Origin of the sequence: Flavobacterium sp. SLB02, from assembly GCF_009664855.1 — a bacterium.
Lineage (GTDB): Bacteria > Bacteroidota > Bacteroidia > Flavobacteriales > Flavobacteriaceae > Flavobacterium.
In genome coordinates this window covers 5,294,119-5,484,707 of the sequence record NZ_CP045928.1, presented here as the reverse complement: position 1 = coordinate 5,484,707, position 190,589 = coordinate 5,294,119, and the positions used below count along the sequence as shown (strand labels likewise).

Below are 190,589 nucleotides of genomic sequence, written 5' to 3'. Positions count from 1 at the left end.
CGAAGGAGCAAGCAATGCCTATGAAAATAAATTCGATGGTGTAAGTTTTGATGGTAATCCATACCTTGATTTTTATAGTATGGTTAATACCACTAAACTTGTAATTCAGGGTCGTGCTTTGCCATTTACAAATACTGATGTTGTTCCGTTAGGATACAAAACATCAGTTGAGGACACTTTTACCATAGCAATAGACGAGGTCGACGGTAAAATGACCAATCAGGCTATTTATTTAGAAGATAAAACAACTGGTATCATTCATGATTTACGCTCAAGTGATTATACTTTTAAAAGTGCGAGTGGAACATTTACTGACCGATTCGTTTTAAAATATGCCAACAAAACACTAGGAACAGGTGATTTTGAAAACATCGAAGGCGGCATTTTAATTTCGGTAAAGAATAAAATTATAAACGTTTCATCTTCAAAAGAAAACATAAAAGAAGTTACTATTTTTGACATTACAGGAAAAACACTTTACAACAAAACAAAAGTTTCCAATACTGAACTTCAAATTCAAAACCTGCAATCAGGCAATCAGGTTTTACTGGTAAAAGTAACTTTAGATAATGATTTTACAACGACAAGAAAAATCATATTTCAATAACATACCAACAAGCATTCAATAAAAAAATCCATTCCGTCTAGCGGAATGGATTTTTTTGTTTTGTAAAACAATAATATTCAAAAAACCAATTAAGGCTTCCCGATCAAGATACTAACTGCATTTCCGCCAAAACCAACAGCATTTATTAAAACTCTTTTTATAGATTTTGTCTGATTTTGTTTTGTTCCAAAGGGTACTCCTATAAAAACATCATGCTGAAACATTAATAACGCCAATTCTAAACTCAATATTCCCGATGCGCCAAAAGTGTGACCTATTTTCCACTTATTAGTCGTTAGTAAAGGTAATTTAGATCCAAAAACTTTTTCGATGGCACGTAATTCTGTTACATCTCCTTTTATTGTTCCCGGAGCATGCATTACGATTGCATCAACACTTTCTAAATCGACATCTTTTAATGCCATTTTCATTGATTTCTGAAAACAGGTTGCTTCGGCAGAAATAGAAATATTATGTTCTAAAATCTCCGTTGAATATCCAACTCCTGCAACATATGCAATCGCATTTTCCTTTTCCCCAACTTCCAGACAACAAACCGCGGCTCCTTCGCCCAAAATCATCGTGTTTTGTGTTTTCTCAAAATCAAAAGCCAGATTTGGCCAGGAATATTCATCCTGATTTATTTTGGAATATATCTTTAAAGCACGCATTTGAGCGATTGTAAAATCAGTTAATGGCGCTTCGCTTCCTCCTACCAAAAATTTATCAGCCATTCCCGCTTTCAGCCATGCAACTCCATTTAATAATGAATGAAGAGCTGTAGAACAAGTTATAGAATGAGAAATTTCAGGACCATTACTTTGCAAATCATGCGCAATCCATGATGAGATATTCCCCAGAGTTGTTGTGGGAGAAGCTAAAGTTTGCGCTTTTCCGGTATCAAGATATTCTCTATAATGTTTTTCGAATAAATCTGTAGCTCCGCGTGATGAACCAATATTAATCCCGAAAACATCATCTGAATTCCATCCTGCTTGTTCAACTGCTTTTCGCGAAGCTGCTATTGCAAATAAAACCGAATCGTCTAAAAATTTATATTTAATATCTGATTCCCGTATTTCAGCAACAATTTGTTTCGATTTAGCATCAAGAGAAGCCACCGAAGTTTCTTGCTGATCTAAAAACTGTTTCGAAAAACAATGTTGATTGTCGAGATATTTTTCCCAAACACCTTTAGAAGTATGTCCTAAAGGAGAAATCGAAGAAAAAGCTGTAATCGAGATTTTAGTATTCAAGGTTTTTGGTTTTTTATCGCAAAGTTCGCGAAGTTTTATGAAAGATGGCACGCTGATGACGCGGATTAAACTGATATACACCGATTGTTATTTAGTCTGCGAAAATCCGCAACATCCGTTAAATCTGTGGGCTATATTCAGACCATTTCAATCGCTTCTTCTATTGTTTTATATACTTTTTCAAGCTGTTCACTGGTCATGATATATGGAGGAAGAATGTAAACAATATTTCCAACCGGACGTAAAATGACACCTTTTTCGATAAAGAAATCATAAAGCTTGTTACGCATCGATCCGTAATAACTTTCCTCTGAATCTGATTTGATTTCGACTACAAAAATAACACCCAATGTACTGGCTGTAAATACTTTTGAATGATTTTCTATTTTCTTTTGAAAGATTAAATGGCTCGCATTAATTCTTTCGATATTAGCTTGCATTTCTTCGGTCTGCAACAAATCCATACTTGCCAAAGCAGCTGCACAACCTGTAGGATTCGCTGTAAAAGTATGTCCGTGAAATAATGCTTTATTGATATCATCATCATAAAAAGCATCAAAAACTTCTTGTGTAAAAGTCGTAATCGCCATTGGAATTGTTCCTCCGGTTAAAGCTTTAGAAAGGCAAATCATATCCGGATTTTCTGAAACATAATCCATCGCAAAAGTTTTTCCTGTTTTGCCAAAACCCGTCATTACTTCATCTGCAATGGTCAGGACTTTGTTTTCTCTACAAATCTTGATCAGCGTTGCTAATGCTTCTGGTTCATACATGACCATTCCGGCAGCACCTTGCACCAAAGGTTCAAAAATAAAACCGGCGCAATTATGATTTTGAATTACATTATTCAAAGCATCAAAACTTTCCTGTTCATTTCCTTTTACGGGCACCGGAATACGAACCACATCTATAAACATTCCCTGAAAAGCCTGTGTATAAAACGAGATTCCGCTTGCTGCCATTGCCGCAAAAGTATCACCGTGAAAGGCATTTTCGAAAGCAATTATAGTCGTTCGTTTTTCATTTTTATTAAAAAAATACTGCAAAGCTACTTTTATTGCTACTTCGACGGCAGTTGAACCATTATCAGAAAAGAAGATTTTTTGTTGATTTTTTGGCAAAATCTCCATCAGTCTCTCTGCCACTTTTATCGCAGGTTCATGAGTAAAACCTCCAAACAAAACATGCTCCAGAGTGGTTAACTGTTTATAAATTGCATCGGCAATAAATTTATTACTGTGCCCAAACGGATTTACCCACCAGGATGCGATGGCATCAATATATTCTTTTCCATTTTCGTCCCATAACAAAGCACCTTCTCCTTTTGAAATTGCAATTGGAGCCTGCGAAGTTTTATGCTGTGTGTAAGGATGCCAAAGGTATTGACTGTCTTTTTCGGTTAATGTCATTTTATTTAGAATAGATATTAGAGCATAGAAAAAAGACTAAACCCCATAATTCACACAAAGATAGGAAAGTCAATTTTCTTTATCCTATCTTCTTTTCGCTATAAATTAAGCAAATTATCCCTGAAAAAATCGGCGTATTCTTTAATCACATTTTGATCGAAATAAGGTTCTTCGTCAATTCTGCCGACATATTTTATTCCGGTTTTATTTAGAATTAAACTTTCTGTCGATTTGTTTTCGCTTCCGCTAAAGATAATTCCTGAAACCTTAAAACCTCGATTTATAATTGCTTCAATTGTTAATAAAGTATGATTGATACTTCCTAAATAATGTCTTGAAACCACAATAATTTTATAATCAGGTTGAATTAAATCGATGATGGTTTCGCTTTCATTTAACGGAACAAAAATTCCACCAGCGCCTTCAATCACCAAATGATTATCGGCTTTTGGTTCTTCAATTTTACTTAAATCAATTTTGATTCCGTCAATTTCTGCTGCTAAATGCGGACTTGCCGGCGTATTTAATTTGTAACTATTATCGAAGATTTGAGTTTTCTCATTAGAAATTCTTGCTTTAACTTTATGACTATCCGAATTATCTAAATCTCCGGCCTGAATAGGTTTCCAATAATCTGCTTCTAAAGATTCAACAATAATAGAAGAAGCAATCGTTTTTCCAACATCGGTCGAAATTCCTGTTACAAATATTTTCATAATAATTAGACCACAGATAACACTCATTGAACAGGTTAAAGCGGATTTTTTTTAAAATTAATTGCCAACAACCAAAAAGTAAATAATCTGTGTAAATCTTTTACATCCGTTTTATCCGTGGGCAATGATACAAAAATATCAATAAAAACAAACCCATCATTACGATGGGTTTGATTGTTTTTTATTCTTCTTTTAATTCGTCAATGACCTTCTTGATTTCTTTCGCATATTTTCCATAATAAAAACTCACCCACCACTCTGTCAAAACACCAATAAGCAACATTGTTATCATGAAAATTACGACTTTTAATATTAATTTTTCATTTTCAAAATTCCCATTTAAAATTTCGGCTGAGCCAGGAGTTCCAAAAATCAAATAACCAGCCAAATAGATCATGAAAAAAGGAGCTAGTGCAAACGTAAAAGTTTTATAAAGCTGCATATTAAGCCTAATATCATAATAGGTTTCATATAAACTGTCTTTGGTTGTTAATGTTGCTTTATCCAATCTCTTATAAAATAGAAAAAGCTTAGACAAATAGTAAATACTTATTGCTGCCACGATTCCGTATATAAAATAGTAAGGACCTGTGAATTTTGACGGAAATTCATGATATAGTGGCAAAAAACCTATAATTATCAAAGCGAGAATCTGTCCAAAAAGTTCTTTACGTAAATTTCTTCTAATTTTATCCAATGGCATATTTGCCGATTGTATTTTTTCTAAATTATCCGGAACAACAACATTATCAGTCTTTTCGTTATTCCATGCGTTTTGTATATCGTTAAAATCCATATCCTTGATTTTTAATTATTTCTTTTAATTTTTCTTTTGCTCTGTTTAATTTTACTCTTGCATTTCCTTCAGATATCCCCAGATTCTCTCCTATTTCTTTATGAGAAAAACCTTCAAGCTGATAGAAAATAATAGCTTTATCGATTTTCTCCAGTTTCTGAACAGCTTTATAAAAATGATCGATCTGACTTTCTTTGATATGAGAATCACCTTCATCGTCTTTGATGTTTTCTGAGGCGATTTCGTATTTATCAACCTTTCGTTTTTCTTTCTTTAAGAAAACAATTGCCGTATTTACTGCAACGCGATACATCCAGGTCGAAAACTGACTTTCGTTTCTAAAAGAATCATACGATTTCCAGAGCTGACAAACAATCTCCTGAAACAAATCCTGCTGATCGTCATGATTGTCCATGTACATTTTAGAAACTTTGTAAAGTATTCCTTTATGACTTTCGATCCTTTTTAAAAATTCTTGTTCTTTCTCTTTCAAAACGATGTTATTTCGTTACTGGTTTTACTTTATATCCTGCTTTTCTCAATAAATTAATTACTCCTTCTTCACCTGCTAAATGCCCTACGCCAACTGCAACAAATAAACTTTCCTTTTTCATCATCCCTGGCATTCTCTGAGCCCAATCTTTATTTCGGTCATCGAGTATCCATTTTTTCGCTGTTTTACTCATCACCTTTTCGTCTGCAAAATCATTATAAACATTCATTACATTTTCTGCTTTATAATCTTCTACCATTTTTTTAGTTTTGGCTTTACTAAAATCTTCAACAGTTTCAATTAATTCTGAATCGGTGTAGGCATTTGCTAACATATTGGTTTGCTTTTTTACGGTTTCGAAACCTCCAATACTTTTATTCTCTTTTTTAGCCAAATCTATAAAATCTGATTCATATGATTTTATAGTTTCGCAATCAAATGTTTTCATAGAGATAAACCCCATAATAGCAGCTAAAGTAAAACCATCTAATTGCTGAATTTTTAGACCAGTATTTTTTTGTAAAACTACATCTAACTTCGACAATTGTTCCGGCGATAATGTCTTGCTTAATTGTTCTGAAGCAATACCTGCTTTTTGCATATCAGCCATTTCAATTGGATCAGATAAGTTGATCTCTAAAATGAGTTTATCTGATTTCTGAAATGCATTTTTTGTTTTTTCTGCCATAAAATAATCGGTTGGACACATACCGTGAATTGTTCCGTAAACATAAGATGGTTTTGATAATCCGTTTCCTGAAACTTCCCATAAAAGAGAATTTTCAAGTTTTGGAGATTTTGTTTGTGCCTGAATTGTACTGCAAAAAATTAAAGCTACTGCTGCTACTGATGTAAATATTTTTTTCATTTTATTGATTGATTATTTGATTGATGATTATTTGATTGACTCTTTTGATTTTGTTTGATTGATGATTGACTATTAATTATGATTTACTATATTTTTTTCTTTCCCATAAAGCTAACGAAGCAAAAAACAGACAGATCATAATAAGCAGTAAGTCTTTGTTTGGATGATTTAGCATAAATTGATTCACTAATGCATATCCAAGTCCCGCCGAAGCTAAAAAGACAAACACATAATTGAATATTTTTTCGATAACTGAATTTGAAGTTGTTTTCATAATAATTTGATTTTAAAGATTGTTGTTATTGATAGATTTGATGATTAAAACTCCTTTATTGTTTGTTGTATTTTTCTCTTTGTATTGAGGCAAAAGTTGCCACAAGCAAACAAACAATTATAATAAAAAGATGAGGATACGGCTTGCCATACAAATGATGACTTACCAAAGAATAAGTTACTTGTACCGTTGTTAAAAAAAGCAATACATTACAAATGATTCTTTTTATTGAAGTGATTATAGTTTTCATAATTATTTTGGTTTATTTGATTACGACTCGTAAGTAATCGAACAATCAAAACGTTACAAAATAATTTAAACTTTTTTATAAAAGTGAGGAAACATGGATCTTGAGAATGGTATTTTTTTTTAGAATAGACCTTTAATTTCACAAAGAGCCACAAAGAAAAAATCGCAAAACTGCACAAAACTATTCTTTGTGCAGCTTTGCGAAAACTTCGTGAATCTTTGTGGAATTATCTCGACTAAAAAACAAAGTCTCTAAGCAATTCTAAAACCTGATTTATTTGTTCTTCAGAGTTATAACTATGAATACAAAAACGCAGACGCTCCTGCCCTTCCGGAACGGTTGGTGAAAGTATTGCTTTTATATCAAAACCTTTATCTTGTAGTTGTTGGGCCAATTGTTTGGCATTTTCATTACCCGGAACAATGGCAGATTGGATTGCCGATTTGCTTCGCACAAACATTGGCTTTAAACCTAACAAGTTTTTCCGCTGATTGAATAACACAATATTTTGACGTAATTTTTCGATTGTTTCTTTCTGAACATCCAATTGCTGGTATGCCACCAAAATTGTCGCAACTGAATGTGGAGATAATCCGGTTGTATAAATAAAACTTCTGGCGAAATTTATCAGATATTCTTTAAGTTCACTACTTCCTAAAATCACTGAACCGTGACATCCTAAACCTTTCCCAAAAGTCATGATTCGGGCAAAAATCCTGTTATGTAAATTAAGGTACTGAATCAAACCTTCGCCTTTATCTCCAAAAACTCCTAAAGTATGTGCTTCATCCACTACTAAAAAACAATTGTATTTTTCAGAAAGATCTGCCAATTCTTCTAAGTTCGGACTATCACCATCCATAGAAAAAACAGTCTCAGTTACAATATAAATATTGGTATTAGGAAATTTTTGAATTAATCGTTCTAATTCTTCAAAATCATTATGGTTGAATTTATACGATTTGGCATTCGACATTACGATTCCGTCGCGAATAGAAGCATGACTTAATTCATCATACAAAATAACATCAATTCGTTGCGGTACAGCGCTAAAAAACCCAACATTGGCATCGTAACCCGAATTAAAGATTAAAGCCGATTCAGCGTCATGAAACTCCGCAATAAACGTTTCTGTTATTTGATACAATGAATGATTTCCAGAAATTAATCGGGATCCCGAAGCGCCATTCTGAAAAATTTCATTTTCCAGCAAATAGGCATGGGTTAACTTAAAAATAGATTCTGATTTTGAGAAGCCAATATAGTCGTTAGAAGAAAAATCGACTAAATTATTAAACACAGGCAATTTCCTAAGCGAATTATTCTGCTTACGATTTTCAAGCTTTTGAATAAGGTTTTCGGCTAATTTCATAAAAGCAAAGTTATGAAATTGAAGTTGATATTAAATAACAGCGGGCGTTTGATATCTCCCGCTGTTTTTATTCTAATTTTTAAATCGCACTTATAAAAGGAGATTTTCCACTAAACTTAGATGCTTCCATTTCCTGAATCATAAATGTAGCAATATCAAATGCACTGATTTTATCTCCCAAACAATCTTCTAAGCTTATTGAAATCTCAGAATTTACATCTGTAAATTCGATAAACGGAACCCGAACCTGAGTCCATTCTATTTTGCTTTCGACTAAAAAATCATAAGCTTTTTGTCGATCTTCCTGAATTATCGGGAAATTGGTTTTCATCCAATCTGTAGCCATTTGAGTTTTAGTACTTTTTTTATCAAATGGAGTTTCAATATTAAGCCCCGCCAATAATACATAGCGCTGAATTCGGTAATCGTTCATTACCTGCAAAATGTTTTTAGTAGCTGCACTTGCCACTAAAGGTTCATCTTTGCGTTGTCCAATTGTACTCAGAACAGCCTGACAATCTTTAAGCAATGATTTTATAGATTCGAGATCAACAGCGTCGCCTTTGATCATTTCGATTTGATTATTTTGAATAGAGAAATCCTCTGGGTGTCGCAGTAGTAGTTTTACACTAAATCCTTCTTTTAATAACTGGTTGACAAGATAATTTCCAGTTCTTCCGCCACCGCCTAATACGGCAACTTTTTTTATATTTTTCATATAGATTCTTTATAAAATTTGACATAGATAAATTGCGTTTTATCAAGCCGATAAAACGAAAAAATAAAAGCTTACTGAGCTTTTAACACGATCAATATTTTATAAAGAGATTCTAATAGTCCAAATATAAAACAAAAAAGTCATTCAACTAATGAATGACTTTTTCTTTTATTCCGCAATTGTTTGTTCTTAGATAATGGATTATTACCCAAAAAAACACTATTTATTATAAATTTCTATTTGCACTAAAAAATTGTATAGGTCACAGAATTAACTGTGGTACTTTTGATGGTGTAGTATGTACCAATTGGTAATCCACGCTGAACAATATCACGTTCGATAGGAATAAGCGGCGACTCGCAACAGCTATTCCACGGAATTGTATACGTAGCACCAAATGCAGCATTTACCTGAACTTGGTTTTGATTGTCAACTGAAGGTTTAGCAATATCATTAGAACTTGTAGTGAACGATATTGTTCCAAAACCTAATACTATTACCAGTATTCCTAAAAAAACTTTTTTCATAATAAATTGTTTAAGTGTTACTGTTAATAATGCTTTATCTCTACTGAGGTAAATTAATTGACTTTATAAGTTACAGTATTACTTGTAGTACTTAAAATAATGTAATTAGTAGGCGGAAGTCCACGTTTAATAAGATCTCGCTCAGCCGCACTAAGTGGCGACTCACAACAAATCCCTAACCAAGGCGCCGTATAAGTTGTACTAAATACAACATTTACAACTTGAACTCCCTGCTGATCTTTTATTGAAGAATTAGCAACATCGTTAGAACTTGTACTTAATGACATTGTTCCAAAACCTAATGCTATTACTAGCATTCCTAAAAAAGCTTTTTTCATAATAAAATGTTTAAGTGTTAATATACTTACAAATATATTAGGTATATGAAAAAATACTTACACATTTTTTATGCTGTTTTAGTCTATTTTGTTAATTTTCTGACATTTACAATTAATCATTTTTTTAAAATATTAAAGAATGATAAAAAATTAACTAAAGAGGGAACATTTTTCCAAACTCACATTCCCATTACAAAAGCGCATAAAAAAAGCCAGACATCACTGTCTGGCTTTTTTTCAATTATTTTGAGATTGTCTTAGTCAACTAAAACAATTACTTTATTGTCTTTCATCTCGATTGTCCCTGATTCAATCTCTAATGTATAAGTCTGGTCGTTTACTCTCGTAAATTTACCTGCTACTTCTTTAGAAAAATTAAAACTTGGCGCTGCAATTTTTACAGTTCCTTTTTCCAGAATAGAAACAATAGGAGCGTGATTATTCAATATTTGAAAGCTTCCATCAACTCCAGGTAATGTAACAGATGTTACTTCTCCCGAAAATAATTTTGCCTCTGGTGATACTATTTCTAAAATCATCTTTTTTTAGTTTACAGTCTCAGTTAACAGTCTCAGTACTGAATACTGTGACAGAATACTGAAAACTAGATTATGCTTCAGCCAACATTTTTTCTCCAGCTTCGATAGCATCCTGGATAGAACCTTTCAAGTTGAAAGCTGCTTCTGGAAGATGATCTAACTCACCGTCGATAATCATGTTAAATCCTTTGATAGTATCTTTAATATCAACCAAAACTCCAGGAATACCTGTAAATTGCTCCGCTACGTGGAAAGGTTGAGACAAGAAACGCTGAACACGACGTGCTCTTGATACTGATAATTTATCTTCTTCAGATAACTCTTCCATACCAAGGATCGCAATAATATCTTGCAATTGTTTGTATTTTTGAAGAATCTCTTTTACTCTTTGTGCACAGTCATAATGCTCATTTCCTAAGATTTGAGGAGTCAAAATTCTTGAAGTAGAATCTAACGGGTCAACCGCTGGATAAATACCTAGCTCAGCAATTTTACGAGACAATACAGTTGTAGCATCTAAGTGAGCAAACGTTGTTGCCGGTGCCGGGTCAGTTAAGTCATCCGCAGGAACATAAACCGCTTGTACAGATGTAATAGATCCTTTGTTTGTAGATGTAATACGCTCTTGCATCGCCCCCATCTCTGTTGCCAAAGTTGGTTGGTATCCTACTGCAGAAGGCATACGTCCTAAAAGTGCTGATACCTCAGAACCTGCTTGTGTAAAACGGAAGATGTTATCAACGAAAAACAATACGTCTTTACCTTGATCAGTTCCAGCTCCATCACGGAAATACTCAGCGATAGATAATCCTGAAAGTGCCACACGTGCACGAGCTCCAGGAGGCTCATTCATTTGTCCGAAAACGAAAGTAGCTTTAGACTCTCTCATTCCTGGCATATCTACTTTAGATAAATCCCATCCTCCATTTTCCATAGAGTGCATGAAATCATCACCGTATTTAATAATTCCTGACTCCAACATCTCACGAAGTAAGTCATTTCCTTCACGTGTTCTTTCTCCTACTCCTGCGAATACAGAAAGTCCACCGTGACCTTTTGCAATATTGTTGATCAACTCCTGAATCAATACAGTTTTACCAACACCTGCACCACCAAACAATCCAATTTTACCTCCTTTTGCATAAGGCTCGATCAAATCGATTACTTTAATACCTGTGAATAAAACTTCTGATGAAGTTGATAAATCTTCAAATTTAGGAGCTTGTCTGTGAATAGACAAACCGTTTTCTCCTGTTTTTGGCAAGTTTCCTAAACCATCAATTGCATCTCCAATTACATTGAATAATCTTCCATATACATCTGGACCGATTGGCATTTGGATTGGATTTCCAGTTCCAACTACTTCATATCCTCTTGACAAACCGTCTGTAGAGTCCATAGAAATGGTACGCACAGTGTTTTCACCGATGTGAGATTGTACTTCTAGAACTAACAATGTTCCGTCTTTTTTAGTGATTTCTAGTGAATCATAAATTTTTGGAAGTTCAACATCCTTACCGTTGAAAACTACGTCAACTACTGGTCCAATGATTTGAGCAACTTTTCCTATTACTTTTGACATTACTTATGTATTTATTAAATAGCTATTTAGGTTTATCGAAAATACCTCTTTTTTCAAAGCGCAAAGATAATTTTTTAAAATATAAAATCAATATTTTTTTTATAAAAAATACTACGATTTTGTTTGATTCATAAATCTAAGACTTCAAATATCTAAAATGGCATTTTTTAACATAATAAAAAAAAGCCACTACATGTTCAAAATGAGTGGCTTTTATACTAAAAAAAATTAAAACTATTGAATCGTTAATGGATATTGAATTGGATATGTCCCCAAATCTACATGACGCAAAGTCGAACCATATTTTGCATTGATGGCATCAATAAAAATATTAGCAATCAAACCATAACCTCTTGGACTAGGATGCACACCATCAAGCGAAAAGGCTCCTCCAACTGCATACGAAGAAGTCATTGTGAAATTTCCAAAACGAATTCCTCCGCTGGACAACTTTGTCATTACACCTTTTGTATCCACAAAAGCCAGTCCTTTCGCTTCTGCAGCGGCTGCAATTATTACATTATAAGCGTCTGTAGCTACTCTAATCTCTTCAATTTCAGTCGGAATCAACACATGTTTATCTTGTAATGGAAATGAAATTCCAAATGCATTTAATGGATAAGGAGGAGCAATTCCTACACCGGAATCAACAGCCGTTGGCGCCGCACCAATAGCAGCTCTCGTCGTTAGCAGTAACAAATCTGTAGACTTGGCTTGTCTGGCTTGTCCAAAGATCGCTCCGTAGAAAGCCGCTGTCTGCGCTCCTAATGTTGGCGTAAATGCTGCCGCCAACTTAGCAGCCAGATTCGGCAATGTTTCATCTTTTATTAATACCGGGCTCGCAGAAGTTTCAGATAGCAAATTAATTCTATCACCCGCGCCAAAAGCTGTTAAGGCTGCTTTTAGCGGACCATATAATTGTGCATTCAGCAATTTAATAGTAGCCAATCCAACAGCTTCATTATCCTTCCCAATTGATTTTGCCGTAAGCGGATTGTAAGGCACTGTTGTAAAGTGTGGCAATGTTGTAATGTATGGTAAATTAGCCACTACTCCTTTTGCACCATTTGAAGTTAAAGTACTAACAAGTGTATTGTAGGCAAAATTAAAAGTTGCAGTTGGTGTAATATCATCTCCTAAAACCGGATCCTGAGAAGTAGGCACACCCCCATTTGTCGCATAACCTAAAACATCATTACCACCTATAAACAAAGAGAAGAAGGTAGGAGCCTGAGCCATGGCATCAGCCAGAATACTTGTAGTAGACGAAGAAGAAAAACGTGCAAAATATGGATTTGCGGTAGCCGGAGTCGTAAAAACACCAGCAAGATTTCCATATCCAGGCGCTAACAAATGAAAACTTTTCGCCCCAGGAACACCCATGTTATTGAAAGAGCCAGTTAAACGTGCCGTTATCGCTGTTCCGGAAACTCCGGGAACATTTACAGGAGTTCTTGTAACGGGCTCAAAAATAAACCTTGTTGGAAATTTAGGAATTTGCACACCTCCAGAAGAAAATCCACCAATATTATCCAGCATGTAAGGAGTTGTAAAAGCACCTCCGCCAGCGGCCGCAAATTGTTGCGATAATATATTAGTATAGGCGTTACTCTGCCCTTTTGCAAACAACGCTCCATCACTGTAACCTGCAGCAAAAGAATCTCCAAGTGCTACATATTTAGTAAAAACTGCCGTTCCCGGCACAACAGGTACTTCTGCAGGCTCATCATTACTATCATCATTATTACATGCTACAACGATTAAAGAAACCAGTAATAGCCATTTTATATTTTTTTTCATGTTGTTAACTTTTAAATTATTAGCTCTTCCTTGTTTAGTAAATCATAAAAAGAAAGAAAAATATTTCGATCAAATCATTTTCATTTAAGGATTAATCACCCATGAAGCAAACCACATCTGACCAATCATACCTGCACCAACCACCTGAAGATAATCTTTTCCAAAAAGATTTGTTGCTCCAAGTTTAATAACAGATTTCAATTTTGGAATACCATAATTAATCTGAGCATCAAGAACTGTATTTTCCGGAATCATACCATCTCCAAAAGAAGATTGCCATAAATATTCTGTATTCCATCTTGCATTAACATTAAAGCCTAAGTTTTTAGTCACTTTAGCATTTCCAAAAGAACCTTTGATTCTATGTTTTGGCGTATTAAATCCTGCCACAAAACTTGGATCTTCTGTTTGATCAAAATCAAATTGAGAATAATTATAATTAACGCCCAATTCAAAATCTTTATATACTTTTTTAGACAAACCGACTCCAACACCAAATGATGTGATTTGAGCAGTAGTATTAGTATAAATTTGATACACTCTTCTGTCTCCAAAAGCCAAAGCAGCATAACCCAACTGAACACCAGGATCTGCAGAATTAGTTCCTACTGTTCCATAATAAGGAGTAATTACTCTTGAAGTATTCATAAAGTCATTATAAATATTGTAGTACGCATTGATATCAATCGATAAATCATTTTGCACCACTGTGCGGTATCCTACTTCAAAAGCATGTACTTGTTCCGGTTTTACCAAGCTTGGGTTTGCAACCTTAAGATCAGCAGGATTTGCAGAAGCTGCAAATGCCTGAACAGAAGTCAATGTATATGAATTTTCATAAGCGCTACGCCCGGATAAATTAACCGTTGGCCCTATACCTGCTCCCGGTATAGCCTGACCAGCAAGACTTACAGGCTGCGTTTCCTGAAAACGATCTAAATTGTCTGGCGCAGAACCCACTAATGCAAATGGCCCTAAATCTAAACCAATATATTGATCCTGAGTGGTTGGATTACGGAAACCTGTTTGATAAGACGCTCTGAAATTATGTCTTTTTGATTCTCCTGCAGAATACACAAAAGAGACTCTTGGCGAAACATTACCATCAAAATTCTGACTTTTGTCATAACGAATAGATCCTGTAAATTTCAATCTGTCGTCCAGCCATTTTTTTTGCAATTGAGCATAAGCCCCATATTCTTTATATTCGATAGGACCATCGTAATCTGTAAAGATTGTTCCTTCTGAATCCATGATATATTTTCTCCATGAACCTCCCACCTGAATTTCGGCAAATTTGATAACATCTCTCAAATTATAATTTACATCTGAATGATATAATTTAGAATGATCAATAAATTTAGCCCCCTGAGTTAAATCAGGATTAGAAATAACTGTCGCTAAAGCATTATTGAATTGTGCAGAACCTGGCTCAAATCTGGCCGATCTTGGGGCACTTGGATTAAGCGGATCAATATTTGGCACCAATGGTAAATTTGGCGAGACATTATAGTCAGCAAAATTCCTTGCATAATTAGATGCATCAGTTGCGTTAAGACCAAGTACGGCAGATGACAATTGATATGCTGTTCCGTAATCTGTAAACCAGTTTTTATCTGATTTTGCAAGTCTGTTAACATTCCAGCCGGCAAATCTCATATCATAAGAATTTCCCGCATCTTCACTTGTAAAATAAACCCTTCCAAAAAAGTTTTTACCTTTTATTTCAAATTTACCCTGCTGCATTAAGAAATCTTTCAAAGCATATCTGTTTGCTCCCTGATAAATTGTGCTACCTGTACCAATTTTATATTGCAAAATAATTTCAGTATCATCTGCCCAAGGCTTAATATGAGCACTAAAGTCAGCCTTCATACTTTTAACTTTATTATCAGTCAAATCCTGCTCACGATATCCTGTTCTACTCACCTGCCCAACATTTGGGATAAAGGTTGTAATCTCATCACCATATATATTTAACCCATCATAATTTGAATTATTAGCATGCCCTACAGAACCGCCAGTCATACTTCTCGTATCTGCCGCAATCCATTCAGAAGCTTCCATATAAGTGAAGTTCGCTTTTAATGCAAAATGTTTGGTAAATGCTTTTGCTGCCCTGATTCCAAAATCATTGTAATCATTTGTTCCGGCAGCATCCTGACTTGTTTGTCCGTATTTATAATAAACGCTTATCCCTTCATTAGTAAAAGGGCTTTTACTGCTCATAAACATAATACCGTTAAAAGCATTCGCTCCATATAATGCAGAAGACGCTCCAGGCAAAAGTTCGACACTGGCTACATCAATATCAGAAATACCAATTAGGTTCCCTAATACAAAGTTCAAGGCTGGAGAGGAATTATCCATCCCGTCGACTAACTGCATAAAACGTGTATTTGCCACTGTAGCAAAACCACGCGTATTTATCGATTTAAAAGAAATACTACTGGTATTAAAGTTCACTTCTTTTAAATTTTCTAAACCATCATAAAAAGTAGGTGCTGTTGTATTTTTAATTTCCTGAAGCCCCATTCTTTCAATAGTAACCGGCGATTCAATGACACGTTCCGGAGTTCTTGAAGCCGAAACAACAATTTCATCTAATTTTGTTTCTTCGTCTTTTAAAATCACATTGATTTTTTGGTTTACCGAAGTAACATTAATTGTTTTACTTTCAAATCCCACTGCCGAAACTTTGATCACAAAAGGAAGTTTAGCAGAAGTATTCAATTTAAAAGAGCCATCAAAATCAGTAGACGTTCCGGTAGAACTTCCTACTAAATTAATATTAGCACCAGGAATAGATTGTTTGTTACTATCAGTAACAGAACCAGTAATTGTATTCTGCGCAAAGGATATTCCGCTGAAAAACAACATAATTAGCAAATACACTCTCATTTGGATTTGTTTTTGGTTAGTTTATATAGCCAAAATACAAATATTTTTGATATTAATAAAAAAATGTTAAAAAAAATAAATATTCTATATAAATTTCGTTACAATTTTAACTATTTAACAATTGCATTTCTTCAATTAAAATCAAAAATCAAACTTAATAAACACAAAATACTATGCATACATATTATTTTTAATTAAAAAAATAAGGATTTAATAAAAATTAAGCATAAAGAAAAAATATATGGCAATAAAAAAAAGCGAGACCTAAATCTCGCTTTTTTTAACATATAAATATTTTAATCGAATTACTCTACAGTAACTGATTTTGCTAAGTTACGTGGCTGATCTACATTACAACCTCTCATTACTGCTATATAGTAAGACAGCAACTGTAAAGGTATTGTTGTAATCAATGGAGATAGAGCATCTGAAGTTTCAGGAATCTCAATAACATAATCTGCTAACTCACGAACCTGAGTATCACCTTTAGTTACTACAGCGATGATTTTACCGCTTCTTGATTTAATTTCCTGAATATTACTTACAATTTTATCGTAGTGACCTTGTTTAGGTGCAATCACAATAACCGGCATATGCTCATCGATCAAAGCAATCGGACCGTGTTTCATCTCTGCAGCAGGATAACCTTCTGCATGAATGTACGAGATCTCTTTAAGCTTTAAAGCACCTTCTAATGCAACAGGGAAGTTATATCCACGACCTAAGTACAAACAGTTTGGAGCATCTTTAAAAGCTGCAGCAATCTCTTTTGCTCTGTCGTTTGTTTCTAATGCCTCCGCTACTTTTTCAGGGATTATTTCTAATTCTTGTAAGTATGTATGGAAATCAGTGTTTGATAAAGTTCCTTTAGCTTTACCTAATCGCAATGCGATCATAGTTAAAACCGTAATTTGAGTTGTAAACGCTTTAGTTGACGCTACTCCAATTTCAGGTCCTGCATGCGTATAAGCACCGGCATGACTTTCTCTCGAAATAGAAGAACCCACCACATTACAAACTCCAAATACAAAAGCACCATTTTCTTTAGCTAATTTAATAGCCGCCATTGTATCAGCCGTTTCTCCCGATTGAGAGATTGCAATAACAACGTCGTTTTTGTTTATAATAGGGTTTCTGTATCTAAATTCAGAAGCATATTCTACTTCAACAGGAATACGTGTAAATTCCTCAAAGATATATTCCGCGACTAAACCTGCGTGCCATGAAGTACCACAAGCCACGATAATTATTCTGTCGGCATTAAGAAATTTCTCCAAATTATCTTCAACACCAGCCATTTGAACAATTCCTTTATTTGCATGAAGTCTTCCTCTGTAGGTATCTTTTATAACACTTGGCTGCTCGTAGATTTCTTTAAGCATGAAATGATCATAACCTCCTTTTTCTATTTGCTCCAAATTCATTTGAAGCTCCTGAATATAAGGATCTACTAAAGAGTCGTCTTTAATTTTCCTAACTTTAAGAGGCTTATGCAATCTAATGTTTGCCATTTCACCATCTTCAAGATAAATTGCATTCGAAGTATATTCGATAAAAGGCGAAGCATCAGAAGCAATAAAATATTCTCCTTCTCCAACACCAATCGCTAACGGACTACCTAATCTTGCAGCCACTATTTCGTTTGGATTTTTTTTATCAAAAACAGCAATTGCATAAGCCCCTACCACCTGATTTAAAGCAATCTGAACTGCTTTACCCAACTTTATTCCTTCTTTCTTCTGAACTTCTTCAATCAAATTGACTAAAACTTCAGTATCTGTATCAGATTTAAAAGTATATCCTCTTTTGATTAATTCTTCTTTAAGCGGTGCATAATTCTCAATGATTCCATTATGAATAATGACCAACTCACCTGAATTAGAAAGATGAGGATGCGAGTTTACATCATTTGGCACTCCATGTGTTGCCCAACGCGTATGCCCTATCCCTATAGTTCCGTTTGTAGTAAAACCTTCTTTTGCTTTAGCTTCAAGATCTAAAACTTTACCTTTTGTTTTACAAACTTTTATACCTGTTTCAGCATCATATAACATGACACCCGCACTATCATATCCTCTGTACTCAAGACGCTTTAACCCTTTTATAACAATAGGATAGGCATCTCTATGACCGATATATCCAACAATTCCACACATATATTATTTATTAATTTGGTTTCGTGTAGTACACTTGCAATTGAAGTCTTTTCGCATAGTTAGCATCTGTTGAAGGAATATTTCCTCCAAACAATACTGTTCCTAACGGACTCATAATTGAAGCTCTTGGTACTTCTGAAAAATAGTCATTTGGATTAGCCGGATCAATTAAAATTCTATTTTTTAATTTACCTGAAGTTATTGTGTTTATATCACTTGTTACTACCAAACCTAATTTCACATTTTTTACAGCCGCATCTTTTATTAAATTACGAACATGGCTCGTTAATCTAATTTTGTACGTTGTACCTCTCTTTGTAGTAGCATCTAAATTAATTATACCACTATATACGATTTTATTATTAGTCCCATCTGTAGATCCGTCTGTACTAAAATCTACAAGGGGTATATTATTTACCAAATCATACAAGTAAATTCTTTTTGGCTCCCAAACTCCTGTCATTTTAGCTGCATCAATAGAGAAAACTAAATTAGCCTCATTGGCCAGCCATTTTTTATACTTAACATTATATCGGATTTCATCTAATTGATCTGACACACCATTAGGAGTATTTACAACATTCCCCTGATCATCATAACCCATTATATCAGTTTTACCAAATAATTCAATTACAGCAAGCGAACCCTGCCCTCCTCTTAAATAAAGACGTTCGTCTCCAGTTTGGTCATTTCTATTTGCTATAGCAGCAGCATAAGCAGGATCTTTAACATCATTATACAAGTTGGCAGCAGCTCCTGACAAATTAATAACCAATGTTTTGTCTTCCATTGTATCCACAGGATCTGTAGTTATAGCCGTTTTTGCCTTATACCTGATCGTGATTTTAGCATTATCACCCTGTTTGAAAAAATTTAATAATGCCAGATTCGTCGTTGGACTGTCCGCAGATTTTTCTACTTTAAAATACACCCCTCTAAAATACTCCTGAAAAACAGTTGTAGAAGAAAGCTTTGATGCCGGGGCGTTAAGAATTTTATCCTGAAAAAACTGTTTATTTAGTTTTAAGCGCATCTCCGGAGCAGTATAAGTATAAGTATACTTTTTCACAGCAGCATTAGCATCTACTACTGTTGAATCTTTTTTCTGTTGAAGATTACTAAAAAAGAATGCCACATTTTGCTTCTTATCAGGATCATCATTTAAAAGCTTAGGTGCTGATTTTGGAACTAGATTTGCAAAAAAATCAGGATCCTGATTCGTATAATACAATTGAGCAAATTGAGAACCGCCATCTATATAAGAAGAACGCATTTGGACATCAGACTCGTAAACACTCAGTTTAAGTTTACCATTTGCTTTATCTCCATAAATAGAATCTAACGCGTATAGATTACCCCCATTAGAATCTGCTCCGGTTACATGGCTAAAATAAGGAACACTAAGCACTACACTTTCTATTACAGGTGATTCACCAATAGTTGGCGCATTGGTTTCTAAAGCGACTTGGCTTACAAAATTGGCTGTAGTTGTTCCAAAAACCGCGTTGTCATAAATACCCAAACCATTAAGTGTCAATCCGTTTGACTGAACTGGAGTTACTTCCTGATTATAAGCTAAAACATCATATTCTGTATGTTCCAGACCAAAATGATCGTCTCCGATTAAACCCTCACCGATTTCATTAAAATCTTTATCACAAGAATATAAAAGGACAACAGTTGCTACTAATAGAATTTTCTTAATAAAAGAAGTATTATACATGTTTAATAATAATGTTAAAATTTAAAGACCCATTGTTTTATAGAAATTTGTATACGCTTCAGCGAATGCATCTTTCGTGGCGAAAGGTAAAAAAGGTTTTCCTGAAGATTCTATAAATTTTGTTAAACTTGGGGATACGTTTTGAGATGCTATAATTACAGCATCAGAGTGTAATATACTAGCCTTTAAGACATTTTCGTAGTTTGGCGTTTCTAAATCAGAGATCGCCTCATGAGGCACACCATCAAATTTCACCTTATTTATCATTTCTAAATCCAGGTTTTCATCAAAAGACTGCCCGTAAACAGAAGTGACAATTTTAGTTTCAGAAAACAAAGCCTCATTTTTATAATAGTGCTTCATATAAATTGGCAGCATTGCAGCCAGCCAACCGTGCACGTGAATGATATCCGGAACCCAATTTAGTTTTTTCACCGTTTCGACAACTCCTTTAGCAAAAAATATTGCTCTTTCGTCGTTATCCGGATACAAAACTCCTTCTTCGTCAGCAAAGGTTGCTTTACGTTTAAAATATTCATCGTTATCAATAAAATAAACCTGAATTCTCTCTTTTGGAATCGAAGCCACCTTGATAATCAATGGCATATCTAAGTCATTCACTACCAAATTCATTCCTGAAAGTCTAATAACTTCATGTAACTGGTGTCTTCTTTCGTTGATATTTCCATATCTTGGCATGAAAATTCTTATCTGACCTCCTTGATCATTGATCATTTTTGGAACGTCATAAGACATTAAAGAAACCTCATTTTCAGCCAAATAAGGCACGACTTCAGATGATACATATAATATCCTCTTATCTTTCATAATAGTATTTTACTTAATTTTTGGTAATAAAAACGTTGCAAAATTACAAAAATTTATGCAGTTTATAACTAATATATTATGTTTGCACTAAATTTTAATAATACTGCCATGCATATTTTCTACGGTAAAGTAGCTTTGATAGCTTATTTAAAAACTATCAAAACCACAAATTCAACCATCGGATTTGTACCAACAATGGGCGCTTTACACCAAGGTCATCTGGCGTTAATGCAAAGATCAATCAAAGAAAACGACGATACGGTTGTAAGTATTTTCGTCAATCCAACGCAATTTAACAATCCCGAAGATCTCGAAAAATATCCAAGAACACTTGAAGAAGACGTAAAAAAAATGCGCAATTTAAGTGACAAAATAATTCTTTACGCTCCAACTGTAGATGACATTTACGAAGGACATACAATATCACAGTCTTTTGACTTTGACGGACTGGAAAATCAAATGGAAGGCAAGTTCAGGCCCGGACATTTTAACGGTGTTGGAACCATCGTAAAACGTTTGTTCGAAATTGTAATGCCAACCAATGCTTATTTTGGAGAAAAAGATTTTCAGCAGTTGCAGATTGTCAAAAAAATGGTCGAAAAAAACCACTTACCTGTAAATGTTGTGGGTTGTCCAATTTTTAGAGAAGATAATCAATTGGCCATGAGTTCACGCAATGAACGTTTAACTCCCGAAGAAAGAAAAGAAGCTTCTATTATATATAAAGTCTTAACCGAAGCAAAAGAAATATTTCAAAACGGAACTCCCGAAGAAACGATTCAATTTGTCGAAAATTCCTTCAAAGACAATGAGCGTTTTGACCTTGAATATTTTGTAATTGCTGACGAATCTACATTATTACCTATCGATCATAAAAGTAAAGACAAAAATTACCGTGCATTTATAGCGGTATTTGTTAATTCTATAAGGTTGATTGACACCATTTCATTAAATTAATTTACCTTTGCATCATGCAAATTCAAGTTATAAAATCTAAAATTCATCGAGTAAAAGTAACTGGAGCTGATTTAAATTATATTGGCAGTATTACTATTGATGAAACTTTACTGGAAGCCTCAAACATTATTGAAGGTGAAAAAGTATCTATTGTAAATATTAATAATGGCGAACGCTTTGAAACTTACGCTATAAAAGGAGAGAAAAATTCGGGCGAAATCACCCTTAACGGACCTGCCGCAAGAAAAGTTCAAAAAGACGACATCATTATCATTATATCCTATGCAACCCTGGAATTTGAAGAGGCTAAAGCCTTCAAACCATGGATCATTTTCCCTAATGAAAACGATAATTCGCTAACTTAAGTTTTCCTTTTACGCCTTAATAATACCACTGTTTGTCAAAATTATTTTTGAACAAACAAGATTTCTTTTGCTTAAATCAAAAAGATTTAAGCCCACAAGTTCATTGCTTTATTTTAAATTCCTACAGTAACAAAAAAGCAAATAAAGTATTATATTGCTACACTATTTCAATACTTTTTAATTCACTGAAATGCCCAAATCATGAAAAAAGTTTACTTACTGCTTACCTTAATTTCTTTTTCTGTTTTTTCGCAGAAAACATTCGACAACATCAAATCTGAAAAACTTGGTGTAGAAAGAAGAATAACCATTGGACTTCCAGAATCCTACGAGGCCAATCCCGAAAAAAAATATCCTGTTTTATACCTGTTAGATGGCGATTATTTATTTGATCCTTTCTCCGGAGCTTTAAGTTATGGTGCCTATTGGGGAGATTTACCCGAAGTAATTATTATTGGCGTTCATCAAAATAAAAATGACGAACGTGAAGACGACACAACAGTGGATCAAAATACTGGACTTCCTTTTGAAAAAGGAGCCGAATTTTTTGAATTCATTGGTGCCGAATTAGTGCCTTATGTCGAAAAAAAATACCGCACATCACCTTTTAGAATTATTGCCGGTCATGATGTAACGGCAAGTTTTATCAACTTCTACTTGTATAAAGAAAAACCTCTTTTTAATGCGTACATTTCTTTTAGCCCTGAACTGGCTAATAAAATGGAAGTTAGAATACCGGAGAAATTTTCTAAAATAACAGAGCCTTTATTTTATTATGTATCTGCCGCAGACGGAGATAATAAAAAAATCAAAGAACCGATAGAAAAATTAGACAGCAATATTAAAATAGCTAATAATCCATTAGTAAATTATAAGTACGACTTGTTTAAAGGTACAACACATTATACTGAGGTCTTGCACGCTATTCCAAGTGCATTATACCAAATATTTGAAGTATACCGACCAATCAATTCTGCGGAATACAATAATAAAATTGCTGTTCTTGAAACAGGTTATGCTGATTATCTGGAAAACAAATACAACGTAATGTCTAAAGTTTTAGGAGTTCAGATTCCGGTAAGAATGAGCGACTTTAAAGTTATAGAAACCCTGATCCTGAAAAAGAATGCTTATGATGAATTAGGTAAAATGGCCGAAATTGGAAATGTAAATTACCCAAAAGCCATGTTAGGAGAATACGAGTTAGGTTTGATGTATGAAAAAATGGGAGATCCTAAAAGAGCTTCAAAAAAATATCAAAATGCTTCACAAATGGAGCCAATTGGAGATTTAAACAAAGATTTGATGTACGAGAAAATCGACCAGATGAAAACACTTGAAAAAACCAGTAAATAATGTCTAAAGTTAAAACTTCCTTTTTTTGCCAGAATTGCGGTACCCAATATGCCAAATGGCAAGGACAATGCAATGCCTGCAAAGAATGGAATACTATTGCTGAAGAAATCATTCAAAAGCAGGAAAAAGTAGCCTGGAAAAGCGAACCAACACCAAGTGGAAAAGCTCCCCGCCCTTTAAAAATTAATGAGATCGACTCGACTCAGGAAATCCGTATGGATACTACTGATGGCGAATTGAACCGCGTTTTGGGTGGCGGAATTGTTCCGGGATCTTTGACACTTTTGGGCGGTGAACCCGGAATTGGGAAAAGTACACTTTTACTTCAGATATCATTAAAATTACCTTATAAAACTTTATATGTTTCGGGCGAGGAAAGTCAGAAGCAAATAAAAATGCGTGCTGAAAGAATCACGCCAAATAGTGACAATTGCTATATCCTGACAGAAACCAAAACGCAGAATATCTTCAAACAAATTGAAGCTATTCAGCCTGAAATTGTCATTATCGACTCGATTCAGACTTTGCATACAGATTATATTGAATCGACTGCCGGAAGTATTTCTCAGATTAGAGAAACTACTGCCGAATTGATCAAGTTTGCCAAAGAAACCAATATTCCGGTTATTTTAATCGGGCATATTACAAAAGACGGAAACATTGCCGGACCAAAAATCCTCGAGCATATGGTCGATACCGTTTTACAATTTGAAGGCGATCGAAATCACGTGTATCGAATTTTACGTTCGCTAAAAAACCGTTTTGGTTCTACTGCCGAATTGGGAATTTACGAAATGTTAGGAAGTGGTTTACGCGAAGTCAGCAATCCATCAGAAATATTAATCTCGCACAAAGACGAAGAAATGTCCGGAACGGCGATTGCTACTACCATGGAAGGCATGCGACCGTTGATGATCGAAATACAATCGCTGGTAAGTACCGCAGTTTACGGAACTCCACAACGAAGCACAACAGGTTATAATGCCAAAAGACTAAACATGATTTTAGCGGTTCTAGAAAAAAGAGCCGGATTTCGCTTAGGCGCAAAAGACGTTTTCCTGAATGTAACGGGCGGAATTTCTGTTGATGATCCAGCAATTGACCTTGCGGTTGTTGCTGCTATTTTATCATCAAACGAAGATATTCCGGTAACAAAAGGCTTTTGTTTTGCCGGCGAAGTGGGACTTTCGGGCGAAATTCGTCCTGTAAATCGTGTGGATCAAAGAATTCAGGAAGCCGAAAAATTAGGTTTCACCACTATTTTTGTCTCTAAGTACAACAAAATTGCCTTAAAGAATACCGGAATCAAGATTGAACTTGTAGCAAAAATTGAAGATGTGGCGGGCATTCTTTTTGGATAAAACCGCAACATTCTATTTTTAAAAAAAAATCTCGCTCACGAACATCAATTTAACGAATGTACATGAGCGAGATTTTTTTATAAAACAACTTCTACTATCTTAAAACTCTAAAGCTACCTTCTGTAACAGTAAATGTCTGTTCTCCTGAAGTTCCCGAAAAAGTAAATGTGCCTTCAATTTTTTTATCATCAACAGCGGTAATATTTATTTTTCCAGATTTAGCATTAGCATTCTTTATTGCAGGCATAAAACTAAAAGACGCTTGATAAGTAGTCTCCATATTTGATAAATCATATACGATCTCATGGCTTCCCTTGGTAACATTCAAAGGCGTCCATAATGAAATTTTTTTGTATGTGTCATCAATTCCCGTACTTCCCATAATATTCATGTTTAACGACGACATAAGGCCAGGCTCAAAATTGTATACTTTCCCATTGTATGTGAATTTGATAAATTCCTCTTGATTTTCCGGAGTTCCTTCATCATCAGAATCATTACTACTGCATGACGACAACACCATTGCACAAATAGCAAAAGACAAAAACATAATTTTTTTTAAGATTTTCATTGGTTTGATTTTAATATTATTAATGAAGCAAATATATATTGTGTAAATTGTAAAACTTTACGGCTTCTCTCAATTTTGACGCTAAACCATAAATTCCTTCTATTATCTAGAAAAACACAAAACATAATAACAACAAAATCAAACCTTTAGAACATTATAGAAAATTTATAAGGAAAACTTTATAAGCAGATAAATTTAAATTTAAATTTACACTAGCTTTGAAAAGCGAAAAATTTCGAATACCAATCTCCATTTATGAAATTCCCAAAACAAAAAATATACAAGGCACTTATAATACTTGCATTAGTATTGGTAGTGCTTTTTTTAGGCTTTTACTTTTTTCGTGATTCGCTTTTAAAACAAGCTATCGCCAAAGTAAAAACTAAGATGAATACCGAATACAACAGTACATTTTCTGTAAAATCGGCTACGTTTGATGGTTTAAATGGTATTAAATTAACCAATGTTGTTCTGGTTCCTAAAAATGCCGATACACTTTGTAACATTGAAAAAATTGAAACCAGTATCAGTTTATCTAATTTACTAATTGGTGATGTACAAATTGGAACTTTAAAAGTAAACAACGGTTATATTCAATTAGTAAAAAAAGGAAATGTCCGCAATTTTGATGCTTTCTTAAAGAAAGACAAAGCCGACACTGATAAAAACGAAAAAAGAAAATACGCCACTTTTGCCTATCGCATTATTTCAAAATTACTGAATCTGGTTCCGACAGATATGAAGTTGGAAAACCTGAATTTCAGAATTGATGATAATGGCAAAAAAACCTCTGTCGCAGTAAATAAACTCGTTTTAGACAACAAACAACTCGAAACCAATCTTCATGTTCAAAGCAAAGATTTTGATCAGCGCTGGAACATAAAAGGATTTACTGATCCAAGAAATAAAAAAGCCGATATTCGTTTTTTCAATCTTGATACCGGAGCAATTCGTGTTCCGTATTTAGACGAACGTTATAATTTAAAAGCAAGTTTCGATTCTATCCGATTAAATGTTCAGAATATAGAAAAAGACGGCAGCGAATTGCATATCGAAGGTTACACTTCTATCGCCAATTTAAAAATCAACCACCCAAAAATTGCCAGTAAAGACGTTGTGATAAAAAATGCGCGTTTTGATTATCGCTTTTTATTAGGAGATGATTTTATTTCGATCGACAGCACTTCGACCATGCAACTGAACAAGATAAAAGTGAAACCTTATATTTCTTACAGCACCGAAAAAGATACCATTTATACGTTGAAAGTGGATATCCCAAAAATGAAAGCGCAGGATTTTATCGTTTCATTGCCTGATGGATTGTTTACACACTTTCAGGGAATGGAAGCTACGGGAAATTTCGACTACAAACTGGATTTCAAATTCAATAAAAACAAACCGAATACTTTAGTTTTTGATAGTAAACTCAATAAAGAAGATCTAAAAATCACCAAATATGGTGAAGCCGATCTCAACAAATTAAACGGTGAATTTGTCTATCGCGCCATTATTCAGAATGTTTTGCAAAGACCGGTTTTAGTTGGAAATGCAAATCCTAATTATACACCTTTAGATCAGATTTCGCCTTATTTAAGAAAATGTGTCCTGACGACCGAAGATCCTTCTTTCTTCTCCCATCGCGGATTCATTAATGAAGCTTTCAAGCAATCTATTTTAAAGAATATCAGAACCAAAAAATTCTCTCGCGGTGCTAGTACTATTAGTATGCAATTGATTAAAAATGTTTTCTTAACCAGAGAAAAAACACTTTCGCGTAAACTGGAAGAAATTCTATTGGTTTATATTTTGGAGAACAATCGTGTTGTTAGTAAAGAAAGAATGCTGGAAGTCTATTTCAACATCATCGAATGGGGACCAAATGTATACGGAATTGGCGAAGCAAGTCATTTCTATTTCCAAAAAAGTCCATCGGCTTTAAATGTAGATGAATGTTTGTACCTGGCGACTATTATTCCGAAGCCAAGAAAATTCATGTATCAGTTTAATGATCAGGGAAATCTGAAAGACTTTGCTGTGCAAAATCAGAAGTTTTTAAAAAATTTAATGTTTCGTCGCGGTCTTTTAGTTCCTGAAGATACAATAGGCCAGCTGCCGGTTTATATTTCCGGTAATGCACGTTCTTTAATACGGATAAAAGCTCCTGACTCAACTGCGGTTAAAAACGATTCGCTGTCGATAGAAGAAGAATTTGACTTATAATATTTGTTTAACCGCAAGGTTTTACGCAAGGCGCGCTAAGATTTCTTTAAGTTGTGAAATAAAAACCTTTGCGAACTCTGCGTAAAACCTTGCGAACTTTGCGGTTAGAAAACTACTTAAAGTTCTTTAGAAAATCTTCTTTATAAGTAGGCGACACTTCGATTTCGGCTCCGTCGTTTAGCGTTACAATTCCGCCTTTATTGTATGATTTCACACAATTCATATTAATGATATGAGATTTATGAACCCGGATAAAAGGCAAAGGCAAAATTTCTGAAAAGTGTTTCAAAAACCGGCAAACCATTTTCTTGTTTCCATTATTCAAATACAAATCAGTGAAATTTCCATTTCCGCGCAAGCGAACTATTTCTTCCATTTTTACCACTTCAAAACCTTCCAGCGTTGGTAAGATTACCTGTTGTTTCTCTGGTTTTGATTCATGAAAGTTCTCAACGATAATTTTATTTCTGTTAAAAATCTCATGATTCATAATTTGATGCTGCACTTTATTTACCGCAACAATCAATTCTTCGATACTAATGGGTTTTAGCAAATAATAGGCCGCACTTTGGTTTAATGCTTTTAGCGAATATTCAGAAAATGCTGTGGCAAATATAGTTTCGAATTGCAGATCTTTACACGCTTCAAGAACATCAAAAGCGTTCCCAAAAGGCATTTCGACATCAAGAAAAACCAATTGAGGCTGAATTTCATGCAGCAAAGGGACAGCTTCTTTTATATTCTGCGCCTCACCTACAACTTCAACCTGCGGACAATATTTACTCAAATAATTTTTGAGTACTTCGCGCGCCGCCAATTCATCCTCGACAATTACACTTTTTATCTTCTGAAATGTCATCATATTTTATCAATTAATGGAAAAACAATCTGAACAATTGTTCCGGATTCCGGCAAAGCTTTCTCTTTAATTTCAAAAGTAATATTCTTTTTATACAATTCATTCAGCAACCCAATTCGTTCATTGGTATTATTAAGGCCACGCGATTCATGTACTTTCTGGTTGCTTGTTTTCAGTTCCTTGCTTTTGGCTAAACCAATTCCGTTATCATCAATAATTACGACAACTTTACCATCAACAAACTGAAATTGAAGCTGTAGAAAACCTTTTTTGTCGAGATAACGTAAACCGTGCCAAATTGCATTTTCTAAATGAGGCTGAATAATCATATTGGGTACAAAAACACTCTCGGCATCCAGCTTTTCATCAACAGTAATTTCAAAATCAAACTTATCCTGAAAACGCAAATGTTCCAGATCCAGGTATTTTTTTAATTGCTCGACTTCTTTATCCAGCGAAATAAAATCTTTGTTCGAATTTTCCATCATATCCCGCATCAGGTTCGAATACGAAGTCAGGTATTTATTGGCTTCCAGTTCTTTGTTTTCAGAAATAAACTGGTTGACACTATTCAGACTATTAAAAATAAAATGCGGATTCATCTCGCGTCGTAACGATTGCAAAGCGATTTCTTTGTTCTTGATTTTTATAGCATACAAAGCTTTTACAATAAAGGCGAACAAGAGCAAAAGCAATAAAATTGATCCTAAAAGAAAATAATTGAAGGTATTTTTCTTGGTAATTAATTCATCTTTTAATGATTTTTCTTTTTCAAGCTGACGTATTTTACCTTCTGTAACCTGAAAAGTTTTTGCATTAATCAAAGTCGTATCAGAATGAATTAACTCATCAAAATTTTGAAAGAATTGCTCATAAAGAGCCATACTCTCTTTTTCATTCCCGTTAGATTTATAATATTTTGCAAGGGCTGATAAAGTATTTTTGGCTTCCGCCGAATTTCCTTTTTTAGACGCTAAATCATACGCTTCTTTCAATGAAACTAAAGCTTTCTTTGGTTCTTCTTTTTTAAAATAAAGTGTTGCCAGCGATTGCAATTGCTTGATCTGAGTATTAAAGTCTTGTTTGGTTACGGCTTCTGCCAATAGTTTTTGATTGATTCCAATTGCTTTTTCAAACTGATTGTCTGAGGCGTAAACATTGGCAATTTCATTCTTAATTTTAATTACAGATTCCGGTTTGTCTTTTGCGTAAACGAGTGCATTTTTATAGCTTTCTATTGCAACACTTTTATCTTTTAGGTCTAATGAATTTTGAGCTTTCTGAACATATGCTTCTGTAACTTCCTGACTTTTCTTTTCCTTTTTCAGCAATTCAATATTAGAATCTACATAATTGGTCTGACTGGCAGGATTTGACTGATTTTTAAGTCGGTTGGCATCGTTTAAGTTGATCTTTTCTTCAGAAACATCTTTTGCTAATGCACCTGCAACTTCGTAATTTTTAATGGCCGAGTTAAAGTTTTTTTGACTTTCCTGTACTTTGGCCAAACTACGCGTTACACGGATTTTATCTTCAGTCCTTTTTAATTTGGTGTAACTGTTTAATGCCCTCTTAAAATATTCCTCGGCTTTGGCATTATCACCATTATTCAAAAATTCGTTGGCCAATTTTTCATAATTCACGGCAATTTTCGATTCATTATTTTCATCCAATGAAACAGATAAATCTTCTGCCGCCTTACTGATTTTGACCTGCTTGCTTTTTTCGGCTTTAGGCACAGGAATTTCCTGCGCTATTGTTTGTTGCGGAAACAATAGCACTGCATAAAGCATACTAAAAATAATTAACCAATGACGTTTCACAAATAAGTTGTTTTGAAAATGTAAAGTAACTTAATTTCAAATTCCTATCCTATATTTTTCACCAAGTCAAAAGACCCGTTGACCCATTCTTCCAAAAATACGTTTTTTCGATCAATACATTTGATTATCAATTTAAAAACTATAATCATGAAAAAACTATTCTTTACATTCTTAACAACACTATTTTCTTCCTTTATAATGGCACAGGCTTCCGGAAATATCAATTATCAACATCAGCAATCTTATAACAACAATACGATTGATATAAATTTCCCTTCAAATACCGATATTATTGTAAGTGTAAAAGGGCTTGCAAATGTTAAGGCAGACGCCTATACGGCAATTTTCAGCATTACTCAAACCGGCAAAACAACTAAGGAAGTGAATGAATTAATGGACCAAAGAATTACGCAGTCATTAAACGAAATTAAAGTTAAAAAAGGAGTTGAAACTTTTGTCGACATGATTTCTTTTGTTCCGGTTTACCAATACGAAACAGAGAAAAAAGTGTTTAATCGAAAGACTTATAATGAAGTTCCCGCAGGATTTGAACTCAAGAAAAACATTCATATAAAATTCGCTGATCCTGCTCAGCTTAATGAATTTATTTCGATTTTATCCAATTATGAAATATACGATTTGGTACGGGTTGATTATTTCTCGAATGCATTAGAAACCCTCAAAAAAGAAATGACAAACAAAGCAAAACTTCTTATTCAGGAAAAATTAAAAAACTATCAGGAATTGCTGGGAGAAACATTTACAAATGCTGAGAAAAAAATCACTGATGATTTCATTATAAACGTACCCGTAGAAATGTATAAATCGTATGAAGCCTACAATAGTTCTTCTTTAAACTTAAAAAAGGCAAACATTAATCAAATCAACAAATCGGTTACACTTTATTGCCAGCCGATACTTAATAAAGATTTTGATTTTGTAATTAATTCAACTGTTTTAGAACCTGTTATTCAAATACAATATGAAATTAAAATTGCGATTAACAGAGAAAAGAAACCGGTTTTAAAAACAGACAAAGAATTTATTCTGGTGACTCCAAACGGTGATTTAAAAAACCTGAATATCAATACAACGAAACAAAAACTAATTGCACAGCATCATTTCACCAAGTCAAAATACCGTTTCACCCTTTCTGTAAAAAATGAGGTCTTTAAGTTTTTAAATTTGATCTGTAATCAACAATTAAAAACTCGAAATCATGAAATCAAATCTATTTATCTCAGCACTTTTGGTCACTACAATCTCTTTGGTAAGTTTTACTTCTTCGAATGCAAATTCTAAAAAGAATACTGTAATCGAAAAACCAGTAGTAACAGAAAACACCAAGATACAGGTAGCGCTTTTACTGGACACCTCGGGCAGTATGGATGGTTTGATAGACCAGGCAAAATCCAGGCTTTGGAACATTGTAAATACGCTGACCACTTTAAAATATGACGGAAAAACACCTGATATCGAAATCGCATTATATGAATATGGAAATGACGGATTATCTCAAAAATCGAATTACATAAGACAAATAGCGCCTCTTTCGACAGATCTGGATTTGATTTCTGAAAAACTGTTTGCCCTAAGTACAAATGGAGGCAGTGAATATTGCGGAGCTGTTATTCAGGACGCTACCAAAAAATTGAAATGGGCGAAAGACAACAACAATATGAAGCTGATTTATATTTCCGGAAATGAAGAATTCAATCAGGGCGGGATTAATTATAAAGAAGCTATTAGCGATGCTTTAAAAAATGGCATTTATGTGAATACTATTTATTGCGGAGATAAAACTCAAGGCATACGCGAACTATGGAAAAATGGTGCAGATTACGGAAAAGGGAAATATTTTAATATTGATTCTAATGAATCTGTACGATACATTGCCACACCTTATGATGATGAAATTACAAAGTGCAATGAAAAAATCAACAACACCTACATTAGTTATGGGGCCAAAGGTTCTGCTAAAAAAATGAATCAGGAAGCGCAGGATAAAAATGCACAAAAAGTTTCGGCCTCAAATTATGCTGAACGTGCGGTGAGCAAATCAAAAGCGGTTTATAAAAATGAAAGCTGGGATTTGGTCGACAAAGTCAAAGAGGACAAAACGGCTATTTCTAAAATTAAAAAAGAAGAATTACCAAAAGAACTTCAGAATAAATCTGAAGCCGAGATCAAAACAATTGTCGAGCAAAAAACGAAAGAGAGAGCTACAATCCAGAAAGAAATTGGCGAATTGGGCAAAAAACGTCAGCAGTTTATTGATGCCGAAACTAAAAAAACCAAGAAACAAGATGATTTGGGAAATGCCATCAACACATCGATCGTGGGCTTTGCAAAACTAAAAGGTTATACAGTGGAGAAATAAAATCAAGCGGTAATCATGAAAAAGAAAATTTTCCTTTTGCTGCTGTCCAGCATTTTTGGTCTGAGTTTTGCATGTATGAACAAGAAAGAAGAATCGATAAGTATTAAAAGTTCAAAACCGGTTTACTCCTACGAAGAGAAGCTAAAAAGTGAGATCACTGAAATCAGGAGTTTTTTGGGGAAAACGCCTAAATACAATTCAGATGTTGTTTTCTTTTTAGACATGAAGATTGAATCTGGAAAAAACCGGTTTTTTATTTACGATTTAAAACACAACAAACTACTCGATAAAGGTCTGGTCGGACATGGTTCCGGATCAGAAACAGGAACTCCGGGAAAATTGAAATTTAGCAATGTAAAGAATTCGAATTGCAGCTCTTTAGGCAAATATGCCATTGGCGGTTCCTATTCGGGAAGATTTGGCAAAGCCTATAAATTATATGGTTTAGACCAAACCAATAGCAATGCTTTCGACCGCAATATAGTACTTCACAAATATATTGACGTTCCGTTTGACGAGCAAATTAATCCTATTTGTAACAGTTTGGGATGCCCAATGGTAAATGAAAAGTTTTTTAGGATCATCGAAAAAAAGATTGATAATTCTAAAAAGACAATCATTTTAGTAATTTATTATTAAGTTAAACCAACCTTAGGGCCATTTTTGTTATCTATAATTTTATAATAACACTTTAAATTATAAACTCATGATTAAAAAACAAGCCACATTGCTCTTATTGCTAATAAGCACGTTTGTATTGGCACAAAAGCCAATTTTTACTACTGCCAAAGTAAAATCAGCAACAGTATATTTTAATGCCGCCGAATTATCTCAAACTGCAACTGCAACACTTCCGGCTGGTGCGAGCGAAATTGTAATCAAAAACGTAGCGGTGAATTTAAATGAAAATTCTGTGCAAATTGGTGCGCCATCAAACGTAACAGTTCTTTCGGTTCAGTTTACCAACAATTATATTTCAGAATATGAAGCCGATTCTAAATCGCCTGCACTAAAAATAGTAAGGGACAGTATCGTTTTGGTTCAGAAGGAAATTCAGAAAGTGCATAATACGATTAATTCAGAAAACAAAACGATCCAGCTTTTAGATAAAAACCAACAGATTTCGGGAGTAAATTCAGGCTTGAACGTAACCGAATTAATGAAAATGGTTGATTATTATAAAAACAAGCAAATTGAGATTGCCAACAATATCAATACTCTTACAGAGAAACAGACAAAGCTGAATGAAACGCTTCGAAAATTGAATAATAAGCTGGAAATAAACGCAAATAAAGAAGAGAAAACATCATCAGGAAAACTAATCTTACAGGTGATGAATCAAACTGCCGGAGTAATTCCGTTCGACATTTCTTATCTAACGGATAATGCAACCTGGACACCTTTTTATGATTTGCGTGCCGAAAGCGTTACATCGCCAATTAATATGATGTACAAAGCACAAGTGGTTCAGAACACGGGTATTGACTGGAAAAAAGTAAAACTGACTTTATCAAGCGGACAGCCTAATCAAAATAATCAGGCACCAATATTAAGTTCTTGGTTTTTAGCCAATCAAACCTATGGGCAAGTGACTACTACTGCTTATGGATTGAGCAAAAGAAATCAGATTCAGGGAAGTATTGCAAAAGTTTCAAGAGAAGCAGAAAAATCTATGGATATGGCTGCTCCTGTAATGATGGAATCATCAGTTTCTAATTATACTACTGTTGCAGAAAACCAACTGAATGTTTCGTTTGATATTGATATCCCCTATGATATTTTATCGAATGGAAAAATACACAGTGTTTCATTAAAAGAAATTAAATTACCTGCAACTTATAAATATTATGCAGTTCCACGAGTAGAGAATGAAGCATTTTTGTTGGCCGAAATTGCAGATTACAGTAAGTATAATTTACTAAGAGGTGAAGCTAATATTATTTTTGAAGGGATGTATGTTGGTAAAACTTTCATAGAACCTAATCAAACCAGTGATACTTTGAATCTGAGCATGGGGCGTGATAAAAAGGTTTCGATAAAACGCGAAAAAGTCGCTGATAAATCAGGAACTAAGTTTTTATCTACTAAAAAAGAACAAACTTTTACTTTTGATATTACCGTGAGAAACAATAAAAAAGAAGCGGTCGAATTGTTATTGAAAGATCAATACCCATTAAGTACCAACAAAGAAATTGAGGTAGAATTATTGCAAACCGACGGTGCAAAAGTAAATGCCGAAACCGGAATAATAACCTGGCAATTGCAGCTGAAACCAAATGAAAACAAGAAATTCAGAATTAGTTATAAAGTCAGATATCCTAAAGATCAGAATTTGAATTTATAAGAAAATAGAATTTAAACACGAATTCCACTAATTCTCACGGATTGCTCTGTGTTTATTAGTGGAATTTGTGTTTAATCTAAAAACTCTAATTAAGGAGCCGGATCAGGAATTATCGCCTGAACTGCAGCAATCTCGGTTAAAATTTCTTTTGACAAGAACACATCTATAGTGTCGATATTTTCTTTTAGTTGTTCCATTGTCGTCGCACCAATAATCGCACTGGTTAAAAACGGTTGTTGCAAAACAAATCCCATTGCCAGTTCTGTCAATGTCAGGCCGTGTTTTTTTGCAATTTCCTGATACAATCTTGTTGCTTGGGTACATTGATCACTATTATAACGCGTGTATTGCGGGAAAAGATTGATTCTCGCATTTGGATGTGCTTCTCCGGTTAAAAATTTACCCGTTAAAACTCCAAAAGCTAAAGGAGAATATGCCAGTAAACCTACATTTTCGTATTTAGAAATTTCGGCAGAACCTACTTCAAAAAGACGATTCAATAAGTTATACGGATTTTGAACGGTTTTGATTCTTGGCAGGTCTTGATATTTGCTTTCTTCCAGAAAACGCATCATTCCCCACGCATTTTCGTTAGAAACCCCAATGTGTTTGATTTTACCTTCTTTGATTAATCCGTTAAAAGTTTCCAGAATTTCTCTAAAATTATCTTCCCATTCGGCATCGTGATCTTTAAAACCGCGTTGTCCAAAATAATTTGTTGGTCTTTCCGGCCAATGCATTTGGTACAAATCGATATAATCTGTCTGAAGACGTGTTAAACTATTTTCTAAAGCATATTTAATGCTTTCCGGAGAGAAATCTACTTTCTCACGCATGTAGGTAAAATTAGGGTTTGGTCCCGCAATTTTAGAGGCCAAAACCACTTTTTCGCGATTTCCGGTTTTCTTGAACCAGGTTCCTATGATCTTCTCGGTACTTCCGTAAGTGGCTTCGTTTGCAGGAACCGAATACATCTCGGCAGTATCAAAAAAATTAATACCTCTTTCGAGTGCATAATCCATTTGTTGATGTCCTTCTGCTTCGGTGTTTTGCTGCCCGAAAGTCATTGTTCCGAGGTTTATTTTACTAACTTTTATGTCGGTGTTGGGTAGTGTGGTATACTTCATTTCTTTTGAGTTTCTAAGTTGCTGAGTGACTAAGATTCTAAGTTTACAGCTTTTGAATTATAAAACTCAAAGATACGACGGGATTTTTCAAATGAAAATTGTACAAAAGTTAAAAAAAGGATAAGAATATGAATTCCATCTAATCATTATCCCAATCTAGCATTTCTTTCTCTAAATCTTCTTTCGAAATTATCCTATTGTGTTTTATATCTTCCAAACCCAATTCTACTTTTTGATGATATTCTACCCATAATAAATTATTCTTTTCAACAAGATTTGGATCAACAAATATCATATCTTTCTTTTTTAAACATCTCATAACTTTTACTTTTATTTCTTCTATAGATATAGTCCCTAACGGGACAATCATTTAGACGATTCTTCTCTTCTACTACCAACATCTAACTCCTAACGGAGTATTCTTAAAATTATTTTTCTTTAAGACAAATTGCGACAAAACCAAAACATTTTAAGCCTTAAAAATATCTCGAAGAGATTAAATATTGGTAGAAAAAATAATACAAACGAATATTTGTCCCGTTAGGGACTACATTATATAAAATGAATAATCTATTTTTCATTTCTTACAAGGTTTTCAAAACCTTGCAAGAAATACTAGAAACCAAAAAAGGCCCAAAGTAAAACTTTGAACCTTTTTAATCTTAAAAAAAACTTAGCAACTTAGCCTCTCAGAGACTTAACAACTTAATTAATACTATTCAACATCTCAGCGATTTCATCTAATCTTGGTGTTAGGATGATTTCGATTCTGCGGTTTTTAGCTTTTCCTTCCGGGGTAGCATTACTCGCTAGCGGAGAAAACTCGCTACGACCTGCTGCTGTTAGTTTTTGTTTATTGATTTTAGCGTTTTCACTTAAAATATTTACAATTGCTGTAGCTCTTTTTGTAGATAAATCCCAGTTGTTTGCAATTGGTCCAGAACCTGCATACGGATCATCATCAGTATGACCTTCGATAAGAACCGAAAGATCAGGATTGTCTCCTAATACTTTTCCTAATTCTACAACGGCTTTTCTACCTTCGGTTCCAACGGCCCAGCTTCCTGAATTGAAAAGCAATTTGTTTTCCATAGAAACATATACTTTTCCGTTTTTTTGTTCTACTGTAAGACCTTTACCTTCAAAACCATTTAAGGCTTTAGACAAAGTTTCTTTTAGTTTTTTCATTGCTGCTTCTTTAGCTGCAATCATAGCTTCAAGTTCGTTTAAGCGACTTGCTGTTTTATCCAGACTTGCTTGTTCTTCGGCTAGTTTTTTTGATTTTGCTTCTAATTGTGCCAGCAATTCACGGTTTTTAGCCATGTTTTTCTCTAATGCATCGTTGCTGTTTTTCTCTAGTGCGTTGTATGAATCCTGCAAAACTTTGAATTTGTTTTGTGCTGCGGCAAGATCTGCTTTTTGTTTGGCAAGATCATCTTTTTTGCTGGCCAGATCTTTTGTTAGTTTATCACGTTCTAATTCTAATTCGTTTTTTGCTTTTTGTAAATCGGCATTTTGATCAGCGATTGAACGGTTTTCTTTTTTAAGATCTGAATATTTTGTTTCAAGATCGTTGTAAATTTTCTTGGATACGCATGAAGTCATAGACATAGCTACAACTATTAGTCCGATGGAGGCCTTTTTAATCATATTACTTTTTGGTTTTTATTTTTGGGGCGCATTAATAATTCAAAATTTCTTGTTTTACGGAGAGCCCTAGCCCTGATGGGAACGCCATCCTTTTGTGGTGGGGTTCACCACAAAAATATAGTGGACAGCAGGAAATAGCTCCTTAAAATTAAAATTCCAATCCAGAAGCCTCGGGATAAATTTCAAATTGCAAAATAGCTAAATAATGCTCGTCCCTAAACTCGCTATTCTCTCAACAAGAACAGTACCAAACTTTACTCGATTTCTACTAAAACCGGGCAGTGATCTGAATGTACTGCATCTGGAAGAATTACGGCACGTTTTAATCTGTGTTGCAAAGAATCGCTTACCAAATTGTAATCGATACGCCAGCCTTTGTTATTTCCTCTGGCTCCGGCGCGGTAACTCCACCATGAATAATGATGCGGATCTTTATTGAAATGACGGAAACTATCAACAAAACCTGATTTCATAAAGCCATCAAGCCAGGCGCGTTCTGCAGGTAAAAATCCTGAAACAGTTTTGTTACGAACGGGATCATGAATATCGATGGCTTCGTGGCAAATATTATAATCGCCACAAATAATTAAATTAGGTATTGTTAGCTTTAGCTCGTTAATATAAGTTTGAAAGTCATCCATAAACATAAATTTATGGTCTAATCTCTCAATATTGGTTCCAGACGGAAGGTATAAACTCATTACTGAACAATCGTCGAAATCGGCACGAAGGTTACGTCCTTCAAAATCCATGTGCTGAATGCCGGTTCCGTAAACCACATTATTGGGTTTTATTTTAGATAAAATAGCCACTCCGCTATACCCTTTTTTGGTAGCCGGATAATAATATTGATATGGGTAACCTGCAGCAGTAATATCGTTTACGGGAATTTGTTCTTCGGTTGCTTTTATTTCCTGAAGACAAATAACATCAGGATTAGCCTGTTGCAACCATTCGATGAAGCCTTTAGTTATTGCGGCACGTATTCCGTTTACATTATAAGAAATAATTTTCATTAGTGTTTTTTTTGGATTTCAAATGTAATAAAAAAGTGGAAAGTTTGTGTTTGAAACAACGAAAAGTAGACTTTTTTGTTATCTTTGTTCGCTGCTCTAATAAATTAAAAATAGTACATGGGTTTAGTTACCGCGAAAGAAGTTGCAAAGGCAATAAATGTTGAAAAGTACGGAGTTCTTGGTACTTTTTCAGGCTGGATTCTTATGAAGGTCCTTAAAATTTCTACCCTTAATAAAATTTACGATCATAATAAACATTTAGAAGACGTTGCGTTTTTGAACGGAGTATTGGATGAATTGCAAATTAAATTCGAAATTCCGGAAGAAGATTTAAAACGTTTACCTAAAGATGGTGCTTATATTACCATTTCAAATCACCCGCTTGGAGGAATTGATGGTATATTGCTATTGAAATTAATGCTCGAAAGAGAACCAAATTTCAAGATCATTGCCAACTTTTTATTACACCGAATTGTTCCGCTTAAAAAATACATCATGCCGGTGAATCCTTTTGAGAATCATAAGGATGCTAAATCGAGCGTAGTGGGAATTAAAGAAACGTTGCGTCATTTAAGTGATGGAAAACCTTTGGGGATTTTCCCTGCCGGGGAAGTTTCAACCTACAGAGATGGGAAATTAGTTGTAGATAAACCCTGGGAAGAAGGCGCTCTAAAATTGATTAGAAAAGCCAAAGTTCCGGTTGTACCTATTTATTTTCATGCTAAAAACAGCCGATTATTCTATTGGCTTTCTAAAATTGATGATACTTTACGAACTGCAAAATTACCATCGGAATTGCTTACGCAGAAAGACCGTGTAATTAAAGTTCGTATTGGAAAACCAATTTCTGTAAACGAACAAAACGAGTTTGAATCGTTTGAAGATTACTCGGAGTTTTTAAGAAAGAAGACTTATATGCTTGCCAATCCTTTCGAAAAGGACCATAAATTACTGGACACGGCGAGTTTAAAAATACCAAAAGCACCTAAAAAAATCGTAACGCCTGCGAGTGAGTCAAAAATGATTGACGAGGTGAATATGTTAAGAAATAGTGATTGCCGTTTATTGCAAAGTAAAAACTACGAAGTATTTTTTGCAAGGGCGAAATCTATCCCGAACATTCTCCACGAAATTGGCCGTTTGCGTGAAATCACTTTTCGTGAGGTGGGCGAAGGAACAAATGAATCTATCGACTTAGATCAGTTTGACCAATATTATCACCATATGTTTTTATGGGATGAAGACACTAAAAAAATTGCAGGCGCTTATCGTATGGGACTGGGTTCTGAAATTTACCCTAAGTACGGAATTGAAGGTTTTTATTTGAATGATTTATTTAGATTCGAACCTGAATTGCACGACATGATGCACAAATCGATCGAAATGGGTCGTGCGTTTATCATTAAGGAATATCAGCAAAAACCAATGCCATTGTTCTTGTTATGGAAAGGTATTATTCATACTACTTTGCGTTATCCTGAACATAAATATTTATTGGGCGGCGTGAGTATCAGTAATCAATTCTCTGACTTTTCGAAATCACTGATGATTGAGTTCATGAAGTCGAATTATTATGATCCTTATATTGCGCAGTACATTCACCCTAAGAAAGCGTATAAGGTAAAACTAAAAGACGCTGACAAAGATTTTATCTTTGATGAAGCAGAATCTGACTTAAACAAATTCGATAAAATCATTGATGAATTAGAACCAGGGAATTTACGTTTACCGGTTTTAATTAAAAAATACATCAAGCAAAATGCGCGTGTTGTAGCTTTCAACGTCGATCCTTTGTTTAACAATGCCGTAGATGGTTTAATGTACATAAGAATCGCAGATATTCCAGAAAGCACTATGAAACCGGTTATCGAAGAGTTTCAGATAGAACTGGAGCGTAAATTATCTGAAAAAGAAGATTAGTTTCAAATTTGATATAAAATAAAAAAACTCATAAGCCTCGGCTTATGAGTTTTTTTTTATGTTTTAAAACCAAATCGACTGATGTAATATATCATCAAAAGAATTATTCCTAACAAATAACACTAATCGTATCAAATGATAAAAGGCTAGAAAATAAGCCATATTATAGGCTAATTTTCGATTGTATAAAAGGCCTGTAAAATATTCTTTTTTGGCAATAATTTCTGTGGTTAGTATAATGATAGTCAACCAGCAAAATACAATCACAAAAGGTCCTAAAATATGATAACTAACGCTTTTATAAATATCTCCCTGATAAAAATACACTAACGATTTTGTTATACCACAACCCGGACAAGGAAATCCGGTCACCATCTTGAAAGGACAAAACGACTGATCTGTCTCTAAATGGTCATTGTGATTGTTGAGCATTAAGAAAAACGGAATTATCAGTGTAATTGCTGCACCGATAATTCCGTAAACTTTACGCTTTACTCTGCTATTATTTGTATAATCTGTTGATATCACCTTGTACAATCATTGCTGCTGCCATAGGAAAGAAAAGACCTAAAACAATTAATAAAGTAGACTGATCTTTTTGAAGTTCACCTGTTTTTTCATAAACTTTTGGCAATGCATCTTTACCAGCTAAGTAATAAAAATAAATATTTACCGGCATACAACATCCTGCAAAAATTGCAATAGGCTGCGAAATAACTTCTCTTTTAGCTACAGCATTAAAAACTTCTGCAACTTTAATATTCCAATAAATTAAATATAAACCGCAAGTTAAAAATCCAAAAACCAATACCATTATGGGATCTACTTTGAATACCGGAATTTGCTCATTAAAATCATTAGACGTCTCTTGAAAATTGTTTTCCATTTTTATTTATTAAAATTAATTGGTTAGTTCCTACTCTTTGGATTTTCGGCTACTCCTTATTTAGAAACAATATTATTAAAAATTAACTTTAAAAACTAATAATCACCTGAAAATTGTACAGAAAAAACTCGTTATAAAACTCTAAAAATTATACAAGGCTTGTGAGCTCTTTTTTGCTCAGCTTACTTTGAATACACTGCCTTAATTTTATCGACAATAACCTGCGCCAAACGTTCATGACTTTCAAAAGTCCATCCCGCAATATGAGGCGTCAGCAAAGCATTTTTAGCTTCTAATAAATACTGAAATGCTTCGGGAGTATTTTTATCCTGAAACAAGGTTTCAAAAGATAATTTCTCATATTCTAAAACATCCAGACCTGCGCCCAAAATCTTTTTCGCCTTCATTGCTTCGACCAAATCTGCCGTAACGATATTTTTACCACGTGAAGTATTTATGATCCAAAATGGCTTTGCAAATGCATTTATAAAATCAGTATTTACCATTTTATCCGTTTCAGGAGTCCACGGAAGGTGCAAACTCAAAACATCTGCTTTTTGCTGTAATTCCTGTAGCGAAACTTGTTGGGCATTTTCGTCACCAATATTTTCTAAAATATCATGAAAAATAACATCGACTTCAAAACCACGAAGTTTTTTAGCGAAAGCTTTTCCCATATTTCCGTAACCGATAATCCCCACCGTTTTGCCATTTAATTCATGACCGCGATTGCTTTCACGATTCCAGTGTCCGGCCTTTATCTCGGCGTCGGCCTGATTCAAATTATTAAATAACGATAAAATTACACCCAATGAATGCTCTGCAACAGCGTTGCGATTACCTTCGGGCGCAGCAATTAAATGAATCCCTTTTGCCTCAGCATAATCACAATCGATACTTTCTAAACCCGCGCCAACTCTGGCAATAAACTGTAAATTGGTTGCCTTGTCTAAAAAAGTTTTATCAATTTTAAAACGGCTACGAATTACGATTCCGTTATAATCCTGAATTTTGGCTTCGATTTCTTCTTTAGAAGATTTAAAATCGGCGTGGTTTTCAAAACCGGCATCTTCTAATTGTTGCCAAAGAATTGGGTTATTGCTGTCGATATGCAGAATTTTTATGCTCATTGTATTATATTTTATAAAGCAAAAATACAGCTTATTCTTTATTAAAGTTTACCGTTTATATTAATCTCGCAAAGTCACAAAATCGCAAAGAAAATGATTGACAAAAAAGACATTTTACAAAATCAAACCAGGCATGTATTGAAGACAATAAGCTTAAAATTTTTTATTGGCAGGATTTTTTTTAACTTTGAAAATGCAAAGACTCAGCGATTTTAGCTGAATATATATCTTTCTAAATTCACACAACTCCCTCCACAATGAAACTAACCAAGACCTTTAAAGCCTTTTTTGACAACGAAAAATCAGGAGGATTACTCTTACTATTTGTTACGATTATATCTCTTTACCTGGCCAATTCTTCTTTTCAAACAGAATATATTGCCTTTTGGGAAAAAGACTTAGGCGGGCATTCGATCACACACTGGATTAACGATGGATTAATGACCATTTTCTTCTTATTAATTGGCCTGGAATTAGAACGCGAAATCTACCATGGTGAACTATCAAGTATAAAAAACGCTTCGTTACCAATTATGGCAGCATTTGGCGGAATGTTAGTTCCTGCCGCTATTTTCCTGGCTTTAAATTTTGGAACTGCAACGCAAAACGGAGCAGGAATTCCTATGGCGACTGATATCGCGTTTGCCATTGGGATTTTATCTCTTTTAGGAAAAAGAGTTCCAGCGTCATTAAAAGTGTTTTTAACTGCTTTGGCGGTTATCGATGATCTTGGAGCGATTATCGTTATTGCTATATTTTACACCACCTCAATTGCATTTGTAAATCTTGCCATTGCTTTAGGAATATGGATTTTCTTGTTTATTTTGAATCGAATGAAAATTCATAACCTGATTCCTTATTTAATTGGAGGAATTGTAATGTGGTATTTTATGCTTAATTCGGGAGTTCACGCTACCATTACGGGTGTTATTCTGGCATTTGTAATTCCGTTTGGAGATGGCGGAGAACAATCTTCTTCATATAAACTGCAGCATTTTTTACATAAACCTGTTGCTTTTGTTATTTTACCGCTATTTGCTATCGCCAATACATGCATTGCTATAGAATCTGACTGGCATCAGGGACTAAATCATCCTAATACATATGGAATTATTTTAGGTTTAGTAATAGGAAAACCGTTAGGGATTTTACTTTTTTCTTCGATTGGAGTAAGTGCTGGTTTGTGCGCTTTGCCCAAAAGTCTAAAATGGGCACATATTCTGGGCGCGGGAATGTTAGGCGGAATTGGTTTTACAATGTCAATTTTTATCACGCTTCTGGCTTTTAAAGATCCCGAGGTTATCGTTTTTTCTAAAATTGCCATCCTTATCGCATCCGTACTTTCCGGAATATTTGGATTTGTTTATTTGAAATATACCCTGACAAGAAATAAAACTTCTTGATTTTATGAATTCGATATCTAAAATCACAGCTGTATTCGTACTTGCATTCCTGGTTTTGGCCTGCAATAATAAGCCAAAACCTGCAGTTGAAAAAGATCCCTCTACATCAAAAGTTTCGCTTCAAACGAACACAAATGAAGAAGTGATCGAAGGTTTATATGAAACACAGCCTGAATCGGACAATAACGATGAATGTAAAATTTCGATAACCATAACCAAAACTAAAACTGGTTATAGTTATGCTTTAAAAACGAAACTTCGACAATTAAAAGGTATCGCTAATTTAACCACCAACGAATCCGGAGAAAAAATTATCGTTTTAGAAGGCATAGAATGGGATGAATACGAAGGAGATATTAGCCGTGAAGAAGACAATGATTCTATAGCTGATTCAGAAACAACTTCTCAACAATTGGATATTCCGGTAGGAATTAGCGCCAGTTATACTAAAGACACTCTCACGATTCAGAATTATGGTAACGCCATGAATTCTTATACTAAACTTTCAGAATGTGGGAGGAAGTATATACAGCTTATTAAGAAATAAATTTTTTAAATTCCAAGTAACTAAAGCTGCAAATGAATAAAATCCGTCAAATACTTCTCTTTTCAGTTTTACTTATCACTGCACTTATCGATTTATATTCTATCACATAAAAACTTATGTTCCACCCGCTTTTGATTGCAGAATGCCCGTGCCTGCGTTTTGCGGAAATTCTGATTTAACAGAAAATGAAACAGAAGGAAAAGAGATTTTCAATTCAAATTGCGCAGCCTGTCATAAAAAAAATGCAAGATCTACCGGACCTGCATTGTATCAAATTGACTCATTAGTAATGAAAAAATGGTTAATGAATAAAAGAAACAAAATTGACAGTACTAAAATTGAACAATTTGGAATTGATTATCATAGGATTAAATTTTCCAAAGTTTTAAATAAAAAAGATATAAGCGATTTAATTGAATATTGTCATAATTAATAAATTCCAATTATTCGACAACTTGATTTCTATCAATATTTGACGAGTTTCTAGTACGACTTCTCCCTTCGCTCGAAGTGACAAACTATAACGATAAGCAGTATCTTAAAAACAAAAAAAAATCCCAAACCCCAACAAAGTTGGAATTTGGAATTTTAAATATTGTAATTTATTAAATCTTATCCCTTGATCTGTTTCAAAGAAGTCTTAATACCTTTTATCAAAGACGAACTAAAGCCATTGTGTTCCATTTCGTTCAATCCTACGATTGTGCAGCCCTGAGGCGTTGTTACACGGTCGATTAATTGTTCCGGATGTACTTTTTCCTCTAGCAACATTTTAGCCGCTCCTTTTACGGTTTGTGCCGCAATTGCCAAAGCGGTTTGAGAATCAAAACCTATTTCGATTCCGGCTTGCATCGACGCACGAATGTATCGTAACGCATAAGCTGTTCCGCAGGCACCCAAAACTGTTGCTGCATCCATTAACTTTTCGTCGATAACCGGAGCAGTTCCTAAATCCTGAAACAGGTCAACAATTGGCAATGCTTTTTCTCTGTCCTTTTCAGGGAAAGAGATACAAGTTGCCGATTCGCCAAACTGTGCCGCGATATTGGGCATAATACGAATTACCGGAAAAGCATTGTTTGTTTTTTCCTGAAGCATATCCAAAGACAAACCACTCACTGCCGAAGCAATGGTTTTTCCCGGAATTGCTGATAAAATTTCAGCAAAAACAGTATCCACCTGATAAGGTTTAATGGTTAAAATTACCACATCGGCCTCTTGAATATTATGTTTATTATCTGATGAAACCGTGATTCCGTACTCCGTTAAATATTGAATACTGGCGATGTTTCTTCTTGTAACTGTGACTTGATTATTTTTGGAGAATTTAGCAATTCCCAAGGCTATAGAAACCCCAAGATTCCCTCCTCCTATGATATGTACTTTCATTGCTTATTTATTGGCTGGTTAATAGCGAATTTTTCAGCCACAAATTACACAGATTTTAGAGATGTTAAATCACTGCATTCTATTAATTTGTTGCAAAAACTTAGAACCCAAGAATCAGTTTGGCTACTCCAAAATAGAGCATAATTCCAAATACATCATTGGTTGTGGTAATAAACGGACCCGTCGCGATTGCGGGGTCAATTTTGTTTTTATGTAAAAATAACGGTACCAGGGTTCCTAAAGTCGCAGCAAATAAAATTACTACAATCATCGAAATCGAAATCGCAATTCCCACTAAATATTGTTGGTACATTATAGAATGATACGCCAATAAAAGCAACGAAATAATAGTTCCTGAAATCATAGAAACGCTAATCTCTTTACTAAAATATCCTCTGCTAAATTCTTTTAATGTTCCGTTGGCCAAACCTTGCACCACAATCGCCGATGCCTGAACACCAATATTTCCAGCAGTTGCAGAAAGTAACGGAACGAAAATAATTAAGGTTGAATATTTTTGAAACGTAGCTTCGTTTCCTTTCAAGACAAAAGATGCTACAATTTCTATCACCATTCCTATTAAAAGCCATGGCAAACGTGCTTTGGTTAGTTCAAGAACACTATCGTTCGATTCTACGTCCTGCGTAATACCCGCCGCTAATTGGTAATCTTTATCAGCTTCGTCCTTAATTACGTCTACGATATCATCGATGGTAATTCTACCTACCAGGCGCCCTAGTTCATCTACCACCGGAATCGCCTCTAAATCGTATTTTTGCATGATACGTGCTACCTCAACATCTTCGGTATCTACGTTTACAAAGTTGAGTTTTCGAATATAAATATCAGAGATTTGTGTTTTGGTCGAAGTTGTGAGTAAATCTTTTAATGACAATCTTCCTTTTAGACGATTTTCGTCATCGACCACATAAATAGAATGCACTCTGGAAACGTTTTCTGCCTGAATACGCATTTCTTTTACGCAAGTTAATACGTTCCAGTTTTCGTTGACTTTCACCAACTCTTTTCCCATCAAACCACCGGCAGAATTTTCGTCGTAACGCAACAAATCAACAATGTCTTTTGCGTGTTCAACGTCGTTAAGCTCAGAGATTACTTCCGCTTTTATTTCCTGCGAAAGTTCACCAATAATATCGGCCGCATCATTTGTTTCAAGCTCATCAAGCTCTTCTGCAATTTCTTTAGGCGAAAGTCGGCTTAAGATGTTTTCACGCAAATCATCTTCCAGTTCCAGAAGAATTTCTGCCGTTTTATCACTATCTAAAACCTTAAAGATATAAGTTGCTTCGTCGAAATCCAGTTCATCCAGGATTTCGGCAATATCAGCATGGTGCAGATCATTCAATAAAACTTCAAGCTCTTTGTCGTTTTTACTAACGATATGCTCTTCTAACTGGTGGATTAATTCTTTGCTAACTTTGAACTCCATCGGCTTCTATTTTTTGAGTCAGAACAATAAATTCGTCTACGCTAAGCTGCTCCGGACGTTTATCAAAGATAGTGTCTAATCGCAATTCATCAGATAAATTTAATGTTTTCAAACTGTTACGTAATGTTTTTCGTCTTTGCTGAAAAGCCGTTTTTACTACTGTAAAAAACAACCTTTCTCCGCACGGAAGGCTATAATCTTCCTTTCGGGTCATTTTCATCACACCCGACTTGACCTTGGGCGGAGGAATAAAGACGTTTTCATCTACTGTAAACAGATACTCTGTATCATAGAAAGCCTGAGCCAGTACGGATAAGATTCCGTAAGCCTTTGAGCCTTTTTTCTCGCAAATTCTTTCAGCAACTTCTTTCTGGAACATCCCCGAAAATTCCGGAATCTGATGTTTGAATTCTAAAGTTCTAAAAACAATTTGCGTCGAAATATTATAAGGGAAATTTCCAATAATAGCGAATTGTTTATTTTCGTAAACCTCGTTTATATTGTATTTCAGGAAATCCTGAGAGATAATTTTATCTTTTAGTTTTGGATAATTTTCACCCAAATACACCACAGATTCACCATCGATCTCGATCACGTGCGTGTTAATTGGTTTGTCAAGCAAATACTTAGTCAACACACCCATCCCCGGTCCTATTTCTAAAACCTCATCATATCCTTTTAAACTCAACGTATCTGCAATTGCTTTGGCGATACTTTCGTCTTTCAGGAAGTGTTGTCCTAAATGTTTTTTGGCTTTTACTTTTTCCATTTTCTTTTTTATTAACCACAAAGGCACTAAGGTATTTTTGCCACGAAGACGCTAAGACACAAAGTTTTATTTTATTTCTGTTTTGCTCAATTTGCCACAAAGGCACGAAGGCACAAAGTTTTATTTTTTCTTTTCCAAATCAATTACAATCTGGAAATTATCTTTGTTTTTATCTACTTTATTCTCACAGGAAACCTGCTTATTCTTTCGCTTAAGCGTAAAAAACTATAAAATCTTTCAACTTTAGAAAACTTCAAAAAATCTTCTTGTTGCTGTTTATTACTTTCTTCTTTGGTTTGAAATCGAACTTCCATAATTTCCTATTTTTACCGAGACTGATACCGATAGCTATCGGGAGAGACTGAAAAACTTAATATTAATGCTCCGAAATCACTTCCAATTCTGTTCTGAAAGAAAGCATTTTGTCTGCAAATAAACTTAAAGCTTCCTGATGAAACTTTGGTTCATCTTCGATATAATATTGATCCAAAGTCTCTTTGCTATCTGTAACATATTGAACAGAATAGGTGATTCCGCCCATTTCTTCTTCGATCATAACCCTTACGATTCTTGCCGAAGAAAATTTATTAGTAGCCAGAATTTCCGGTATGTGTTTTTCCTGCATCCATTTTAACCATTGGTCATGCACGCTCTCATGTATATTGGTTGTAACGTTGTAAATAATCATTTTTTTAAAGTTTCTAAGATTCTGAGTCTCTAAGATTCTAAGCATTTTGTTAGACTCAAGATATCGTCATATTATAAATTCATTTTTTGCAATTTGGAATTTGCTTTTTGAAATTTTACAAATTCTTATCCCCTCTCAGCTCTCGGTATTTTTTTCTGGCATCAACAAAGTAAATACTATCCTGATGATTAAAAATTACCTTTTCATATAAAGGTTTTGCCTTTTCTGCATCTTTCAATTCGTCGTTGTAAATTTCTGCCGAAAAAAACAGCGCTTCATCTACATAAATTCCGTCACTATGATTGTCAATGATCTGTTGATATTGGCTTAAAGCCGAACTAAAATCTTTTTGACTTTCATAAATTTTACCTAAACGCAACAGTGTTACAGCTTCTATTTCTTGTCCTTTAAAGGCTTTTAAAATACTCTGAAACTGAGCAATTGCTTCCGGTTTCTTATTCTGATAGATCAAAAAATCACCTTTTGCAAATTGTTTTAATGCCGTTTGCGTCGAATCGGCAACAGTGTTGTCATTTATCAGTAAAAAATATTCTAGGGCATCATTGGCAATTAACTGCGTATTTGCCGCTTTCAGCTCTTTAAACTGTTTCAAAGCCCACTCAAAATCGCTTTTGTAATAACTTGTTTTTGCCGCTTTTAAACTTGCTTCATGCGCCATGACATCATTCTTTAAATCCAATTGAATTTGAGAATAATAAATCAGCGCCTGATTGAACTTTTCTTCTAAAAGCAAGATGTCGGCCAACTCCATTTTGGCATCTGCTTTTTGATAATCATTCAGATTTAATTCTAATGCTTTCTTAACAATTGCCCTTCCTTCTTCAGTCTTTTTAAGATTAAAAGCCAGGAAATGTGCCTGAATTATTTGCAAAGATAAGGTAAAAGGAGTTATTTCATAGGTTGCAAGCAATTGTTGTAACTCTGTATTGATAATTGGATAGTCTTTTTCCTGTGCTTTATCGATTTTAATTTGCATTAAATACGAATTCGTCTGAATCAATAAGTCTAAATCTTTGGTGTTTTGAAGTATGAAATTTAAGATTTCTGCAGCCGTATCAGTATCGTCTTCGTTCAAAGCAAACTGACTTAAATTGACAATGCTCGAAAGAGATTCAGGTTCGCGTTTGTAAATCGCTTTTTCCTGAATAAAGGCTTTTCCAAATTCTTTTTGCTGTACATAAAACCAGCTCAGATAATGATTCCAGAATACATCCTGATCTTTTTGAGTTCTTAAGATCAAAGCTTTACGCATGGCATCTTTAAAAGCGGTATTATCTGTTTCACCATTCATGAAACGGGATAATTGAGTTTGTATTAAATTGGCGTTTTGCGGATTATTATACGATTCTGTCAATAAAAGTTCAATCATCTGATCGGTCTTCCCTAACTGCCCGTACAACATCCCGATCTGGAAATTAAAATTATAATTGGGCTGAATCTGCATTGCTGTTTGATATGCTTTTAAGGCATATTCGAGCAATACTTTTTTCTCGAAAGAATTACCAATTCCGTAAACATCATTCGGACTTGTTTTGATTTTTTCTATAGCCTGCTCGTAGTAGTTTTTGGCTTTAGCTTCGTTTTTCTGTAATTGATAGTTATACCCCAACTCTACTAAAAAAACACCTTGTTTGTATCTGTTATAACGTTCCTGAATAACTTTTTGAGACAAATCAAATTGCTGCAGTTGCTGATAACAATCGATCGTTCTTAAAAAATATTGGGTATTGGATGGCGAAATTTTCAGCAGTTCTTCATAACTGATTTTAGCTTTTTCGAAATCACCTTTATCGTAGTAATATTGAGCCAATTGCTCGTTTTGCGAAAAAGCAAAAGCAGACCATAGTAAAACGATATAAATAAAGATGTTTTTCATAATTCAGTCTTTTTTTCAGTTTTCAGTCTCAGTTTTCAGTCTCAGTTTTCAGTATTCAGTATCAGTATTCAGTATCAGTGTTCAGCACAATTCACTGTAAACTGCGACTGTAAACTATGTTTCCGTCTCAGTGTTCAGCGCAATCCAAACTGTAAACTCCGACTGTGACTGTAAACTCATCAACTAAACCTCCTTCTTAGATTTCCAAATCATCAGGGCGATACCAATTAAAATAAAAGGAATACTTAATACTTGTCCCATATTAATAATCATATCATTTTCAAAGGCTTCCTGATTTTCTTTGAAAACTTCGATTACAAATCGGGCTACGAACATTAAAGTTAAGAAACATCCGAAGATAAACCCGTCTGCTTTTTTAAACTTTTCTGTTTTATAAAGATAAAGAACAATTGCGAAAATCAATAAATAAGCAAATGCTTCGTATAATTGTGTTGGATGTCTCGGGATCATATCATCTCTCTGAAAAACAACTCCCCAGTTTCCGTTTGTTGGTTTTCCGTAGATTTCAGAATTCATAAAATTCCCAAATCTGATAAAAGCACCTGTTACCGGAACTCCAATGGCCATTTTATCGAGCAACCATAAGAACTTAACTTTGTATTTTCGACAATATAAGATCATTGCGATCAAAACACCTATTGATCCTCCGTGACTTGCTAAACCCTGATAACCAACAAACTTATAAACTCCCGCTACTTTCTGAATTGGCAAAAGAATTTCTATAGGATGCTGTAAAAAATAAGAAGGCTCATAAAAAAAGCAATGCCCTAATCGTGCGCCTAAGATGGTACCAACGATTACATAAACCAATAAACTATCCAGATTATCTACTGATAGATGTTCTTTTTTATAAATATTTCTTACGATATAATATCCCAGTAAAAGTCCGATAGCAAAAAGAGCTCCATAATATTTTAAAGGAAAACTATCTGTTATCATGACAATAACCGGATCAACATTCCAGTTTAAAATTCCATTCATCTCTTGTTTTATTTTTGTTTTAGTACTTCGCTTAAATTAAGAAAACCTAACAGGTTTTAGAAACCTGTTAGGTTTAATCCTAAGTACTATTTAATTAATTTATAATATCAAATCCGCAGTAAGGGCGTAAAACTTCTGGAATTACGATTCCTTCCGGAGTTTGGTAATTTTCTAATATACCGGCTAAAACTCTTGGCAAAGCCAATGAACTTCCGTTAAGCGTGTGTGCCAATTGATTTTTTCCGTCTTTGTCTTTGAAACGTAATTTCAAACGATTGGCCTGAAAAGTTTCGAAGTTAGAAACAGAACTGATCTCTAACCAACGATCCTGCGCGGTAGAAAACACTTCAAAATCATATGTCAAAGCCGATGTGAATCCCATATCGCCACCACATAAACGTAAAACACGGTATGGCAATTTCAATTCTTTCAAAATATCTTTTACGTGCTCAACCATTCCGTCAAGTGCTTCATAAGACTTCTCGGGATGTTCTACACGTACAATTTCTACTTTATCAAATTGGTGCAAACGGTTTAATCCACGAACGTGTGCTCCGTAAGAACCTGCCTCACGACGGAAACATGGAGTATAAGCTGTGTATAAAACTGGTAATTCCGTTTCGCTTAATAAAACATCGCGAAATAAATTCGTAACCGGAACCTCAGCAGTTGGAATCAAATATAAATCATCAATTGTTGAGTGATACATTTGTCCTTCTTTGTCCGGTAATTGTCCTGTTCCGTATCCAGAAGCTTCGTTTACCAAATGCGGTACCTGAACTTCATTGTATCCTGCAGCAGTATTTTTATCCAGGAAATAATTAATCAAAGCACGTTGCAAACGAGCTCCTTTTCCTTTATAAACCGGAAATCCTGCTCCAGCAATTTTTACACCCAATTCGAAATCGATGATATCGTATTTTTTTACCAATTCCCAGTGAGGTTGTGCACCTTCGTGAAGAACCGGAATATCACCTTCCTGAAAAACATTTAAGTTATCGTCCGGAGTTTTTCCTTCAGGAACAATATCAGCCGGAAGATTTGGTAAAGTATATAATAAATTGGTTAATTCGGTAGCCAAAGCTTCAGCTTTTTCGCCTAATTCTTTACTTTTTTCTTTTAATGAAACCGTTTTTTCTTTTAAGATTGCCGCTTTAGCTTTCTCTCCCGCTTTCATTAATTCTCCAATATCTTTGGATAATTTATTAGATTCAGATAAAGTGTTGTCTAATTCAACTTGTGTTGCACGACGATTTTCGTCTAATTGCACGACTTCTTCAACAACGCTTTTAGCATCGATATTTCGTTTTGCTAAAGCCTTGATTACTTTCTCCTGATTCTCTCTAATAAATGCGATTTGTAACATAGCTTGATTTTTATAACTATTGTATTTTTTTATAACGGAAGCAAATTTAAGGAAATGTTTTATAAGATCACGACAAAGTTGATTCTAAAGTTATTTCGAGGTTGTTCAAGAAGAGGTTCCGCACAGATACACAGAGATTTTCACAGAGATACACAAAAATTTTAAATATTACTTCGTGAAGCTTCGTGAAAATCTCCGTGTATCTCTGCGGAATAACGTGCGAAATCCCTTTTTCGAAAATAAAAAATCAGTAAATTGCAATTAAAAATTACCATCATGCTTATCGACCATTTTATCGAAAATTTCTCAAAGACTTTTACTAATCTTTCTCCATCAGAACCCTGGAATATCACCAATGACCTCAAAGCTATAATCGAAAAAATGATTTTAAATCTGGGGGATGATTATATTATTCAAGATAATATTGCCATTCATAAATCAGCCACTATTGAAAACAATGTAACGATTAAGAAACCGGCTATTATTGGTAAAAACTGCTATATTAGCGCAAACGCTTATTTTAGAGAAGGTGTTTATTTAGATCAATCGGTAAAAATTGGTCCGGGTTGCGAAATAAAAAGCAGTATTATTTGTTCTAATACCGCAATTGCGCATTTTAATTACATCGGAAACAGTATTATTGGACGAAACATCAATTTTGAAGCAGGTTCGATTGCCGCCAATCATTACAACGAAAGAGCGAATAAAAAAATATCGGTACTTTATGATGCTAAAATTATCGAAACGAACTCGGATAAATTTGGTTCTTTGGTTGGTGACAATTCACGAATTGGAGCAAATGCAGTATTATCGCCGGGAACTATTTTAGTCAAAAATTCGATTGTAAAAAGACTGGAATTAATTGAGCAAGTGGTTTTGGAATAGTAGTTATTCCACAGATATACAATAAAGTAGCACAGAGATTCAAAAAAATTTTAGTAATTTAAATATACTAATTCTTAATTCTTAATTCTTAATTCTTTACTCTTTAATCACCTTAAATGTTTTAACAACATCTTCAACAGTAACTTTCAAAATATAAAATCCTGGAGTTAATGCTATAACATTTATTGTTCCGTCGCTGGTTTTGCCTTTTAAGGCACTTTTGGATTCGAAATCAAAAAACTCGAAATCAAAGTTTTTAGATTTTACATTCTCAACCGAAATTGTTGTTTGAGCCGGATTAGGGAAAACATAAGGCTTTTTAAGAGTTGTAACTTCGGGCTGAACATTATTGCAGGCACTTTCTAATAATGATGGTAAATCGACCTCATCATAAACGAGCGTATAATTAAGCTCATCAGCTTTTCGGAACAATTCGCAGGCTTCTTTGTATTTGAGTTGATCGAGATAAATAATCCCCAGATTTTTCATCGCATACGAATTGTTTTTATCCATATCTAAAACATATTTCAAATCGGCAATTCCTTTATCTGATTCTCCTAGTTTATGGTAGATTAAACCCCTCGTGGCTCTTAAATCCCTCCCGCCATATCCTATGCTCTTGTCAATAATCGTTTTCTCATTTTTAAAAGCAATAGTAATACTTTCCATAGCTTTTTGATATTCTCCTATATCACTGTACAATATGGCGAGTGCCCATTGTGCATGTGCGTGATCCGGTTTTTTGGCTACAATTTTTTCTAAATAAAAACGAGCCAAATCATAAGACTTTCTTCGCTGTAATAATATTGCAAAGTTGTACAAAATACGTAAATCGTCAGGAGCATTATTAATAGCTTTATAACAATAATTAAAAGCAAAATTGTCCATTTCGAGTGAAGCATAAATATTAGCCAATCGATCGTAAAGTTTACTTCTAAAAACCGCTTTCGATTTCTCTAAAGAATCAGACAGGACAATATCTTTATTTTTAGGATCTTTATCAATAGAATATTCCACCTTTTTTAGATCTTCAAGTGCCAATGTAGTATTACCAAGACTAATACTTAAAACGCCACGATTGAACAAATCGTTAACCTTAGTCGGGTTATAATTCGTTCTTGTATTGATTTCGGTCATCAATTTCAGGGCTTTTTTTACCGTTTCTTCTTTGTCTTTGTTAAACGGTAATTTATGATCGGTTCTGCTCACAAGTTTTCCATGCGAGAAATTCCAAGTGACCAGTTTTTCGCCTTGTTTGTTGTACTGATAAGCATTAGAATCTTTAAGACCTTTATCATCATAAAAGAAAATCTCATTCAACTTTCCATTCGAATAATACGTTTTGGTACTGTCTGGTTTCTTATCTTTTCCGTACCAAATCTCTACCGAAACAACATAATCGTCATAAAAATACCTTGAAACATTATCAGATGCATCGCTTCCTTTTTCCTGAGCAGATAAAAAGAGGGGCAAAAACAATAAGGCAAAAACGATTTTTTTATTCATAATAACATTCTGTCAAAAATTTTGAGGCATTAAATAGAAAATCAAATTTCGACAAAATTACTTACGTTCGACCAATAATTCTTTTAATTCATTCGTTTTTAAGTAAGCGGCAAAACGGCCTGAAAGCAATAAAACCTCTCGTTCGTCGGGAGTAATTCTTAATTTGGTTTCTACGTGCGAGGCATATTCGTATAATAATAAAACCTGTCTGGCAGCTAAATCCTTGAATTTTTCTTTATTTAAAGTCGCTACAATTATTTCGCCATCCTTATCTTTTTTAAAGGAATCCTCACCAAACTTCATGGTCAGTTCCTGTTTAAAACTGCCAAATAATTTTACCCAACTGCTTGCTTCGTCATTTGTATTTTTCAATTCAAACACCAAATCTTCATAAGGATAATCTTTTTGCATCTTTACCAAATAATCCCTAATGGTAGTAAATCCAATAATCTGATAATTCGAAACCGGTATTTTATAACGTTCAAAAGTACTTTCGACATCTTTATCAAAAGTCATATAGCGCGTTTGAACGGTATATAAAGAGGCCGTTTCAAACAATGAAATCAATCTTATTTTGGCATCAGTGATATAAGGCGTTTTCTTCCCCTGACCTAGACAATCTATAAAAAGCGCTTTCTTGTTTTTATCACTCACTTTTGTATCGTTATGAAGCAACTCGACCAAGGTTTTATAGCCCATATTGTCTGACGCGCCGCCATCGACAATACACAATATCTTATCCTGATTTTTTACGCCAAATTTTACTTTTGGCAAAACTCCTGGAAAAGCAGAACTCGCCGTAATCGCATAAGTAAGCGGAAAATCATAACCGTTATTAATTTGATTTTCATTTAATGCAATAGGAGCTTTATTGGGCGCCAAAGAAGAATTCAGGTTTAAACCCCGAATAATATGCGGCATAAACGGAATACGTTCGCCATTATTAAAAGCGGTTCCGTTAGCTACAAACATCGGCAAAGCTGGAACCGACTTGCTGTTTTTGGGAACAAAAAAATCAGACAACAACATTTGGGTACCAAACTTATTCGTATTATCCGGATGCAGGGCGTCGTATTGCAAAATATCGGCATCTATGCGCTGCGTCATCGATATTTTATCGCCTTTTTCGTTTCGGCTATTGTTCAATAAAGACAAAATATTGGCCGATTTATCGACATAATCCTTATAAGCATCGGCTTTAGAAAAGTAAAATTCGTTGAAGGAACAATTATCCTGAAACAATTTATTTTTAAGAATCGTTAAGTAATATCCAGCCGAAAAACAACCTCCGGAAACGGTAGAGAAATAATCAATTTCGTTCAGGAAATTACGTTGAGAATCGTTTTCCTGAATTTCCTCTAATCCCAAAAGCACGCCCATACTAAAAAACTGCGCTCTCGAACCTCCGCCCGAAATCCCGATTCCTAAAGCAATATTGGGATTCTGAAACTTTTTATCGCGTTCCTGAACCGACTTATAATCGTCTAATGAAACCGACGGAATTGAACTATAATTGATTTCTGAAAAAAGGTTGATTTTGTTTTGAGAAAATCCTATTTGAAGAAAAAGCAACAGCAATATCTGGAAGTGTTTGTATCTCATTTTGTGGCTTTTTTTTTATTGCTAAATCAGTAAAAGCAAAATTACGAGAAACTTAACCAAGTTAAATATTAACTAATGAAATCTTTAACATTCAAAAAATACAATTCTTTAATTTACTGTAATACTTCTTGTTGGCGAGGATGTACAGGTTGCTCCTCCATTCTGAACCGTAATATCCGTCTTTGCAGTATAAGTACCCGCTGCGCTATAGATATGCGAAATAGAAACCGTAGTTCCCGTCGCTGTAACTGTCTCTGCAGGTGTACCATCTCCAAAAGTCCATTTTACAGATTTCAAAGTATTCGTTCCTGAATATTCAACTGTAAAATCTATTTTTTTAGGGTTTGTTGCATCTGTCGAATGTTTTACCTTCTCGTATAAAGACTCAGAAACGCAATCCAGTCCTTTTTCTATATCATTTTTGCTGCACGAAATACTTAAAACAAATAATGCGGCAATCATCAAAATTGGAGATTTACTTTTCATGACATTAATTTTAGTGGTTACTTTAAAATGTTATTTTTCTCAAATATAATCAATCTTAAATATTATCTTTTTGATAATTATCACCCAAAAGCGTTTTTCATTCAACATTAAACAATCTCAAAATATACGAAAGTTCATAAACGATAAAGACTATTGCCAAAACAGTATGAAAAACTTTATTATGAACCTTAATCGCCACCAGACACAAAATAATATGACTAATAATGCGAACAAAATATTCGGTTTGATTGTACAAAAAGTAATCGCCGCCCTTTATCGCCGTATCGATAATATCGGCTCCAAAACTGATCGCCAAAATGGCAAAAAACCAATTTTTACGCGAATAAAAATAATCTTCATAACCCGTATAATCCACCAAATCATCGGGATACAGAATCGCACACAACAAATAATAAATCAGGATATAACAAATGATAAAGAAATAATCCGCAAAATACCATTCGTGAATTAACTTCAAGTTAAACTCCCACCACCAAAAATGAATAAGCAGCAAAAAAACATAAAACACCCAAAGAGAGTGCACAAAATAGATTTTCTTACGCCCCGGATGCTGAATAAAAATTACAGATCCTCTTATAAGATGCGTTAAACTCAAACCCAAAATAATCCCTATAATCGATTTGATGTGTGTAAGTTCTTCCATAAAACAATTTCGATTTTATAAAGAACTAAAATTAAGCATTTTACCACAGAGTTGCGCAAAGTTTTTTTTAACATTGTCAGGCTGAGCGGAGTCAAAGCCCCGCAAAGTTTTTTAAAAAGAAATTTTAATTAATCGCGCAAAGTCGCCAAGAAAATAAAACTTTGCGCCTTTGCGCGAGATTTTATAGATATTCAAACAAAAAACTTTGCGAACCTCGCGTAAATCTTTGCGCTCTTTGCGGTTAAAAAAACTAAGCTCTCTTTATCTCATGCCCCACATATTCCTCCAAAGCAGCAAACATATCATCTACAGAAAGCACCTCAAAATCAGGATGATTTTTCAGGAAATTAGCATTTAGCGTAATCAGGTTTTCTTCAAGTTCAAAGAAAGTATCGTTGTTTAGTAAATCACGAGTTGGGTTTACCCCTTCCAGTTTTCCGCTTACAAATTTATTCAGCTTTACGCTGCTCATTAGTTTTACCTTTTTGCTTTGTTGCTGAAACAATTCAAGATGTTTTTCGGCACCAATTAAAGCCAAACCTTCTTCGATAAGTTCGTTCAGTTCCTTATTCCAACCCGATTTATAAACAAACTGAGCAAAATTTCCCTCAGCATATTGCGAATAGTAATAATCAAGATAATAACTCATCAACGCATCTTCATGAATAAATTCGTCATCGACACCTTCCTCGCGCATTAAATTAATTACCGAAATATTAGAGTGAATCACATCCTGAAGATTTTCACTATTCATTGCCGTTTCAGAAACTAGTATTCTACCGAACTCCTCCATTTTGATATTTTTTAAGATTGATTTGCAAATTTCGGCGAAATAATAATAACAACGCGAATATTTTTTTGGCCCTTCCCTTCGGTCGGGCTATTCGCTGCAATTCCTTCGTCAGGCTGTCGGCTTTTCACTGCTATCCCTAACGCGATCTGGCATTCAAAAAGAAAACAACATTTGGCAAAGATTTTGTTTTACGTATTCAAAATTTCAACTAACAAACTAAACCAAAACAACATGAAAGAAACTATCTTAAAAAGTCTTCTGCTTTCTATTTTAATAACTAATCTTTGGGCAACTATTACATTCTTCATCTATTACTTTGAGACAGGATTATTTAGTGGCTTTAAAACCCTTCTGCTTTTTGGATGGAGTTGCTGGATTAGTTCAGGTTTAGGTTTATTAGCAATATTACTTTCGTTTTTAAAAATATGGAAATCAAACCAATCAAAAGTTTTTTTGCTCGTATTTACTGGTTGGTTCAATATCTTTTTTTCACTATTGCTTATCACAACAACTTATTTCGAAATAATTGCTCCAGAATCCTTTATTGATGCCTTTTTTATAGTTAATTTGATTATTACAATTGTAGTATATTTCAGGACAAAAAAGATTATTTTAGCTTGACATTTTCTCTAACAACTACTTATGAATAAAATAAATTTTCTAATCCCTTTATTAATACTTTGTTTATTAAGCTGTCAAAAAAGAGATGATCATACCGAAAGAATAGAAGATATTGAGTTTTCGTATATCAGCGGACTTCGAATTCCCTACAACACAGTAACAATTAACATTACAAGAAATAATAAAGACAGCAGTAATGTGTTTATTCAAATCAGACCTTTATTTGACACCCAAAAATGGGGATACAGTAAAATTGATGAAATAGTAAAAATTGACAATTTAACTTTCGAAAAAATTATCGAAAAAATTAAATTACTTGACCATATAAACATGGATAAGGCTCATAAAATAGGCAATGACGGAAGTACGTGGAAAATTGAATACGGGGCAAAAGGAAAAAATAAAAGCTATAAGTTTTGGTCTCCCACTTTTCAAACAAAAAAAAGAGGATTAGATAATTTTGTACAGCTATCTGAACAAATTTTGGATATTTCAAAACTAAAAAAGATATTATTGATAAGTAAGATATTTTCGAGAACCAATAGCGCGGATTTGCAATCTATAGTGCACGAAATTTTTAAAGTGGGCTGAAAGTCGTAAAAAGCAATAGCGTAGTGCAGCGCACTACGAATTAAATTACAAAGTAAAAATTGCCATGAAAGGGCAAAAAAAAACTACGATTAAAGATTTAGGGGAATCATGTAAAATATGCCCTTTAAAACTAGGCTTTCGCCCTTGCAGGGCTTAAAAGTGATATTCTTTTTTCATAGTGCTTCGCACCATGCTATTGCTAAAGATCTTTCAGAGCAATAAGTTTCGAACATTTATAATCCGATAGCGCAAAATTTGCAATCCCTATCCACAATAACAATCAATCAAAACAAATCTTCATGATAAAAATCCATCACCTAAACTGCGTAAAAATTGTTTCACCCGTAAACGACAATGTTTGCGGACATTGCTTATTGATTCAGGAAAACGACAAACTCATTTTAGTCGATACCGGAATCGGGCTTTTAGACATTCAAAACCCAGAAGAAAGAATTGGCCAGCAACTTATAGACATGGTTGGATATCGTTTTGATGAAAATCAAACCGCGATCAGACAAATCGAAAAACTGGGACTTGATCCCAAAAAAGTAACCGATTGTATTATTTCGCATCTGGACAACGATCATAGTGGCGGTTTGGCAGATTTTCCAAACGCAACCGTTCATGTTGGACTGGAAGAATGTGACGCCTATATTTCAGGAAATCCAAGGTATCTAAAAACGCCTTTATCACACCAGCCAACAATAAAAACCTACGAAAAATTAGATTTGAACTGGTTTGGATTCGAAGCCAGAAAGGTTAATATAGATATCGAAACCGAAATTTACTTAATTCTGCTTTTCGGACATACATTAGGACATTGCGGTGTGGCTTTAAAAACAGAAAAAGGATGGTTATTTTATATAGCCGATGCCTATTATATGCGAATAGAACTTACAGATAGCGATCATCCCGTAAATCAATTGGCAAAAATGAGGGCCGAAGACAATGATTTACGATTAAGTACATTAGATAAAATCAGAAATTTAATCAACGAACATCCCGAGATTGAAGTTTTTGGGTATCATGATATAGAAGAGTTTAACTTTTACAAGAACTAAAAAGCAAAATTTTATAAAAAAATAGAAATTTCAACGCAACCATTTTCCAGAAAGGTCATCTGTTAACAAAGAGAATGCTTTATCCTATCGCGAAATACCCAAATGCGAAGAAAGTAGTTTTCAATTAACAACCTACAACCATTTAGTTTATGGATGACCTGCCAAAAAACCTGACTATATTTTACATCTTAGGCATATTCTCTCTTATAGTAGGAATAATTTACGCCATAATGATCATCGACGGAAATTCGGCACCAGAAGGATTAATGGGAATTTATATTTTGTTTTGCTTGCTTCCGGTTATTATTCTCATAATAATCGATCGATTTCTGGTTACAAAATTCGGAAATCAAAAAGTAAATATAGTTGAGTTCTCTTTTCTGGGATTTATTCTATTTTTATGGATTATAAAAATGCTTTTAAATTTGTAAAGCCAATCCAAATATAATACTTATGGAAATTTTAAATACAGCGATAAAATTCGCATTATTAATCGCTTTAATTATTTCTCCTACACTACTATTTAATAAGCTTCGTAAGCAAAGTTTTAAATATCCCTTTATTTTATATTTAATTTCGGCTGTGCTTATTACCTTCTTTTTAGTTATGGTTCTTGCGTGGTGGTCGCATTTTTCAACTGAGCTTCTACTTTCTCATTATGGTTATTATTCCGGTGATTTGAATGAAACAGAAAGAATGAAAAATGTTGCCGTCGAAAATTTAGATAAGGTAAACACGCTGCGAATAAGTAAAATGGGAATTGGGTGGCCCCTTAAAGCTATTATTTTTTATCCTTTTTATTTTCCATATCTTGTTATTGCATACTTGGGTATGTATTTTTATAGCAAAAAATCAAGTCAAAAAGTAAGTTTACAAAAAGACTCAATTGAATTTTAATCATATTAATGAAAAAAAGCAGTGACGACTCAGCATTTGAGCAAACTTTTTCATCTCTAAAAAGAATGGGGGAAAGATTCCCTGGCGCAAAAACAACTTTCGAATTATTAAAAGAATTAAATCCGGAAACTACAACTTCGCAATCTGATATTCTGGTTTCTGAAGTCCCTAAAATTCAATATCAATCTAATACAAATAGCTTTTTCTACTTCTATTTTCCAATAGTCAGTCACATTCTCTATCATAAATCTGAATACGAAAAAGATCTTTTAAAATATTTAATAGGCCCAAACTTCGCCAACGGAACCTCTGAAGTTGATGAAATGATTGCGATAATCAAAGGAGCAATGGGATTTAAACTCAAAGAAAATGAGTTTTATTTAACCAAAGAAAGTCAGCTTTGGGTTGAGAATGAACTTCCGAAACTAGAAAAGGAAATTCAGCGAGAAATAGATCTTTGCTGGAAAGAACTTGACGAATAATAATATAATTTATGAATTACCCGATTCATCATTATTCTTCTTTTCGTTCATTTTGGCCACTAAAGCCTTCAAACGTAATGCACGTTCTCTTTTTTCTTCCTGAAGTTTCGCCTTTTTCTTATTGAGCAATTTGGTGTGCAAAGCCTTGTTTTTGGTGTTTTTTTCAGGTCCTTTTGCCATAATTTAATTTTCTTTAATTAGGTTTACAAAGATAAAGAACTAATAGCGAGAACAATTCTAATTATAACTAAAAAGCAAAAATGGATTCTGAAAAACTTCGAGATATTATGATACCATTAATAGTTATTGGCGCAGGTTTATTGGTAAGAACAACCGAAAATAAAAATTATCAGGACGCAAAAAAATGGGGCAAGTATTTAATAATTATTGGTGTAGTTTCGCTCATTATTAGAAATATTGATTTATTAATCGATTAATATTACTTTGCAATTTTAAAAAAAATAAAACCCTGAGAATAAATGACGTTATCATACAATAATTGTAAAATTGAAATTACAGAAGAAAAAATTGAATGTGAATATTTATACTTATTCAACAAAGAAATAAATTGGGAAATAGCATTAGCCGAAAAAATAATTTATAAAATAAAATCCAAAGAAATAGTTCTTATCCCACAAGAAATCAAAGAATTTCAATTCGAAATAGAAGATATCCCTCATAGATCATCAAACTTAAGTCAGGTAGCAGTAATTTATTATTTAAAAAAGGGAGAGTTTGAAGCAACAGAATTGTTCAGATTTTGTGTGATTGAAGAAACAAAACTAAGTAGCCAAACAAAATCATATGAATTCGCAAATGAAATATTAAAAATGATATCCAATAAATATAATATTCCATTTTCATTTAAATATTATGTAGAAACTAAGAGAAAAAGAGACGCTCTATCCCATCTAATTGTATTAATAATCTTTGCTTTCTTATTTGGACTATTAGCAAATAATTTATAAAAATTAACTAAATGAACCCAACTTTCTTCCCAACCCAAGAACAATTCAGAGCATGGCTGGAAAAGCATTACCAGAAAGAAACCGAACTTTTAGTGGGCTTCTATAAAGTAAATAGCAAAAAACCTTCGATGTCGTGGCCAGAATCTGTAGATCAGGCACTTTGTTTTGGCTGGATCGATGGCGTTCGAAGATCTATAGACGAAGAGAGTTATTCGATCAGGTTTACACCAAGAAAGAAATCCAGCATTTGGAGCGCGATCAACATCAAGAAAATCGAAGCACTCACCAAAGCCGGATTAATGAAAGAAGCTGGAATAAAAGCATTCGAATACAGATCTGAAGAAAGATCTAAAATTTACTCGCATGAAAATGAAGCATATGTGCTCGATCCTGAGTTCGAAAAACATTTTAAAGCCAATGCAATAGCCTGGGAATATTTCAACAATCAGGCACCATCGTACAAAAAGGTAATAATTCACATAATTATGAGCGCCAAACAAGAAAAAACAAAACTTGCAAGACTTGAAAAGGCAATACGCTTTAGCTTTGAACAAAAACGAATGTTGTAAAAGAAAATGGAATGATTGTAACTTAGATCAAATGACAATCAGTAACTTTATTCTATCAAAAACTCAACTAACAAACTATAATAATGAAAGATAGAAGCGCATTAGAATACTACGTCCTGGATGTATTCTCTAATAAAAGTTACAAGGGAAATCCGTTGTCTGTTGTTTTTACCGATGGTAATCTGGAGTTAGAAACCTATCATAATATCGCAAAGGAATTTGGCTATTCTGAAACTTCGTTTGTTTATTATTCTTCGGCACAAAAAGCGCTTAATGTTCGTTCTTTTACGCCAACAGGTTTTGAAGTAGATGGCGCCGGACATAATTTATTAGGTGCAGTTTGCGCGGCATTATTCAAAAAAATATCCATATTTCATGAACAAAATGAAACCAATCGTTTTGTCATCATGAAAGACAATCCTATACCTCTTACAACAAGTTTTGATCCCGTTACCGAATATCCTGTGGTTCAAATGCATCAAAAACCGGCTGTAGCATTACAGGAAGTTCCGGCTTCGTTAATAGCAAAAGCACTTGGTTTGGCCATTGATGATTTAACGGTTGGTGATCTTCTTCCAACAATTGTTCAAACCGAAGTAGCGCATATAATGGTTCCTATAAAAAACAGACGTTTTTTGCACGATTGCATTCCGGATAATAAACGCTTAATCGAAATCTCTAAAGAATACGGATTTGAAGGTTTTTATTGTTATACCATTTTCGATGCTAAACATGAAAATATAGTCGAAGCCAGATTCTTTAATCCTTTAATTGGGATTGACGAAGATGCCGCTACAGGAACAGCAGCGGGGCCTTTAATTGGCTTTTTGACCAAAACCAAATACACAAAACCCAATACCGAATATAAAATCCTGCAAGGTGTAAAACTAAATCAGCCTTCACTGATTGAAGTCATGGCCAGAGAAAATGATATTTTGGTGGGTGGTTCTGCGGTTATAACCATGCGAGGGGAAATTCACATATAGAACGATGAAAAAAAATTTACTAATTAGTATTTCGGAAAAGGCAATTAAATACGAAGATTTCAATTTTACATCTGAACAAATTGAAAACAATTGGCTCGGAACTATTCCCGCTACCGAAAAACAGATAAATGATGCAGAAAACAAACTTGGCATAAAACTACCAGAAAATTATATCGAATTCATTCGAATAACTAATGGTTTTTCAGCACCAAATGATATTGAACCAAGTTTTGAAAATATAGAAAACATTGACTTCTTAAAAAATATTGATGATTTTGTAATTGAAGCTTATGCGTATCTACCCGAATTAGATAATTCTATTCTAATTGCAGGAATATCCCAAGAACAATATTTCTTACTACTTCCTCCGAAAACAAAAGACGAAGAATGGAAATATTGGAAGTTTGCAAATTGGCATCCAGGTGAACATCCTTATAAAAATCTAAAAGACTATTTTGAAAATGTTCTTCAGTTTATAATTGAAGAACATGAATCATAAAAAAAGCTGCATCAAAAAATGCAGCTTTATATCTTAACCAGAATATTTTCTTAGTTTGTTTTCATTGGTGGTAAATCGAATGCGATAGAATCGTGTTCGAAATTATTACGGTGCCCTCCATCGCAAAAAGGTTTGTTTGCAGATAATCCGCAACGGCAAAGTCCTAATGCAGCTCTTCCTTGTAGTCCGTAAACTGTTCCTTCAGAATCCATGATTTCGAAATCACCTTCGATTTTGATAGATCCGTTTTTATTGATGATTAATTTTGTCTTGCTCATAACTTGTTTTTGTTTTTTTTCAGGGCAAAGATTGCGAAATAAATTTTTAAGATTTTAATTAGGGAGCTAGTTTAAATTGGTTCTATTTTATGCGTTTTACCACAGAGATTCGCAGAGGTTTTATTTATTGGTTTGAAATAATCACGCAAAGGCACTAAGTCGCAAAGGTTTTAATGCACCTGTCAGGCTGAGCGAAGTCGAAGCGCCGCAAAGATTTTTATGGATTTGGCTGAAATAATCTCGCAAAGGCGCAAAGGTTTTATATGTACATTCATTTTGAATGGATTAAAATCTGTTCTGAGCCGAAGGCTCTCCCGAAAAAGTTCCAGGGGAACGATTTATTTTGTAGGGCTGGACTTCAGTCCAGTCTACAATAAGCATAGCAATAGCGAATAAAACTTTGCGCCTCTGCGACTTTGCGAGATTAAAAAAACTTTGCGAATCTCTGTGTTTTTTCTTAGTTCAACTCTGCGAAATTGCGTGCGAATCTCCGCGGAATAACAAAATCTCAATTCTATTGCTTATTTTTGCACTCAATAAAATTGAGTTATGATACAGAATCCAAAGAGATATACTATTACGGCGGCATTGCCTTACACCAACGGACCTATACATATTGGGCATTTGGCAGGGGTTTACGTGCCTGCAGATATTTATTCGAGATATTTACGTTTGCAAGGAAAAGACGTTGCGTTTATTTGCGGAAGTGATGAACATGGCGTTGCAATTTCGATGAAAGCCAAAAAAGAAGGAATTACACCACAAGAAGTTATTGATAAATATGACGGAATTATTAGAAAATCATTTAATGATTTCGGAATTTCGTTTGATAATTATTCCCGTACTTCGGCTAAGATTCATCACGATACGGCTCAGGAATTCTTTAGAACATTGTATGATAAAGGCGATTTTATTGAAGAAACAACAGAGCAATTGTATGATGCAAAAGCAGATCAGTTTCTCGCAGACCGTTTTGTAGTGGGAACTTGCCCTAAATGTGGCAATGACGGAGCTTACGGAGATCAGTGCGAAAATTGTGGATCAACTTTGAATGCTACAGATTTAATAAACCCAAAATCGACAATTACGGGAGAAACTCCGATATTGAAATCGACTAAACACTGGTTTTTACCTCTTGACAGATATACTGAATTCCTTACTGAATGGATTCTTGTTGGACATAAAAACGACTGGAAACCTAATGTTTACGGACAAGTAAAATCTTGGGTAGATGGCGGATTGGAACCTCGTGCCGTTACGCGTGACCTTGATTGGGGAATTGATGTTCCGGTTGAAGGTGCTGAAGGAAAGAAATTATACGTTTGGTTTGATGCACCTATCGGTTACATTTCATCGACTAAAGAATGGGCGCTGCGCGAAGGAAAAGACTGGGAACCATACTGGAAAGATGAAGACACAAAACTGGTTCATTTTATTGGGAAAGACAATATTGTTTTTCACTGTATCATTTTCCCTGCGATGCTTAAAGCCGAAGGAAGCTATATTTTGCCGGACAATGTTCCTGCAAATGAGTTTTTGAATCTGGAAGGAAATAAACTTTCGACTTCTAAAAACTGGGCAGTTTGGTTGCACGAATATCTGGAAGAATTTCCGGAGAAACAAGACGTTTTACGTTATGCATTAACCTCAAACGCTCCAGAAACTAAGGATAATGATTTTACCTGGAAAGATTTTCAGGCAAGAAATAACAATGAATTGGTTGCCATTTTTGGAAATTTCATTAATCGTGTGGTGGTTCTAACGAACAAATATTACGACGGATTTATCCCAACTCCAAATGAATTATCTGAAGTTGACGAAAACACTTTAGCAGAATTAAAAGCGTATCCAGCCGTGATTTCAAGTTCGGTAGAGCGTTACAGATTCCGTGAAGCTTTGGGTGAATTGATGAATGTGGCTCGTTTAGGAAATAAATATCTTGCCGATGAAGAGCCTTGGAAAGTAATGAAAGACAATCCGGAGCGTGTAAAAACTCAAATGTATGTGGCGCTGCAAATTGCTGCTGCGTTGAGCATTTTGGCTGAACCTTTTTTACCTTTTACTGCGGCTAAATTGTCAAGAATCCTGAAAAACGAAGGCAAATTGAACTGGAATGATGTTACTAAAAATTCAGAATTGATTCCGGAAGGTCACCAAATTGGTGAAGCCGAATTATTATTCGCAAAAATCGAAGACGAAGAAATACAAAAACAAATAGATAAATTGGAAGCTACAAAAACAGCTAATATCGCCGAAAACAAAAAAGCTGAACCTCAAAAAGATTTAATTCAATATGAGGATTTCGCCAAAATGGATTTACGTGTAGGAACGATCATCGAAGCCGAAAAAATGCCAAAAGCAAACAAACTTTTGGTGCTAAAAATCGATACCGGAATTGATGTTCGCACGATAGTTTCTGGAATTGCCGAAAGCTTTTCGCCAGAAGAAATCATTGGTAAACGCGTTACGGTTTTAGCGAACTTGGCGCCAAGAGCCTTACGCGGAGTTGAAAGTCAGGGTATGATTTTAATGACAACAAATACTGAAGGTAAACTGGTTTTCGTAAATCCTGATACTGATGCTCCGAATGGTGAAACTATAAATTAAGATTTTGTAAAAATCAAAATATTAAAGATGTGCAATGCACATCTTTTTTTTGTGCCGTTAGGCACAATTATGATTCTTGGTTTGCATTTGTAAACGAAACAAGTTTAAACTAAAATTTTATATTTACCAAAAAAACGTGAATTTGTTAATCACTTAATAGATTCTCGCTTTTCCTTTTAAAAGGAAATTGTGAAACATTTTATTTACTATCCTTTTACTTTCAAAAAAAAACAAGATATTCGTCAAAAAAAAATCTTTATATGTTCAAAAAATTCCTCCTTACCTCTTTATTTTTAAATAGTTTACTTTCTTTTTCTCAAGATATTGTAAGTTCCACTCCTGTTGAATTAAAAAAGAATCGTGACATTTTTCAGGTTGTAAATACTAAAAAAAAGGATGTTACTTTATTTGTTAGTGACAAAATAAAAGTAAAAGCCATTCATCTTAGCGAAAACATGCAAATTGTTGATAGTATTTCTACCGAAAGACCAAGTGCTAAGACTTATGACAATATGATTGGTTATAATATCAGCAATAACAATACTAGATTATTCTGGTCGTCTGATAATTATCAGGACATTTATACGCAATTGTTTGATTTTAATACGCGCAAAGTCGAAACAAAACAATATTCTCTTGTATTAAAAGAAGAGAAAATTCTACAAAAATTCAGCGAAAATGAGAATTTCTATATTTTAACTTTTATCAAGAAAAGCAGTAATTTGAAACTTCATATTTTTGACAAAGACGGAAACTATAATGCAAAAACAATTTCGCTGGAAGGATTTCACTTTGTAAAACGAACTTATGCAAAAACAGATTTAGATGGAACATTAAGTGAAAATTTACTTCCTTTTGAACTTCCATATACACTAAAGTATATCACCCCTGAAAACCCAACTTCATTAACCGATGGAGCCAAAAAGAGAAAATGTTACTTTAATAAAAACCAAATTATAATAACTCTGGATACTAATGTTGACTTTACCCAGGTTTTTACTATTGATCTAAACACGTTTACTGCTACAGAAAAAATGATAAAACAACGTTTTATACCAGGAGATCGTACATCTTTAAATTCTAACTCTTTCTATTTTGAGAATAAACTTTATCAGGTAAAAACTTCATCAGATCTTTTATATTTTACCATAAAAGATTTGGATGACAATATCTTAAAAGAACATTTTGCTAATATTACCAAACCAATCGAATTCAAGAATTCCGAAATATATCAGGAAGGTGGAGATTTCTTTGGAGGAAAAAGAACCTTAGAAACCTCAGCGCAGTTTATTAGAAAAGTAAACAATTTAAATGCTGGTCTTTCTTGCTATCATATTGGCGAAAATACCCTAATTACTTTTGGAGGTGTTTCTTCAACTCAGCAATCAGGCGGACAAGCGGCTTTAGGACAATTTGGTTTAATTGGAGCTTTGATTTCAGTAGCGGTGTACAATCCAACAATGGAAAACTTCAACTCATATACTAATAGGAAAGTCGTAAAAATTGAAGGTTTATTTGACAAAGAAGGAAATAATATAAAAGGCGAATTACAACCTTTGGCATTTGATAAAATCAGAACGTTTTTTGACAAGAACACCGACGTTTCATCACAAACCTTATTTAAGATTAGTAATTTTTATTATTTGGGTTATTATGATAATAAAACCAAAGAATATATCATTAGAAAATTTGCTGATTAAAATCTTAAATTCCCGAGTTATCCCAATGATAACTCGGGACCGTTTTATCGAATCTAAAGTAAATATTATAATTCTCTACTCAACAACATAATTCCTCGTTTTATCATAGTTATAAACTGGTACCACTCTTTATTTATTTAGACACTACAAGAACACCTATTTTAATTCAAATTAGTTTTCTTTCATAAAAAGTAAGATATTAGCGCCTAAATCATTCTAAAAAAACCTAAAATGATCGAACTTTTAGATAGTTTACCCACCTTACTCAAATCCTTTTGGTATATCGCTATTCCAACGAGTATCATTTTTATTATTCAAACCATTATCACCTTTACAGGTCTTGACGTAGCCGATGGTTTTGATACTGATTTTCATGGCGATGTACATGATGGAGGTTCAGATTTTCAGCTTTTTTCGTTACGAAATCTGATCAATTTCCTATTAGGTTTTAGTTGGACAGGAATTTCTTTTTATTCCACAATTGGCGATCAACCAGTAGTGCTTATCGTTGCTTCATTTATTGTTGGGGTTCTATTTGTTGTTTTATTCTTTCTGGTTATCAAACAAGTACAAAAATTAGCCGAAGACAATTCTTTTAAAATTACAAATACATTAAACAAAACCGCCGAAGTTTATTTGACGATTCCGGAAAACAAAAAAGGAAAAGGCAAAATCATGATCAGTGTCAATGGTACCTTTCATGAATTAGAAGCCATGACCGAAAATGAAAGAATCCCTTCAGGCGCAGTAGTTAGAGTAGTAAAAATAGAGAATAACAATATTTTAATAGTAGAATCCATTTAACATAACCAAGCATGAACCCAATTATTTTAATTGCAGTTGCGGCAATCGTTTTATTCGTAACAATTTCGGCATTAATATCAAGGTACAAACGTTGTCCTTCTGATAAAATCTTAGTCATTTATGGTCGTACAGGCGGCACATCGGCAAAATGTGTTCACGGAGGTGGTGCCTTTATCTGGCCTGTAATTCAGGACTATTCTTTTTTAGATTTAAAACCGCTTTCGATCGAGGCCAATTTAACCAATGCCCTGAGTAGACAAAACATTAGAGTCGATGTTCCATGTCGATTTACAATCGCTATTTCTACTGAATCAGACAGCATGAATACGGCGGCTGAAAGACTTTTAGGTTTATCATCAGAACAAATTCAGGAACTGGCAAAAGATATTCTATTTGGACAATTGCGTTTGGTAATTGCTACGATGACTATTGAAGAAATCAATTCTGACCGTGATAAATTTTTGGATAATATCTCGAAAAATGTTGACAGCGAATTAAAGAAAATTGGTTTAAAACTAATCAACGTAAACGTTACCGATATTAAAGACGAGTCTGGATATATCGAAGCTTTAGGAAAAGAAGCTGCTGCGAAAGCAATCAACGAAGCAAAAATTAGTGTTGCTGAACAGGAAAAAATTGGAGAAACCGGTAAAGCTCTTGCCGATAGAGAAAAAGACACTCAAATTGCTGAAACGCACAGAGACCGAGACGTAAAAATCGCTATTACGCAAAAAGACAGAGAAATTAGTATTGCAACTGCCTCTAAAGATGAAACGATTGGAAAAGCAGAAGCAGCAAGAGATACAAGGGTAAAAACATCTGAAGCAAATGCAATTGCGATTCAGGGAGAAAACGAAGCTAAGATTGCAATCGCAAATTCTGAAGCTTTACGTAGAGAAAAAGAAGCAGAATCATTGCGTATTGCTATAACCGCTGAGAAAGTACAACAAGCAAAAGCATTAGAAGAATCGTATGTTGCAGAGCAAAAAGCCGAGTTGGCTCGTTCTGAAAGAGAACGTTCTACCCAAATTGCCAATATTGTAATTCCTGCCGAAATTGCCAAACAAAGAGCCATTATCGAAGCTCAGGCTGCTGCCGAAACCATAAGAGAGAATGCAAAAGGAGAAGCGGACGCAATTTTTGCAAAAATGGAAGCAGAAGCAAAAGGTCTCTTTGAAATATTGACAAAACAAGCTGAAGGTTATAAAGAAGTTGTGGCTGCTGCAGGAGGAGATCCGAGCAAAGCGTTCCAATTATTGTTATTAGAAAAACTTCCTGAATTGGTTAAAACTCAGGTTGAAGCTGTTAAAAACATCAAAATTGATAAAATCACGGTTTGGGATTCCGGAAATGGTCAGGGCGAAAACGGAAATTCATCAACGGCAAACTTTGTTTCAGGAATGATGAAAACCGTTCCTCCTTTGAATGATTTATTTAATATGGCCGGACTTAATCTACCATCTTACCTAAAAGGGGAAGACGCTCCTGAAGTACCTCCAACAATTGAAGTGGTAGAAAAAGAAGAATAAGAATCAACTTATTATTGTATATTCTATAAATTGCGTGAACTTTGCTTCACGCAATTTTACTTTAAAAAAGATTTAAAAACACTTACAAAGTTCATTTTAGTAAGTTCGAAATGCATTACAATGAAAATTACCAAACCAAGATTAGCCCTAATCTGCGGAATACTTTGTATTTCGATATTCCCCATATTGGTTAAACTAAAATTAGCATCTGGATTAATTTCGGCTTTTTATCGCATGTCTATTGCCTTGACTTTACTTTTGCCTTATGTCCTTATTACTAAAAATTTCAAGCTCCCAAAGACAAAATACGTTCTTTTAGCAGCGCTCTGTGGGATTTTATTTGCTTCAGATGTTGCCGTTTGGAATATTGCCATTCAGGATTCAAGTGCTACTCAGGCTTCTTTATTAACAAATCTATCTCCGGTTTGGGTGGGGATTGGTTCTTTTTTCTTTTTAAAATCAAAACCGGCAACCAATTTCTGGATTGGGACCATAGTTTCATTATTCGGAATGATCACTTTGGTGGGGTTTAGCTTTTTTCTGGAATTGAATTTTAATCAGGCCTTTTTATTCGCTGTATTATCCGGAATTCTTTATTCTATTTATCTTTTGGTGAGTAAAAATGTGCTTTCGCATGTTGATGTTCTATCGTTTATGACAATCAATTTAGTGGCTTCAAGTATTTATTTAGGAATACTTTGTTATGCATTAAACGAGTCTTTTACCGGATTCTCAGATACGGGATGGTTTGTATTGGTTCTGCAGGCAGTAATGTGCCAATTGTGTGCATGGCTTTCGATTAGTTATGCCACGCAACACATGCGCGCGACGAGAGTTTCGTTAAGTTTATTGAGTCAGGCGGTAATTACATCTATATTAGCTTGGTTGTTTTTAGAAGAACAAATAACTTTACAAATGGTTTTAGGCGGGATCATTTTGCTATTCGGAATCAGGATTACGTTTTATGATAAGACGATCTCTTTGAAGAAACTGTTTAATAAGGGATAAGATTGAGAAATGGCACGCGGATGACGCGGGTTTAAACGGATTTATTTTTAATTTGTTGCGGAAAGGTTCTCTCGCAGATTGGGCAGATTGGGCAGATTTTTTTTTAAATCATTGTGATTCTTTAATCTCTGGCAAAAGAATTAATGTCAATTAGTGAAATTAGTAGCGAAAAAGCTTCACGCAGATTGAGCAGATTATTTTTTTAATCATTCTACTCCTTTAATCTGTGGCAAAAAAATTAGTGCTAATTCGTGAAATTCGTGGCGAAAAAGCTCCAAGCAGATTAGGCAGATTTTTTTTAATCATTGTAATCCTTTAATCTGTGGCAAAAAAAACCTGAAACAAAACAAACTTGAAACAAAAAACACATGTTACATAGAAACAAAATACCAAACTTAAAAGTAATCGCATTTGATGCTGATGATACTTTATTTGTAAATGAACCTTACTTCGAGGAAACGGAGCATAAATTCTGTGCTTTGATGGAAGATTATCTTTCGCATCAGGGCATTTCGCAGGAATTGTTTAAGATCGAAATTGACAATTTACCTCTATACGGTTACGGAATCAAAGGCTATATTTTGTCGATGATTGAAGCGGCAATGAATATTTCGAACAATACCATCCCGATTGAGGTGATCGAAAAAATCATTCAATACGGAAAAGAATTACTCGAAAAACCAATCGAACTTCTGGATGGAGTCGAAGAAACTTTGCAGGCTTTACACGGAAAATACAAATTGGTTGTTGCCACAAAAGGCGACTTAAAAGACCAGCACAGCAAATTGCACCGCTCTGGTTTGGGGCATTATTTTCACCATATCGAAGTAATGTCAGACAAACAGGAAATCGATTATGAAAAATTATTAGGGCGTTTAGACATTCAGGCACATGAGTTTCTAATGATCGGAAATTCATTAAAATCTGATGTTTTGCCCGTTTTAGGACTTGGAGGTTACGCCGTTCACATTCCGTTTCACACCACTTGGGAACACGAAAAAATTAGTCATAAAGTCGAACACGAACATTTTAGTTCATTCGAAAAAATTACTGAAGTACTTCAGAACTTATCATAATGAAAACACTTTTGGATTTAGAAAACTGGAACAGAAAAGAACATTTCCAGCATTTCAGACAAATGGAAGAGCCTTTTTTTGGTGCAACCGTAGAAATTGATTGTACCCAAGCCTATCAAACGGCAAAAAGCCTTAAAGCTTCTTTCTTTATCTATTATTTACACAAAACATTAGTTGCAGTAAATACAATCGAGAATTTTAAATATCGAATTGCCGATGACAAGATCTATATTAATGATCGTGTTGACGCATCGGCAACAATTGGACGCGAAGATGGCACTTTCGGATTCTCTTTAATCGAATACAATGCTGATTTTAAGATATTCAAACAAAATGCTTTAGCCGAGATTGAGCGCATTCAAAACACAAGCGGGCTTTTTACAAGATCATTCGATGATGACAATCTGATTCATTTCTCTTCAATTCCGTGGTTGAATTTTACTTCGCTTTCGCATGCACGTAATTACACATTTCCTGATAGTTGTCCTAAAATTTCTTTTGGAAAAATGATTACTTCAGCAACCGGAAAAAGAACTATTTCCATGTCGGTACATGTTCATCATGGTTTGATGGATGGTTTGCACATGGGCCAGTTTGTCGATTGTTTTCAAGGGCTCATGAATAATTAAAATCATTTTTTAACCTTATTCTGTTATTATTATGGCTTTTATTGGAAAGTAATTCTTACAATAAATTGTTTGTTTGGGGTGAATTTAAAAATCTCAAATAATAATGAAAAAAATTGTAATTATTCTAGTGTTTTCGCTGGTTTTCAACAACCTACACGCGCAAACAGAAAATAGCGGAAATGACTATAACAAATGGTCGATCGAATTAGCCGGTGGTTTTAACAAACCTCAGCATCCAATGTCTGATAATTATTACACTGCAAGAGTTAGTCCATTTACTGCTGATTTAGGTGTAAGATACATGATGAACAACAAATTTGGTCTAAAAGCTGATTTCGGATACAACAGTTTCACGGATCATGGTAACTCACTTAATTTTGACTCTAAATATTACAGAGTTGATTTACAAGGGGTAGCCAACTTAGGAAGAATCATGAATTTTGAAACATGGACTAAAACTATTGGTTTATTAGGTCATGCCGGTATTGGGGTTGCTCAATTAGAAAATGAAGACTTACATGTAAAAGACAGAATGGATAACTTCATTGCTGGTTTTACAGGTCAAATTAGATTATCAAACCGTATTGCTTTAACAGGTGATGTTACTACGATTGTTAATGCTTTTCAGGATAATACTTTTGACGGAGCAGGTCTTACAAATTCAAGAGGACTTTCAGGGCTTGTGTTCAACGGAACAGTTGGTTTGCAAGTTTACTTAGGTAAAAATGCAAAACATGCTGACTGGACAGTAATTTCTGAGAATGTTGATCTTACAGCATATGACAACAAACTTGCTGAACTTGAAGCTCAGATAAAAAACATCCCATCTAAACAAGTTATCGTAGAAAAACCTGTTACAAACACTGTTGTTGAAAACAAAGATGTTGTTAAAGAAATGATTAATGATAAATATTACAGCGTTTATTTTGACTTTAACAAATCGACTCCAATCGAAAATTCAACTGCTGCGATTGATGTTGTCTTAAGTTATTTAAGAAAAAATCCTTCAGCTAATTTGGATATCCTTGGTTATGCAGATCAGGTTGGTAAGTCAGAATACAACGAGAAATTATCAAATGCAAGAGCTAATAATGTTAAAACTATTTTAGAAAAAGCAGGTATTGCATCTTCTAAATTAAATGTTGTGGCTAATGGAGCTGATACATCAATTCAAAAAGATTCTGAAGAAGCCAGAAGATTGGCAAGAAGAGTTACTTTTAGAGTAAAATAATCTCCCTGACAATAAAAAAATCAAGTCCTAAAGAAAATTTTCTTTAGGACTTTTTTTATACCTTTAAGCTAAGGTAACCTTACTCTTTTTAGTAATAAAAAATAATCCTTTTTAAGAAACACAAAACTTAATTAGTTTCATGAATTCATTTGTACCGGTTACAAAATAAAGCGATAAATTTGGAATGATTATTGTCGATAAAAACCACATGAAAAAATCATTATTTCTATTCTTTCTTCTCCTCTTTAAATCAGCACTGTTTGCCCAAACGGTATTGAATTCTTATCCTTTAGATTTAAAAAAATACGACGAATCCAATCAGATCTTAAATGTTGAGAATACAATAACTCATGATGTCTTTGCTTTTGCAGCCAACACTGAAAAGACTACCATCTTAAAATACAATAGTGCTTTATTTCTAAAGGACGATTTTACGGTTTCGCATAGCAATTTCAAAAACAAATCGATAATTGGGTATAGTTTTAGCGAAGATGGTAATCCCACTTTATATTGGTCTACAGATGATGACACAAGTATTCTGGTCATCAAATATTATTTAGAAACAAAGACTTATAAAGTTTTAATGTTTAAATTTCCTTTTACTACACAGCAAATCATCAACACTTTCCAGAAAAACAATTTATTTTATATCCTTTCAAAAGATCTCAATCAACCTGATTTAAATGTATATACTTTTAAAAACGGGATCGTAGATGAAAAAGAATTTGATTTTTCGCGTTTTACTTTCCAGAACAGGAAAACACAATTCATGACATTCAATCAGGTGATTAATGAAAATCCTATCGAGAAAATCGAATCAGACGAGTACAATCCTTTGGACAAAGGCACCAAAAAAAGCAAAATTTATATGACCAATGATCATTTGATTTTGACATTAGATTATAATCCTAATAAAACCCAGGTGTTTGATCTTAATCTTGAAAACAATAATTTGTCTGAAAAAAACTTTATGCAATCTGCAACTGCAAACGCTAAAAAGTTAAGTAATTCATTTTTCTATAATGATAAAATTTATCAGATCAATGCCAATCAGGATGAACTTCTATTTGATGTAAAAGATTATAATTCCGGAACAACAGTAAAAAGTTTTAAGGTCTCAAAAAATGATACTATTCGTTTTAAAAGTTCGCCTTTGCTAATACAACGTGATATACAGAAACCAAAAGAATTAAAAAAAACGAGCAAGTTTTTGCAACGCCTTTCTTATTTAGACATAGGTTTATCTGTTTTCAAAAATAGCCAGAATACGTTGGTAACTTTAGGCGGAGTGCCAAGAATTGAAAGAATGTATTATACCGTAAATGATGAATTATACAGTTGGAATTATGCTCAGACTTTCAACTCCGAAAGTGTTTTCTTCGAAAGTACCTTAGATCGTAATTTTGAATTCGTTAATCCGCAGCAACAGCCTTTGGCAGCTGATAATATTAATTATTTTTTAGATCAAAACAGAAAAGCAACATTGCCAAGTATATTAAAATTTAAAAATTATTACATTCTGGGATATTATGATACTGCTTTAAAACAATATGTCATGCGAAAATTCACAGACGGATTTATTCCTGAAGAACCTTCAAATCCTATCATTGACAAAGCTGTTTTTTCGAAATCTTTTCCGGCTGACAAACCTTAAATTATTGAGAATTAATACAAATGCCTTCTGTTTGTCGATTTCAAAAAACCTGAACCGATTATTTTTTCTAACTTTACAAAAAAGTCATCATTATGTTATCGAAAAATATTGAAGCAGCTTTAAACAAGCAAATTCGCATAGAGGCAGAATCTTCGCAAACCTACCTTTCTATGGCTTGTTGGGCTGAAGTACACGGATTAGAGGGGATTGCACAATTTATGTATACCCAATCAGACGAAGAGCGCGCACATATGCTTAAACTAGTTAAGTATATCAACGAACGCGGAGGTCACGCTCAGATTACCGATCTTAAAGCGCCAAAAACATCTTATTCTACATTCAAAGAAATGTTTGAAACCCTTTACAACCATGAGATTTTTGTTTCAGAATCTATCAATGAATTGGTACATATTACTTTTTCAGAAAAAGATTATGCAACACATAATTTCTTACAATGGTATGTAGCAGAACAAATCGAGGAAGAAGCAACAGCTAAATCTATCTTAGATAAAATCAACTTGATTGGTGATGATAAAGGTGGTCTTTACTTGTTTGACCGTGATATTCAGCAATTAACGGTGACCAGCTCTATTGCTATTAACCCAAAATAAAAAAAGTTAAAGTTTATTTAGAATACTTAAAAATAACTATTTTCTTTTATATTTGCTTCTGTTTTTAAATACGGAGGAAAATTGGGCAAGAAAGAAAAAGATAAGGACAAGAAAAAGGACAAAAAGAAAAAGAAGAAGAAAGAGCTCCTTGACAAGATTAAAAACTTGGAAAACTGCAAATCTTCTTGTTGTGAGAAATATAAAAAAAGCGAAAAGAAACGCTGCTCGCGTTGTCCTATGTTTGATTTATTCAAAAAAACTGCTTAACTAAAATATATAAAACCCACCAAGAAATTTGGTGGGTTTTTAGTTTAAAGTATAATTTTCTTTTTATTTTAATAATACCAACCAATTCAATTATGAAAAACAACATTATCATACCCAAATCCAGCCTTGATTTTTTGACCCAGCTCAAAGAAAACAATAACAAGCCATGGTTTGAAGAAAATAAGCCTCAATATCTAAAAGAACTCAATCATATAGAAACCTTTGCAGGTGCCCTACTACATGAACTTTCTAAAACTGATGTTTTAGAAACCTCTTCGGGCAAAAAAAGTGTATACAGAATTTATCGTGATATTCGATTTTCTAAAGACAAAACTCCTTTTAAAACCTTTTGGGGCGGCAGCTATACCAGAGCAACAAGTGCAAGACGTGGCGGCTATTATTTTCATATCGAAAAAGGAAACAGTTTTTTTGCAGGTGGCTTTTGGGGGCCAAATGCTGCAGACTTAAAACGAATACGAAGCGAATTTGCCCACGATGCCGAACCCATGAAGAAAATATTACAATCAAAATCGTTTGTAAAAACCTTTGGAACCTTACAAGGCGAACAACTCAAAACAGCACCAAAAGGTTATGAGATCACTCACGAAGCCATCGATTTGCTTCGCTACAAACAGTTTTTGATTATCAAACGTTTTACAGATGACGAAGTTTTGAGTCCGCTATTTTTAGAACAGGCTTTAGACACTTGTAAAAATATGAGACCGTTTTTCGACTATATGAGCGAAATACTTTCAACGGATAGTAATGGTGCTTCTCTTTTATAATTGCATTTTGATCCAAAATTAAACCCGGCAGATTTTAAAAATCTGTCGGGTTTGCTAAATACTTTCAAATCTGGTTAAACGTTATCTGCTAAGCAATAAAATCTCATTGACAATAACTTCGATCACATATCTTTTTTCACCGTTTTTATTGTCATAACTTCTGTGGGTTAGTTTTCCTTCCACAGCGACTTCCTTCCCTTTCACCACATATTTTTCGATAATATCAGCAGTTTTTCCCCAGGCGGTCACACGATGCCATTCGGTTTGTTCTACTTTTTCACCTTTATCATTGGTGTATTTCTCATTTGTAGCAATAGTCAAATAGGCTAATTTTCTTCCACTGTCTAAAGTTCTGACGTCCGGATCATTTCCTGCGTTACCAATTAATTGTACTCTGTTTTTCATTGCATTCATGGCGTATAATATTTAAATGTTCGTATATCAAATTCAACATGGCAAAGATGCGACAGGTTCAAAAAATAATCGGTTGTAACTATTTGTAAACGTTTGTAAATGGAAATGTTTTTCCGTATATTTAACAAAAATCATACTACAATGCAAACAAAAATCAATAAAGTCGAATTAAGAAATTTAGAATTCGACGACTATCAGCAGTTAAAAAATTCAATGGTAGAATCGTATCCAGAAATGGCGAATTCATACTGGAGATCTAATGATATAAAAAAATTACTCTCAATATTCCCTGAAGGCCAACTGGTTATACTAGTTGACGGTATAGTTGTAGGATCAGCATTATCGCTAATTGTCGATGAAAAATTAGTAGACAAAAGACACAATTACAGACAAATTATTGGAGATTATACTTTTTCAACCCATAATCCTGATGGGGAAATATTGTACGGTATAGACGTTTTTATCCATCCTAATTATCGCGGTTTGCGTTTAGGCCGCCGTTTATATGATGCACGTAAAGAACTTTGCGAGCAATTAAACCTGAAAGCCATTGTTTTTGCAGGAAGAATTCCAAATTATTCTCAACATGCAAAAAAGATGACGCCAAAATTGTATATCGATAAAGTAAAACATAAAGAATTACACGATCCGGTACTTTCCTTTCAGTTGAGTAATGATTTTCACGTTTTACGAATTATCAAAAATTACCTTGAAGGCGACGAAGAATCTAAAGAATTTGCTGTGCTTTTAGAATGGAATAACGTTTACTATGACGAAAGTCCGAAATTAATTAATCTTGAAAAAAGCGTTATTCGTTTAGGATTGGTACAATGGCAAATGCGCCAGCTGAATAATCTGGAAGAATTTTTTGAACAATCAGAATTTTTTATCGATGTCGTTTCAGGTTATGGGGCCGATTTTGCTTTGTTTCCGGAACTTTTTATTGCGCCTTTAATGGCCGATTACAATCACTTATCTGAGGCCGAAGCCATTCGGGAACTTGCTCGATATTCTGATCCCATCAGAAAACGTTTTCAGGAATTTGCCATTTCTTATAACATCAATATCATTACCGGAAGCATGCCCTTTTTAGATAATGGGAACTTGTACAACGTAGGTTTTTTATGCAAAAGAGACGGAACATCAGAAATGTATACCAAAATTCACGTTACGCCAAATGAAGTGCAACATTGGGGAATGAAAGGCGGATCTCACTTTAAAACCTTTGATACTGATTGCGGCAAAATTGGAATCCTGATTTGTTATGATGTTGAGTTTCCGGAACTTTCCAGAATAATGTCAGATGAAGGAATGAACATTTTATTTGTACCTTTTTTAACCGATACTCAAAATGCTTATACACGTGTAAAACATTGTTCTCAGGCACGCGCGATCGAAAATGAGTGTTATGTAGCCATAGCAGGTTGCGTTGGAAATTTACCTAAAGTGAATAATATGGACATTCAATACGCACAAGCTTCTGTATTTACACCATCGGATTTTGCTTTTCCGAGTAATGGTATAAAAGCCGAGGCAACACCAAACACTGAAATGACATTGATCGTTGACGTTGACTTAAATTTATTAAAGCAGCTTCATGAACATGGAAGTGTACGAATTTTGAAAGACAGACGAAGGGATTTGTACGAGATTAAAAAGCTAGTCCCATGAAAACATGTCTTGAATGTTCCGAAAAACTTGTAGGCCGCGAAGACAAAAAATTCTGTTCAGACAGCTGTAGAAATGCCTACAACAATAAAATAAATAAAGACAGCACTAATTTCATGCGTAATGTAAACAACAAATTACGAAAAAATTACCGTATTTTGTGTGAGTTAAATACTGATGGAAAATCTAAAGCAACAAGGGATAAAATGATCAATAAAGGTTTTGATTTCGAATTCTTTACCAATATCTTGCAGACCAAAACAGGAAATACCTACTATTTCCTATATGATCAGGGATATCGATCTTTGGACAATGATTATTTTATGCTTGTTAAAAAAGAAATATAATACGTAATGAAGAAAAACCCCACCTCAATTCTGGCCATAGTCTGCATTTTAGCAATTCTTGGCATTATATACGCCTCGATGATGCCGCAATGGATCTCAAAAGATGAAGAAGCACTTGCTGATTTTTCTACCGAAAGAGCACTCAACCAAGTCGAAATTATTGCGCAAAAACCACATTATGTTGGTTCTACCAATCATGAACTGGTTGCCAATTACCTTAAACTTGAACTCAATCGAATTGGACTGGAAACCTCTATTCAGGAAGGTTTTACACTCAACGACAAAGGGCTTTTAGTAAAATCTAAAAATATTCTGGCCCGCATAAAAGGAACTGATAGCTCAAAAGCGCTATTGCTTTTATCCCATTACGACAGTGCTCCACATTCATTTTCTAAGGGAGCAAGCGACGATGCCTCAGGAGTTGCGACTATATTAGAAGGAATTCGTGCTTTTTTATACGCCAAGCAGCCCCATAAAAACGATATTATCATTCTTTTTTCTGATGCCGAAGAATTGGGCTTAAACGGAGCCGCTCTTTTTGTGAATAAGCATCCATGGGCAAAAGACGTTGGACTTGTCATCAATTTTGAGGCAAGAGGTTCTTCCGGACCAAGTTATATGTTAATGGAAACCAACAAAGGAAACAAAGCTCTTGTAAAAGAATTTGCAAATGCAAAAGCACAATATCCGGTTTCGAATTCGCTGATGTACAGTATTTATAAAATGCTTCCTAACGATACTGATTTAACCGTTTTTAGAGAACAGGGAAATATTCAGGGTTTCAATTTTGCCTTTATCGACGGACATTATAATTATCATACGCAACAAGATGATGTTCAGCATTTAAGCAAAACAACACTAAAACATCAGGGAACATATTTAATGCCTTTATTAAAATATTTTTCGAATGTTGATTTAAATGAAACCAATTCTACAGAAGATGATGTTTACTTTAGCGTTCCGTTCTCTTTCATAAGTTATCCTTTTACATGGGTTTTCCCAATGACGATCATTGCTTTAGGCTTATTGATTCTTTTTATTTTTATTGGAAAAGCCAAGCGTGTCATTACCTTCAGGGAAATTTTCAGAGGATTTGTGCCTCTTTTAGGCGCCATCACGATCTCAGGATTAGTTACCTTTTTAGGATGGAAAATTCTACTTCAAATTTATCCGCAATACTCAGATCTTCTTAACGGATTTACTTATAATGGTCATGCTTACATTGGGGCTTTTGTAACACTAAGTATTGCCATTTCTTTTGCTTTCTATCATCATTTTTCAGAAGCAAAAATTACAATGAACCATTTTGTAGCACCTTTGCTGCTTTGGATTATCATCAATGCATTTTTAGCCAATAGTTTAACCGGCGCTGGTTTCCTGATTATTCCAGTTTATTTTGGAATTCTGTTATTCGGAATCTTTGTCATTACGCAGCACTATAGTTTAGGATTGAATTTATTATTCAGTATTCCTGCATTAGCCATTATTGCGCCTTTCATCGTTATGTTTCCCGTTGGTTTAGGTTTAAAAATTCTTTTTGGAAGCTCGATTCTAACCGTTTTACTTTTCGGATTATTACTTCCCGTATTTGGTGACTTCTTTAAAAAAGGAGCCTGGACGATGTTCTTCTTTGCCGTTTCAATCGGATTCTTTATCTATGCCGGTTACCACTCAGGTTATCAACATGGAGAAGCAAAATCAAACAGTTTATTATATGTTTATAATGCCAATACCAACTCAGCAGTATGGACCACTTATGATGTCAATTTAGACGAATGGACAAAAACCTATTTGGGAGAAAAAAACCAAAAAGCCGTTGGTTTAAATTCATTACCGCTAGCAAGCAAATACAATTCTGGCTTTACTTACAGCGCAATTGCTCCTGTTATTGATATTCCAAAACCAACGATTGCTTTCTTAAAAGACAGTGCTGTAGGCAATAACAGATATTTAAAAATTAAAATTACTCCAAACAGAAAAGTAAATCGTTACGATATTTATGCGAATCCTAAAATGACATTTTTTAATTTTAAAGCTAATGGTGTCGCAACTTCAGGAGAAAAAGGAAACCGTCTGGAAAGAGATGGCGGAAAAATATTGTGTTATTATGTTGTAGGCAACGAACCACTTGTCATGGATTTCTACATCAATAAATCATCTGTTTTTGATATGGATTTAATTGAAAGTTCTTTCGATCTAATGACCAATCCGCTGCTACAAATAAAACCTCGAAGCGACTGGATGATGCCTACTCCTTTTGTTTTAAATGATGCAGTTTTAATTCAGCAAAAAATAAAAAAATATACAGCACCGGTAGCTACTCTTGCGCCTGCAACCGCAGTAAAAGACAGTACTGTTATTGCAAAAGACAGTTTAAAACCTGTTGTAAAACCAGAATAAATACAATTTTTCTAACCTAACCATTATGAAGAAAAGATTTCTGCTTTTTATTACTTTAAGTTTTTTCAATGCTAAGAGTCAGACCTTAGAAGAAAAAATAGCCGCAAAAGCCTGCACTTGTCTGGAAAAAGGCAAAGAAGTAAATGAAGAGATCTACCGGAATTGTTTGACCAATTCAATGGCAGAAGTGGTTTTAAAAGATAAAGATGCAAAATCAAGAGAAGGGATTAGTACGGTAGAAGGAATCAAGAGTTTGCTTCAAAAATCAGATGAGACTATTTCCAAAACCTGTTCGAAATTTTTACCAAAAGCACCTGAAAACAAAGCAGATATTTATTATAACGATTCTAAAAACAAAGAGGCACAGAATTCCTATACCGTTGCAAAAGATTTTATGCTTGCTAAAAATTACAAATTAGCAATCGAAGGTTTGCAAATTGCATTAAAACAAGATCCTAATTTTGTTTTGGCACTTGATGATATTGCAGTTTGCTACAGACAATTGGAGGATTACGATAATGCCATAAAATATTATAAAAAATCATTGGATATCTATCCCGAAGGCGAATATGCCTTAATGAATATTGGAGTAGTTTATTCGCTAAAATCAGATTACAAAACGGCAATCGATTATTACGAAAGGCTCATAAAATACCAACCCAACAATGCCGAAGGATATTTTGGAGCAGGAAAAAACTATTTGCAAATAAACAATGACGAAAAAGCATTGAATGATATATTTATAGCGCACAGAATCTACAGCGCAGATAAATCAGAATATACAAAAGACACCGAAATGATTATGGGGGCTATTTATCAAAAAATGGTAAAAGAAAACAAAGAAAGCATTTTCAAAAAAATTGCGGCAGAAAATAATATTGTCATCGAATAGTGCTGATAAAAATTATAAAAAAGGGCAAACTTTACATCTAAAGTTTGCCCTTTTTTCTTTAACAGGCGCATTCAATCTTTAAACCTGCTTTTTGGCCGTTTGTGCCTTCTGTCGCATATCCGTCAAACTTCCACCATTCTATTCCTCCCATTAATTCTTTTACTTTAAAACCTAATTTAGCCATATTCAAAGCGCCTCTTGTTGAGGCATTACAACCAATTCCGTCGCAATACGTCACATACAAAACTTCTTTGTCCAGATGTTTGGTACTTTCTACCGTCATTTCACGATGTGGAATATTAATAGCTGTTGGAATATGTTCAGCTTCAAAACCAAATGCTTTTCTTGCATCGATTACAATTACTTTTTCGCCATTGTTCAAGGCATCAAACAAATCAGAAGGATCCATTTCGAAAGCCAGTTTGTTTTCGTAGTGTTTAATTTGTGCTTCCATTTTTACCGTTTTTAAGGTTTTATTTTTTCAAAAGTAACGCAACAACACATTCTATAAAAGCGAAAAGAATTCATCAACTTGATTACTTTTTTTCATAGAAAACCCAGTCTAAAATTTTGTTCCTTTGTATTCTAATTCCCAAAAAAATGGAAATCCGTCATTTACGTTTAATAAAAGCAATTGTTGAAGAAGGAAGTATCACCAAAGCGATAGACAAATTGCATTTGACGCAATCGGCCTTAAGCCACCAACTCAAAGAAGCCGAATATCAATTAGGTACTCCTGTTTTTTTGAGAACCAATAAAAAACTGGTTTTAACCAAAGCCGGCGAGAAAATCTACGAACTGGCCAATGAAATTCTGGAGAAACTCTCGCAAACCGAATCTCAAATCAAGCAAATGGTATATGGCGAACATGGTGAAATAAGAATTAGTACCGAATGTTTTTCGAGTTATCACTGGCTGCCACCGGTTTTAAAACAATTTCATCTTTTATATCCGAATGTTGAACTGAAAATTGTCACCGAAGCCACTCATATTCCGCTGCAAAAGTTATTAGAAAACACCATTGATATTGCCATTATCAGCGATCAGATCAAAGACAGTAATATCAAATATATTGAACTTTTTCAGGACGAAGTCGTTATGGCGGTTTCTGAAAACCATGCCTGGGCGAATAAAAAGTACGTTGTTGCCGAAGATTTTATCAACGAACATTTATTGATTCATTCCCTGCCCATGGAAACCGTTACGATTCATCAGTTTATTTTGGCTCCAGCCAAAGTAACTCCAAAGAAAATTACTCCTCTCCCATTGACTGAAGCTTCTCTGGAAATGGTTAAAGCCGATATGGGCGTAATGTCGATGGCAAAATGGGCCTTGTTACCACATTTAAAAAATAATCCAATTAAAGCCATTAAAATTGGAAAAAATGGTTTGAAAAGAAAACACTTTATTGCCATTCGCGAAAACGAGCAATATCCGGATTACTTTTATCATTTTATCACCTTTTTACAAAACGAAATCAATCTGCAATGGAATATTCAATAAGAAAGTGCGAAGTATCAGATTTGCCAAAACTTGTCATTTTATGTCAAAAACATGCCGAATATGAAAAAGCCGATTATTTTCCTGAAGGAAAAGAAGAAGGTTTGAAAAAAGAGCTATTTAGTGAGCATCCAAAATTAAATTGTTTAGTAGTTGCTACTGATAATGATATTGTAGGATATGTCTCTTATACTTTTGATTTTTCAACCTGGAGCGCCGGTGATTTCTTATATATGGATTGTCTCTATTTGGAAGAAAATGTCAGAAACTGTGGAATTGGTGAAGTCTTAATCAACAAACTAAAAGAAATTGGAAAAGAGAAAAACTGCGTCAATATGCAATGGCGAACTCCTCAATTTAATGAAAGGGCAATAAAGTTTTACAACAGAATTGGTGCAAAAGGAAAAGAGAAAATCTGTTTCTTTTTAGATTTGTAATACAACGTGCGCAAAATTTAATCTCGCAAAGGCGCGAAGTCGCAAAGAAAAAGACATTAATGTAAAATATAAATACGAAAAAAGGCTTTAGCCAAACGAATATTGATTTGGCTAAAGCCCTTTTCCTATTCAAATTTTATTTCTCCAGCTAAAGCTGGAGACTATTCAAAAAAACTTTGCGACTTCGCGCCTTCGAGATTATCATTCAAAGCAAACTTAAAAAAATGAAAAAAATAAGCATATTAGGCTGCGGCTGGCTAGGTTTTCCTTTGGCAAAAAAGCTAATCAAAAAAGGACATTCCGTAAACGGATCTACAACTTCTGAGAATAAACTTGTTGTTTTAGAAAATGCAGGAATAAATCCGTTTTTGGTAGCACTTGAAAGTGAAAGTGTTTCAGAAAGCATACATGATTTTCTTGACAATAGCGAAATCTTAATCATTGATATTCCACCTAAATTACGAGGAGCTAATGCTGATTCATCGCATTCTTCACGAAAGATTTTTGTAGAAAAAATAGAAAATTTAATTCCGTTTATAGAAAAATCAACGGTAAAAAAAGTACTTTTTGTGAGCTCAACCTCTGTTTACGGAGACGAAAACGGAGTTATTACAGAAGAAACGATTCCGAATCCTGAAACCGAAAGTGGCAAACAATTGCTTTTGGCGGAAACTCTTTTACAAGACAATCAAAACTTCCAAACGACAATTTTACGCTTTGGCGGATTAATTGGCGAAGATCGTCATCCGGTTAAATTTCTTGCCGGAAAAGAAAACCTCGAAAACCCGGACGCCCCAGTAAACTTAATTCACCAAAAGGATTGTATCAAAATCATTGAAGCAATCATCAATCAGTCAAAATGGAATGAAGTTTTCAACGCCGTTGCGCCTTTTCATCCCACAAGACAAGAATATTATACTCAAAAAGCTAAAGAACAAACCTTGATTTTACCGAAGTTTATTGATGAAAAATCGAATATCAAAAAGACAATTTCAAGCGAAAAATTAGAAAACAATTTAAAGTATCAGTTTAACATAGAAAACTATTAAACCTTTTTTTAACCATATAAGTTATATAAGTTCATTTAAACCAAACTGCAAAGCTTTTTTTGATCTCTAAACAAAGCGCATAAAACTTAAATTTACTTATATAACTTACATGGTTTAAAAAACTTTGCGAACTTTGCGTAAACCCTTTGCGGTTAAATAAAAAACTATGGAAACAGTCTATATCAATTCACCTTTAGGAATCACCAAAATTGTTGGAGATGAAAACGGCGTTTCTGTAATTTCCGTTTCAGATGTTGGTACAAATGAAGTTTCTAAAGAAATTCCGGAAGTTTTAAAAGAAGCCGTTTCGCAACTTGAGGAATACTTCGACAAAAAGAGAACCGATTTCGATTTCAAACTAAACCCAAAAGGAACTGAATTTCAGCAAAAAGTTTGGAAATCCTTATTAGAGATTCCATACGGAAAAACAGTAAGTTATATGGATCAAACCAAAAAACTGGGCGATGTAAAAGCGATTCGTGCCGTTGCATCGGCCAATGGTAAAAATCCGTTATGGATTGTGGTTCCCTGCCATCGAGTTATTGGCACAAATGGTTCCTTAACAGGTTACGCTGGCGGTTTATCCCGTAAAAAATGGCTAATCGAACACGAAAACCCAACTATACAACAGAGCTTGTTCTAGTTTTTTCGTTTGCCACGAATTACACTAATTACACTAATTTTTTCTCTATTAACCTTCTTAATCATCATACTTTATTTAAGAAAATTCATTCAACAAAATAACTTGTATTAGATAAAAATCAAATTTGTGTATATTTATAACGGAAAAGAATTAGTGTAATTTGTGAAATTCGTGGCAAAAAACATTGCAAAAAATATGATTGAAAAAATAAACCTCAATAACATTTTATTTCTGGATATAGAAACTGTTCCGGAAGAAGAGAATTTCAATTCACTTGATGCGGAAATGCAATCGCTTTGGGATCATAAAACACAATACCAACGTAAAGAAGAATTTACACCAGAAGAATTTTACGATCGTGCCGGAATTTGGGCAGAATTCGGGAAGATTGTTTGTATTTCTGTTGGTTATTTTACTATCAAAGGAGATATCAGGAATTTTAGAGTTACTTCGTTTTTTGGTGACGAGAAGAAAATTCTAAAAGACTTTAATAATCTAATAAACAATCACTTTCACCAGCCTCAACATCTTTTATGCGGACATAACGCCAAAGAATTTGACATTCCGTTTATTGCCCGACGCATGATTATCAACCAAATTGCGATTCCGGACAAACTGAATTTATTCGGCAAGAAACCTTGGGAAATTCCGCATTTGGATACTTTAGAATTATGGAAATTTGGTGATTACAAACACTTTACATCCTTAAAATTATTAACAAAAATTCTGGGAGTTCCATCTCCAAAAGGCGATATCGACGGAAGTCAGGTAGCTCATGTGTTTTATGTAGAGAAAGATATTGACCGAATTGTTACTTATTGCGAAAAAGATACCATTGCTGTGGCTCAGATTTTCCTGCGTTTACGCCGTGAAGATTTATTGATTGATGAAGAAATTATTCATGTTTAAGAGGAAGGTACAAAGTTACAAAGGTTCAAAGGTACAAAGTTTACTAACAGGCTCAAAATGTTTTACTAAATGACTTACCACGAAATTTCACATCATCGCCTTGTAGCCCAAAAGCTACTTGAAACTAGCCCAAATTCTCCGCAAGAAATTGTACAGCATCTTGGCGCCATGCAGGCACAGGATTATGCAATGGCAAAATGGGCAATTGGTTCCAGATCTGAGGCTACTGAAGCAACAATTGAAGAGGCTATAAATTCGGCACAAATTATCCGAACGCATATTCTTAGACCCACCTGGCATTTTGTTTCGGCTGAGGATATTTATTGGATGTTGGATCTATCCGGGCCACAAGTTCAGAAAATGACTATCTCTGCCGCCAAAAAATATGGTTATGATTTGAAGATGCTCAACCAAATTAATTCTCAAATAGAAAAGTTATTGGTTGGAAACAATCATTTAACGCGTGACGAAATCATGCGGGAACTCAACATAAAAAAAGGTTCAAGTCAGGATTTTTTAGCAGCAGCTATTATGATGCATGCAGAACTCGATGGTTTAGTTTGCAACGGGAAAATGAAAGGCAAACAAATAACGTACGCTTTACTTGAAGAGCGTGTTTCGAAGCCAAAAAACAAACTCACCAAAGAAGAAGCTTTGGCAAAATTAGCCCTGCATTATTTTGAAAGTCATGGCCCAGCAACGCTTCTTGACTTTTCGTGGTGGTCTGGTTTTCCGCCAACTACCTGCAAATTAGCACTTAGCGCAATTGAGTTGCAATTGAATTCTGCGCAAATTGACAACCAAATCTACTGGTTTAAAAAAGATATTGCTGATGAAACCAACTTCCGCCAAAGCGTACATTTTCTTCCCGCTTTTGATGAGATTTTAATTTCGTATAAATCTAGAGAAGCTTCTATTTTATTAGAACATCAATCTAAAGCTTTTACCAACAATGGAATTTTTAAACCTATTATTCTCGAAAACGGAAAGGTAATTGGAACCTGGAAAAAAACTTTCAAAAAAGATTACGCAAAAATAGAAACGCAATTTTTTAATACACCCGAAAGTTCAAAAAAAGAAATTCTGTTTGAAAGTATTAAAGCTTTTGAGAACTATCTGGAAACTAAAGTGGTTATTGAATAACTTGATTCGCTAATTTTTATATATCGCTCCTATGGAGCTAGCGGAAAGAATCGTCAATTAATTTAAAGCCCTATCGGGGCGATATATTATGATTATTTTTAGACTATAATTAAATACTTCTTCTCTCATTCATAAAATCTTTGTGCATACAATCGCTAAATAATTATATTTACAAAAAAATTAGCATTATGGTATTAAGTAGATTTTGGTTAGTCATTTTTATTTCCTCAATTGTCTTTATTGTGGTCAGTTTATTTACTGCCAACACTTATACTATTGATTCTGTTATAAACGGAAAAAAAGACGATCCTATTCTGGTCTCTGAAAAATACATCCATGAACTTCCTGCTTTCATCAAAGACAGCATTCAAAAAGCTCCGGATCAGACCATGATCATCAATCGCGATACGCTTAATGCTGATTCTACTTATGTTTTCAAGAATAAAACGGTAAAAATTTTCAGCGGTCTTCAAAAATCTGATGGCTTATTACCTACTTGCAAAAGCACTTTGGTCGATTTGATCTTACCGCTTATTGCTTATCTGGCTTTTTTCTGCGGATTAATGGAGCTTTTAATTATTTCAGGAGCATCTGGAAAATTAGCCAAAGTATTGAGTCCGGTATTTGTAAAGGTTTTTCCGAGTATTCCTAAAAATCACCCTTCTATATCTTACATGACGTTAAACTTTGCCGCAAACTTCCTTGGATTAGATTCGGCTGCAACTCCCTTTGGACTTAAAGCCATGGAGAGTTTACAGGAAATAAATCCCGACAAGGACAGGGCTAGTGATGCTCAGATTATGTTTATGTGCCTTCACGCTTCGGGCTTAACCCTGATCGCAACTTCAATTATTGGTTATCGTGCTGCGGCCAACGCCACTAATCCTGCTGATGTTATGCTTCCGTGTATTATTACTTCTTTCATTGGTACGATCGCAGCATTTTTGATTGTGGGAATTAAGCAAAAAATTAATTTTAAAAGCGCTTCTCTTGTCATTGTCTTAATGGGATTAATCGCTGCCATTGTTGGTTTGCTGATGTATGTAAATCATCTGGATTTAATTGGAAAAAACTACTTTACCTCAAACCTTTCGGGTTTAATATTAATTGGCATTATTGCTTTTACATTGATTTTTTCTTTCAAACATGAAAAGAAATTCAGTGATGCCAATACTACCGTTTTTGAGACATTTGTAGTGGGTGCCAATAATGGGGTAAAAACCGGTGTTACTATTTTTCCTTATGTATTGGGAATGTTAGTGGCTATTTCTCTTTTCAGAAACAGTGGTTTATTCGAAATTATCAGTGATGCAATTGCATTTGTTTTTTCCAATATGGGAGTGAGTAAAGAGATTACCAATGCATTACCTGTTGCCATGCTTCGCCCGTTTAGTTCTGCAGGATCACGTGGATTTTTAATTGATTCGATGAATACGTTTGGTGCAGATTCTTTGACAGCAAGATTAAGTAGTATTTTTCAGTGCAGTGCCGAAAGTACGTTTTATGTAATTGCGGTTTATTTTGGCTCGGTTAACATCAAAAATACTCGCTATGCGTTGGGTACAATGCTTTTAGTGGATCTTATTTGTGTTATTACGGCAATTTTTGTGGCGACTTGGTTTTTTTAAACCAGAGATTACAATCAGATTTATAATATGATGAATCAAAAAACCTACTATGTTTAAGAGATTTTTTAGCAAAAAAAGAGAAGTTGAAATTCCGGAAGAAATCAAATCTCAGGAAAAAAGCCAACCTGTTGAAGAAGTTATAATTGAAAAAGTTGAAAATGAAGCAACAGAAAATGAAGCAGTTGAAAATAAAGAATTAGAGACTGAAGAAACGAAATTCGAACCTAATAAAATTGATTGGTTAATAAACGATTCGATTCTGACTTTTATCCCTCGTGAATTGTATATGCACTATTGGGATAGTGCTACTGAAAAAAACCTGCAGGATCCTTCGTGGCAAAATCAAGGTGTCTTTTTCTGGAATAATAATGAACCATTTGAGAGAAAATCTTTGCCTGCGTTTTTTGAAAACTACGAAAAGAAGTTATTTGTTTTTAATGAAGTTCCGGATTATATTTCGTTAGTATCTGCAAAAGCAATTCCTTGGTTTGGAATGCCCGGAGAAGGAGACAAATACTGCCTTAGATATGATGAAACACCGATAACAATAGAAGAAGCCAATAAGCTAAACATCATAAATTATGTCAAAATCGTAGAATTAAACTACGACAACCTGGGAATTCTGAACGATCGCGACAATTATGCTTTTCTGTTTAATCCTAATGAAGTTCAATACCAAAATCAGCTTTTTTATTTAAATGGAGAAAAAATCTCGTTAGCAGAGCTCTATCAAAAAAAGAAACTATTCGTTCTATCTGTAGAATAAATAATACCGATTGCTAATTATGAAACCAAAATACCTTTTTATCCTATGCGTTTTAATAGGATGTCAAAACCCAAAACCATTAAATCAAGTAGTTGACACAATATCGCAACCTAAAACCGAAACAATTGCAGCTAAAGAAAATTTCTTAAAAACAGATACCATTTCTATTGCTGATTACGGAGAAACATCAAGAGACAATTATGTTTTGGCACATCTTGCAGAGCAAAAAGCAGACAAAGACAGTATTGTTACGGCACAATACCAACTTGATTTTTACCAGAATAAAACCAAAACGACTACTTCAAAAATTACCATTAAGGGAGTTGATAAAGGATCTGAGTGGTCTGCCATGTACGGATTAGGAACGGAAAGTGCCAAGAGTTCGCCTTTTATTCAAATTAGTTTTGGGTATCCTGCCTGCGGTTACAATCAAAGTCATTATTTATATTATTTAAAAAACAATGATATACAATTGGTTTACGACTGGTATACAATGTCTGATAGTGGCTGGGGAAGTTGGGTCGAATTCGAAAATCCTTCGGCGAAAGCCAATCCTGAATCATTCTATTGCAAGACCATTTCTTTTGAACCTGATGATAATGATGAAAACATGGGAATCGCTAAACATTCCGATTCGATTGTTTTTCGCTTAAGCGGAAATCAATGGAAAAAGCAATTACTCTCTGCAAAAGACAAGACTTATTTTGAGAAAAAAATGAGTTTTGATGACTTTCACAAACAATAATAAACACTTTAAAAACATCCCTTATTCAAATTCTTTCTTAGGTAAATAATTTCTAACTTTGTAAAAAACAAAGAAATGATTGATTTTATATACCAAGACCCTTATCCTATTTTAAAGGATGATACACAGTACCGCAAAATTACTTCTGATTTTGTAAAAGTGGAACAATTTGGAGAACGTGAAGTTTTGACCGTTGATCCAAAAGGATTAGAATTATTGGCCGAAGAAGCCTTAACAGATGTTTCTTTTATGCTAAGAACAGCGCATTTGCAAAAACTGCGTAAGATTCTTGATGATCCCGAAGCGACAGATAATGATCGTTTTGTAGCTTATAATTTATTGCAAAATGCTTCGGTTGCTGCTGAAGGTCAGTTACCAAGCTGTCAGGATACCGGAACAGCGATTGTAATGGCTAAAAAAGGAGAAAGCATCTTTACTGGTGTTGACGATGCTGAATGGTTGAGCAGAGGAATTTTCAACACGTACCAAAAACGTAATTTACGTTATTCGCAAATTGTTCCGATTTCGATGTTTGAAGAAAAAAATTCAGGATCGAATCTTCCGGCGCAAATTGATATTTATGCTAAAAAAGGAACTTCGTACGAGTTTTTATTTATGGCAAAAGGTGGTGGATCTGCTAATAAAACTTACTTATACCAACAAACAAAATCATTATTGAATGAAAAATCGATGGATGCTTTTGTTCGTGCAAAAATAAAAGATTTAGGAACTTCGGCTTGTCCGCCGTATCACTTGGCGTTAGTAATTGGAGGAACTTCTGCGGAAGCGAATTTAAGCGCTGTTAAAAAAGCATCAGCTGGATATTACGACAATCTTCCTACTTCAGGAAACATGGCTGGTCAGGCTTTCCGCGATATTGAATGGGAAGCTAAAGTGCAGCAAATTTGTCAGGAAAGCGAAATTGGCGCTCAGTTTGGCGGTAAATATTTCACACACGATGTTCGTGTCATTCGTTTGCCTCGTCACGCGGCTTCTTGTCCAGTTGGATTAGGAGTTTCTTGTTCTGCTGATAGAAACATTAAAGGAAAAATTAATAAAGACGGAATTTTCGTTGAACAATTGGAAGTTAATCCAAAACAATTTTTACCGGAAACAGCTCCACATTTAGAAGCTCCTGTTGAAATTGATTTAGATCAGCCAATGGCAGATATTTTGGCTAAATTATCTCAATATCCTATCAAAACCCGTTTAAAACTAAACGGAACTGTAATTGTTGCCCGAGATATTGCTCACGCAAAAATCAAAGAATTACTGGAAGCAGGTAAACCAATGCCAGAATACTTTAAAAATCATCCCGTTTATTATGCTGGTCCGGCAAAAACTCCGGAAGGAATGGCTTCAGGAAGTTTTGGACCAACAACGGCTGGCCGTATGGATGTTTATGTAGATGAATTCCAGAAACATGGCGGAAGTATGATCATGCTGGCAAAAGGAAACCGTACCAAACAAGTAACGGATGCGTGTAACAAATACGGCGGATTCTACTTGGGTTCTATTGGAGGTCCTGCAGCAATTTTAGCACAAGACAACATCCTGAAAGTTGAAGTGGTTGACTTCGAGGAATTAGGAATGGAAGCGGTTCGTAAAATTACCGTAAAAGATTTCCCTGCTTTTATTATTACCGATGATAAAGGAAATGATTTCTTCGAAAATCTTTAGTATTTAACCGCAAAGTTCGCAAAGAATTTACGTGAAGAACGCAAAGTTTTTTTTAACTAAATTTTAAAAATAAACTGTACAAACAATAAAAACCGCCTTTATGGGCGGTTTTATTTATTTATATACTTTGCGAACCTTGCGTAAATTCTTTGCGAACTTTGCGGTTAAATTTTCACGCAACTTCTTTCTCGAAAGCAATAAAGTGCGTCAGTTTTCCTTTTAGGTTAAAAACCGGAACTCCATTGATTTGACAATTGTATGTTCGGCCGTCTTTTCTGTAGTTTTGAATTGTTTTTTCGAAAGGAACATGCAATTTGATTGCTTCCCTAATCTCTTTTAGAACAGTTTTAGAAGTTTCCGGGCCCTGAAACATTTTTGGCGTCCTGCCTAAAACTTCGCATTCAGAATACCCCGTCATTCTTTTGATTCCGTTTGAAACAAAAACAATCTTTAGATCAAGATCTGTCACAACTACAACTTCTTCTTTAATGCGTTCTTCTATTTCGAGATTCTTCTCATTCCAGGTAAATTGATTCGAAATTTTATTGACTTTTTTCAAATCAGAGAAAATAGCTTTCAACTCATTCAAATATTCATAATGAAAATCCCATGCAAGGATAGGAACTGAATTACGATGGGAGCCTTCATCAAAATCGGCATTTTTCATTTTAAATAATTTAAAGGATAAAAATCTTTCTACTCAAAGATAGAACGAAAATTCATCACAAAATGAATTTATTTTCTATTTAACGATTGTTTAATATGAGTTAGAAGGTAAATTTTAATTGTACTACAACTGCTTTTTTCTCTTCTGTGTTTAAATTATTAAGAGAAATTCCGAGTAATCGGACTGAATCTTTCATTTTTTCCTGATATAATAATTCTTCTACTGTTTCGAGAATCAGGCTTTTATCTGAAATAAAATAGGGCAAAGTTTTACTCCGGGTTTGCTGGGTAAAATCGCTGTATTTTATTTTAAGGGTAACTGTTTTACCTGAAATATTGTATTTTTTTAATCGTCTTTCTAATGAAGTGGCAATTTTATCAAGCTGCTCCAGCATAAAAATTTCAGAAGTTAAATTGACATCGAAAGTATTTTCTGCTGCAACCGATTTGGTGATGCGATGCGACTTTACTTCGCTATTGTGAATACCACGAACCACATTGTAATAAAAAGCTCCTGACTTTCCGAAATGCTTTTCCAGAAATTCTACCGATTTACTTTTCAGATCTGTTCCGGTAAAAATTCCCAATTGGTACATTTTCTCCGTAGTTACTTTTCCAACACCATAAAACTTTCTAATAGGCAATTCTTCCAGAAAAGCTTGGACTTCATCAGGATTTACCGTTTTTTGTCCGTTTGGTTTATTGACATCACTGGCAATTTTAGCCACGAATTTATTGATGGAAATTCCTGCCGAAGCGGAGATTCCAACTTCGTTCAAAATTCGTAATCTAATTTCTTCTGCCAATAAACTGGCACTTGGGTTTCCTTTTTTATTCTGTGTTACATCCAGATAAGCTTCGTCGAGCGAAAGCGGCTCGACCAAATCTGTATAATCATGAAAAATGGCGTGAATTTTATTTGAAATCTCCTTATAACGATCAAACCTCGGACGAACAAAAATAATTTCAGGACAATATTTCTTGGCCAAAACCCCACTTATAGCACTACGTACACCAAATTTACGCGCTTCGTAACTTGCTGCCGAAACTACTCCTCTATTCTCTGAACCGCCAACAGCAACAGGTTTCCCGCGTAAAGCAGGATTATCCATTTGCTCTACCGAAGCATAAAAAGCATCCATATCAATATGGATAATTTTTCGATATGTTGGCACCTCTGACATTATGCAAATTTAAACACTAAACCAATAAAAAGAACGCAGTTAATAGTTATAAATAGTATCAATTTTTAAAGATTAACAACTTATTGATCTCAAACAAATCATTTTCTTTATTTTTGTATCCTCTACACCAAAAAAATTAAAATGCGAACATTTGTTATTGGCGACATACACGGAGGATTACTCGCTCTTGAGCAAGTGTTGAAAAAGGCTGAAGTTACTACACAAGATACTCTTATATTTTTAGGCGATTATGTTGATGGCTGGAGCCAGTCGGCAGAGGTAATTGACTATTTAATTGACCTGAAACTCAAACAAAACTGCATTTGCATTCGAGGAAATCATGATCAGCTGGCCTTAGACTGGCTTGAAAACAGACATGAAGATCTTGATGAAGAAATGTGGTACAAACATGGAGGAAAAGCTACTGTTGAAGGATATTCTAAAATTTCGGCAGAACGAAAAAAAGAACATATTGCTTTTTTTGAAGCACTTCAGGATTATTATCTTGATGATGAAAACCGTCTTTTTGTTCATGCGGGTTTCACGAATCTGAATGGTGTGGTCTGGGAATATTTTCCAAAATTATTTTACTGGGACAGAACACTTTGGGAATCTGCACTTGCTTTAGATCCAAAATTAAAACCAGATGATCTGTACTATCCCAAACGTTTTACGATATATAAAGAAATTTACATTGGACATACGCCGGTTACCCGAATTGGAAAAACAGTTCCGGTAAATAAAGCTTGTGTATGGAATGTTGATACGGGTGCCGCTTTTAAGGGACCTTTGACTATTATGGATGTGAATACCAAGGAATTCTGGCAGAGCGATCCGTTAAACGAATTGTATTCTGATGAAAAAGGTAGGAATTAATCCATAAAAAACTATTTTTGCATTTTAAAATAATTAATATTTAAGTTTATGAAAAAGGTTATTACACTTTTGTTTTTATTATCATTTGGATTTACACAAGCTCAACAGGCTTTTAAAGGAAAAGGAGATGTTAAAGTTAACGTTGGTGCTAACATACAAGATGGTGGGTCAGGAATTCAGGGGTCTGTAGATTTTGGTTTAGGAGAAAATTTCTCTTTTGGTTTTGTTGCTAATTACTTATTAGGCGTAGATAATTTTAATGGTTTTTATAATAGTAGTGCTTACAATGATTACAAACCTGATTTTGGCGAACGTTTTGATGCTAAAGCAAGAATTAATGCTAATTTAAGCAGTGTTATTGGTGTTGATCAATTAGATGTTTACCCAGGTTTAAGTTTAGGATTACACAATTTTGGCGGTCATGTTGGTGGTCGTTACTTTTTTACTGAAGGATTTGGTGTTTTTACAGAACTTGGTTTCCCAATTGCAAAATACGGCAGCGACAATGGAGTATTTGATCACTTAAACAATCAGTTTACTTTTAGTTTAGGAGCTTCTTTTAATTTGTAAAAAGCTTTCCTTGCCACAAAGACACTAAGTTTTTTTTGCAAAATTGAACAAAGAAAAGAATCTCGCAAAGACGCTAAGTCGCAAAGATTATAAATAATAAAACCGCCTAATTGGGCGGTTTTTTTTATCTCATGAATTGGTTTACTGCTTATTTACTAAGCAAAATACTCCAGTCAGCTCCGCTGTAAATTTTATGTTTTGCTGAGAAACTTCCTTGGTTTACGGCCAATGAAAAGTTTAAAAGACTGTTGAAATAACAAACATCAGTACCTACCTGAACTTCTCCAAAAGTATGTACCAGTTTCAATTTTCCTTCATAAGCTTTCTTAGTTCCGTTGAAGATCTGGATCTTAACAAAATCACCTGCTTTTAAATCTAAATTAGCGAAAGTTTTCTTGTCGATATTAGTCCACACATTTCCATACTGAATATCCAAAATCGGAATTCCTCCTTTGATGATTCCTTTTTCGAAAACCGGTTTTTGGTAATCGATTTTCACCACTTCGTTTGGCAGTTTTGGTCCAACTTCTTCAAAAGTGATGGTTTTAGACGCTAAACGAGCTCCGGTAAAAGCATACACATCACGACCGTGAAAAGTATAAGATTCGTTTGAGTTTTGGCGACGGTTTTTTACTTCATCGATCTCACGAATTTCCTGAATCCCTAATTGTTCTGCTATTAAAGTCAAAGTTCCGTTATCCGGAGTTACAAAATAATGACCAGATTTAGTCAACAACACAACAGAATGTCTCGCTGTACCCACTCCAGGATCACAAACCGATACAAATACTGTTCCTGCTGGATAATATTGAGCCGTTTGCGACAAACGATATGCTGCTTCCCAAATATTAAATGCCGGGATTTCATGAGTTACATCAAATATTTTAATATCGGTAGAAACTCCCATTGCAACCCCTTTCATAGCAGATACTGCCCCATCTTTCAAACCAAAATCTGATTGAAAAACTAATACATTATTTTGTGCAAAACCATTAAAAGTCATGGCACACAAAAAAAGTAATAAACGTAATTTCATTTTTTCTCTTTTTAAATTTTCAGCAAAGATATTTCATTAAACTCAAAATCTGACACCATTATCTTAGAAATAATATCATTTTATAAATCGATTTTGATTATTTACGACTACATTTGCATTTTATTCATTATCCCATGTAAATAGTAGACAAATAGAAGCTATGTAGGATCTTTTTGAATAATTATCACACCAATTACAAAACTAAATTATCAATGAGAAAAAAATTAAAAATTGTCATAACAGCAATTCTTACTTTATCCAGCACTTTATTTTTTGCGCAAGGTCACGAGATAAAAGGAACAATTACGAATGAAAACGGAAATCCTCTGGAATTTGCTACAATCTTAATCAAAGGAACTCAAATTAATGCTTCAAGCGATGCTTTAGGCAAGTTTACAATTAATGCTTCTGTAAATAATCCAACGCTTATTGTTTCGTTATTTGGCTATCAAACCAAGGAAATCGTTGCAAAAGATCACGTTATCGAAGTACAATTGGCCCTGGAAAATAATAGTCTTGACGAAATTGTAGTCGTAGGAAGTAGAAATCCCAATAAGAGTAAACTCGAAACAGCAGTTCCTGTTGATGTTGTTAATCTGGCTAAAATCAGAAATACAACGCCGCAAACTACTACAAACGATATTTTGACGTATTTGATTCCGTCATTCAATTCAAACCGCCAATCTTCTGCCGATGGTACAGAACATATAGATCCGGCTTCGTTAAGAGGTTTAGGTCCTGATCAGGTTTTGGTTTTGATTAACGGAAAAAGAAGACACACCACTTCATTAGTTAATTACCAAAACACGGTAGGAAATGGTTCTGTGGGAACAGATTTAAGTGCAATTCCGGCTTCGGCAATCAAGAGAATTGAAGTTTTACGTGATGGTGCCGCGGCACAATACGGTTCTGATGCGATTGCAGGTGTAATCAATTTGGTTTTAAAAGACAATGCAGGTTTAGAAGTAAACGCTACTTATGGTTCAACATCAAGAGATGACGGACAAACTACAAATGTGAACTTAAATTACGGAAAAAAAATTGGCAACAAAGGTGGATTTATTAACCTTTCGGCTGAATTTAATGATCGTCAGAAAACAAATCGTTCTCAAAACAATAACCTGATCATTTTCGATCAAACCTCAATAGGTAATCATGTTGGTACTAGTTCTTATGATTTTGCAAATGATGCAGCCGAATCTCGACAGTTTGATGATAATTTATTGGCACAAAACGGATTGACTCGTGATGATTTTAATTTTCAGATCGGAGATGCAAAAATCCAGAATATTCAGGGATTCTTTAATGCATCAATTCCGTTAAACGATCAAATCGAGTTTTATGCAAACGGAGGCGTGAGCCACAGAGAAGGCACAGGTTACGGTTTTAGACGTTTACCAAGTGAGACTGAAAATGTTGTCGCTTCAATTTTCCCTTTCGGGTTTCAACCAGAACTGAATTCTGTAGTAACAGATCTTTCTTCTTCGGTTGGTTTTAAATTTAAATTTGGAGAATGGAAACTGGATGTGAGCAATACTATTGGTGAAAACAAATTTGTTTATGATGTATCGAATACCAACAACGTTTCGTTAGGAGATAATGGTCAGACAGATTTTAAAGCGGGAAATCACTCTTTCCTGCAAAACACTGTGAATACTGACATTTCGAGATTATATAAAGATATTTTTCATGGTTTGAATGTTGCATTTGGAGGTGAATATCGTTTTGAAAAATACAAAATTGTTCCGGGTGAAGAGAACTCTTATATCAACGGCGGAGCACAATCATTCCCGGGATTTTCTCCTTTGAATGAAGTGAACGAAAACAGAAACAGCGTTGGGGTTTATGCTGATGTTGAGGCGGATATTACTGAGAAATTATTGATTGGAGTTGCAGGTCGTTACGAAGATTATACTGATTTTGGAAATACGATCAACGGAAAATTATCTGCGAGATATAAAATCTTAGATAATCTATTTGTTCGTGGAGCCATTAGTTCTGGTTTCAGAGCACCATCATTGCACCAACAATATTTCAACAATATTGCAACTGATGCTGTTGACGGGCAAATCCTGAATTCGGGTATTTTTAGAAATGACAGTCAGGTAGCGAAAGAATTGGGAATTCCGAAATTAAAAGAAGAAACTTCGAGAAATTACAGTTTTGGAATTGTTTATTCTCCAACAAAAAAATTACATATTACAGCTGATTATTACCACATTAGAATTGATAATAGAATCATCCTTACAGGAAACTTAGGAAATGACGCTTCTGGTGAACCTGTCCCTGCCCTTCGTACTTTGTTTGCGCAATACGGCGCACAAACGGGCCGTTTTTTTACCAATGCCATTAACACTACTACAAACGGAGTTGACGTTGTAATTGATTATGATATGAATGTTGGTCCGGGAAAAATGAATCTTTCGTTATTGTACAACTACAACGACAATAAAGTAGATGATCAGTTAAACAATATTCCATCTTTATTTGTGGGTCAGGAAGATGTGTATTACGGACCTCAGGAAAGAAGTCTGATCGAGACCAATACGCCTAAACACAAAGGTACTTTTGCTATTAATTATAGCCTGACCAAATGGAATTTCTTAGTAAGAAATACTTATTTTGGAGAAGTAATTCGTGATGGTTTCCCTTTTGGAGGCATCCAGAAACACAACGGAAAAGTGGTTACAGATATGACGGTAGCTTATAAAATAACTCCAAAAATTCAGATTGCTTTGGGAGCGAATAACTTATTTGATATTTTCCCGGACAGACAAATTTACGAAAACAGTTATTATGGAGTTTTCAAATATGCTCCTGTGCAAATGGGAACTACCGGAGCTTACTACTTTGGTCGTATGAGTTTTACATTGTAATAAAATGCCACAAAGACACAAAGTCGCAAAGTAATTTTTAAAAGTATAAAACAAAAACCGCCAAATTAGGCGGTTTTGTTATTTAGAAAACTTGTGTCTTCGTGTCTTTGTGGCATAAATCTTTTTTTTTAATCTAAATAGCCATTTCAGGAATTTCTCCTTCAATAATTAAATCAGCTTCTGTAGAAGCGATGATGTGCTCGACAGAAACACCTGGCGCACGTTCTAAGAGCTTAAAACCCTTTTCAGTTACTTCGAGAACTGCTAATTCGGTTACGACCTTTTTAACGCATCCTACACCCGTTAATGGCAAAGTACATTTTTTTAATATTTTAGATTCTCCTGCTTTATTAACATGCATCATGGCCACGATAATATTTTCGGCGGAAGCCACCAAATCCATTGCGCCTCCCATTCCTTTTACCATTTTACCCGGAATTTTCCAGTTGGCAATATCTCCGTTTTCAGAAACTTCCATCGCACCCAAAATCGTTAAATCTACTTTCTGGCTGCGAATCATTCCGAAACTAAAAGCAGAATCAAAGAAACTTGCTCCCGGAAGTGTGGTAATCGTTTGCTTTCCCGCGTTGATAATATCAGCGTCTTCTTCTCCCGCAAAAGGAAAAGGTCCCATGCCCAAAACGCCATTCTCGCTCTGAAACTCAACTGCAATATCTTCTCTCACGTAATTCGCAACCAAAGTCGGAATTCCGATTCCTAAGTTCACAAAATACCTGTCTTTTACTTCTTTTGCAATTCGTCTTGCAATATCTTCTTTTGTTAACATAGTCTTTAATGTGTCAATTTGGAAATTAGATAATTAGATAATGCTGCACTTTGCGCAATCTAATTAATTATCTAATTATCATATTTTCTAATTATCTAATTATTTTCTTGTAAAATAATGCCAGGTTGCTTTTGTTATGTCTGCAATTATTTTCTCTGTATCTTCTTGTTTCTCTATTATGTTTTTTAAATAAACGGATAAAATAAAATGCTTTCCGTTGGGGAGTTTTACAATTCCAATATCATTCATTGCTACTCTCAAATTAGCATCATTAGTTCCTGAAATCCCTGTTCTGTGCGCCAGTTCTGTATTTTCAGGAAGTCCGGCTTTCATCCAGGTTAAACCTCTTGATGTTTCTGTCATTATCTGGTACAAATACTTTGTGGTGCTTTCTTTTAGAATTTCTCCTTTAAAAAACTTTTCCAATAACGTTGTTGTTGCCAGTGGAGTAGTTGTATTAACATAAAGATTTTTCCAGGTTTTCATTTGATCTTCGTTTACTTTAATCACAAAGTCTTTAATTCCTTGTTGATTGATAAACTTCTGTATCACTTTTGTTCCTCCAACCAAATCAATCAATATATCACAACCATTGTTATCGCTATGCGAAACGGTGTATCTTAATACTTTATCTAAAGTTAAATTTACATTCCCATCCGGATAATCTTCTCGCATCGGACTCCAGGTATTTTCATGTAAATCTTTCTTTTTAATAAAAATCTCCTGTGTTAATGAAAGCTTACCTTCATCCACTTTATTTAAAACTGCCAAAGCAATATGAAATTTAAAAACACTCATCATAGGCGCTTTTAAGTTTCCGTTGATACTTAAAGTATCTTTATCTTCAATGCCTTTTATCGAAATTCCAACTGTTGCGTTTTTAGACGAAATGATCTGATTTAATTGTTGTCTCAATTCATTTGTCGGTTGTGCGAAAGTCGAAAAAGAGAGTAAGGAAAACAGGAAGATATTAAAAAGCTTTGTCATAAGTTTAATGTGCGTATTTTAATGAGTTAATTAGAGAATTTGATAATGAAATAATGTCTTACTTTATGTAATTAATACTAAACATTTAATTGTCAAACCATTTCAATTATACACATACACATAACGCAACATAGTTGCGATGCCGCCTTGGATATCTAATTGACAAATACCTCACTCATTTAATTAGCTAATATGCGCAATCTAAACAATATCTAATTATCAAATTGGCACATTATCTAATTAAGCTTTCTGTATCACAGTTCGTTGTTCAATCCTTTTCTCGAATTTTTCACCCTGAAAAATACGCTGGACCATAATTCCCGGGATATGAATTTGATTTGGGTCTAAAGTACCAACAGGAACTAATTCCTCAACCTCGGCAACGGTAATTTTTGCCGCTCCGGCCATACATGCATTGAAGTTTCTGGCTGTTCCTTTAAAAATAAGGTTTCCGGCTTCATCGCCTTTCCATGCTTTTACAATCGCGAAATCAGCTTTGAAAGCTTGTTCCATAATATGCATTTTTCCGTTGAATTCACGAACTTCTTTTCCTTCGGCAACTTCGGTTCCGTAACCGGCCGGAGTGAAAAAAGCTGGAATTCCAGCTTGTGCTGCACGACAACGTTCGGCTAAAGTGCCTTGCGGTGTGAGTTCAACTTCAAGTTCTCCGGAAAGCATCTGGCGTTCAAACTCAGCATTTTCGCCAACATAAGACGAAATCATTTTTTTGATTTGTTTCTTCTGCAAAAGCAACCCCAAACCAAAATCATCAACTCCTGCATTGTTCGAAATACAAGTTAAATCAGAAACGGTTGTTTTTACTAATGCTGCTATAGTATTTTCAGGAATTCCGCATAAACCAAAACCACCAAACATAATGGTCATTCCGCTTTCTATTCCTGCTGTAGCCTCTTGAACGTTATTTACTTTTTTTGTAATCATAACAAATGGTCTTTATTACCGTATATTTTTGATAAAAATAAGATTTTTAGATTAAATTATAACGATTTCGCAAAAAATAAAATTTACTTTTTAACCACAATATTCACTAAGAATCCTATTTCAAATCTGGCAAAGGCGCGAAGACGCAAAGTTTTAATTTTCTTTGCGAACTTTGCGTAAATCTTAGCGCTCTTTGCTGTAAAATTTCATTAAAACTTATTCAAAAAAAAATCCTTTTGTTTTCAACTGATTTCAGAAGATCACAAAAGGATATTTTTATATAAAAAAGGAATTTAAACTACAGTTCGAATTCGTCTGTGTTTTGTTCCGTAGCTGTTGTATCTTTTACTTTTGGAGCACTATAACAATCTACTTTTATCGAAAGATTTGCTGGTCGCTCAAAATCTGATTTCGAAACCTGAAGTCCGGGATCTGCATAACAAAGTTTCATAAAGTAACCCCAAATTGGCAATGCAGCTGTTGCACCTTGTCCGTAAGTTAAACTTTTAAAACGTGCCGAACGATCTTCGCAACCTACCCAAACTCCTGTTACTAAGTTAGGCACCATTCCCATAAACCAACCATCAGACTGGTTTTGAGTTGTTCCTGTTTTACCCGCAATTGCGTTTTTAAACATGTATGGATATCCTGTCCAGCGATTATCTCCACTTCCTCCTCCTTGCGTACGTAAACGTGCACCAGATCCGGTTTCTGTAACCCCCTGAAGTAATTTGATTACTGCAAAGGCAATATCTTTATTCAAAACGTCATGAGATTCAGGAATTGGCTCATAAATAACCTCTCCGCTTTTGTTCTCGATACGGCTTAAAAATTGTGGTTTTACATATACTCCCTGATTGGCAAATGTACCATAAGCAGCAACCATATCTTCAACCGTAATATCTACAGCTCCCAAAGCAATCGAAGGCTGTGCAGGAATTTCGGTTTTAACACCTAATTTGTGTGTTAGTTCTACAACAGCTTCAGGTCCTACACGATCTATTAATTTAGCCGAAATCGTATTTATGGAATTCGCCAAACCTTGTTTTAAGGTAACCATTCCGCGGTATCTGTTGTCTGAGTTTCTAGGCTCCCAGTCTGCTGTAACGTTATGACGTCCTTTGTGAATCATAAACGGTCCGTCAAGGATAGAATCACAAGGAGACATGTTTAGTTGCTCTATAGCAGTGGCATAAACAAAGGGTTTAAAAGTAGAACCTACTTGTCTTGCTCCCTGTCCTACGTGATCGTATTGAAAATATTTATAATTGATTCCACCAACCCACGCTTTAATATTCCCGGTTTGAGGCTCCATCGCCATTAAACCAGATTGTAAAAAGTGTTTGAAATAACGAATAGAATCAAGCGGTGTCATTACCGTATCACGTTCCCCTTTCCAGGTAAATACGCGCATTTTTGTTTTTACTTTAAAAGAAGCAATGATATCATCTTCACTCTTATCCAGATCTTTCATGATAGCCCAACGCGTAGAATTTTTCATCGCCTGCATCATAAGTTTATCTGTTTCTGCCTGAGTAATATTTACAAATGGCGCATTTTTATTGTTTTTTTGCTCAATAAAAAATTGTTGCTGTAAATTTTTCATGTGCTCAGAAACCGCTTCTTCGGCATGTAACTGCATTCTTGAATCGATAGTAGTATAGATTTTCAGACCATCTTTGTAAATATCGTAATCAGAACCGTCTGGTTTTTTGTTTTCAGCAACCCATTTTTTCATGTAATCTCGAAGATATTCCCTGAAATAAGTCGCTGTTCCTTCGCGATGACTTTCTAATTTGAATTTTAAAGCAATTGGCATTGCCTTGTACTTGTCTTTCTGAGCCTCCGTAATCATCTTGGCTTTTACCATTTGACCCAGCACCACATCACGACGATTTTTAACACCAACCGGGTTTCGCAACGGATTATAAAGAGATGAATTATTAAACATTCCCACCAATATTGCCGATTCGTCTATGGTTAAATCTTTAGGTTCTTTGGAAAAATAAGTCTGAGCTGCCGAACTTACCCCAACAGCATAATTTCCAAAATCATAAACGTTGCAGTACATCGCTAAAATCTCATTTTTGGTATATTGACGTTCCAAACGAATAGCAATAATCCATTCTTTTATCTTTTGTACTATTCTAAAAGGTAAAAAGCTAGATCCTCCGCGATGAAATAACTGTTTTGCCAACTGCTGTGTCAGAGTACTGGCTCCTCCATTGGTTCCCAGGGAAAAAGCAGCTCTTAGCGTTCCGCGTCCGTCGATTCCTGAATGTTCATAAAAACGGGCATCTTCAGTTGCAACCAAGGCATCTACCAGGTTTTTCGGCAAATCTGAATATTTAAGTTGTGATCTGTTGGTTTTAAAATATTTACCAATTACTACTCCATCAGATGAAATAATTTCTGTTGCCAAATTAGAATCCGGATTTTCTAAGTCTTCAAAAGAAGGCATCGATCCGAATAATCCCCACGAGGCAAATAAAAAGAAAGCTAAAATACCCAGCAAGGTATAAGCAAAAACTCGCCAGAATTTCTTTTTATAGTAGTTAATATCTTTATTACTATTAGGTTGATTGTTTTTCTTAGTGGCCATATAACTATTTTTCTAATCTTTTTGTTCTATTCTAAAACCTACGTCTGTAATACCTTCTAAAGCCTGAACACCAGGAATTTTCCCTGATTCTCTAACAGCTTGTTTGATGTGTACTTTATATTTTCCTTTAAACTTTACATCTTGTTTATAATAAAGTTTACTCTCTTTTATATCCGTAAAACCGTTTCCTAGCAAGGTTCCGTCCGGTTTTGCCATCTCGTATTCTAAAGTATCTACTTTGGTGAAACCACTTGGAGTTTCGATAGCTACAATTAAAAATAAATTCTTGAATGGATAATTGTTATTGTCCCTTAAATTTATAAATAAATTGTACTTTTTGGTTGAATCTAAAACTGGTAGATCAAAAGTTACAATACTGTCTTTGTTCCAGGCACTTCCAACAGATTTGTACTCATCGAATACTCTTTTTTTATCACAAGAAAAAAGCATTATCCCTACCAAAAGAAGAATCGCACTATTTTTTATTCTCATTTTTAGTAATAATTATAGGTTTTCTAGGCTCAGCCGGTTTATTCTCGTTTGAATTGTTAGGTTTATTCGGCTTGTTATTATTCGGTTTGTTTCCCTTGTTTTGGTTATTCCCTTTATTTGGATTTCCTCCTGCGGGTTTATTCTGATTTTGATTTGACTGAGGTTTGTTTGGAGTAGCCACAATCGCTGCTTCGGCATTTGGTTTGCGTTTGCGACTTGGTTTTTTCTTTCTTTTTGGCTGATCAAAACGAGTTAAACTTTCCTGCCCCATTGCATTATTAAAGTCTTTTTCAGGTTCTGAAACTACTTCAATGGCAAAGTCTTCAAGAGATGACACTTTGTTTTTCTGTTTGTTCTCGGCAATAATTTCTTTTACCTGATCAATTTTCAAAACATGCCAGTTTGCGAAGTTGTTGGTATAAGCAAACCACATTAATCCTTTAAAAATATCTTGTTTCTGACAGATAGCATCTCCTTTTTCGGTCACTAATTTAGTGTCGTAATCAGGAAAATCTTTCAATGCATCCATATAAGTGTCAAGCTCATAATTCAAGCAACACTTTAATTTTCCGCATTGTCCGGCTAATTTTTGAGGATTTAGCGAAAGCTGTTGGTAACGCGCTGCAGAAGTATTTACACTTCTAAAATCTGTAAGCCAGGTCGAACAGCAAAGTTCTCGTCCGCAAGAACCAATTCCGCCTAAACGAGCTGCTTCCTGACGGAAACCAACTTGTTTCATTTCGACTCTGGTACTGAATTCTTTGGCAAAATCTTTAATTAAAAGTCTAAAATCGACCCTGTCATTCGCCGTATAGTAAAACGTAGCTTTAGACCCGTCTCCCTGAAATTCAATATCAGATATTTTCATTTCGAGTTTATGCTGAATCGCTAATTCACGTGCACGAACTTTCATTGGTTCTTCACGATCACGCGCTACAGACCAGATATCAATATCTTTTTGAGAAGCTTTTCGGTAAATTTTAGGCACTTCGTTACTTTCGTGATTCACACCTTTTTTCTTCATTTGAATTTTTACCAATTCTCCTGTCAAAGTTACAATCCCGATATCGTGTCCTGGCGATGCAACAGTTGCTACAATATCACCAATACTTAAAGTTAATTTTTCTGAATTTCTAAAAAATTCCTTGCGTCCGTTTTTAAAACGAACCTCAACACAATCAAAAATAGCCTCTCCATTAGACGGACTCATGTTCGCGAGCCAGTCAAAAACCGTCAATTTATTGCAGCTATCGGTGCCGCAAGTCCCATTATTTTTACAACCCTTTGGTGCGCCACCATCTGAGGTTGAACAACTTGTACATGCCATAATTATATATGTAGTGTTGCAAAAAAGCAACTTAAGTTCATAAACGTTTGATCGGTAAAGATAGTATTTTTTTTAGTTTGCTTTTTATGCATTAATACTAATGCTTCGTTAAATACAAAAGCAAGCAATCTTTAAGGCAAAATAAGCTTTTTTATAACAGTATCAGGCTGAAATTTTCAAACAAAAAAATTCTTTAATTCTATTTTTACAAAGCTTATTCTAAAACTTATTTATGTTATTCTCTTTATTAAAATTAATAATTCACCTACAGAATACTATATTTACATATCAATCTTACTGTTACGCCGCTAAAAAAGCACTTCCAGAATCGAACACAAAACACATTCCTGATTATGATTATGCTAGGAAAAATGGCAAATGGAAAATAAGGTCTCAATCAAAGAAAAACAATAAACTAAAACTTAATTATCAATAATTTATATGAATAAATCTCTACTTTATTTAACAACTTTAATATTATTACTTAACGCAGGTTGTAAAGATCCTAAAGACAAAAAAGAGCCGGCGCAAATTCAGGAATCCTTAAATAGTGTTGAAGAAGTTGCTGAAAATCCGGATTCACCAACCGAAAAAGGAAAAAATCCGGAAGATTTTTTACCAAAAGGTTATGTTGTTTTTGAAAAAGTTTTTGGCGATTTAAATAAAGACGGCCAGGAAGATTGCGCTCTTATGATTAAAGGAACGGATAAAAGTAAGTTTGTCAAAGATGAAAGCCGTGGGGAATTAGATCGTAATCGAAGAGGAATTATTGTACTTTTAAAAAACAATGACGGTTACGAATTAGCGGTTAAAAATTATGAATGTTTTTCATCAGAAAATGAAGATGGCGGTGTTTATTATCCCCCTGAATTATCTGTCGAAATAACAAAAGGAAAACTATTTGTTTCCTATGCACACGGAAGATATGGATATTGGAACTATACTTTTAGGTTTCAAAATTCAGATCTTGAGCTTATTGGTTATGACAGAAGTAATAATAACGGACCTATAGTGAACAACGATGTAAGTATAAATTACTTAACCTCAACCATGATAAGAAACGAGAATACTAACGAGGATGCAGATAGCGGAGAAGAAGCATTCAAGAAGACCGTGACTAAGATTAGAAAAAGCGAGCTGCTTAAATTATCCGAAATTGAAGATTTTGATGAGCTTAGGCTTTTTGAAGAATAAACTATCAATTGCAATTTAATCTCACCTTAAAAACTGCCTGCTTTTATGTTTTATGATTTAAAAAGACTTTTTTAATTTTCATCTTGAAATATATTTGTCAATTTTATGTTTTATCTTACAACATAGTTCGTGAAGTCAACTATTATAAATCCTGGCTTCATCAAAACATAATTTTTTCATTTAAAATACCAATGCAAATGCAAACACAAAACCAGATTGAAAATTTCCTTTTCCAGGGAAAATTTGACGAGGCCAGAGAATGCCTAAATAACGGCGAAATTTTTAACGATCAATATCTTAAAAACAATTTTTCTCAAATCACAACCAAAATTATTGAAGCTAAAGAAATTGATTTTATTGAAAAATTAATTAAAGCCCGTTTTATTGAAACCGATATCTATGAATTGGATAGTTTCGACAAATCGATTTTTAATTCTTTAACCCCATTAAAAGATGACGATGAATCGATTGCCTTTTTCAAAGAACTGATGTCAAAAATGGAAAATATTAATGATGAAATAAGTGACAAAACGTTACTTGGTTATTTTATTGAAAAAAATGCATCTCCAAAAATCATTTTAACTCTGATTGATGATTTTGGGGCAAATGCTCATTATAAAAATAATGCAGGAGAAAATTTCATCTATAACATTTTGAACACTTATGGTCTTGAAACAGATACAGTAAAAGAATACATAGCCATTCTTCTGAATAATGGCGTCGATATTAACGAAAAAAACATTGTTGGTACAACTCCGTTAATCTGTGCTATTAAAAGAAGCAAAAAAGATTTTATTCCCTTTCTACTCGAAAATGGAGCGGATGCCAACGAAACAGATAACCTCAACAATACCGCTTTTTATTACGCTGTTGCCGAACAGTTTTCTTTTGATATGTACGAGGCATTAGCGACAGTTTCTTCACCTGATTTTAATATTGTAAACAAAGACGGACGCACTTTATTGACTCATTTCATCAGTTCTGTTTCGGGCTCGCCAAGCGATATCACTTTTTTAGAAAGATTATTATCAGATGGTGCCGATGTAAACTTCTGCGCTCAATATTATGGCCAGCCAAAATCGGGAATTGATTTTATTGTTGAAAAGAAATCAGATATTTTAAAATCGGTTTTAGAAAATGTTTCTTTAGATGTAAATGAACAAGACAATCAGGGAAACACAATTTTGCATAAAGTTTGCGCGTATAATGTCAATTACGATGCAGAAATGGCCAAAGAAACCTATCGAAAAGTGAAGCTGCTCTTAGATCAGGGAGCAGATATTTCGATTACTAATGATAAAGATGAAACCGCCTTAATGATTGCATCCGGAGATAATCTGAAAATTAAAACGGTCGAACTTTTAATGAAATCATAAACTGAATTATACAAAATACTACTAATATGTCGATGTCATTTATAATAGCCTGTGAAAACGGCAACAGAAAAATAGCCGAATTATTACTTCAAAACAAAGAAGTAGAGGCAAAATATACCGATGAAAAAGGAAGAACTGCACTTCACTATGCAGCTCACAGAGGTTATCTTGATATTGTAAAAATTTTATGCGAAGATGGTGCTGATATTAATTATGAAGATCATCAGGGAGAAACGCCTTTATTCTTTGCCTGTTTGCAAAAGCAAAAGCAAACCGCTTTATATCTTTTAGAAAATGGCGCTGAAATTACCAAAAATGATAAATCAGGAAACAGTCTTTTACATTTAGTGGTTCAAACCGCTCAAACTGAAATCGCAACAAAGTTGCTTGAAGCAGGAATTGATGTTAATTCACTGAATAACAATGGAGAAACGCCACTTTCACTTGCTTCAACTAAATTAAATAGGGAAATTATTCAGTTACTTTTAGACAAAGGAGCCGATATTAATGCCACAGATAAACAAGGAAACACACCACTTCTTCATGCTTGTTACACCAAATCGATCCCGGTTGTTACTTTACTTTTGGACAATGGCGCAGCTATAAATCATGTAAATCATTCAGGAGAAAATGCTCTTTTAATTGCATGCTATGAAACCAACAGAATGCTTGCTAAACTTTTAGTAGAAAGAGGTGCTGATGTATTCACATCAAACAATAATGGCTACTCTCCTATTTGGTATGCTTGCGCGAATAATCAGAAAGAAATTGTCTCTTTATTTTTAGAAAATGGAGTTGACATGAATTACAGCAAACCTTTGGCCAGCGACACTTCTTCTATGAATGATTATCTTGATTGGATTGTTAGCGCTACAAATATTGCTAACGAATCTAGTTTTACACTCAACAGCAGTTATACTTATGGTGGCGAAAGTCTTCTGCATGTTGCTACAAAAAAAGGCAATTTAAGCATGGTAAAATTGTTAATCGAAGCCGGTGCAAATATCAACATTCAAGATGAATCCGGGAACACGCCTTTGCATTACTCCGCTGCAAACGGAAAAAAAGATGTTGTCAAATATTTACTTGAAAATAAAGCAGACGCTTTCATCGTAAATGTAAAAGAGCAAAAGGCAATTGATTATTCGAATGTAAAAGGTTTTAATGAAATTACAGAATTGATTTTGAAATATGCGCCCTCAGGTACTGTGATAACACCAATTCAAAAAGAAGAATCACAAAAAGCAGATTCAGTAAATTCTATGGAAGTAAAGAAAAAGGCATTGTTAGATTTGAAAGAACTTTTGGATGCGGGAATTTTAACTTCTGAAGAATTTGACGCTGAGAAAAGTAAAATTTTAAAAGGATAAATAACAAACAAACTTAAAAAATGAAAAAGACATTAAATAATTCCATCATATTATTAGTATTAATCGCTGCAAGTATATTTTCAACTTCTTGCACAAACCTTTCCCCAGAAAAAACTTTTGAAATAGCCGCGCTAAATTCAAATTTATTATCTCGTTTTGGAAGTAAGGATATTAATTTTAAGTTAGAATCCGAACCTCAGATTTATGATGAAGCTCAAAAAAAAATGATTCCATCTTCATATTACGATTATTTTAAATTTGATATAGCCAATTTAGAAACTCAATTTAAAAAAATTAAAGAAATAAAGGAAGATGATGACAATCGGGAACTTCTTGAGGCATCAAAAGATTTATTCTCTTATGCAATTACTAAAGAAAAGGAAGGCTATCTGCCAATTGCCAAAATGAAGGATGAAAAAGCTTCACCTGAACAAATAGAAAAAGCCATTGCAGATTTTGATGCCTCAACTCAAAATGATATAGAGGTCAAGTTTACAAAATTAATGAATGTCGCAAAAGCATATGTCGAAAAGCATAACATCAATGCCAAAATAGGTATTTAATAAAGAAAGTTCAAAAACAAAACAATCCCTATTTTGCATTATTACAAAATAGGGATTGTTTTTAATCCTAAGTCTCCTTAACCGTTATAATCTTCACCGGACAAGCCTTCGCTGCCAATTGACAACTTTCTACAATGGTATGATTATTCGATTTTAAAGTAAAAAATCCTTTTGCATCTTTCGAATGAATCAATACCGATTTCCCATCTTTTTTAGACATTTGAAAATGTACCGGATCCATTTCGACGCAGTAATTACAGCCAATGCATTTGTCTCTTTGTAAAGTGATGATAACCATTACGCCTCAACTATTTTATATAATTTGTCCGACATTCTTATTCGAAACGGAAGTTTGAAAGTACAATCGTCCCCTTTTGTTGCTTTTTCAGAAACCAGATCATTTACAAACATTTCATCGATAATCATTTCCTGAGCCCCTGTACTTGGTCCGGTTACTAAGATTCTATCCCCAATTTTAATATCGTAAGCTTCGATTTTAAATTGTCCTACTTCTGCTTTCGGGAAGTAATGAGTTCCCTTGCCTACATAAACCTTTTTTTGAGTTGCTGCAGATCCCGGAATATCGCTCCATTCTCCCAATTCTTGTCCTAAATAATAGCCTGACCAGAAACCGCGATTGTAAACGGTGTTTAAAGCTTCCATCCAAACAGAAACCTTTTCTTTAGAGAATGTTTTATCATAATAGGCATCAATTGCTTCACGATAGGTTTTGATAACCGTTGCCACATATTCAGGCGCGCGACCACGGCCTTCGATTTTCAAAACCTGAATTCCCGAATCGATTACCTGATCAAGAAAATCAAGCGTACATAAATCTTTAGGTGACATCATGTATTCATTATCCAGTTCAATTTCAAAACCGGTTTCCTGATCGATCACCGTATATTTTTTACGGCAGTTTTGCTTGCACGCTCCACGATTCGCAGACGAATTATGCGAATGCAAACTCAAATAACATTTTCCCGAAACTGCCATACACAAAGCGCCGTGACCAAAAATCTCTATTTCGACTAAATTTCCGTTCGGCCCTTTTATCTGCTCTTTATCAATTTGATCTGCAATACTTTTTACTTGGCGTAAACTCAATTCACGGCTTAAAACCATCGTATCAGCAAACAAACTATAGAATTTTATGGTTTCGATGTTGGTTACATTCAATTGTGTTGAAATATGAACTTCCATACCAATAGTTCGTGCCATTGCTATTACAGCCTGATCAGAGGCAATTACAGCCGTAATATTGGCTTCTTTGGCTTTGTTCAATAATGTTTTTACAACAGACAAATCATGATCGTAAATTATAGTGTTCAAAGTGAGATAGCTTCGTACGTTTTTAGCTTCGCAACGATTGGCAATTTCCTGCAAATCATCCATAGTAAAATTTACCGTTGAACGCGCACGCATGTTAAGCTGTTCTACACCAAAATAGATCGAATCCGCACCATTATCAAGCGCAGCCTGAAGTGAATCAAAACTCCCAGCCGGAGCCATAAGTTCAATTTTATTATTTGTTGTCATTTTACTTATATTGTTTTCTAATGATTGAAATCACTAGTAATGTTATTATAGTTGTTGTTGTGGATTTTCTTTGCGTTCTTGCGGTTGAAACCGCAGGCTATATTTTTACCTTTGCGGATGTTTTATCAACATAGCCCGTGGTTTCAACCACGGGAAACGTATCAAAGAGGGATTATTTATCCCCCAATCGATGTAATTTTACAAAATCATCATCTTGTCCATTTTTCTTAAGGTGATGATGCTTTTGATTTTTAATGTAATTGTAGACAATATCTAACTGAGATTCGCTTACAGAGAAAGCAGCAAATCCGGTTTGCCAAGCAAATTTTTCAAAGATAAGTTCTTCTCGATTTATAAAATGAGAAGAACTTCCTTTTATTTGCTTTACAATATCTGTAATAGTTTTTTCTGGATTTTGTAAAAACAGAACATGTACATGATCTGGCATTCCATTAATTATTCTAACAGGACATTCAAGTTCAGTTAACTCTAGCCAAATCAAATCGAAAAGTTTTTTTCTATTGAATAACCAATTAATTCCTGACGATTTTTGGTTGCCCAAATCGCATGAATCCATAGTTTCGTAAAGGATTGTGACATAAATAAATTAGCATAAAATTTCTGCTAATTTACAATTTTATACAATTTATCTGACAAACGAATACGGAATGGAACTTCAAAAGTAACCCGATCTCCAATTTTAGCAGTAGTGGCTTCTGCTTCGTTGACGATCATTTTTTCTAAAATCAATTCCTTATTACCTGTAGTAGGTCCGGAAATTAAGATTGTATCACCCCAATTTAATTCGTGGTTTTCGATAGTAAAAAGACCAACTTGTGCTTTTACATAATAATGCTCTGCTTTTCCAAGAAGTACTTTCTTTACTTTTATTTTCTGACGAATATCTACTGTTTTTTCTGTAGTACCTAAAGCAGTATTTGGCAATTCGCCTGAATGTTTGAATTTCAAACTATCTGATTTTCCTTTTCTGAAAACCTTGTTTCCAACTTGTTTTCCGGTTCTTAAACGAACCTGGTCAACAAGAGGCATGTGTATAACCTCAAGACATTCTGTAGAACAACAGTTTTCCATTGCAGCCTTACATTCATCACACTGAATAAACAACAAATGACATCCGTCATTTTCGCAATTAGTGTGATTGTCACAAGGTTTTCCGCATTGGTGACATTGCGAAATAATATCATCGGTGATTCTTTCGCCAAGACGATTATCAAATACAAAGTTTTTTCCGATGAACTTGCTTTCCAATCCTTCAGCTTCAATTTGTTTGGCGTAATTAATGATTCCGCCTTCTAATTGAAAAACATTTTTAAAGCCCTGATGCTTAAAATAAGCACTTGCTTTTTCGCAACGAATTCCTCCGGTACAATACATCACCAGATTTTTATCTTCTTTATGGTTCTGAAGCTGATCGTTGATGATTGGCAAACTTTCTCTAAACGTTTCAACGTCTGGAGTAATAGCACCTTTAAAATGCCCTACTTCACTTTCGTAGTGATTTCTAAAATCAACAACAATAGTATTGGGATCATCAAGGATTTCGTTGAATTCTTTGGCTTTCAAATGAACTCCTATATCAGTAACATCAAAAGTTTCATCGTTCAAACCGTCGGCAACGATTTTATCACGCACTTTAATCGTCAATTTTAAAAACGAATGGTCATCGTGTTCTACCGCTTCATTCAAACGTATACCTTTCATGAAATCATACACTTCCAGAGTAGCTCTAAAAGCCTCCAAATTTTCTTCAGGAATACTCATCTGAGCATTTATTCCTTCGTTGGCAACATAGATTCGGCCTAAAGCATCAAGTGCGTTCCAGGCTAAGAATAAATCATCTCGAAATTTTTTGGGATCTTGAATTTTGGCATACGCATAGAAAGACAACGTTAGTCGTTGTTTACCGGCATCATCAATCATGATGGCTCTTTCTTCTGCGCTTAAAGTGTTGTACAGTTGCATGCTATAAACTAATTTAAGTTGAGAAATTATTTTTTGAAGGTGCAAAAGTACGAAAAAGGTTCAAAGTAACAAAGGTACAAAGCGATAAAGGTTCTGCGTTGCTGAGTTTCTAAAGTGTGAAGGGTTAAGAATATATTTTTTAAAAACAAAAAAGCACTATATTTCTATAGTGCTTTAAAATCTTTGTACAACTGTACCTTTGACTCTTTGAACCTAATTAGCAAAATTCGTTAAACGCATCTTGCAAGTTCTCAGCAATTAATTCTGCTGGGCGACCTTCGATGTGGTGACGCTCTAACATGTGAACCAATTCTCCGTTTTTGAACAAAGCCATAGATGGCGATGATGGAGGAAAAGGGAACATATGTTGTCTTGCAGCATCTACAGCTTCTTTGTCAACACCTGCAAAAACAGTAATTAAGTGATCTGGTTTTTTAGCTCCTTCTAAACTCATTTTTGCTCCTGGACGTGCATTTCTTGCAGCACAACCACAAACAGAGTTTACAACAACTAAAGTGGTACCTTCAGCTTTGATAGCGTTATCTACAGCATCAGCACTATGTAAATCTTGAAAACCTGCAGCAGTCAATTCAGCTTGCATTGGTTTTACCATTTCTTCTGGATACATATCTCTTTATTTTTAAATTTTACTTTTGATCTGCAAAGTTACAAAGTTTACTCGCAACTAGTTAATTTCAGGTATAAAGTTTTGTTATAGTTCGATTGATATTTTACTGTTTTAAAAATGGCCCACAGATTTGGCGGATTTAGGCTGATAAACGCAGGTTTTTATTTGAATTTTATACTGATAAAAGTCAAGAGTAGATTTGTTATAATTGGCAGAATCTGCGTGAAGTAAACTTTTTTATTTGAATATTACCCGAAACAAAGCCTTGATAAATGGCATTTTAGGGCATTTTAAAATAACTTTAAAATCCTCTCCTAAACTGGTTTCTTCATCCAGAAACTTAAATATCAAAGCGGAATTTCCTTTTTTGAACATGGATGAAAAAATAGTACTTCCCAATTCGTTATGGCGATAAAGTATGTCTAATAATAACAAATCATAAAACCAGAATCTATTTTTCTTGTAAAACGTCGACATCTTTAGCGATCCGAAAGCTTTGGAAGAAGGATTTAGAAACGCTACCAATTCAGATGATTTTTTATCCGAATTTCTAAAGGTATAACCTGTGCTGGCTTTTGTCCATCCGCCAGCAGTTCCGATATTCAACACTCTTTTGGTGTTCTTTTTCCAAAAAGGAAAACACGTCATTGGAATACTTCCCTGCTCCTTTTCGATAATTTTATATTGATCTCCTCCCAGATTTCTCAGGTAGATTTGAATCTCTTTTTCGTATTCTTCTTTGGGAAGAAGATTTTCAGAAAACAAAGTATACTCCACTAAAGCTTCGGTTTTAGAAATCGGCAAGACATACATAAAACGTGTATTCCCTCTTTGTTCTACCGAAAAATCCATAAAAGTAGTCTGGTCAGGATTGAAGATTTCAGTTTCATTTTTTACAAACCAACCTACAAAGTGCTGTTGCAGAACCGGATATTTGGTCTGACTTAAAGCAAAAGCTTTGGTATAAATACTGTTGAACAAATAATCACAAGTATATCGATTGGCTTCTGTCCCGACAAAAACATGGGTTTCGAGTTCGTTGATATCGGTTACTTTTTCATTTAGAAAAGTAATATTTTGATGTTTCGAAAGTTCCTCAAAAACAAAATCATAAAAATCTAATCCCCAAATTTGATTGTATTGATAAGGATTAAGGTCTAAATCACGCCTGAAATCTTCATTGGCAAACAAGGCTGAATCCCATTTTTTTGAGATGACAGAATTCCAAAGCGTTTCCTCTCTTGCCCAAAAGCACCAGGTTCTGTCATTTGTTTTTTTCGCATCTTCATCTAACAACAAAATAGATTGACCAGAAAATTTCCCCGTTAATGCCATTTTATAAACGGTCATCAAAGCAGATAAACCTGTTCCGGTAAAGATGTAATTGAAGTGTGGAATTTGTGAAGAAGCCATTTTCAAAAATAAGAAATTTTATTCTTTCAATTTTTCTAAAAGCAGTTTAAAATCCTTTGGGTTAAGATAGTTATTGTATTGTAAGATAATCTCTCGTTTTTCATTCAGAACACACAAAACCGGATATACAATTTGGTTATTCATGGTTCCCAACTGCAAAGCCAGCTCATGAACACCGACATTATTTCCCGATGGTTTGTATTTAAAAGTTTTATTATTAAAGCTAATATCTCGTTTTTCCTCTGCATTCAAATCAATAAAATAGAAATCGGAATTCAGTTTTTGAATGATTTCCTGATTTTTAAATGTCGTATTTTTCATTCTTTGACAAAACTGACACCAATCAGTATGAATAAAAACGATTATTTTCTTGTTTTCAATGTGCTGCAAACTGTCTACTTCCTCAAAAGATCTGCTTTTAAGTTGACAGAATCCTGTTGAAGTAAATGCTAAAAAGATGATTAGAAATAGCTTTTTCATTTGTTTTGTTTTTTGCCACAGATTGAAAGGATTAAAAAGGATTTTTTCTTTAATACTTAGGAGAAAGTTTGCCACGAATTGCACTAATTTCCACTAATTCAATTCCTGGCAAAACTATTTTAGTTGTTTTCTTTCTACCAAACAAAAAATCAGCTAAAACCTGTTTAATCTGTCTCATCCGTGTGCCATTTAAGTAAGTCAAATAAATCATTTTAATCCTTTCAATCTGTGGCATTAATAACTTATTTCAAAGTATATCTCAATCCAAAAAAACCTCGAATTGTTTGGTTTTGTCCGTAAACATAAGTGGTATCAAAAGTCAAACCGTAAGGATTATCCGGCGTAACCAGAACTTTTCCGGCCGCATCGTATTGCACATTTTTATCGAAAGGATCATTGGTTCTCGAAATCAAAAATGGATTATTTCGTTTTGGTGTAAAGTTCAAAAGGTTTTTTACTCCGCCATATAGCTCAAAATTCTTCCAGCAAGTAAAAGTAAACTGAATATTCTGAATACTATACCAAGGCGAGTTTGGATCTCTAGGATCTAAATCGCTCAACAAAGGCAACTTCATCGGGCTGTACACATTTCCGGTATAATCCAGTAACAAATTCCAAGGTTCTATTTTGTATGAAACACTCCAGGTTGCGGTGAAATTCTCGGTTAAAAAAGGTCTTTCCGAAATTCCGTCCTGAACATTTTTATTATCTAAAACCGTTGCACCAAGAATAAACTTTAATCCGTTTGTAAAATTCAAATCAACATTGGTGCTGATTCCCTGGCTTATTGCATATCCATTAATGTTATCATAAATAATTTTATTAGGATCAGTTTCGTAATCAGATATGATTTTATTGCTGAAACGAGTATAAAAGGCCGTTGTTTCAATCCCAATAAAAGTCCCGTTTGCAAAGTTTATTTTCTGAATATAATTCAGGTTTGCATTTACAGATCTTTCCGGTTTCAAATCACTTTTTATCACCACATCTCTGGATCCGGTAAGTGCTGCATGATCTTCGGTAAATAAATTTACAACGCGAAATCCGGTTCCGGCATTCAAACGGAAAATGGTATTTTCATTCGCTTTCCATCGATATGCCACTCTGGGTGTATAAATCGAACCGTGAATCGAGTTGTAATCGTAACGCATTCCTAACAAAACCTGGCTTTTTGGAGAAAGTGTAATTTCATCCTGAACAAAAATTCCCGGCAACCACGTACTTTCAGCTTCTTTTGTGGCGGTTGTATTATCATCGTAATACGAATATCGGGTAGCAATTCCGGCGAGGAAATCATTTCGGCCTATCTTTTTATCCCAGGTTAGTTGCAGAAAACCTATTTTCTGATTGGCGATATAAGATGTTGTGCCGTAGCGGCTGTCTTGGTAATGCACATTTCCGGAGAATGAAAGCATTAATTTTTCTTCGAATGGCAATTGGTAACTTCCTATCAACTCTCCCCTTTTGGTATAAATACTTTCTCCGTAAATTTCATCACCACCGCGGTATTTCTTTTCCCAACGCACGTCTCCACCCCAGCGATCTTCGTACATTCCGCGGGCTGCGATCGAAAACAAACGGTTATTTTCTCTTTGAAAGTTCCACTTATTAAAAACCGAAATTCTTTGCGAAAGTGTCACATCCGTAAAACCGTCTTTGTCTTTATCGACAATCTGATTGTAATCGAAGTAATTGATTCCTAAAAGTGTCGTTGATTTTTTGGTTGGATTGAATTTCATTCCCAAATCGACATTGGTTTCTAAATACGAAGTCGTGAAAACATCTGCAGAAAACAAAGGCGCGTTCGTTGGATTTTTAGTAATAATGTTGATTAAACCACCCACAGCTTCACTTCCGTATAAGGAAGAAGCAGGACCTTTTACAATTTCAATTCTTTCGACCAAAGAATTCGGAATTCCGGATAAACCATAAACTGTCGAAAGACTGCTCACAATTGGCATTCCGTCAATTAGAACCAAAGTATATGGACCTTCTAGTCCGTTAATATGAATATCGCCCGTGTTACAAACACCGCAATTAAGCTGTGGCCGAACGCCATTGATGTTTTGAAGTGCTTCGTAAATACTTGGAGTTGGATTCTTCTTGAAAAAAACCGGTGAATAAACCTCAACCGGAACAGCACTTTCTAATCGTTTCACGGCTTTTAAGGTTCCCGAAACCACCACTTCGTTCAGTTGATTTTCGTTATCGGTTAATTCAAAATCATAAGATTGAATGGAATCTTTGATAACTTCTATTTTCTTCTTCACAGTCTGAAAACCTACTTGAGAAATCTGAATAGTATAATTTCCAATGGCAACATTTTCTAATTTATAATACCCTAAACTATCTGTAACTGTTTTGTGTTTTGTTCCTGTTAACTGAACATTCACCAACTGTAATTTATGGCCTTCGCCGGAGATAAATCCAGAAATAGTAGAAGTTTGCTGTGCGAACGAAATCTGCAAACCAAACAAAAGCAATACCAAAAATAGTTTTTTCATTGTTGTAAAATTAAATTTAGACAAAGCTAAAAATTAAATTTGATAAATAATGTTTCTAAAGCAAAAAACTTTTAAATGTGTTTTAATTCAATACTTTGGCATTGTTTTCAACACATAGAAACAAAGGTTTTAAAGTTTCTTTTTTAAGGAAATAAAAAGAAAGCTCTTTTTCTAAAACATAGCCCGAATATGCGAATTGATACAAAAGTGAAACGCTTTTTTTAAGCGCTACAACTATGTTTCTATGTGTTTAAGGAAAACATCATGAAATATAAACAGAACCGAAAAAAGACTTTAACCAAACCTATACAATTTGGCTAAAGCCTTTTTTCAATTCAAATCTTTATTCCCCTAGCTGAAGCTAGGCGCTATACAAACAGAATTTTATAGATCCCATTATAAAACATAACTAAACGGTGTAAACCAATAAAAAATGGAACATCTTTTTTGTACCTTTAGGCACTAAATATTGGTAGAAATATGAATTGGAATAAATTAAAGCGTGCCGTAGGTACGCAACAAAACGATAGCTGTTGTGTACCTACGGCACGCCAAACAAATCTCGAACTAATAACTACCAATATTTAGTACCTAAAGGCACATTTCAATCTTTGACTCACGTAACTATTTATCCTTCAAAGAGCTAAACAAATTCTTCATCGATAATTTCTTTATTGATCATTGCTCCTGCAAAAGATCCAGAAGAAACCGCCAATGCAACAGATCTTGCCTGAATATGACAATCCCCACTCGCAAAAACGCCCTGAATGGTCGTTTTCTGAAAAGCATCTACTTTCAATAAACCATTTTCAGTCAATTCGCAGCCTAAAGCTTCCGGCAAAGGACAATGCTGTTCAAAAGGAGCTTTGTAATAAATGGCTTTGATCTCTATTTTAGATTGATTTTTAAAGATAATCTGCTGAACATTTCCGTTTTGATGTTCCAAAGACTCGATTTCATCCTCGATAATTTTGACGTTATGTTGCTCCAATAATTGAGTTTGCTGTTTTGTTAGAGTTGATTTTCCGTTCGTTAATAACCATAAGTCTTTGGTCCAGTTCGAAATCATTTTAGAAAATTCAAAACCCATATCACCATTAGCGACGATTGCAGTTTTCTCTTTTTTCACTTCATAACCGTGACAATACGGACAATGCAAAACCGAAATCCCCCAGCACTCATAAAAACCAGGAATCTGTGGCAGTAAATCTTTTACACCTGTTGCGAACAATACTTTTTTAGAAGTAAAGATTTTTCCGGACTGAGTTTCGATTTCAAATCCAGATTCTGTTTTAATTGCGTTGATTGCAAGTCCGTTATAGAATTTTACCGTATCGTAAAAGTCTACCTGGGTTTTGGCTTTCACCGAAATTACAGCGGGTTTTTCACCATCATGTGTGATGAAATTGTGCGAATGTGGCGTTTGTCTGTTGCAAGGAAAGCCACTGTCGATAACTAAAACGTCTCGCAAAGAACGGCCCAAACTCATTGCAGCCGAAAGTCCGCTATAACTACCACCGATAATGATAACATCATATGTATTATTTTCTATCATAGTTGTGATTTAATGATTGTTATTTTTATGCATTTTATAATTTAATAGATGGCCGATGATCATTCCGACACCTCCAATAAAAATCAGATCGAGATGAATATCCAGAAAAAGCTCCGCCAGAACACTGATCCAGATTAGCGCCATAGAAATAATAAGTACTGTAGAGATTAAAAGACTGGATTTATTTATAATTTTGATAATTGCAAATAATCCCAGTGTCGCAAAAATCAAATCTATAACTGGATTATGACTGATGCCTAAAGGCAGAATCGTTAAGAGCGGAAAAACCAGGCAATGAACCAAACAAATGGTTGCACTTGAAATTCCTAAAATATCGTAAAAAGGTGTGGTGGATTTCTTCATTTTCAGTACATTTGCTTAATGCAATTTTGTTGCAAATATATCAATTTATTTTAATTGCAACATTGTTGCAATAATATTTTTAATTTCATAAAAATGAAAACAACAAGAAATACAGCAGCAAAGACGGCCGTTTTAGAGATTTTTGGTAAATCTAAAACTGCGCTGTCTCATGCCGAAATTCAAAAACAAACCGGAGATTTATGCGATCGCGTTACGATTTATAGAATTTTAGAGCGATTGGTAAATGACGATATCATACACAAAATTGTAAATCTTGACGGAACGGTTAAATATGCAAAATGTCATCATCATGCCCAACGCGTACACATTCATAACCATGCTCATTTTAGCTGTGAAAAATGTCTGGAAATAACTTGTCTTGAAAATGTAAAGCCGAGTTATATTATTCCGCACAATTACAAAGTCAATGATATAAACTTTACATTGTCAGGATTATGTCCGAATTGCTTAAATTCTAACATTTAAAATTTAGACTAGTCTAAAAATTTTGTTGCACGAATATAATTTTTGTATATATTTGTTCAAACAACATTTTTACAATGGGTAAATCTTTAGAAGAAGTTCACCAATCGGTCGCAACACAGCATAAAAAAACAGGTTTCAGAAAAATATTAGCCTTTTTAGGCCCGGCATATTTAGTAAGTGTAGGATACATGGATCCGGGAAACTGGGCAACAGATATTGCCGGCGGTAGTCAATTTGGGTATTCCCTACTTTGGGTTTTGTTAATGAGTAACTTAATGGCTTTGTTGCTTCAAAGCTTAAGTGCCCGACTCGGAATCGTTACGCAACGCGATTTAGCACAGGCTTCAAGAGAAACATATTCGAAATTCATCAACTATATTTTATACTTTCTGGCCGAAATTGCCATTGCGGCTTGTGATCTTGCCGAAGTATTAGGAATGGCGATTGGTATCAACCTTCTTTTTGATATTCCGCTCATAGAAGGTGTTTTGATCACGGTTTTAGATACTTTTTTATTACTATTCTTAATCAATAAAGGAATCCGAAAAATGGAGGCCTTTATTATTGTACTAGTTGCCATCATTGGTTTCTCTTTCATTTTCGAAATGATTTTTGCCGAACCGGAACTGGACAAAGTTTTTTACGGACTTATTCCGTCAATGCCTAATTCAGCTGCTTTGTATATCGCTATCGGAATTATTGGAGCAACGGTAATGCCTCACAACTTATATTTACATTCTTCTTTAGTTCAAACCCGTAAATTCGACCGAACTCCTGCAGGAATCAAACAGGCTTTGAAATATAATCTTATCGATTCTACAATCGCTTTAAACCTTGCCTTCTTTGTCAATGCTGCGATTTTAATTTTGGCTGCAGCCACATTTTACAAAAACGGAATGTTTGAAGTTGCCGAGATTCAGGATGCACATCAGTTTCTCGAACCTTTGTTAGGAACTAAATGGGCTCCTATTTTATTTGCCGTTGCTTTGATCGCCGCGGGACAAAGCTCAACCGTAACGGGAACTTTGGCCGGACAAATCGTAATGGAAGGATATTTGAATTTAAGGATTCAGCCTTGGGTAAGACGCATTATAACACGTTTGATTGCCATTGTCCCTGCCGTTGTTGTGATCTTAATTTACGGAGACAGTGTAACCGGAAAATTACTGATTTTGAGTCAGGTGATTTTAAGTTTGCAATTAGGGTTTGCAATTATCCCGCTGATTCATTTTGTGAGTGATAAATCTAAAATGAAAGGTTTTCATATTTCAAGAACCACTCAAATTGCCGCCTGGATTATTGCTTTGATTATTGTTTCGCTAAATGCAAAATTAGTTTACGACGAAATTACTTCATGGCTTGAAAACTCAGATTATCCCGTAATTCTATGGTTAACGGTTGTTCCGCTTGCCTTTGCATTCCTTGCTTTGCTATTGTATATTATTGCAAAACCGTTTATTGCAAAAGCAAAATCGAATATCGAGAATCATTCACCTCATCATTTAAAATTAGTTTATACGCCAAAAGAAAGTTACGGCAAGAAAAATATAGCGATTTCTGTAGACTTTTCCAAAGCCGATGAAGCTGCACTTAACAATGCCTTTGAACTGGGCGGAATCGATGCGCAATACACCTTAATTCATATTGTAGAAACCGTTGGTGCTTTAATGTACGGCGGTCATGTTGACGATCACGAAACAACTATAGACGAAAAATTATTATTAGAATATAAAGAGATGCTTTCGCAGAAGGGCTTCAGGATCGAAACAGAACTTGGTTTCGGAAAACCTAACACCGTGATTCCGAAGATTATTAATGCAGGAAGTTTTGATATTTTAGTAATGGGAACCCACGGCCACACTGGATTAAAAGATATTTTATTTGGTACAACAGTAGACAAATTGAGACATAAAATTTCAATACCTTTGTTGATTGTTAAAAGATAGGCTCAAAGTGACAGAACGACAAAGACACAAAGATTTAAAACCTTTGAACCTTTGAGCCTCTGAACCTTTGCCCCCTCAAAAAATAAAAAAAATGACTTTCTCAGAAGAAAATTATCTAAAATCGATATATCATCTTACTACTTCTAATGATTCAGAAGTAAGCACGAACGCTATTGCGGAAATGATGGAGACTAAAGCTTCATCGGTTACGGATATGCTTAAAAAGCTTTCTGAAAAGGATTTGGTAAATTATAAAAAATACCAGGGTGTTTCTTTGACGGAAAACGGAAAATTAGCGGCTAAAATGATCGTGAGAAAACATCGCCTTTGGGAAGTGTTTTTGGTTGAAAAACTGAATTTTTCCTGGGATGAGGTTCATGATATTGCAGAACAACTGGAACACATTAAATCCGAACAATTGATTAATCGTCTGGATGATTTTCTGGGAAATCCTACTGAAGATCCGCATGGTGACCCGATTCCGGATGCGAATGGAAGAATTGTTAAGATCGAGAAACATTTACTTTCTGAATTAACAGAAAACCAAACCGGAGTTTGCGTGGGCGTAAAAGATACTTCTTCTGAATTTTTACAATATCTGGACAAGCAAGGAATTGCTTTGGGTTCTCAAATTGAACTTTTATCTAAAGAATCTTTTGATTTATCTGTTAAGATTAAGATTGATGGTCGCGAATTGTCTATATCGAATAAAATTGCTTCTAATTTATTTGTGAAGCTAGTTTAAAAGGGTTATTTTGCGGAGAATTGCACGAAGGTTCACGAAGTTTTTTATAAAGTTCCGGAGCAACGAACCATTTTGTAGCAACGGATTTTAATCCGTTGACCACAAAGTTTTAAATTTTAAACAATTCCCTTCTCGATCATTTCTAACATTACCGGAGACGCATTCTTGAATGTTGGCTCTTGCTCGATAATGCTTCCTGCGTTCTTTTTGTTTACTTTAAACGTCACATCATTATCTGTTGTAAATAAAAGCGCTGTCAAAAACGGATTTTTGATGTAGGTTCCCAAAACCAATAAAGCTTCATCTAAAGTATGTGTACTTTCGATTTCTTCAGTTTTATAACGGGTTGTTAATGCTATTGAATAGGTATTATCTTCGTTTATCGCCAAACGGAAATAGATGTTTTTGATCTCGGTATCACCGATGGTTTTTGCCAGAGTTAGTTTGGCAAAAGTTCCGGCTTTGATGCTTTCTTTGACGCGTTCGCAAAAAAGGGCAAATATTGGTATGTAGGACATGGATATTTGTATTGAGTTATTTAACCGCAAAAGTAGTCTTTTACCGTTGTGTAATTTTACCACAGAGTTGCACAAAGATTTCACAGAGATTCACAAAGAAAATTTAAGGCAAAGCTCTGTGTAGCTTTGCGTAAATACTTTGTGCAACTCTGTGCTATAAAACTTTACTTCCCTGTAAATTCAGCTTTACGTTTTTCTAAGAATGCCGTTGTTCCTTCTTTAAAATCCTGAGTTCCGAAGCATTTTCCGAATGATTTTATTTCGGTTTCGAAACCGTCTTTACCGTCTTTATAATTGGCATTGATTGCTTTTATCGCTTTGCTAATGGCAAAAGGAGCGTTTTTAATGATTTTTTGGGCAATTACTTTGGTAAAATCCAACAACTCGACTTGCGGCACTACGTGATTTACCAAACCGTATTGTTTAGCTTCTTCGGCAGAAATCATGGCTGCGGTCATGATCATTTCCATTGCGCGTCCTTTACCTACTAATTGTGGCAAACGCTGTGTTCCGCCGTAACCTGGAATTAATCCTAAAGTTACTTCCGGCAATCCCATTTTGGCATTATCTGAAGCTACTCTAAAATGACATGCCATTGCTAATTCTAATCCTCCACCAAGAGCAAAACCGTTTACGGCAGCAATTACGGGTTTCTTTAGGTTTTCGATATAGTCAAATAATGATTCTTGTCCTTCGGCGGCTAATTGCGCGCCTTCAATAATGGTATAATTGGCAAATTCTGAGATATCGGCTCCGGCAACGAATGCTTTTTCGCCAAATCCTGTTAGTATAATTACTCGGACATCATCGTTTTTACCTAATAATTTAATGGCTTTACTCAAGTCACTGATAGTCGCTTTGTTTAAAGCATTTAACTTTGTAGGTCGATTAATGGTTACGGTCGCAATTTTGTCTTCAATCGAGATTAAAAGATTTTCGTAGTTCATGACGGTTAGTTTATGAGTTTGTAATGGGCAAAGAAACCCTAAAAGTGGTTCCTTTTCCGTATGTTGATTCAAAGGTAATTGTTCCTTTGTAATTTTCTATGATGTTTTTTATAATTCCGAGACCAAGTCCCATTCCGCTGGTTTTAGTGGTAAACTTTGGTTCGAAAATTCGGCCTGTATCTTGTTTCTGGATTCCTATTCCGTTGTCTTTTACGGCAATTTCTACATTATTATCTCTACGTTTTACCGTAACCACAATAGATTTATGAAACTGACTTTCCGGAATGGCCTGAGTTGCGTTTTTAACGAGATTGGTAATCACACGGATCAACTGTGTACGATCCATTTTTGAGATGATTTCCTCTTCTTCGCTTTCAAACACAATATAATCCTCGTTGAAGATATCTAATGCTAATTCGACCACTTCAACCACATTTAAGGTTTCGTTTTGCTGTGCGGGCATTGAGGCAAAATTCGAAAATGCCGAAGCTACCGCTGTCATCGTATCGATTTGCTGAATTAAAGTTTCGGAATAATCGTTTAGTTTTTGCTTTACGTCAGGCGCTGTTGGATCAAACTTCCGTTGAAAACTCTGCACCGTCAAGCGCATTGGTGTAAGCGGATTTTTAATTTCGTGCGCCACCTGTTTTGCCATTTCGCGCCAGGCTTCTTCACGTTCGCTTTGGGCTAGTTTTATGGCACTGGTTTCAAGTTTATCGACCATTCCATTATAAGCCTTTATCAGGAAGTTTACTTCTTTGCTATTGGCTTCTAATACGATCTTTTCGTTTTTCTGATCTAAATTGGTTTCTTCTAAACGATCTGAAATGGTTTTTAGTGATTTTGTAATATAAGTTGAAAGGAAATACGCCAAAGCAAAAGCTACCACCAACATAAACGAATAGACCTGACTTAAACGAATCAGAAAGGTATTCAATTCGTTATCATAATAACCGTCGTCTTCTAAATAAGGAAGATTTAAAATTCCAAGTGGTTTGAATTTTTCGTCTTTGATTAAACTGTAGGAGGATCGGTTTTTAACTCCATCTATAGTTTTAATATCTACAAATCTCTTTTCGATTGAGGAGCGCACTAATTTCAGGATGTATTCCGGAATTGGCGGTGCTACTTTATCAACCGCAAAAGATTCTTTTGATGATTTTAGTAATTTCCCGTCAAGGCTGTAAATATTGATTTCGATTTTGTGAATCTGGGCCAGTTCGTGGATTTTATCTTTAAAAATAAGATCCAGATTTCCGGTTTTTAAAGGATAAGTTGTCGTCGATAAAACATAATTGATATGTTCTTTTACCGCATTTTCTTTACGTTCGAGGCGTTCCTGATGGTATTCTTTGGCTTCGTTTTTAAACTGAATAATCGAAATGGAAGCTAATAAAAATGATGCCACAACAATCAATACAATCATCGAAAGGAAAATCCTGACACGCAATGAAAGCATCGACATTTTGAAGTTGTTTAGCATATATTTTTAGTATTCAGTCTCAGTATTCAGTCTCAGTCTCAGCATAACTGAAAACTGAGACTGAAAACTATTTTTTTTCTCTAATTCTTTTATAAAATCGGAAACCAAGCATTATTAAAACCGAGAATACAATGATTCCTATAACGCCGAAAATCCAGTTGATGGCACTTTTTAAAATTACTAAAAAAACCACCGCAAAAAGTATAATCGTGGCGCCTTCATTCCATAAACGCATAAAATTGTTGGAATATTTTACCTCATCGTTTTGCAATTGCTTGAAAATTTGATGGCATTTTAAATGATATAAATACAATAAGAACACGAAAGCCAGCTTTACATGCATCCACGGCATTTTAAGCCAGGCTTGTCCTAATTCTGTAAAAAACAACATCCAAAAAGCAAAAATACTAGCCAAAATTGCTGATGGCCACGTAATAATGTACCACAACCGGTAGGTCATTATTTTGTATTGCGCTTGTAAAATTTCCTTTTCAGGCGAAGGTTTTTCATTGGCTTCGATTTGGTACACAAATAAACGCACAATATAAAACAATCCGGCAAACCAGGTGATTACAAAAATAAGATGTAATGATTTTAAGTAGTTATAGTATTCCATTATAAAGTCTTTTTTCTTTACTCTTTATTCTATTTTCTATTTAGCCGCCCAATCATTAATCCAGTTCCCAACTGTTTCACACCATTCGTCATCGTCATTCAAACATGGGATTGCTAAAAACTCTTTACCTCCATTGGCTTCAAAATCTTCTTTGGCGCGCATAGCAATTTCCTCCAGCGTTTCTAAACAGTCTGAAACGAAAGCTGGTGTTACAACTGCAAGATTCTTGATTCCTTTTGCCGGCATTTTATCGATTTCAACATCTGTATAAGGCTCTAACCATTTGTCTCCCGCTAAACGTGACTGAAATGTCAAACTGTATTTATCTGCCGGAAGTCCTAATAATTTTACGACTTGTCTGGTAGTTTCATAACATTGGTGACGGTAACAGAAATCATGCGCCGGTGAAGGGGTACTACAACAAGAACCATCAATTTTACAATGTGATTTGGTTACATCGGTTTTGCGAATATGACGTTCCGGGATTCCGTGATACGAGAATAATAAATGATCGTAATCAAAACCAACTAAATGTTTCTGAATTGAATCGGCCAAATTCTTGATGTAATCCGGTTTGTTATAAAACGCAGGAACATCAGTAAAAGTCATTTGTGGAAATTTCTTTTTACGGATTTCTTCGGCTTTTACTAAAATTGTTAAAGTCGAAGCCATTGCATATTGCGGATATAATGGGAAAAGCAATACCTCTGTAACTCCTTTATCGTGCAATTCCTGAAGTCCTTTCTCGATGGTCATGCTTCCGTAACGCATAGAAAGCGCCACAGGAACATTTACTAAAGGTTGTACTTTTTTCTGCATTCTTTCTGAAAGTACTACTAAAGGAGAACCTTCATCCCACCAGATTTTTTTATACGCATGTGCTGATTCTTCCGGTCTTTTTCTTAAAATAATTCCTCGAACCAACAAAGCTCTTAATAAATACGGAACATCGATCACGTATTTATCCATTAAAAATTCATCTAAATACGGTTTTACATCTTTTGGTTCCGGACTTTCTGGAGATCCTAAGTTTACTAATAATACGCCTTTCATTATAATTTTCTTGCTTTAGGCTTTAAGCTTTAGGCTTTAAGCATTTGTTTAAATTTTCGTCAAAAGTAGCACTAGCCACTTCTTAGAAATATGATAATTATTATTTTTTATTTATTGTTGAATATAGAAAATCAATTTGCTAGCTATTGGCACACGGATTAAACGGGTTAAGCTGGTTTTCGCAGATAATTGATTCGTGCTAATTCATGAAATTAGTGTTTGATAAAACTCTAAACATTCGTATTTATCGACATCAAATACTTCTTTGGAGTTGTCGCAAACTTTTTCTTGAAAGCCGCTATAAAGTGACTTCCAGTACTGTAACCAATCTTCAACCCTACTTCGTTTACATTATATGATCCACTGTCTAATAGTTTTCTGGCGAAATCCATTTTATAATCAAATAGAAATCCATAAACGGTATCGCCGTAAATTTGTTTGAAACCCATTTTGAGTTTCTTCAAATTCAAACCAATTTCATCTGCCAGTTCTTGTAATCCCGGTGGTTCGGCCATATTGGCGATGATGATTTCCTTGGCTTTTCTAATCTTCAAAACGTTATCTTCATCAATCAAAAACGGACATTGTTCTGCGTTTGGATCTTCAGTTCTATTAAAATACAAGCTTAACAATTCGTATCCTTTTCCCTTATAATAAAGATTCTTTATCGACGGATGTAAGTTATAATGAAACAGTTGACTTAAAACAATCGCCATCGACGGACTAATATTTCCTTCGTTATAATACTTTTTGTCCTTATTATCCGGACTCAGGAAAGTAATATAGTCGGCTTCGGCAGAAAACAACGCGTGAAATTTCTTAATCGAAACAATCACGGAGATCACCCAGGAATTTGGAGCCAACTCTAAATTCAATGGTAATTCTTTCTGCGGATTGTATAAAAGCAGTGATTTTTCTTCTTTCAAATCTAAAGCATAGCTGCCCTGATTGAATAAGAATTTGGCATTGCCTTTTATCCCGAAATGAAACTGTATCAGGCCACTACCTACTTCGTGCTGTCCGAAAAAGGGCTCTGAACTGTCATTTTGAAAACGAATAAGCGTAAAGTCGTCTTCAATTTTAATAATTTCCTGAGAACTCATAGCGATATTTTTTTAGTACAAAAATCAAGATAATTCCATTTTGTTATTTAGAATCACTCTAAACAAAACATTTCTAACCAATTGATTTTGCTACAAAAATACTTCTTTTTGCATAAAAACAGTCGTTTAGAAACAAAAAATCACATAGCGATACAAAAAGTACTTTGAGCGTTACTTTTATAAAGACTATAGTGATAATTTTGTTGCACTTTTATGAAAGTGAATTTATGGAAAACAATAACGTACCTAAACATCTTTATTTTTACTCAGTTGGTTTGAGTTATAAAAAAGCTGATGCTGAGGTAAGAGGTAAATTTAGTTTGGATGCAATTGCAAAAACGCGTTTGCTGGAACAAGCTAAAGAAGAAGGAATTGAAAGTTTGATTGTCACTTCGACCTGCAACAGAACCGAGATTTATGGTTTTGCAGAACATCCGTTTCAATTGATAAAACTAATTTGTGATAACAGCAACGGTTCAGTTGATGCTTTTCAGAAAGTTGGTTTTGTTTACAAAAATCAGGAAGCTATTGGTCATATGTTTCGTGTAGGAACTGGTTTAGACAGTCAGATCTTAGGCGATTTTGAGATTATTTCTCAAATCAAGACCAGTTTTGCACATTCAAAATCTTTAGGTTTGGCCAATGCGTTTTTAGAAAGATTGGTAAATGCTGTAATCCAGGCCAGCAAAAAAATTAAGAACGAAACAGAAATTAGTTCTGGAGCGACTTCGGTGTCTTTTGCATCGGTACAATACATTCTTAAAAATGTAGAGGATATTGGCAATAAAAATATTTTACTTTTCGGAACAGGAAAAATCGGAAGAAATACTTGCGAGAATCTTGTAAAACATACCAAAAACGAACACATTACTTTAATCAACAGAACGAAAGACAAAGCTGAGAAATTGGCCGGAAAACTCAATTTGATTGTTAAAGATTATTCTGAGTTACACTTAGAACTTCAAAAAGCCGATGTTGTTGTTGTCGCTACAGGTGCTCAAAACCCAACAGTTGATAAAGCGATTTTAAATCTAAAGAAACCTTTATTGATTTTAGATTTATCGATTCCAAAAAACGTGAATGAAAACGTAGAGGAATTAGAAGGTGTAACTTTGATTCACATGGATTATTTGTCTCAACTGACAGATGAAACTCTTGAAAATAGAAAATTACACATTCCTGCTGCCGAAGCGATTATCGAAGAAGTAAAAGAGGAATTCATCACCTGGACAAAAGGAAGAAAATTTGCTCCAACCATAAATGCTTTAAAAGAAAAACTGAATGCTATTAAAGTTTCAGAATTAGATTTTCAAAGTAAAAAAATTGCAGATTTTAATGAAGCTCAGGCTGAAATCATCAGCAACAGAATCATCCAGAAAATCACTACGCATTTCGCAAACCACTTAAAAGACGACGACACCATGGTCGATGAAAGCATCGAATGGATCGAGAAAGTCTTTAAAATAAAAGCATCTTAAATAAAATTTAAACCATATAAGTTATATAAGTTCATTTAATAGCAAACGGTTAATTCTTTTTCAACCTTAACCTAACTGCTTAAATTATCTTATATAACTTATATGGTGAAATTCAACAAAATGGCTGAAAAAACAATCAGAATTGGAACTCGCGATAGCGAACTAGCACTTTGGCAAGCACATACTGTCGAAAAAAAACTAAATGATTTAGGTTATAAAACCGAAATTGTTGCGGTAAAATCTACAGGCGATATTATTCTTGACAAACCGCTATACGAACTGGGAATCACCGGAATATTTACTAAAACCTTAGACATTGCCATGATCAATGGCAGTATTGATATTGCAGTGCATTCTATGAAAGATGTTCCAACGGCTTTACCAAAAGGGATTGTTCAGGCAGCAGTTTTGGAGAGAGCTAATGTTCTGGACATTTTAGTGCATAAAGGTAATCCTGATTTTGCAAATCCAAGTACTATTGCAACCGGAAGTTTACGTCGTCAGGCGCAATGGTTCAATAAATACCCTAATCATACTGTGGTTGATTTACGCGGAAACGTAAACACCCGTATGCAAAAACTACAAGACAATAACTGGGACGGAGCTGTTTTTGCTGCTGCAGGTTTAGAGCGCATTAACCTGAAACCAGGAAATTATATCGATCTTGATTGGATGATTCCGGCTCCGGCACAAGGTGCAATGCTGGTTGTAGCAATGGAAAACGACAATTATACGCTTGATGCACTTTCGCAATTGAATCATATCGAAACTGAAATCTGTACCTATATCGAACGTCAGTTTTTGAGAACTCTTGAAGGTGGCTGTACGGCGCCAATTGGAGCTTTGGTGAAATATAATGAAGAGGAAGACACATTGCATTTTCAAGGCGTTTTACTTTCGGTTGATGGAAAACAAAAACTGGAAATCGACAAAACCGTTGATATTTCAGAATGGAAGAAACTAGGTTTCTTCGCCGCTCAGGAAATTTTAAACAATGGCGGAGCAGAATTGATGGCATCTATTAAAGAATCTCTAAAAAAATAATGGCGAAATCAATTCAAATACTATCTACAAAAAAGCTATCGGGCGAACAAAAACAAGCATTGGTAAAAGCCAATATTGAAGTAACCGAATCTGATTTTATTCAAACCCAAAACAAACCTTTCGAACTTAAAGACCTCAACGAGAATCTGATTTTCACTAGTCAGAATGCGGTTCATAGCGTTTTATCTGATCCAAAATCTGAAGCACTGAAAACCAAAAATGTTTTTTGTGTTGGTTTAAAAACCAAAATTCTTTTATCTGAAAACGGTTTCAACGTTGTAGCTTATACCGGTTATGCAACAGATTTAGCCGAAATCATTACTTTGATTTACCGTAATGAAAGTTATACTTTCTTTAGCGGAAATCTTCGTAGAGAAACTTTACCACAAGCTCTAAAAGATGCTGATGTGAAATTCAATGAAATTCAGGTTTATGATACGTCATTAACGCCACAAAAAATAAAAGCTACTGTTGACGGAATCTTATTTTTTAGTCCTTCGGGCGTTGAAAGTTATTTGAAAGACAACACAATCAAGAAAGAAAAGTGCTTTTGCATTGGAGAAACAACCGCAGAAGCTTTACATAAAATTACAAAAAACATCATTATTGCAGATCAGCCAACGGTTGAAGACGTAATTGAAGATGTAATTGTTGAATATAGCAATACGCTTTAAGCCTTAGGCAATAAGCAAAAAAATAACACAAACAAACGCTTAAAGCCTAAAGCTTAAAGCCTAAAGCCATAAAAAAATGTTAAAAAACGACTTATTTTTAAAAGCATTAAAAGGAGAAACAGTTCAGCGTCCGCCAGTATGGATGATGCGTCAAGCCGGAAGATATTTACCGGAATTTATCGCTTTGCGTGATAAATACGATTTTTTCACCCGTTGTCAGACTCCTGAGTTGGCTGCGGAAATCACAGTTCAGCCTATTCGCAGAATTGCGCCGGATGCTGCAATTTTATTCTCGGATATTTTGGTTGTTCCGCAAGCAATGGGAATTGAAGTTTTAATGAAAGAAAATTTTGGTCCGTTTTTACCAAATCCAATTCGTTCTTTAGCAGATGTTCACAGAGTTTATGTTCCGGACATTCAGGAAAGTTTAGGTTATGTAATGGACGCCATTAAATTGACTAAAGAAATGCTGAACGATGAAGTGCCTTTAATTGGTTTCGCTGGTTCACCTTGGACAATCTTTTGTTATGCTGTTGAAGGAAAAGGATCTAAAAGTTTTGATACGGCTAAAGGTTTTTGCTTTTCAAATCCTGCTGCAGCACATACTTTATTACAAAAAATTACAGACACTACTATTTTATACTTAAAAGAAAAAGTAAAAGCTGGAGTTGATGCCGTTCAGATTTTTGATTCATGGGGAGGAATGCTTTCTCCGGTTGATTATCAGGAATTCTCATGGAAATACATCAACCAAATCGTTGAAGCTTTGGCTGATCACGCTCCGGTTATTGTTTTCGGAAAAGGATGTTGGTTTGCTCTTGGCGAGATGGGTAAAAGTAGAGCTTCGGCTCTTGGAGTAGACTGGACTTGTTCAGCTAGAAATGCGCGTTATTTATCTGGTGGAAACATCACTTTACAAGGAAATTTTGATCCGTCAAGATTACTTTCACCAATTCCAACCATCAAAAAAATGGTTCACGAAATGATAGACGAGTTCGGAAAAGATAAATATGTTGTAAATTTAGGTCACGGAATTTTACCAAATATACCTGTAGACCACGCAAAAGCGTTTATTGACGCAGTGAAGGAATACGGAAACTAAATATCGTATTCGGTTTTCAGTCGCAGTTTTCAGTCTCATTTTAAGCTGAAAATTGCGACTGAGACTGAAAACTAAAAAAAACCTTAGATGTTTGCAAACCTAAACTTCACCAAAAACTCACCATTTTCTTTTGTAGAATATGGATTTCAGGCGTATTATGCGACTGTATTTTTGATGGTTTGGCTGCATCCGGAAGAACAAAATGTGAGTATGATAAATGACCTGGCTATTTTAATGGCTTTCGAATTTATCATGGTGCACTCTGGAGTTTTTATGGCGGTTATGCCCAAAAAATTATCTCTTTTTGTGTTTTTTCCCATGTATGGATTGTTTGCAATGGCTTTTCATCATTCTGTTATTAATACCAATATTTTATATATTTACTTGCTAACGGTTTTAAACCGAATGCGATTTGCTTTTTCTGATGTAAGTCCGGAAGTTCGGGCAGTGCAAATTGGCAAATCTGTTGCGAAGGCAATGTTGTATTTCTTTTTAATTTTTGCAGTTTGTTTTGGAAATAGTATAATTCCTAAATTTGGATTAACAGATGAATTTTTAGAAAAATCCAAGTATTTTGACACTGTAAAATCAAGCGGATTGTTTATTGAAAAACCTTATGTACCAATATGTATGGGTTTTATATACTACTCTTTACCAGTTTTGTATTTTATCTACCGAACCATTAAAAGCTTTGGCAAAAATAATAACGATACTTTTCAGGAAGAGAGATTAATCTTTAGCAAAACAACATACAATCAGAAGTTAAAATCGGATAAAAGATAAGAAATCATGCTCAACAAAGGCTTAAGAGATGAGGAAAGTATCAGAATAGAGAATACTCTAAGAACCTTGCATGCGTTAATTTTTGTTCCAAAGTTTTGGAACGCCGAAGATACAAGTCTGATAGATGAACAACTTAAGGGTTTTGGATTAAGCTTAGAAAGAACAATCGAAATACCGGAGGAAGAACTGATTCTTCTTTTACAACAATGTCATCTCGACTGGAATCAGCAGGAACAATTTGCAGATATTTTAATAGGTTTGTCTCAGGAAAAACAATTTGATTTTTTCGGAAAAGCACTTGCTATTTACCAATATATCCAAAAAGAAAGCAAAGTTTTTTCTTTTGGAATAAATACTAAAATTGCTTCGGCTAAAAACAAATAGACATGAGTTTTACAGATTGGAAAATAGACCGAATTGAACATGTTTTGCCTAAAGAATTTTACAATTTAGTAGATAAAAACAGCAATCATATTGGAAAAACTTTCCCAGTAACTCTGGTCAATTCCGATTCATTAAAAAAAGCAGAAGATTTTTTGGAAGTCAGTAGTAATAAAGAAAAAACCAAGGAAGGTTTTTATTTTTACGCAAGAGATATCCAAACCAACAATTTAATTGGTTATTTGTGTGTAAAAACCATTGATTACCGCATTTCAAAATGTGAATTAGGTTATTTTGTTGATGAAGATTATCAAGGAAAAGGAATTACATCAAAAATGGTTTCGGATGCGCTTGATTTTTGTTTCAATAAATTAATATTGAACAAGGTTTTTATATGTACTTCAGAAATCAATTTAGCAAGCCAGCGAATTGCATTAAAACATAATTTTAAACAAGAAGGAATTTTACGAGACGAATTTAGAAATGGTGACGGCGAATTGCAAAATACTGTTTACTTTGGACTGCTTAAATCAGAATATAATAAAAAGTAAGCTTATTAAAAACATGGAAAATTAGTGGGTTACAAATTGTAACTAACTGAAATCTTAAAAGAAAATAGGTAAAAAAGTAGTCAATAAATTAAATGCTATTGATTATTTGGAGAATAAAAAAGAATTACAATAACAATGAAAGATAAATTTTACGCATACATACAAAAATTGCAAGATCAGATTTGCACCGGATTAGAAGCCGTTGACGGAACAACGAAATTTCGTGAAGATCTTTGGAAACGCCCAGAGGGCGGCGGCGGAAGAACGCGCGTTATTGAAAACGGAAATGTTTTCGAAAAAGGCGGTGTCAACATTTCGGCCGTTCATGGGAAATTACCGGAAGCGATGCAAAAGATGTTTGGCGTTGGTGAAGCTGATTTTTTTGCCTGCGGATTAAGTTTGGTTTTACATCCTAAAAATCCAATGACGCCAACGGTTCATGCCAATTGGCGTTATTTTGAAATGTACGACGAATCCGGAAAAGTAATCGAACAATGGTTTGGTGGAGGACAGGATTTAACGCCTTATTATTTGTTTGAAGAAGATGCAAAACACTTTCATCAAACCTGTAAAACGGCTTGCGATAAACACAATCCGGAGTTTTATCCAAAATATAAAAAACAATGTGATGCTTATTTCTGGAATGCACATAGAAACGAAGCGCGCGGAATTGGCGGTTTATTCTTTGATTATTGCAAAGCAAATGAGCAAATGTCTATGGAGGATTGGTACAATTTTGTTACCGAAGTTGGCGATAGTTTCTTAGAAGCCTATGTTCCAATTGTGGAAAAAAGAAAAAATTTGGAATACACTCCTGAAAACAGAACATGGCAGGAAATCCGTCGTGGTCGTTATGTCGAATTTAATTTGGTTCATGACAAAGGCACTTTATTCGGTTTAAAAACCAACGGGAGAATTGAAAGTATTTTGATGAGTTTACCTCCGCACGTACAATGGGTTTACGATCATCATGCAGAAGCCGGAAGTGACGAAGAAAAATTGGTGAATGTGTTAGAAAATCCTGTTGATTGGATTTAATATATTGATCCCAATATTTTATTTTAATACCTAAAAACATAGATTTAAAATTGTAATTTAGGCTTGTTTTTGGGTATTAAAAATAAACGAATGAATTTCAAACTGATTTACATAGCATTTTTTGCCAGCATTTTTGGGTGTTTTGCCCAGAATGATTCGCTGCAAAATCCCTATTTTAAATCGTATAATGATAAAATTACTGGAAGTATTTATTATTTAGATACTTCAAACAGTTTTCAGATTGCTTCAGGCACTCAGGATTCGGAAACATTTGTTAATCTTATACCAAATAGAAGAGAACAGATTGGTTTTAATCTGAATTATAAAATTATTGATATTTCTGTTGGTTTTGCACCAAAATTTCTAAGTCAGAACAAAGGCGATTATCATTCCAAACATTTTAATTTCAATACCCGTTTCTACTATAAAAAATGGATGCAATCGTTTACTTTCATCAATCAAAAGGGATTTTATATCAGTGATGATAATATAACGGTACAATTGCCGGATATGCGTACTATGAAAATTGGCGGATCAACATCTTATGTTTTCAATAATAAATTCTCTTTTAAAACCTTGGTTAGTCAAAACGAATGGCAGACCAAAAGCTCCGGAAGCTTTATCCCAACTTTTTCATTTTACTACACCAATATCGACTTAAACACTCCCGATACACCACCCGGAGATATTTATGTATTTACTTTGGCTCCATCCTACTACTATAATTTTGTAATTAGTGACAGGGTTTTAATTGGTGCCGGAGTTGCTTTAGGCGTTGGAATTAATGATATCAACGGAGACACATCTGCCTTATATCAAGCCGATTTCAATTTAAAATTGGCGTATAATAACGATCGTTTCTTTGCCTTTGCAAGTATTAACGCTGTAAGTTTTGCTCAGGACGAAAAAGTCAATCCCCGCTTGAATGATAATATTGCCACTTTAAAACTTTCTGCAGGTTACCGATTTGATCCACCAAAAAAAGTAAAAGAGGTTTATAATAAAGTAAATCAGAAAATAGGTTTGTAATAGTCATTAAATTTAAAACAACACATATGAAAAATAGAGAAAGATACATAGCACAATTAAACCGTATGCATTCCGGAAAAGGATTTATTGCTGCCCTGGATCAAAGTGGTGGAAGTACCCCAAAAGCCTTAGCGCAATACGGTGTAGAAGAAAGCAGTTTTACGAATGACGAAGAAATGTATACACTTGTGCATGAAATGAGAACCCGCATTATAAAAAGTCCTGCATTTGATCGCGAATATATACTGGGTGCTATTTTGTTTGAAAACACCATGGACCGTAAAATCGACGATCAATGGACAGCCGATTATTTGTGGGAGAAAAAAAACATAGTTCCTTTTCTAAAAGTCGACAAAGGACTTGCTGACATTGCCAATGGCGTACAATTGATGAAACCTATTGCTAATTTAGACGAATTGCTGACTCGTGCCGTAGAACGAAATGTATTTGGAACTAAGATGCGTTCTGTAATAAAAGAAGCCAATGCAACAGGAATTCGCGAAGTAGTCGAGCAGCAATTTGCGGTAGGTTTACAAATCTTCGAAAAAGGGCTTATACCAATTATAGAACCTGAGGTTGATATTTACAGCCCTGACAAAGAAAAATCAGAAGAAATTTTGAAAGAAGAAATCAAAAAACAACTTGATTTATTGGGAAAAGACGTAAAAGTAATGCTGAAATTGTCTCTTCCAACTGTAAATGATTTTTACAAAGAATTGATGTCAGATCCACATGTGGTACGTGTTGTGGCATTATCCGGCGGATACGGTCAGGATGAAGCCAATGATAAGCTTTCGCAAAACCACGGATTGATCGCCAGTTTCTCAAGAGCATTATCCGAAGGCCTTGCAGCTGGTCAGTCTGATGATGATTTTAATACTAAACTGGGCAAAACCATCAAAGAAATTTATGCCGCTTCGATCACATAATCGAATACTCTTTACTACATAAAAAAAATCCCCGAAAGTTTCAATTTTCGGGGATTTGCTTTTTTATAATTTTAAAACTATTTAGAGGTTAATTCCTGAGTTAAATCTAAAGTTTGCAGAATAATATTTTTATCAGATTTCAACGAGTTTAACTTAAATCCAAAAACCAATTTATTGTTGATTAACTTTTTAGGAGATTCAAATGTGATGTCTGAAAATTGCTCCGAAAACTTGCTGAATTTTCCTAAATCCGCAGGGTTAGCTTCACCTGATTTTCCAAATGCATTGATTAGCTCAGCCATATTCAGTTTTCCGAACATATAGTTTTTCTTCAAATCCTTTTTGGCTTCGCCAGAAAATGTACCGTTACCAGCATTAAAATAGTCAAATGTATTGGCTATTACAATAACATCTTTGTCTTTTTTGATGAAGATATCTCCGTATTCTTTGGTTCCGGTAATAACATAATAATTGTCTTTTTGCAACAGTACTTTTTTGCGAACCCCTAACTGCATCAATTTATCAGCAAAAGTAGGATGTGTCGAAGTAAAAATTACAGAAAATAACGGAACTGATTTCTTAGTCTTTTTATCAATTATTTTCTCTTCATAGTTTTCATCGTATTCGTATGATTTGGTCATAACTTCAATTTCCTTGAAACCGTATAGAAATGCGCTTAAATCACCATCAAAAAGTGTTGCGGTGGCTTCTTCATCAACAATTGTCGAAATTAAATCGGTAACAACAGCAATATCCTCTTTTACCAGTTTTGGACTCTGAAATATATCTGGTATTAGAGACGGGAAATTTTCCAGCGCCGCTTTTGTATTAACATGATAAGACATATACCCCAAAGGCTTTTGTGCAGGGAAATAATTAAAAACATTCTTGTTTATTTTTCTATTCGTGATTTTACTCACAACTTCAGCAAGCTCTGACGAATATTCGACAACCTCTTCTACACGTGCATTATTATTATCAAAATAAAAATCAAGATTGATGCCTTTTATAAAATTTCCAAAGCTTTTCTGCATAGGCAAAAACTTATCATAACCTCCAAAAATGGCCATTGGATAATTGGACATAGAATATAAACTTGTCATTGCAGCGCTATAATTTATCCAGGACGAAATATCGGCATTAGCGTTTATTTTTTCTGAACTTGGTGCAGTAAATTCATTTTCGAATAGCGATTTTATAATCTTATTCAGCTTTTCTGTTTGTTCCAGATTAAAAGTAGCTTCCTGAATCGTGTACGGTGCGTTTGCGGTATACTCTTGTTCTCCATTGTACGGAACCGGAGCTTCTTCAACCGCAACCGGAGCATCATTTATTGGGGTATCGATTATGATAGAAGGCTCTTCCGTTTTTGTTTCTTCGTAAACCTCATCAACAGCAACAGAATCTTGCCAAACAGTTTGACTTTCGGTTGTATAAAACCTCGAAGGAAGTCTTTGTGTCAGTTCCAGAATAACCAGGTAGTTATCATTCCATGCCAAAGTTTTGTTTTTACCTTTTGTATTAAAAACAGCATATTTACCTGCATCCTGAATCTGTACATTTTCGGCTGAACCATTCCCAAATTCCTTTATTATAAATTGTTTAACCGCTTCTCTGCTCTTTACGGGAATTGTAACCTGATAATACGGAATACTGTCTGAGAATTTTCCGTGAATGGTTATTTTTTGATCTAACTGAATAAGCTCGGTATATTTTGTAAAATCTAAGTCAGGCTTTTTAGCGCTGTATTTGGTTATGATGGGATGATTCAGGATTTCGGCAACGCTTACTTTTTTAGAAAGCTGGTTTCCGTTAAACTGAACAAAATAATCGTATTCGCTTTTATTGATTTGTCCAAAAGTTAAATAAGTGGCGAATAATAAAAATAAAGTATAAAAGTGCTTCATAAATCAGAGAGTTAATTGGATTGTATTGTTCATTAGGGCCGATTTTTTAAGTACGCTGTACATACTTTGTTTTAAAAATACGGTCTTTTTATTTTGTGAAATTTTACTGTTTGGGTTTTGCACCGCCTGAACATCTTTATCGAATGTATAAATGGCAATAATATTCGCCTCTTCAAGATCTTTCTTTTTCTTGGGGTCCTTAACCAATTTTTCAGGAACCGGATAAGAGGCAATTCTTTCGAAATTTTTTCCGCTTCCGCTAAAGTGAATCTGATCGTGCTGATTGTTTATGGTATTAACAACCGCATTGAGTGCTTTTAAATTGGCATAATTAAGTTTGATGATGAAAACATAATTTTCAAAATCAGTCTTGGTCGTTACATTTGTAATTCCGTCGATTTTTGAAGCTTTTATTTTAAAATCTTCGAGTTTCTTGGTGATTTCCTGTTCGTTAGGGATTTTTACGCCATCTATTTCTTCCAGCCAAATTGCCGATTTGGTCTTAAACCAGGATTTCGAAAAGTCGACCATCAGAGTATATTCACCACTTTGATCGTCGTGATGTTTGATTCTTTCTGTTATTTCAAAGCAACTTGTTAAAAGCAAACAACAGCATAAAGCGAGAAATTTCTTCATTAGACAAATTTAACTGGAAAATTTTTAAAAACCATGACATTACAAAATTCCTGAAACTTATTTATAAAATGAAAAACACAAGGACGTTTTGAGAAGTTTTAAAAATTAAAGTCTAAAACTAAAGAATCAGTAAATTTTTAGATAATATTAACGCATTCTATACTGAGCTAACAGCCTTATTCTGTTCATTTTTCTTTAACTTTGCACTGCTTCATAAAAGTAAAACAATCTTCAAAAAAAACAAAAAAACAACTGTAGCTTTTAGAACAGGACTTAACCAATCTGCTTTCAAAAAAATTAGGTTACAATCTGAAATCTAAAATCTAAAAATCTAAAATTATATGTTCCCACTACAAAGAAACCGCCGTTTAAGAACCAATGAATCTATTCGTTCTTTAGTTCGTGAAACAAGTTTGAGTCCACAGGATTTTATGCTTCCTATGTTTGTTGCCGAAGGAAAAGATGTAAAAGTAGCTATTCCGTCAATGCCCGGAATCTACCGTCATTCATTAGACAACACCATCAAAGAAGTAAAAGAGGCCTGGGATTTAGGAATCAAAGCGGTGAATATTTATGTAAAAGTTAGTGACAGTCTAAAAGATAATAAAGGTGTTGAAGCCTGGAACAAGGATGGTTTGATGCAACAAACGATTCGCGCCATCAAAGATGCAGTTCCTGAAATGATTGTAATGCCGGATGTAGCTTTAGATCCGTATTCTATTTACGGCCATGACGGAATTATCGAAAATGGTCAATTGATCAATGATGCAACTGTTGATGCTTTAACCAGAATGAGTTTAAGCCATGCTGAAGCCGGAGCCGATTTTGTGGCACCAAGCGACATGATGGACGGACGTGTTTTAGCGATCAGAAAAGCATTAGAAGAAAACGGACATCACAATGTGGGAATCATGAGTTATAGTGCTAAATATGCTTCGGCATTTTACGGCCCTTTTCGCGATGCTTTAGATTCTGCTCCGGTAGATTCTCAAAATATTCCTAAAGATAAAAAGACATACCAGATGGATTATGCGAACCGAATTGAGGGAATTCGCGAAGCATTATTAGATGTAGAAGAAGGCGCAGATATCGTTATGGTAAAGCCGGGAATTGCCTATTTAGACATTGTTCGTGAGGTAAAAAATGCCGTTCACGTTCCAGTTGCCGTTTACCAAGTATCTGGTGAGTACGCTATGGTAAAGGCCGCAGCAGAAAGAGGATGGTTAGATCATGATAAAATTATGATAGAGCAACTGTATTGCATTAAGCGTGCAGGTGCCAGTATTATCTCTACTTATTTTGCAAAAGAAGCAGCTTTACTATTAAATAAATAATGATGAAAAACGTATTATTCTTATCAGCCCTTTTAGCGTTGACTTCATGTAAAAAAGAAGCAACAGAAGATCCGGTTCAGGATCCAACAACAGAAACGTACTCTGAAGGACATTCGGCGGAAGCCAAAACTCCGGAAGCTTTAGGAAAACAAATTTTTGAAGGACCAGGAAATTGTACCTCGTGCCATCAGGCTGATCAAAAAGTAATTGGTCCAAGTATTAAGGAAATTGCCAAAATTTACAAAGACAAAAAAGGCGATATGGTTACTTTCTTAAAAGGAAATGCCGAACCAATTGTAGACCCAAGTCAGTTTGCGGTTATGAAAACCAATTTACCAATCACTCAGGCAATGTCTGATGATGAGTTAAAAGCTATTGAGACTTATATTTACAGCCATTTAAAGTAATATTATCATTTCTGCTGACATGCTGTTGTCATTGCATGGTTTTACATTTACAGCTTAACATAAATGAAGTAAAATGATCATTCAAAAATTCAGTGTAATTGGTATTTCGGTAAGAACTACAAACGAAAATGGCAAGTCCGGAGAAGACATTCCGGCTCTTTGGAACAAATTTATGAGCGAAGAAATTCAGCGTAAAATTCCAAATAAAGTTTCGGAGGATATTTTTTGTATTTATACAGATTACGAAAAAGATCATACCAAACCTTACACCACTATTTTAGGTTGTAAAGTTGAAAGTCTGGATGTTGTACCTGAAAACATGATTGGTAAAACAATTGAATCAGCAAATTATGAAGAATTGATTGCCAAAGGGAATTTAGCCGAAGGTCTTGTTTATAATAAATGGCTGGAAATCTGGAATTCAGATTTAGATAGAAGTTTTACTGCAGATTTTGAGGTTTATGGTGAGAAAACCCAAAACCCGGAAAATGCAGAAGTTGATATCTATATCGCACTGCAATAAAATATAGAAACAAAAACGGCGCTAAATTTAGCGCCGTTTTTTTATGGTTTGATATTACCAGATTTTAACTCTCTTCTCAGGTTCAACATACATTGCATCTCCTTTTTTGATTCCAAAAGCTTGGTAAAAAGCATCTACGTTTTGTATTGGCACAACCGCTCTGTACATTCCTGGTGAATGCGGATCAGTTTTAACCTGGCTTTTAATAGCCTCATCTCTTGATTTAGTTCTCCAAACTGTCGCCCATGAAATAAAGAAACGTTGTTCCGGCGTAAATCCATCGATTAATCCTGGATTTCCATTTGCTTTTAAATACAATTGCAAACCGTCGTAAGCAGCGTTAATTCCACCTAAATCACCAATGTTTTCACCTAAAGTAAATTTACCATCTACGTGAATTCCCGGCAAAGGCTCTAAAGCGCTATACTGATCTGCCAATTTTGTACCTAATGCAGTAAATTGTTTCAAATCATCAGCTGTCCACCAGTCAACAAGGTTTCCGTCTGCGTTGTAACGTGCACCAGAATCATCAAATCCGTGAGAAATCTCGTGTCCGATTACAGCACCAATTCCGCCATAATTAACTGCTTCATCAGCCTGGTAATTGTAGAAAGGAGGTTGTAAAATCGCAGCAGGGAAAACAATCTCGTTGTAAGATGGGTTGAAATAAGCATTTACAGTTTGCGGAGACATTCCCCATTCTGTTTTATCAACTGGTTTACCCAATTTTGCTAAGTTTTCTGCGTAAGCCCATTTTGATATATTTCTTGAATTATCAAAATAAGTTCCGCCTTCGTTAACATTTTTAAGTTCTAATTTAGAGTAATCTTTCCATTTATCAGGATATCCAATTTTAATGGTCAGTTTTTTCAACTTTTCGATTGCTTTTGTCTTAGTCTCTGCAGACATCCAAGGCAATGCATTGATTCTGTTTTCGTATGCCAACATTACATTAGCAATCATGTTCTTTGCTTTGTCTTTTGCTTCAGCAGGGAATAATTTCTCTACATACAGTTTTCCTAAAGCTTCTCCGGTTGCACCGTTGATTACTTGTAAAGCTACTTCTTCACGCGGACGTTGTTTTAACGCTCCTGTTAATGTTTTTCCGTAGAAATCGAAATTAGCATTTTCAATATCAGTCGTTAAAGTTGAAGCTGTTCTGTTTAATAAAGTCCATTTAAGGTATTCTTTCCAGGCATCTACTTTTTTCTCTGTTAATGTTTTTTCTAAAGCAATCATATAACGTGGCTGAGCTACATTTACTGTATCCAGTTTTGTCATACCAATTCCTGTGAAATATTTATCCCATTGAATTGACGGTGTATTCTTTTTTAAATCAGCAACAGCAGTTGGATTGTATTGTTTTCTGCGATCTCTACGCTCAACACGGTCTAATCTCGGAGCAGACAATTCAACTTCTAAAGCCAGGATTTGTTTTGCACTTTCTTTTGCTTTTGCAGGAGATTCTCCCAAATACTGCAACATTCTGGCAACGTGTACTTCGTATTTCTCACGTTTTTCTTTCGAATCCTTATCATCTGCGTTATAGTAATCTTTATCAGATAATCCTAAACCTCCCGGGCTTAAGTTCACTGAGTTTTTGTTACTGTTTTTTGCATCAGCTCCAACATACACTGCAAAGAATCCAATTCCGCCCTGAGGCTGCATTTCTATAAAGAAATTTTGCAAATCAGTTACGTTTTTAATGGCATCGATTTTCTTTAAGTAAGGCTGAAGTGGTTTGATACCGTTTTTATTACGTCCTACAGTATCCATAATAGTATTAAATAAAGCAATTGCTTTACCCTGATCTGTATTCGATTTGTACTTAGGATCTTTTGAAGCTTCTTTTAAAATAGCAAGAGCGTCATTATCTGTCTTTTGACGCAGTTCATTAAAACTTCCCCATGAATTTCTGTCACTTGGAATTTCAGTTTTATCTAACCAGGCTCCATTTACGTAACGGAAAAAATCCTGACCAGGACTTACTTTCGTATTCATATTAGAAAGGTTGATACCCGGTTCTTTTGGTTTCGCATTTTGTGCCTCGATTGTCACACAACAAAGCATTGCTGAAAATGCACAAAACACAGATTTGTTAAGCTGTTTTATCATTTTTATTTATAGTATTAGTATATATACAAACATATTGTTATTATTTTGAATTCTATGTTAAATTTTATCAATAATTAATTTGAAGAATTCTAATGCAATTAAAAGAGATATTTTAACCCAAATGTCTTCTAAAATTATAAAAATCTATTCTTTAGAAAAGTATTTAAACAAAAAACGACGCTTTATCAGCGTCGTTTCTTATTTTATAATTACCAGATTTTAACTCGTTTAGCTGGATCAACATACATTTTGTCTCCTTTTTTGATACCGAAAGCATCATAAAAAGCATCAACATTTTGAAGTGGAACATAAGCTCTGTACATTCCAGGAGAATGCGGATCTGTTTTTACCTGATTTTTAATCGCTTCGTCTCTTGTTTTTGTTCTCCATACGGTTGCCCATGAAATAAAGAAACGTTGTTGTGGAGTGAATCCGTCAATTAATCCCGGATTTGGATGTGCTTTTAAATACAATTGCAAACCATCGTAAGCAGCATTGATACCACCTAAATCACCAATATTTTCACCTAAAGTAAAATTACCGTCTACGTGAATTCCAGGTAATGGCTCTAAAGCACTGTACTGATCTGCCAAAGCTTTACCAAGTGCCGTAAATTGTGTTAAATCTTCTGGTGTCCACCAGTCTACCAAATTTCCTTCGGCATTATAACGTGCTCCTGAATCATCAAAACCATGAGAGATTTCATGACCAATAACAGCTCCAATTCCGCCATAATTAACCGCTTCATCAGCCTGGTAATTGTAGAAAGGCGGTTGCAAAATTGCTGCAGGGAAAACAATCTCGTTATAAGATGGATTGTAATACGCATTTACAGTTTGTGGCGACATTCCCCACTCTGTTTTATCAACCGGTTTGTTTAGTTTTTCGATTCCTTTTTTGAAATTCCATTTGCTCAGGTTACGGGCATTATCAAAATAACTTCCGCCTTCGGCTACGCTTTTAATTTCAAGCGCTGAATAATCTTTCCATTTGTCCGGATAACCAACTTTTATAGTAATCTTGTTTAACTTTTCGATCGCTTTTACTTTAGTTGCCGCAGACATCCAGGTTAAATTGTTGATACGATTTTGGTACGCCAAAATAATATTATGAATCATATCTACAGCTTTGGCTTTTGCTTCTGCAGGAAAAACTTTTTCTACATATAATTTACCAAGTGCTTCACCAACAGTTGTGTTTACTACCTGTAATGCTTTTTCTTCGCGTGGTAATTGTTTTATAGCTCCTCTTAAAGTTTTACTGTAAAAATTAAAATTAGCCGTTTCGATATCTGTTGATAATTTTGTAGCAACGGTATTTAATAAATCCCATTTTAAGTATTCTTTCCACTGTGCAACTTTATTTTGAGTAAAAATAGTTTGCAAAGCTTTCATATACTTTGGCTCCATAACTACCACTGTATCTAACTTCGCCAGTCCAAGACCTGTAAAATAAGCATCCCACTTTATTGCCGGTGTTATTTTTTGAAGTTCAGCAATTGTCATCGGGTTGTATTGCAAACGGCTATCTCTGCTTTCTACGCGATCTAATCTTGGCTTAGACAATTCTGTTTCCAAAGCTAAAATTGTGGCTGCGCTTTGTTTTGCTTTTTCCGGAGATTCGCCAATAAACTGCATCATCTTCGCTACATGAAGCTCATATTTTGCTCTTTTTTCTTTAGAATCTTTATCTTCAGATGTATAGTAATCTTTGTCCGGTAAACCTAATTGACTTACGCCAAGGGTTACGGAGTTTTTAGAACTGTTTTTTTCATCGGCACCAATATAGATTCCGAAAAAAGCAGCTGTACCTTCCGGTTCAACCTCAACTAAATACTTTTGCAGATCAGCCACGTTTTTAATAGCGTCAATCTTTTTAAAGTAAGGGTGCAAAGGAGCAATTCCGGCTTTATTTCTTCCAACTGTATCTAAAATCGTTGAAAATAAATTAACCGCTTTTCCCTGATCTGTATTTGATTTGTACTTTGGATTTTTAGATGCTTCTTTCAGAATAGACATTGCATCTTTGTCTGTTTTCTTAATCAATTCATTAAAACTTCCCCATGTGGTACGATCACTTGGAATTTCAGTTTGATTAAGCCATGTCCCGTTTACATATTGAAAAAAGTCCTCACTTGGACTAATTTTAGTATTCATGTATGACACATTAATACCGGGTTCCTTTGGATTTGCATTTTGAGCTTTAACAGCTGTAAATGAAACCGCTACAAAAAAGGCGCAGAACAATGGTCTGCTAAGTTGTTTTTTCATTTATATTTAAGTTTTTGGTCTTTATACAAACGTATTCCTAATATCTGAAATGCTATGTTAAAATTATTGAAATAATCGCAAAAAATCAGGTTATTCTAACATTTTATAGATATCATCAAATATTTTCATGTATTTATTACCGGTTTCTAACTGAATATTAGAATAGTTTTTGGAATATTTGTTACAAATAATTCAAATAAAAGTGAGAGCCAAAATACAAAATGCTGTTTCCGGAAGAATCGATGCCATCGGATTACCGATATTGGCGTTATGTTGGGTAAGTTTTTTTTGGGGTACAACCTGGCTTGCCTCAAAAGAGGGTGTTAGATATATGCCAGCTTTGCAATTGGTAACCATTCGTCAGTTTTTAGGTGGAATCTTATATGTAGGTTATTTTTTAATAAAGAAAGAACCCTGGCCAAAAGGAAAAGAATGGCGAACAATATTCGTATTAGCAATTTTAAACTTTATGCTTAGTAATGGCCTAAGTACCTGGGGTGTTAAATATATGAGTAGCGGATTAGGTGCCATAATTACTGCGCTTTTCCCCATCTTTATCATTATTATTAATTTTTTTAACGGCTACAAAATTGCAAGAATGGCTTTGCTTGGAATTTTAATTAGTTTTGGAGGTATTTGTATTGTTTTCATCGATTATATTGCTGATATATTAAAACCAGAATTTCAATTCGGGATTGTTTTAATGACTATATCTACTATTACATGGGCTTTTGGAATTTTACAAACAAAGAAAAAAGCAGCAAGTTTTAACCCTTATTTTAGTTTAGGATTACAGATGCTGATCTCCAGTATATTTTTATTTGGAATTACTGAAGCTGCAGGAATTAATATTCCATTTGCTGAAATCCCAATGCCTTCATGGTGGGCAATTGCCTATTTAGTTATTATTGGTTCGGTTTTAACTTTTATCGCTTTTATCTATTCATTGAAAAACCTTCCAACAGAAATTAGCAGTATTTATGTTTATATCAACCCGATTGTGGCTATGGTTTTAGGGTCTTTTATTTTTGGAGAAATACTTACAAAGGCAGTTGCAATTGGTGCAGTTGTCACATTAACCGGAGTTTATTTGGTCAATAAATCTATTAGAAAGGTTAAGAAGTAGATCAAATACGATTTCTGCCACAAATTCACGAATTAAAATAAAAAGTATTTTGTGAATTCGTGGCGATTTACTTCCACTATCCTGTTAAAAACAACACATTATTCGCTTTTTAAAATGTGCTTTTTGTATTTTTGCGCCAAATTATTTTTATGAAATCGTTTCTTTATAAATACCGTAAATTTTTTATTGTTCTCATTGTATTTTCAGCTGTAACCATATCTTTATTTTATTCGGCTTTAAAGCCACAAAAAACATTGCCAATTTATAATCCGGCTGATGTAAATCCTGAATTGGTAGATAGTACGGTGCAGTACAAAAGTAAATACCATACCATAGCAGATTTTAAATTTGTAAATCAAAACGGAGATACGATTACCCAAAAGAATTACGAAGGCAAAATTTATGTCGCCGACTTTTTCTTTACGACTTGCGGATCTATTTGTCCAAAAATGACGACAAATCTTGAAGATGTTCAAAAAGCCATTTTAAACAACCCTAAAGTAATGTTGCTTTCGCATACCGTTTTTCCTGAAGTTGACAGTATTCCGGTTCTCAAAGAATATGCTGTCAAACATCATGTTGTTGACAGTAAATGGAATTTGGTTACCGGAGACAAAAAAGAAATCTACTCTATGGCCCGAAAATCCTATCTGGCGGTAAAGTTGGGTCGCCCTGATCAATTGTACGATATGGTACATACAGAGAATTTTGTTTTGGTCGATCAAAAACGACGTGTTCGTGGTTTTTATGACGGAACGAACAAAGAGGAAATTCAGCGCCTTTTAGAGGACATCAATTTCTTGTGTCAGGAGTAAAATCCCTTATTTTTAGAAACATTTAGCATTTACAAAAGTGTTAAATGCCTTGAAATAAAGAATAATTGCCTACTTTTGCAATCTAAATTCAATCTAAATAAGCTTTGCAAAATACTATCCACACTCTAAAAAAAGGCGAGAAAGCCATTATCAAAGATTTTGATATCGATCTTATTCCTCTAAAATTATTAGAAATGGGCTGCTTGCCAGGCAACTTAGTCGAATTGCTTCAAATTGCTCCTTTTGGAGATCCATTATATTTAGATATTAATGGTTCACACGTAGCCATCCGTGTTGAAACTGCTCGTGAAATTGAAGTTGAACTTATCAAAACCAATTTGTAATGAGCATTCAAAATATCAATGTTGCCCTTATTGGGAATCCTAACACAGGAAAAACTTCCGTTTTTAATCAGCTTACAGGACTAAATCAACAAGTGGGGAATTATCCCGGAATTACTGTTGAGAAAAAAATAGGGTTCTGTAAATTACCACACAACATCAAAGCCAATATTCTGGATTTACCTGGAACTTATAGCCTAAACGCAAGTTCTATGGATGAAAGTGTGGTTATTGAACTTTTATTAAACAAAAACGATAAATTATATCCGGATGTAGCAGTAGTGGTTACAGATGTTGAAAATCTAAAACGAAATTTACTGATTTACACGCAAATAAAAGACCTTGAAATTCCGACGATTTTAGTCATTAATATGTCGGATCGTATGGAAAGCAAAGGGATAACTTTAGATATTCCGTATCTTGAAGAAAAATTAAAAACCAAAATTGCTTTGGTAAGCTCACGCAAAGGCTTGGGAATTGAGGAATTAAAGGAACTAATTGTTTCTTATAAAACGATTCCGCATGAACCTTGTATGAATGCTTCGGTTATTGACGAAGAATATTTTGAAAAATTACAGCAAGCTTTTCCTAACCAGTTATTATATAAATTATGGTTGGTCATTACGCAGGACGTGAACTTTTTGAACTTAGAGCGAAACGAAATCAGAAGTACTTTTACTAAATCGCATTCTGAATTAAAGCGTTTACAGCAAAAAGAAACTATTAAACGTTACCAATTCATCAATGATGTTTTGAAAGAAGGTTTAAAAGTTGATGCCTCGATGGCAAAAGATTTTAGAGCTAAACTTGATCGTGTTTTAACCCACAAAGTTTGGGGTTATGTTATTTTCCTGGCCATTTTATTTTTGATTTTCCAATCTATTTTCAGTTGGTCAACCATCCCAATGGATTTTATCGACACCACTTTTGCTTCTTTAAGCAGCTGGGTAGCTCAGGAATTACCGAGCGGTATTCTAACTGATTTACTTTCGCAGGGAATTGTACCGGGAATTGGCGGTGTTATTATTTTTATTCCGCAAATTGCCTTTCTGTTCTTGTTTATTTCGATTCTGGAAGAAAGCGGTTATATGAGTCGTGTGGTCTTTTTGATGGATAAAATCATGCGTAAGTTTGGTCTTTCCGGGAAAAGTGTTGTGCCTTTGATTTCTGGAACTGCCTGTGCGATTCCCGCAATTATGGCGACCAGAAATATCGAAAACTGGAAAGAACGCCTTATTACGATATTAGTAACACCATTCACGACTTGTTCTGCGAGATTACCGGTTTATACTATTATCATTTCATTGGTAATTCCAGAAGAACGTTTGTTTGGATTTTTAAATGTACAAGGTTTGGCCTTGATGTTGTTATATTTATTAGGTTTTGGAACAGCCATTTTATCAGCTTATATCTTAAACAAAATATTAAAAATAAGTGCCAAAACGTATTTCGTTGTCGAAATGCCGAGTTATAAATTACCTCTTTTCAAGAATGTTGCCATTAATGTTGTCGAAAAAACAAAAGCTTTCGTTGTTGGAGCCGGTAAAATCATCTTAGCGATATCTGTTATTTTATGGTTTTTAGCGTCGTACGGTCCCGGAAAAGATTTTAACGAAGCTGAATCTATCGTAAAAGAAAGATTTGTGGATACTCCACTTGACGAAACTGAATTCGAAAATGAAGTGGCTTCTCAGAAATTAGAGAATTCGTATATCGGGATTATGGGTAAAGCTATTGAACCTGCTATTTCTCCTTTGGGTTACGACTGGAAAATAGGTATTGCGATTATCAGTTCGTTTGCGGCGCGTGAAGTTTTCGTAGGAACTCTTGCGACAATTTACAGTGTAGGAAGCAGTGATAACGAAGCCACTATAAAAAGTAAAATGCAGGAAGAAATAAATCCTGAAACGGGTCAGAAGATCTTCAATTTTGCTTCGGGAATTTCATTACTATTATTCTACGCTTTTGCGATGCAATGTGCCAGTACATTGGCAATTACCAAAAAAGAAACGAATTCATGGAAATGGCCTGCAATGCAGCTTTTCCTGATGAGTGGGCTTGCTTACTTTGTAGCGCTTTTTGCGTATCAACTTTTAAAATAAACGATCATGGTACAAGAAATTATTGCCTTTGTCATATTATTTATCGCCGTTGGTTTTTTGATCAAAAAGTTCTTTTGGAAATCTAAGAAGAAGAAAGATTGCGGTGAAGGGAATTGTGGGTGTTCTTAGAGGAAGGTTCTCAGTTGCTGAGATTCTAAGTGGATTAGTTTTTTGTACCACAGAGATTCACGGAGGTTTCACAGAGACTCACAAAGTTCTACAAAGATTTCTATTGATTCTCCATAATCCCCGCTGCGCGAGAAGCTCCCAAAGCTATCCCTAAAGGTAGAATTAGAATTAAAACATAAAAAAATGGCTTCAATTATGAAGCCTTTTTTTATTACTGAAAACTGAGACTGAGACTGAAAACTTACTTAATCCCCTCCCATTCTGCGTAGAACTGAGCCAGGAATAACTCCATAAAACGATGTCTTTCGGCAGCGATTTGTTTTCCGGTTTCGGTATTCATTTTATCTTTTAAGAGTAAAAGCTTTTCGTAAAAATGATTTATCGTGGGTGCATTATTCTTTTTATACTCTTCTTTGGTCATATTGGTTATTGGGGCAATTTCAGGATCATGAAGGGTTCTGTTTTTAAATCCGCCATAATTGAACGCTCTTGCCACTCCAATCGCGCCTATTGCGTCTAAACGATCCGCATCCTGAACGATATCCAATTCTATAGAGGAGAACTTCTTTTCAAAATTTCCGCCTTTATATGAGATGTTTTCGATGATATTCACTACATGCTGAATAATTTCTTCTGAAGCATTTTCTGATTCTAAAAACAAACGTGCGGTTTTTGGGCCAATCGTTTCATCTCCGTTATGAAATTTACTATCGGCAATATCGTGAAGTAAAGCTCCTAATTGAACAACCGTAAGATCACAATCAGTATCTTTTGCGATTAATAGCGCATTTTTATAGACGCGTTCGATATGAAACCAATCGTGTCCGCCTTCGGCATCATTTAGTTTTTCTTTTACAAAAGCAATTGTTTTGTTTATCAGTTCAGAATTCTTCATAGTTTGTTATGTGTTTATCTGCATAGTTAATGGCAGACAGATTTTGCGGATTAAACGGATTTACGCAGATTATTTTTTAATTGCGTCTTTCGAAAATCCTTATTGAATAAAAAATGTTGATTGTCAAAGTTTTTCAACCTCAACAATCAACAATATGTTTTAAATATCAATATCAAATATTAATTACAAAAATCAATTTTAATCTAAAATCAGAAATCTGCAATCTAAAATTTTTACAATCTCGCTGGTTCTACCCATTTAAAGATGTGTGATTCCTGCGGAATTACTAATCTTTCTGAGATTCTTGCCATACGAGCTGGTAATTTCATTAAATAATCACGTGCTTTTTCAGCTTCATCTGTTAAACCGGTCATTTTATCAATTTCCCACTTGTCCATTAATTTCTGCATGATATCTACATAATCGCTTGCGGTATACACCCCAATACGTTGTGCTGAATCAGAAAATTGTTCGAAAGCAGAACTGATTTTTTGGCCAGATTCTCTTAAGAAATGTGCCGGCATAACGATTTTTTGTTTCATCATGTACTGAAAAGCCAACATCATTTCGCTAGGATCTACTGCAAAAATACGGGTAACAAACTCGCTATACGCATGGTGATGACGCATTTCGTCACCAGCAATCATTTTACACATTTTAGACAACTTGTTATCACCAAATTTTTTAGCCATTTGAGCTACTCTATTGTGCGAAACATAAGTTGCTAATTCCTGGAAACTTGTGTATACAAAGTTTTTGTATGGGTCAGATCCAGTTCCAATATCAAAACCGTCGTTGATTAAATGCTGTGTTGTCATTTCGATTTCACGCATGTTTACACGACCAGACAAATACAAGTATTTATTAAGCAAATCACCGTGGCGGTTTTCCTCTCCGGTCCATTGTCTGATCCATTTCGACCAGCCATTTCCACCATTTTCTATCTGATTTATACCTTCTACATCCATTAACCATGATTCGTATGTTGGCAAAGCCTCCTCAGTGATGGTATCACCTACAAGCGTAACCCAGAAATCATATGGTAATTCTTTGGCAATTTCACGTAACTCTTTTACCTCCTCAAAGAAATTTTCTCCTTCAGAATTAGGTAAAAAGTCTGACGGCTGCCAAATTTTTTCTACCGGAATTAAATACTGTTCAACGAAGCTATCCACGTTTTTTTCCAAAAACTGCATTACTTCTAATCTAATGTTTTTTATAGACATTACTTATTTAAGATTGGGATTTCTGTTTCAGTTATATTGCTGAAATCAAAAATCTATTTATACTCGTTTACTCCTTCTACAACTGCCTTCTCTGTCATCTCCATTAAATCGGCAAAATTATAGTCTTTTACAGCCAAAGCTTTATGAACGGTAAAGGTAAGGCGATTTCCTAAACCTACAGGAAAAAAACCAAATCTTACCATTTTCCATGAATTATTGATACTCACCGGTACTACGTAGGCAGAAGGTGCGTATTTACATAGAATTTTCACACCATTTTGAGCAAATTCTTTAGGTTTTCCTGTTTTACTACGCGTTCCTTCAGGAAAAATAACAGCTGCTCTTTTGTATTTTTCAATATATTCAGACAAACCTTTAATTGCCGGAATAGCTTGTTTAGGGTCTTTACGGTCAATTAGCACTGATCCTCCATGTTTCAAATTATAAGACACACTTGGGATTCCGCTACCTAACTCTTTCTTGCTTACAAATTTACAATGAAAACGTCTAAAATACCAAATCATTGCAATGATATCATACATACTTTGGTGATTACAAACAAAAATAATTGGCACTCCTGTTGGGATTGTTTCTCTGTTTTCGATTTTATAAGTTGTTCCCACAAGATTGGTACATCTTAAAAGGAAAAAATTTAAATAATCGACACTTTTTTTATGAGCCTGATAGCCAAAAACATTTAGGCAAATCCATTGTATTGGATGAAATACAAGCAGGCACAAACTAAAAATTATGTAGTATATGACAGATATTGGATAGGAAATTATTTTTTGCATGCTTAAAAAATTAATGCCCAAAAGTAATAAATAAATTTTTAGCTATATAAAAATTATATAACTACCAATAAATATGCTAGTTACCAAAATAAATCGATTACAAATCGTACAAATTTACACGCTTTATAATGGCTTTTTATATTGAATCTTACAAATATACGCATGACATGGGCCTTATTGTTTATAGAAAATCATCTTTAAGTTATAAAAACCACATTTGTACCAGTAAATCTTTTATTATTTATAGCCTGGCACAAATTTGAATACAAAGTAATTGCCTAATATTCGTTTGCTTTTGCAATACAATTGTACCTTTGCCACATAATTGCAATTTTTTTCTGAATTAAATGAACTTCACTTACCCAAAAAAGGAACGCTTAAAGAGCAAAACGACAATAGGTTTACTGTTTTCTGAAGGAAAATCAGTTTCTAAATATCCGTTGCGTTTGGTTTACCGTCAAACGGAAGAAGGTTCAGACGAAAAAATTAAAATGGGGGTTTCGGTTTCTAAGAAATATTTTAAAAAAGCGGTTGATCGCAATTACTTCAAACGTGTTTTAAGGGAAACGTACCGATTGAATAAACATTTGCTTTTAGATAATATTCAGGAACCTTATTCTGTGATGTTTTTTTATCAGACTAAAGACAAATTATCTTACCAAGAAATCAATACCAAAACGATTCAGTTGTTCGAGAAATTCCTTCTGCAAGTAAACAAAACCAATGATTCTGAAGATAAAACTGATTTGTAATCCTTCGATGACAACTTTATTGATCAAATTAGACCAAGAATTATAAAAAAATTGTAGTTTTAGATTTAATTTGAAATAGATATGAAATATTTTTTCTTTTTATTCTTTGTCCTTTTGACCTTTTCAGGTTGCAGTAAACACGAGGAACCAGCTAATATGATGGTTAGTGCCGTTAAACTACCTCCAAAAAATGAATCTGCTGCCAGTTCAGATCTAAAAGATGACATGGCCGACCCTGCTTCTCCTCAAATTCCTCAAAAAATCATTAAAGAAGCTTCCCTTAGATTTGAAACTAATGATCTACAAGATACTTTCAATCAAATTCAAACTGCAATTGCAGCGAATAAGGCTAGCATACAAAATGATTCTGAAGGAAAAGATTACAACAATGTTTATAGAAATTTAACTGTTCGTGTTCCTAGTCAAAATTTTGATGCTTTTATAAATGCTATTTCAAAAGGGGTTTCTTATTTTGAAAGAAAAGATATTACTTCGCAAAATGTAACCGAAGAATATATTGATTTAACGACAAGACTAAAAACGAAACGAAAACTTGAAGCACGTTACTTAGAGATATTACAAAAAGCAACCAAAATAAGTGAGATTTTAGAAATCGAAAAACAGATTTCAGCCATTCGTGAAGAAATTGAAGCTAAGGAAGGGCAATTGAAATATCTGGAAAATCGTGTTTCGGAAAGTACTGTAAGCATTGAATTTTACAAAACCATTGCTCAAAAAGAAGGAGTCAAAGCTTCGTACGGATCTAAAATCTGGGCGGCGATTCAATCCGGATTTTTTAGCCTTTCAGAATTTTTAATTTCCATTATTAGCCTTTGGCCATTTATTATACTATTTTGTGTAATTGCCTATTTTATTAGAAGAAGATTTAAAAGAAAAAAATTATAATCATGTATCCTTATTTCAAAAAGAAATTCATCATACCCACTGTTGCGGCAGGATTTTTATTTATTGGAACCAGTTTCAAAGACGACTTTTTTGAAATTGCCAAACAAATCGAAATCTTTACGACATTGTTTAAAGCTGTTAACACCAATTATGTCGATGAAACCAATCCGGGTGATTTGATGGACAAAGCCATTAAAAGCATGTTGGGAAGTTTAGATCCTTACACGGTTTACTTTAACGAACAGGATGTTGTAAATTTCAAGATCAATAATACGGGAGAATATACCGGAATTGGCGCTTTGATCTCCAGAAAAAAAGACCGCTTAATTGTGCGTGAACCTTATAAAAATTATCCTGCTGATAAAGCCGGACTAAAAGCAGGTGACGAAATTATTCAGATTGGCGATGTTTTGATTGCTGACTTTAAAGATGATGCTTCGCAATTATTGAAAGGAACAAAAAATACCAAAATCCAGATTAAATACCTTCGTCAGGGAAAAACCTTTACAACGGAGCTGATTTTGGATGAAGTGGATATTAAATCGGTTCCTTTTTATGGGAAAATCGACGACAAAACGGGTTATATTGTTTTGGCTCACTTTAGCCGAAAGGCATCAAATGAAGTAAAAGAAGCTCTTGAAAAACTAAAAGCGGATGGCGCTACACAAATTGTTCTTGATTTAAGAGGAAACCCTGGTGGTTTGCTTAACGAAGCTATTGATATTTGTAATTTGTTTGTACCAAAAAATGAAGTTATTGTAACTACAAAATCAAGAATCGAGAAACACAACAATACTTATAAAACGACCAAAGAACCTGTAGATACTCAAATTCCGCTGGCTATTTTAGTAAACGGAAGAAGTGCTTCTGCCTCTGAAATTGTTTCGGGTGCTTTGCAGGATTTAGATCGCGCGGTGATTTTAGGAACCCGCAGTTTCGGGAAAGGTCTGGTACAACGTTCTGTTGATTTGACTTACGGAACTCAGCTAAAAGTAACTATTTCTCGCTACTACACTCCATCGGGCCGTTGTATTCAGGCTTTGGATTATGCACATAAGGATAAAAATGGTGTTGCTCAAAAAACAGATGCCAAAAACTTTAATGCTTTTAAGACCAGAAAAGGAAGAACAGTGTATGATGGTGGTGGTGTTTTGCCGGATATCGAATTAGACGAATCTAAAATGAGCCCTATTACGACTGCATTATTAAAGAATGACGGAATTTTTGATTACGCCACAACGTATTACTACAAGAATCCAAATTTAGGAGATAAAATTCCAACAGTTTCTGATGCCGACTATGCTAGTTTCAAGCAATACCTGAAAGCCAACAAAATCAGTTTCGATACTGAAACGGAAGTCGCTTTGAAGAATACTTTGGCTGCAGCCAAAAATGAAAAAATAGATGAAACCATAGCTCCGGAATATCAGCAATTATTGGCTGCTCTTGAAAAAAGCGAAACGACTTTGCTCGATAAAAATCAAAAAGAGATTAGAAACCTGATTCAGGAGGAATTAATAAAAAGATATCAGTATCAGGAAGGTTTGTATCAATATTACATCAAAAACAACTCTGAGATTAAGAAAGCCATAAGTGTTTTAAACAATCAAACTGAGTATAAAACGATTTTGAAAATGTAATTAGAAAATATTTCTAATATACAGAAAAGCCTTTATTGATTTCAATGTCAGTAAAGGCTTTTTTATTTCGAAATTAATATTGAATTCTGTTGTCTTTTGAAGTTTTATGTCGTTATTTATTTTGCCAGATATTCTTTTGCTTTTTCAAGCAACTCATCTCGACCTTCCTGAATTCCTTTAATTGTAGGACGAACAAGAATATCAACTTTAACTCCTACTCTTTGTGTTGGCGTTCCATCCGGATAGAAAACTCCCAGACCACTAATTGCTGATTTAAAAGTTAAAAATTCAATTCTAGATATATCACCATCAGCTCCAGCAGTCTGACTTCCAATAGTTACCACATTATCTCCTGTTTGCAAAAACATTGTACAATATTCAGCCATACTTTGAGTTTCTTCGTTTACCAAAACAACTACTTTTCCGGCATAATACTCATTTTTAATAGGATCAAGAACTTTTGTTTTTTTCCAATTAAATTTGCCGGGAAAAGTCAAATCTGGTTCTATAAGCCGCGCATACTCCTTATCCTCTTTAATTAATCTTCTGGCGATTAAATACGGCATAAAATCAGGATAATTTCTAAAATCAATAATTAAGCCTTTGGTTTTATTTATCTTTTGCATTACTATATTCTGATCCTTCATTTCTAAATTATCCAAATTAATATATGCAATATTATTTTGATCAACATTAAATTTTTCCTTGTTATACAATCCTTTTGGTTGAAAATCAATTCCAGAATAACGTTTTATAGTTTTTACGAAAATAAGATTATCTCTTCTAATTTTAACTTTTACAGAATCTGTTGAACCATTAAATATAAAATAATCGTAATTTTTAGCTTTGGTATTGTTATTTGAACCATTTACATATTTTTTTCTTTCTGACATTATTTCTAAAGCACTTTTACCGTCAACTTCTTCAATAATATCACCCTTTTTGATATCATTTAATTTTGCCAAAGAATCATTATAAAATCCCGCAATAACAACTTTATCTTCAATTACATTAATGAATGCAGGAATATACTTTCGCCCAAAAAAATCAAAATTCTTATCTGAATAAAAGCTTGCATGAGTATCATCGAGTTTAACAACCGTTTCCTGCATTAGTAATTGATATTCTAATGCATCATTTGCGTTTTTAAATTTCGGAATCATTTCGATTAAAACAGAATCCCAATTTTGATCTGTTAAATATTTGTATGGAAAGAAATATTCAACGGTATTCCAATATCGAAACAAGCTCAATAACCTATGATTTTGATCAGGATAATCAAAATCAGTATAATTGATTTCATTTCTCACTTTAATATTTCCTACCGAACTTTTGGTAACATAGTAATTTTCTCCCCGGAACCTGTTTTCTTCAATGTATTTCAATTTATGAGAAAGTTCATTTGTAAAAATAATTGAATTATTTATCCAGGAGAGATCAAAGTTTTTATCGAAAGATTTCTCTTTTGAAGTTTCTTTGCAGGATTTACATTCTTTTACAACGCCTAAAGCAGCAATCCATTCTAAATATATTCTGGATAAATCGTCTTTGTTTTGAGCTTGTTCGACTTTTGGAATCATTTGAATTAATTGTTCATCCCAATTAAAATTTCCTTTTGCAACATTGGGGTGATAATATTTTAAAAATCCCCAAACTTTCGCCAGACTTGCCAGATTTTCACTTTTTTTATCATCTACTTTAGTAACCGAATGATTCTGACCAAAAGTCACAAAACCACAAATACAAAACACTAAAACCCATTTTAATCTACCCATTTATTAGACTTTTTCTTAAAATTTCAAAAAAACTAAAATAAAGAAACTGTCTTTTAGAAAATGTTATTGTAATCATAAATGTGCAAAAAATAAGAAAGCCTTCATTTGTTTACAAAACAAATGAAGGCTTAATTGAAATTTAAAAGGTTTTAGAAACTTAAAAACCTGATTTTATCTTTTTTAGAAATTAACCGCGAACCATCTCGATGTGCGGAATATCATCTTCAAGATACATTTCGCTGCTTTGCACAAATCCGTGGCTTTCATAGAATTTCTTTAAATACAGTTGTGCACCTATGGTAATTTTATCTTTATCGAAATTCGATTTTATGGCAGCAATAGCTTCACGCATCAGGTCATGTCCCCATTTTCTGTCGCGATAATTGGCATCGACTACGACTCTGCCAATCGAGGCATTGTCGAAACTAATTCCGGCATCGAATAAACGTACATAAGCGACCGTTTTACCATCGTATTCGCCAATTAGGTGTAATGCTTTCTTATCTTTTCCGTCAAGGTCTAAATAGACGCAATTTTGCTCCAATACAAAGATCTCACTTCTTAGTTTGAGTAAATCATATAACTCATGAACCGTTAATGCTTCAAACGGCTTTATTTTCCATTTTAATTCCATTCTGTATTTATTCCTTGTTCCTATTGATTATTTTATTTCAAAAAGTGATCTAACCATTTAGACTTTTATCGTTTATCAATTTTTACTGATTTTATAATGGCTTCTAAATCGAACATTAAATCTCTTTCCTGATTAGATGGCGAATAACAAAATCCTTCGATGACCAAAATTCGATTGTACATTTTGTCTACAATGGCGTAATTAATAAATGGTCCGGCCATGAAGTCATTTTTTAGCTCCCAGTTTCCTTTGGTTTCATAGGCTTGTTTGCCGTCTAACATTATAGTCGAAAAATAAGGCGCGTAAGCTTCACCTGTTATCATTCGGGTATTGGGTTCGCGGCCTTTGATATAAAAACCAACCGAATCGCGCATTTTGATAATATTATCTACAAGATCTGAGCTTTTCTTAAAACTACGTATGGGAATCTGGTAAATAAGTAAACTTGTATTACCGCTTATAATGTCTTTTTTAAGCCAGATAAAATTCTTTTTGTGCAGCATGTATTCATAACCGGTCGGGATTTGCAAATCGATATGGAATTTGTTTTTTATAACAGTCGGGTTCAATAACGATTTGCTATTATCTTCCTGGATTTTCTGAATTTCGGCATCGCGAATGATTTTAATAATTTGTGCCGAATTGAGTTCGATACTGCAAATAATATCATCGACTGATTTTCCGTAAATACGAAAGGTGTTATGGGGTAAGGATTTACTGTGGGTAATTTCGAATTTTTCTGTAGTTGCTTTTTTAACTACAATAATGCTTCGGCTATCGGTAACAAAACCTTCAAGCAAACGTGCGGGATATTGATTTATGGTAAATAGAGGTTCCTCCTGGGTCAGGCCTAAAACGGGTGATGCAAATTTATTTCGAATACTATCTCCTACTTCTCCATACCACAACTGATCGTCTATAATAATAGAAATCGAGTTGGTTTTACCTGATACGGGCTGGGGTTTCTCGTTTTTTAAACAAGAAATCAAGAGAAACGGAATTAACAGCAATAAAAAATGGGTTTTATTCATTTTCTTAATTTATGAAATAAAACCCAAATTTATGTAAGATTTTTTAACTATCCGTTTATTTTAAGTTTCATTCCTGGTTTAATGTCTCCGTCTTTAATATTATTCCATTTTTTAATATCCGAAATGGTAACACCTGGATATTTTTTAGAAATACTATATAACGAATCTCCTTTTTTAACGTAATAGTCTTCTCCAAGATCTTTAGTTGAAGTTGCTTTTTTCTTGAATGAATCAATCGAAGAATTTGAAGCTACTGCAGTATTTACAGCATGTTCATCAATAATATCCGGTACATTTTTAGAAACCGTTAAAGATTTTCCTAAACCAATATTATTTGAAGTTAAACTATTAAGCTCTTTTAATTCAGCAATATTCATACCGAATTTTTTTGCAATGCTTCCTAAGTTATCACCATTTGCTACTACATATACATCGTATACTTTGGAAGCTTTATCTTTATCATCGACAACTGCAACGGCTTCTTCAGCTTTTTTCTCTATTGCAAGAGTTGCTTTTACTTCTTTTGGATTTTTAACAGCGGCATCGATATCTGATTTAATCTTTAAATTTCTGCCCAGTGCAACCGAGTTTGTTTTAAGATTATTCCATTTTTTTAAGTCAATCACATTTACATTGTACCTGGCAGCAATAGCACCTAAATTATCTCCTTTTCGAACTTTATACCATTTAAGATCGGTATCCACTGGCTCAATTGTTCTCTCCAGTTTTGCTTTTGCTTTAGGCGTAACTTTCAAAGCCAACTGTGTAGGCATTGTTTTATTTCGTGATTGATACGCTACGTAGTCATAAATCTTGTCTTCGTTTGAAACAAATGTGGCGATTTTATCTTTTGGCAAACGCAGGTAATGCGGTTCGCCTTGATAAAAAGGAACTACGTTTAATTTATACGAAGGATTTAAAAGCTGAATCTGAGATTGCGGCATGTCTAACAAATCTGCAATTTGCTTGAATGACATTTGATTTTTGATCTGTACTGTATCTGTTTCAAAGTTTTTAACTACAGCTCTTTGCGGATTTATTCCGTGTTCTTTATGGTATTCAAAAAGATACATTGTAGCTAAAAAAGCGGGAACATAACCTTGAGTTTCTTTTGGAAGATGGTTACGAATGTCCCAGTATTTTGTTTTTCCGCCAGAGCGACGAATTGCTTTGGTAACATTTCCAGGTCCTGAATTGTATGATGCCAAAACTAACTCCCAATCGCCAAAAATATTGAACATCTTGCTCATGTATTCTGATGCAGCGGCTGTAGCTTTAAGAGGATCACTGCGCTCATCGATATAGGAATCGATTTTCAGGGCATATTGTTTACCGGTTCCGTACATGAATTGCCAAAGTCCGGTGGCGCCCATTTTAGAAACTGCTTTAGGATTTAAAGCAGATTCTACAACGGCTAAATATTTAATTTCTAAAGGCACGTTTTGTCTGGCAAAAGCGTCTTCGAAAATGGGGAAATAATATTCTGATAAAGACATTAATCTTGAAAACGATTTTTTACGATTTTTAAGAAATGACTTTATTATGTTTTCTAAACCCTGATTGTATTCAATGTCAAAAGGTGATTTCTCATTCATTGCCTGAAGACGCTGTTTAAGCAATTCTGTTGGCAGTTCTTCATCTACAGTAACATCTGTATTGATGGTTTGAATGTCTTTTGTAAGATCATCGTAAATATCTAAACTTACTAATTCGTTCATCCAGAGACTGTCAACGCGGGTTGCCATTACATCTCTTTTGAAAGTATTTTTAACAGAATCTAAATACGATATCTTTACAATTGGCTTAATTTCAACATCTGTCTTTGTAATATCCTGCGCAAAGATCGACATAGAAAAAAACACCGAAACTACTATTGATATTTTTTTTACAATCATATAACATTTTTTTAAAATTCTATAATTCAAACAATTACAGAAACCTTACTTTTGCAAACTTAACCAGTTTATGCATGTAAACTATCTAAAAAAATGTTAATTGTGATTTTTTAGTCTAAAATCGCAGCGATTCCAGGCAAAACTTTTCCTTCTAACATTTCAAGCATAGCCCCACCACCAGTGGATACATAACTCATTTTATCTTCGAATCCGAATTGTTTTACAGCAGCAACTGAATCTCCACCACCTACTAATGAAAACGCTCCATTTTCTGTAGCTTCGGCGATATAATCACCTAAAGCAATTGTTCCTTTTGCGAATGATTCCATTTCGAAAACTCCTAATGGACCATTCCATAAAATAGTTTTTGACTCTAAAATTACTTTTTTGAAGTTCTCTAAAGATTTAGGACCTGCATCAAGACCTTGCCATCCGTCAGGAATTTCTCTTACATCTACCACTTTAGTATTTGCTGTGTTTGAGAAATCATCTGCAGCAATTACATCAACCGGAATATGAATCTGAACTCCTTTTTCTTTCGCCAATCTTAAAATTTCAAGTGCTAATTCTTGTTTGTCATCCTCGCAAATAGAATCTCCAATTTTACCACCTTGTGCTTTAATGAATGTAAAAGTCATTCCGCCTCCAATGATCATGTGATCTACTTTGTCTAAGATATTTTCGATAACGGTAATTTTAGATGATACCTTAGATCCTCCAAGAACTGCTGTTACCGGTTTTTCGCTATTTTTAAGTACTTTGTTTAAGCTTTCTATTTCTTTTGCCAACAATGTTCCGAAACATTTTTCTGTTGGAAAGAATTGTGCAATAATAGTTGTTGAAGCATGCGCTCTGTGAGCAGTACCAAAAGCATCGTTTACATAGATGTCTCCAAGTGATGCTAATTCTTTTGCAAAAGCAACTTCTCCTGCTTCTTCTTCAGCATGAAAACGTAAATTTTCAAGCAATAAAACTTCTCCTGGTTTTAAATCTTGGGCTGCAGCCTGAGCAACTTCTCCAACACAGTTTTCGGCAAACTTAACCTTAACTCCTAAAATTTCTGAAGCTGTTTTTAAAATATGTTTTAAAGAATATTTTTCTTCTACTCCTTTTGGTCTTCCTAAATGCGACATCAAAATTACACTTCCGCCTTGTGCTAAAATAGCATCAATTGTTGGCTTTGCAGCTTCGATACGTGTAGCATCAGTTACATTAAAATTTTCATCCAATGGTACATTAAAGTCAACACGGATAATTGCTTTTTTATTCTTAAAATCGAAATCGTTTAAAGTTTTCATTATATAGTTTTTTAGTTTTTTTTGAAAGAAAAACAAATATAGAACTTTTAAAGTATCATAAATATAAAAATAACCTATCTATAACAGCGAAAACGTTATAAGTTAAGAAAAAAAACAAATTTGCCTCTAAAATGATAAAAATACTCCTTAATCGTGAACCGGACTTTGCGTACAAGGACAGTTACTGATGGATTGTAAGAAATCGAAACCAATAGTTACCGAGTGCGTTCCTGTGTTATAGTTTCCTAAATCGTTGAACATTACCTGATACGAATACCCAAAGTAAAATTTAGATTTCATGAAACCTACCATTGGCCCAACTGATAATGGTTTTGGGAACTGGTCGTTTAAGAAGCGATATGAAACTCCTACCCAATAGTAATCTTCGTAACGGTTGTAACGTCTGTACTTGAAGTTAAAATCGGTTGTAGAACGTTTATCACTTGCAAAATACTGGTAGTAAACAGATGGTTCATATTCGATTCGGCTGTTTTCTCCATCTCTAAAAACATATCCGGTATATACCTGATAGTTTGAAAGTAAATTAGGTTCTACTCCTCTGTATTTATCGGTGTTTTTCTTTAAAACGTTATTGGCATTAAAACTTATATAGAAGCTTTTATTACGATACAAAGCACTAATATCAAAGTTGTTATTGGCATTATAACGATTGTCTGTTACAGATGGATCTATAACCGGATGCTCGATTGTAGTATTGAACTCGTCTGTATCGATACGAAATGTATTGAAGTTGTATGAAAGTCCAAAAGAAAGATATTGCTTTGAATAATAATCTAAAATGATATGGTGCGCAAAGGAAACTTTAGCTCCCGTTTGACGCGTATAACCGTTTCTGTCATTATAAAGCGAAATACCCACTCCGGAACGATCGAGAATTCTAAAATCAGCATAAAGTGACTGGTTTTGCGGTGCATCTTTAATACCCACCCATTGTGTAAGACCGTTGGCTCTAATTCTAAGATTATCCCCGATACCGGCAAAGGCAGGTGAAATAACAAAAGGATTGTCTGCTAAATATTGTGTAAATACTGGTAGGTTTAACTCTTGGCTGTAACTTGTTGTTACAGCCATGAGTACTAAAGATAAAATAAACTTTTTCATTGTAATTAATTTTTTAGACAACATCATTAGGGGCTCTTATTTTGTTATCTGTATAAAGTGAAATGTCCTACAAACTCTCTGTCATCTTTAGCATCGTTCAGTTTAAGAACATACCAGTAATCTCCTGAAGGTAATTCCGCACCGTTGTATCTACCATCCCATTTTTGACCGTAGTGATACTTGGCAATTACACGACCGTATCTGTCGAAGATAGAGAACTCAAGGTTGTTGTAAATATTCGTACAACCAGGACCCCATGTTGTGTTTGTAGCACCACCAGGAGTAAAGTAATTATCAAGACAAACGTCTGTGTAAATTCCAGGAAGAGTTATGGTCGCTGTACATCCGTTTCTATCTCTCACAATTACAACATAATCTGCAGTTTTGTAGTATTTGTATTTGTTTGAAGATGTAAACGGCTCTCCGTTGAAGCTATACTCGTAACCAGGAGCTCCACCAGCTGCAGTAACTGAAAGGATATTCATTTCTTCCTGACCTGGAGTTTTTATAAGTGTTAACGGATCGTATGCTTTGATATCAAAACTAGCCGTTGGCACTTTACATCCGTTAGTATGTCTTGCCACGATAAAGTGTTTTCCAGGAGCAACATTTGTAAAGATGTTCCCTGGCTGGAAAGGACCTACATCACTATCAAGTGCATAATCTACTTGTGTAAGATCTGTATTACTCTCATCAACTGTTACTGTAACCATATTAGATTGTGAATTGTTTACACAATCGTAATTTACCTCTACAGTTGGATCAAGCTTTACTGGTTCCGGCATATCGATTGTAACTTCAGTCATACATCCGCTGTTATCGATAATGTAAACTATATGCTTACCTCCTGATAATCCATTATAATCTTCTGTATCTCCATCAACCGGAAGGAATGGACCTTTGTCATTATCAAGACTTGCTGTATAAGGCGCTGTTCCTCCAATAATCTGAATCGCAAATACACCATTTTTGTCTCCAACACAAACCTCTGGAATCATAGAATTTGGAATCTCCACGGCCGAAAGCGGTGCTGGTTCTTTTACTTCTACGTCTTTAAGGAATACATAACATTCGTTTTCATCCTGAACTAATACATCGTAGAAACCTGGTTTAAGGTTTTCGAATACATTTTTGTCAAAGAACTGTTTAAATTCTGGTTCGATTGCATATTTATATGCTCCTACACCACCAGTTGCGTTTACAGTAATTTTACCATTGTTATAACCATTACAAGTTAAAGGTGTTGCAATAGCATCAGCTGTCAATGAAGTATCCGGTTCTGTTAACTCGAACAAAGTAGATACTGTATCACAATCTAAGCTTGTAATTTTTACGATATAAGTTCCAATTGGCAATTCTGTAAATGTACCTGGAATAACCTGTGCCGGAGCTGGAGTAATATCAACACCTGCAGCATTTTGTAAGGTATAAACATAGTTTCCTAAACCTCCATTTGCTAACACACTGATAGAACCCGTAGCGCCACCTTTACACTTAATATCAATTTCGCTAGAGCGCTCAAATCCTAATGCAGGAACTGGTGAGAATTCACTAGTATTAGACACGTAGCTCTTACAATCGTTAGCATCTTTTACAAAATATTTGTATTCCGTTTTTGCTGTTGTTACAGGTAATGTAATATCTACAAAAGAGTTAAATGGTCCTGTGTAATTAATTCCATCTGCACTATAATAGTACGGAGCATTTCCTCCAGTAGCTGTTAACCTCACAACCGGAACTTGTTTACAACTTTCAGTTTTTTGAATTTCTAAATTTGCTTTTACAATTTCTGGCTGATCAATTGTCACTTTATTAGAGTCATTTGTACAAGTCCAGGTATCATTTACAGTAACATAATATGTTCCTGCTTTTAGACCTCTAAACTGGTTTCCTCCTTGTGATTGCTCAACTGTAACAGTTCCGTCAGTTAATACACCATGTAATGTATAGCTATAGTTTCCTGAACCTCCGTTAATTGTATTAATCGTTACTACGCCATCTTCATTGTCGAAACAAGTAAGCATTGGTGTAGCGCTAATTGTAATACTAATTGGTGTTGGGTTTTCTAATTTAGCATCAACAAAACTTTCACAACCCAGGGCATCTTTAGCATATATTCTGTAATCTCCAGCTGTTAACTTGTCAAAAATTGGCGAGTCGCTATATGCTTTAATAATAGTTGTACCTGATCTTAATTCGTATAAGTACTCACCTGGCCATCCTCCAGTTGCTGTAGCAACGATTACACCATCATTATTATCTTTAATACAAGTAATTTCTGACTGCGTTTTAGTAACCGTTAATGCAGCTGTTGGCTGGTTGATTGTAAATGTTGTCTCAACTGTACATTCTGGTTTGTTTACCAGTTTAGCTACAATTTTGTACTGACCTGCTGCCAGGTTATCAACCCAAATTGGACCTGCACTTGTTGTTGTACCTGTGATTGGTAAAACTCCACCCGTAATTGTATACTCGAACGGACCTGCATCATTATCTGGAATTAACTGATTGTCTACGAAAGTTAATTGTACTCTTGTAGTTGTTCCAAAACAAACATTCTCATTTTCAGGTTTAGCGATGATATCGAATGTGTTTGGATTATTGATAAAGTGAACTGCCTGAATCGTACAATTTGTAGCAGGATTCGTTACTGTCACGATATAATTACCAATTCCTAAATCTGTAAAGATTCCGTCTGTACTAGGAGTCGGACCATAAACAGTTCCGTTTGTTCCGCTTAAACTATAGTTTAATCCGGTAATAACAGCTCCTGTTACTGATTTTACTGTTACTGTGATATCTTCATTGTCTACGCAAGTAATCGCATTATCAACTTTGATAACCACATTATCCATTGCAGTAAATGGAACGATTTCATATGTTCCAACCGCAGTACCAATACATTCGTTTTCATCATAAACGTTTATTGTATAAGAACCACCTTTGTAGTCTTTTTCTATAAAGACATTTCTTGGTCCTTTATAAACCTGTGTTACACCATTTATAAACTCATAAGTATACTCTCCTGTACCACCTGTAACACCATTAACCGTTATAGTTGCATAGTTACTAATGTTATCAGTAGTACAACCATAAGGAGTTACAACTGGGTTTGGTACCTTAATTTCCAATGGTTGCTTCACTTCAACAGTTTTATCAGCAGGACAACCTCTTCCTGAAAGTACAGAAACTGTATATGTTCCTGCTATTAATCCTTTAAATACAGGACTCTCTTGTGGTGTTCCACCATTTAGACTGTACATGTATTTAGGGTTATCGTTTACTCCAGGACTTGTTGGAGCAAGACTTGCTGTAATTGTTCCATCATTTCCACCATTACAAGAAACCATAGTAGGAATTGCATCAAATCCGGTAACTTTTGTTGCTGCATCTAAAACAAATACAACTTCATCTGTGCAATTACTTGGTGTTCCTAAATCAGTAACAATAATAGTATGTGAACCAGCAAATAACTTATCAAATACTGCAGGTGTTCCTGTTATTGTTCTAACCCCATCAATAGTAAAACTAAAGTTACCTGATCCTCCAGTTGCACTTGCAGTAACTTGTCCGTCACCGTCTACACATGTTGGGTAGATATCTTTTTTCACCTCTAAAATTACAGGTTGTAAAATAGTGATCAATGCCGGGAATGTAGTTTCGCAACCAAATTTATCTCTTACAACTATGTCATAAGTTTTAGCCGCTTTTACACTGAACTTCAAACCAGATTGGAATCCGTCTCCAACACTGTAAGTAAATGGTCCTACTCCAACTGCAGCAGAATCATCTATTACAATTTCATAATTTCCTAAAGCATCAGCACATTGTGATGTTACACTAGCAGTAAATCCTGCTGGTAACGGATCTTTTTGAATGTTTACAATTATCGGAACAGAAATACATCCGTTTTGATCTTTTGCATAAACATACCATGCTGGTGTTGCAGGATCTAACTCTCTTGTAGCATCTGGCAAGAATACTCCAGGTGTTGCTGTTGGACTTACAGGAACAAATGAATAGGTATAATCAGGTGTTCCACCGTGACCTGCAACTGTAACAAGAGCTCCAGTTGTACAATTAGCATTATCATTATCTTCTTCTGTAACTGTAACAACAACAGGATCGTTTATAACAACTGTGAAAGTTGTTGGACAACTTGTGATATCATCAAGGATATCAATTTTGTAAGATCCCGTAGCTAAGTTAGATAAAGTAACTACAGCATTAGAAGTTGTAACTGGTGCCGAAGGAGCATCAGTGTCTTTAGTTATTGTATAAGTATAAGTTCCTTTGAAATTAGAAACCGTAAATATTGCTTTACCATCATTATTACCAATACAAGTCTTAGCGAAAGACTCACCATCTACAATGATTCTAACTACATCTTTTATAGTTAATACATCACTCAATGAACACTTATTACTATCAGTTACCTCAAATTTATAATCACCAAATGGTAATCCGCTGAATACAGCCGGAACCGCACTTCCTGATGTTGTGATTGGTGCATAAAGTGTTGTTGGTACTCCATTGAATTCTATAATTTTAAATTCTAATGCACCTACACCATTTGTAGCTTTCACTGTAACATTACTATTTACAGCAGCACAAGTAATAGCTGTTGGTGAGAATGTTAAAGCACTTGGCTTGTTTAACGGAACAATCGGAACTGTTACCGGACTTGTTTCACATCCATTAGCATCTCTAACTGTATAGGTAACTGATGCAATTGAACCATCATTACTTACTGAAATACGATCTAGTGAATCATATCCTTTACCATCAAAGTTATACTGATATGTTCCTGCTCCAGTACCACCTTTACCTTCTACCACTATTTCTGTAAGTGTGCTACAAGATGTATTTGGTGTAACTGAATGATCTGCCTCTAATAAAGGTGGCTCTGTAATTGTAATTGTACTTGCTAATGAAGAACAACCTTTTCCATCTGTTACCACTACTGTGTAAATATCCGCAGGTAAACCTGTATAAGCTCCGCTTGTATCACCAGTAGTATTAACTATACCTTTTACACTTGTAAGTACAAATTTATAAGGTCCAACTCCACCTGATGGTACAACAGTTAAACTACCGTTACTTTCAGTAAAACATCTTACATTAGTTTGTGAATCTGCAAGTGTTGGAATTACAGGCTCGTTAACTGTTATAGGAGTGGTTGTAACCGTACATGGGAGATTACTATCTGAAATTTCAAAAGTATAAACCCCGAAAGCAGTTACAGATTCTGTAAAATTACCCGTAGTTGTTTTTGGACCACCAACTGCGTTTCCGTCTAAGTACATTTGGTAGGCGTAATCCTTTTTACCACCTTGAATTTCAACAACAATTCTTGCTGGTACATCACCTGTACAGAAAAGATCTTTATCTACTGTTGCAGTAGCAATTAAACGCTCTTCAATTATGTATTCTATATCATCAGTACATCCGTTATCATCAGTTAAGACAATTTTGTATTTACCTGCTTTTGTAAATGTTATGTTATTAGTTGTTGGTAAACCATTTACAGTAAATATTTTAATACCATTGTAAGTTGTAGATATTGCAGCATCAGCAAAATCAATTGTAATATCTGCATCTACAAAACATTTCTGTGCCGGCACCTTAAGTTCTGGAGCTGCATTGTAAACAACTGTAATTGGTTTAAGTACAGATGTACATCCCTTAACATCACGTACATAAACATCCCATGATAGATCTGTTAAATTTGTATGAGCTGTAAAAGGTATAGTAACATCTTTGAATTCTGTTGTAGCAGGAACTTCTTCACCAGCTTTAACAACAGCATACGTATAATTTGCAGTTCCTCCTGTTATACCAGACACCGTAATTTCTGAGTCTGCTTGTGAACAATATACTTTAGTCGCATTTGGCGTAAAGTCAATTGGAGCCGGCATTGTAATTATAACATTAGCCGATTTAGAACACTGTGTTTTAGTATCTGTTATTGTTACTGTATACTCTCCTTGTTCAAGTCCTGTTAATGTAATAACATCATTAGCTTGAGTTGGTGGGTTATAAGCCAATCCGGTTGGATTACTTGTTACTGCAATCGAATAGTTTCCAGTTGAACTAAAATCAGAAACTGTAAAAGTTGCTTCTCCATTATTATCAGTTCCGTTTGCTGTATTACAGCTTACATTAACTGATGATGTCTTAACAATATTAATTTTAGTTAAATTTTTAATTGTATATGGTCTTTCTACAGAACATCCTCTAGCATCTGTCACTCTAAACATATAAGTACCTGCACTTAAGCCAGCAAATACTGGTGAAGTTAAGTTATCATGATACGTTGGAGCAATCATTTCGTATTTATCAATTGCATAACCACCAACTGCCGTTAAAGTAACTTCTGTTAATTCATCTGGACAAGTAGGTTCTACTGTTACATCAAAATCAATATCTGTTAATTGTATGAAAGGACTAACTGTTACACTTCCATTTGCTGTACAACCATTGGCATCAGTTACAAAATAATCTACTGTATGCGAGTTTTTATCATTTGGAATAATCACTTTACTACCGTCAGAATTTAAGCCTCCATCAAAACTATATTGATATTTATATGAACCTGTTCCTCCAGTTGCTTCAAATGTTACTTCAGCTTCTTCCGGATTATTTCCTGTAAGACATCCAAAATCTTTAAGAGTATGCTTAACTTCTAAATCATCTGTTGGTTCCCCAACTTGATAATCTAAGTATAGCGAACATTTTCTCTTAGAAGTCACGGTAATTCTATAGTTTTCTTTAGGAAGATTTGTAAATACATTATCTGTTTGTACAATACCTGCCGGTAAAGCTGCACCTGAGACTAATGAAATAGCATAAGTATAAGCCGGATCATTATTTCCTGCCAATAAATTTACTGTAATTGTTCCAGTAGCTCCACCTTTACAAAGTACATTAGTTACCACAGCATCAAAAGTAACATCAGTTCCTTTTTCTAATTTAAATTCTGCACTAGTAGAACAACCCGTATTAACATTATCTGTCATCGTTAAGGTATACGTAATATCTTCTGTAAGACCTGTAACAGTTTTAGCAATAGGATCTATTAACATACCAGGGTTATTTGGACTAATATTATAACTGTAGTCACCTGAGCCACCAGTTGGAACAAATGATATTGCACCATTACTAATACCACAATCAGGTAGTAAAGATGGAGATGGCACTAATTTAAGAGGCTCATCAATAGTAATAGTTTGTTCATATTCACAATCATTTTTGTCTTTGATTGTAACTTTATGACTTCCTGAATGTTGATCAGTTATCGTATAAGGGAAAGTACCTGTATATTTTTCAAATAAACCATTATCCAATTTTATATAATATGGCGCTATTCCTGCGTTGCTTAAAGTAACCTCAATTCCGTATTTATCCTGAGCCACACATTTATTAGCTACAGCTAAAGTAATTTCCGGACTTGGATCTTTAGTAATCACCTGACCTAAAGTAACAGGACAACCCTGGCTATCTTTTACTACAATATTCCAATTTGTAGTAGTAGCACTATAAGGCAATTCTAAAACATTTTCATCACCAAACGAAGTTGGCGCTGTAGCTGTAAGCGGATCGTAAATACCATATTGATATGGCCCTGTTCCACCACCAGCAGTAACCGTTACAATCGCACCTTTGTTGCAATTTGCATTTATCACATTCGTAACTGACGCTTTCAGTGCTGATGCTGGCTGTTTTATTTGGAAAACAGCGGTAGATGAGCAATTAGTTATGTTTTCTTTCACATAAAGCGTGTAATTACCAGGCAATAAACCTGTTATTGTTGCACTGTATGGAGCTGTTGTAATATTACCAAATTTTGGAGTTGCAATTGGCAAATTGGTCAAATTATCTCTTACTTCATAATAAATTGCAGTCCCTCCTAAATCAGTTACTTCAAAACTTACCTCACCATTACCAGAGCCGTAACAAGTTACATTTTTTGGTGTAGCCGTAACGGTCATGTTTGAAATCTTAGGTGTTTTATAATCGAAATAAGATGGACAACCATTGGCATCTACCACCATAAAAGTGTAGTTCGTATTTTGTTCTAAACCAACAAAAGTGTATTCTCTGTCTGGTATAGCACCAGATGAAGTACCAAGTCCATAAATAGAATATGTGAAATCCGGAACACCTGAACCAGCTAGTAGCTCTAATTTAACAGAGATACCTTCATCGCAATTTAGACCTATTGCTTGCGCTTTAAATTTTAAATAAGGAGGCGGTGCAATTCTTAATGCAGTACTTTCAAACTTACATCCTTTTGCATCTACTATATTAATGAAATAATCACCGAAAACTAAATTAGGGAAATTATGGTATGTCTTTGCATCTGCAATTGTATTTGCAGTGTAGGTATCTATTTGTGTCATAGTATTATCATATAAATAATACGTAAATGGCGCCGTACCTCCAGAAGTAGTTTTAAGTTTAATATCTATGCTTCCTGGTTGTGTGCTGTTACATGTAATTCCATTTAAATTAATATCAGTATCAATCGCTGCAGGAGCTAAGACATTCGCTGTACCACTAACTTCACAATTTTTACTATCTCTAACAACATAAGCATAGCTTCCTGCTGCTAAACCACCGTAAACAAATTGATCAATGAAAGCTCCGCCATTAAAACTATATTTAAATGGCCCAACTCCTGTTAATGCTTCCAGTTTTACTGATCCGTCTTTATCCCCATTACAAGTAGGACTTACAAGGGTTACTTTAGCTGTCACTGCTTCAGGATCTTTAACTTCAACTGCAACTGTTTCTTTTTTACATCCGTTTGCATCAGTAATTTCGAATTGATAGATACCAGCTGTTGAAACTGGATAATCGAAAAATGTTCCTGTAAAAGTATTTCCTGTAACTGGATAAGTACCTGCATCAACTTTTACTTTATAAGTGAAACCTGGTTTACCTCCACTTACAACTTTAACTCTTATATTACCATCAATTGGAGTAACTAATGTACATGTAAGCCCCGTAGTCAACTCTGCACTTACAGTCATTGCATCATAAACAGTAACACTTGTAGTTCCCGTACAACCGTTAGCATCCTTTACAGTAATGGTATAAGTTCCTGCTCCTACCGTAAATGTATTTGACGGATTTGGTACAACACCTGTATTAATTGTAAAAGTATATGGCGCAACACCACCATGACCTTCAGCTTCAATTATAAATGCATTTCCAGAAGCAGTACATTGATTTTTTACTTCAGCAGTAACCGTTGGTGCTAAATCTTTAGCAATAGGTACATCTATTTTAACGGTACACTTATTACCGTCTTTTACCCAAACATCCCAATTTGCATTTGTTGTTGGATTTAGATCAGCGCTTGCAGCATCTTTATAATCAGAATCTGCTGGAGTAACATTATTTTGCACGAAAGCATATTTATAGTCAAGCGTTCCTCCTGTAGCATGAACTGTTACTTTAGAAGTCGCTTTTCCGCAATTTGCATTTACATTAGAATCTAAAAATAACTCTAAAGGATTTGCAGGCTGAACAATTGTAATTTTTGTTGAAACAGTACAATTTGTAGTTTCATCTGTAAATAATACATCATACTGACCTTCCTCAAGATTAGATAAGGTAAAAGTATTTAATGTTTGATTTGCTATAGGAGTTGCACCGTTTATTGAGTAGCTGTATGAACCTGTAAATTTTCCAACATTATATCTAATATTTCCTGTTTTTTCTTTTGGAATTGCAAAACAGTAAACATCATTAAGTTTAGTTGCTATTGCAGTCATTGAAACCAATGGAGGAATATTTATATTGAATTCATCATAACAACCATTAGCAGCTGTTGCTCTAAAAGTATAGTTACCTGAAACAAGATCAGTGAAAATTCCATTTGTAGCACCAGTTGTATTAGTTTGTCCTGAAACAATTGTATATGAAGTTACTGCACCACTACCGTTAACTAAAGTAATTGTAGCTGTACTTTTTTGACTTGCAGTAGGATTACAATAGATAGGAGTTGCAACAACTTTTTCAATTTTAGGCGGATTAAGCGGTTGTATTGTAAGTGTTTGTATACCTGTCTCACAACCATTACCATCCATTACAGAATATTTAACGGTTTGTACTTTAGTGTTATCAGCTACTTGTAAAGTATTTGAATTACCATATGATCCGTTATTAAAACTATAAGTGTATGGTAATATTCCTCCTATTGCTGTTATAACAACATCTTTAGATTCTTTAGTATTTGAAGTATTACAAGTAAATGCATCAATTTTTGCATCTGCTTTAAGTTCTGTTGGCTGCTTAATTACCACTTGTGTAGTACCCTCACAACCTATGGCATCTTTAACAACGATATTATAAGTTCCTTCTATTAATCCAGAAGGATTATTTATTGTATAATTTGTAGCCGGAGTTCCAACTCTCTTAATAGAGTATGTATGTGGCGCTTTTCCGGAAGTTGGTGTAACTAAAATACTTCCCGTGGCACCACCAAAACATTTAACATCCTTATGACTTGTATCAAATGTTAAAACAGTTGCTTTAAGTGTTACCGGAATATCTGCTGTATAAGCATAACAAACTGGATTAGCACTATCATTAACTCTAAACTTGTAAGTTCCCGCTGCAGTTGCAGTATAAGGGCTTGCAACTGTTGAGTAGCTTCCTCCATTAAATGAAACTGCAAAAGTATGAATACCTTTACCACCGCCAGAAGTTAACTTGATAGTTGTTTCTGATGTACAATCAGTATCTACGACTACCTCTGGTGTAATTGTTAACTGCTGAGCAACTATGTAATTGATAAAAGCTTCACAACCAAATTTATCTTTTACTGTTAATTTATAATTTCCAGGAGTTAAGCTAAATGTAGCTGAATCTCCAAAATCAGTACCATTTTTACTAAATGTTGCCGGTGTTGCAAAAGTTCCTGTAATTGTTACAGAAACAGGACTTCCTGGATAACATTGCGCTGCAATAGGATTGATAGTTGGAAGATCTTCTGTTAGTATTGCAATTGTTTTCTTAACCGCACAATTATTTACATCTTTTACATAAACATCTATACTAGTTGTTAAAACAGCTGTATCAACTGTTAAAATTGTTCCGTAAGGGGTACTTGGAACAGTAGACGGACTTTTTGCATAAGCATAAGTATAGTTACCGCTACCTCCTGATATACCTGTTATTGTAAGCGTTGCAATTTTATTATTACAACTAATTTTTGATGCATTAACAGTAAAATTAATTGCAGTTGCAGTACCCACAGTTACCTGTTTGCTATCTGAACTACATCCTGTTGCAAGATCAGTTGCAACAAAAGTATAGGTTCCCGGAGCTAAATTAGTATAGGTTACTACATTTCCGTTGACGTTTGGAGTACCAGTATTTGGAGAAAAAGTATAGCTAAAGTTACCTGTACTGCTTATGTCAGACACTGTAAATGAAGCTTTACCATTTTTAGCATCATAACATACTTCATCTACTTTTGAACCTTCAGCTTTGATTTTAACTGCTTGGTCAATAGTTTTCTTATCATTTACACTACATCCTCTCGCATCTGTTGCTTTAAATGAATACTCACCTGCCACTAATCCTGTAAAAATACCTGTAGTGTTTGAAGGTGGTGAAGTTGGTCCTCCTGTTACTTCATAAGTAATTGGAGCAATTCCGCCAGTTGTTGTAAGCGTTAGACTTGTGTTGTTTTTATTACAAGTAATTGCTGCCGGTACAGAAAAATTAATTAAAGTTGGCGGATTAAATGCCGGAACTTTAATTTCATTTTCGGCTGTACATCCGTTAGCATCTTTTACATAAAATTTAATCGTTTGCTCAGAAGTTGTATTTGTAACTGTTTTGGTAGTTACATCATTATAACTTGTGCCACCATCAAAATTATATTTGTAACCGCCTGCTCCACCTTCACCGATAATAGTGATTACCGTGCTGGTGCTGCAAGTTGTATTAGCCGGGAAACTACCTTTAACTGCAACTTTTGTTGGGTTAGTTAAAGTAACTTCATAAACTATTGATTCACAACCTTTACTGTCTTTTACCTGATACGTATATTTTCTGGTATTTACTGCACCTACAAACGCATTTAAGTTTGAATACGTAGCAGATGTACCATAACTACCACCATTAAATTTAAATTGGTAAGTTGGCCCTGATCCTCCTGCTGGTAAAACTGTAAATGAACCATTTGAGTCATTATTACATTTTGGATTTGTCTGGCTTGCTATTGAAGCTGTTGGAGTTAGTTTTGTATCTACTTTTGCAGCAGCAGTAACTACAGAACATCCTTTTGAATCTGTAACTTTAAATACATAACTACCTACTTTAGATGTTTTATAGATATTACTAGTCATATCAGCAAAAGTAGTTCCACCGTCTTCTGATACTTTATAAGTATAAGGCGCAATTCCTTCTGAAGCAACAATTGTGATTTCAGCTTCCGGTGTTAATGTACAGTCTATTAATTTAGTTATACGAGGACTTGCAATAATTTGTTTTCCAATTTGAATTCCTGTAATTGCATCAGCAATACATCCGTTACCGTCTGTTACTACAACTGAGTATGTTCCTGGCCCAACTTCAAATTTATTATTATCTTTTTGAGCTGTTGCTCCGTTCAAGCTGTAATAGAAAGGCGCTATTCCTCCCTCTACTTTAACAACAATAGTGGCTTTATTGGCAGCATCATAACATAAGTCAGAAGACTCGTCCAAGGTTATTTTTGGTTTAGTCGGATCTTTTACTTCTACAGGATCTGAAGCTGAAGAAGCACAAGAGTTTTTATCTTTAACTACTACAAAATAGGATCCCTCTGGTACATCATCAAATGTAGCTTTGTCACTGGTTCTGTAAATCGTACCATTTGCATGATAAAGTTCGTAAGTATATTTAGGCGAACCTCCTACCGGAATAGCCGTAATTGACGCTCCCAAAATACATGTAGAAGGTTTTGTAACACTTGCTGTTGTGGTAATCGTTGTTGGTGCTGTTATTTCTTTTTCGAAAGAACTTTGACATAATCCAGCATCATCATTCTTAACGATAATTTTATAATTTCCTTTGGCTAATCCAGAAATGGTAAATGGTGAGGTTGTTGCTGTATTCCAGGTTCCACCATTATCAAGAGAATATTTAAATCCATCTTTTGCATCAAAATTTTCAACAGTAAGTGTGATCTTACCATCGTTTTTATCACTACAAGTGGCATTGTCAATTACAGGTTCTGAAACTTTAAATGCTTTGTTGGTTTCGATAATAACATCAAATTTCTTCTCTGTTATACAAGATTTAGGTAATTGACGAACCCAAATATCATCTACAAGTAAATCATTTCCGCTGAATTTATTATTATAAGAACGAATTACAAAACTAAGATTATTGTATGCACCAGGATTTAAAGACAATTCTTTATAATTCCAAATTTCATTTCTTGGTACTTTCCAAGGATTTGCCGTATCGGTTGTTGCAACGATAGTTTCTCCTGGTCCGCCTAGGTCATTAACTAATTGTATAGTTAATTCAGGATCGTAATAATTGGATCCAGTAGTACTCTTCATTAAATTTTCTGCCCATAATGAAATAATTACAGGTTGATCTACAATAACATCTTTAATAGGTTTACTGTAAATAATACCTCCAACTCCAGCTGAACTTCCGATATTAACACATAAAAATCTTCCAAATTTATCAGCAGGTAAAGTGTGATCTTTTGCAACTACCCAAGTACCTCCAAAAGTTGTTTTTATACTACTTGCAACAGCATATTTACCATCGTTTATCTGATAATCATTGATGTTACCACATATCGATGGAAAAGTTGCCGGATGTGGAGTCGTTTCATCTTCAAAACAATATTTCGGGCTGATTCCAGGAGTTGTAGTATATCCTCCTTGTCCAAAATCTTCTTGTAATAAGTTACTATATGTTGCTGCCGAAACAGCTTTGTATTTTACTGATATTACATGTTTCCCTACAGGAACATTATTAAATACATTGCTGGTAATAGGGGTATTTGGTTTGGTATCAATATAGTACTCATAAGTATAATTTGCTCCACCTGTATTGTTTACTACAATAGTTGCATTTCCGGTTCCGTTGCAATTGTAAACTACTTTAGGGTTTGGCTCAATAGAAGGATCTGCTGGTTTAGGATCTAAAACAATATCTTTCATTGCGTAAACACAATCTTTACTGTCTTTAACGTATACAGTATATTTTCCCGGATCCACAAAAGCTTCGTTCTCATTTATCCAGGTTTTTTGATCATCAAAACTATAAGTATAAAGAGGTGTTCCTCCTTGTACATTTGTAATTCTGATTTTTCCCTGATGTTCAAATCCTGGCAGACCACAACCAGCCAGTTCAGAGACTCCTGCAGAAGCACTTAATGCATTTTCTGGACCTGTAATTTTTATTATTCTTGGCTCATCTAAACATTCTGCACCCTCATATACATATTTTACAACAAGTGAATAACTTCCCGGTGCAAGATTAGTTATTGGTGAAATAGAATTAAATGCTCCGTTATTAAGGCTGTATGAAACGGCATAACCAGAGTCTGCAGGTGAAACATCAATTTTAATCTGACCTCCGTTAGTTCCGTAACAATCAACATTACTAGGTGTAACTGTAATAGTAGGTTTTGGAACCATAACCATTTTTACCGGAAGCGCCATAACTTTACATCCTTTGTCATCGACAACCTCTATATTGAAGATACCATCTGCAGGTAAAGTTTCCGCTGTAACAACTATTTTAGGATTTGTAACATAATTAACATTCCCGTTTATGTAATACATATAATATGGTGGTGGTCCCGGTCTTGGAGTTCCTCCTTTTACCGTTACCAGAATTTCTCCCGCACCACATTCTGATAGTGTTTTAGTAACTTTAGCTTCAGCTGTTAAACGATAATCAAAAACTTCTACTTCTTTAATTACACTACAGCCATTATTGGCAGTAGACATAATTACCTCATATACAAAACCTGGTTCAACACCAGTAAATACCTTGTAATTATCTGTTATTAATCCTGTATTTTGAATTTCAGCTGTAGTTCCTTTTTTTCTAAGAATAAATTTATAATTTCCTGGAACATTACTTATAGTTGCAGTTATAGTTCCTAAATCTCCTGTACAAATTGGGTTAGTTGCTTTAAGATCTGTTTTAAATTCAAGTTCTTCAACATTAACATCCACAAAGAAAGGACATGCTGAGATTTGACCATCTATTAATACAGTCTGTCTAATCTGAACTTTATAACTTCCTTTCGGAACATTATAGAAAGTACTTTCAGGTTGATAATTAACCCCATCAAGGCTATAATTATAACCTGTATTTTCAGGTGGATTTGTAACTTTAATCCATCCTTTGGTATTACAAATGATATCTTGCTTTTCAGCTTTAGAATCCAGTTTGTTTTGGTAAACATTAAAATAATGTGTCACCACACAAGTGTTCCCATAATTTACAACAACTCTAAAAACTCCCGGTCTGTCAGCAGTAAATTTAGTACTATTTTCAACAATTGTTGTCCAATTTGTTGCTCCTTCATAAGGACAGCTCTCCGGATTAGGCTCATCTTTTGAAGGCACATCTGTTGTTTCCTGCCACGTTACTTTTGTAGCTCCGGTAATCTGTGTATCAATGTCTCTCTTGTCATTAAGTCCACATAAGAAAATTTTAGGAAACGGTTTTTTATCCCTAACACATGTGAAAGCTTCTCCTGTAGCCGGATCAATATTGTCTCCTTTGATCGGATTTTTAATAGTTGAAGCAAGATAATCTGTTACATTAAATGTTTGTTGTATTGGCTCACAATTGGCTGCGCCACTATTGTCAACCGTATACTTTCCAGGTTTGTTAATTGTAACTGTTCTGTTGTTACCACCAAAAACAACTCCGTTTGGATCTTTCCATACATAAGTATTATAGCCCAAAGCAGCCGTTAAAGTTGTGGTACCACAAAGCGAAACATCTCTACTAAACAAACATTTATCTATACCTACTAAAAAGTTTGTTGCTGTTGGTTCTCCAACATTACATTCCGAAATCGTAGAGTAACTTCCTTCTCCAAATCCTTCAGGAGTGGTATTTTTTACACCATAATATTTAGAAAATGCTATATTTTCAATTTTGTTGGCACAAGCATCAATCAGCTCATTACAATCATCTACCACTTTTACTTTAAATTTAATTGAGTAAGGTATTAGTGGACCATTTGCAACAACCAACGCATCAGGTATAGTAAAAACGAGTCTTCTTGCCACAGGGTCATAAGCTGCGGTAATTCTGGAGTCCATCGTAATACTATTAAGACCTCCGAAAATTACATTTTTAGGAAGGTTGTCTGTAATTGTAAAATTTTTAGCATCATCATTTCCTTCATTCCTAAAATTAATCTCGTATTGTAGATCCTGACTTAGTGTTACAGGCTTCCCATTAATATTCTTATTGTCTTTATCTAGCACATTCTTCCTAAGTACTATTTTTGGAGCAATAATCTCTACTGCTAACGCATTAAAAAACATATAATAAGAATCTGAAGAAGTACTAATTCTAAGAGTTGCATTAGTTTCGTCGTTCTGTATTATTGAATTATTTTTGTTATCTATTTTTACAACACCAGCATCATAACCAAGTGTATTTATACTTTTAGGATTACGATCCATCATATAAGTATCTCCATCTGAAATACTACTATTAAAAAAGTTCGGTATAGACTTAGGATTTCTTCCGGTTGTAACTCTAATTGGTCTTACCAGTGATGATATAGCTCCAAATGCAGCAGATTTTGCTCCTTTAATTTCCAGACCGTCGCCCTCTAATGGGTTATCGCCCTCTAAAGCGCTAAAAGCTAATTTTACATTTACATCTCCAAAAGGATTCGTTCTAAAACCTGAAATAGGAATATCTAATGGACCATCACTACTTCTAATAATACTAAAACCATCAAAACTAGTAATATATTTATTAGGCAGTAAAGGATCTTTATAGATTATAAAAATAGACCAACCTGCTGCACTGGCTCCTGGAGCAAATTTCCCTTCAGTACAAACTATATCTCCTACAGTATAATCTCCCTCTTTAGCAGCAATAACTTCATTTGTAATTTCTTTAAAACAAGCATATGGTTTGGCTACGTATGGATTTGATACACCAGCACCACCTTCATCAAAAAGCAATTCTCCTGTGATAGTTTTATAAGCTGCTGTGGGACTCTTAAATTTGACTTGATTAATCTTACTCCTATCCGTACCACGATAAGTTCCGCCCCAATATAAAGCAGCATACACAATTTCATAACAAGTTTTACTAGCTTGCGGAATTGTTAATTTTGCAGAACTTGAATTATATGTATCAGTATTATTATCAATATCAATATATTTCATAGTGAAATCGTCATTTAACTTACTGTCTTCACCAATTACATCGTAAGGATCTTTAGGACGCTCACCATTTCCATTATCTCTATTGAGAATATTGTTTCCAATAACTAAAATATCTCCATTTAAACTGGTTGTTTTTCTTGGAGTAAAACCCTTTCTTAACTGGGCGTGAGAAGAGATACTTAGCAATACAAGTACCGCTGCAATAAATACTTTAAAAATAGTAGGTTTTTTCATAGTCTTCATTTTGTTTTGCTTGTCCTGAAATTTTTTAAGGGGCATTAAAAAATAAATTAAAGCGTTCTAAACATTTATTTTACTGTCCTTCTGAAAATTCAGAAGGACTGAAATTTTTAATTATATATTTTCAATTAATTCTCCACTTTTACGATGGCCATTTTCCCGTTATATGGCTTGGTTCCTTTTGCTTCTAATGCCTTAGTTGCTTCAGATAAACCTTCGAATTTCTCGTAATAGATATAATATTTACTTGTTGTTACATTGTAAAAGAAATTAACATCTGAACGTCCTGCTGCAACTGCTTTTGCAAGGAACTGATCACGTTTTTCTACACTATTGTGAACTGCAATAATTAAATAATAACCGCTATCAGAATTTTTAATATTCTTGATAATCTGCATATTCGACTGGTCTTCACCAAAATCAAAATCACTTGCGGTTAATGGTGTACTGCTTATCTTAGTCGTTTCTTTAATGCGTTTAAGAGCGGCAACGTCCTGCGCATATCTTCCCTGATCATTTTCGTACGCTGCACGTTTGATTCTACGTTTTTTCTCAATTTCAGTTTCAGCTTTAATACGTTCTAAATTCGAAAGTAAAGTGGCACTGTCTTCTTCCATTTTTAATTGTGCTGCTTTCAACTGGTTGATCTTATCCAGATATGCCTTATTTAAAGCATCATTTTTATTCGGGAATTTTTTAAGTCTTTCGTTATATAAATTAGTCAGCTTAGCGATTTCATCTTTTTGGATTCTGTTAGCATCCGCAAGTTGTGTTTTTAAAGCCTCTAACTGGCTGTTTTCGGCCGCAACACTTTTGAAAGGTTTTGGCTCTTTATAGATTCCTTTTTCACTTAAATCATTCTCTTCTTTTAAGTCATTCAAATCTCTTTGTTTATTAGCCACAGTGGTATTGAACTGAGACAATAAATCTTTTTGATTTTTAACCGAATTCTCGATAGATTGTGTTAAATCATCTATCGCTTTTGCTGTATCGTCTTTTGGAGCTGAAGCTGCTTTTGCAATTGCATCTGCGGCTAATTTTGCCTGAAGTGCTTCGGCATCCGCTTTCGCTTTGGCATCGGCCAATAATTTTGCTTCACGCGCTTCTTCTGCTAATCTCAATTGTCTTGTTTCTTCTTCAGCTTGTAATCTTTCTGTAGCTTCGGCATCCGCTTTTGCTCTTTGATCTGCCAATAACTTAGCTTGTGCAGCTTGCATATCGGCTTTCGCTTTAGCATCCGCATCTAGTTTTGCCTGAAGAGCTTCTGCATCAGCTTTGGCTTTAGAATCGGCAGCTAATTTTGCCTGAAGAGCTTCTGCATCGGCTTTCGCTTTAGCATCGGCAGCTAATTTAGCTTGTAGTGCTGCTGCATCAGCTTTGGCTTTAGCATCGGCAGCTAATTTTGCCTGAAGA

Annotated in this window: 168 protein-coding genes and 1 pseudogene; 83 read left to right on the top strand and 86 right to left on the bottom strand. The window is 34.5% G+C overall.

The features are described from left to right. Positions 1 to 607: T9SS sorting signal type C domain-containing protein (locus tag GIY83_RS20820; RefSeq protein ID WP_208683243.1), on the top strand; the 607-nt coding region annotated here is incomplete at its 5' end. Positions 608 to 696: 89 nt separating this feature from the next. Here the strand turns inward: GIY83_RS20820 and GIY83_RS20815 are convergent. The 19 genes from GIY83_RS20815 to GIY83_RS20725 all read right to left on the bottom strand — a co-directional run bounded on the left by GIY83_RS20815 (position 697) and on the right by GIY83_RS20725 (position 21,153). Next, positions 697 to 1,863 (bottom strand): beta-ketoacyl synthase N-terminal-like domain-containing protein, encoded by a 1,167-nt coding sequence (locus tag GIY83_RS20815; RefSeq protein ID WP_194617911.1) that lies wholly within the window; start codon positions 1,861 to 1,863, stop codon positions 697 to 699. A 137-nt stretch (positions 1,864 to 2,000) separates the two neighbouring features. Beyond that, positions 2,001 to 3,272: an adenosylmethionine--8-amino-7-oxononanoate transaminase gene (gene bioA / locus GIY83_RS20810; RefSeq protein ID WP_208683241.1), complete on the bottom strand. Its 1,272-nt coding sequence runs from the start codon at positions 3,270 to 3,272 to the stop codon at positions 2,001 to 2,003. 98 nt (positions 3,273 to 3,370) lie between these two features. Further along, positions 3,371 to 3,988 carry a dethiobiotin synthase gene (gene bioD / locus GIY83_RS20805; RefSeq protein ID WP_194617913.1) on the bottom strand — a complete coding sequence of 206 codons (618 nt, stop codon included), beginning with the start codon at positions 3,986 to 3,988 and terminating at the stop codon, positions 3,371 to 3,373. 181 nt (positions 3,989 to 4,169) lie between these two features. After that, positions 4,170 to 4,784: a hypothetical protein gene (locus tag GIY83_RS20800; protein ID WP_194617914.1), complete on the bottom strand. Its 615-nt coding sequence runs from the start codon at positions 4,782 to 4,784 to the stop codon at positions 4,170 to 4,172. Next, positions 4,774 to 5,277 (bottom strand): RNA polymerase sigma factor, encoded by a 504-nt coding sequence (locus GIY83_RS20795; protein ID WP_078006758.1) that lies wholly within the window; start codon positions 5,275 to 5,277, stop codon positions 4,774 to 4,776. Before GIY83_RS20795 ends, GIY83_RS20800 begins: the two co-directional genes overlap by 11 nt. Before the next feature lie 7 nt (positions 5,278 to 5,284). Beyond that, complete coding sequence (locus tag GIY83_RS20790) at positions 5,285 to 6,145, bottom strand: TraB/GumN family protein (RefSeq protein ID WP_208683239.1); 861 nt, start codon at positions 6,143 to 6,145, stop codon at positions 5,285 to 5,287. Positions 6,146 to 6,221: 76 nt separating this feature from the next. Further along, positions 6,222 to 6,419 carry a hypothetical protein gene (locus GIY83_RS20785; RefSeq protein ID WP_208683237.1) on the bottom strand — a complete coding sequence of 66 codons (198 nt, stop codon included), beginning with the start codon at positions 6,417 to 6,419 and terminating at the stop codon, positions 6,222 to 6,224. A 55-nt stretch (positions 6,420 to 6,474) separates the two neighbouring features. Further along, positions 6,475 to 6,669: a hypothetical protein gene (locus tag GIY83_RS20780; protein WP_194617917.1), complete on the bottom strand. Its 195-nt coding sequence runs from the start codon at positions 6,667 to 6,669 to the stop codon at positions 6,475 to 6,477. 235 nt (positions 6,670 to 6,904) lie between these two features. Next, positions 6,905 to 8,041, bottom strand: coding sequence for a pyridoxal phosphate-dependent aminotransferase family protein (locus tag GIY83_RS20775; protein ID WP_208683234.1), 1,137 nt, complete (start codon positions 8,039 to 8,041; stop codon positions 6,905 to 6,907). Between the two features lie 79 nt (positions 8,042 to 8,120). After that, the gene (locus GIY83_RS20770; protein ID WP_208683232.1) at positions 8,121 to 8,759 is read right to left on the bottom strand and encodes an NAD(P)-dependent oxidoreductase; all 639 of its coding nucleotides are present in this window, start codon (positions 8,757 to 8,759) and stop codon (positions 8,121 to 8,123) included. A gap of 245 nt (positions 8,760 to 9,004) precedes the next feature. Then, positions 9,005 to 9,286 (bottom strand): hypothetical protein, encoded by a 282-nt coding sequence (locus GIY83_RS20765; protein WP_194617920.1) that lies wholly within the window; start codon positions 9,284 to 9,286, stop codon positions 9,005 to 9,007. Between the two features lie 53 nt (positions 9,287 to 9,339). Beyond that, the gene (locus GIY83_RS20760; RefSeq protein ID WP_208683230.1) at positions 9,340 to 9,624 is read right to left on the bottom strand and encodes a hypothetical protein; all 285 of its coding nucleotides are present in this window, start codon (positions 9,622 to 9,624) and stop codon (positions 9,340 to 9,342) included. Between the two features lie 257 nt (positions 9,625 to 9,881). Then, a complete protein-coding gene (locus tag GIY83_RS20755; protein ID WP_173969375.1) occupies positions 9,882 to 10,163 on the bottom strand; it encodes a F0F1 ATP synthase subunit epsilon in 282 nt (93 codons plus the stop codon). A 70-nt stretch (positions 10,164 to 10,233) separates the two neighbouring features. Next, positions 10,234 to 11,745, bottom strand: a complete 1,512-nt coding sequence (gene atpD / locus GIY83_RS20750) for a F0F1 ATP synthase subunit beta (RefSeq protein WP_047777068.1) — start codon at positions 11,743 to 11,745, stop codon at positions 10,234 to 10,236. Between the two features lie 234 nt (positions 11,746 to 11,979). After that, positions 11,980 to 13,545 (bottom strand): G-D-S-L family lipolytic protein, encoded by a 1,566-nt coding sequence (locus GIY83_RS20745; RefSeq protein ID WP_208683228.1) that lies wholly within the window; start codon positions 13,543 to 13,545, stop codon positions 11,980 to 11,982. A gap of 84 nt (positions 13,546 to 13,629) precedes the next feature. Further along, entirely contained in the window at positions 13,630 to 16,446 is a 2,817-nt protein-coding gene (locus GIY83_RS20740) for a TonB-dependent receptor domain-containing protein (RefSeq protein WP_208683226.1), read from the bottom strand. Between the two features lie 305 nt (positions 16,447 to 16,751). Beyond that, positions 16,752 to 18,602: a glutamine--fructose-6-phosphate transaminase (isomerizing) gene (glmS, locus tag GIY83_RS20735; RefSeq protein WP_194617924.1), complete on the bottom strand. Its 1,851-nt coding sequence runs from the start codon at positions 18,600 to 18,602 to the stop codon at positions 16,752 to 16,754. 10 nt (positions 18,603 to 18,612) lie between these two features. Continuing rightward, the gene (locus GIY83_RS20730; protein WP_194617925.1) at positions 18,613 to 20,325 is read right to left on the bottom strand and encodes a DUF4270 domain-containing protein; all 1,713 of its coding nucleotides are present in this window, start codon (positions 20,323 to 20,325) and stop codon (positions 18,613 to 18,615) included. A 21-nt stretch (positions 20,326 to 20,346) separates the two neighbouring features. Beyond that, positions 20,347 to 21,153, bottom strand: coding sequence for a glycogen/starch synthase (locus tag GIY83_RS20725; RefSeq protein ID WP_194617926.1), 807 nt, complete (start codon positions 21,151 to 21,153; stop codon positions 20,347 to 20,349). 78 nt (positions 21,154 to 21,231) lie between these two features. Between GIY83_RS20725 and panC the strand changes: the two genes are divergently transcribed. The 4 genes from panC to radA all read left to right on the top strand — a co-directional run bounded on the left by panC (position 21,232) and on the right by radA (position 25,192). Then, positions 21,232 to 22,110: a pantoate--beta-alanine ligase gene (panC, locus tag GIY83_RS20720; RefSeq protein ID WP_194617927.1), complete on the top strand. Its 879-nt coding sequence runs from the start codon at positions 21,232 to 21,234 to the stop codon at positions 22,108 to 22,110. A 14-nt stretch (positions 22,111 to 22,124) separates the two neighbouring features. Continuing rightward, on the top strand, positions 22,125 to 22,475 hold the full coding sequence (gene panD / locus GIY83_RS20715) for an aspartate 1-decarboxylase (protein ID WP_194617928.1): 351 nt from the start codon (positions 22,125 to 22,127) through the stop codon (positions 22,473 to 22,475). Positions 22,476 to 22,676: 201 nt separating this feature from the next. Then, positions 22,677 to 23,831 (top strand): alpha/beta hydrolase, encoded by a 1,155-nt coding sequence (locus GIY83_RS20710; protein ID WP_194617929.1) that lies wholly within the window; start codon positions 22,677 to 22,679, stop codon positions 23,829 to 23,831. Next, the gene (radA, locus tag GIY83_RS20705) at positions 23,831 to 25,192 is read left to right on the top strand and encodes a DNA repair protein RadA (RefSeq protein ID WP_194617930.1); all 1,362 of its coding nucleotides are present in this window, start codon (positions 23,831 to 23,833) and stop codon (positions 25,190 to 25,192) included. The genes GIY83_RS20710 and radA overlap by 1 nt, the downstream gene beginning before the upstream one ends. Positions 25,193 to 25,286: 94 nt before the next feature. Here radA and GIY83_RS20700 read toward each other — a convergent pair whose 3' ends face one another. After that, complete coding sequence (locus GIY83_RS20700; RefSeq protein WP_229029146.1) at positions 25,287 to 25,742, bottom strand: DUF6252 family protein; 456 nt, start codon at positions 25,740 to 25,742, stop codon at positions 25,287 to 25,289. Positions 25,743 to 26,018: 276 nt separating this feature from the next. Here GIY83_RS20700 and GIY83_RS20695 point away from each other — a divergent pair, with 276 nt between their 5' ends. Then, positions 26,019 to 27,983 (top strand): transglycosylase domain-containing protein, encoded by a 1,965-nt coding sequence (locus GIY83_RS20695; RefSeq protein WP_194617932.1) that lies wholly within the window; start codon positions 26,019 to 26,021, stop codon positions 27,981 to 27,983. Between the two features lie 112 nt (positions 27,984 to 28,095). Here GIY83_RS20695 and GIY83_RS20690 read toward each other — a convergent pair whose 3' ends face one another. Beyond that, entirely contained in the window at positions 28,096 to 28,845 is a 750-nt protein-coding gene (locus GIY83_RS20690) for a LytTR family DNA-binding domain-containing protein (protein WP_194617933.1), read from the bottom strand. Further along, entirely contained in the window at positions 28,842 to 30,665 is a 1,824-nt protein-coding gene (locus GIY83_RS20685) for a histidine kinase (RefSeq protein WP_194617934.1), read from the bottom strand. The genes GIY83_RS20690 and GIY83_RS20685 overlap by 4 nt, the downstream gene beginning before the upstream one ends. A gap of 147 nt (positions 30,666 to 30,812) precedes the next feature. On the opposite strand from GIY83_RS20685, the gene GIY83_RS20680 reads away from it, so the two are divergent. The 4 genes from GIY83_RS20680 to GIY83_RS20665 all read left to right on the top strand — a co-directional run bounded on the left by GIY83_RS20680 (position 30,813) and on the right by GIY83_RS20665 (position 35,389). Further along, a complete protein-coding gene (locus GIY83_RS20680; RefSeq protein WP_208683223.1) occupies positions 30,813 to 31,967 on the top strand; it encodes an SIMPL domain-containing protein in 1,155 nt (384 codons plus the stop codon). After that, positions 31,885 to 33,045 carry a VWA domain-containing protein gene (locus GIY83_RS20675; RefSeq protein WP_208683222.1) on the top strand — a complete coding sequence of 387 codons (1,161 nt, stop codon included), beginning with the start codon at positions 31,885 to 31,887 and terminating at the stop codon, positions 33,043 to 33,045. Before GIY83_RS20680 ends, GIY83_RS20675 begins: the two co-directional genes overlap by 83 nt. 15 nt (positions 33,046 to 33,060) lie before the next feature. Then, positions 33,061 to 33,684 (top strand): murein L,D-transpeptidase catalytic domain-containing protein, encoded by a 624-nt coding sequence (locus tag GIY83_RS20670; RefSeq protein WP_208683220.1) that lies wholly within the window; start codon positions 33,061 to 33,063, stop codon positions 33,682 to 33,684. 67 nt (positions 33,685 to 33,751) lie between these two features. Continuing rightward, complete coding sequence (locus tag GIY83_RS20665) at positions 33,752 to 35,389, top strand: DUF4139 domain-containing protein (protein WP_208683218.1); 1,638 nt, start codon at positions 33,752 to 33,754, stop codon at positions 35,387 to 35,389. A gap of 89 nt (positions 35,390 to 35,478) precedes the next feature. On the opposite strand, the gene GIY83_RS20660 is transcribed toward GIY83_RS20665, so the two are convergent. The 4 genes from GIY83_RS20660 to GIY83_RS20645 all read right to left on the bottom strand — a co-directional run bounded on the left by GIY83_RS20660 (position 35,479) and on the right by GIY83_RS20645 (position 39,182). Beyond that, positions 35,479 to 36,516 carry an aldo/keto reductase gene (locus tag GIY83_RS20660; protein WP_194617939.1) on the bottom strand — a complete coding sequence of 346 codons (1,038 nt, stop codon included), beginning with the start codon at positions 36,514 to 36,516 and terminating at the stop codon, positions 35,479 to 35,481. A 139-nt stretch (positions 36,517 to 36,655) separates the two neighbouring features. Then, positions 36,656 to 36,886 (bottom strand): hypothetical protein, encoded by a 231-nt coding sequence (locus GIY83_RS20655; RefSeq protein ID WP_208683215.1) that lies wholly within the window; start codon positions 36,884 to 36,886, stop codon positions 36,656 to 36,658. A gap of 335 nt (positions 36,887 to 37,221) precedes the next feature. Next, the gene (locus tag GIY83_RS20650; RefSeq protein ID WP_208683213.1) at positions 37,222 to 38,166 is read right to left on the bottom strand and encodes an OmpA family protein; all 945 of its coding nucleotides are present in this window, start codon (positions 38,164 to 38,166) and stop codon (positions 37,222 to 37,224) included. A 254-nt stretch (positions 38,167 to 38,420) separates the two neighbouring features. Further along, positions 38,421 to 39,182, bottom strand: a complete 762-nt coding sequence (locus GIY83_RS20645; RefSeq protein ID WP_208683211.1) for an exodeoxyribonuclease III — start codon at positions 39,180 to 39,182, stop codon at positions 38,421 to 38,423. A 117-nt stretch (positions 39,183 to 39,299) separates the two neighbouring features. Between GIY83_RS20645 and GIY83_RS20640 the strand changes: the two genes are divergently transcribed. After that, entirely contained in the window at positions 39,300 to 41,102 is a 1,803-nt protein-coding gene (locus tag GIY83_RS20640; protein ID WP_194617943.1) for a lysophospholipid acyltransferase family protein, read from the top strand. Between the two features lie 63 nt (positions 41,103 to 41,165). Here GIY83_RS20640 and GIY83_RS20635 read toward each other — a convergent pair whose 3' ends face one another. The 3 genes from GIY83_RS20635 to GIY83_RS20625 all read right to left on the bottom strand — a co-directional run bounded on the left by GIY83_RS20635 (position 41,166) and on the right by GIY83_RS20625 (position 43,118). Then, positions 41,166 to 41,630, bottom strand: a complete 465-nt coding sequence (locus tag GIY83_RS20635) for a DUF2752 domain-containing protein (RefSeq protein ID WP_208683209.1) — start codon at positions 41,628 to 41,630, stop codon at positions 41,166 to 41,168. After that, positions 41,605 to 41,988 (bottom strand): DUF4234 domain-containing protein, encoded by a 384-nt coding sequence (locus GIY83_RS20630; RefSeq protein ID WP_194617946.1) that lies wholly within the window; start codon positions 41,986 to 41,988, stop codon positions 41,605 to 41,607. Before GIY83_RS20630 ends, GIY83_RS20635 begins: the two co-directional genes overlap by 26 nt. Before the next feature lie 182 nt (positions 41,989 to 42,170). After that, on the bottom strand, positions 42,171 to 43,118 hold the full coding sequence (locus GIY83_RS20625; RefSeq protein ID WP_208683207.1) for a 2-hydroxyacid dehydrogenase: 948 nt from the start codon (positions 43,116 to 43,118) through the stop codon (positions 42,171 to 42,173). Between the two features lie 257 nt (positions 43,119 to 43,375). Here GIY83_RS20625 and nhaA point away from each other — a divergent pair, with 257 nt between their 5' ends. From nhaA to GIY83_RS25185, 3 genes are all read left to right on the top strand, one after another. Next, complete coding sequence (gene nhaA, locus GIY83_RS20620; RefSeq protein ID WP_208683205.1) at positions 43,376 to 44,521, top strand: Na+/H+ antiporter NhaA; 1,146 nt, start codon at positions 43,376 to 43,378, stop codon at positions 44,519 to 44,521. 4 nt (positions 44,522 to 44,525) lie between these two features. Then, entirely contained in the window at positions 44,526 to 45,068 is a 543-nt protein-coding gene (locus tag GIY83_RS20615; RefSeq protein WP_208683203.1) for a hypothetical protein, read from the top strand. A gap of 142 nt (positions 45,069 to 45,210) precedes the next feature. Further along, a complete protein-coding gene (locus tag GIY83_RS25185) occupies positions 45,211 to 45,501 on the top strand; it encodes a cytochrome c (protein ID WP_208683201.1) in 291 nt (96 codons plus the stop codon). Between the two features lie 179 nt (positions 45,502 to 45,680). On the opposite strand, the gene proC is transcribed toward GIY83_RS25185, so the two are convergent. The 7 genes from proC to serS form a co-directional block, all read right to left on the bottom strand. Beyond that, positions 45,681 to 46,457, bottom strand: a complete 777-nt coding sequence (gene proC, locus GIY83_RS20605) for a pyrroline-5-carboxylate reductase (protein WP_194617951.1) — start codon at positions 46,455 to 46,457, stop codon at positions 45,681 to 45,683. A 100-nt stretch (positions 46,458 to 46,557) separates the two neighbouring features. Beyond that, positions 46,558 to 47,907, bottom strand: coding sequence for a magnesium transporter (gene mgtE, locus GIY83_RS20600; protein WP_194617952.1), 1,350 nt, complete (start codon positions 47,905 to 47,907; stop codon positions 46,558 to 46,560). After that, on the bottom strand, positions 47,891 to 48,676 hold the full coding sequence (gene rsmA, locus GIY83_RS20595; RefSeq protein WP_083692330.1) for a 16S rRNA (adenine(1518)-N(6)/adenine(1519)-N(6))-dimethyltransferase RsmA: 786 nt from the start codon (positions 48,674 to 48,676) through the stop codon (positions 47,891 to 47,893). The genes mgtE and rsmA overlap by 17 nt, the downstream gene beginning before the upstream one ends. A gap of 376 nt (positions 48,677 to 49,052) precedes the next feature. Then, positions 49,053 to 49,364, bottom strand: coding sequence for a DUF4286 family protein (locus tag GIY83_RS20590; RefSeq protein WP_194617953.1), 312 nt, complete (start codon positions 49,362 to 49,364; stop codon positions 49,053 to 49,055). 115 nt (positions 49,365 to 49,479) lie between these two features. Then, positions 49,480 to 51,261 (bottom strand): tetratricopeptide repeat protein, encoded by a 1,782-nt coding sequence (locus GIY83_RS20585; RefSeq protein WP_194617954.1) that lies wholly within the window; start codon positions 51,259 to 51,261, stop codon positions 49,480 to 49,482. Positions 51,262 to 51,444: 183 nt separating this feature from the next. Then, positions 51,445 to 52,263: a prolipoprotein diacylglyceryl transferase gene (gene lgt / locus GIY83_RS20580; RefSeq protein ID WP_208683200.1), complete on the bottom strand. Its 819-nt coding sequence runs from the start codon at positions 52,261 to 52,263 to the stop codon at positions 51,445 to 51,447. Between the two features lie 94 nt (positions 52,264 to 52,357). Continuing rightward, positions 52,358 to 53,629: a serine--tRNA ligase gene (gene serS / locus GIY83_RS20575; RefSeq protein ID WP_194617956.1), complete on the bottom strand. Its 1,272-nt coding sequence runs from the start codon at positions 53,627 to 53,629 to the stop codon at positions 52,358 to 52,360. Positions 53,630 to 53,905: 276 nt separating this feature from the next. Between serS and GIY83_RS20570 the strand changes: the two genes are divergently transcribed. Further along, positions 53,906 to 54,514 carry a DapH/DapD/GlmU-related protein gene (locus GIY83_RS20570; RefSeq protein ID WP_208687236.1) on the top strand — a complete coding sequence of 203 codons (609 nt, stop codon included), beginning with the start codon at positions 53,906 to 53,908 and terminating at the stop codon, positions 54,512 to 54,514. A gap of 96 nt (positions 54,515 to 54,610) precedes the next feature. Here GIY83_RS20570 and GIY83_RS20565 read toward each other — a convergent pair whose 3' ends face one another. From GIY83_RS20565 to GIY83_RS20545, 5 genes are all read right to left on the bottom strand, one after another. Beyond that, positions 54,611 to 56,020 carry a T9SS type A sorting domain-containing protein gene (locus GIY83_RS20565; protein ID WP_194617957.1) on the bottom strand — a complete coding sequence of 470 codons (1,410 nt, stop codon included), beginning with the start codon at positions 56,018 to 56,020 and terminating at the stop codon, positions 54,611 to 54,613. Between the two features lie 57 nt (positions 56,021 to 56,077). Further along, positions 56,078 to 57,622: a patatin-like phospholipase family protein gene (locus GIY83_RS20560; protein ID WP_194617958.1), complete on the bottom strand. Its 1,545-nt coding sequence runs from the start codon at positions 57,620 to 57,622 to the stop codon at positions 56,078 to 56,080. Between the two features lie 108 nt (positions 57,623 to 57,730). Next, a complete protein-coding gene (locus GIY83_RS20555) occupies positions 57,731 to 58,108 on the bottom strand; it encodes a PKD domain-containing protein (protein WP_194617959.1) in 378 nt (125 codons plus the stop codon). A 97-nt stretch (positions 58,109 to 58,205) separates the two neighbouring features. Then, a complete protein-coding gene (locus tag GIY83_RS20550; protein ID WP_194617960.1) occupies positions 58,206 to 58,772 on the bottom strand; it encodes a hypothetical protein in 567 nt (188 codons plus the stop codon). A 250-nt stretch (positions 58,773 to 59,022) separates the two neighbouring features. Then, entirely contained in the window at positions 59,023 to 59,565 is a 543-nt protein-coding gene (locus tag GIY83_RS20545) for a hypothetical protein (RefSeq protein ID WP_194617961.1), read from the bottom strand. A gap of 231 nt (positions 59,566 to 59,796) precedes the next feature. Between GIY83_RS20545 and GIY83_RS20540 the strand changes: the two genes are divergently transcribed. The 6 genes from GIY83_RS20540 (at position 59,797) to GIY83_RS20515 (ending at position 63,217) form a co-directional block, all read left to right on the top strand. Beyond that, on the top strand, positions 59,797 to 60,186 hold the full coding sequence (locus GIY83_RS20540) for a hypothetical protein (RefSeq protein ID WP_208683198.1): 390 nt from the start codon (positions 59,797 to 59,799) through the stop codon (positions 60,184 to 60,186). A gap of 21 nt (positions 60,187 to 60,207) precedes the next feature. Further along, on the top strand, positions 60,208 to 60,777 hold the full coding sequence (locus tag GIY83_RS20535; protein WP_208683196.1) for a hypothetical protein: 570 nt from the start codon (positions 60,208 to 60,210) through the stop codon (positions 60,775 to 60,777). Between the two features lie 299 nt (positions 60,778 to 61,076). Next, on the top strand, positions 61,077 to 61,838 hold the full coding sequence (locus GIY83_RS20530; RefSeq protein ID WP_194617964.1) for an MBL fold metallo-hydrolase: 762 nt from the start codon (positions 61,077 to 61,079) through the stop codon (positions 61,836 to 61,838). 149 nt (positions 61,839 to 61,987) lie between these two features. Beyond that, on the top strand, positions 61,988 to 62,269 hold the full coding sequence (locus tag GIY83_RS20525) for a hypothetical protein (RefSeq protein ID WP_194617965.1): 282 nt from the start codon (positions 61,988 to 61,990) through the stop codon (positions 62,267 to 62,269). Between the two features lie 22 nt (positions 62,270 to 62,291). Beyond that, positions 62,292 to 62,735 (top strand): hypothetical protein, encoded by a 444-nt coding sequence (locus GIY83_RS20520; protein WP_208683194.1) that lies wholly within the window; start codon positions 62,292 to 62,294, stop codon positions 62,733 to 62,735. Between the two features lie 8 nt (positions 62,736 to 62,743). Further along, a complete protein-coding gene (locus GIY83_RS20515; RefSeq protein WP_208683191.1) occupies positions 62,744 to 63,217 on the top strand; it encodes a hypothetical protein in 474 nt (157 codons plus the stop codon). Positions 63,218 to 63,226: 9 nt separating this feature from the next. On the opposite strand, the gene GIY83_RS20510 is transcribed toward GIY83_RS20515, so the two are convergent. Next, positions 63,227 to 63,397, bottom strand: a complete 171-nt coding sequence (locus GIY83_RS20510; protein ID WP_208683189.1) for a hypothetical protein — start codon at positions 63,395 to 63,397, stop codon at positions 63,227 to 63,229. Between the two features lie 107 nt (positions 63,398 to 63,504). Here GIY83_RS20510 and GIY83_RS20505 point away from each other — a divergent pair, with 107 nt between their 5' ends. The 5 genes from GIY83_RS20505 to GIY83_RS20485 all read left to right on the top strand — a co-directional run bounded on the left by GIY83_RS20505 (position 63,505) and on the right by GIY83_RS20485 (position 66,239). After that, positions 63,505 to 63,654: a hypothetical protein gene (locus GIY83_RS20505; protein WP_208683188.1), complete on the top strand. Its 150-nt coding sequence runs from the start codon at positions 63,505 to 63,507 to the stop codon at positions 63,652 to 63,654. Positions 63,655 to 63,696: 42 nt separating this feature from the next. Continuing rightward, a complete protein-coding gene (locus GIY83_RS20500) occupies positions 63,697 to 64,185 on the top strand; it encodes a hypothetical protein (protein ID WP_208683187.1) in 489 nt (162 codons plus the stop codon). Positions 64,186 to 64,196: 11 nt separating this feature from the next. After that, positions 64,197 to 64,754: a YdeI family protein gene (locus GIY83_RS20495; protein ID WP_208683186.1), complete on the top strand. Its 558-nt coding sequence runs from the start codon at positions 64,197 to 64,199 to the stop codon at positions 64,752 to 64,754. Between the two features lie 83 nt (positions 64,755 to 64,837). Next, entirely contained in the window at positions 64,838 to 65,740 is a 903-nt protein-coding gene (locus tag GIY83_RS20490) for a PhzF family phenazine biosynthesis protein (RefSeq protein ID WP_208683185.1), read from the top strand. A gap of 4 nt (positions 65,741 to 65,744) precedes the next feature. Continuing rightward, a complete protein-coding gene (locus GIY83_RS20485) occupies positions 65,745 to 66,239 on the top strand; it encodes an SMI1/KNR4 family protein (protein WP_208683184.1) in 495 nt (164 codons plus the stop codon). A 50-nt stretch (positions 66,240 to 66,289) separates the two neighbouring features. On the opposite strand, the gene GIY83_RS20480 is transcribed toward GIY83_RS20485, so the two are convergent. Continuing rightward, positions 66,290 to 66,517, bottom strand: coding sequence for a CDGSH iron-sulfur domain-containing protein (locus GIY83_RS20480; RefSeq protein ID WP_056248078.1), 228 nt, complete (start codon positions 66,515 to 66,517; stop codon positions 66,290 to 66,292). A 549-nt stretch (positions 66,518 to 67,066) separates the two neighbouring features. Here GIY83_RS20480 and metG point away from each other — a divergent pair. The 12 genes from metG to GIY83_RS20420 all read left to right on the top strand — a co-directional run bounded on the left by metG (position 67,067) and on the right by GIY83_RS20420 (position 80,418). Next, a complete protein-coding gene (metG, locus tag GIY83_RS20475; RefSeq protein WP_208683182.1) occupies positions 67,067 to 69,124 on the top strand; it encodes a methionine--tRNA ligase in 2,058 nt (685 codons plus the stop codon). Positions 69,125 to 69,384: 260 nt separating this feature from the next. Further along, positions 69,385 to 70,824, top strand: a complete 1,440-nt coding sequence (locus GIY83_RS20470) for a hypothetical protein (protein ID WP_208683178.1) — start codon at positions 69,385 to 69,387, stop codon at positions 70,822 to 70,824. Between the two features lie 231 nt (positions 70,825 to 71,055). Next, positions 71,056 to 71,628, top strand: a complete 573-nt coding sequence (locus GIY83_RS20465; RefSeq protein WP_229029145.1) for an NfeD family protein — start codon at positions 71,056 to 71,058, stop codon at positions 71,626 to 71,628. 11 nt (positions 71,629 to 71,639) lie between these two features. After that, the gene (locus tag GIY83_RS20460; RefSeq protein WP_194617975.1) at positions 71,640 to 73,157 is read left to right on the top strand and encodes a flotillin family protein; all 1,518 of its coding nucleotides are present in this window, start codon (positions 71,640 to 71,642) and stop codon (positions 73,155 to 73,157) included. Between the two features lie 120 nt (positions 73,158 to 73,277). Then, positions 73,278 to 74,165 (top strand): DMT family transporter, encoded by an 888-nt coding sequence (locus GIY83_RS20455; RefSeq protein ID WP_194617976.1) that lies wholly within the window; start codon positions 73,278 to 73,280, stop codon positions 74,163 to 74,165. Positions 74,166 to 74,533: 368 nt separating this feature from the next. Further along, entirely contained in the window at positions 74,534 to 75,241 is a 708-nt protein-coding gene (locus GIY83_RS20450; RefSeq protein WP_194617977.1) for an HAD family hydrolase, read from the top strand. Further along, positions 75,241 to 75,870 (top strand): chloramphenicol acetyltransferase, encoded by a 630-nt coding sequence (locus GIY83_RS20445; RefSeq protein ID WP_194617978.1) that lies wholly within the window; start codon positions 75,241 to 75,243, stop codon positions 75,868 to 75,870. Before GIY83_RS20450 ends, GIY83_RS20445 begins: the two co-directional genes overlap by 1 nt. Before the next feature lie 103 nt (positions 75,871 to 75,973). Next, positions 75,974 to 77,101: an OmpA family protein gene (locus tag GIY83_RS20440; protein WP_208683177.1), complete on the top strand. Its 1,128-nt coding sequence runs from the start codon at positions 75,974 to 75,976 to the stop codon at positions 77,099 to 77,101. Positions 77,102 to 77,309: 208 nt separating this feature from the next. Beyond that, positions 77,310 to 78,755, top strand: coding sequence for a hypothetical protein (locus tag GIY83_RS20435; protein WP_208683176.1), 1,446 nt, complete (start codon positions 77,310 to 77,312; stop codon positions 78,753 to 78,755). Between the two features lie 92 nt (positions 78,756 to 78,847). Continuing rightward, the gene (locus GIY83_RS20430; RefSeq protein WP_194617980.1) at positions 78,848 to 79,366 is read left to right on the top strand and encodes a ferritin; all 519 of its coding nucleotides are present in this window, start codon (positions 78,848 to 78,850) and stop codon (positions 79,364 to 79,366) included. Positions 79,367 to 79,447: 81 nt separating this feature from the next. Continuing rightward, entirely contained in the window at positions 79,448 to 79,633 is a 186-nt protein-coding gene (locus GIY83_RS20425; protein ID WP_194617981.1) for a hypothetical protein, read from the top strand. A gap of 92 nt (positions 79,634 to 79,725) precedes the next feature. Then, a complete protein-coding gene (locus GIY83_RS20420) occupies positions 79,726 to 80,418 on the top strand; it encodes a DUF2461 domain-containing protein (RefSeq protein WP_208683175.1) in 693 nt (230 codons plus the stop codon). 81 nt (positions 80,419 to 80,499) lie between these two features. On the opposite strand, the gene GIY83_RS20415 is transcribed toward GIY83_RS20420, so the two are convergent. Further along, positions 80,500 to 80,832 carry a single-stranded DNA-binding protein gene (locus GIY83_RS20415; protein ID WP_208683173.1) on the bottom strand — a complete coding sequence of 111 codons (333 nt, stop codon included), beginning with the start codon at positions 80,830 to 80,832 and terminating at the stop codon, positions 80,500 to 80,502. A gap of 141 nt (positions 80,833 to 80,973) precedes the next feature. On the opposite strand from GIY83_RS20415, the gene GIY83_RS20410 reads away from it, so the two are divergent. From GIY83_RS20410 to GIY83_RS20395, 4 genes are read left to right on the top strand one after another with little or no spacing between them, the layout of a single operon-like run. Then, entirely contained in the window at positions 80,974 to 82,503 is a 1,530-nt protein-coding gene (locus GIY83_RS20410) for a carbon-nitrogen hydrolase family protein (RefSeq protein ID WP_208683171.1), read from the top strand. Beyond that, positions 82,500 to 82,847, top strand: a complete 348-nt coding sequence (locus tag GIY83_RS20405; protein WP_194617984.1) for a hypothetical protein — start codon at positions 82,500 to 82,502, stop codon at positions 82,845 to 82,847. Before GIY83_RS20410 ends, GIY83_RS20405 begins: the two co-directional genes overlap by 4 nt. Before the next feature lie 6 nt (positions 82,848 to 82,853). Next, complete coding sequence (locus tag GIY83_RS20400) at positions 82,854 to 85,247, top strand: M28 family peptidase (protein WP_208683169.1); 2,394 nt, start codon at positions 82,854 to 82,856, stop codon at positions 85,245 to 85,247. A 25-nt stretch (positions 85,248 to 85,272) separates the two neighbouring features. Further along, positions 85,273 to 86,139 carry a lipopolysaccharide assembly protein LapB gene (locus GIY83_RS20395; RefSeq protein ID WP_208683167.1) on the top strand — a complete coding sequence of 289 codons (867 nt, stop codon included), beginning with the start codon at positions 85,273 to 85,275 and terminating at the stop codon, positions 86,137 to 86,139. Positions 86,140 to 86,197: 58 nt separating this feature from the next. Here the strand turns inward: GIY83_RS20395 and GIY83_RS20390 are convergent, their stop codons facing one another. Then, positions 86,198 to 86,593 carry a rhodanese-like domain-containing protein gene (locus GIY83_RS20390; protein WP_208683165.1) on the bottom strand — a complete coding sequence of 132 codons (396 nt, stop codon included), beginning with the start codon at positions 86,591 to 86,593 and terminating at the stop codon, positions 86,198 to 86,200. A 146-nt stretch (positions 86,594 to 86,739) separates the two neighbouring features. Between GIY83_RS20390 and GIY83_RS20385 the strand changes: the two genes are divergently transcribed. The 10 genes from GIY83_RS20385 (at position 86,740) to GIY83_RS20340 (ending at position 96,639) form a co-directional block, all read left to right on the top strand. Beyond that, positions 86,740 to 87,642 (top strand): LysR family transcriptional regulator, encoded by a 903-nt coding sequence (locus GIY83_RS20385; RefSeq protein WP_208683163.1) that lies wholly within the window; start codon positions 86,740 to 86,742, stop codon positions 87,640 to 87,642. Next, complete coding sequence (locus GIY83_RS20380) at positions 87,627 to 88,076, top strand: GNAT family N-acetyltransferase (protein WP_208683161.1); 450 nt, start codon at positions 87,627 to 87,629, stop codon at positions 88,074 to 88,076. The genes GIY83_RS20385 and GIY83_RS20380 overlap by 16 nt, the downstream gene beginning before the upstream one ends. A gap of 224 nt (positions 88,077 to 88,300) precedes the next feature. Continuing rightward, the gene (locus GIY83_RS20375; RefSeq protein WP_208683159.1) at positions 88,301 to 89,125 is read left to right on the top strand and encodes an SDR family oxidoreductase; all 825 of its coding nucleotides are present in this window, start codon (positions 88,301 to 88,303) and stop codon (positions 89,123 to 89,125) included. Positions 89,126 to 89,291: 166 nt separating this feature from the next. Further along, a complete protein-coding gene (locus tag GIY83_RS20370) occupies positions 89,292 to 89,768 on the top strand; it encodes a methylated-DNA--[protein]-cysteine S-methyltransferase (protein ID WP_208683157.1) in 477 nt (158 codons plus the stop codon). Between the two features lie 195 nt (positions 89,769 to 89,963). Beyond that, positions 89,964 to 90,677: a 3'-5' exonuclease gene (locus GIY83_RS20365; RefSeq protein ID WP_208683156.1), complete on the top strand. Its 714-nt coding sequence runs from the start codon at positions 89,964 to 89,966 to the stop codon at positions 90,675 to 90,677. A 69-nt stretch (positions 90,678 to 90,746) separates the two neighbouring features. Next, on the top strand, positions 90,747 to 91,820 hold the full coding sequence (locus GIY83_RS20360) for a winged helix DNA-binding domain-containing protein (protein WP_208683155.1): 1,074 nt from the start codon (positions 90,747 to 90,749) through the stop codon (positions 91,818 to 91,820). Positions 91,821 to 92,008: 188 nt separating this feature from the next. Next, positions 92,009 to 93,448: a nucleoside recognition domain-containing protein gene (locus tag GIY83_RS20355; protein ID WP_194617994.1), complete on the top strand. Its 1,440-nt coding sequence runs from the start codon at positions 92,009 to 92,011 to the stop codon at positions 93,446 to 93,448. Between the two features lie 49 nt (positions 93,449 to 93,497). Beyond that, positions 93,498 to 94,214, top strand: a complete 717-nt coding sequence (locus GIY83_RS20350) for a hypothetical protein (RefSeq protein ID WP_208683154.1) — start codon at positions 93,498 to 93,500, stop codon at positions 94,212 to 94,214. A gap of 19 nt (positions 94,215 to 94,233) precedes the next feature. Beyond that, entirely contained in the window at positions 94,234 to 94,959 is a 726-nt protein-coding gene (locus GIY83_RS20345) for a hypothetical protein (RefSeq protein WP_208683153.1), read from the top strand. A gap of 75 nt (positions 94,960 to 95,034) precedes the next feature. After that, positions 95,035 to 96,639, top strand: a complete 1,605-nt coding sequence (locus GIY83_RS20340) for a fumarate hydratase (RefSeq protein ID WP_194617997.1) — start codon at positions 95,035 to 95,037, stop codon at positions 96,637 to 96,639. Positions 96,640 to 96,811: 172 nt separating this feature from the next. Here GIY83_RS20340 and GIY83_RS20335 read toward each other — a convergent pair whose 3' ends face one another. Continuing rightward, the gene (locus tag GIY83_RS20335; protein WP_208683152.1) at positions 96,812 to 97,306 is read right to left on the bottom strand and encodes a PAS domain-containing protein; all 495 of its coding nucleotides are present in this window, start codon (positions 97,304 to 97,306) and stop codon (positions 96,812 to 96,814) included. A gap of 100 nt (positions 97,307 to 97,406) precedes the next feature. Continuing rightward, positions 97,407 to 98,489, bottom strand: a complete 1,083-nt coding sequence (gene dinB / locus GIY83_RS20330) for a DNA polymerase IV (protein ID WP_208683150.1) — start codon at positions 98,487 to 98,489, stop codon at positions 97,407 to 97,409. A gap of 141 nt (positions 98,490 to 98,630) precedes the next feature. Here dinB and GIY83_RS20325 point away from each other — a divergent pair, with 141 nt between their 5' ends. Together GIY83_RS20325 and GIY83_RS20320 are read left to right on the top strand one after the other, a co-directional pair. Then, entirely contained in the window at positions 98,631 to 99,365 is a 735-nt protein-coding gene (locus tag GIY83_RS20325) for a metallophosphoesterase family protein (protein WP_194618000.1), read from the top strand. Between the two features lie 48 nt (positions 99,366 to 99,413). After that, on the top strand, positions 99,414 to 99,935 hold the full coding sequence (locus GIY83_RS20320; RefSeq protein ID WP_208683142.1) for a DUF6646 family protein: 522 nt from the start codon (positions 99,414 to 99,416) through the stop codon (positions 99,933 to 99,935). Positions 99,936 to 100,083: 148 nt separating this feature from the next. On the opposite strand, the gene GIY83_RS20315 is transcribed toward GIY83_RS20320, so the two are convergent. Continuing rightward, positions 100,084 to 100,971 (bottom strand): S-adenosyl-l-methionine hydroxide adenosyltransferase family protein, encoded by an 888-nt coding sequence (locus GIY83_RS20315; RefSeq protein WP_194618002.1) that lies wholly within the window; start codon positions 100,969 to 100,971, stop codon positions 100,084 to 100,086. Positions 100,972 to 101,183: 212 nt separating this feature from the next. On the opposite strand from GIY83_RS20315, the gene GIY83_RS20310 reads away from it, so the two are divergent. Continuing rightward, the gene (locus tag GIY83_RS20310; protein ID WP_208683140.1) at positions 101,184 to 103,847 is read left to right on the top strand and encodes a TonB-dependent receptor; all 2,664 of its coding nucleotides are present in this window, start codon (positions 101,184 to 101,186) and stop codon (positions 103,845 to 103,847) included. A gap of 133 nt (positions 103,848 to 103,980) precedes the next feature. Here GIY83_RS20310 and GIY83_RS20305 read toward each other — a convergent pair whose 3' ends face one another. The 6 genes from GIY83_RS20305 to GIY83_RS20280 all read right to left on the bottom strand — a co-directional run bounded on the left by GIY83_RS20305 (position 103,981) and on the right by GIY83_RS20280 (position 110,984). Next, positions 103,981 to 104,634: a CoA transferase subunit B gene (locus tag GIY83_RS20305; RefSeq protein ID WP_208683138.1), complete on the bottom strand. Its 654-nt coding sequence runs from the start codon at positions 104,632 to 104,634 to the stop codon at positions 103,981 to 103,983. 99 nt (positions 104,635 to 104,733) lie between these two features. Continuing rightward, on the bottom strand, positions 104,734 to 105,621 hold the full coding sequence (bla, locus tag GIY83_RS20300) for a class A beta-lactamase, subclass A2 (RefSeq protein ID WP_208683136.1): 888 nt from the start codon (positions 105,619 to 105,621) through the stop codon (positions 104,734 to 104,736). Between the two features lie 240 nt (positions 105,622 to 105,861). After that, complete coding sequence (locus tag GIY83_RS20295) at positions 105,862 to 106,563, bottom strand: CoA transferase subunit A (RefSeq protein WP_194618006.1); 702 nt, start codon at positions 106,561 to 106,563, stop codon at positions 105,862 to 105,864. Positions 106,564 to 106,861: 298 nt separating this feature from the next. Then, the gene (locus GIY83_RS20290) at positions 106,862 to 109,165 is read right to left on the bottom strand and encodes a penicillin-binding protein 1A (RefSeq protein ID WP_194618007.1); all 2,304 of its coding nucleotides are present in this window, start codon (positions 109,163 to 109,165) and stop codon (positions 106,862 to 106,864) included. Between the two features lie 12 nt (positions 109,166 to 109,177). After that, complete coding sequence (locus GIY83_RS20285) at positions 109,178 to 109,657, bottom strand: gliding motility lipoprotein GldH (RefSeq protein WP_208683135.1); 480 nt, start codon at positions 109,655 to 109,657, stop codon at positions 109,178 to 109,180. Then, on the bottom strand, positions 109,641 to 110,984 hold the full coding sequence (locus GIY83_RS20280; protein WP_194618009.1) for a regulatory iron-sulfur-containing complex subunit RicT: 1,344 nt from the start codon (positions 110,982 to 110,984) through the stop codon (positions 109,641 to 109,643). Before GIY83_RS20280 ends, GIY83_RS20285 begins: the two co-directional genes overlap by 17 nt. 441 nt (positions 110,985 to 111,425) lie before the next feature. Between GIY83_RS20280 and GIY83_RS20275 the strand changes: the two genes are divergently transcribed. The 4 genes from GIY83_RS20275 (at position 111,426) to GIY83_RS20260 (ending at position 115,487) form a co-directional block, all read left to right on the top strand. Beyond that, on the top strand, positions 111,426 to 112,178 hold the full coding sequence (locus tag GIY83_RS20275) for a hypothetical protein (RefSeq protein ID WP_208683134.1): 753 nt from the start codon (positions 111,426 to 111,428) through the stop codon (positions 112,176 to 112,178). Positions 112,179 to 112,375: 197 nt separating this feature from the next. Next, a complete protein-coding gene (locus GIY83_RS20270; RefSeq protein WP_194618011.1) occupies positions 112,376 to 113,554 on the top strand; it encodes an ankyrin repeat domain-containing protein in 1,179 nt (392 codons plus the stop codon). Between the two features lie 32 nt (positions 113,555 to 113,586). Beyond that, positions 113,587 to 114,924 (top strand): ankyrin repeat domain-containing protein, encoded by a 1,338-nt coding sequence (locus tag GIY83_RS20265; protein WP_228520532.1) that lies wholly within the window; start codon positions 113,587 to 113,589, stop codon positions 114,922 to 114,924. 20 nt (positions 114,925 to 114,944) lie between these two features. Then, complete coding sequence (locus GIY83_RS20260; protein WP_208683130.1) at positions 114,945 to 115,487, top strand: hypothetical protein; 543 nt, start codon at positions 114,945 to 114,947, stop codon at positions 115,485 to 115,487. Positions 115,488 to 115,554: 67 nt separating this feature from the next. Here GIY83_RS20260 and GIY83_RS20255 read toward each other — a convergent pair whose 3' ends face one another. The 11 genes from GIY83_RS20255 to GIY83_RS20205 form a co-directional block, all read right to left on the bottom strand. Then, positions 115,555 to 115,785, bottom strand: a complete 231-nt coding sequence (locus tag GIY83_RS20255; protein WP_194618015.1) for a ferredoxin — start codon at positions 115,783 to 115,785, stop codon at positions 115,555 to 115,557. Continuing rightward, on the bottom strand, positions 115,785 to 117,026 hold the full coding sequence (locus GIY83_RS20250) for a peptidase U32 family protein (RefSeq protein ID WP_194618016.1): 1,242 nt from the start codon (positions 117,024 to 117,026) through the stop codon (positions 115,785 to 115,787). Before GIY83_RS20250 ends, GIY83_RS20255 begins: the two co-directional genes overlap by 1 nt. 172 nt (positions 117,027 to 117,198) lie before the next feature. Further along, the gene (locus tag GIY83_RS20245; RefSeq protein ID WP_229029144.1) at positions 117,199 to 117,603 is read right to left on the bottom strand and encodes a transposase; all 405 of its coding nucleotides are present in this window, start codon (positions 117,601 to 117,603) and stop codon (positions 117,199 to 117,201) included. Between the two features lie 47 nt (positions 117,604 to 117,650). Further along, positions 117,651 to 119,009: a rhodanese-related sulfurtransferase gene (locus GIY83_RS20240; RefSeq protein ID WP_208683129.1), complete on the bottom strand. Its 1,359-nt coding sequence runs from the start codon at positions 119,007 to 119,009 to the stop codon at positions 117,651 to 117,653. Positions 119,010 to 119,226: 217 nt separating this feature from the next. Beyond that, entirely contained in the window at positions 119,227 to 119,637 is a 411-nt protein-coding gene (locus GIY83_RS20235) for a BrxA/BrxB family bacilliredoxin (protein ID WP_026982321.1), read from the bottom strand. 237 nt (positions 119,638 to 119,874) lie between these two features. After that, positions 119,875 to 121,050 (bottom strand): lycopene cyclase family protein, encoded by a 1,176-nt coding sequence (locus GIY83_RS20230; RefSeq protein ID WP_208683127.1) that lies wholly within the window; start codon positions 121,048 to 121,050, stop codon positions 119,875 to 119,877. A gap of 18 nt (positions 121,051 to 121,068) precedes the next feature. Then, positions 121,069 to 121,530: a thioredoxin family protein gene (locus GIY83_RS20225; RefSeq protein WP_194618019.1), complete on the bottom strand. Its 462-nt coding sequence runs from the start codon at positions 121,528 to 121,530 to the stop codon at positions 121,069 to 121,071. 49 nt (positions 121,531 to 121,579) lie between these two features. Beyond that, on the bottom strand, positions 121,580 to 121,765 hold the full coding sequence (locus GIY83_RS20220; protein ID WP_194618020.1) for a hypothetical protein: 186 nt from the start codon (positions 121,763 to 121,765) through the stop codon (positions 121,580 to 121,582). A gap of 7 nt (positions 121,766 to 121,772) precedes the next feature. Then, positions 121,773 to 124,034, bottom strand: a complete 2,262-nt coding sequence (locus tag GIY83_RS20215; protein WP_194618021.1) for a TonB-dependent receptor — start codon at positions 124,032 to 124,034, stop codon at positions 121,773 to 121,775. Between the two features lie 643 nt (positions 124,035 to 124,677). Continuing rightward, entirely contained in the window at positions 124,678 to 125,589 is a 912-nt protein-coding gene (locus GIY83_RS20210) for an NAD(P)/FAD-dependent oxidoreductase (protein WP_208683125.1), read from the bottom strand. A 9-nt stretch (positions 125,590 to 125,598) separates the two neighbouring features. Continuing rightward, on the bottom strand, positions 125,599 to 125,952 hold the full coding sequence (locus GIY83_RS20205) for a MerC domain-containing protein (RefSeq protein ID WP_208683123.1): 354 nt from the start codon (positions 125,950 to 125,952) through the stop codon (positions 125,599 to 125,601). Positions 125,953 to 126,045: 93 nt separating this feature from the next. Between GIY83_RS20205 and GIY83_RS20200 the strand changes: the two genes are divergently transcribed. From GIY83_RS20200 to GIY83_RS20190, 3 genes are all read left to right on the top strand, one after another. Further along, positions 126,046 to 126,438: a Fur family transcriptional regulator gene (locus GIY83_RS20200; protein WP_194618024.1), complete on the top strand. Its 393-nt coding sequence runs from the start codon at positions 126,046 to 126,048 to the stop codon at positions 126,436 to 126,438. Positions 126,439 to 126,512: 74 nt separating this feature from the next. Next, positions 126,513 to 128,384: an Nramp family divalent metal transporter gene (locus GIY83_RS20195; protein ID WP_194618025.1), complete on the top strand. Its 1,872-nt coding sequence runs from the start codon at positions 126,513 to 126,515 to the stop codon at positions 128,382 to 128,384. Between the two features lie 91 nt (positions 128,385 to 128,475). Next, positions 128,476 to 129,129, top strand: a complete 654-nt coding sequence (locus tag GIY83_RS20190; RefSeq protein ID WP_194618026.1) for a metal-dependent transcriptional regulator — start codon at positions 128,476 to 128,478, stop codon at positions 129,127 to 129,129. A 116-nt stretch (positions 129,130 to 129,245) separates the two neighbouring features. Here GIY83_RS20190 and GIY83_RS20185 read toward each other — a convergent pair whose 3' ends face one another. The 6 genes from GIY83_RS20185 to GIY83_RS20160 form a co-directional block, all read right to left on the bottom strand. Further along, the gene (locus GIY83_RS20185) at positions 129,246 to 129,647 is read right to left on the bottom strand and encodes a hypothetical protein (RefSeq protein WP_194618027.1); all 402 of its coding nucleotides are present in this window, start codon (positions 129,645 to 129,647) and stop codon (positions 129,246 to 129,248) included. Between the two features lie 164 nt (positions 129,648 to 129,811). Next, positions 129,812 to 130,594 carry an enoyl-CoA hydratase/isomerase family protein gene (locus tag GIY83_RS20180; protein ID WP_194618028.1) on the bottom strand — a complete coding sequence of 261 codons (783 nt, stop codon included), beginning with the start codon at positions 130,592 to 130,594 and terminating at the stop codon, positions 129,812 to 129,814. 10 nt (positions 130,595 to 130,604) lie between these two features. Then, on the bottom strand, positions 130,605 to 132,020 hold the full coding sequence (locus GIY83_RS20175; RefSeq protein ID WP_194618032.1) for an ATP-binding protein: 1,416 nt from the start codon (positions 132,018 to 132,020) through the stop codon (positions 130,605 to 130,607). A gap of 124 nt (positions 132,021 to 132,144) precedes the next feature. After that, positions 132,145 to 132,693: a CopD family protein gene (locus GIY83_RS20170; RefSeq protein WP_194618029.1), complete on the bottom strand. Its 549-nt coding sequence runs from the start codon at positions 132,691 to 132,693 to the stop codon at positions 132,145 to 132,147. 36 nt (positions 132,694 to 132,729) lie between these two features. Beyond that, positions 132,730 to 133,746, bottom strand: a complete 1,017-nt coding sequence (gene hemH, locus GIY83_RS20165; RefSeq protein WP_208683121.1) for a ferrochelatase — start codon at positions 133,744 to 133,746, stop codon at positions 132,730 to 132,732. Between the two features lie 230 nt (positions 133,747 to 133,976). Next, positions 133,977 to 134,849 (bottom strand): AraC family transcriptional regulator, encoded by an 873-nt coding sequence (locus GIY83_RS20160; RefSeq protein ID WP_056247889.1) that lies wholly within the window; start codon positions 134,847 to 134,849, stop codon positions 133,977 to 133,979. A gap of 227 nt (positions 134,850 to 135,076) precedes the next feature. Between GIY83_RS20160 and hemA the strand changes: the two genes are divergently transcribed. The 10 genes from hemA (at position 135,077) to GIY83_RS20110 (ending at position 143,858) form a co-directional block, all read left to right on the top strand. Next, entirely contained in the window at positions 135,077 to 136,327 is a 1,251-nt protein-coding gene (hemA, locus tag GIY83_RS20155) for a glutamyl-tRNA reductase (RefSeq protein WP_194619891.1), read from the top strand. A 120-nt stretch (positions 136,328 to 136,447) separates the two neighbouring features. Continuing rightward, the gene (hemC, locus tag GIY83_RS20150) at positions 136,448 to 137,371 is read left to right on the top strand and encodes a hydroxymethylbilane synthase (protein WP_194619889.1); all 924 of its coding nucleotides are present in this window, start codon (positions 136,448 to 136,450) and stop codon (positions 137,369 to 137,371) included. Continuing rightward, complete coding sequence (locus tag GIY83_RS20145) at positions 137,371 to 138,045, top strand: uroporphyrinogen-III synthase (RefSeq protein WP_194619887.1); 675 nt, start codon at positions 137,371 to 137,373, stop codon at positions 138,043 to 138,045. Before hemC ends, GIY83_RS20145 begins: the two co-directional genes overlap by 1 nt. A 76-nt stretch (positions 138,046 to 138,121) precedes the next feature. Then, a complete protein-coding gene (gene hemE / locus GIY83_RS20140; protein ID WP_041520396.1) occupies positions 138,122 to 139,147 on the top strand; it encodes a uroporphyrinogen decarboxylase in 1,026 nt (341 codons plus the stop codon). A gap of 87 nt (positions 139,148 to 139,234) precedes the next feature. Further along, positions 139,235 to 139,930: a hypothetical protein gene (locus GIY83_RS20135; protein ID WP_208683119.1), complete on the top strand. Its 696-nt coding sequence runs from the start codon at positions 139,235 to 139,237 to the stop codon at positions 139,928 to 139,930. Positions 139,931 to 139,936: 6 nt separating this feature from the next. Next, on the top strand, positions 139,937 to 140,314 hold the full coding sequence (locus GIY83_RS20130) for a hypothetical protein (protein ID WP_194619883.1): 378 nt from the start codon (positions 139,937 to 139,939) through the stop codon (positions 140,312 to 140,314). A 2-nt stretch (positions 140,315 to 140,316) separates the two neighbouring features. After that, positions 140,317 to 140,862, top strand: a complete 546-nt coding sequence (locus GIY83_RS20125) for a GNAT family N-acetyltransferase (RefSeq protein ID WP_194619881.1) — start codon at positions 140,317 to 140,319, stop codon at positions 140,860 to 140,862. 135 nt (positions 140,863 to 140,997) lie between these two features. Next, complete coding sequence (gene hemF, locus GIY83_RS20120) at positions 140,998 to 141,900, top strand: oxygen-dependent coproporphyrinogen oxidase (protein ID WP_208683117.1); 903 nt, start codon at positions 140,998 to 141,000, stop codon at positions 141,898 to 141,900. Positions 141,901 to 141,990: 90 nt separating this feature from the next. Beyond that, on the top strand, positions 141,991 to 142,929 hold the full coding sequence (locus tag GIY83_RS20115; protein WP_208683115.1) for a DUF4421 family protein: 939 nt from the start codon (positions 141,991 to 141,993) through the stop codon (positions 142,927 to 142,929). A gap of 26 nt (positions 142,930 to 142,955) precedes the next feature. Next, on the top strand, positions 142,956 to 143,858 hold the full coding sequence (locus GIY83_RS20110) for a fructose bisphosphate aldolase (RefSeq protein ID WP_194619875.1): 903 nt from the start codon (positions 142,956 to 142,958) through the stop codon (positions 143,856 to 143,858). A 77-nt stretch (positions 143,859 to 143,935) separates the two neighbouring features. Here GIY83_RS20110 and GIY83_RS20105 read toward each other — a convergent pair whose 3' ends face one another. Both GIY83_RS20105 and GIY83_RS20100 read right to left on the bottom strand, forming a co-directional pair. Further along, positions 143,936 to 145,765 (bottom strand): hypothetical protein, encoded by a 1,830-nt coding sequence (locus GIY83_RS20105; protein WP_208683113.1) that lies wholly within the window; start codon positions 145,763 to 145,765, stop codon positions 143,936 to 143,938. A 3-nt stretch (positions 145,766 to 145,768) separates the two neighbouring features. Then, complete coding sequence (locus tag GIY83_RS20100; protein ID WP_208683111.1) at positions 145,769 to 146,401, bottom strand: hypothetical protein; 633 nt, start codon at positions 146,399 to 146,401, stop codon at positions 145,769 to 145,771. Positions 146,402 to 146,742: 341 nt separating this feature from the next. Between GIY83_RS20100 and hemB the strand changes: the two genes are divergently transcribed. The 3 genes from hemB to GIY83_RS20085 all read left to right on the top strand — a co-directional run bounded on the left by hemB (position 146,743) and on the right by GIY83_RS20085 (position 148,665). Next, on the top strand, positions 146,743 to 147,735 hold the full coding sequence (gene hemB / locus GIY83_RS20095; RefSeq protein ID WP_194619869.1) for a porphobilinogen synthase: 993 nt from the start codon (positions 146,743 to 146,745) through the stop codon (positions 147,733 to 147,735). Positions 147,736 to 147,737: 2 nt separating this feature from the next. After that, on the top strand, positions 147,738 to 148,142 hold the full coding sequence (locus tag GIY83_RS20090) for a c-type cytochrome (protein WP_208683109.1): 405 nt from the start codon (positions 147,738 to 147,740) through the stop codon (positions 148,140 to 148,142). A gap of 73 nt (positions 148,143 to 148,215) precedes the next feature. Continuing rightward, positions 148,216 to 148,665 (top strand): GyrI-like domain-containing protein, encoded by a 450-nt coding sequence (locus GIY83_RS20085; RefSeq protein WP_208683107.1) that lies wholly within the window; start codon positions 148,216 to 148,218, stop codon positions 148,663 to 148,665. Between the two features lie 54 nt (positions 148,666 to 148,719). Here the strand turns inward: GIY83_RS20085 and GIY83_RS20080 are convergent, their stop codons facing one another. Both GIY83_RS20080 and GIY83_RS20075 read right to left on the bottom strand, forming a co-directional pair. Beyond that, positions 148,720 to 150,780 carry a M13 family metallopeptidase gene (locus GIY83_RS20080; RefSeq protein WP_208683106.1) on the bottom strand — a complete coding sequence of 687 codons (2,061 nt, stop codon included), beginning with the start codon at positions 150,778 to 150,780 and terminating at the stop codon, positions 148,720 to 148,722. Positions 150,781 to 150,989: 209 nt separating this feature from the next. Next, entirely contained in the window at positions 150,990 to 153,050 is a 2,061-nt protein-coding gene (locus tag GIY83_RS20075) for a M13 family metallopeptidase (RefSeq protein WP_208683104.1), read from the bottom strand. Between the two features lie 202 nt (positions 153,051 to 153,252). Between GIY83_RS20075 and GIY83_RS20070 the strand changes: the two genes are divergently transcribed. The 5 genes from GIY83_RS20070 to GIY83_RS20050 all read left to right on the top strand — a co-directional run bounded on the left by GIY83_RS20070 (position 153,253) and on the right by GIY83_RS20050 (position 157,563). Beyond that, on the top strand, positions 153,253 to 154,176 hold the full coding sequence (locus GIY83_RS20070) for a DMT family transporter (RefSeq protein ID WP_208683097.1): 924 nt from the start codon (positions 153,253 to 153,255) through the stop codon (positions 154,174 to 154,176). A 149-nt stretch (positions 154,177 to 154,325) separates the two neighbouring features. Continuing rightward, positions 154,326 to 154,991, top strand: a complete 666-nt coding sequence (locus GIY83_RS20065) for an SCO family protein (RefSeq protein ID WP_194619857.1) — start codon at positions 154,326 to 154,328, stop codon at positions 154,989 to 154,991. 104 nt (positions 154,992 to 155,095) lie between these two features. Continuing rightward, positions 155,096 to 155,335: a FeoA family protein gene (locus GIY83_RS20060; RefSeq protein ID WP_017495803.1), complete on the top strand. Its 240-nt coding sequence runs from the start codon at positions 155,096 to 155,098 to the stop codon at positions 155,333 to 155,335. Further along, positions 155,335 to 157,434 carry a ferrous iron transport protein B gene (gene feoB, locus GIY83_RS20055; protein ID WP_208683095.1) on the top strand — a complete coding sequence of 700 codons (2,100 nt, stop codon included), beginning with the start codon at positions 155,335 to 155,337 and terminating at the stop codon, positions 157,432 to 157,434. Before GIY83_RS20060 ends, feoB begins: the two co-directional genes overlap by 1 nt. A 6-nt stretch (positions 157,435 to 157,440) precedes the next feature. Continuing rightward, positions 157,441 to 157,563 carry a FeoB-associated Cys-rich membrane protein gene (locus tag GIY83_RS20050; protein WP_078006651.1) on the top strand — a complete coding sequence of 41 codons (123 nt, stop codon included), beginning with the start codon at positions 157,441 to 157,443 and terminating at the stop codon, positions 157,561 to 157,563. A gap of 241 nt (positions 157,564 to 157,804) precedes the next feature. Here GIY83_RS20050 and GIY83_RS20045 read toward each other — a convergent pair whose 3' ends face one another. The 3 genes from GIY83_RS20045 to GIY83_RS20035 all read right to left on the bottom strand — a co-directional run bounded on the left by GIY83_RS20045 (position 157,805) and on the right by GIY83_RS20035 (position 160,478). Further along, positions 157,805 to 158,458 carry an HD domain-containing protein gene (locus tag GIY83_RS20045; protein WP_208683093.1) on the bottom strand — a complete coding sequence of 218 codons (654 nt, stop codon included), beginning with the start codon at positions 158,456 to 158,458 and terminating at the stop codon, positions 157,805 to 157,807. A gap of 233 nt (positions 158,459 to 158,691) precedes the next feature. After that, entirely contained in the window at positions 158,692 to 159,684 is a 993-nt protein-coding gene (locus GIY83_RS20040; RefSeq protein WP_194619851.1) for an acyl-ACP desaturase, read from the bottom strand. 53 nt (positions 159,685 to 159,737) lie between these two features. After that, on the bottom strand, positions 159,738 to 160,478 hold the full coding sequence (locus GIY83_RS20035) for a 1-acyl-sn-glycerol-3-phosphate acyltransferase (RefSeq protein ID WP_208683091.1): 741 nt from the start codon (positions 160,476 to 160,478) through the stop codon (positions 159,738 to 159,740). 347 nt (positions 160,479 to 160,825) lie between these two features. Between GIY83_RS20035 and rnpA the strand changes: the two genes are divergently transcribed. The 3 genes from rnpA to GIY83_RS20020 all read left to right on the top strand — a co-directional run bounded on the left by rnpA (position 160,826) and on the right by GIY83_RS20020 (position 163,776). Beyond that, positions 160,826 to 161,230 carry a ribonuclease P protein component gene (gene rnpA, locus GIY83_RS20030; protein ID WP_208683089.1) on the top strand — a complete coding sequence of 135 codons (405 nt, stop codon included), beginning with the start codon at positions 160,826 to 160,828 and terminating at the stop codon, positions 161,228 to 161,230. Between the two features lie 81 nt (positions 161,231 to 161,311). Continuing rightward, complete coding sequence (locus tag GIY83_RS20025) at positions 161,312 to 162,136, top strand: DUF4349 domain-containing protein (RefSeq protein ID WP_208683087.1); 825 nt, start codon at positions 161,312 to 161,314, stop codon at positions 162,134 to 162,136. A 2-nt stretch (positions 162,137 to 162,138) separates the two neighbouring features. Then, positions 162,139 to 163,776 (top strand): S41 family peptidase, encoded by a 1,638-nt coding sequence (locus GIY83_RS20020; protein WP_208683085.1) that lies wholly within the window; start codon positions 162,139 to 162,141, stop codon positions 163,774 to 163,776. 116 nt (positions 163,777 to 163,892) lie between these two features. On the opposite strand, the gene GIY83_RS20015 is transcribed toward GIY83_RS20020, so the two are convergent. The 8 genes and pseudogenes from GIY83_RS20015 to GIY83_RS25000 all read right to left on the bottom strand — a co-directional run. Then, a complete protein-coding gene (locus tag GIY83_RS20015) occupies positions 163,893 to 165,551 on the bottom strand; it encodes a S41 family peptidase (RefSeq protein WP_208683083.1) in 1,659 nt (552 codons plus the stop codon). A 187-nt stretch (positions 165,552 to 165,738) separates the two neighbouring features. Continuing rightward, on the bottom strand, positions 165,739 to 166,185 hold the full coding sequence (locus tag GIY83_RS20010) for a GNAT family N-acetyltransferase (protein ID WP_194619839.1): 447 nt from the start codon (positions 166,183 to 166,185) through the stop codon (positions 165,739 to 165,741). Positions 166,186 to 166,250: 65 nt separating this feature from the next. Next, the gene (locus tag GIY83_RS20005) at positions 166,251 to 167,216 is read right to left on the bottom strand and encodes a DUF4837 family protein (protein WP_194619837.1); all 966 of its coding nucleotides are present in this window, start codon (positions 167,214 to 167,216) and stop codon (positions 166,251 to 166,253) included. Between the two features lie 47 nt (positions 167,217 to 167,263). After that, positions 167,264 to 169,111, bottom strand: coding sequence for a LysM peptidoglycan-binding domain-containing protein (locus GIY83_RS20000; RefSeq protein WP_208683081.1), 1,848 nt, complete (start codon positions 169,109 to 169,111; stop codon positions 167,264 to 167,266). Positions 169,112 to 169,221: 110 nt separating this feature from the next. Then, on the bottom strand, positions 169,222 to 170,409 hold the full coding sequence (pgk, locus tag GIY83_RS19995; RefSeq protein WP_208683079.1) for a phosphoglycerate kinase: 1,188 nt from the start codon (positions 170,407 to 170,409) through the stop codon (positions 169,222 to 169,224). 147 nt (positions 170,410 to 170,556) lie between these two features. Then, complete coding sequence (locus GIY83_RS19990) at positions 170,557 to 171,531, bottom strand: type IX secretion system membrane protein PorP/SprF (protein ID WP_194619832.1); 975 nt, start codon at positions 171,529 to 171,531, stop codon at positions 170,557 to 170,559. Between the two features lie 44 nt (positions 171,532 to 171,575). Next, positions 171,576 to 189,170: a T9SS type B sorting domain-containing protein gene (locus GIY83_RS19985; RefSeq protein WP_208683078.1), complete on the bottom strand. Its 17,595-nt coding sequence runs from the start codon at positions 189,168 to 189,170 to the stop codon at positions 171,576 to 171,578. Between the two features lie 134 nt (positions 189,171 to 189,304). Continuing rightward, positions 189,305 to 190,589 (bottom strand): annotated as a pseudogene (locus GIY83_RS25000) (hypothetical protein); the annotation flags it as partial.

Coding starts and splice junctions, on each gene's coding strand:
- GIY83_RS20040 (WP_194619851.1), bottom strand. CDS start 159,684: ATGTCTATAAAAAACATTAGATTAGAAGTAATGCAGTTTTTGGAAAAA.
- GIY83_RS20200 (WP_194618024.1), top strand. CDS start 126,046: ATGAAAACAACAAGAAATACAGCAGCAAAGACGGCCGTTTTAGAGATT.
- GIY83_RS20005 (WP_194619837.1), bottom strand. CDS start 167,216: ATGAATAAAACCCATTTTTTATTGCTGTTAATTCCGTTTCTCTTGATT.
- GIY83_RS20025 (WP_208683087.1), top strand. CDS start 161,312: ATGAAATATTTTTTCTTTTTATTCTTTGTCCTTTTGACCTTTTCAGGT.
- GIY83_RS20740 (WP_208683226.1), bottom strand. CDS start 16,446: ATGAGAGTGTATTTGCTAATTATGTTGTTTTTCAGCGGAATATCCTTT.
- GIY83_RS20650 (WP_208683213.1), bottom strand. CDS start 38,166: ATGATTAAAAAGGCCTCCATCGGACTAATAGTTGTAGCTATGTCTATG.
- GIY83_RS20255 (WP_194618015.1), bottom strand. CDS start 115,785: ATGGTTATCATCACTTTACAAAGAGACAAATGCATTGGCTGTAATTAC.
- GIY83_RS20280 (WP_194618009.1), bottom strand. CDS start 110,984: ATGGCATGTACAAGTTGTTCAACCTCAGATGGTGGCGCACCAAAGGGT.
- GIY83_RS20630 (WP_194617946.1), bottom strand. CDS start 41,988: ATGGAAAACAATTTTCAAGAGACGTCTAATGATTTTAATGAGCAAATT.
- GIY83_RS20185 (WP_194618027.1), bottom strand. CDS start 129,647: ATGTCCTACATACCAATATTTGCCCTTTTTTGCGAACGCGTCAAAGAA.
- GIY83_RS20115 (WP_208683115.1), top strand. CDS start 141,991: ATGAATTTCAAACTGATTTACATAGCATTTTTTGCCAGCATTTTTGGG.
- panD (WP_194617928.1), top strand. CDS start 22,125: ATGCAAATTCAAGTTATAAAATCTAAAATTCATCGAGTAAAAGTAACT.
- GIY83_RS20490 (WP_208683185.1), top strand. CDS start 64,838: ATGAAAGATAGAAGCGCATTAGAATACTACGTCCTGGATGTATTCTCT.
- GIY83_RS20585 (WP_194617954.1), bottom strand. CDS start 51,261: ATGAAAAACATCTTTATTTATATCGTTTTACTATGGTCTGCTTTTGCT.
- GIY83_RS20655 (WP_208683215.1), bottom strand. CDS start 36,886: ATGATTGTCCCGTTAGGGACTATATCTATAGAAGAAATAAAAGTAAAA.
- GIY83_RS20170 (WP_194618029.1), bottom strand. CDS start 132,693: ATGGAATACTATAACTACTTAAAATCATTACATCTTATTTTTGTAATC.
- GIY83_RS20560 (WP_194617958.1), bottom strand. CDS start 57,622: ATGAGATACAAACACTTCCAGATATTGCTGTTGCTTTTTCTTCAAATA.
- GIY83_RS20455 (WP_194617976.1), top strand. CDS start 73,278: ATGAAAATTACCAAACCAAGATTAGCCCTAATCTGCGGAATACTTTGT.
- GIY83_RS20340 (WP_194617997.1), top strand. CDS start 95,035: ATGATTGATTTTATATACCAAGACCCTTATCCTATTTTAAAGGATGAT.
- GIY83_RS20570 (WP_208687236.1), top strand. CDS start 53,906: ATGCTTATCGACCATTTTATCGAAAATTTCTCAAAGACTTTTACTAAT.
- GIY83_RS20390 (WP_208683165.1), bottom strand. CDS start 86,593: ATGGAAGCACAAATTAAACACTACGAAAACAAACTGGCTTTCGAAATG.
- GIY83_RS20285 (WP_208683135.1), bottom strand. CDS start 109,657: ATGAGAATAAAAAATAGTGCGATTCTTCTTTTGGTAGGGATAATGCTT.
- GIY83_RS20695 (WP_194617932.1), top strand. CDS start 26,019: ATGAAATTCCCAAAACAAAAAATATACAAGGCACTTATAATACTTGCA.
- proC (WP_194617951.1), bottom strand. CDS start 46,457: ATGAAAGTACATATCATAGGAGGAGGGAATCTTGGGGTTTCTATAGCC.
- GIY83_RS20485 (WP_208683184.1), top strand. CDS start 65,745: ATGAAAAAAAATTTACTAATTAGTATTTCGGAAAAGGCAATTAAATAC.
- GIY83_RS20625 (WP_208683207.1), bottom strand. CDS start 43,118: ATGAGCATAAAAATTCTGCATATCGACAGCAATAACCCAATTCTTTGG.
- GIY83_RS20785 (WP_208683237.1), bottom strand. CDS start 6,419: ATGAAAACAACTTCAAATTCAGTTATCGAAAAAATATTCAATTATGTG.
- GIY83_RS20510 (WP_208683189.1), bottom strand. CDS start 63,397: ATGGCAAAAGGACCTGAAAAAAACACCAAAAACAAGGCTTTGCACACC.
- GIY83_RS20190 (WP_194618026.1), top strand. CDS start 128,476: ATGACTTTCTCAGAAGAAAATTATCTAAAATCGATATATCATCTTACT.
- GIY83_RS20645 (WP_208683211.1), bottom strand. CDS start 39,182: ATGAAAATTATTTCTTATAATGTAAACGGAATACGTGCCGCAATAACT.
- rnpA (WP_208683089.1), top strand. CDS start 160,826: ATGAACTTCACTTACCCAAAAAAGGAACGCTTAAAGAGCAAAACGACA.
- GIY83_RS20770 (WP_208683232.1), bottom strand. CDS start 8,759: ATGAAAAATATAAAAAAAGTTGCCGTATTAGGCGGTGGCGGAAGAACT.
- GIY83_RS20505 (WP_208683188.1), top strand. CDS start 63,505: ATGATACCATTAATAGTTATTGGCGCAGGTTTATTGGTAAGAACAACC.
- GIY83_RS20710 (WP_194617929.1), top strand. CDS start 22,677: ATGAAAAAAGTTTACTTACTGCTTACCTTAATTTCTTTTTCTGTTTTT.
- GIY83_RS20790 (WP_208683239.1), bottom strand. CDS start 6,145: ATGAAAAAAATATTTACATCAGTAGCAGCAGTAGCTTTAATTTTTTGC.
- dinB (WP_208683150.1), bottom strand. CDS start 98,489: ATGTCAGAGGTGCCAACATATCGAAAAATTATCCATATTGATATGGAT.
- GIY83_RS20275 (WP_208683134.1), top strand. CDS start 111,426: ATGAATAAATCTCTACTTTATTTAACAACTTTAATATTATTACTTAAC.
- GIY83_RS20435 (WP_208683176.1), top strand. CDS start 77,310: ATGAAAAAATCATTATTTCTATTCTTTCTTCTCCTCTTTAAATCAGCA.
- GIY83_RS20520 (WP_208683194.1), top strand. CDS start 62,292: ATGGAAATTTTAAATACAGCGATAAAATTCGCATTATTAATCGCTTTA.
- GIY83_RS20465 (WP_229029145.1), top strand. CDS start 71,056: ATGATCGAACTTTTAGATAGTTTACCCACCTTACTCAAATCCTTTTGG.
- GIY83_RS20445 (WP_194617978.1), top strand. CDS start 75,241: ATGAAAACACTTTTGGATTTAGAAAACTGGAACAGAAAAGAACATTTC.
- nhaA (WP_208683205.1), top strand. CDS start 43,376: ATGAAACTAACCAAGACCTTTAAAGCCTTTTTTGACAACGAAAAATCA.
- GIY83_RS20765 (WP_194617920.1), bottom strand. CDS start 9,286: ATGAAAAAAGTTTTTTTAGGAATACTGGTAATAGTATTAGGTTTTGGA.
- bioA (WP_208683241.1), bottom strand. CDS start 3,272: ATGACATTAACCGAAAAAGACAGTCAATACCTTTGGCATCCTTACACA.
- GIY83_RS20480 (WP_056248078.1), bottom strand. CDS start 66,517: ATGAGCAAGACAAAATTAATCATCAATAAAAACGGATCTATCAAAATC.
- GIY83_RS20000 (WP_208683081.1), bottom strand. CDS start 169,111: ATGATTGTAAAAAAAATATCAATAGTAGTTTCGGTGTTTTTTTCTATG.
- GIY83_RS20245 (WP_229029144.1), bottom strand. CDS start 117,603: ATGGATTCATGCGATTTGGGCAACCAAAAATCGTCAGGAATTAATTGG.
- GIY83_RS20700 (WP_229029146.1), bottom strand. CDS start 25,742: ATGTTTTTGTCTTTTGCTATTTGTGCAATGGTGTTGTCGTCATGCAGT.
- GIY83_RS20145 (WP_194619887.1), top strand. CDS start 137,371: ATGGCGAAATCAATTCAAATACTATCTACAAAAAAGCTATCGGGCGAA.
- GIY83_RS20100 (WP_208683111.1), bottom strand. CDS start 146,401: ATGAAGAAATTTCTCGCTTTATGCTGTTGTTTGCTTTTAACAAGTTGC.
- GIY83_RS20305 (WP_208683138.1), bottom strand. CDS start 104,634: ATGTTAACAAAAGAAGATATTGCAAGACGAATTGCAAAAGAAGTAAAA.
- GIY83_RS20195 (WP_194618025.1), top strand. CDS start 126,513: ATGGGTAAATCTTTAGAAGAAGTTCACCAATCGGTCGCAACACAGCAT.
- GIY83_RS20020 (WP_208683085.1), top strand. CDS start 162,139: ATGTATCCTTATTTCAAAAAGAAATTCATCATACCCACTGTTGCGGCA.
- GIY83_RS20335 (WP_208683152.1), bottom strand. CDS start 97,306: ATGAAAAATGCCGATTTTGATGAAGGCTCCCATCGTAATTCAGTTCCT.
- GIY83_RS20265 (WP_228520532.1), top strand. CDS start 113,587: ATGTCATTTATAATAGCCTGTGAAAACGGCAACAGAAAAATAGCCGAA.
- GIY83_RS20800 (WP_194617914.1), bottom strand. CDS start 4,784: ATGGATTTTAACGATATACAAAACGCATGGAATAACGAAAAGACTGAT.
- GIY83_RS20380 (WP_208683161.1), top strand. CDS start 87,627: ATGGAATATTCAATAAGAAAGTGCGAAGTATCAGATTTGCCAAAACTT.
- GIY83_RS20755 (WP_173969375.1), bottom strand. CDS start 10,163: ATGATTTTAGAAATAGTATCACCAGAGGCAAAATTATTTTCGGGAGAA.
- GIY83_RS20725 (WP_194617926.1), bottom strand. CDS start 21,153: ATGAAAGATAAGAGGATATTATATGTATCATCTGAAGTCGTGCCTTAT.
- GIY83_RS20105 (WP_208683113.1), bottom strand. CDS start 145,765: ATGAAGCACTTTTATACTTTATTTTTATTATTCGCCACTTATTTAACT.
- GIY83_RS20160 (WP_056247889.1), bottom strand. CDS start 134,849: ATGAGTTCTCAGGAAATTATTAAAATTGAAGACGACTTTACGCTTATT.
- GIY83_RS20410 (WP_208683171.1), top strand. CDS start 80,974: ATGCAAACAAAAATCAATAAAGTCGAATTAAGAAATTTAGAATTCGAC.
- metG (WP_208683182.1), top strand. CDS start 67,067: ATGATACAGAATCCAAAGAGATATACTATTACGGCGGCATTGCCTTAC.
- radA (WP_194617930.1), top strand. CDS start 23,831: ATGTCTAAAGTTAAAACTTCCTTTTTTTGCCAGAATTGCGGTACCCAA.
- GIY83_RS20660 (WP_194617939.1), bottom strand. CDS start 36,516: ATGAAGTATACCACACTACCCAACACCGACATAAAAGTTAGTAAAATA.
- GIY83_RS20130 (WP_194619883.1), top strand. CDS start 139,937: ATGCTCAACAAAGGCTTAAGAGATGAGGAAAGTATCAGAATAGAGAAT.
- bioD (WP_194617913.1), bottom strand. CDS start 3,988: ATGAAAATATTTGTAACAGGAATTTCGACCGATGTTGGAAAAACGATT.
- GIY83_RS20090 (WP_208683109.1), top strand. CDS start 147,738: ATGAAAAACGTATTATTCTTATCAGCCCTTTTAGCGTTGACTTCATGT.
- GIY83_RS25185 (WP_208683201.1), top strand. CDS start 45,211: ATGCCCGTGCCTGCGTTTTGCGGAAATTCTGATTTAACAGAAAATGAA.
- panC (WP_194617927.1), top strand. CDS start 21,232: ATGTTTGCACTAAATTTTAATAATACTGCCATGCATATTTTCTACGGT.
- GIY83_RS20180 (WP_194618028.1), bottom strand. CDS start 130,594: ATGAACTACGAAAATCTTTTAATCTCGATTGAAGACAAAATTGCGACC.
- GIY83_RS20295 (WP_194618006.1), bottom strand. CDS start 106,563: ATGATTACAAAAAAAGTAAATAACGTTCAAGAGGCTACAGCAGGAATA.
- GIY83_RS20375 (WP_208683159.1), top strand. CDS start 88,301: ATGAAAAAAATAAGCATATTAGGCTGCGGCTGGCTAGGTTTTCCTTTG.
- GIY83_RS20365 (WP_208683156.1), top strand. CDS start 89,964: ATGATTGAAAAAATAAACCTCAATAACATTTTATTTCTGGATATAGAA.
- GIY83_RS20315 (WP_194618002.1), bottom strand. CDS start 100,971: ATGAAATTACGTTTATTACTTTTTTTGTGTGCCATGACTTTTAATGGT.
- GIY83_RS20555 (WP_194617959.1), bottom strand. CDS start 58,108: ATGAAAAGTAAATCTCCAATTTTGATGATTGCCGCATTATTTGTTTTA.
- GIY83_RS20450 (WP_194617977.1), top strand. CDS start 74,534: ATGTTACATAGAAACAAAATACCAAACTTAAAAGTAATCGCATTTGAT.
- GIY83_RS20745 (WP_208683228.1), bottom strand. CDS start 13,545: ATGAAAAAAAATATAAAATGGCTATTACTGGTTTCTTTAATCGTTGTA.
- mgtE (WP_194617952.1), bottom strand. CDS start 47,907: ATGGAGTTCAAAGTTAGCAAAGAATTAATCCACCAGTTAGAAGAGCAT.
- GIY83_RS20035 (WP_208683091.1), bottom strand. CDS start 160,478: ATGCAAAAAATAATTTCCTATCCAATATCTGTCATATACTACATAATT.
- GIY83_RS20110 (WP_194619875.1), top strand. CDS start 142,956: ATGAAAAATAGAGAAAGATACATAGCACAATTAAACCGTATGCATTCC.
- pgk (WP_208683079.1), bottom strand. CDS start 170,409: ATGAAAACTTTAAACGATTTCGATTTTAAGAATAAAAAAGCAATTATC.
- feoB (WP_208683095.1), top strand. CDS start 155,335: ATGAGCATTCAAAATATCAATGTTGCCCTTATTGGGAATCCTAACACA.
- GIY83_RS20420 (WP_208683175.1), top strand. CDS start 79,726: ATGAAAAACAACATTATCATACCCAAATCCAGCCTTGATTTTTTGACC.
- GIY83_RS20415 (WP_208683173.1), bottom strand. CDS start 80,832: ATGAATGCAATGAAAAACAGAGTACAATTAATTGGTAACGCAGGAAAT.
- GIY83_RS20125 (WP_194619881.1), top strand. CDS start 140,317: ATGAGTTTTACAGATTGGAAAATAGACCGAATTGAACATGTTTTGCCT.
- GIY83_RS20470 (WP_208683178.1), top strand. CDS start 69,385: ATGTTCAAAAAATTCCTCCTTACCTCTTTATTTTTAAATAGTTTACTT.
- GIY83_RS20500 (WP_208683187.1), top strand. CDS start 63,697: ATGACGTTATCATACAATAATTGTAAAATTGAAATTACAGAAGAAAAA.
- GIY83_RS20670 (WP_208683220.1), top strand. CDS start 33,061: ATGAAAAAGAAAATTTTCCTTTTGCTGCTGTCCAGCATTTTTGGTCTG.
- GIY83_RS20525 (WP_194617965.1), top strand. CDS start 61,988: ATGGATGACCTGCCAAAAAACCTGACTATATTTTACATCTTAGGCATA.
- GIY83_RS20775 (WP_208683234.1), bottom strand. CDS start 8,041: ATGAAATTAGCCGAAAACCTTATTCAAAAGCTTGAAAATCGTAAGCAG.
- GIY83_RS20230 (WP_208683127.1), bottom strand. CDS start 121,050: ATGGCTTCTTCACAAATTCCACACTTCAATTACATCTTTACCGGAACA.
- GIY83_RS20780 (WP_194617917.1), bottom strand. CDS start 6,669: ATGAAAACTATAATCACTTCAATAAAAAGAATCATTTGTAATGTATTG.
- GIY83_RS20535 (WP_208683196.1), top strand. CDS start 60,208: ATGAATAAAATAAATTTTCTAATCCCTTTATTAATACTTTGTTTATTA.
- GIY83_RS20345 (WP_208683153.1), top strand. CDS start 94,234: ATGAAACCAAAATACCTTTTTATCCTATGCGTTTTAATAGGATGTCAA.
- GIY83_RS20690 (WP_194617933.1), bottom strand. CDS start 28,845: ATGATGACATTTCAGAAGATAAAAAGTGTAATTGTCGAGGATGAATTG.
- GIY83_RS20175 (WP_194618032.1), bottom strand. CDS start 132,020: ATGATTGTATTGATTGTTGTGGCATCATTTTTATTAGCTTCCATTTCG.
- GIY83_RS20680 (WP_208683223.1), top strand. CDS start 30,813: ATGAAAAAACTATTCTTTACATTCTTAACAACACTATTTTCTTCCTTT.
- GIY83_RS20440 (WP_208683177.1), top strand. CDS start 75,974: ATGAAAAAAATTGTAATTATTCTAGTGTTTTCGCTGGTTTTCAACAAC.
- GIY83_RS20360 (WP_208683155.1), top strand. CDS start 90,747: ATGACTTACCACGAAATTTCACATCATCGCCTTGTAGCCCAAAAGCTA.
- hemH (WP_208683121.1), bottom strand. CDS start 133,746: ATGAAAGGCGTATTATTAGTAAACTTAGGATCTCCAGAAAGTCCGGAA.
- GIY83_RS20515 (WP_208683191.1), top strand. CDS start 62,744: ATGAAAAAAAGCAGTGACGACTCAGCATTTGAGCAAACTTTTTCATCT.
- GIY83_RS20460 (WP_194617975.1), top strand. CDS start 71,640: ATGAACCCAATTATTTTAATTGCAGTTGCGGCAATCGTTTTATTCGTA.
- GIY83_RS20430 (WP_194617980.1), top strand. CDS start 78,848: ATGTTATCGAAAAATATTGAAGCAGCTTTAAACAAGCAAATTCGCATA.
- GIY83_RS20395 (WP_208683167.1), top strand. CDS start 85,273: ATGAAGAAAAGATTTCTGCTTTTTATTACTTTAAGTTTTTTCAATGCT.
- GIY83_RS20270 (WP_194618011.1), top strand. CDS start 112,376: ATGCAAACACAAAACCAGATTGAAAATTTCCTTTTCCAGGGAAAATTT.
- GIY83_RS20540 (WP_208683198.1), top strand. CDS start 59,797: ATGAAAGAAACTATCTTAAAAAGTCTTCTGCTTTCTATTTTAATAACT.
- GIY83_RS20135 (WP_208683119.1), top strand. CDS start 139,235: ATGTTTGCAAACCTAAACTTCACCAAAAACTCACCATTTTCTTTTGTA.
- glmS (WP_194617924.1), bottom strand. CDS start 18,602: ATGTGTGGAATTGTTGGATATATCGGTCATAGAGATGCCTATCCTATT.
- GIY83_RS20370 (WP_208683157.1), top strand. CDS start 89,292: ATGGAAACAGTCTATATCAATTCACCTTTAGGAATCACCAAAATTGTT.
- GIY83_RS20730 (WP_194617925.1), bottom strand. CDS start 20,325: ATGTATAATACTTCTTTTATTAAGAAAATTCTATTAGTAGCAACTGTT.
- GIY83_RS20010 (WP_194619839.1), bottom strand. CDS start 166,185: ATGGAATTAAAATGGAAAATAAAGCCGTTTGAAGCATTAACGGTTCAT.
- GIY83_RS20400 (WP_208683169.1), top strand. CDS start 82,854: ATGAAGAAAAACCCCACCTCAATTCTGGCCATAGTCTGCATTTTAGCA.
- GIY83_RS20590 (WP_194617953.1), bottom strand. CDS start 49,364: ATGATTATTTACAACGTTACAACCAATATACATGAGAGCGTGCATGAC.
- GIY83_RS20325 (WP_194618000.1), top strand. CDS start 98,631: ATGCGAACATTTGTTATTGGCGACATACACGGAGGATTACTCGCTCTT.
- GIY83_RS20530 (WP_194617964.1), top strand. CDS start 61,077: ATGATAAAAATCCATCACCTAAACTGCGTAAAAATTGTTTCACCCGTA.
- GIY83_RS20350 (WP_208683154.1), top strand. CDS start 93,498: ATGTTTAAGAGATTTTTTAGCAAAAAAAGAGAAGTTGAAATTCCGGAA.
- GIY83_RS20675 (WP_208683222.1), top strand. CDS start 31,885: ATGAAATCAAATCTATTTATCTCAGCACTTTTGGTCACTACAATCTCT.
- GIY83_RS20225 (WP_194618019.1), bottom strand. CDS start 121,530: ATGAAAAAGCTATTTCTAATCATCTTTTTAGCATTTACTTCAACAGGA.
- GIY83_RS20565 (WP_194617957.1), bottom strand. CDS start 56,020: ATGAATAAAAAAATCGTTTTTGCCTTATTGTTTTTGCCCCTCTTTTTA.
- GIY83_RS20065 (WP_194619857.1), top strand. CDS start 154,326: ATGAAATCGTTTCTTTATAAATACCGTAAATTTTTTATTGTTCTCATT.
- GIY83_RS20045 (WP_208683093.1), bottom strand. CDS start 158,458: ATGAAGAATTCTGAACTGATAAACAAAACAATTGCTTTTGTAAAAGAA.
- GIY83_RS20235 (WP_026982321.1), bottom strand. CDS start 119,637: ATGTATCCAGAAGAAATGGTAAAACCAATGCAAGCTGAATTGACTGCT.
- hemB (WP_194619869.1), top strand. CDS start 146,743: ATGTTCCCACTACAAAGAAACCGCCGTTTAAGAACCAATGAATCTATT.
- GIY83_RS20355 (WP_194617994.1), top strand. CDS start 92,009: ATGGTATTAAGTAGATTTTGGTTAGTCATTTTTATTTCCTCAATTGTC.
- GIY83_RS20405 (WP_194617984.1), top strand. CDS start 82,500: ATGAAAACATGTCTTGAATGTTCCGAAAAACTTGTAGGCCGCGAAGAC.
- GIY83_RS19990 (WP_194619832.1), bottom strand. CDS start 171,531: ATGAAAAAGTTTATTTTATCTTTAGTACTCATGGCTGTAACAACAAGT.
- hemE (WP_041520396.1), top strand. CDS start 138,122: ATGTTAAAAAACGACTTATTTTTAAAAGCATTAAAAGGAGAAACAGTT.
- serS (WP_194617956.1), bottom strand. CDS start 53,629: ATGTTACAAATCGCATTTATTAGAGAGAATCAGGAGAAAGTAATCAAG.
- GIY83_RS20320 (WP_208683142.1), top strand. CDS start 99,414: ATGAAAAAGGTTATTACACTTTTGTTTTTATTATCATTTGGATTTACA.
- GIY83_RS20250 (WP_194618016.1), bottom strand. CDS start 117,026: ATGACAACAAATAATAAAATTGAACTTATGGCTCCGGCTGGGAGTTTT.
- GIY83_RS20075 (WP_208683104.1), bottom strand. CDS start 153,050: ATGAAAAAACAACTTAGCAGACCATTGTTCTGCGCCTTTTTTGTAGCG.
- atpD (WP_047777068.1), bottom strand. CDS start 11,745: ATGTCAAAAGTAATAGGAAAAGTTGCTCAAATCATTGGACCAGTAGTT.
- GIY83_RS20220 (WP_194618020.1), bottom strand. CDS start 121,765: ATGCCACAGATTGAAAGGATTAAAATGATTTATTTGACTTACTTAAAT.
- GIY83_RS20495 (WP_208683186.1), top strand. CDS start 64,197: ATGAACCCAACTTTCTTCCCAACCCAAGAACAATTCAGAGCATGGCTG.
- GIY83_RS19985 (WP_208683078.1), bottom strand. CDS start 189,170: ATGAAAAAACCTACTATTTTTAAAGTATTTATTGCAGCGGTACTTGTA.
- GIY83_RS20215 (WP_194618021.1), bottom strand. CDS start 124,034: ATGAAAAAACTATTTTTGGTATTGCTTTTGTTTGGTTTGCAGATTTCG.
- GIY83_RS20260 (WP_208683130.1), top strand. CDS start 114,945: ATGAAAAAGACATTAAATAATTCCATCATATTATTAGTATTAATCGCT.
- bla (WP_208683136.1), bottom strand. CDS start 105,621: ATGACAAAGCTTTTTAATATCTTCCTGTTTTCCTTACTCTCTTTTTCG.
- hemC (WP_194619889.1), top strand. CDS start 136,448: ATGGCTGAAAAAACAATCAGAATTGGAACTCGCGATAGCGAACTAGCA.
- GIY83_RS20640 (WP_194617943.1), top strand. CDS start 39,300: ATGGGTTTAGTTACCGCGAAAGAAGTTGCAAAGGCAATAAATGTTGAA.
- GIY83_RS20210 (WP_208683125.1), bottom strand. CDS start 125,589: ATGATAGAAAATAATACATATGATGTTATCATTATCGGTGGTAGTTAT.
- GIY83_RS20205 (WP_208683123.1), bottom strand. CDS start 125,952: ATGAAGAAATCCACCACACCTTTTTACGATATTTTAGGAATTTCAAGT.
- GIY83_RS20080 (WP_208683106.1), bottom strand. CDS start 150,780: ATGATAAAACAGCTTAACAAATCTGTGTTTTGTGCATTTTCAGCAATG.
- hemF (WP_208683117.1), top strand. CDS start 140,998: ATGAAAGATAAATTTTACGCATACATACAAAAATTGCAAGATCAGATT.
- hemA (WP_194619891.1), top strand. CDS start 135,077: ATGGAAAACAATAACGTACCTAAACATCTTTATTTTTACTCAGTTGGT.
- GIY83_RS20385 (WP_208683163.1), top strand. CDS start 86,740: ATGGAAATCCGTCATTTACGTTTAATAAAAGCAATTGTTGAAGAAGGA.
- rsmA (WP_083692330.1), bottom strand. CDS start 48,676: ATGGAAAAAGTAAAAGCCAAAAAACATTTAGGACAACACTTCCTGAAA.
- GIY83_RS20310 (WP_208683140.1), top strand. CDS start 101,184: ATGAGAAAAAAATTAAAAATTGTCATAACAGCAATTCTTACTTTATCC.
- lgt (WP_208683200.1), bottom strand. CDS start 52,263: ATGAATGGAATTTTAAACTGGAATGTTGATCCGGTTATTGTCATGATA.
- GIY83_RS20615 (WP_208683203.1), top strand. CDS start 44,526: ATGAATTCGATATCTAAAATCACAGCTGTATTCGTACTTGCATTCCTG.
- GIY83_RS20050 (WP_078006651.1), top strand. CDS start 157,441: ATGGTACAAGAAATTATTGCCTTTGTCATATTATTTATCGCCGTTGGT.
- GIY83_RS20545 (WP_194617961.1), bottom strand. CDS start 59,565: ATGGAGGAGTTCGGTAGAATACTAGTTTCTGAAACGGCAATGAATAGT.
- GIY83_RS20240 (WP_208683129.1), bottom strand. CDS start 119,009: ATGCAACTGTACAACACTTTAAGCGCAGAAGAAAGAGCCATCATGATT.
- GIY83_RS20760 (WP_208683230.1), bottom strand. CDS start 9,624: ATGAAAAAAGCTTTTTTAGGAATGCTAGTAATAGCATTAGGTTTTGGA.
- GIY83_RS20290 (WP_194618007.1), bottom strand. CDS start 109,165: ATGGCCACTAAGAAAAACAATCAACCTAATAGTAATAAAGATATTAAC.
- GIY83_RS20550 (WP_194617960.1), bottom strand. CDS start 58,772: ATGGAAGAACTTACACACATCAAATCGATTATAGGGATTATTTTGGGT.
- GIY83_RS20665 (WP_208683218.1), top strand. CDS start 33,752: ATGATTAAAAAACAAGCCACATTGCTCTTATTGCTAATAAGCACGTTT.
- GIY83_RS20015 (WP_208683083.1), bottom strand. CDS start 165,551: ATGGGTAGATTAAAATGGGTTTTAGTGTTTTGTATTTGTGGTTTTGTG.
- GIY83_RS20085 (WP_208683107.1), top strand. CDS start 148,216: ATGATCATTCAAAAATTCAGTGTAATTGGTATTTCGGTAAGAACTACA.